General features: G+C 40.0%; 165 protein-coding genes, 1 rRNA gene, 3 pseudogenes and 1 riboswitch (1 of these 170 cut by a window edge). Of the genes and pseudogenes, 49 read left to right on the top strand and 120 right to left on the bottom strand.

Annotated elements, in window-relative coordinates:
• A 16S ribosomal RNA gene (locus tag QE450_RS23535) occupies positions 1–183 on the bottom strand; the annotation flags it as partial.
• A 675-nt stretch (positions 184–858) separates the two neighbouring features.
• On the opposite strand from QE450_RS23535, the gene QE450_RS23530 reads away from it, so the two are divergent.
• Positions 859–1,818, top strand: a complete 960-nt coding sequence (locus QE450_RS23530) for a DUF2268 domain-containing putative Zn-dependent protease (RefSeq protein ID WP_307302532.1) — start codon at positions 859–861, stop codon at positions 1,816–1,818.
• On the top strand, positions 1,763–2,548 hold the full coding sequence (locus tag QE450_RS23525) for a MerR family transcriptional regulator (protein ID WP_307302529.1): 786 nt from the start codon (positions 1,763–1,765) through the stop codon (positions 2,546–2,548). Before QE450_RS23530 ends, QE450_RS23525 begins: the two co-directional genes overlap by 56 nt.
• Positions 2,549–2,631: 83 nt before the next feature.
• On the opposite strand, the gene QE450_RS23520 is transcribed toward QE450_RS23525, so the two are convergent.
• A complete protein-coding gene (locus QE450_RS23520; RefSeq protein WP_307302527.1) occupies positions 2,632–4,023 on the bottom strand; it encodes an NCS2 family permease in 1,392 nt (463 codons plus the stop codon).
• Positions 4,024–4,195: 172 nt separating this feature from the next.
• Positions 4,196–4,294: riboswitch (purine riboswitch) on the bottom strand.
• A gap of 446 nt (positions 4,295–4,740) precedes the next feature.
• Here QE450_RS23520 and QE450_RS23515 point away from each other — a divergent pair.
• The 6 genes from QE450_RS23515 (at position 4,741) to QE450_RS23490 (ending at position 11,427) form a co-directional block, all read left to right on the top strand.
• Positions 4,741–5,541 (top strand): ABC transporter ATP-binding protein, encoded by an 801-nt coding sequence (locus QE450_RS23515; protein WP_307302525.1) that lies wholly within the window; start codon positions 4,741–4,743, stop codon positions 5,539–5,541.
• A 3-nt stretch (positions 5,542–5,544) separates the two neighbouring features.
• Complete coding sequence (locus QE450_RS23510; protein ID WP_307302523.1) at positions 5,545–6,357, top strand: ABC transporter permease; 813 nt, start codon at positions 5,545–5,547, stop codon at positions 6,355–6,357.
• Positions 6,357–7,256, top strand: a complete 900-nt coding sequence (locus QE450_RS23505; RefSeq protein ID WP_273614826.1) for an ABC transporter permease — start codon at positions 6,357–6,359, stop codon at positions 7,254–7,256. The genes QE450_RS23510 and QE450_RS23505 overlap by 1 nt, the downstream gene beginning before the upstream one ends.
• Positions 7,257–7,371: 115 nt before the next feature.
• Positions 7,372–8,448 carry an ABC transporter substrate-binding protein gene (locus QE450_RS23500; RefSeq protein WP_307302520.1) on the top strand — a complete coding sequence of 359 codons (1,077 nt, stop codon included), beginning with the start codon at positions 7,372–7,374 and terminating at the stop codon, positions 8,446–8,448.
• Positions 8,449–8,534: 86 nt separating this feature from the next.
• Entirely contained in the window at positions 8,535–9,998 is a 1,464-nt protein-coding gene (locus QE450_RS23495; protein WP_307302518.1) for a CoA-acylating methylmalonate-semialdehyde dehydrogenase, read from the top strand.
• Between the two features lie 70 nt (positions 9,999–10,068).
• Positions 10,069–11,427: an aspartate aminotransferase family protein gene (locus tag QE450_RS23490; RefSeq protein ID WP_307302517.1), complete on the top strand. Its 1,359-nt coding sequence runs from the start codon at positions 10,069–10,071 to the stop codon at positions 11,425–11,427.
• Here the strand turns inward: QE450_RS23490 and QE450_RS23485 are convergent.
• Entirely contained in the window at positions 11,402–13,090 is a 1,689-nt protein-coding gene (locus QE450_RS23485) for a PucR family transcriptional regulator (protein WP_307302515.1), read from the bottom strand. The genes QE450_RS23490 and QE450_RS23485 overlap by 26 nt on opposite strands.
• A 367-nt stretch (positions 13,091–13,457) precedes the next feature.
• On the opposite strand from QE450_RS23485, the gene QE450_RS23480 reads away from it, so the two are divergent.
• Genes QE450_RS23480 through QE450_RS23465 form a run of 4 tightly spaced genes read left to right on the top strand, consistent with a single transcriptional unit; the run spans position 13,458 to position 17,852 of the window.
• Positions 13,458–14,849 (top strand): NAD(P)-dependent oxidoreductase, encoded by a 1,392-nt coding sequence (locus QE450_RS23480; protein WP_307302513.1) that lies wholly within the window; start codon positions 13,458–13,460, stop codon positions 14,847–14,849.
• Positions 14,850–14,902: 53 nt separating this feature from the next.
• Positions 14,903–16,195, top strand: coding sequence for an NAD-dependent dihydropyrimidine dehydrogenase subunit PreA (gene preA, locus QE450_RS23475; protein ID WP_273614821.1), 1,293 nt, complete (start codon positions 14,903–14,905; stop codon positions 16,193–16,195).
• Positions 16,192–17,625: a dihydropyrimidinase gene (hydA, locus tag QE450_RS23470; protein ID WP_274171008.1), complete on the top strand. Its 1,434-nt coding sequence runs from the start codon at positions 16,192–16,194 to the stop codon at positions 17,623–17,625. Before preA ends, hydA begins: the two co-directional genes overlap by 4 nt.
• Entirely contained in the window at positions 17,625–17,852 is a 228-nt protein-coding gene (locus QE450_RS23465) for a hypothetical protein (protein WP_274171009.1), read from the top strand. Before hydA ends, QE450_RS23465 begins: the two co-directional genes overlap by 1 nt.
• A 176-nt stretch (positions 17,853–18,028) precedes the next feature.
• Here QE450_RS23465 and QE450_RS23460 read toward each other — a convergent pair whose 3' ends face one another.
• From QE450_RS23460 to guaA, 10 genes and pseudogenes are all read right to left on the bottom strand, one after another.
• The gene (locus QE450_RS23460; protein ID WP_307302510.1) at positions 18,029–18,814 is read right to left on the bottom strand and encodes a lytic polysaccharide monooxygenase; all 786 of its coding nucleotides are present in this window, start codon (positions 18,812–18,814) and stop codon (positions 18,029–18,031) included.
• A 63-nt stretch (positions 18,815–18,877) separates the two neighbouring features.
• Positions 18,878–19,081 (bottom strand): carbohydrate-binding protein, encoded by a 204-nt coding sequence (locus QE450_RS23455; protein WP_307302807.1) that lies wholly within the window; start codon positions 19,079–19,081, stop codon positions 18,878–18,880.
• A gap of 6 nt (positions 19,082–19,087) precedes the next feature.
• Positions 19,088–20,092 (bottom strand): annotated as a pseudogene (locus tag QE450_RS23450) (chitinase); the annotation flags it as partial.
• A 357-nt stretch (positions 20,093–20,449) separates the two neighbouring features.
• Positions 20,450–21,289, bottom strand: a complete 840-nt coding sequence (locus QE450_RS23445; protein ID WP_273614817.1) for a helix-turn-helix domain-containing protein — start codon at positions 21,287–21,289, stop codon at positions 20,450–20,452.
• Between the two features lie 194 nt (positions 21,290–21,483).
• Positions 21,484–21,852, bottom strand: coding sequence for a hypothetical protein (locus QE450_RS23440; protein ID WP_273614816.1), 369 nt, complete (start codon positions 21,850–21,852; stop codon positions 21,484–21,486).
• A gap of 340 nt (positions 21,853–22,192) precedes the next feature.
• Entirely contained in the window at positions 22,193–23,347 is a 1,155-nt protein-coding gene (locus QE450_RS23435; protein ID WP_307302507.1) for a DNA glycosylase AlkZ-like family protein, read from the bottom strand.
• A 28-nt stretch (positions 23,348–23,375) separates the two neighbouring features.
• The gene (locus QE450_RS23430; protein WP_307302505.1) at positions 23,376–24,011 is read right to left on the bottom strand and encodes a lysozyme inhibitor LprI family protein; all 636 of its coding nucleotides are present in this window, start codon (positions 24,009–24,011) and stop codon (positions 23,376–23,378) included.
• 92 nt (positions 24,012–24,103) lie between these two features.
• Positions 24,104–24,511, bottom strand: a complete 408-nt coding sequence (locus tag QE450_RS23425; RefSeq protein ID WP_307302503.1) for a DUF5071 domain-containing protein — start codon at positions 24,509–24,511, stop codon at positions 24,104–24,106.
• A 197-nt stretch (positions 24,512–24,708) separates the two neighbouring features.
• The gene (locus QE450_RS23420) at positions 24,709–25,095 is read right to left on the bottom strand and encodes a DUF6794 domain-containing protein (RefSeq protein ID WP_307302501.1); all 387 of its coding nucleotides are present in this window, start codon (positions 25,093–25,095) and stop codon (positions 24,709–24,711) included.
• Between the two features lie 161 nt (positions 25,096–25,256).
• Positions 25,257–26,795, bottom strand: coding sequence for a glutamine-hydrolyzing GMP synthase (gene guaA, locus QE450_RS23415; protein ID WP_204826635.1), 1,539 nt, complete (start codon positions 26,793–26,795; stop codon positions 25,257–25,259).
• A gap of 269 nt (positions 26,796–27,064) precedes the next feature.
• On the opposite strand from guaA, the gene QE450_RS23410 reads away from it, so the two are divergent.
• A complete protein-coding gene (locus tag QE450_RS23410; RefSeq protein ID WP_307302498.1) occupies positions 27,065–27,718 on the top strand; it encodes a DedA family protein in 654 nt (217 codons plus the stop codon).
• A 206-nt stretch (positions 27,719–27,924) separates the two neighbouring features.
• Here QE450_RS23410 and QE450_RS23405 read toward each other — a convergent pair whose 3' ends face one another.
• The 7 genes from QE450_RS23405 to QE450_RS23375 all read right to left on the bottom strand — a co-directional run bounded on the left by QE450_RS23405 (position 27,925) and on the right by QE450_RS23375 (position 33,687).
• Positions 27,925–29,100 (bottom strand): M20 metallopeptidase family protein, encoded by a 1,176-nt coding sequence (locus QE450_RS23405; protein ID WP_307302495.1) that lies wholly within the window; start codon positions 29,098–29,100, stop codon positions 27,925–27,927.
• Positions 29,101–29,242: 142 nt separating this feature from the next.
• The gene (locus QE450_RS23400; RefSeq protein WP_307302494.1) at positions 29,243–29,878 is read right to left on the bottom strand and encodes a DUF421 domain-containing protein; all 636 of its coding nucleotides are present in this window, start codon (positions 29,876–29,878) and stop codon (positions 29,243–29,245) included.
• Positions 29,879–29,900: 22 nt separating this feature from the next.
• Entirely contained in the window at positions 29,901–30,347 is a 447-nt protein-coding gene (locus tag QE450_RS23395) for a DUF3290 domain-containing protein (protein ID WP_273614806.1), read from the bottom strand.
• Between the two features lie 172 nt (positions 30,348–30,519).
• Positions 30,520–30,978, bottom strand: coding sequence for a thioredoxin-dependent thiol peroxidase (gene bcp / locus QE450_RS23390; protein WP_273614805.1), 459 nt, complete (start codon positions 30,976–30,978; stop codon positions 30,520–30,522).
• A 103-nt stretch (positions 30,979–31,081) separates the two neighbouring features.
• The gene (locus QE450_RS23385; protein WP_274171026.1) at positions 31,082–31,870 is read right to left on the bottom strand and encodes an ABC transporter permease; all 789 of its coding nucleotides are present in this window, start codon (positions 31,868–31,870) and stop codon (positions 31,082–31,084) included.
• A 4-nt stretch (positions 31,871–31,874) separates the two neighbouring features.
• Positions 31,875–32,669 carry an ABC transporter permease gene (locus tag QE450_RS23380; RefSeq protein WP_204826626.1) on the bottom strand — a complete coding sequence of 265 codons (795 nt, stop codon included), beginning with the start codon at positions 32,667–32,669 and terminating at the stop codon, positions 31,875–31,877.
• A complete protein-coding gene (locus tag QE450_RS23375; protein WP_069329394.1) occupies positions 32,662–33,687 on the bottom strand; it encodes an ABC transporter ATP-binding protein in 1,026 nt (341 codons plus the stop codon). Before QE450_RS23375 ends, QE450_RS23380 begins: the two co-directional genes overlap by 8 nt.
• Before the next feature lie 223 nt (positions 33,688–33,910).
• Between QE450_RS23375 and QE450_RS23370 the strand changes: the two genes are divergently transcribed.
• The 3 genes from QE450_RS23370 (at position 33,911) to QE450_RS23360 (ending at position 37,291) form a co-directional block, all read left to right on the top strand.
• The gene (locus tag QE450_RS23370; RefSeq protein WP_307302489.1) at positions 33,911–35,035 is read left to right on the top strand and encodes an LCP family protein; all 1,125 of its coding nucleotides are present in this window, start codon (positions 33,911–33,913) and stop codon (positions 35,033–35,035) included.
• Between the two features lie 160 nt (positions 35,036–35,195).
• Complete coding sequence (locus QE450_RS23365; RefSeq protein WP_274171029.1) at positions 35,196–36,515, top strand: glutamate-1-semialdehyde 2,1-aminomutase; 1,320 nt, start codon at positions 35,196–35,198, stop codon at positions 36,513–36,515.
• 284 nt (positions 36,516–36,799) lie between these two features.
• Complete coding sequence (locus tag QE450_RS23360; protein WP_307302486.1) at positions 36,800–37,291, top strand: type III toxin-antitoxin system ToxN/AbiQ family toxin; 492 nt, start codon at positions 36,800–36,802, stop codon at positions 37,289–37,291.
• Between the two features lie 122 nt (positions 37,292–37,413).
• On the opposite strand, the gene QE450_RS23355 is transcribed toward QE450_RS23360, so the two are convergent.
• Positions 37,414–38,814, bottom strand: coding sequence for an aminotransferase-like domain-containing protein (locus tag QE450_RS23355; protein ID WP_307302484.1), 1,401 nt, complete (start codon positions 38,812–38,814; stop codon positions 37,414–37,416).
• A 230-nt stretch (positions 38,815–39,044) separates the two neighbouring features.
• Here QE450_RS23355 and QE450_RS23350 point away from each other — a divergent pair, with 230 nt between their 5' ends.
• Positions 39,045–40,001 carry a DMT family transporter gene (locus tag QE450_RS23350; protein WP_307302481.1) on the top strand — a complete coding sequence of 319 codons (957 nt, stop codon included), beginning with the start codon at positions 39,045–39,047 and terminating at the stop codon, positions 39,999–40,001.
• A 330-nt stretch (positions 40,002–40,331) separates the two neighbouring features.
• Here the strand turns inward: QE450_RS23350 and QE450_RS23345 are convergent, their stop codons facing one another.
• Positions 40,332–41,639: a VWA domain-containing protein gene (locus tag QE450_RS23345; protein ID WP_307302478.1), complete on the bottom strand. Its 1,308-nt coding sequence runs from the start codon at positions 41,637–41,639 to the stop codon at positions 40,332–40,334.
• 158 nt (positions 41,640–41,797) lie between these two features.
• Here QE450_RS23345 and QE450_RS23340 point away from each other — a divergent pair, with 158 nt between their 5' ends.
• Positions 41,798–42,883, top strand: coding sequence for a hypothetical protein (locus tag QE450_RS23340; RefSeq protein ID WP_307302476.1), 1,086 nt, complete (start codon positions 41,798–41,800; stop codon positions 42,881–42,883).
• Positions 42,884–43,036: 153 nt separating this feature from the next.
• On the opposite strand, the gene QE450_RS23335 is transcribed toward QE450_RS23340, so the two are convergent.
• The 15 genes from QE450_RS23335 to QE450_RS23265 form a co-directional block, all read right to left on the bottom strand.
• A complete protein-coding gene (locus QE450_RS23335) occupies positions 43,037–44,071 on the bottom strand; it encodes a glycoside hydrolase family 88/105 protein (protein ID WP_273593132.1) in 1,035 nt (344 codons plus the stop codon).
• 91 nt (positions 44,072–44,162) lie between these two features.
• Positions 44,163–45,443, bottom strand: coding sequence for a rhamnogalacturonan acetylesterase (locus tag QE450_RS23330; protein WP_307302473.1), 1,281 nt, complete (start codon positions 45,441–45,443; stop codon positions 44,163–44,165).
• A 135-nt stretch (positions 45,444–45,578) separates the two neighbouring features.
• Entirely contained in the window at positions 45,579–46,445 is an 867-nt protein-coding gene (locus QE450_RS23325; RefSeq protein ID WP_307302805.1) for a carbohydrate ABC transporter permease, read from the bottom strand.
• Positions 46,446–46,486: 41 nt separating this feature from the next.
• On the bottom strand, positions 46,487–47,392 hold the full coding sequence (locus tag QE450_RS23320; RefSeq protein ID WP_204826615.1) for a carbohydrate ABC transporter permease: 906 nt from the start codon (positions 47,390–47,392) through the stop codon (positions 46,487–46,489).
• Positions 47,393–47,507: 115 nt separating this feature from the next.
• A complete protein-coding gene (locus QE450_RS23315; protein ID WP_273614794.1) occupies positions 47,508–48,800 on the bottom strand; it encodes an ABC transporter substrate-binding protein in 1,293 nt (430 codons plus the stop codon).
• A gap of 645 nt (positions 48,801–49,445) precedes the next feature.
• Complete coding sequence (locus QE450_RS23310) at positions 49,446–51,005, bottom strand: response regulator transcription factor (protein WP_301263053.1); 1,560 nt, start codon at positions 51,003–51,005, stop codon at positions 49,446–49,448.
• A complete protein-coding gene (locus QE450_RS23305) occupies positions 50,998–52,761 on the bottom strand; it encodes a sensor histidine kinase (RefSeq protein WP_273614792.1) in 1,764 nt (587 codons plus the stop codon). The genes QE450_RS23310 and QE450_RS23305 overlap by 8 nt, the downstream gene beginning before the upstream one ends.
• 276 nt (positions 52,762–53,037) lie before the next feature.
• Entirely contained in the window at positions 53,038–54,309 is a 1,272-nt protein-coding gene (locus QE450_RS23300) for an SGNH/GDSL hydrolase family protein (protein ID WP_307302467.1), read from the bottom strand.
• Positions 54,310–54,436: 127 nt separating this feature from the next.
• Complete coding sequence (locus QE450_RS23295; protein WP_301263056.1) at positions 54,437–54,706, bottom strand: hypothetical protein; 270 nt, start codon at positions 54,704–54,706, stop codon at positions 54,437–54,439.
• A gap of 143 nt (positions 54,707–54,849) precedes the next feature.
• Positions 54,850–55,722, bottom strand: coding sequence for an inositol monophosphatase family protein (locus QE450_RS23290; protein WP_273614789.1), 873 nt, complete (start codon positions 55,720–55,722; stop codon positions 54,850–54,852).
• Between the two features lie 47 nt (positions 55,723–55,769).
• The gene (gene uvsE / locus QE450_RS23285; protein ID WP_307302463.1) at positions 55,770–56,771 is read right to left on the bottom strand and encodes a UV DNA damage repair endonuclease UvsE; all 1,002 of its coding nucleotides are present in this window, start codon (positions 56,769–56,771) and stop codon (positions 55,770–55,772) included.
• Positions 56,772–56,859: 88 nt separating this feature from the next.
• Entirely contained in the window at positions 56,860–57,183 is a 324-nt protein-coding gene (locus tag QE450_RS23280) for a hypothetical protein (RefSeq protein ID WP_274171040.1), read from the bottom strand.
• A gap of 544 nt (positions 57,184–57,727) precedes the next feature.
• On the bottom strand, positions 57,728–58,819 hold the full coding sequence (locus QE450_RS23275; protein ID WP_307302461.1) for a D-alanine--D-alanine ligase: 1,092 nt from the start codon (positions 58,817–58,819) through the stop codon (positions 57,728–57,730).
• Positions 58,820–59,057: 238 nt separating this feature from the next.
• Positions 59,058–59,366, bottom strand: coding sequence for a chorismate mutase (locus QE450_RS23270; RefSeq protein ID WP_307302459.1), 309 nt, complete (start codon positions 59,364–59,366; stop codon positions 59,058–59,060).
• 162 nt (positions 59,367–59,528) lie between these two features.
• Positions 59,529–60,503 (bottom strand): glycoside hydrolase family 5 protein, encoded by a 975-nt coding sequence (locus tag QE450_RS23265; protein WP_274171042.1) that lies wholly within the window; start codon positions 60,501–60,503, stop codon positions 59,529–59,531.
• 681 nt (positions 60,504–61,184) lie between these two features.
• Between QE450_RS23265 and acnA the strand changes: the two genes are divergently transcribed.
• Positions 61,185–63,914, top strand: coding sequence for an aconitate hydratase AcnA (gene acnA / locus QE450_RS23260; RefSeq protein ID WP_301263061.1), 2,730 nt, complete (start codon positions 61,185–61,187; stop codon positions 63,912–63,914).
• Between the two features lie 264 nt (positions 63,915–64,178).
• On the opposite strand, the gene QE450_RS23255 is transcribed toward acnA, so the two are convergent.
• Entirely contained in the window at positions 64,179–64,922 is a 744-nt protein-coding gene (locus QE450_RS23255; RefSeq protein WP_307302454.1) for an IclR family transcriptional regulator, read from the bottom strand.
• Between the two features lie 267 nt (positions 64,923–65,189).
• On the opposite strand from QE450_RS23255, the gene QE450_RS23250 reads away from it, so the two are divergent.
• Complete coding sequence (locus QE450_RS23250) at positions 65,190–66,347, top strand: alpha/beta hydrolase (RefSeq protein ID WP_307302452.1); 1,158 nt, start codon at positions 65,190–65,192, stop codon at positions 66,345–66,347.
• A gap of 91 nt (positions 66,348–66,438) precedes the next feature.
• On the opposite strand, the gene QE450_RS23245 is transcribed toward QE450_RS23250, so the two are convergent.
• The 13 genes and pseudogenes from QE450_RS23245 to QE450_RS23185 form a co-directional block, all read right to left on the bottom strand.
• On the bottom strand, positions 66,439–67,305 hold the full coding sequence (locus QE450_RS23245; protein WP_307302450.1) for an SDR family oxidoreductase: 867 nt from the start codon (positions 67,303–67,305) through the stop codon (positions 66,439–66,441).
• Between the two features lie 100 nt (positions 67,306–67,405).
• Entirely contained in the window at positions 67,406–68,755 is a 1,350-nt protein-coding gene (locus QE450_RS23240) for a F390 synthetase-related protein (protein ID WP_307302448.1), read from the bottom strand.
• Positions 68,752–69,645, bottom strand: coding sequence for an MBL fold metallo-hydrolase (locus QE450_RS23235; RefSeq protein ID WP_307302446.1), 894 nt, complete (start codon positions 69,643–69,645; stop codon positions 68,752–68,754). The genes QE450_RS23240 and QE450_RS23235 overlap by 4 nt, the downstream gene beginning before the upstream one ends.
• On the bottom strand, positions 69,642–70,634 hold the full coding sequence (locus QE450_RS23230) for an NAD-dependent epimerase/dehydratase family protein (RefSeq protein ID WP_307302444.1): 993 nt from the start codon (positions 70,632–70,634) through the stop codon (positions 69,642–69,644). Before QE450_RS23230 ends, QE450_RS23235 begins: the two co-directional genes overlap by 4 nt.
• The gene (locus QE450_RS23225) at positions 70,631–71,935 is read right to left on the bottom strand and encodes an ATP-grasp domain-containing protein (protein WP_307302442.1); all 1,305 of its coding nucleotides are present in this window, start codon (positions 71,933–71,935) and stop codon (positions 70,631–70,633) included. The genes QE450_RS23230 and QE450_RS23225 overlap by 4 nt, the downstream gene beginning before the upstream one ends.
• Entirely contained in the window at positions 71,925–72,923 is a 999-nt protein-coding gene (locus QE450_RS23220) for a beta-ketoacyl-ACP synthase III (protein WP_273614775.1), read from the bottom strand. The genes QE450_RS23225 and QE450_RS23220 overlap by 11 nt, the downstream gene beginning before the upstream one ends.
• A gap of 56 nt (positions 72,924–72,979) precedes the next feature.
• On the bottom strand, positions 72,980–73,831 hold the full coding sequence (locus tag QE450_RS23215; protein WP_373462029.1) for a lipoate--protein ligase family protein: 852 nt from the start codon (positions 73,829–73,831) through the stop codon (positions 72,980–72,982).
• Between the two features lie 125 nt (positions 73,832–73,956).
• Positions 73,957–74,550: a GTP cyclohydrolase I FolE gene (gene folE / locus QE450_RS23210; protein ID WP_273614774.1), complete on the bottom strand. Its 594-nt coding sequence runs from the start codon at positions 74,548–74,550 to the stop codon at positions 73,957–73,959.
• Positions 74,551–74,609: 59 nt separating this feature from the next.
• Positions 74,610–74,888 (bottom strand): YneF family protein, encoded by a 279-nt coding sequence (locus QE450_RS23205; protein ID WP_204826593.1) that lies wholly within the window; start codon positions 74,886–74,888, stop codon positions 74,610–74,612.
• Between the two features lie 140 nt (positions 74,889–75,028).
• Positions 75,029–76,063 carry an HD-GYP domain-containing protein gene (locus tag QE450_RS23200; RefSeq protein WP_301263068.1) on the bottom strand — a complete coding sequence of 345 codons (1,035 nt, stop codon included), beginning with the start codon at positions 76,061–76,063 and terminating at the stop codon, positions 75,029–75,031.
• A 43-nt stretch (positions 76,064–76,106) separates the two neighbouring features.
• Positions 76,107–77,809: pseudogene (gene queG / locus QE450_RS23195) on the bottom strand (tRNA epoxyqueuosine(34) reductase QueG).
• A 25-nt stretch (positions 77,810–77,834) separates the two neighbouring features.
• The gene (gene lepB, locus QE450_RS23190) at positions 77,835–78,353 is read right to left on the bottom strand and encodes a signal peptidase I (protein ID WP_307302434.1); all 519 of its coding nucleotides are present in this window, start codon (positions 78,351–78,353) and stop codon (positions 77,835–77,837) included.
• A 153-nt stretch (positions 78,354–78,506) separates the two neighbouring features.
• Positions 78,507–78,935, bottom strand: coding sequence for a GNAT family N-acetyltransferase (locus tag QE450_RS23185; protein WP_273614771.1), 429 nt, complete (start codon positions 78,933–78,935; stop codon positions 78,507–78,509).
• Positions 78,936–79,613: 678 nt separating this feature from the next.
• On the opposite strand from QE450_RS23185, the gene QE450_RS23180 reads away from it, so the two are divergent.
• Positions 79,614–80,222, top strand: a complete 609-nt coding sequence (locus QE450_RS23180) for a superoxide dismutase (protein ID WP_069329434.1) — start codon at positions 79,614–79,616, stop codon at positions 80,220–80,222.
• Positions 80,223–80,299: 77 nt separating this feature from the next.
• Here the strand turns inward: QE450_RS23180 and QE450_RS23175 are convergent, their stop codons facing one another.
• The 4 genes from QE450_RS23175 to acpS form a co-directional block, all read right to left on the bottom strand.
• Positions 80,300–81,175: a DMT family transporter gene (locus QE450_RS23175; protein ID WP_307302430.1), complete on the bottom strand. Its 876-nt coding sequence runs from the start codon at positions 81,173–81,175 to the stop codon at positions 80,300–80,302.
• Positions 81,176–81,425: 250 nt separating this feature from the next.
• A complete protein-coding gene (locus QE450_RS23170) occupies positions 81,426–81,845 on the bottom strand; it encodes an SMI1/KNR4 family protein (protein WP_307302428.1) in 420 nt (139 codons plus the stop codon).
• A gap of 19 nt (positions 81,846–81,864) precedes the next feature.
• On the bottom strand, positions 81,865–83,256 hold the full coding sequence (gene mutY, locus QE450_RS23165) for an A/G-specific adenine glycosylase (RefSeq protein ID WP_307302426.1): 1,392 nt from the start codon (positions 83,254–83,256) through the stop codon (positions 81,865–81,867).
• 81 nt (positions 83,257–83,337) lie between these two features.
• Entirely contained in the window at positions 83,338–83,745 is a 408-nt protein-coding gene (acpS, locus tag QE450_RS23160) for a holo-ACP synthase (protein WP_273614766.1), read from the bottom strand.
• Positions 83,746–83,923: 178 nt separating this feature from the next.
• Here acpS and QE450_RS23155 point away from each other — a divergent pair, with 178 nt between their 5' ends.
• Positions 83,924–84,754 (top strand): alpha/beta hydrolase family protein, encoded by an 831-nt coding sequence (locus QE450_RS23155; protein WP_273614765.1) that lies wholly within the window; start codon positions 83,924–83,926, stop codon positions 84,752–84,754.
• A gap of 147 nt (positions 84,755–84,901) precedes the next feature.
• Here QE450_RS23155 and nadE read toward each other — a convergent pair whose 3' ends face one another.
• From nadE to QE450_RS23140, 3 genes are all read right to left on the bottom strand, one after another.
• The gene (gene nadE / locus QE450_RS23150; RefSeq protein ID WP_137224941.1) at positions 84,902–85,711 is read right to left on the bottom strand and encodes an ammonia-dependent NAD(+) synthetase; all 810 of its coding nucleotides are present in this window, start codon (positions 85,709–85,711) and stop codon (positions 84,902–84,904) included.
• A gap of 151 nt (positions 85,712–85,862) precedes the next feature.
• Positions 85,863–86,297, bottom strand: a complete 435-nt coding sequence (locus tag QE450_RS23145; RefSeq protein ID WP_069329441.1) for a BrxA/BrxB family bacilliredoxin — start codon at positions 86,295–86,297, stop codon at positions 85,863–85,865.
• Positions 86,298–86,419: 122 nt separating this feature from the next.
• The gene (locus tag QE450_RS23140; RefSeq protein WP_307302419.1) at positions 86,420–88,093 is read right to left on the bottom strand and encodes a two-component system sensor histidine kinase NtrB; all 1,674 of its coding nucleotides are present in this window, start codon (positions 88,091–88,093) and stop codon (positions 86,420–86,422) included.
• 305 nt (positions 88,094–88,398) lie between these two features.
• Between QE450_RS23140 and QE450_RS23135 the strand changes: the two genes are divergently transcribed.
• Positions 88,399–89,667, top strand: coding sequence for a BaiN/RdsA family NAD(P)/FAD-dependent oxidoreductase (locus QE450_RS23135; RefSeq protein WP_273616222.1), 1,269 nt, complete (start codon positions 88,399–88,401; stop codon positions 89,665–89,667).
• 85 nt (positions 89,668–89,752) lie between these two features.
• Here QE450_RS23135 and QE450_RS23130 read toward each other — a convergent pair whose 3' ends face one another.
• The gene (locus QE450_RS23130) at positions 89,753–90,628 is read right to left on the bottom strand and encodes a glycerophosphodiester phosphodiesterase family protein (protein WP_307302417.1); all 876 of its coding nucleotides are present in this window, start codon (positions 90,626–90,628) and stop codon (positions 89,753–89,755) included.
• A gap of 694 nt (positions 90,629–91,322) precedes the next feature.
• Here QE450_RS23130 and QE450_RS23125 point away from each other — a divergent pair.
• A complete protein-coding gene (locus QE450_RS23125) occupies positions 91,323–91,790 on the top strand; it encodes a MarR family winged helix-turn-helix transcriptional regulator (protein WP_273614762.1) in 468 nt (155 codons plus the stop codon).
• A gap of 391 nt (positions 91,791–92,181) precedes the next feature.
• On the opposite strand, the gene QE450_RS23120 is transcribed toward QE450_RS23125, so the two are convergent.
• The 11 genes from QE450_RS23120 to QE450_RS23070 all read right to left on the bottom strand — a co-directional run bounded on the left by QE450_RS23120 (position 92,182) and on the right by QE450_RS23070 (position 100,873).
• Positions 92,182–93,141 (bottom strand): NAD(P)H-dependent flavin oxidoreductase, encoded by a 960-nt coding sequence (locus tag QE450_RS23120; protein ID WP_274171056.1) that lies wholly within the window; start codon positions 93,139–93,141, stop codon positions 92,182–92,184.
• 25 nt (positions 93,142–93,166) lie between these two features.
• Positions 93,167–93,970 (bottom strand): energy-coupling factor transporter transmembrane component T family protein, encoded by an 804-nt coding sequence (locus tag QE450_RS23115; protein WP_273614760.1) that lies wholly within the window; start codon positions 93,968–93,970, stop codon positions 93,167–93,169.
• Positions 93,963–94,820, bottom strand: coding sequence for an ATP-binding cassette domain-containing protein (locus QE450_RS23110; protein ID WP_307302413.1), 858 nt, complete (start codon positions 94,818–94,820; stop codon positions 93,963–93,965). Before QE450_RS23110 ends, QE450_RS23115 begins: the two co-directional genes overlap by 8 nt.
• A complete protein-coding gene (locus QE450_RS23105; protein ID WP_307302411.1) occupies positions 94,796–95,605 on the bottom strand; it encodes an energy-coupling factor transporter ATPase in 810 nt (269 codons plus the stop codon). Before QE450_RS23105 ends, QE450_RS23110 begins: the two co-directional genes overlap by 25 nt.
• Positions 95,606–95,609: 4 nt before the next feature.
• Positions 95,610–96,428: an SDR family NAD(P)-dependent oxidoreductase gene (locus tag QE450_RS23100; RefSeq protein WP_307302409.1), complete on the bottom strand. Its 819-nt coding sequence runs from the start codon at positions 96,426–96,428 to the stop codon at positions 95,610–95,612.
• Positions 96,428–96,769, bottom strand: coding sequence for a MaoC family dehydratase (locus tag QE450_RS23095; RefSeq protein WP_307302407.1), 342 nt, complete (start codon positions 96,767–96,769; stop codon positions 96,428–96,430). Before QE450_RS23095 ends, QE450_RS23100 begins: the two co-directional genes overlap by 1 nt.
• A complete protein-coding gene (locus QE450_RS23090) occupies positions 96,747–97,148 on the bottom strand; it encodes a hotdog family protein (RefSeq protein ID WP_307302405.1) in 402 nt (133 codons plus the stop codon). Before QE450_RS23090 ends, QE450_RS23095 begins: the two co-directional genes overlap by 23 nt.
• Complete coding sequence (locus tag QE450_RS23085; RefSeq protein ID WP_307302404.1) at positions 97,145–98,296, bottom strand: thiolase family protein; 1,152 nt, start codon at positions 98,294–98,296, stop codon at positions 97,145–97,147. The genes QE450_RS23090 and QE450_RS23085 overlap by 4 nt, the downstream gene beginning before the upstream one ends.
• Entirely contained in the window at positions 98,293–99,777 is a 1,485-nt protein-coding gene (locus QE450_RS23080) for an AMP-binding protein (protein WP_307302401.1), read from the bottom strand. Before QE450_RS23080 ends, QE450_RS23085 begins: the two co-directional genes overlap by 4 nt.
• Before the next feature lie 55 nt (positions 99,778–99,832).
• Positions 99,833–100,384: a biotin transporter BioY gene (locus tag QE450_RS23075; protein WP_307302399.1), complete on the bottom strand. Its 552-nt coding sequence runs from the start codon at positions 100,382–100,384 to the stop codon at positions 99,833–99,835.
• A 159-nt stretch (positions 100,385–100,543) separates the two neighbouring features.
• Entirely contained in the window at positions 100,544–100,873 is a 330-nt protein-coding gene (locus QE450_RS23070) for a hypothetical protein (protein WP_273614753.1), read from the bottom strand.
• 207 nt (positions 100,874–101,080) lie between these two features.
• On the opposite strand from QE450_RS23070, the pseudogene QE450_RS23065 reads away from it, so the two are divergent.
• The 3 genes and pseudogenes from QE450_RS23065 (at position 101,081) to QE450_RS23055 (ending at position 103,061) form a co-directional block, all read left to right on the top strand.
• Positions 101,081–101,561, top strand: a pseudogene (locus tag QE450_RS23065) (GAF domain-containing protein).
• Between the two features lie 121 nt (positions 101,562–101,682).
• Positions 101,683–102,294, top strand: coding sequence for a hypothetical protein (locus QE450_RS23060; protein WP_273614751.1), 612 nt, complete (start codon positions 101,683–101,685; stop codon positions 102,292–102,294).
• A 164-nt stretch (positions 102,295–102,458) separates the two neighbouring features.
• Positions 102,459–103,061 carry a nitroreductase family protein gene (locus QE450_RS23055; protein ID WP_273614750.1) on the top strand — a complete coding sequence of 201 codons (603 nt, stop codon included), beginning with the start codon at positions 102,459–102,461 and terminating at the stop codon, positions 103,059–103,061.
• A 216-nt stretch (positions 103,062–103,277) separates the two neighbouring features.
• Here QE450_RS23055 and QE450_RS23050 read toward each other — a convergent pair whose 3' ends face one another.
• The gene (locus tag QE450_RS23050) at positions 103,278–103,958 is read right to left on the bottom strand and encodes a hypothetical protein (RefSeq protein WP_273614749.1); all 681 of its coding nucleotides are present in this window, start codon (positions 103,956–103,958) and stop codon (positions 103,278–103,280) included.
• 448 nt (positions 103,959–104,406) lie between these two features.
• Between QE450_RS23050 and QE450_RS23045 the strand changes: the two genes are divergently transcribed.
• The 4 genes from QE450_RS23045 (at position 104,407) to QE450_RS23030 (ending at position 112,067) form a co-directional block, all read left to right on the top strand.
• Positions 104,407–105,276, top strand: a complete 870-nt coding sequence (locus QE450_RS23045; protein WP_373462061.1) for an ABC transporter permease — start codon at positions 104,407–104,409, stop codon at positions 105,274–105,276.
• A 13-nt stretch (positions 105,277–105,289) separates the two neighbouring features.
• Complete coding sequence (locus tag QE450_RS23040) at positions 105,290–106,231, top strand: carbohydrate ABC transporter permease (protein WP_273614747.1); 942 nt, start codon at positions 105,290–105,292, stop codon at positions 106,229–106,231.
• Between the two features lie 61 nt (positions 106,232–106,292).
• On the top strand, positions 106,293–107,843 hold the full coding sequence (locus QE450_RS23035; RefSeq protein ID WP_273614746.1) for a DUF3502 domain-containing protein: 1,551 nt from the start codon (positions 106,293–106,295) through the stop codon (positions 107,841–107,843).
• A 474-nt stretch (positions 107,844–108,317) separates the two neighbouring features.
• Entirely contained in the window at positions 108,318–112,067 is a 3,750-nt protein-coding gene (locus QE450_RS23030; protein WP_307302394.1) for a collagen binding domain-containing protein, read from the top strand.
• A 103-nt stretch (positions 112,068–112,170) separates the two neighbouring features.
• Here QE450_RS23030 and QE450_RS23025 read toward each other — a convergent pair whose 3' ends face one another.
• Together QE450_RS23025 and QE450_RS23020 are read right to left on the bottom strand one after the other, a co-directional pair.
• Positions 112,171–112,983: a helix-turn-helix domain-containing protein gene (locus QE450_RS23025; RefSeq protein ID WP_307302392.1), complete on the bottom strand. Its 813-nt coding sequence runs from the start codon at positions 112,981–112,983 to the stop codon at positions 112,171–112,173.
• A 185-nt stretch (positions 112,984–113,168) separates the two neighbouring features.
• The gene (locus QE450_RS23020) at positions 113,169–114,539 is read right to left on the bottom strand and encodes a dihydrolipoyl dehydrogenase family protein (protein ID WP_307302389.1); all 1,371 of its coding nucleotides are present in this window, start codon (positions 114,537–114,539) and stop codon (positions 113,169–113,171) included.
• Between the two features lie 238 nt (positions 114,540–114,777).
• Here QE450_RS23020 and QE450_RS23015 point away from each other — a divergent pair, with 238 nt between their 5' ends.
• Together QE450_RS23015 and QE450_RS23010 are read left to right on the top strand one after the other, a co-directional pair.
• Positions 114,778–115,434 carry a hypothetical protein gene (locus QE450_RS23015; RefSeq protein WP_274171066.1) on the top strand — a complete coding sequence of 219 codons (657 nt, stop codon included), beginning with the start codon at positions 114,778–114,780 and terminating at the stop codon, positions 115,432–115,434.
• Between the two features lie 62 nt (positions 115,435–115,496).
• Positions 115,497–116,093 (top strand): hypothetical protein, encoded by a 597-nt coding sequence (locus QE450_RS23010; RefSeq protein ID WP_307302387.1) that lies wholly within the window; start codon positions 115,497–115,499, stop codon positions 116,091–116,093.
• Between the two features lie 73 nt (positions 116,094–116,166).
• Here QE450_RS23010 and QE450_RS23005 read toward each other — a convergent pair whose 3' ends face one another.
• Positions 116,167–116,523 carry a DUF1292 domain-containing protein gene (locus QE450_RS23005; protein ID WP_301263088.1) on the bottom strand — a complete coding sequence of 119 codons (357 nt, stop codon included), beginning with the start codon at positions 116,521–116,523 and terminating at the stop codon, positions 116,167–116,169.
• Between the two features lie 89 nt (positions 116,524–116,612).
• A complete protein-coding gene (locus QE450_RS23000; RefSeq protein ID WP_274171069.1) occupies positions 116,613–117,812 on the bottom strand; it encodes an ROK family transcriptional regulator in 1,200 nt (399 codons plus the stop codon).
• Positions 117,813–118,132: 320 nt separating this feature from the next.
• Between QE450_RS23000 and QE450_RS22995 the strand changes: the two genes are divergently transcribed.
• The 3 genes from QE450_RS22995 to QE450_RS22985 all read left to right on the top strand — a co-directional run bounded on the left by QE450_RS22995 (position 118,133) and on the right by QE450_RS22985 (position 120,002).
• Positions 118,133–118,774, top strand: a complete 642-nt coding sequence (locus QE450_RS22995) for a chromate transporter (RefSeq protein WP_273614738.1) — start codon at positions 118,133–118,135, stop codon at positions 118,772–118,774.
• A 12-nt stretch (positions 118,775–118,786) separates the two neighbouring features.
• Positions 118,787–119,323 (top strand): chromate transporter, encoded by a 537-nt coding sequence (locus QE450_RS22990; protein WP_307302383.1) that lies wholly within the window; start codon positions 118,787–118,789, stop codon positions 119,321–119,323.
• An 88-nt stretch (positions 119,324–119,411) separates the two neighbouring features.
• Entirely contained in the window at positions 119,412–120,002 is a 591-nt protein-coding gene (locus QE450_RS22985; RefSeq protein ID WP_307302381.1) for a hypothetical protein, read from the top strand.
• 110 nt (positions 120,003–120,112) lie between these two features.
• Here the strand turns inward: QE450_RS22985 and QE450_RS22980 are convergent, their stop codons facing one another.
• A complete protein-coding gene (locus tag QE450_RS22980) occupies positions 120,113–121,009 on the bottom strand; it encodes an NAD-dependent epimerase/dehydratase family protein (RefSeq protein ID WP_273614735.1) in 897 nt (298 codons plus the stop codon).
• Between the two features lie 292 nt (positions 121,010–121,301).
• On the opposite strand from QE450_RS22980, the gene QE450_RS22975 reads away from it, so the two are divergent.
• Complete coding sequence (locus QE450_RS22975; protein WP_273614734.1) at positions 121,302–121,853, top strand: hypothetical protein; 552 nt, start codon at positions 121,302–121,304, stop codon at positions 121,851–121,853.
• A 28-nt stretch (positions 121,854–121,881) separates the two neighbouring features.
• Here the strand turns inward: QE450_RS22975 and paiA are convergent, their stop codons facing one another.
• The 7 genes from paiA to QE450_RS22940 form a co-directional block, all read right to left on the bottom strand.
• On the bottom strand, positions 121,882–122,406 hold the full coding sequence (paiA, locus tag QE450_RS22970) for a spermidine/spermine N(1)-acetyltransferase (protein WP_307302378.1): 525 nt from the start codon (positions 122,404–122,406) through the stop codon (positions 121,882–121,884).
• Between the two features lie 18 nt (positions 122,407–122,424).
• Entirely contained in the window at positions 122,425–122,886 is a 462-nt protein-coding gene (locus QE450_RS22965) for a MarR family winged helix-turn-helix transcriptional regulator (RefSeq protein WP_273614732.1), read from the bottom strand.
• Between the two features lie 186 nt (positions 122,887–123,072).
• Complete coding sequence (locus QE450_RS22960; RefSeq protein ID WP_307302376.1) at positions 123,073–124,443, bottom strand: TraB/GumN family protein; 1,371 nt, start codon at positions 124,441–124,443, stop codon at positions 123,073–123,075.
• 204 nt (positions 124,444–124,647) lie between these two features.
• Positions 124,648–125,133 (bottom strand): hypothetical protein, encoded by a 486-nt coding sequence (locus tag QE450_RS22955; RefSeq protein WP_307302374.1) that lies wholly within the window; start codon positions 125,131–125,133, stop codon positions 124,648–124,650.
• A gap of 123 nt (positions 125,134–125,256) precedes the next feature.
• Entirely contained in the window at positions 125,257–125,931 is a 675-nt protein-coding gene (locus QE450_RS22950) for a response regulator transcription factor (protein ID WP_307302371.1), read from the bottom strand.
• 12 nt (positions 125,932–125,943) lie between these two features.
• Positions 125,944–127,107: a sensor histidine kinase gene (locus QE450_RS22945; protein ID WP_307302368.1), complete on the bottom strand. Its 1,164-nt coding sequence runs from the start codon at positions 127,105–127,107 to the stop codon at positions 125,944–125,946.
• A gap of 190 nt (positions 127,108–127,297) precedes the next feature.
• Positions 127,298–127,741, bottom strand: coding sequence for an SMI1/KNR4 family protein (locus QE450_RS22940; RefSeq protein WP_307302366.1), 444 nt, complete (start codon positions 127,739–127,741; stop codon positions 127,298–127,300).
• A gap of 288 nt (positions 127,742–128,029) precedes the next feature.
• Between QE450_RS22940 and QE450_RS22935 the strand changes: the two genes are divergently transcribed.
• Positions 128,030–128,908 carry a GNAT family N-acetyltransferase gene (locus QE450_RS22935; protein WP_307302364.1) on the top strand — a complete coding sequence of 293 codons (879 nt, stop codon included), beginning with the start codon at positions 128,030–128,032 and terminating at the stop codon, positions 128,906–128,908.
• 135 nt (positions 128,909–129,043) lie between these two features.
• Here the strand turns inward: QE450_RS22935 and QE450_RS22930 are convergent, their stop codons facing one another.
• Positions 129,044–129,475 carry a MerR family transcriptional regulator gene (locus QE450_RS22930; protein ID WP_273614725.1) on the bottom strand — a complete coding sequence of 144 codons (432 nt, stop codon included), beginning with the start codon at positions 129,473–129,475 and terminating at the stop codon, positions 129,044–129,046.
• Between the two features lie 176 nt (positions 129,476–129,651).
• On the opposite strand from QE450_RS22930, the gene QE450_RS22925 reads away from it, so the two are divergent.
• A complete protein-coding gene (locus QE450_RS22925) occupies positions 129,652–130,503 on the top strand; it encodes an aldo/keto reductase (protein WP_307302362.1) in 852 nt (283 codons plus the stop codon).
• 203 nt (positions 130,504–130,706) lie between these two features.
• Here the strand turns inward: QE450_RS22925 and QE450_RS22920 are convergent, their stop codons facing one another.
• Positions 130,707–131,747 (bottom strand): ketopantoate reductase family protein, encoded by a 1,041-nt coding sequence (locus tag QE450_RS22920; protein ID WP_301263105.1) that lies wholly within the window; start codon positions 131,745–131,747, stop codon positions 130,707–130,709.
• 13 nt (positions 131,748–131,760) lie between these two features.
• A complete protein-coding gene (locus tag QE450_RS22915; RefSeq protein WP_307302359.1) occupies positions 131,761–132,510 on the bottom strand; it encodes an acetoacetate decarboxylase in 750 nt (249 codons plus the stop codon).
• Between the two features lie 160 nt (positions 132,511–132,670).
• Between QE450_RS22915 and QE450_RS22910 the strand changes: the two genes are divergently transcribed.
• From QE450_RS22910 to QE450_RS22900, 3 genes are all read left to right on the top strand, one after another.
• Complete coding sequence (locus QE450_RS22910; RefSeq protein WP_307302358.1) at positions 132,671–133,558, top strand: LysR family transcriptional regulator; 888 nt, start codon at positions 132,671–132,673, stop codon at positions 133,556–133,558.
• Positions 133,559–133,695: 137 nt separating this feature from the next.
• Complete coding sequence (locus QE450_RS22905; protein WP_273614720.1) at positions 133,696–134,070, top strand: MerR family transcriptional regulator; 375 nt, start codon at positions 133,696–133,698, stop codon at positions 134,068–134,070.
• A gap of 66 nt (positions 134,071–134,136) precedes the next feature.
• A complete protein-coding gene (locus QE450_RS22900; RefSeq protein WP_307302356.1) occupies positions 134,137–134,979 on the top strand; it encodes an oxidoreductase in 843 nt (280 codons plus the stop codon).
• A gap of 85 nt (positions 134,980–135,064) precedes the next feature.
• Here QE450_RS22900 and QE450_RS22895 read toward each other — a convergent pair whose 3' ends face one another.
• From QE450_RS22895 to QE450_RS22865, 7 genes are all read right to left on the bottom strand, one after another.
• Positions 135,065–136,096 carry a peptidoglycan DD-metalloendopeptidase family protein gene (locus tag QE450_RS22895; RefSeq protein ID WP_307302354.1) on the bottom strand — a complete coding sequence of 344 codons (1,032 nt, stop codon included), beginning with the start codon at positions 136,094–136,096 and terminating at the stop codon, positions 135,065–135,067.
• Positions 136,097–136,116: 20 nt separating this feature from the next.
• Positions 136,117–137,457 carry an ABC transporter permease gene (locus QE450_RS22890; protein WP_301263110.1) on the bottom strand — a complete coding sequence of 447 codons (1,341 nt, stop codon included), beginning with the start codon at positions 137,455–137,457 and terminating at the stop codon, positions 136,117–136,119.
• On the bottom strand, positions 137,450–138,355 hold the full coding sequence (locus QE450_RS22885; RefSeq protein ID WP_307302352.1) for an ABC transporter ATP-binding protein: 906 nt from the start codon (positions 138,353–138,355) through the stop codon (positions 137,450–137,452). The genes QE450_RS22890 and QE450_RS22885 overlap by 8 nt, the downstream gene beginning before the upstream one ends.
• Before the next feature lie 113 nt (positions 138,356–138,468).
• Positions 138,469–139,401: an ATP-binding cassette domain-containing protein gene (locus QE450_RS22880; protein WP_307302350.1), complete on the bottom strand. Its 933-nt coding sequence runs from the start codon at positions 139,399–139,401 to the stop codon at positions 138,469–138,471.
• Between the two features lie 49 nt (positions 139,402–139,450).
• Positions 139,451–139,840, bottom strand: coding sequence for a GntR family transcriptional regulator (locus tag QE450_RS22875; RefSeq protein ID WP_274171090.1), 390 nt, complete (start codon positions 139,838–139,840; stop codon positions 139,451–139,453).
• A 42-nt stretch (positions 139,841–139,882) separates the two neighbouring features.
• Positions 139,883–140,614 carry a hypothetical protein gene (locus QE450_RS22870; protein WP_307302348.1) on the bottom strand — a complete coding sequence of 244 codons (732 nt, stop codon included), beginning with the start codon at positions 140,612–140,614 and terminating at the stop codon, positions 139,883–139,885.
• A 342-nt stretch (positions 140,615–140,956) separates the two neighbouring features.
• A complete protein-coding gene (locus QE450_RS22865) occupies positions 140,957–141,145 on the bottom strand; it encodes a hypothetical protein (protein WP_069329489.1) in 189 nt (62 codons plus the stop codon).
• A 633-nt stretch (positions 141,146–141,778) separates the two neighbouring features.
• Between QE450_RS22865 and QE450_RS22860 the strand changes: the two genes are divergently transcribed.
• On the top strand, positions 141,779–142,993 hold the full coding sequence (locus QE450_RS22860; RefSeq protein ID WP_307302344.1) for an MGDG synthase family glycosyltransferase: 1,215 nt from the start codon (positions 141,779–141,781) through the stop codon (positions 142,991–142,993).
• Between the two features lie 97 nt (positions 142,994–143,090).
• Here the strand turns inward: QE450_RS22860 and QE450_RS22855 are convergent, their stop codons facing one another.
• On the bottom strand, positions 143,091–143,669 hold the full coding sequence (locus QE450_RS22855) for a xanthine phosphoribosyltransferase (protein ID WP_273614706.1): 579 nt from the start codon (positions 143,667–143,669) through the stop codon (positions 143,091–143,093).
• Between the two features lie 644 nt (positions 143,670–144,313).
• On the opposite strand from QE450_RS22855, the gene QE450_RS22850 reads away from it, so the two are divergent.
• Positions 144,314–144,661 (top strand): helix-turn-helix domain-containing protein, encoded by a 348-nt coding sequence (locus QE450_RS22850; RefSeq protein ID WP_204826536.1) that lies wholly within the window; start codon positions 144,314–144,316, stop codon positions 144,659–144,661.
• 195 nt (positions 144,662–144,856) lie between these two features.
• Here the strand turns inward: QE450_RS22850 and QE450_RS22845 are convergent, their stop codons facing one another.
• From QE450_RS22845 to QE450_RS22760, 18 genes are all read right to left on the bottom strand, one after another.
• Positions 144,857–146,185 (bottom strand): UDP-glucose dehydrogenase family protein, encoded by a 1,329-nt coding sequence (locus QE450_RS22845; RefSeq protein WP_274171093.1) that lies wholly within the window; start codon positions 146,183–146,185, stop codon positions 144,857–144,859.
• Positions 146,186–146,506: 321 nt separating this feature from the next.
• Positions 146,507–147,688, bottom strand: a complete 1,182-nt coding sequence (locus tag QE450_RS22840; protein ID WP_307302341.1) for a glycosyltransferase family protein — start codon at positions 147,686–147,688, stop codon at positions 146,507–146,509.
• Positions 147,652–149,019 (bottom strand): sugar phosphate nucleotidyltransferase, encoded by a 1,368-nt coding sequence (locus QE450_RS22835; protein ID WP_273614703.1) that lies wholly within the window; start codon positions 149,017–149,019, stop codon positions 147,652–147,654. The genes QE450_RS22840 and QE450_RS22835 overlap by 37 nt, the downstream gene beginning before the upstream one ends.
• A gap of 59 nt (positions 149,020–149,078) precedes the next feature.
• A complete protein-coding gene (locus QE450_RS22830) occupies positions 149,079–150,365 on the bottom strand; it encodes a glycosyltransferase family 4 protein (protein ID WP_273614702.1) in 1,287 nt (428 codons plus the stop codon).
• Between the two features lie 35 nt (positions 150,366–150,400).
• Entirely contained in the window at positions 150,401–151,006 is a 606-nt protein-coding gene (locus QE450_RS22825; RefSeq protein WP_307302338.1) for a putative colanic acid biosynthesis acetyltransferase, read from the bottom strand.
• A 19-nt stretch (positions 151,007–151,025) separates the two neighbouring features.
• Positions 151,026–152,279: a glycosyltransferase gene (locus tag QE450_RS22820; RefSeq protein WP_273614700.1), complete on the bottom strand. Its 1,254-nt coding sequence runs from the start codon at positions 152,277–152,279 to the stop codon at positions 151,026–151,028.
• Entirely contained in the window at positions 152,209–153,462 is a 1,254-nt protein-coding gene (locus QE450_RS22815) for a hypothetical protein (protein ID WP_301263117.1), read from the bottom strand. The genes QE450_RS22820 and QE450_RS22815 overlap by 71 nt, the downstream gene beginning before the upstream one ends.
• Position 153,463: 1 nt before the next feature.
• A complete protein-coding gene (locus tag QE450_RS22810; protein WP_301263118.1) occupies positions 153,464–154,006 on the bottom strand; it encodes a DapH/DapD/GlmU-related protein in 543 nt (180 codons plus the stop codon).
• A 65-nt stretch (positions 154,007–154,071) separates the two neighbouring features.
• Positions 154,072–155,232 carry a glycosyltransferase family 4 protein gene (locus QE450_RS22805; RefSeq protein WP_274171097.1) on the bottom strand — a complete coding sequence of 387 codons (1,161 nt, stop codon included), beginning with the start codon at positions 155,230–155,232 and terminating at the stop codon, positions 154,072–154,074.
• A 304-nt stretch (positions 155,233–155,536) separates the two neighbouring features.
• Positions 155,537–156,904, bottom strand: a complete 1,368-nt coding sequence (locus QE450_RS22800) for a flippase (RefSeq protein WP_273614696.1) — start codon at positions 156,902–156,904, stop codon at positions 155,537–155,539.
• A 92-nt stretch (positions 156,905–156,996) separates the two neighbouring features.
• Entirely contained in the window at positions 156,997–157,980 is a 984-nt protein-coding gene (gene gmd, locus QE450_RS22795) for a GDP-mannose 4,6-dehydratase (protein WP_273614695.1), read from the bottom strand.
• Between the two features lie 63 nt (positions 157,981–158,043).
• Entirely contained in the window at positions 158,044–158,982 is a 939-nt protein-coding gene (locus QE450_RS22790) for a GDP-L-fucose synthase family protein (protein WP_204826524.1), read from the bottom strand.
• Between the two features lie 37 nt (positions 158,983–159,019).
• On the bottom strand, positions 159,020–159,715 hold the full coding sequence (locus tag QE450_RS22785; protein WP_273614694.1) for a sugar transferase: 696 nt from the start codon (positions 159,713–159,715) through the stop codon (positions 159,020–159,022).
• Entirely contained in the window at positions 159,715–160,623 is a 909-nt protein-coding gene (gene galU / locus QE450_RS22780) for a UTP--glucose-1-phosphate uridylyltransferase GalU (RefSeq protein WP_069329505.1), read from the bottom strand. The genes QE450_RS22785 and galU overlap by 1 nt, the downstream gene beginning before the upstream one ends.
• A gap of 376 nt (positions 160,624–160,999) precedes the next feature.
• A complete protein-coding gene (locus QE450_RS22775; RefSeq protein WP_273614693.1) occupies positions 161,000–161,674 on the bottom strand; it encodes a CpsD/CapB family tyrosine-protein kinase in 675 nt (224 codons plus the stop codon).
• Positions 161,658–162,407: a YveK family protein gene (locus tag QE450_RS22770; RefSeq protein ID WP_273614692.1), complete on the bottom strand. Its 750-nt coding sequence runs from the start codon at positions 162,405–162,407 to the stop codon at positions 161,658–161,660. Before QE450_RS22770 ends, QE450_RS22775 begins: the two co-directional genes overlap by 17 nt.
• A gap of 345 nt (positions 162,408–162,752) precedes the next feature.
• Complete coding sequence (locus tag QE450_RS22765; protein ID WP_273614691.1) at positions 162,753–163,049, bottom strand: hypothetical protein; 297 nt, start codon at positions 163,047–163,049, stop codon at positions 162,753–162,755.
• A 329-nt stretch (positions 163,050–163,378) separates the two neighbouring features.
• Positions 163,379–163,624 carry a hypothetical protein gene (locus tag QE450_RS22760; protein WP_307302330.1) on the bottom strand — a complete coding sequence of 82 codons (246 nt, stop codon included), beginning with the start codon at positions 163,622–163,624 and terminating at the stop codon, positions 163,379–163,381.
• 461 nt (positions 163,625–164,085) lie between these two features.
• On the opposite strand from QE450_RS22760, the gene mscL reads away from it, so the two are divergent.
• On the top strand, positions 164,086–164,562 hold the full coding sequence (mscL, locus tag QE450_RS22755; protein ID WP_273614689.1) for a large conductance mechanosensitive channel protein MscL: 477 nt from the start codon (positions 164,086–164,088) through the stop codon (positions 164,560–164,562).
• 111 nt (positions 164,563–164,673) lie between these two features.
• Here mscL and QE450_RS22750 read toward each other — a convergent pair whose 3' ends face one another.
• Positions 164,674–164,979, bottom strand: a complete 306-nt coding sequence (locus QE450_RS22750; RefSeq protein WP_273614688.1) for a hypothetical protein — start codon at positions 164,977–164,979, stop codon at positions 164,674–164,676.
• Positions 164,980–165,149: 170 nt separating this feature from the next.
• Here QE450_RS22750 and QE450_RS22745 point away from each other — a divergent pair, with 170 nt between their 5' ends.
• Positions 165,150–165,779, top strand: coding sequence for an NUDIX hydrolase (locus QE450_RS22745; RefSeq protein ID WP_273614687.1), 630 nt, complete (start codon positions 165,150–165,152; stop codon positions 165,777–165,779).
• Here QE450_RS22745 and QE450_RS22740 read toward each other — a convergent pair.
• Together QE450_RS22740 and QE450_RS22735 are read right to left on the bottom strand one after the other, a co-directional pair.
• Positions 165,776–166,570 carry a TrmB family transcriptional regulator gene (locus QE450_RS22740; protein ID WP_307302326.1) on the bottom strand — a complete coding sequence of 265 codons (795 nt, stop codon included), beginning with the start codon at positions 166,568–166,570 and terminating at the stop codon, positions 165,776–165,778. The genes QE450_RS22745 and QE450_RS22740 overlap by 4 nt on opposite strands.
• 95 nt (positions 166,571–166,665) lie before the next feature.
• The gene (locus QE450_RS22735) at positions 166,666–167,427 is read right to left on the bottom strand and encodes a zinc ribbon domain-containing protein (RefSeq protein WP_307302324.1); all 762 of its coding nucleotides are present in this window, start codon (positions 167,425–167,427) and stop codon (positions 166,666–166,668) included.
• A gap of 319 nt (positions 167,428–167,746) precedes the next feature.
• Between QE450_RS22735 and QE450_RS22730 the strand changes: the two genes are divergently transcribed.
• From QE450_RS22730 to QE450_RS22720, 3 genes are all read left to right on the top strand, one after another.
• Positions 167,747–169,027 (top strand): ATP-dependent helicase, encoded by a 1,281-nt coding sequence (locus QE450_RS22730; RefSeq protein WP_307302322.1) that lies wholly within the window; start codon positions 167,747–167,749, stop codon positions 169,025–169,027.
• A complete protein-coding gene (locus tag QE450_RS22725) occupies positions 168,978–169,829 on the top strand; it encodes a 3'-5' exonuclease (protein WP_307302321.1) in 852 nt (283 codons plus the stop codon). The genes QE450_RS22730 and QE450_RS22725 overlap by 50 nt, the downstream gene beginning before the upstream one ends.
• A 74-nt stretch (positions 169,830–169,903) precedes the next feature.
• On the top strand, positions 169,904–170,647 hold the full coding sequence (locus tag QE450_RS22720) for a GTP pyrophosphokinase (protein WP_307302319.1): 744 nt from the start codon (positions 169,904–169,906) through the stop codon (positions 170,645–170,647).
• A 103-nt stretch (positions 170,648–170,750) separates the two neighbouring features.
• Here the strand turns inward: QE450_RS22720 and QE450_RS22715 are convergent, their stop codons facing one another.
• From QE450_RS22715 to QE450_RS22695, 5 genes are all read right to left on the bottom strand, one after another.
• Positions 170,751–171,464 (bottom strand): hypothetical protein, encoded by a 714-nt coding sequence (locus QE450_RS22715; protein WP_307302317.1) that lies wholly within the window; start codon positions 171,462–171,464, stop codon positions 170,751–170,753.
• Between the two features lie 12 nt (positions 171,465–171,476).
• On the bottom strand, positions 171,477–172,373 hold the full coding sequence (locus QE450_RS22710) for a M15 family metallopeptidase (protein WP_273614681.1): 897 nt from the start codon (positions 172,371–172,373) through the stop codon (positions 171,477–171,479).
• Positions 172,374–172,385: 12 nt separating this feature from the next.
• A complete protein-coding gene (locus QE450_RS22705) occupies positions 172,386–173,261 on the bottom strand; it encodes a hypothetical protein (protein WP_307302314.1) in 876 nt (291 codons plus the stop codon).
• A complete protein-coding gene (locus tag QE450_RS22700) occupies positions 173,258–176,404 on the bottom strand; it encodes a DEAD/DEAH box helicase (protein WP_274171106.1) in 3,147 nt (1,048 codons plus the stop codon). Before QE450_RS22700 ends, QE450_RS22705 begins: the two co-directional genes overlap by 4 nt.
• A 434-nt stretch (positions 176,405–176,838) precedes the next feature.
• Positions 176,839–177,107, bottom strand: partial view of a proline dehydrogenase family protein gene (locus QE450_RS22695; RefSeq protein ID WP_307302311.1) — the 3' portion only. It continues 721 nt past the right edge of the window; 269 of the gene's 990 nt are visible here — the last part of the coding sequence; the start codon falls outside the window, past its right edge; it ends in the stop codon at positions 176,839–176,841.

Raw genomic sequence — 177,107 nt, 5'->3', positions numbered from 1 at the left:
ATATTCGGTATTAGCTACCGTTTCCGGTAGTTGTCCCAAGCTTGAGGGCAGGTTGCCTACGTGTTACTCACCCGTCCGCCGCTAAGAATGAAAGAAGCAAGCTTCCTTCATTCTCCGCTCGACTTGCATGTATTAGGCACGCCGCCAGCGTTCGTCCTGAGCCAGGATCAAACTCTCCATAAAGTGTTTGACTTGCTCAATTTGAAACTGGCGAGAACCGAAGTTCTCTATTTTGTAAAGGTCGGCTAAGACCTTTATTTACTCACTCGTTGTTCAGTTTTCAAAGATCAAACATTTCGTTTTTCGTTGTCAGTGTTTCTCGGTGACAACTTTTATATCATATCATGTTTTCAACCACTTGGCAAGCACTTTTTTTGAAGTGTTTTTTCAAGTTGTTTTCGTATGAAGTTTTGCTTGTGTTGTCGTTCGTTCGTGACAACTTTTATAATATATCATGGTTGAATTTATTTAGCAAGCATTATTTTGAATTTAATTTGCATTTGATATTTGAGCAGAATGATTACCGTTGTAATGCTTTAATTGTGTATTAATGCTTATAGCTTATTCATTGTATTAATATAGCTATTTGATATTATACTTCACTTCTAAGAATTATCTTCTCCATTCTCCATTCTCCATTCTCCATTCTCCATTCTCCATTCTCCATTCTCCATTCTCCATTCTCCATTCTCCATTCTCCATTCTCCATTCTCCATTCTCCATTCTCCATTCTCCAAAGATGATGCGCCTTTTATGAATAGATATAAAATCTTATTATTTGCGTATTCTTTGCTTGACCATTACGTAAGGGAATACTTGATAATGTAATCATTCTTGCTTGATTAAGGAGTGATAGTGATGAAAATAAAGACACTGCGTTCAGATCAGATTTATCAGAATCTTATTCATGTAGCACCTGAACATAAAGTTGAGCAGTATCGTCAACAGATGTTACTCCCATTTATGAACAAATGGAACACTCAGCAGATCCCTTATAGAGCAGATGACTCTGGTGCATTTGATGTTATTGCTTTTAATAATGTTATGAATATTGCTCCTCAACAGATTACATCTGATCTTGATCCTATATTAGAAGCTATTTCTTCTGAACTATTTTGGCATGATTGTAATACTGCTGTAGAACATAGCTTGAGCTTATTTGAGCAAAATGGCATCCTATTACATGTTAATGAGTATGTGTATACGATTTTGTTAGGTAATTCGAACAGTTCTGTGTTAGCAATCAATGAAGGTATCTGTGGAGATGGCGGGATTCCCGGTTCTATTCTGGTGACATTGATTCCAAATGAATACACACTTCCTCGTATCGCTTCTGTATTAGCGCATGAATGCAATCATAATGTAAGGTATCAATTTATTGAATGGAATTATCAGCATGTGACGTTAGGAGAGTTAATTGTTAGCGAAGGGTTGGCTGAGAATTTTTCTACAACTCTATATGGGGAGCATTTACTAGGCCCCTGGGTATCTAAAACAGATATGGATACTTTGAACAATCATATTAAGCCTCTACTCACTCAACAACTTCATCTAACTGGATTTGATCAAATAAGTCCTTATTTGTATGGTGATGAGATAGCTGCTATGCAATATAGTGAACCTGTAGGTATGCCTTATGCGGGTGGATATGCTTGCGGTTATTATTTAATTCAGTATTATATGAAGAAAACAGGACAAAGTATAATAGAAGCAACTATTACACCAGCAGAGCTTATTCTTGCTGAAACAAAGGAATTTTGGCATGAAACTACAATTATTGACTATTCAAAACATTTTACACATTACAGGCATTACTAAAAAAACATTGCATCATTATCATAAGATTGGTTTGTTGCCGCCAAGTCATATTGCTGATAATGGATACCGGTTCTATGATCGTCAGGCGCTTGCAACGTTACAAACGATTTTGCTATTTAAAGAAATGGGATTCTCCCTTACAGAGATTGCTACAATTCTACCTTTATCTAAAGCGAAACAGACTGATATTCTGATCCATCAACGGCAGTTGCTTGAATCGAAAAAACAAAAGTTGACCACAGTTATTGAACAGTTGGATCATTATATAGAAGGAACAGACATTTCCAAGCTGACTCTGTTCGATGACTCTACTATTCCTTCTATAGAAGAACAATATGAGTTAGAAGCCAAATTAGTCTATGGCGATACAGAAATCTATCAAGAATTTCAAGAGAATATAGAGAAGTTATCTGACTCTGATAAAAAACAGGCATATAATCAGTTTTCTTCAAATATGGAGTGTGTTTTCCGAAATATTGCTTTACATCAAGATCGTTCTCCCTTGGATGATAAAATTCAGTACTATATTGATCAATGGAGTCAGTATCTTGCGCAATTTATAGGGGATGATATACGTATTTTGTTATGTATAGCAGAGACTTATAGAATTGATGAGCGGTTTGTGCGTTACTTTGATGCATTTGATGAAAAAGGTTATCTGATGTTTTTGTATGAAGCTATTGTTTATTTTGTGGAAAAGAAATCAAACACCCCTATAGCAGATTCATGATCTGTTACAGGGGTGTTTGATTTTTGTTGCTTTAATCTTTTATTAAATAAGGCACTAGAAATGATTAGGTACTTACTATTTGATTATTCTGAACCTAAAAATGCATAGCGACAGATCACCAAAATAGCTAATACCCACATCAACCAGTGTACTTTTACTTTGCGCGGAGAAGCGATATTGCTAAAGAATCCTAAAACGACAAACGCAATAATACCTGCTGAAATCCCGTTCGCAATACCATTTGTAAATGGCATAAAGATAATTGTTAAAAACGCAGGGAATGCTTGCATAAAGTCGTCCCATTCGATCTTGCTTACCTGACTCATCATCAGTACACCAACAATAACTAGTGCTGGAGCTGTTGCCGCAGAAGGAACAACCAATGCTAAAGGAGCAATAAACAATGCACATAAGAATAATACGCCTGTTGTGATTGCTGTCAAACCTGTACGTCCACCTTCAGCTACACCTGCTGTACTTTCTACATAAGAAGTAATCGTACTTGTACCTAGAACAGCACCAGCACTTACCCCTACTGCATCTACCAACATTGCTTTGCTAATTTTCTTTTCGCCTTCTTCTTTGTTTTTGAACAATCCTGCACGTTCGGCTGTACCAACAAGTGTACCAAATGTATCGAATAGTTCTACAAACGTAAAGATAAAGATAATTTCGAATAATCCGATGCCAATTGCGCCTTTGATATCTAATTGCCCTACAGCTAGATTATCAAAAGAAGGAATCCAATGTGCAGTCGACAAGCTACTTAGATCGGTAACACCCATTGGAATACCAATTAAAGTGACAACGATAATACCGATTAATAATCCACCTTTAACTCGCAATACCATTAATATTCCGATTACGAATAACCCGATAATAGCCAGTAGTGTATCCGGGCTATGCATGAAATCTCCTAATGCTAATTGGAAATCAGAACCTTTGACTGTCACAGGCGCTGCTAATTGCGCAACATCTGTAACACCTTTAACTGTAGCTGATACTGAAACTACATTTCCTAACTTCAGACCAATAATAGTGACAAACAATCCGATACCTACAGTGATCGCAAATTTGATCGATTGTGGTACAGCGACCAGTAGCAACTGACGAACTTTGGTAATGGTTAAAATAATAAAGATAATCCCCGAAAGAAACACAGCACCTAAAGCAGCTTGCCATGTAATCATTCCGTTGGAGCTAAGTACAACTGTCATAAAGTAAGCATTCAAACCCATACCTGGTGCAAGTGCTACAGGAATATTTGCAAATAAGCCCATTAAAATAGTTACTAATCCAGCACCTACAGCTGTAGCAAAAAATACGCCTTCTGCTGGTATGCCTGCTCCACCCGGTCCCAAGAACAAGTTATTGACGAACAGAATGTATGCCATTGTGATGAAGGTTGTTAACCCTGCCACCATCTCTGTTTTTACACTCGTGCCGTGTTCCTTCAACTTAAAGAAACGTTCCATTATTGCTATCTTCCTCCTCTTGGAAATGAATAGAGAAAACGACAAGAGACCCCGATGGACGAGCTGTTCATCGGGGTCTCTAAAAATCAGAATAAAAGCGCATGATGTTACCTTTAAAACTATCTATTCTATACCTATATCGATATTAGACTAGATGCCAAAGAAAACCCACACTGCCATTTCTTCATTCCGTAGAGAGATCATTCCGGTGATCCGTAGAGACTCCTGAGCCTATTCTCAGGATTATACGAAGTGCTTTTAAATTGTCGCAAAACTCTGTTCGCTGTCTTTGATACGTGTTGTTATTTTCATATCAAACAGCTTTACTTGTTACATTCTAGGACAGGATTATATTGTTGTCAATCAAAAAGCGAATGTTAATAATACACCTATACATAATCGTTCGTTAATATATCAATTTTATGCACAATATTGATACCGCTTTCCTTTTTTATTGTCAAAAAATGATAGATTTCTTCTGATTTTAGCGTTTACAGTGATGATCTGGACAAAGTGACTTAATTTTGTGATAGCAATCTTACTTTTTGTCTAGTGCTACAAATTCATATTATGTTTAATATGTTAGTTAATCGAACATAAAGTTATATTATCTAACATATTATATTGATTTCATCCGAGATATTGATTATGATGTGACTTATTTAGTTAGATTAAGCATCATCATATGTTTTATGAATCTGTAAAGGGGGAAACCAGATGTCTTTGACTGCTTCGACTGTTACGCATCAAACACACATACCTGAGATTCAGCTAAACAATATTGAAATGCGTTACTCTACAGATACCGCAGATGTACTGGCTCTTGATCAAGTTAGTCTGGATATTGCCAAAGGAGAATTTGTTTCTCTATTAGGGCCTTCGGGTTGTGGCAAAACTACACTACTACGGCTTATGGCTGATCTGATCCAACCTACCAACGGCACTATTCATGTAGCAGGTAAAACCGCTAAAGAAGCACGATTATCGCAAAAGTATGGCATCGTTTTTCAAAGTCCTGTGTTATACGACTGGCGCAAAGTAAAACAGAATGTCGCTTTGCCACTGGAATTAACAGGCGTTAGTAAAAGTGAACGTGAACGCAAAGCCTTCGAATTATTGGAATTGGTAGGATTAGAAAAATTTGCAGATCAATATCCCTGGCAACTCAGTGGTGGGATGCAGCAACGAGTAGCGATTGCTAGAGCTCTTGCTATGGAGCCTGAGATTCTACTGATGGATGAACCGTTCTCCGCATTGGATGAATTTTCAAGAGAACGATTAAATGAAGAATTATTATCAGTATGGAATAAAATTCAGAATACGATTGTATTTGTCACTCACAGTATTCCAGAATCGATTTTTTTGTCAGACCGGGTATTTGTATTATCTCCGCATCCCGGACGGTTATCTGCTGTGGTGGAGATTCCTTTACCAAGACCACGTACACAGGAAATGCGTAATAGTCCGGAATTTTTTGAATTGATCGCGCAGATTCGCGATAGCTTTGAAGGGGTGTGACGTATGAAAGGAAATAGCCTTTTTTTACGCAATCGCCTTTTGCCTGCTGTTGTGTGGATCGCTGTTGTTCTGGTGATCTGGGAGCTTGCATCATGGGCCATTTTAAATATAGGTCATCTTCCTTTGGCTCAATCGAAGCTTCCTTATCTTCATAAAGTACTGGCAACCAGTATTCAATACAGTGGCACATTAATACAAGAAGGAAGTGCTACCTTCGGAAATGCCGGGATTGGATTTCTACTCGGTGCATTAGCAGGGGTGATACTCGCTATATTAATGAGTGTCTCTAGCTGGATCGAAAAATTAACTTTTCCTTATGCGATAGCTTCACAAATGATTCCGGTTCTTGGTCTGGCTCCTATTATTTATGGCATTGTACGGGATGAATATATCTCACGCATTATTATCTCGGGGTATATTACTTTTTTTCCAGTAGCGCTAAATATGTTACGCGGATTGCGTAGTGTAGAACCTTCAGCGCTGGAATTAATGTATTCCTATGCGGCAAAGCCCTGGAGTATTTATTGGAAGCTACGCTTACCCGCTGCTATCCCTGGGCTATTTAGCGGATTAAAAATCGCGGCTCCTCTAGCTGTAACCGGTGCTATTCTCGTCGAACTGATGGGAGCGCAACATGGGATAGGCGTGATCATGCTTCGTAATCTCTATTATGGTCCTTCTCATGTGTATATGTTCTGGTCGACTGTCTTTGTCGGGGCATTGCTTGGCATACTCAGCTATTGGTTGATTAGCTTGATCGAACGTATCGTATCACCGTGGCAGCCGGAATTTCGCTCGAAAGGAGGCCGCTCTTAATGGAAAAACCATCATTACAAAACAAAAAATTAACAGCTACATATCTATCTGATACTTCTTCTACAACACTGGATTCTTTTCAATCACAACCCGCAGATCAACCTTTGCATACACGAAATAGTTCCAAAAAATCATTTTTAGGTGGTGGAAAAGTATGGCTTCCTCTTTGTTTAGGTATTTTATTCGTGCTGTTATGGCAAATCGAGGTTTTTCACAAGATATTTGATCTTAAAAAATATCAACTTCCTCTTCCGTCTGCGATTGCATCCTCTATACAAGAAAATTGGAGTCTATTGCTATCCTACACAGGATATACATTGGCTGAGGCTGTTTTGGGGATGATCATAGGTTCTTTATTTGGATTTGTGATTGCTCTTATCGCTACGGCTTCTCCACGTTGGGGTGCAGGAAGTCTAACACTCGTAGCCGCTCTCAATGCTGTGCCTATTGTAGCGCTCGCCCCTATTATGAATTTGTGGTTTGGTGACGGTATCGGTTCTCGAATTGCTATCGTCACTGCAACAACGATGGCTGCCATGGCTCTTAATGCTTACAAAGGAATGTCATCTGTGAATCCGTTAGCGCTTGATCTGATGTATTCTTATGCAGCCAATAAAGCAAAAGTGTTTCGTTATTTGCGTATCCAAAACAGCTTACCTTATGTATTCACTGCTCTCAAAATCAATGCTACTGCCAGTATGATTGGAGCGATTGTCGGTGAATTTTTCTTCTCTTCGCAAGGACTCGGTTATCTCCTCTCTAACTCGATCAAAATTGCTAAAATGCCTTTGGGCTGGTCATGTATCGTACTTGCTGCTATTGCAGGCATTATATTTTATATGATCGTAGAACGATTAGAAAAAGTATGTATTCGCTGGCATCCTTCTCAGCGTACCTGATAGTGAACTGGAATATTCATATTGATCTAATAAGCATATATGTGTATAGCATCCATTGGTTTGACTTTGATAACCATCTATTCAGGATAGATTAACGATTCAGGGGGAATGAAAGATGAAAATAAAACCACAAAAAATTCAAGCAAGTCTTGTGATTATGCTGGTGATTGTGATCACTATACTGGCTGGATGCGGTGGAATGAAAAGTACTTCAACAGATGCTGGTGCAACAGCAAGTACAGGGGAAACGACTTCCACTGAACCTGTAACAGTGAAATTACAGTTAAAATGGGTGCCACAAGCACAATTTGCTGGCTATTTTGTTGCAAAAGACAAAGGCTACTATGAGCAAGAAGGGCTGAATGTTGAGATTCTTCCAGGTGGACCGGATATTGTTCCTGAACAACAAGTTGCCGGAGGCTCCGCAGATATCGGAGTAGATTGGGTAGGCAGTCTGCTGACCAGTCAGGAACAAGAAATGCCACTTATCCAAATTGCTCAGATTTTCCAAAAGAGCGGTCTGGTGCTTGTATCTAAAAAATCTGCTGGCATTAACACTCCTGCTGATCTAAAAGGTAAAAAAGTAGGCAACTGGATGGGTGGAAATGAATTTGAATTATTAGCTTTGTTCGATAAATATGGACTTGATCCGAATAAAGATGTCAGCTTTACGAAACAAGGATTTACAATGGATCAATTTCTAGGCGGTGAACTAGATGCCGCTTCTGCTATGACTTATAACGAGTACCAAATCTTGTTAGAGTCCGGTCTCAAAGATAGTGATCTCAATGTGATTGATATGAACAATGAAGGTGTGGCGATGTTGGAAGATAACCTTTTTGCCAATAAAGAGTGGTTAGATGCTAACAAAGAAACAGCCGCCAAATTTGTTCGTGCTTCGCTAAAAGGCTGGAAAGATGCTATCGCCGATCCTGAAGCCGCTGTCGATAGTGTGATGAAGCAAGCAGAATCAGGCAGTACTACTAAAGAACATCAACTTAAAATGATGCAAGAAGTCGCCAAATTAATCCAACCGCAGGGAATGGATGAAGCCAAAATGGGTTACACTGACGAAAAAATGTTCCAGCAGACAGCTGATATTGCTTTGAAATTTGGAGTGATTAAAGAAGCCGCTAATGTGCAAGAAGCATATACAAATGAAATTGTAGATATGGCTAGCAAAACACAGTAGTATTCTGCTCCTCTATCACCTATAGCACTATTGCTCTTATTTATTGCTACTATCTTATGTTCTCGATTTGAAAGGAGTTCTTAGAGATGTCTGTAATCAACAAGACGATACAGAAAGTACCTAATTATATTGGTGGACAGTGGGTAGAATCTACCACTACCCAGTGGGATGAAGTGTACAATCCTGCGACAGGTGAACTTATCGCTTATGTTCCGTTATCCAGTAGTGAAGAAGTAGATCATGCTGTTCACGTGGCTCAATCAGCGTATCAAAGTTGGAAAAAAATCGCTGTGCCTAAGCGAGCCCGTTACTTTTTCGATTATCAGCAGTTGCTTGTGAAGCATTGGGATGAACTGGCGGCATTGATCACACTTGAAAATGGAAAAAGTCTGGAAGAAGCATATGGCGAAGTACAACGCGGCATTGAATGTGTAGAATTTGCCGCTGGTGTCCCTACTCTGATGATGGGTAGTCAGTTGCCTGATATTGCGACAGGGATTGAGTCTGGTATGTATCGTTATCCTATTGGTGTTATTGGCGGGATTGCTCCTTTTAACTTTCCAATGATGGTTCCTTGCTGGATGTTCCCTTTGGCTATTGCTTGTGGTAACACTTTCGTACTTAAGCCTTCTGAACGAACGCCATTATTGGTTAATCGTTTAGCAGAATTATTTGCTGAAGCTGGATTCCCATCAGGTGTCCTTAATATTGTGCATGGTGCTCATGATGTGGTGAATACATTGCTAGCTCATGAAGAGGTCAAAGCGATTTCTTTTGTCGGCTCACAGCCTGTTGCTGAATATGTATACAAAACAGGAACATCGCATGGCAAACGAGTGCAAGCTTTAGCAGGAGCTAAAAATCATTCGATCGTATTACCGGATGCTGATCTGGATCATGCAGTCAAAAATATTATTGCAGCGGCTTTCGGCTCGGCAGGTGAACGTTGTATGGCTTGTGCTGTAGTCGTTGTACATGAACAAATTGCCGATGAATTGGTGGAGCGATTACGTATTGCTGCTAACGAAATCACGATAGGCAACGGTGCAGATGAAGGTGTATTTCTAGGGCCTGTGATTCGTCCTGCTCATAAAGAACGTACGATTGCTTATATCGAATCTGGAGAACAGCAACAAGCTACATTAGTACGTGATGGACGACAAGATCAGGCTGTGAATGAGCAAGGTTATTTTATCGGCCCTACTATTTTCGACCATGTGACGACGGATATGAAAATCTGGCAAGATGAGATTTTTGCACCTGTATTATCTATTGTACGAGCTAAAGATGTAAGTGAAGCGATAAAGATCACCAATACTTCTCCATTCGCTAACGGTGCTTGTATTTATACAGACAGCGCCAAAGCAATTCGTGAATTTCGTGAAGAGATTGATGCTGGTATGTTAGGTGTAAATCTGGGAGTTCCTGCTCCGATGGCTTTTTTTCCTTTTTCCGGCTATAAAAAGTCATTCTATGGTGATCTGCATGCTAATGGACGAGATGGAGTTGAATTTTATACTCGCAAAAAAATGGTAACTGCTCGCTATTAAATCGATCTTTCCAAACTCACTATACACAGCTAGATATTCAATTATGAAATAACCGGGAGGAGAAATCATCATGCTCGAATTAGGAACAGACTACGAATCAGCTATTAAAAAGGATCAACAATATCTGTGGCATAATATTACTCCTTATAATGAAGCCGCTCCACCGATGATTGCGGCTACAGGTAGTGGATCATGGGTGACCGATACCAATGGTCAACGTTATATGGATGGCATGTCTGGGCTATGGTGTGTGAATGTTGGATACGGACGCAAAGAATTAGCAGAAGCCGCTTATGAACAATTGCTCCAGCTTCCTTATTTCCCATTAACACAAAGTCATATGCCTGCGATTGCTTTAGCGGAAAAGTTAAATAGCTGGCTTGGTGATGATTATGTGATCTTCTTTTCAAATAGTGGTTCTGAAGCGAATGAAGCCGCCTTCAAAATTGCCCGTCAATATCAACAACAGATTGGTCAACATTATCGGCACAAATTTATATCACGTTATCGCGGGTATCATGGCAGTTCTATGGGGGCACTTGCGGCTACAGGACAAGCTCAGCGCAAGTATAAATATGAACCGTTGAGCGGTGGATTTCTTCATGTGGCTCCACCGGATAGTTATCGCCGTCCAGCAGGGCAAACGATCGAAGAATTCAATCTACAGTGTGCCCAAGCGATCGAAGATATGATCATCTGGGAAGGTGTCGAGACGATTGCAGCTGTTATTATGGAACCTGTGATTACAGGTGGCGGTATTATTATCCCTCATCAAGTATATATGGATCGTGTACAAGAAATCTGTCGCACTCATGGTGTATTGCTGATTATTGATGAAGTAATCTGTGGATTTGGACGTTCTGGTCAAAAGTTCGGTCATCATAATTTTGGAGTAAAACCTGATATTGTGACGATGGCTAAAGGATTAACGAGTGGTTATCTTCCTCTCTCTGCTACTGCTGTACGCAAAGATATCTATGAAGCATTCAAAGATAAAACCGATGATTATGGACATTTCCGCCATGTGAATACATTTGGTGGTAATCCAGCAGCATGCGCCTTAGCACTACGTAATCTAGAAGTGATCGAACAAGAAAATCTAATTGAACGTGCTCGTCTGTTAGGGCAACGTCTCAACACAGCCCTGATGGAGATTGTCGATCATCCTCTAATTGGTGATATTCGTAGCTTCGGTCTGGTAACAGGTGTAGAACTGGTCGAAGATAAAACCAGCAAAAAACCAGCTTCCCTGGATATCGTGAAATCCATTATTGCCGGTTGTAAAGGTAAAGGGCTGATTATCGGCAAAAATGGCGATACGGTCGCTGGCTACAATAATGTACTTACATTTGCACCTCCACTATCTTCAACCGACGAAGACTTGGAGTTCTTGATTACTACGTTCAAACATGTGATGAGTGAGCATTAGGTAACGACATTTTTTCAGGATACAGAAATTGATACGCACGCAAAGCCACTTGAATCGATATGCGATTTTCGGGTGACATATAATCTTCGCCTAACAATTCTGTAATTTTGTCCAACCGATAGTATAACGATTGACGAACAATAAATAATTTCTGGGCAGCAATCTGTTTGGAACCGTCATGATCAAGATACACTCGTAGTGTAAGCAGTAACTCACTACCTTTGGTCTGATCGTGATCGATTAAAGGCCCTAGATAATTGCGAATAAATGTCTGTAGTGTTTTGCCATCGTTAAGACTAAGCAGTAATTGAAAAACACCTAATTCTTCATAAAATAGCAACGTACTCTCAGAGCAATTATAAAGGGACAATGCCTGCACTGCTTCCTGATAACTGGCTGAAGCATTTTTCAAATGATGCCCTGCTTTACTAACACCGATAATTAATTTCAAATGCTTGAGCTTATCATCGGAATGAATCTGTTGGAGCGATTGTAATGCCTGTTGAAGTCTTGGCTTCGCAGGCATTTTGGCTTGTCTATCCAGCGCTATAACTGTCAGTCGATTATTTTTGAGCGTGATTAACGGATGGAACAGATACTTTTCAAAAATAGAACGCAATACCAGCGAAAGATGGAATGTGATCGATTCCCACTCATTTTCTGAACTGTTCCATTTTACGTCTTGAGGATTTTCGATCTCGATCAGACAAACACGATAAGGCAATTCGTTCATCATATTAAAATCAGGCCCGATCAGACTTTTGAGTCGATTCTCGTCTTCGATACGTCCATAGATCAATTCCTCGACCCATAAATTTTCCGAAAATAATTTGCGTTCTTCCATATAACGGGTACGCAACAATTCTTGAGCGATTGAAAGAGAAGCTGAATCTAGCAATAAACACTCATATTCTTGCGGTTTGTGCGGACAGATCAACATAATATATGCCCATGTCTGATCCAAAGCACCTACAGGTTTTAATACAATACTTTGCTGTTCATATTCGCGAAAATAGGGCGCAGTATCATGCTGTACACCATCCATACTTTCATTAAACTCTGCGAAAAACTGCAATAACGGGCGTTGTTTATCAGGAGACAATGCTGGAAAAAAAGAAGGTTTGCCTTGCAACTGTAAATAAACTACTTGATGATGGGTGCTTTGATGAAGTAGTTGTAACACTTTATGAGTACCTTGCGAAGTTAATGTTAGTCGATTGAATTCACGCGAAATACGTTCTAACTTTTGAAGCATCCGGTGATGATGATTAATAATTAAGGAATGGAGATCCAATGTAATATCTACAAAACGTACCGTTTCTTTAAAAATGATCAATGGAAAATCGTACCGATCGGCAAGCTCAATCATTTCAGCGGGAATCGTCTGAAAAAAGTCGCCTAATTCAATACAAAGACATGCTGCTTTTTTCTGAATTAAATTGTCCATAAATTCAAGCGCTGTTGTCAGTTGACTATGGAATTGTATCCCTGTTGTCAAAATCATTTCTTCGCCATGAATTAAACTTTCAAAATTGGAACTTTCCAGAATATGCACCCAGCGAACAGAATTGGAGATTCCTCGACTTCCACCGATCACTTCTGCTTGAGCAAATAAAGGCCTTGTCATCGCATCTTCGATTGTAAACATACGGTTACTATCCATATTTCCCCCACCTTTCTGTAAGCAACAAATTAGTTGTACTCTAAATAAAGTAGCGTTCAACCGGACCTGTCTCTGCGCTACTTCTAGCTTTGTTGCTCTATTCCAATCATTTCAAAACAGTCGTCAAAAATTAACTTTCGAAATTAGACACTCTGTCTAGTGTAAAAAAAAGACACATTGACTATAGTTTTAATATATAAATGTCAGAATACATAACTTATATAGATATAAATTATACTATATTTATGATTTTGATGGTATTTATAAATATTTTCAACAAAAAAATCTAAAATATATCGAAAATCTATTAAAATGTGTTACATTATTTAACATTATAAACACAAACAATTCTAAGGAGGTTTAACCGATGGAACATTCTTCTACATTTACTTCATTTTCACCAGATATGTTTATGCGCAACTTTGCTGAAGCAGAGCCTGGTCTAACCCATAAGGGAGCTATAGAAGAATCGAATCGCTGTCTATACTGTTATGATGCCCCCTGTATAACAGCTTGTCCTACCGGAATCAATATCCCTTCTTTTATTAAACGAATCGCTACCGACAATCTAAAAGGTGCTGCTTATACAATTATGGATGCTAATCCTGTGGGAGCCAGTTGTGCACGTGTCTGTCCAACGGAAGAACTATGTGAAGGCGCCTGTGTACTCAATGAAAGTTCAAAACCAATAGATATCGGTAGATTACAACGGTATGCCACTGATTGGGCTATCGAAAAAGATGCACAATTATTCGAAGCAGGTATATCAAATGAAAAGAAAGTGGCTGTCATTGGTGGAGGCCCTGCTGGATTAGCTGCTGCTCGTGAATTAGCACGCGAAGGATTCCAGGTGGTGATCTACGAATCCAAACCACTTGCAGGCGGACTGGATACACATGGTATTGTGTCATTCCGTTTACCTCAGTCCATCTCTCTGTGGGAAGTACAACAAGTTCAACAATTAAGCGTCGATATTCGCACCAATATGAAAGTAGGGGTCGATATCACTTCTGAACAACTGCTAGCTGAATATGATGCTGTCGTATTAGCTGCTGGAATGGGATATGTCCCTCCTATTCGTATAGAAGGTGAACAGCTAGAAGGCGTCTATGATGCGATTCAACTGGTTGAACAGACCAAAACAGGTCAACCTAATATCAATCTGCTCGGCAAAAAAGTAGCTGTAATCGGCGCAGGAAATACTGCAATTGATGGAGCTACCTGTTCTGTACGCTTGGGTGCTGCCAATGTCAAAATGGTCTACCGTCGTACACGTGAAGAAATGACTGCTTATGATTTTGAATATGAATTTGCCAAACAAGAAGGCGTAGAATTCAACTGGTTAACTTTACCGAAACGAATTATCGGTGATGCTACAGGTAAAGTCACCCATCTAGAATGTGTGCAAATGAAATTAACAGGTGAAATCGGTAAAGATGGACGATTAGTACCAATGCCTGTCGAAGGTTCTGAATTTTTAATGCCTGTAGATGCTGTTGTAACAGCGATTGGACAAGAACGTCGTACAGATCTTATCGAACATTTTGGATTGGAACATTCATGGGGAGTTGTCAAAATAGATACTTCTACTCATCGTACTTCTAATCCTAAAGTATATGCGGCTGGCGATATTATATTCGGAGCAGGTCAAGGTGAAGCAATGGTGGTATCAGCAGCACAACAAGGCAAATTAGCCGCTTATGCCATTAGCAAACATTTGCTTCCACAACAAGATCATTCCCTGAGTTCGATCGTATAAGGTGTTCTCTTTTATGGTATAGATGAAATGATATTTATAGGAGGTTGTTAATTATGGCAGATTTGAGTATTGATCTTGCAGGTATACGTTCCCCTAACCCGTTCTGGCTCGCTTCTGCGCCACCTACCAATACAGGGTATCAAGTACAACGTGCTTTTGAAGCAGGTTGGGGCGGAGCTGTCTGGAAAACACTGGGTGATCCGATTATTAATACATCTGCCCGATTTGCAGCCGTTAATTTCAATGGACAACGAGTGGCTGGATTTAACAATATTGAATTGATCTCTGATCGTCCGTTGGATGTGAATCTCAAAGAAATCTATGAAACGAAAAAGCGATTTCCCAATCATGCAGTCATTGCTTCACTTATGGTGGAGCCAACACAATACAAATGGCATGAAATTGTAAAGCGAGTCGAAGATGTAGGTGTGGACGGACTAGAACTTAACTTTGGTTGTCCTCATGGTATGGCTGAACGTGGAATGGGAGCCGCTTCCGGTCAGCAACCTGATCTTGTGCAAGCACAGACCACATGGGCTAAAGAAGTAGCAACTACACCTGTGATTGTAAAATTAACACCAAATATCACAGACATTACTGTAGTTGCCCGTCATGCTGTTAAAGGTGGAGCAGATGCGATTAGTCTTATCAATACGATTAATAGTCTAGCCGGTGTTGATATCCATAGCTGGAATACGATTCCTCATGTAGGAGGCAAAGGTGCACATGGCGGATATTGCGGGCCAGCAGTAAAGCCGATTGCGCTTAATATGTTAGCTGAATGTGCGCGTGATATCAATGTAGGCGTACCGATATCCGGTATAGGTGGTATCTCCACATGGCAAGATGTGGTTGAATTTATGTTAATGGGTGCTACAGGGATTCAAGTCTGTACTGCAGCGATGCATCATGGATTCCGTATTGTTGAAGAAATGATCGATGGTCTGAATAATTATTTAGATGATAAAGGTCTAACATCAGTTCATGAGCTGATTGGTCAAAGTGTATCCCGTTACTCCAACTGGGGTGATCTGGATCTTAATTATCAGGTGGTTGCTCGTATTAATGAAGACAATTGTATTAACTGCAACAAGTGTCATATTGCTTGTGAAGACACTTCTCATCAATGTATAGATATGTTAACGAATGCCGAAGGTAAAAGTATTTTGCAAGTGCGTGAAGAAGATTGCGTAGGTTGTAATCTATGTTCGATTGTATGCCCTGTTGATGGAGCAATAGATATGATCGAAATCGAAAATGGCATGGCACCGATGAGCTGGAACGATCGTCAAAAAATGATCGGTTCACTGAATAATTCCTATACTGGAGCAGAGGTGATTGGATGAAAAAGATTATTCGAAATGGAACGATTGTCACAGCATCAGATACGTATGTCGCTGATTTATTAATCGAAAATGGGATTATTGCCAGTATAGGACTTCATGTAGAAGCTGAAGGTGCAGAAATTATCGATGCAAGTGGTTGTTATGTTTTTCCAGGAGGGATAGATCCTCATACTCATCTGGATATGCCTTTCGGTGGTACAGTAACTGCTGATGATTTTGAGACCGGCACCAAAGCAGCCGCATTCGGTGGAACGACGACAGTAATCGATTTTTGCTTAACGACCAAAGGCAATACATTGCAAAGTGCTGTAGATACATGGCATAACAAATCACGAGACAAAGCAGTGATTGATTATAGCTTCCATCTTATGGTGTCCGAGATTAACGATATCGTACTGGATGAATTACCTCAGATTATCGAAAATGAAGGTATCACTTCTTTTAAAGTATTTATGGCATACAAAAATACATTTCAAGCTGATGACGGTACACTATTCAGAACGTTACAGACTGCTAAACGTGAAGGCGCACTGGTTATGGTACATGCTGAAAATGGCGATGTAATCGAATATCTGGTTGAACAAGCACTCGCCGCTGGACAGACTGATCCGATCTATCATGCACTGACGCGTCCTCCTGAATTGGAAGGTGAAGCGACTGGACGTGCTGCTTATCTTACCGGTCTTACCGATTCACAATTATACGTGGTCCATGTAACTTGTGCTGAAGCTGTCTACAAAATCGAAGAAGCGCGCCGTAAAGGTCTACGTGTATATGGAGAAACCTGTCCGCAATATTTACTGTTGGATCAGAGCGATCTGGAGAAACCCGATTTTGAAGGTGCTAAATATGTATGGTCTCCTCCTCTTCGTGAGAAATGGAATCAAGATGTACTCTGGGATGCGCTCTGGAATGGCAGTCTGCAAACGATCGGTTCTGATCAGTGTTCTTTTAATTTTAAAGGGCAAAAAGATCTGGGACTGCATGACTTCTCCAAAATTCCGAATGGCGGTCCGATGATCGAAGATCGATTCAGCGTATTGTACTCTGAAGGGGTGGCTAAGGGGCGTATCTCACTTAACAAATTTGTTGATATTATCGCTACTGCTAGCTCACGTCTATTTGGACTTTTTCCGCAAAAAGGTACACTTGCAATCGGTAGCGATGCGGATATCGTTATTTTTGATCCTACAGTGAAACGAACGATCTCTGCACAAACACATCATATGAATGTGGATTATAATGCTTTTGAAGGTATAGAAATTACAGGTGAGCCGGTATCTGTACTGAGCAGAGGCGAATTTGTTATTCGAGATAAACAATTTGTCGGTACACCGGGAGCAGGTCAATATTTGCACCGTAATCGGTTTGAAGTACCTACAGTAGAGTTATCTTCTACAGCAGAAAAAGTAAGTGGAGGAATACGATAATGTCTGCGTTCGCTGATTTTGAAAAAGAAAAGCTGGCAATCGATCAATTTCTAGATAGCGGATATGTAGTAGTTGCGATTCAGGAAAATCTGGAAGGCGCACTGGTGAAATTTAGTAAAGATCGCTCTAGTACTAAGCATGATGATCTTCATCTTATTACTGCTGATGCTCGTAAATATCTAACCACTCGCTTACTGATGAATGGACAACTCGCTCGTTCGGTATAACCTCTCCTCTCTTACGCATTTAGATACACTCCAACTCAAAAAAAGCCTATCTACATCGAACCAGTACCTCTTACTGGATTCGATATAGATGGGCTTTGAGCTGTATTGTTATTTCATATCCAATAGAACTATTTCAAAAAACAGATTGAACTGGACATGATATAGCAAACATGAATTTACTGCAATCGCGCTAGCAATTCCCACACATCCGATGTACCAGGAGCTTCTCCACTTGTCCACCATTTGGCACGATACGTTTTGCCGTTATAGCTGACCGTATCTCCACCTACATAAATCCCAGAAGCAGTCCAAGCGTTAGCAGAAGGTTGGTCTGGATTAGTAGGGGGAGTCGGTGGAGTACCTCCTGTACCCTGACCTGTAACATTCACATCGATCACTTGATAAAAAGCATTGGCAGTATCACTAATATCCCATACGCCCAAAATCACATGATAACCACTACGATCTGATGGAATATTAATCGTCTGACTCACATTCGCAGACGGCTTGGCTCCATTATCATTAATGACTGCAATTTCTTGTAATGCACTACGCTTTAGTGGCTCATTTGGATTCCAGCCTTGTTTGGTCATATAATATTTCCAACTGGCTGTCGCATGTTGAGCTGTTAATTTCCATTGCACTTTAAGTGCACCTGTTTTGATATCCGTTTTGTGCCAGCGGGTAGATGTCTGTTCATCTAATGGTGCAAAACCTGCAACCCCTCCACTAGCGATATGTCCATCTGCTGGCCCTGCCGCAGGGTATCCTTTGAGTGCTTCGATACTTTGCGGTTCATACTGTGCACTGCCTACATTGGTATTCAGTCCCAGTGCATTCGATCCTTTGTAAGCACGACTAGCAGGCTGTTCAATATAACCATGTGCCCATATCGTACTGCTCATCAACAACGCACATGTACTGATAGCAACAGTCGCTGTCACCGCTTTTCTCCAATTCATCTATATACCTCCCCAATAATATCACTCACTATGCGGTATAGATTTATGTGATCGAAAAAGAGATTATAGCTGTTGCCATACATCTGCTTGTCCTGGTGTCTCGCCGGTAGTCCACCATTTGGCACGATACGTTTTGCCATTGTAACTGACTGTATCTCCACCAACATATACCGCAGACGCTGTCCATGCTTTGGCTGTTGGTTGAGTAGGATTGGTTGGTGTAGTCGGTGTGGTGGGAGTCGTTGGCGCAGTACCGTTATAGATCAAGTTATAATATGCATTGGAGAATGCTTTATTATACGGTGTTCCTGCGCTATTGCTACCCAGATCCCAGTTCACTGACCATGTCATTAGACCTTTGAGCGATTGACCTTGTGATTGTAATTTGGAAAATACGTTATAGACTACTGTTGGATCTTTGACAGTTCCATTGCCCCCTGCATCTGGATTCGCTGGTAATCCTAGCACTAATTTATCGGCTGGAATCTGTAGTAATCCTCTTGTGCCATGAATAAAGGAATCTGCCATATAGTAAAGGAAATTGTATTTGTCTGCATCTGAATTTTGCGCTAACCATTTGCTCACTTCATCTACCCAAATACCGTCACCTGCTTGATTATATAGTTGAGGCGCTATAAAGTCATAATAACCTGCTAGACTGGTTAAGTATGGTTCGTACGCTCCACCTGGCTTGAGGTATGGAAATTCTGGAGCCATACTGATCAAAAAGTTCTGTCCTTGAGCTTTGTAATGATTTTTGACAATTTTGAGAGCGGCAGGAATAACGGTGGTATTGCTTCCTGCTTTGATCGAATTTTGCTCCAGATCGATATCTAATCCATCAAAACCATACACATCGACCAGACGAATAATTTCATTGGCAAATGCTTGCTCTTGTCCTGCACTCAGTTGCACATGAGCATCTGCTCCACCTAACGAAAGAATAACGGCTGTTCCTCTCGCATTTAATGTAGCCACTTGCTGACGAAATTCAGCATCGGTTCCTCGATCTGGCTTGAACGTAGGAATCCCGTTGCCAGTCATAAAAGCAACTGTAACGACATTATAAGCTGTTGGAGATTCACTTAAAGCAATTGTGCGTGAAGACCCTCCCGCGTATCCATCTTTGGCAGAAGACGTCCAATTTTGCCAGTAGCCCACCATAATTTTTTTACCACTAATACTTGGCATCGTTGAAGCACTATCTGCAGCTTGAGTCGTTGGCATAGATGTTGCTAGCAGTGAACAACTCATTACTCCAGCTAGTACCCATTTCATTAATTTGCCTTTTTGAATGATATTCATTATATGCACTCCTTCAAATAGTGGAATAAGATCATGCGTTATACGACGGTTGATTTTCACGACATCTCCATAGACGATGCAATCACGAACAGACGATCTTCCTCCTTTTCCAATAAATTCCTTATTTCAGGTATAACTGAATTATAATGCTTATATTGTGAAAAACTTATGTATATCCGCATAATATAAGGCGAATTATACATCGCCTTATTCCTTTTCCCATGTGTTACTAAATTAGATAGAACGATCCAAACAAAAAAAACCTTCTCCCTAAGGAAAAGGTGGACGGTGTATTGTGACAGCGACTATGAGGGGTCATCGAATGAAGAATTAATACGTGCAAAATAAATCTTGTAGCAACTGGAACTTGGTGTAACACTGCTCTGCTTTGAATTGTTGTCCAATCTGCTCATAACTATAGCCACATTCATAATACAGTTGATCAAGGTAATAACCGATTTTATGATTTTCACAATAGCGAATACCTTGTGTAGCATATTCAATAGCCATCCGGTAATCTTGCGTATCCGAGTAAGCTTTCGACAAATAATAAAAGATAGGCGTAAACTGATCACTGCCTTCACGATAGACATGAAGTGCACGCAAGCATTTGTGTAACCAACCTATACATGCTCTATAATCTCCATCGAATCCATAGGCAATGGCTAACGCCTGAATCACTTCGATCTCATACAACGCTGGAATTCGCTCGCAATGATATGTTAATTTCAAAGCTAACTGAATCATAGGAAATCCACGATCTACAGCTCCCAGATGCACATAGGCATTTCCTTTCTGATACAGTACAAATTGCTGATCCATCAACGAATAACGACATATCGCTTCTACTTGATGATCTTCAATATATTGCAATAACTCCTGATACATATGCTTTTTTTGCAAATATCTAATATTTTTACGAATACTCTGAATCTCATTGATCTGCTGTTCAGTCATATCGAAAAAAATACGGATATCCAGACTAAACTTATGTGCAATCTGAAATAAAATCTCAGCCGATACCGATTCGACTCCTTTTTCAATACGACTGATCTGCGATTGATTGCAAATCCCTAAAGCCAATTGTTGCTGTGTTAATCCACGTTGCTGTCGAATCTCTCGAATCCGTTGCCCGATCCAGCGGTAATCCAGTACAGTCTGGCTAACCAATGTGCACTACCTCCTGAATACTTCTGTTATACGTCTATCATAAAGATAGAATTGCTCTAGTATCAGGTGTAGAAATACGCATATCGAGAGAATTTCTTAGCATCTATCAAAAAAGAAGATTATTTGTACTATCTCGGATAAACTGTTATTGATTCTGTTGAATAGAAACATACTTACCTAGTATTCTACAGACTTTACGGATAATCTAGTGTCCCTTTGACGACGATATGTTTGCCTTTGCGATCTTCGAATACTTTCACATGCACTTTGGTACCTTCTTGAAATTTGGGAAGATTCATCGTGTAGACTGTTGTTTTGACAGTGGCTTGAAAAGGAAGTGCTGTTGGACGCTCAATCTTCACCACCAATAGAATCTCCGGTTGTCCACTGCTATATTGACCTGTCGGGGTAATCGAGATAATCGTTGCTCGTGCCGAATAACCTTCCAGTATCGTCTGTTCGGTGATACTTTTCTTATTCAAGACTCGTGGTAACACAATCGCAATCACTGCAAAAAAAATCAGTAATCCGATACAACTTAATATCAGCGTTAATGGTTCCAATCCTCTGATCTCCTTTGGCTAACGATAGCTGGTATTATCCATTTCTAAGCCTGGTAATATCCAGATATCAGTCGTAGTGTTATATACATATGGCTTAGATTACAATGTATTATGGTCGTAGCAGTAACATTTAGCCGAGCTAAGTGTTGTTTTTTGTCTTTATGAGCTATTTATACGCTATTTATATTTTATCATGTTCGATGTATAAGCCCTATAGATGTATATATGTTCATATCCGATTAGAGCACATAGGATCTCAGATGCCAAAAAGCCACCTGATTTGAGTTTCAGGTAGCTCAAGTGATTGTTATCTTTTTTCATATCCACATCTATAGGAAGGTTATAAATAAGTGATTTCTTGCGCAGGAATAATCTGCTCTGCTTCTACAAATACACATAAATTCTGCAATATAGATTCAATCTGGCGCTTGTGCTCTACGGCTTGAGTAGAATCGAGTAACGTTAACTTTTGTACCTGTAACTCCCGACGCTGGCGATCATTTTTGAGATCAATCACACCCACAATCTGTTCTCCAATCAAAATGGGCATTGCAAAGTAACCATATTGTCGTTGTTCTTTGGGCATATAACTTTCCAGCTTATAATTCACATCAAATAACTTCAACAACCGTGACCGATCTCGAATCATGTTATCAAAAGGAGATAACAGTGTCGCTGCGCTACCTTCTAACTTTTCCAAAGTAGATAGTAACGAAATATCCTGTGTACGAATAAAATGCTCTTCGGCAAACTGTTCCACCTGTATCTGCTGAATATTCCCTTGTTCCAATTGTTGCTGGATATACTCGCTGACTGCTGTTTTATGGAGGTTAAAGCAAGCTTTTAATTCTTTGAGCGTCGCGATCCCCAAATTCTCAAACGTCAAATCAAGCAAATATGTATTCAGCGTCGGTTCATGTTCCAGTGTCCGATGCTCTTCAATACTCTGATCTGTTATTGTATATAACTTATTGAAATGATGATCTCGACTGACCTTGATCAAGCCTGCACGCCATAATTGGTCTAATGCTCGTCTTGCCGGTGTCATACTCCATGTCGCTCCACTTGATGGCTGATCGTGTTCAATATCCCGCGAACGTAGTGGCTGATTAAGCTGTACTTGCTCATAAATATTTAATATAAAATCTAACTTCGGTTGGTTCATGATCTTCAAATGATGATGTGCAAAATAATGATGCAAATGCTCATAAGAAGAAACTGGCAACAAACACAAAGCAAACAAATACACTTCAAAAATCGACTGCTGCTCATACAATTCTAACAACCATTCCCGCTGATACCGATGATCTCTCGACCAGAAAAACAAATCCTGACTACGAGATAATACATTCATCGTATCAAGCTGGACATAACCGAGTCGATTGAGTGTATGTAATACTCCATTAGCATCCTGATAGTGATTCAAATGAGGTTGTAATAGTCCTTGTTGATGCAATTGCAGACGCTTCATCTGTGCTCTGGTCGTTGTCAGCATAGAATCCTCCTGTTATGGACTGGATATGTTATTGATACACAAATTTCAGTTGATCATTACGTTCATAAGCATATTCCATCAATTGAATAGTTCGTTCACGTGTTCTCGACAATTGGGCACTAACTGCACTTACTTGTCCTTGAGAACCAAAATACGAATCTTTCAAAAACGTATCTTCGACGAATTCTGCTTCTTGTTGATCATACGTTTCCCAACCTTTTTGAGATTGTTGTAACAAAGCGTACTGGGATGCAGATAACTTGGACTTCAATTGTTGCATCGTATTATTCATTTCGATATCCCATAATTTCAAATACTTTCCTTCAAGCGCAACCCAACCGGCGGTCGAGAACTGGCTAGAGTTCTGAAATTCATTATACTCTTTATTGTATGCCCGATCTAACGGATTGTTATGGATCAGATGATTAAATGTATCTTCCGGGTCCATCTGGTAATCGCCATAGTATGGAGTATCCTCTGTAGATTCTTCCGGTTGCTCTGTAGAAGTCTGGTTTGCTTTGGTTGTCTTTTGATTAACTCCAGCCGATGCTGTAACACTTGGTTTGGATGTGGCAGTAGCCTCTGGTGTCGTTGCCTGATGATTCGATTGACCGCAAGCTGTTAATACCGTACATGTTAAAAGTAAACTAATCGTCCATTTCATAAATATTCTCCTCGTATACGTTAGTTGTATCTGATTGTAGATTACATATTAAATTGATATGTAGAATCAAATCGCTATTTTGGTATTTAAAATCATGGATTTTCTGGATCATGATCTAATGTATCTAAAATCTCTTGTGCTGTAATATGACTTTCCGTTGCATACTCCCATTGTGTCGGTGAATCAGCTATCCGACGAATTTCTGGTTCTAGTTTCCGAATCAAAGCTACAGGTAAAAAACCAACAATATATTGCAGACACCATTCGATCCATTCGGTATCATCTGTATGCAATACGTCTCGCACATGAGGAACGATTTCATCAGGAACTGTAAGCAGTATTTTGGACATCGGTATAGCAACAGGCCAGTTAATATCTTGCAACCAGACAAGTAGTTCTGGAAGAATAGGAATTAATGCTTGAGGGTCTAATTGCTGTAATCGCTGGATTGCACCAAAATCAAATTTGGATTCTGGTATTAAGTGATTGGATTCGGTCATGTTCAAGCCCTCCTTTACATATAAATTTCAAAAATGTAGCTACCTCTGTGATGCTTAGCCAAATCATGTGGTTCATCTTATCATGTTCAAAAAAGGAAAAGTAAAAATAATATGAATAATGGATAACATTCTGTAAATTTTGTCTCGATAATTGAACTACATATCAATACTTTGGGTTGTTCAATCTATGTTTAAAACTAACCTCTATGCTCTGTATTTAATCTTCTCCATATTAATTTGAGAATATGACTTGATATCCCATCATTATCTAATAAACCTGTTAGAAGAAAGTAATATAAAGGTTCACTTTCTGAAGTTAGTAAGTCTGGATCTTCTCCAGCTTCAGTAATTAGTACTCTTTTGTAATGTTCTACTAAGTTTGGAACTTTCTCTGGATCGGATAATTCATATGCATTGCGGATAAACATTCCAAATGACCAATGAAATTCAAATAGATTCTTTTCTTCAATATCAAGAAAATGTTGTCTCATTCCATCATCAAGATGATATTGCATAATATGATCTACTATACCTTCAAAAGAATCAATGATTTGCTTTGGAGGTAACGAATTACTTTTATCCATGAAGTTCAATCCTTTCGTTAAGGTCACTTAGACAGGCATTTGTTAACAAATCATGTAACTGCTTAATTTGTAGCATGGATAATCACTCCTTTTTTTGTATACATTATAACTAAAAAAAGCCTCAAAACCTTAGAGATCTAAGATTTTGAGGCTTGGTTATGCTATTCCCACTCAATCGTAGCTGGTGGTTTGGATGTAATATCATACACAATACGGTTTACATTATCGACTTCATTGACAATACGTACCGAAATCTTCTCTAACACATCCCACGGGATACGTGCCCAGTCAGCAGTCATACCATCGATCGATGTTACAGCGCGAATACCTACAGTATACGAGTACGTACGAGCATCGCCCATAACGCCTACGCTCTTCATGTTAGGAAGTGCAGTGAAGTACTGCCAAATTTCGCTTTCAAGACCTGCTTTTGCGATCTCTTCACGCAAAATGTAATCCGAATCGCGAACGATTTGCAATTTATCTTCTGTTACTTCGCCCAAGACACGAATCGCTAGACCTGGACCTGGGAAAGGTTGACGCCATACGATTGCAGCTGGCAATCCGCATTGTTCGCCGACTTTACGTACTTCGTCTTTGAATAGTGCTTTGAGTGGCTCTACCAATTCAAAGTGCATATCTTCTGGCAATCCACCTACGTTATGGTGAGATTTGATCGTTTGTGCTGTCGCTGTACCACTTTCTACAATATCGGTATAAAGTGTACCTTGTGCTAGATACGCGAAGTCACCTAATTTACGAGACTCTTCATCGAAGCAGTAGATAAATTCATTACCGATAATTTTACGTTTTTGCTCAGGATCGTCAACGCCTGCTAATTTGGACAAGAAACGTTCTTGGGCATCGATTTTGACAACTTTCATATCGAACTTACCAACAAACGTCTCCATAACGCTTTCCGCTTCGCCTTTACGTAAAAGACCATGGTCGATAAACATACATGTTAATTGAGGACCGATCGCTTTGTGCAAAAGAATCGCCACTACCGAAGAATCGACACCGCCACTTAGTGCGCACAATACATTTTTGTCGCCGACTTGTGTACGAATCTCTTCGATTGTATCTTCGATAAACGTCTCCATGCTCCATTCGCCCGCACATTTACAAATTTCATATAAGAAATTACGGATCATTTCGTTACCGAACACAGAATGACGTACTTCTGGATGGAACTGTACAGCATACAATTGACGCTCTGCATTACTCATCGCAGCAATTGGAGCCGATTCTGTACTTGCATCCAATACGAATCCTTCTGGCAAGCCGACTACATGGTCACCATGACTCATCCATACGGTGTGACTGGATTCCATGCCTTTATTCAATGCGCAATGTGCCATAAAGTCTACATCAGACTTCCCGTACTCACGCTTCGCAGAACGTTCTACTTTACCGGACAATTGTTGAGCCATTAACTGCATACCGTAGCAAATACCGAAGATTGGCACATTCAGATCATAGATCGCTGGATCGACATGCGGTGCATTTTCTGCATACACACTAGAAGGTCCACCGGAAAAGATGATCCCTTTCGGTGACAATTCACGAATCTTTTCGACCGGGGTATTAAAAGGCATTAATTCACTGTACACGCCTAGATCACGGATACGTCTTGCGATCAACTGGTTGTACTGTCCCCCAAAATCGAGAACTACAATAATTTCACTTGGACTATTCATTCACGAACCTCCCACATTTCAATGAGTCTAATTATACCTATGTGCAAAAGCCACCGTCAAGGCTTCGAACCTTACTACAGCAATTAAAAGTGTACTTTCTTCCACTCTGTATCAAGATTACGTTTACATTTCAGAAATAACGAGATTTCTTTTAAAATAGACCTATTAATAGACTTTGTAGTTTCCGATAGATTATGATGTAATAGATTGTTTTATTTTAGGAAAAATAGTCAAATACAGAGAAATTATAGCACTACGGAGGAAAGCTCATGCAAGTTATACATTATATAGAATCTCTTTTTACACATCATAGTTATCTGGTGCTTTTTCTAGGACTATTGCTTGAATTTATCGCTCTTCCTTTCCCTGGTGAAACTACGATGGGATATGCTGGCTATTTGTCTTATATGGGTCGCCTGAATATAGTGCTATTATTTCTTTGTGCGTTTGCCGGTACAACGATCGGGATGACGATCACTTATTTTATCGGTCGAAAAGCAGGGCTTCCTTTTTTGCGGAAATATGGAAAATGGTTATTGTTGCGAGAGTCGAAGTTGGATAAAGCACAACTGTGGTTTGGTAAATATGGATATACACTTGTATTCTTTGGATATTTTATACCGGGAGTACGTCACTTCACCGGTTACTTCTCAGGTGTTATGAACTTTAAGTTCTGGCGCTTTGCTGCTTACTCGTATAGCGGTGCATTGATCTGGGTTAGTATCTTTCTAGCATTGGGTCGCATTTTCGGACCACAATGGACGATGGTCTTTCACTGGATTCATCACTATTCATTTGAAGCGATTGCGATTATTGTGGTGCTAATCTTGTTCTTTATTCTTGTGAAGTTCCGCAGACGATTAGGAATTGCACTGGTGAATCGATTTGGTAAAAAAAAGCCTGATGATTCCGCAGGTGAATAAACTAAAAGTATAAAAAAGCAGCGAAGAACCGGGCAATAGATGCCACGATCTTCGCTGCTTTTTATTATTTTATATTGAATGTGACACTATTAGACAATACGCTCATACTGCTATTAGTACTTTGTTCTTTTTTGGATGATATTTTTTATTAAGTTCTACATACAAAGTTCTGTTGTATCTTCTCTCATGATATCATCCAGAATAACCTACAGTAATTTCTCTGCTGCAATGCCTAAAAAGACTTTACCCGCATTCACAAGTGCACGTTCATCGATATCGAATCGTGGATGGTGATGTGGGAATGCAGTATCTTCGGTTTCATTTTTCGATCCGACAAAGAAGAAATTACCCGGACGCTCTTGCAAATAATACGCAAAATCTTCCGCTCCCATCGCTGGTGGTAACATCAGAAATGCTTCTTCACCCATCGTATCCACGACAACTTGTTGAACATGCTCTGTCTGCTCCGGTGTATTCACGACGGTTGGATAACCATGAATATAATTAATCGTATATGTCGCATGACTGGCTAATGTAATGCCATGTACCAGATCTCGAATATCCTGCTCAATCTTAGTACGAATCTCTGGATCAAATGCACGTACTGTTCCTTCGATCTTCGCTTTATCGGCAATAACGTTAAAGGCTTGTCCTGCTTGGAACACACCGATAGTCACTACAGCCGACTGCATCGGGCTGATATGACGGGATACGATGGTCTGCAAAGCTCCAACTAACTGGCTACCGATCACGATAGAATCCACTGACAAATCAGGCTGTGCACCATGTCCGCCTTTCCCTTGAATCGTAATTGAAAAGGAATCTGCCGATGCCATTGCAGGCCCTGAAGCTGTCCCGATTTTACCTAATGGAAGAGCACTTGCCAGATGTGCACCGTACACTTCATCGACTCCGTCCAATGCTCCATCTTCGACCATCGCTTTGGCTCCACCTGGAAGAAGTTCTTCAGCATGTTGGAAAATAAACCGAACCTTTCCTTTCAAATGTGCTTGCTGATCGCTAAGTACACTGGCTACACCCAGTAGTGCCGCTGTATGCCCATCATGTCCGCAAGCATGCATCACGCCATCATTTTGCGAACGATAGTCTACTGTATTTTCTTCATGAATGGGCAGTGCATCAAAGTCTGCTCGAAATGCTATCGTTGGGCCTGCTTGTGCCCCTTGTAGATCAGCGATCAATCCGCCTTCGCCTACACCTGTACGTACTTCATACCCGAATCCTTTCAACGTATCTGCAATATATTGAGAAGTTTTCACTTCTTGAAAAGATAATTCAGGGAACTTGTGCATATGTCTACGCCAAGATACCATTTGATCAAATTGTGCTTCGATTGCTTGTATCCATTGTTGTTTTGTCATAAGTGTGTGCCTCCTTGAATAGTGTGAATCAACCTCTAAATATTCCATTATTTAGAAAAAACCAATGACTCCAAACTAACATAGCTCACTCTTTATGTCAAATTTATCATATAAAAATAGAATATTTAAACAGCAAATCGATTTACTTTTTGTACGCATGCAGGCGCAGTTCACCTGAGATATATTCACCTAGATAAACTTCAGATATATGATGATGGGTTTCTTGTTTGACTCGCTCTTCTAGCCATTTGATATCTTTATGAATCAGATCAAGTACATCTTGATTGACCTGTCCATCTACAATAATCGGGTAACGAATATTTTCATCACCATATTGAATAACGGTTAATTGTCCGTTTTGCTCTAAAATGGCTCGTTTTACATTTTTAATCTCGTATATCCCTATCGCTCGTAACTTGAACATCAATTCATTTGCCGATATGCCGCAACGCAGACATTCGCCAACATTGACTTCCCCGTTGACAACTAAGTTGATCGGCTTGCCATCGACAATACGCTTAATATATGGATTGTGTTGTTTGAGGAATTTGATCATAAAGACCAGTAACGTCCAGATCATCAGCACGAGGAAAAATTGTAAAGGCTTGACTGCTTCATTATAGATCACACCGCCTATAATGCCCCCGAGTACATAGTTCTGCACTTGATCAATCGCCGATGTGGGCGCTAGATTGCCTTTGCCCATTAGATTAATCTGTAACACCAGACAAAGAATACCGAGCGCTAATTTGATAATAACAGGATAATAAGCTTCCATAGATTGTTTCCTTTCTCTCTACTTATTGGTTGATGATGTGAACGTCTGGATTCACCAGATAGACCGTTTCTAATGTATAAGCACTCATATCATCGTTAAAATGAGCGGTATAGTAAGCTGTTGGTGTTTTGATAATAACTTCGTCTACAAGAGTAGTTGAATTCACACTGATCGTTGTTTCATCCAACTTCTGGTCTTTGGCTAATTGATGGACAAATTGCACCATCTGCGAGTATTTGGAGTAGGTGCTCTGATCTTGCGTATAATCCGAATACTGTACACCGATCATAAACACTATAATAAGTAGCAAAATAATACTTAGATCGCGATATTTGGTCTCAATACGTTTGCGCATATATAAGGAAAATAACACCAGCAATAAGATCAGTGCGACAAAAATAAAGATGTATTTGAGATAGACATTAAATGTCGATTGATTTTCCAAATAAGCAATAGTGTAGAAATTCATAAGTCGTTATCCTCTCCTTTGATATCAATTGCTATCCACAAGATGACTACAGGTAAGCGCTATTTTTATCCATTAAAAAAGCAACGTCTTTGGAAGGACGTTGCTTTGGTAGAACTATCATAGAGCCGTATTGATTTGTAGCAACTTTACTTGCTTCCATAACAATGTCTTTTTACAGTGCAGCAAATACTTCTTCGGTATGCCCTTTAACTTTCACTTTGTTCCAAGCTTTGATCAAGATACCTTCTTCGTCGATCAGAAATGTAGACCTTACAATACCTTCGTATTCTTTACCATACATTTTCTTCAATTGCCATACGCCAAATGCTTCTGCAACTGCATGATCAGGATCAGATAATAACGGGAAAGACAGTTCATACTTTTGTGCAAATTTATCATGAGATTTGACCGGATCAGGACTGATTCCCAACACAACTGCACCTTTTTGCTCATACGCTGCTGAACTATCGCGGAAATCGCAAGCTTCCTGGGTACAACCCGGTGTGCTGTCTTTGGGATAAAAGTATAACACGACCTTTTTTCCACGATAATCGCTTAACGATATTTCTTGACCTCCAGATGCTTCTAATGTAAATTCAGGCACCGGTTGCCCTATTTGTAATTCACTCACGGTAATTCCTCCTTCAGCTCTCTTATTCTTTTTATCTTCGATGTAAAATATAAAGAACTCACTTTCAAAATACAATCATGTTCCTTCTTAAATTATACTCAACTTATGATCCTGCTCCGCGATAACGCTTGATTCCACCATTCCAGAATAACAATCCTAGTGCGAAAAAGACAATCCCCATCACAGGTGTGATCCACGCCATACGAATCATTTCGGGTCGATCTAAAAACAGTGCCGCAGGATAGATACCTACAAATGCGAATGGCAATATCCATGTTAGTAAAATTTGAATAATACGGTTGTAGATCGTAATCGGATAACGTCCGTATGTCTGGATATTGTACATTAATGGAATAATTCCTGTCGGTGAATCCGAATAAAAAGAGATCGACGTTAGAATCGTATAGATTCCGGTATAGATCAGTGTTGAACCGAGCACCATCACAATCAGTGCAGGAATATGCCACCATAATAGCTCGATTCCTAACTGACCTCCACTCCAGATCATAATAATCACACCAATCAACGAACCGATTAATGACGGTGGATCAAGATTTTCTAGAAAAATCTGAAATAGATTATGAGCAGGACGGGTCAAAATGCGATCCATTTCTCCTTTGACAATATAACGATCCCCAAAGTTCCATAGATTCACAAAGCAACTATACAATCCATACGGAATCATAAAGTATCCATATACAAATACCACTTCCGCTTCGGTAAATCCACCCAATGTATCTGTATGTGCAAATACGACAAAAATAAAGATTAAGTTGGTCGCTTGAAATAACAAATCCGAGATCACTTCTACCCAGAAGTCGGCACGATACGTTAGACGTGTCTTTGCATAATTCAGAAAGTATTCCCATACCAATCCAAGATAATATTTCATCTGCTTAGCCCCCTTGTACGAACAGCCGCACACGAGCAGCGCGCCATATAAAATAAATTGGAATTAATAATAGAACAAACCAAACCACCTGAATCCCTAACACTTCCAAAATGCCTGTTCCTTTGACACGACCTGTAAATACCGAACCCGGCAAATACGTAATCGCTTGAAAAGGTAGAAAATTCATAATCGATACCAACCAACCCGGGAAAAAGCTAATCGGAATCAACAACCCTGAAAATAGATCAACGACAATTCGCTTCATCCGCATCATACCTTCGTTATTTTCAACAAAAAAGGCAAGCATTCCGATAATAATATTAATCTGCGAATTGATCAGAAAGCTAAAAAATAACATGATCAGAAAACCGATCCAAGAGGTGATACTTGTCGGCAATTGAACCGGAAATAAAAGTAATGCAATCAACATCCCTGGAATCATAAATAGTAAGAAACGGAACAATCCTTCACCGAATCCTTGCATCATTTTGACCATCAAATAGTTGTACGGGCGGATAAACTGAATCGCTATCGTACCGTCTCGAATCTCGGTCGCTATCTCCCGATCCAGATTGTTAAAATAAAACGACCGTGCCATCCACGAAACAGCTACATACGTGGTCATCTGTGCGGCTGTAAAGCCTGCAATCTGCTCTTTGCCCCCGTAGATCGCTTGCCATGTAAAATAATACACACCGATATTAAGCGTATATACCAGAATACCAGAGTAATAATTCACTCGATATGCCAGCATCGTCAAAAAACGAATACGAATAAAATCCCAATACAGACTAGACATGAATCTTAACCTCCGGCTTTTCGGCTGAACCGGAACTATAAATCTGACGTACAATTTCATCGGTACTGGTCTCGGAAATCTGAATATCTAGAATTTCGACCTGACTGAGCACTGCGGTTAGCACATCGGATACAGCTGTATCTGCGGTTACTAATGCTGTAGCTACAAGTTCACCTTCTTGTGTCCACTGTACAGGTAGACTGGCTGTCCATGCTTGGAGCTGAGATGCAGTCACTGCTTTGCCGAACTGGAAGCGTACTTCTTTGCCTTTGCCCCAGCGAGTCTTCAGATCATCTAAGCCGCCATCATAGATGACGTTACCAGCATCCAGCATAATCACGCGTGAACAGAGTGCTTCAATATCTTGCAGATCATGTGTTGTCAGTAGAATCGTTGTCCCTTGTGTACGATTAAGGTCTTTTAGAAATTCACGAATTTCGGATTTGACGACGATATCCAGACCGATCGTAGGTTCATCCAAAAAAATAATCGATGGATTGTGTAACAATGCTGCAACTAATTCACAACGCATCCGCTGACCCAGACTCAGCTTACGTACAGGACGGCTTAATAAGTCTTGTAATTGCAGACGCTCCACCAGCTCATCGAGGCGTTTTTTGTAATCTGCTTCAGATACCTGATATACTTTACGAAGCAATTGAAAAGATTCTATTACTCCTATATCCCACCACAACTGACTTCTTTGTCCGAACACAACACCGATTCCCTGCACGAACTTTTCCCGTTCTTGATAAGGCACATACCCGTTAACCTTAATCTGTCCGGATGTAGGGACAAGAATACCAGTAAGCATTTTGATGGTGGTCGATTTGCCAGCACCATTTTCCCCGATATACCCACAGATTTCTCCTTGTGGAATAGAAAAGGTAATATCGTTCACCGCAGCAACTTCATTATATTGCCTTGCGAATAAGTCTTTCAGTGCTCCGGTTAATCCTCCGCGGCTCTTCTGAATCTGAAAGGTTTTGCGTAAATCTTGTACTTCGATCGCCTGCATGAGTATCTCCTTTATGCTTGATTGATGTTCATGTTAGAAATGCGCTATAATTCGCGTTATTTATAACAATCTTGTCAATTCGCTGTAATTGATTGTTGCCTAAAAAAAAATTATAATGTACGGGTGTCATGAAGAGCAATCAAAAGTGATAAACAATTTTTCAAATTGGCATTAAGATTCTGAAAACATAGTATAGACCTCACCCTCGAAAGGAAGAAAGATCATGAATGTAAAGACAAAGCGAACGCTGCTTTGGACCGTAGCGATCATTGTAGTTGCGGTTATAGGCTATGCGATTTATTACTTCACAGCAGTATATAATCAAATTGATGCATTACAAAAAACAGGCGATGCGTCACCTTTTAAAAATGTGCAACCTACCAATGTCGCCGCTACTCAGCCTCCTGTATGGGAAGGAACCGAACCTGTCAATATTCTTTTAATGGGTGTCGATTCGCGTAGTGCAGACGATGGTGAAATTCCACGCTCAGACACCATGCTTGTCGCTTCACTTGATCCTGTCAAAAAAACAATTCATTTATTCTCGATCCTGCGTGATACGTATATTCCGATCTCTGGTTATGGCGAAAATCGGATCAATAGTGCGATTACACATGGACCGAATACAGCGATGAAAACAGTTAGTGACTTGCTTGGTATTCCGATTCAATATTATGTCTATACCGACTTCCAGGGCTTTATCAAACTGGTAGACGCTGTTGGCGGTATTGATTTTAATGTTGAAAAAGATATGCATTATACCAGTGCAGCAGATAAACACGAATATGATATCGATCTCAAAGCAGGTATGCAACATTTAGATGGCAAAACGGCTCTGCAATATGTACGTTTTCGTCATGATGCAATGTCTGACTTTTCCCGTACTGAAAGACAACGTGCCTTTTTAACTGCGGTTGGTGAGAAAATGAAATCCACCACTTCAATTATGAATCTGCCGACGATCTTACAACAAGTCAATCCGTATATTGATACGAACTTGAGCACTGACGATCTATGGAAACTCGCTTCGGTCGCTTACGATAGTAAAATGAATGGTAGTGACCAACTGCCTCCAGACGATCTACTAGCCGAGAAAAAAGTAGGCGGCGCTGATGTGATCGGTATCAAGAGTAGCGAAGAATTACAAAAATATGTACAAGATGCTTTAAATAAATCAGCAGTGGAACCAACACCTGTATCCACAGGTACTAACAAAAGCGGTACAAGTTCAGACAGTTCTTCGAGCAGCTCCAATTCAAGCTCAAGTACAGAAAGTTCCAGTCCAACCAATACAGGCGGTTCTTCTTCACGCTCAACATCGAACAGCTCAAGCTCTTCGGTGCAGTAAGCCTGTTAAGATAATCACTCAACATTCTGTAGCAACAATGGTAAAATAGAAACAGCGCAGTTCAATCATCGTCACATCTGTAGTTATAGCGCCCGTCTAAAGGGCGCTTTTTTCTTGTCTGGACGGTGGTTGCTGTTATTTTGAATAAGGAGCGATTGTATTGAATCCACGAACACGTTCTTCCCAATTATATGAACAAGCACTAGAACATATTGTAGGCGGTGTGAACAGCCCGTCTCGCTCATTTAAAGCTGTCGGTGGCGGCGCACCTGTATTTATGGCTAACGCGAAAGGCGCTCATTTTACAGATGTCGATGGCAATAAGTATATCGATTATCTAGCGGCATATGGCCCGATCATCACCGGACATGCCCATCCACATATTACTGAAGCGATTACAAGAGCCGCGCAAAATGGAATCCTGTACGGTACACCGACAGAACTTGAGATCCAATTAGCAATGATGCTCAAAGACAGTATTCCTTCTTTGGATAAAGTTCGCTTTGTAAACTCGGGTACTGAAGCAGTGATGTCGACGATTCGTGTCGCGCGTGCGTATACCAAGCGCAACAAAATTATCAAATTCGCTGGCTGTTATCATGGACATTCGGATCTGGTGCTTGTCGCAGCAGGTTCTGGCCCTTCAACACTGGGGATTCCAGATAGTGCAGGGATTCCAACCAGTATCGCGCAAGAAGTTATCACTGTACCATTCAACAATCTAGAAGCGCTACGTGAAGCATTAGAACACTGGAGCGATCAGATTGCAGCCGTAATGGTAGAGCCGATTGTCGGTAATTTTGGTATGGTTATGCCTGCTCCGGGATTTTTGGAAGGGTTATGTAAGTTAGCTCATGATTATGGCGCTTTAGTCATTTACGATGAAGTCATTACAGCTTTCCGTTTCCATTACGGTTCCAGTCAGACATATGCTGGATTAGACAATCACGATCAGATCATGCCTGACTTAACAGCACTTGGTAAAATTATTGGTGGTGGACTGCCGATTGGTGCTTATGGTGGTCGCAAACATATTATGGAACAAGTCGCTCCACTAGGGCCTGCTTATCAAGCAGGTACGATGGCAGGAAATCCTGCGTCTGTCGCTTCAGGGATTGCTTGTCTGGAAGTGTTGCAAGGCGAAGGCGTCTATGAAGAAATGGAACGTCTAGCCATTCGCTTAACGGATGGATTACGTGAGTCTGCGGATCGTCATGGTGTAGCGATGACTATTAATCGTATTCGTGGTGCATTCTCTACGCATTTCTGCGATCATCCGGTAACTGATTACGATCAAGCGCAAGATACCGATGGTGAGAAATTCGCATCTTTCTTCCGTCATATGCTAGATCGTGGTGTATGTCTGGCTCCTTCGAAATATGAAGCATGGTTTTTAACAACCGCTCACGTGGATGCTGATATTGATCAGACATTGCAAGCCGCTGATGAAGCGTTGAAGTTGGTTGCAGCAGGGAAGTAATAATTAAACTGCTCATTCCCCAAAAATAAATCTATAAAATGTAAACAGCTTTATATCTTTGGATTGAATCTTCAAAAAAATTCTGTTAAAATATGATTAATTAAAACATAATAATTCACCTGTATAAGTGTGTTTATTATGAGGTGTTCCACTACCAATGCAAATGTGGGCTTTAAAGTTGGTGTTCCACTACCAATATAAATGTGGGCTTTAAAGTTGGTGGACGCTACCATAAGTGCGAGGAAATAGAAGCCTAATAGCTTCTATTTTTTTTGGAGAAAATATTGAATGAATTGAAATTTTACAAGGTATCTGATGACTATATCAATTTTTTACGCAAATATGATACTGGCGTACAAATGAATGCTTCCAGCAATAAAATACGTCCATATGTAGGAATATTATTGCGAATCAACGAACATGATTATTATGCACCATTGTCATCTTATAAACCAAAATTCCAGAAAAAGAATGCTACTTTTGCGAAAATATATAATAATGCTGAACAAGACCCTGTTTCTGTTATAAAATTCAATTGCATGATTCCTATACTATCTAGTGAATTTACATACATAGATTTTTCTTTGGAAGAGAAACAATATTCTGCCTTATTGCAAGCAGAATACGAATACATCAAATCTAATCAAGATGATCTTTTAAAACAAGCGAAAAATCTATACATCAAAGTAAATAAAGGTAATCGCTTTTTAGCTAGCAGATCATGTAATTTCAAATTATTAGAAAGTATATATAAAGATTTCGAAAAAATACATTAATTATTATTTTGAAATCTTTATATAAATCAAGCGACTTGTGAGTATATCACAGGTCGCTTTTCTTTTGCCTGAATCATCATACCGTATGCCGTAGAACAGTGATTTTTAGTAGATGAAGACTATTACTCATATAACTTAGGTGTAATCGATAACTTACGAATTTCTTTGGCGATAATATTCAGTGTGTGATCAATCTGCTCTTCAGGTACATTGGATACATTCATCCGCAATAGATTAATCGTGTACGGACTGTCTGGCAAAAAGTGCTGGCTACCATCGCCTACGATAATGTTCTGCTGTGCTAAACGCCGGATCAATACAGAAGTTGGAAAATTATCGGGTAATCGTAAAAAGGTATGCACTGCCTGATTACGAGGAGCATGAGCAAAAATAGGATCAGCTGATAAAACATCTAATGTGCGATGCAACTGCTTGATTCGGCGATCATAGCCTTCAAGCAGATAGCGACGATAACGGGTAAACATTCCGTTTTTGATATACATATGTAATGCGGCTTGCGATAGCACAGAACTATCGATATCCAGTAAACGTTTATATTGAGCAAAGGTATCGATTAATGCTGCTGGCAACACTGCTACACCGATTCGTAGACCAGGGAAAAGAATTTTGGAATAGCTTTTGAGATAAATAATATGCTCTGACGTGTCATACGCATACATCGGGTCATTCGAGACAGAGTGTTCTAGATCAGACAAATAATCATCTTCTACGATATACACATCGTACTTTGCCGCTAATGCGACTAATCGCTTTTTATCTGCTGTCGATAGCGATGTTCCTAATGGATTATGAAATCGTGGAATCACATAAAAGAACTTGATCTCTCCACTCTGAAAAAGAGTCTCGATTCGCTCCCAATCCAGTCCATTCACTGTTCGCTCTACTCCTTCCACAGGTACATGAAGTGCTCCCAGTAATTCGATCAACAAATGGTAACTCGGTTGCTCGATCATAATCGTCTGCCGACCATTTGGAAAAGGCATCATCGTCAAAATCGACAATGCTCGCTGTATCCCTGATGTGACAAATAACTGAGATTCGCGCGCAAATACTTGTACTTCTTCTAACTGCTGTCTTACTTCACACAATAATGGAGGTAACCCTTGAGGCATCCCATATGAAAATAATTGATCCCGGTAGACATGAGTTGCTTGATTCAGACAACTTTGAAAATCGTCATAAGGAAACAATTCAGGTGCTGGCGCTGCTGATGACAAATCAATCTGTTCACGCACTGGATAACGCTGTTGATTGTATCCTTGTTGAGCTACATAATATCCGCTTCGATCCATCGCATAAATCCAGCGTTCTTGCATCAATTGTTCATACGCTCCGATTACTGTAGACGGGCTACACTGATTAGTTTGAGCCATAGATCGAATCGAAGGTAATTTCTGACCCGATACTAACGTACCTGCTTGAATCTGCTGTGCGATATGTACAACTAATTGTTGTTGTTTATTCATAGGTTTACTTTTTGATGTGTTTTTAAATTTATTCATGAGTTGGCTCCTCCCTTACCCTGTAGTGCCTTCGTCTACTATACGTACTCTGCTGAATACTTATGGTATAGACCACATTATAGTCTCTTCTCCATTGGATCTTCTAAAAGTTGTATACAATCTGTATCGGTACAGTTTGATTTTATCGTGATTGTGAGCTGTTTGTCCGCCACGTATATTGAATAAGCAACCTATTCATATTGCAAATGATCACCTGGAGGTACACATAAATGACTACCCAATCTAATCGTATACCCGCTTACCTAGCTGCTCTAGCTTATGCACTGATTATCGGATTTTCGTTTTTATTTATGAAAATGACGATCAATACAGCACATCCACTGGATGTACTGGCTCATCGATTTTTGTTATCTACTCTCGTGTTGGGAATTCCTATTCTACTAGGCTGGATCAAAGTCACCTGCACCTGGCGAGATATCTGGCGCATTTTACCACTAGCGATGTTATCACCTATTTTGTTTTTTGCTTTTCAAGCGTTTGGATTGTTGTATGCTTCTTCTTCTGAAGCTGGCATTATACAGGCGACTGCTCCTATTTTCACATTGATTCTGGCGACTTATTTTCTCAAAGAACAATCGTCATGGATACAAAAAGGATCGCTGTTACTGTCTGTGATAGGCGTTGTGTTTATTTTTGTGATGAAAGGCGGTACCAACTTTTCGCTCAGTAATCTGGGTGGAATCTTGTTATTGATCGGGTCTGCGCTTTGTTTTGCAGGGTATGGCGTACTCGCTCGCCCGCTTACCAAGCAGTATAATCCACTTCAATTAACATGGGTAACGATGATAACGGCTTGTGTGTTATTTAATATCGTAGCACTTGGTCGGCATCTGATACTCGGGACGGTAATTGAATATGTTCAGCCATTTACAGAGCCACATTATGGATTCGCTTTGCTTTACTTAGGGATATTGTCTTCGCTGGGAACGACTTTGTTATCCAGTTATGCGCTCTCTCATCTGGAAGCGACCAAAATGAGTGTATTTAGCAACTTTGCAACCATTACGTCGATGATTGCAGGTAGTGTATTTTTGCATGAGCAGTTAATGTATTACCATATCATTGGCACCGCTTTGATTATTCTTGGGGTATTGGGAACCAATTGGGGCAAACGCTCAGGCGATCGATCCAAGCAGATGATAACATCAAAAGTTAAAGTGAGGTAAAGTCCTCTTTTCAAAAGAGAAGATTCTCTAATCGTTGTTGTTGCAAGATGTCTATTCTAATGCGATAGAAAACTGATATGTGAAAACTAAAAAATAAATTTTACGCATTACTTCTATTTCATAGCAATGTATAGCCTTTCTTTATTCAAATAAATGATTCTTATCTATTTCAGTTCCTTCTTCTAATTCAAAAAAAGAGCCAAAAGATAGTAAAAGTCATCTCTACATTATACAAGATGCTTTACTGCCTTCTGGCTCTTTTACTCTTCACTCTTCACTCTTCACTCTTCACTCTTCACTCTTCACTCTTCACTCTTCACTCTTGTGCAATTATGCCAAAATTCCTTTACGTCTTGCTTCTACAATCCAGCTTGGGAATTCGTTCAATAGGCGATCATATAGCTCTTCATCGCTCACTTTAGAAATATCGTCTAATTCGAAAAAGCTGGCATTATCTATAAAACGTCCTTTAAGCTCATCCAACTGACGCAAAATACCATAATTCGCATTGCCCAGTCCAACAAATTGCCAGAACAGATTTTGATGAGAACTTTCGGTAATTAACTTGGTAATCTTGCTTTTACTGCTGACTCCACCATCGCTGAAAAAGATAATATACGTCGGAATACGTACATTCGGTTCTTCGACTGTATATCTGCGAATCAAATCTTCCATCACAGGCGGTTCATTATTTGTTCCACCTTTACTTCCTAACTTATAGGTGCGCGCGACATAATCTTTATAATCTTCAGCACGTACACTTGGCGCACGTAGAAATTCTTTGGCAAAAAACCATACATCCAATTCGCCATTATCATCAAATGCCGCCGCAATCGCCAATATACGTTCAAAAGCTTCTTGCACGACCCCTTTTTTGTACAAAGAATACATCGAACCCGATGCATCGAACACTACCGCTACTCTGGCTTGAATCGGGGGGATTTGTTTCTTTTCAAGTGATAAGGTGACTTTGCGTTTGAGCAGATCGATTTTGCCTATCGATGTATTTACTGGTGGAGTGACTGGTTCAGGTGTGGATACAGGCTCAGCAACAATCGGCACAGGTGTTGGATCAGCCGGACTTGCTTGCGAAGGCGCTGTTTCTTCTTCAGGGCTATCGTCAATATCTACGCCAAATGATTCTGCTAAAGGCTTCAAACCGCCAAAAAATCCACGTCCAATCGCTCGCACTTTGAACCCTTGCTGATAGCGATACACTTCTATAAAAATAAGCGCAGTCTCTGCTGTCGCTTCTGTAATTGTATATGTAATCTCTTGTTCACCAAGCGTAAGCACCGCTTTGCAACTCTGTACTTCTGCAAACGTGCCTGCTCCTTCTAACGTAGCTGTAAATACACATTTGGCAATAGGAGCCGCTTGTAATTTAGTCATATTTAACGCAAATTGTGTACTCCGCTCTGTTGCTTGTTCCAAATGCACTGATTGATGCGGATCGACATTTTGATTGTAAAAAATAAAATAATCATCTGAAGGTACTTTGCCTGCTTCATTCACCATAAAGCAACTGATATCCAGCGGCGACGGTGAAGCATCACATTGAATCATTACTTTTAACGAATCACCTTGCGCCAGATTGGTATTTTGTCCTTGATTCAGTACGATATGTTCACTAGCCATAAGAGCAACCCCTTTTTCAATCATTATTTTTATATTATTACCATAAAGCCTATTATTTACCTCGTCAAATCTAAATAGTACACATACTGCAAATATACGGTATAATATATATAGGTATGCTACATAAAATAAAGGATGTGCAGAAAGGATTACCTGTGATGAAAAAATGGATTCTAACGTTAACACTATTGCTATTATTACCTGTACAAGCATTTGCTGCTAATCCTACAGATGATCATTTGTCTTTTCCCGACGATTTTCGGATCGATACACAGATTGTGAATCTACCTCATGATCAAGCAGTTCTGGTAGATATAGCGAATAACCGCATAGAAATCGTGAATTTGAACACATCGATGCCTCTTTGGAACAATACGTATGATCGTATTTTCAGCTATAACGTATTGACCAGTTCTAACAAATTAGTATTAATTGTACAACATAAACAATCTCTACAAAAAATCACATTATCAACAGCTCAAGCAACATCAGGCAAAATTTTATCAACGGTTACGTTACCGGCACACTTGTATCAAGTCGTTTCGGGCAATGGTTCGCAGTTAGCATGGTCTGCTCCTACGTCCACTAGCAAAGAACAAATTGTTGTTCAGTCGAGCAAGCAGTTATCTGTCTATCAAGCACCTTGGAAACAAGCATCTCTGACTACAACGCCAACGATTCAGCAGACGTTTAACTATGAAAATGCTAATCCAACTCAAGTAAAAACATTCTCTCATTACGTAGTCGCTCAATATAATGGCGGTAGCTTGATGCAAACGCAAAATGTATTTTACATTTGGGATACTGCTCATCCTAACGTAAAAGCCAAAACGATTACAGTACCGTGGAATCTAAATGCTGATTTTCAATTACAATCGAATGAATTGATTGTCTATACGACCAATATTAAAGGAAATCCGTTAGGCGCTAATACAGACAAACCTTTCCCAATCTATGCTCGTTACAATCTAGCTACAGGTCAACCTGTCTATGAAATGATTCGTACGTTAGCTGATCGTGATGAAAAATGGACAACCGATTATAATAACAATCAAGTCTTTCTAATCGATAATAGTGAGCAAAAAAATTATCTGTATGATCGTAATGGTAAAGAAATCTGGCAAATGCCCCAAACATCTGAGAATACGGTATCCAAATTTATTAAATACGAGAATGGTCTACTCTATATGATCGTTGAGAATCTAGATCATCAGTTCTCGATTGTGAAGCAACCTTTGCTGTAGAATATAATAAGATTTAATGTAAATCAAAACACGCTGCTCTTTGAATAAGAACAGCGTGTTTTTTTATATCTTATTTGCTGAATTAAAATGTCCAGGAATAATACTATGCTATATTTTTTCAAAATAACGATCGATATGATCGCTTCATGATAATCAACCAAATACGTCTTCTTTGGTACGTACCAATTGAGCTAGAAAAGCTAAGCCCAGTCCTTGTCCCCATCCTTGAATACGTTTGGCAGGTACTTTGCGGTAGCCATCAATATCGTTCATGACGGCTGTACCTGCGGAAACGCCTGTTATAGTGCCATCTTCTTTGATCTTCGACAAAATGCCATCAATCGCTTTTTGCGTATATTTATTGTACAGTCTGCCTTGCAACAATAACGCTGTCGCGATACCCGCAGAACCGGATGTTTCCAGATAAGATGTCTCATCGGTAAGTACGGTATGCCATAATCCTTCTGGTGATTGCAGACGTACGAGAGCGCTTAATTGATCTCGCAAAGAACCATCAATAATCATATACGATGGATGTTGCACTGGAATAAACTTCAATGCTTTTGCCATGGTCAGTGCCGCCCATGAGTTGCCACGCGCCCAATACATGCCTGACATATGATGCTGATTCACATGATCCCAACCATGATAATACAGATTGGTATCGTTATCTTGTAAGAACTCTTCATGTCCATGATACTGCTTCAAGCCATCCTCGATATATTTCTCATTGCCTAACAAATGACCGATCCGTAGCAAATAATACCCTGCCATAAACATCGTATCTACCCATGCTTGCTGTGGAAATACATCGGTAAGTGAATTGACCGTATGCTGGAAAATGCCATCTGCAAAACGCTCTGCTTTGCTATCTAGAAATTCAGCCATTTCTTTTGCAATATCTAAATATTTTTCTTCGCCTGTTGCTTCATATAAAGTAAGCAGACAATGACCGATCGATACCCCGTTGACCGATAACTGTGGTAATCCTTCTTCAATCTGCTCATCGATCCAAATTTTAAGTTTGTCTAGATATTCCTTTTTTCCTGTTGCTTCATAGGCTTCGCAGATTCCGTAAAAAGCAACTCCACCCGGCCAATCCCAGCGAAAATCCATATTAAATGTACGTTCAACCACACGATCAATCACATCACGGATATGCTGTTCATCAAATTGTAAAGCAGGCATAACTAATCATCCTTTCTGTATCACATATTAGATTGTCAGTAGATTCGAAATGTAATAATGACCACTCTATACAAAAGTAACGATATTAGCATTAGCGCAAATACATTACTAACGGTTGAATCGCCAACGCACGAATACTTTCAGCCACAAGCCCTGCCACTTGCATAGCACCTTGTTCTTGAAAATGAGTATTGTCTTCCATCCCATCGGGAAAATGTAGATACTCCCCCGGATAAAGCCAGACAAATAACGATTTACTTTGTTCTTCACCCAGTGACTCTAACAATACTTTGGTCTGCTGAGCGAGATCGATTAGTGGAACCTGTTGCTCTGTCGCTAATTCTTTTATTGCTACAATGTAGTCGCCATGAGTATCTGTAAGAACGCCATCTGCTCCAAAGTAACGCCGACTAACCGGAGTTATCAAAATTGGAGTTGCCCCTTTGGTACGAGCGACTTCGATATATTGCAATAAGTATTCTTTAAATGTAGTAAATGGCTGTGTACCGCGTGCCGGATCATTTTTTTCATCATTATGACCGAATTGAATACATAGAAAATCCCCTGCTTTGATCTGGTCTGCAATTATAGCCAGTCTACCTTCATCAATAAAACTTTTGGAACTGCGACCGGATACTGCATGATTATCGACACAGACATCGTGCTTGAATTTTGCAGGTAACATCTGCCCCCAACCCGCATAAGGAGCTCCGCCTTGCTTCTGATCAGTCACTGTTGAATCGCCAGCGATAAATAGTTTGAGTGCTTGCGGTACAGCTGTAATCTCTACCGCATTTAGACGTGGCGCTTTGCCGCTGATATGCAGTTGCAGTTGATGTTCAATCACCGGAACGGTAAATAGTTTATTTACAAATTGACCGGGCAATGTATCTACAGGCGGTAACATCAGCTTGCCAGCGCCACATTTAATGATCGTATGAGTAGCGGCTTGTTCATCTCCAACCGTAATCTGGATCTGATATGTACCGTTAGGCAGATCGGTTATAAATGAAGTGCCCAGTGGAATACAGAAGCTACTTAGCAAATGATTAGACGTCTCTGCGAATTGATCTCCACTTAGCATATCGCTTCGATCTCGTCCATATACTCTCTCAGGATGTGCAAATCCATAACTTGATCCAGTCTGCATATTTTCATATCGATCATCAGGAGACACAGATATATAACCGGGAGTAACTTCTCCCGGTCCAAAATCATATCGCAATGGTGATAATAACGGTTCATGTGCCGAGAGATCCGGTGCAGATGCATGAAGTGTAGATGAAGGATCACCTAATGCTGCCTTGGCATCGCCACCTTCGGTGATCCGCCATTGTTCTGTAGCCATCTCAGTAGCTGATTTGTGATTCATTGGCTTCACCATCCTTACATAGATCGCTTTCATGATTATCTATATGGTACATAACATCTATTTCGATAACTTCAATAATGAGCAACATAAAGTATTCAGCATAAAATATCTACCTAGCTATTGTTGATCCGTATCTTATCCTTTGATCCCGCTAGAACTGATCCCTTCGACAATATGTCTTTGGAAAGCAAAGAAGATCGCTACCACAGGCAATAGACTTACGATAGACATCGCGAACATCGCTCCCCAGTTAGAAGAAGATTCGCTATCCAAAAACATTTTCAATCCCATCGAGACCGTATATTTATCCGGTGAATTCAAGTAGAGTACCGGACCTAGTAGATCTTCCCAGCGCCAGTAAAAAGAGAAAATCGCTGCTGTCGCCAGAGAAGACTTGATCAATGGCAAAATAATCTGTATAAACAAACGGAATTTGCCACACCCATCAATCGTCGCCGCTTCATCCAGATCTTTCGGAATCGTACGGATAAACTGTACCATCAAGAAAATAAAGAATGGTGCACCGAAAAATTGCGGTACCACAATAGGAGCAATACTGTTTAACCATCCTAATTTAGTGAAAATAATATATTGCGGAACCAATACCACATCATGAGGTAGCATTAAGGTCACCATCATAATCGCAAACCAGAAGTTCCGACCTTTAAAATTCAAACGAGCAAATCCGAAAGCAATCACTGCCGAAGAAATAACTACTCCGACTGTCGATATCGCTACAATTACTAATGAATTCCACATATAATGTCCGAAAGAATAACCACCGACACCTTTCCAACCGGTAATATAGTTATCCCACATCCATTGAGCAGGCAATAATGTATTCGCTGTCGCAAAAATGGTACGGCTTTCTTTAAATGAACTAAGCAACATCCATGCAATAGGATACATCATCAAGATCGCCAGTAACCCGACAAAGATATGATAGACAGGCCATTTGATTTTGCGCCAGAACCACCCTTTTTGTGCGCGCGTACTGCTCATTACATTGTATTCAGGGATAGACGCTTTACGTTCAGCCATAATTAACGTCCTCCTTCTGATTCATAGAACACCCACATTTTAGATGTTTTGAATAATACAAATGTTAGAATACCGATAAAGATCAACATTACCCAAGCCATCGCGGCGGCATAACCCATATTGTTGAACATAAATGCCTGACGGAATAAGTAAAGCGAGTACAACATTGTTCCATCCAGAGGTCCACCTTCTCCTTTGGAGATAACATAGGCAGGTACAAATGTCATAAATGCACTAATCGTCTGCATAATCAGGTTAAATAAAATAACCGGACTGAGTAGCGGTAATGTAATATTCATAAATTTGCGTACAGGTGAAGCACCATCAACACTGGCGGCTTCATACATTTCAGGTGAAATATTTTTCAAGCCAGCAAGGAAAATCAACATCGATGAACCGAATTGCCATACCGATAACGTAATCAGCATACCCAGTGCAGCGGTAGCATTACCAAACCAATTGACAGGTGCTGCGCCGAAAGCCATTAAGAAATGGTTGACGATCCCTTGCTCACTAAAAATATTACGCCACATAATAGATACAGCTACACTACCACCAATAATGGATGGTAAATAATAAATTGTTCGATATGTACCCACCATCCGTGATGCTGTATTGAGCACCATCGCTACAAATAAAGCAAAAGCTAATCGTAAAGGAACACCTACAAAAACATAATAAATGGTCACTCTGACCGAGTTCCAATATTTCGGATCATTGGTAAACATTTTTTCAAAATTACCAAGTCCTATCCAGCGTGGCGAAGTAAACAAGTTATAGCTGGTAAACGAAAGATACAACGATATAAACATCGGGATCAAAGTAAAAGCCAGAAATCCAATAATAAAAGGGCTAATAAAAGCATAGCCTGTCAAATTGGTTTTTAAAGACTCATTACGTATAGCCATAAGCGTTCGCACCTCCTCAGATCGTTGAGATTTTGAAAGAAAATCGTGAACCGATTGGATATACATTCTCCAGCGATCGGTTCACGTTCTCTACATCTATCAGCTAACGAGTTCGTTACGGTTGATTGTTAGACAAGATCGCATTCGCATCTGCCCGGAACTTCGGTGCAACTTCAGCAGCAGTGGCTTGTCCAAAGTTAATTTGCTCTACATAATCGGTTAATGCTGCAATAATCTCAGCCGACCCTACAGGTGGTGGTGGGCTCATTGGGGAACTGATTGGCTCCATTTTAGCGACAAAATCAAATACTTGTTTCTCGGTTTCACTTAATTCTGGTGCTACAGCTTCTTTAACAGCCGCAGAAATTGGTACACCACGTTCGCCTTTGATCAATTTATTAGCATCTTGATTGTTGATCCAGAAGTCGATAAATTTAGCTGCTTCGTCTTTGGACTGCGAGCTTTTCGCTACAGCCCAGTACATACTTGGTTGCATATAAATTCCTTTTTCCATATCAGGGCCTACCATCGGAGCAAGCTCCATCGGACGATTGACGACACGTTGTAATGCTACGAATTGGTTCGACCATTGCCAGATCCCGATTCCTGTACCTTTTACAATATCGGATTCTTCTAGAATGCCTTTGGTCTGGTTCAATTTTTCCTGAGAAGGTACTGCGCCTTCTTTGATCAGTTCAGCTAACATGCCGAAAAATTCTGTAAATAGCGCATCATCTTCATATCCAAGTGCTGTTCCTTCAGCATTGTAAAGCGATTGACCTTTGGTACGTAAAAAGTAGTTAAAGAAAATATCTGCTGCCATCGAGCTATCAAAGTAGATTCCTTTGTCTTTCGCTTTAAGTGCGATTTCTTTGTATTGATCCCAAGTCCAGTTGTCTGGAATTTCGCTGATGCCTGCTTTTTTCAAAATCGCTGGATCGTATTGGAACCCTAATACGTTAACCCCTGTTGGCATACCGTATTGTACGCCACCTATTACACCTGTTTTAAGTACGTTTTCAGTCACATCATCGACTTTAATTTTGCTTCCTAAGTATGGGGTCAGGTCTTCCAATTGTCCGTTTTTAGCGTATTGGCTAATATAAGATACGTCCATTTGCATAATATCCGGTAATTGATTAGCAGCTGCTTGTGGAGCTAGCTTTTTCCAATAATCATCAAAAGAAGCATATTCGATATCAATATTTACACCGGGGTTTTGCTCTTTGTACATATCAATAATTTTCTGAGTATATTCATGTCGGGTATCTGATCCCCACCAAGCGATCCGAAGCGTTTTGCCGTCTGTACCTCCACTAGCATTACTACCTCCGCCACCTGAATTACCACAAGCTGTGATGAAAAGTAGGATTGTAACCATCAATACCAGTGCTGTCTTTTTTCTCATTATATTCTCCCCTTTCGTTAATCAAGCTGATGATTGCTGTTCATATTGCTCAAAATCAATAAGTAGAGTGTGATGATGCTCCTTTTTTGTTAACGCTTACATTTAAGTTGTACCTTCATTTTCGCAGATGGAAGATCACAATTGAATACACAAATCCGATGTGATCGTGTAAAAAACAGAGTAGTCTGAATTTCTGCTAAGACGGATATTTGTATGAACTTGGTTTGTTTTACGGTATCAAGGGGCTGTCGCTACGATCATCATCGTATTCTTGTCGTCGCTTGTTGTCATGAACTCCCTTGAATAACCGCTAAGCGGTAGGGATTTCATGACAAAGGCGATCGCTTCGCTCTTTCAGAATATGATGATGCTCTTCGCTTGTACGTTGAGGTACGCTAGATTTGATTTCAGTCAAAATAAAAAGCGACAATCAAAAGTCGCTTATTCTTTGTTCTTTGTTCTTTGTTGTTTGTTGTTTGTTGTTTGTTGTTTGTTGTTTGTTGAAGTGTACTATTATTCGTATCCATTCATTTACATCACAGCATAATAGTTAGACAAGTAAACTCCAAAAGATAAAACTTCATTACAAGTTATAGCTACAATAAGTTATATCTACAAAAAGTTTATTTTGTATTTGCTTTTGCTCTACTCTTCACTTTTCCGGTACTCGGTTGGGGTCATGCCTGTCCATTTTTTGAACACTTGGCTAAAGTATTGCGAGTTACCACCGAACCCGAACAGTTCAGCGAGTTCGAATACTTTGACATCACCGCTACGACGGATATGATCGGTGGAGCGTTCGATTCGATAACGATTGACATAATGGGAGAAATTATCTCCAGTCACTTTTTTGAAAATCTTACCGAGGTAGTCCGGGTTCATATACAGCATTTGATTAGCGACTCCGTTTAGCGATAATTCAGCACTGGTGTAATTTTGCTCGATGATCTGAATCATTTTATTGACGACAGAAGATTGGCGATTTACATTGCTCTTATAGTAACTCATCGTTAAGTAAGCAGCGGCTTCCTGTACAAACTCATGTAATCCAGTTAATGTATCTAGCATTGCCAGTTCTGCCATTCGACCTGTAAATAAAGAACGTTCTTCTGGCAAGCACAGACGGATCATCACTGCATATAATTGAAGCACATACGAGCGAGTCACTCCGATATCATGTCGCCATTCCGCTAATGTTACAAATAAACGATCAATTTCTGCGGTCACTTCTTCCATTTGTCCGGATTTAATTAACAATGTGAATGCTTCTTCATCCATTTCAAACGAAGTATTATCTTTCTGATCAGCTAATGCTAGATCCGACTTGGTAATAATACTGCCTTCCCCTACATAAAAGCGGTGATTCATACATTGCTGTGTATCCCGATACATTCGCCGTAACGAGATCATATAATCCGGTTCGCTTAAAGCAATCGTCACATCTAATTTGTAAAAGCCTGCAAACACTTGTTGTACATGTTCCAGATCACCAATCAGCTTGGTAATCGATTCAGGATCATCCAGTAAAAGCAGTAACTCATCTTGCATATGAATTGTTGTTCCCATCAATACACCATCTAGTAGATCATCAGCGATATTTTTGAGTGCAAATAAATGTTCATATTCATGCGATTCTTCAACACGCATCAAAGCCATTCGTACCGGGCGATCACGCAGATTCAGATGAAATAATTGCTCATAATAAGCAAGGTCACGCACCCCGTACATTTTATTAGCGATAAATTCTTTCAGAAATTGTTCTTTCACCTGTGGCAACATGCGGGTAAATTGCTCTTTCATACTGTTTACAAATTCATCACGCTCATGCTCAACCTCACGTTCGGATAACAATTCACTGATCGCTTCTTGAATCTGGCGTTCGTTACAAGGCTTCACCAAATAATGCTTCACCCCGTACTGCATCGCTCTACGAGCATAATCAAAATCTTTATAACCGGACAACATAATAAAGCGTACCTCTGGAAATGCAGCATGGGTTTTGGCGACCAGTCCAATTCCATCGAGTCCGGGCATAGAGATATCACTAATCACGATATCAGGGCAATTTTCTTGAATACGCTCATATGCTTCCAGTCCATTACGTGCGGTGCCGATCAATTCGGTTCCACTTTCATGCCAGTTCACGACCTGTGATATCCCTTCCAAGATCATCCGTTCATCATCGACTAACAATACTTTATACATCTTGCGCTTCCCCTCTCTCATAAGGAATACGAATATGAAAAGCAGTAATCACACCGGGCAAACTTTCGATCTCCATTCCATAATCCGAGCCAAATGTCAGCCGTATCCGTTCGGTTATATTGCTGAGTCCAATCCCTTCGCCACGCGTCTGTACTTGTCCACTATGTAGACGTTCTAGAAATTCAGCCGTCATTCCCGGTCCATCGTCTTCTACACTGATATAGAGCAGATCTTCTTCATGTCTCACTACAATACGAATATGGCACACGTTAACACTCGGCTCCAGCGCATAATGAATCGCATTTTCGATCAGCGGTTGTAGCGTTAATTTGGGAATTAGTGCATCTTTAAGATCGTCAGGAATATCGACTTCAAAATGCAAACGTTCTTCAAAGCGCATCTGCTGAATCGTGACATAGCTATAGACAATATCAAGTTCGCGTCCTAACGGAATCAATTTTTCGCTCATATTGACAGAGCTTCGTAATAAAAAGCCTAACGCTTCGACCATTTCAGAGATTTTGGATTGTTTGTTGACTTTCGCCATCCAGTTAATCGATTCTAGGGTGTTATAGAGAAAATGAGGATTAATCTGTGCTTGTAGCGCTTTGAGTTCAGTTTCGCGAATAATAAGTTGTTTGGCATAATTTTCATCAATCAATTCACTGATTCGCAGTAACATTCGGTTAAATGTGCGGTGCAGTAACCCTACTTCAGTCTGTGATCCTTCAAGCACAGGCCCGAGTGTTAATTCTTCCAGACGATCCAGATTGCCAGTCTCTACGGTTCTCATTTTCTGCAATAAGCGTTCCATCGGTCTTGTAATACTGCGCGATAATCGTGTGCCAAATGCCAGCCCTAGTAAAAAGATCGCAATAAATATAATCGTCACCAGACGCTTCATCCATGTTATTCGTTCAAACATCGGATCAAATGGCGTCATATGCAAGTATGTCCATCCGGTATATGGCGATTGAATACGAGCAGAGAAATAACCACCTTCCGGCAAATTCACTACACCATAAGGCTGATTGCGACTCAATTCTTGATTGATCTCAGTTTCGCTAAATGACACCTTTTCAGGATAAACAATCTGTTGATGATCTGCGATCACAAGTGTACTTCCAGCAGACTGATGCACCTGTTTATCGACAATCCGGTCTATCCGAATCCGAATAATCACTGTACCTAGATTTTTCAGCGTGAAGGTTGATCCGGTAAAAGCCTTGAATTGACGAACTGCTAACAAAGAAGACTTGCCCCCGACATACCACGAATTGGCTCCATCATTCTGATCTGCTAATGTGGTTAGATCGGTTCGCAATTCAGCCGGTATCCCTTCTCGATTGCCTGCTGACATTACCTCACCTTCTTTGTCGATCACCATCATCGAATAGACAAAAGGCTCCGAACCTGCAAAAGCGATCAACCGATTGGTTAGCTTTTTGCGTAATACATTTTTTTGATACACTGAATTGGTCTGTTCCAGCTCTGTTAAGTAGCGTTGCAATTGTTCGTCGGTAACTACTTTAAATGATAAATGTTCCATATCTTTCAGTTGATTTTCAATACCGACAGAAGACATATTCAGTAATTCAGATGTCTTTTCGTACATTTGACTATCATACGTTTCATACAGATTGCTTAATACCAATGCGTAAAAAGCAAAACTTCCTAACAACAATGCAGAGATCAGTAGCAACATTTTACGATGAATACCTAAATTATTGTAAGCGCTTTTAATTCTGGTAAACATAAGAATGGTTTCCACCTTTGCTACCCCGACGTATTTACATTTTTAATGATAACGTTTACATTTTTATTAATTAAATTCCAATTACTGTATGTTTATTATAGCGTGAATGCTCCAAAATTTCAGTATATGTTTATAAATAGGTTCACAAATCTATTGATAGTATTAGCAAAAAAAGACATCCTTTGAGATAGAATGTCTTTTTTTATTGCTATATTTTCTATTGTCACTTGGTCATTATCATCGTTAATCATTACTTATATTATCAATTCACTTCAATTATGATCTGATAAAAACAGCTTTCCAGCGGGCTACATATTGTACATCATAATCAAATGCTTGAGTGAGTACAGTTAAAGGTACATAGACTTTGCTTATTCCTTTAGTTGTTTGGACAAAAGCAGCATAATCGACAGACTGCGTAGCCCCATTTACTTTTATTTTTTTACTATTTACAGGAATACTGATTTTGTTTTTGCCACTTTGGATCGTAGCTGTTTGTGAAGTATTAGACCAATTTACTGTGGCACCTAGAGCTGTTGTTACATCTCGCAACGTTACATACGTTTTGCCATTTCGAATAATAGGCTTATATGTTGTTGCTAACGGTTGCCCATTCGTTACAATGGCAGGTGTTGCAGAAGAGCTAGATTGTCCTTTGACAAATGGACTCAGATAACCTTTGCTTCCCCAGATCGTCTGTATAAATGTACGTGATATCGCATCATATCCAGTCTGATTCGGATGGATATCTCCCTCAGCGATATGAGTCATCGCTAATTCTTTGCCCGGGAAGTCTTTGGAGATATGAGCTACACGTACATCATATCCTTTGGCTACATACGATTTCGCTGTTTGATCTACAATCTGGCTAAATTGATTTGCGACTGTATTAAGCCCTGCATATAATTTGGTACCTACTTGAACAGGCATAGGTTGATATTGATCTGCAACCACGATAGTTGCTTTGGGATTGAGTGATGTGACTTGCTTCATAATATTGTCGATATTGATTTTGTACTTTGTCCCTACTTGATCCAGATTAAGACTGGAAATGTCTTGGGGCAATTCATTTAAAGAACCCAGCGCATTCAAAAAATCATTGCCACCAATCGTGATCGTAATTAGATCTGCTTGCGCAATATCTTTTTTCGCTTGAACTGTATCTAACGTATAGACAGCTCCTGGCAAATTGCTTTGGATATCTTTAGTCGTGATCGCTGTTCCTGCGGTGACTGCACTTAGATAATTATCCAGCCCTGTACTTGTAAGTCCAAGTATACTGTGATTATCTGATTGTACGGTTGCGCGGAACAATCCTTGCTCTGCTACTCGTGGTGCAAAGCCATCGTAATGAGAAGCTTTTACACCTGGTTCATATCCTGCTGTAAGCGAATCTCCTAAAAAGACCATATGTGAAAAAGCTCGCTTGGGATCTGGAGTCTGACTTGTGGTTGCTGCATGTGCAGCTGAACTTCCTATACCTGCACTACTGACCAGAACAAGCATAATCGTGAGGAAATACAGTATGCCTTTAGAATTGCTTTTCATTCACTGCTTCACCCTTTCTCTGTATGTGTATCTCTATCTAATTTGTTGGCGTATGCACACCAAAAAAGCTGTTATCTATTTTCCCTGGAGGGTGATAGATAACAGCTCTGTACCCTGTATCCTATAATCAACGAGACTCTGTATCATCTGTTGACTCTGGGCGCTTGATTTTGTTCATATACTCATCATAACGTCCATCAATTTCTTTTGCCATTTTGCGATACTGCTTGGTTTCTTCAGCGATTGGATCAAGTGTCGTCTGAATCCGAATCTCATACTTCGAAGGGATCATCCGTCGCTCTCTTACTTCACGATCTTCTTCTTGCATCAGACCTTCTGTCAGACGCTCGGTCAATTCGCGTTCCAATTCTTCTGCTGATTTCTCAAATGAACTCATCGTGACTCACTCCTTTAACGATAATAATAGATTCGCCATAAGGACTTTATGCGTTATAGTATAACTTCTTTCTCTATCTTATGATTACCCAAAAAAGTAGAGATACTAATCGTAAGCTGAGCAATTGGTCGATGATCTATAGATTACTTTTGCGCAGGAATATGTTGTAAGCCTGCCTCATGTAATTCAGTCATTAATTCTTGATGAATATGACCGTTAGTTGCTAATACGTTACGTACAGCTAGATGATAATCTTCACCAGAAATATCGCCAATACGTCCACCGGATTCGGTTACTAACAGTGAACCTGCCGCCAGATCCCAAGCATTCAATCCAATTTCCCAATAAGCACTAAGCCGTCCTGCTGCTACATAAGCTAAATGTAGAGCTGCTGAACCTCCATTACGAATACTGCGTACTTTCGGTACAATCGCATTCAATCCACTCATATTCAGACGTAACGATTCACCACGATCTGCCGGGAATCCAGTAGCCACTAAGCTTTCACCCAGTGTAGCTTCTTGCGAGACTTTCATTAGATTACCGTGCACGTAAGCGCCTTTGCCTTTTTCGGCTACAAATAATTCATCATGAGAAGGATCATAGATCACACCAATAATCACTTCGCCTTTGTGTGCTAACGCAATCGAAACACAATAGTATGGGAAACCATGCACAAAGTTAGTCGTGCCATCGATTGGATCAACGATCCATACATATTCTGAATCTTTGACCGCATTGATCGCTTGAGCAGAAGCCGCCGCGCCTGCGCCTACACTTTCTTCGCCCAAAAATTCATCGTCCGGGCAATACGTTAAGATCAATTTGCGAATCATTTGTTCTGCGCCTTTATCGACTTCTGTTACCAAATCTTGTGAAGATACTTTGGTGTTCAACTGTTTATAATCGCCTAGTTTGCTTTTGATCCATTCTCCCGTTTTGGAAGCTGCATTAATAGCTACCGCTACTTTGCTTTTTCCGCTCACTACATAAGGTACTTTTTGTTGTTCTTCCATCATTTCATTCCCCCTGATTTCTGGAATTGACATCTACCTACATTATATCATGAGAACACTTCGATACTTCCACCGTCTATGATCCGTACTCCATCGTTTTCATACATTGTCAAGTCACGCATCAATTGAAATAATGCATGGTCTTTGTGCTTCGCTTCCAGCATCACATCCAGATGAGAAGAAGTACGTGCAGCTACTCTTAGAAAATCAAGTAAAGGGCCAGCTTCTACACCGTCAGCATGACTTCGGCGATCAGTTTCACTTTTTGGACTAGAGGCATGGATTTTGGGTGGTAAATGTACACCTTCAGGTACATCGGTGCGTGCTAATGGTGATTCCCATGTCTTGGCGACTTCTTCCCACCAGTCTGAAGCGGGTTCTCCATGACAATTCACCATATGATGATGGATATCTAGTACCATCGGTAATCCAGTCTGTTGAGCGACTGCAAGCGTCTCACCGGTAGTATACGTTTTGTCATCATTTTCAAGCGTAATCCGGCACTGAATCTCTGCACTCAAGCGACCAAAATGTTCTACAAAACGTGCAGCAGACGTAGGCTTATCCCCATACGCACCGCCGATATGAATATTATTCTTGGAACGAGCATCCAGCCCCATCGCTTTGAGCATATTTACATGATATTGCAGATCACGAATCGACGAGATCAGCACTTCCGGTCTTGGTGTACTGAGCACTGTATAATGATCCGGATGAAACGACACTCGTAGATCATGTTTACGCACATACTCGCCGATCTCTGCAAATGGTTCTGCTAACGCTTCAAACGGATTCCAATCGTGCAAATCAGTATGAGTCGCCAGCGGAATCAATTTGGATGAAAATCGGTACATCTGGATACCTTCTGCTACATTATGGCGTAATAAACGCAGTGTATTGTGTAAGTTGGTTGTTGCGATTTGTTCTAACAGACGCAATCCTGCGGCGCGATCTGGCAGTTTGCTAAATCTAGCCATAGTCATTGTTTTGGAAGGTGAAGAATCTGCGATTTCAAGTGACATCGCCACATAGCCGAATCGTACAATCATATATTTCAAGTGCCTCCTCTAGAGTAATATTCACTGGTGTATACAGAAGAAAAGCATTTGATGATGATAGGATTCTGTATGTGTATGATTAAACCGATTCTTGCTCTCCGAAAAACATTTCATGTGCAAGATCGGTCTGCACTCGTGCTTCTTCGTCTGTTAATTTGCGAACTAATTCCAATTCTACTGCGGTTACTTCCCGACCTTGAAAATTGATTTCAGCGATAGATGCTGTAATTTTCACGATTGCGATTGCTACATTTTTCGGTGTATAAGCGATAACTTTTTGTCCGGTTGGATAGACGCGAAATCCACTTTTGAGCATTTTGCCTTTGCCGTATTCTAAAAGTTCGAGCAGTTCTTGTTCGTTTTTGAATTTGCATACAGAGTTAAATTCGGTTTGAAATCCCATGGTCATTGCTCCTTTCGAGTAGGCGGTGGTTGAGGTGAGGTACGGACGCTTCGGGGATAGATGTTCTTCCCATTGCTGTTAAGATCGGATATCTGAATTAGACTGCAAGCAGTCGATATCCGAGTCTTAAATGCGATTTTCAGAACATTCTATCCCCTCCGCTAGAGGTACCTACACTTTTTCCACGCGGGTTTGTACATTAACACCTTGAACACCTTTAGCACATTGATGATTGAAATGCTTTAATGTTTTGTTGTTTAGTATTTATGGTGTAGAGATAGTAAGGCTGGTGGAGATTTTTAAGACTTTAGAGAACTTAGGGACAAATTCATGATTCACTGGAGTAAATTAATGAATTTTTTGTAGGGTGTTTTATGATTAATAATATAACGACAATATAAAAATGATTGAAATATATATCATTAGAGATAGGGCTTGGAGAATAATGTGATGAAATAGGAAAAAGAATGCTCATTTATCTACATTATTCTATGTGTGGATCGCACTATCCATCTGGTCTAATGGTAATTTTTCTATATCTGGACTATTCTCTTCCGTATTTCAGTTCATGGCGTTGGTTATAGCGATCTATACCTAAAGTGATCAATTGATCCAACAGGTCTGGATAGGCTGTACCGGTTTCGCGCCATAGTAATGGGTACATGCTATATGCGGTAAAGCCTGGCATTGTGTTCACTTCGTTAATAAAGATTTCGCCATCGCTACGACGTACAAAGAAGTCGGCACGACATAAGCCGTTTCCGTCTATTGCACGGAATGCGCGAATAGCCAGTTCACGTAAGTTTTCAGCAAGTTCGCTATCGATTTCAGCAGGGATCACCATTTGAGATGTGCCGTCGATGTATTTTGCTTCATAGTCATAGTAATCGCTATTAGATACGACTTCACCAGGAACTGAAGCTTGTGGTAACTCGTTGCCAAGAACACCGACTTCGATTTCGCGTGCGTCTACAGCTTCTTCTACAACAACTTTCAAGTCATAGCGTAGTGCATAAGCAATCGCTGTTTCTAATTCATCACGATCTTTGGCTTTGGAAATACCTACACTTGAGCCCAAGTTAGCGGGTTTGACGAAACAAGGATACCCTAAATTCGTTTCGATCGTTGTCAAAATATCGTATTGTTGTGTTTCCCATTCTTTTGAAATAAAAGTCTCATATTTGCATTGTGGCAAATGAGCTTGAGCGAATAGCTTTTTCATAATCGCTTTATCCATACCTGTAGAAGAAGCAAGTACACCTGCACCAACATAAGGCATATCCATCATTTCAAAAAGTCCTTGAATCGTGCCATCTTCACCATATGTACCATGAAGAAGCGGGAACAATACGTCAATTTCACTGGTTTGTCCGCTTAATTTTTTCCAAAGAATACTCATCGCTTGTGAAGTGGCTTCTTCCCCACCACGGATCTGTAGATCGCTTAATTGAGCAGGTGCTGCATGGTACGCGTCTCCCATATTCCAGCGTCCCTGAGGATCGATATAGATCGGTACTACGTTATATTTGTTATAATCGATTGCATTTAATACAGAAAATCCAGTCTGTAAAGAAACTTCGTGTTCTCCAGATTTACCACCGTAAATCAAACCTACTGTTAATTTTGTTGCTGTCATGTCAGAACCCCCGTTAGTCATTGTACATATGAAAACATATTGATACATGCTATTGTAAATGATCGTTATTGTATAACCTGTATTCAGTATAAAGCTTGTACAAAAACACTGCAAAAAAACTTTGTCTGCTTATCTAATTTTGTAGTAAAAGACTGATTTCACTTTCTATTTTGGACTAGAAAAAGGTAGTCGATAACAACTACCTTAAGTATAGTTATTTTCTTTGTGATGATCTTCTTTATTGAGATGACAGTGGTGTTGACTGAATCCGCTGATGCTCTTGTAGCTCATCTTCAATAAAACTAGCAATCATCGCTCGATATACATTTTCCGCAATAGTAGGATTTAGTTGGTGCTCTGTTGCCAGTTGGCGGACTTTGGTAATTATGGCCTCTACTCTAACTGGTGCTTTCACTGCATCTGTATCTTTTTTAAAAGAAGCAGCTTGGTTGACGTATTGACTACGCTCACTGATTAACTGGATGATCTGTTCATCTAATTGATCGATACTTTCTCTAACCTCAGCTAAATTCTGACACTCTCTCATCTCTGCTCAGCTCCTCTATTATGCACTTGATTGATTACTGTCTTCTATTATAAAGGTACTGCTCCTATTCCCCAATGTCTAAATAACAAAAAAACAGCTCAAACGCTCAGCTGTTTTTTGTATTTTATGACAGACTCCATTAATGATTGATGACTGAATCTATTATTGGTAAATACCTGCTTTTTTCGAAGTCGCTTTGATTCCATTAGGATCATTCACAATAATATTTCCAGCAGTTGTTAAGCTACCTGCAGGGCCATTATTGAGATCAAGGTAAGACAGATCAGAGCTATTACCATACCATGACCATGCTAACCAGCCGACTCCTTTTTGCTGACCGTATTTCATAATAGCATACTCATCTACATCTTCCCCTTGATGGAATCCACCAAATTCGCCGATGATCAGAGCAAGACCTTTATTGAGTACATTCTCCATGTTGGCTTTTACAGTAGCATCGTCTTTCCCTGCATATTGATACATGTGAATCGAGAATACGGTATTCTTTTTAGAATCGGCTGCTAAAACAGCTTGTCCGTAATCTACAATCGATTGTGGATATTGTCCCCAACCGGCAGCATCTACGATTAGTGTGTGATTAAGTCCTGCATTTCTCAATTTAGGAATAGCTTGTTTGTAGCCATTCGCCCAACCTTCACTGTTCCATGAACCGTACCATTCATTAGCAATGTTGATGATTACTCGATCTTCTTTGCCAATTAAAGCATCTTTGATACTGATCCAATAGTTCACAGCATTATTTAATTTGGCTACATCGTCGCTTCCTGTTGCATCATGCACTTCAAGAACAGCGATCATTTTATATTGATTGACCAGCGCCAGAATATTTTTCACAGAGTTGATATCGTCTTTGGTATATTGAGTTCCATCGGATAATACAATACGTACGGTGTTTGCACCTGTTTTGGCGATAGCTGGAATAGCGGCATTCAAATCGTTTTTGAACCACGTATGAGAATGGTTAACCCCTCTCATGACAAAAGGCTTTCCTGTCGAATCATATAATTTGGTACCGCTTACATAAAATCCAGTAGCAGCAGACGATTTGGATACCCCGACTGTCACGAATACCATTATCATTGCTAGTACCATCATCAGGCTTTTTCTCAACACCATATTATTATTCCTCCTTTGTCATTTGAAAATCAGCTAACTGTTCGACATGTCCCTTGTAAATTATCATCAAACGTATTCAATTACAATATTTGTTTTAAATGTAAAAATAAAATTATTCATATAATACGTTCTTAATCTGATACCACCCTACTATCACCTAATAAAAAGGAAGTGAATTTTATCATTTCACTCTTTATCAAAAGGAAATATTTAGTGTTAATATAACTATATAGAACAAAAAAGAGTACATAAAGTAACTCATTATGTTTATACGATTTGAATCAAATTTCTACTATTAAGGAAGGATACAATTCAGAAAATTATTGCTTTACTTAAAAAGATATTATCGAACCACAATCAACTCCTTTTTAAGATTGTAATTGAATCAAATTTCTTCCAAAAAAATCTTTACTACCTATCATGTAAACGGTATACTTAATACAAGAGTTACTTTTTGAAATTGTGTTTCACTGTATGAAACTATAAAACTTTTTACCTTTCTTCATTTTGAATAATTCGATTTTAGTTGCTTAATAGTATAGAATAGTAATGAATTGAACCGTTTTCATTTCTAATTTTATCCAGCAAGCGTGTCAAGATCATTTACCAAAATGTAGAGGATTTTTCCCTGTAACGCAAAATCCAAAAAGTAAGCCGTATTTTATTTGAGGAGGGGCATCTATGTCACCAAAAGATTCATTTTCTGTTGGCCGAGAACTGAAAGTGAGAGACCAGTCTTACCGTTATTACAGCCTTAATGCTTTAGCTGAAAAAGGTTATGAGCACATTTCCAAACTTCCTTTCTCGATTCGTGTGCTTCTTGAAGCTGCTGTTCGTCAATACGATGGACGTGCAATCACTGAAGAACATGTGAATCAACTTGCGAACTGGAGTGAAGGTCGCGAAGAGAAAGAAATTCCTTTTATCCCTGCACGTATCGTGCTTCAGGATTTTACCGGTGTACCTGTAGTTGTTGATTTAGCTGCTATGCGTGATTTTGTTAAAAAATCCGGTGGCGATCCAAAACAAATCAATCCGCTTGTACCGGTTGACCTTGTTATTGACCACTCCGTTATGGTAGACGCATTCGGTACGCCTGATGCACTTGAATATAATATGAATATTGAATTTGAACGTAACGAAGAGCGTTACCGTTTCTTGCGCTGGGCACAAACAGCATTTGATAATTTCCGTGCTGTTCCACCAGCTACAGGTATTGTTCACCAGGTTAACTTGGAGTATCTTGCTTCTGTAGCAGCTACTCGCACAGTAGATGGCGAACTACAAGTATTCCCTGATTCCTTAGTAGGTACAGATTCACATACTACAATGATCAACGGTCTTGGTGTTGTTGGTTGGGGTGTTGGTGGTATTGAAGCTGAAGCAGGTATGCTTGGACAACCGCTATACTTCGTTATGCCAGAAGTGGTTGGTTTCAAATTAACAGGTAGCTTGAGTGAAGGCGCAACAGCAACAGACTTAGCGCTTACTGTTACTCAAATGCTTCGTAAAAAAGGCGTAGTTGGTAAATTCGTAGAATTCTACGGTCCAGGTCTAAGCAATATCAGTCTAGCTGACCGTGCAACTGTAGCTAATATGGCTCCTGAGTACGGTGCAACTATCGGTTTCTTCCCTGTCGATGATGAGACGTTGTTCTATCTTCGCAACACAGGACGTGCTGATGAGCAAGTTGAATTGGTAGAAGCTTACTACAAAGCACAAAACATGTTCCGTACTGCAGAAACACCTGATCCAGTATTCTCTGATACGATTGAATTGGATCTAGCTTCTGTTGTACCGAGTCTTGCTGGACCAAAACGTCCACAGGATCGCATCGAACTGACTAATATGCAATCCAGCTATCAAAATGCAATACGTACTCCTGTAGATGCAGGTGGTTACGGATTGTCTGATGAGAAAATTGCTGAGAAAATCACAGTCAGTCATCCAAACGGTAAAACAACTCAAATGGGTGCAGGTGCAGTCGTTATCGCTGCAATTACCAGTTGTACAAATACATCTAACCCTAGCGTTATGCTTGGTGCTGGATTACTTGCACAAAAAGCGGTGGCTCGTGGCTTGAAAGTACCTAGCTATGTGAAAACAAGCTTAACACCTGGTTCATTGATCGTTACCGAATATTTACACAAAGCTGGCGTTGATAAAGATCTTGAAGCGCTTGGTTTCTACCTAGCGGGCTATGGTTGTGCAACATGTATCGGTAACTCCGGTCCATTGCCAGACGAAGTAGGACAAGCTATTGCAGATAATGATCTAACCGTTGCTTCTGTATTGTCAGGTAACCGTAACTTTGAAGGACGTATTCATGCTCAAGTGAAAATGAACTATCTGGCTTCTCCTCCACTTGTTGTCGCTTACGCTCTTGCAGGAACAGTTGATATCGATCTACAAAATGATCCAATCGGTTATGATCCTACAGGTGAAGCTGTATACTTGAAAGATATCTGGCCTACAGCGAAAGAAATTCGTGATGCTATCGGCTTATCCATTTCTCCAGAAATGTTCCGTAGCCGTTATGAGCATGTATTTACAGCGAACAAACGTTGGAATGAAATTCCTGTTCCAGAAGGTGAATTGTATGAGTGGGATGACAAATCAACTTATATCCAAAATCCACCATTCTTTGAAAAACTGGCTGATGGTATCAAAGATATCGAAGATATTCGCAGTGCACGCGTTCTTGCATTGCTTGGCGATTCGGTAACAACCGATCATATCTCACCAGCAGGTAACATTTCTCCTTCTTCACCAGCAGGCGAATACTTGAAAGAAAACGGTGTTGAGCGTAAAGACTTCAACTCTTATGGTTCCCGTCGTGGTAATCACCAAGTGATGATGCGCGGTACGTTTGCTAATATCCGTATTCGTAATCAGGTCGCTCCAGGTACAGAAGGTGGCGTAACCACATACCTTCCTACTAATGAAGTGATGTCGATCTATGATGCATCGATGCGTTATCAAGAAGAAGGTCAAAACTTGATCGTTATCGCAGGTAAAGAATACGGTACAGGTAGTTCTCGTGACTGGGCAGCAAAAGGTACATTCTTGCTAGGTGTCAAAGCTGTTATCGCTGAAAGCTTTGAACGTATTCACCGTAGTAACTTGGTAGGTATGGGCGTATTGCCACTACAATTCCAAGAAGGTTACGGTTGGAGCAGTATGGGACTTAAAGGTACCGAGACATTTGATATCGTAGGATTGAGCAACGATGTCAAACCTGGTCAACAAGTTACTGTCAAAGGTACTCGTGAAGATGGTACAACATTTGAATTCCAAGTAACCGCTCGTCTGGATAGTGCTGTAGACGTAGATTACTACCATAACAGTGGTATCTTGCAAACTGTACTTCGTCAAATGATGCAAAACACTAACAAAGGTGAAACGGTATAATTGATTAACCATTTCGCTTAGATCATAAAGTCATACAAAAAGAGGCTTCCCTAATGTGGGAGCCTCTTTTTTGTGTTATAAAAAAATAGTGAACACCTTAGCAATAGGGCATTCACTGTTGGTTTAGTTAGATCATATCTTGTTCACGCTATATACTTTTAATATGAATAATCGAACGTTATATATCATTTGACCCAGTGTTAGATTTGTTATTTCTACGTTCTTACTGCTCTATTTATATCTATTTACTGCTCTATCTATCCATTATCTCAATTTAAAGCCCATCTCTTGCGCCGCTTGAATCAATACAGGCGCATACTCATGTAACTTGTCCATCGACAGACGGCTAACAGGGCCTGATAACGATAATGAAGCTCTCAATGCTCCTGTTCGATCAAAAATCGGTACAGCGACTGCTGCTGCTCCGGGTTCACGTTCTTCATAACTGGTCGAATATCCGTTACGTTGTACCTCTGCGATCTGTTCACGATAATGTGTCACATCGACAGTGTTCGGCCAATCCGGACTATTCAACAACTCTTCTTGCTGTTCGCTACTGGAAAAAGCAACAAGGACTTTACTCGATGCGCCAACTGTCAAAGGCAATCTTGCTCCTACAGGCGCAACACGTCGCACAGCCTGATTACTTTGCACCGCTTGAATTCGTAAGCGCTCGTCGCCATCTCGCAAGTATAGACTGATCGTTTCTCCCAATTGCTCGCGTAATTCTTCCATATCTGCAAGCAATAATAATCCAGGATCATCGTTTTGAGAAAGGTGGGTCGATAACTCCCAGATTTTGATACCCAGACGGTATTTATCTGTACTGCTATTGCGAATCACAAATCCTTTTTCTTCTAAAGTCGCTAACAACCGATGTACTGTACTTTTGTGTAATCCAATCTCGGTTGCAATCTCGGTGAGTCCAAGATCGCTCGTTCGGGTAAAACACAGTAATATGTCTAACGCACGTTCTACTGCTCGTACAGTTAACTTGCGATCTTCCATTGTTGTCGCCTCCGCATTTGAATCTATTCATACGCACACTGTCTAATTTTGTAAGTTTCATTGGATGAAACTTGGTTACATAAATTATATCGAAGCTAGCTCTAATCGTAAAGAGAAATACGTCGATAATAATGAAGAAGACATTGAGCTGACATTGACTTTGCTGTCATAGACTTTTACCATAAGTAGATAATGTCGAATCAAATCGGTTCATGGAACAATGGATGCTAGAACGAACAATACATTTTCACTTCTAGGAGGAGCAAGATGTCCACTACTTTGCAAGAAAATGCAAAGCCCCATTCATCTGAGCTAGAAGAGACACCTCCTGTAGTTTCACCAAGACAGATTCGAATAAAGCATGTTGTGGTAGCTTTCCTGTTATCCATAGTGTTTTTTTTCCTGTTTTGCTTTGTGGCACTGCATGCCTATATTGCTTGGGTGCTGTCTAATCCGACAGTAGCAAGTGTCTATTCTAATCCGATGCAGGCAAAAGGAATGGCGTACGAAGATATTACATTTCCAGCAGCAGATGATAGCCGGATGATGCAGGGCTGGTATATTCCAGCAGAACAAAAGTCGTCCAAAACGATTATTTTCAGTCATGGATATGGTGCGAATCGAGAAGAAACATGGATTCCTATGTACGATCTCGCTCACTACGCACACAAACTTAATTTTAATGTAGTCATGTTCGATTATGGATTTGCCGCCAAAACAAATAAAGAAGTTGCCACCGGTGGTAAAAAAGAATCTCAACAATTACTTGGAGCGATTCAACTTGCCAAGCAAAAAGGATCTCAAGAAATTGTAGTCTGGGGCTTTTCAATGGGAGCAGGTACAGCCTTACAAGCTGGACTCAAAACCAAAGATGTGACTGCAATGATTTTAGATAGTACATTCTTGTTAGAACCGGATACACTTTATTACAATATTCAGCAGCAGTTGGATCTTCCACGACATCCATCACTAGAAATTCTGGAGTTTCTACTGCCGATCGTTAATGGTACTAGCTTGAATCAGATTCCATATCAACAGGTGAAAAAGGAAGATTATCCATTCCCGATTTTCTTTATTCATGGAACCAATGACGATAAAGCACCTTACCAGATTGCAGAACAACTTGCCGCAAATCAGACCAATCCGAATTCAGGAAGCTGGGTAATTCAAGGTGCTCACCATGAGCTTGAATTCCGCGAACATCCGCGAGAATATTTGCGGAAAGTTTCAGATTTCCTGAGTAGTCTCAATCTGGCTGAAGAAGATGATGTCAATAATGAGCCATTGTTAAATGATGGAGCAACAGATAGCACTTCTTCGACTTCCAATTCATCCACTGCTACTGGAAAGACTGCAACTTCTTCTTCCAGTAGCAAAAGTACATCTGGTACAACATCTACTTCTAACGAGACTACAAGTAAATAATGTATCGGTATATCACAAACAGCACAATTCACCTGTAGCTAAGGGATGAATTGTGCTGTTTTTTATTATTGGTGCGGAGTATGGTTTTACTTTATGATTTCAAAGCCCGTCCTATCACCCATTCAAGCACACGCCAGGGTACCCATTTGCGTGCCCAGATCATGATGTGAGAACCTTCTCCAATAGCATACCTCAACTTAGGAGAGCGTTTCTCTACAATACGACCGACTAGATCAGCGACTTCTTGTGGATCAGGAGCCGATGATGCGGATTTACGAGAGTAGCGTAATACAGCTTCTAAGCGAGATTGATAAGGCGAGTTAGGAACCGTATAGATATCTGCCAGCCCTTTTTCCCAAATAGAGGTGCGATAAGAACCGGGCTCGACCAGAACCACTTTCACATTAAAATCAGCCATCTCATGGCGCAAACTTTCACTGAATCCTTCGATTGCAAATTTGGAAGTCGCATAAGGAGCATATCCAGGAAAAGCAGACAGTCCGCTAACACTGCTCATATTAATAATATAGCCATCCTTTTGCTCACGCATGACAGGCAGAACAGCGCGGGTAACAGCAATCAGTCCAAATACATTCGTTTCCAGTTGCGCTCGCCAGGTCTCTATCGGGACATGCTCGATAAATCCGCCAACAGCATAACCTGCATTATTGACCAGAATATCGATCGTTCCGTATTGCGCCTGAATGTTCTCTATCGCTGTAGATATCGACACTGTATCAGTCACATCTAATTGCAAATAATGAATCCGGTCAGCAATTCCTTTTTGTTCTGCAATACGTGCCAGCTCTACGTTGCGTGTCAGATCACGCATAGTCGCAATAACGGTTATTCCTTTTTCCGCTAAGGATACCGCAATTAACAATCCAAATCCGCTAGATGTACCTGTCACCAAAGCGATACGTTTGCGTTCTGATGACGCTTTTACTTGGTTGGACATGATACCCTCCTTTATCTACTCATGCCTGAATACATATGACTTTATTTTAGAATGATCTTTTTTCGATATAGAAAAGGTTGTAGCGCTACTGATCTGCTACTCACAACTTCCACTTTCGCTCCACTCGCCGTAACTTTACGATCCCGGGCGTGAACTCATATGCTGTAAATGTAATCACTGGCGTGACGGCTTGTAAAGTATCACAAATATGCTGAATACGATCGATTATTTGTGCTTCGACAGCTTGATCGTGTGCTACATAATCTTTGTTTCCAGTAAGACGATAACTTATTTCCAGCTGATGGCTGTCATACTGGATCACACGGTAATGTTCTATTGCTGGCGATGCGCCTATAATTGCTCTCGTAATAAGATCAGGAAACAGTGGTACTAATTCTTCGGTTGTCTGATGAGCAACGTAGATAATATCATCGTAACGCCCTTCTATTCGTTCGATTCGGAGCATTGGCGATCCACAAGGACAAGGCTCTACAGATTCAGTCAAAATATCATTTAAGCGATACCGAATAATCGGTTGCGATCTACGCGAGAAATCAGTCACAATCGGTACAAAGCGTCGGCTCTGCTCATCTAATACTTCCTTTTGAATATGTACAATATCTTCATTCAGATGCAGATGGCCATACGCACAAGTCGCCGCTAGAAATCCTTCGGTACATTGATAGACCTGATGTACAGTCTGTGCGAATACAGACTCTATATATTCACGATCTAATGGATCAAGTACTTCTGCTACTGAAATTATTTTTTGCGGTTGGATCGTTAATAGACCGGCTGTCTTCTGCTCGGCTAACAAACGCAACATAGAAGCAGGTGCAATTAACAGACTTGGACGATAACTTTCCAGTTGCTGAATATGTTCTGATAGAGGCACCAATAGATCGAAATAGCGAAATTGCAGTTTGCCTTTTTGTACCGATTCATACAGATTGCTGTTCGCTCTTAAAAAGAAAGCGATCTTTTGTTGTTGCCGAATACCACCGGGTAACAACTTGGCAAGCACGGTTCCTGTCCATTGCGCTTGTTCTTGTGGACTGACTAGAAATAGCCCCCGATTACCCGATGTACCCGAGGACAGACCGATCGTCACCCCTTGTATAGTAGGCTCAAAATCTCGCGTCTGCTCAGCTTGATCGGCAATCTGCATCGCTTCCTCTTTTGTAATTCCAAGTGTATTCAATTGATCGAAATGTTCCATCATTATCGACTTATCAATCAGCGGAAAGTCTCGCCATTGATGATCAGGTACTCCCTGCCACCATTGACGATAAAAAGGGGATTGGTTACGGATACGGCGAATATGCTGAATGATTTTCTTTTCTTGCCAGTTCATCAACTTGGGTCTACTTGTCCACCCGGCTAAGCGACGAGTGCGCCAATAATGATACAGTATCCGAAGCGTGTAGAGCAGTTCGCTCAGTCTTTTCATAACCATTGTCCTCCCCAATGCTGTAATACTTGATTACAGTGGCTAGGTACTATTCGAATAGATGGATATTCATTATGAAGCTGACGTAATTTGTTCAGATTGAGCATATACTGCTGACGATCAGACATAATAATACCTGCTAACCTATGCGGTGGACGATTTTCGGTAAATGCTCTACTTGACCATACGGTATCTGCACAGAGCAAGTAATCTGCTGTGCCTGTCGATAACAGAATCCCGATCATTCCTTCTGCATGACCTGACAATTCAATCGCAATCAGACTTCCATCTCCCAGTAGATCATAACCTTGTTGCCAGGGGAAATTTGTCAAAGAAGGAGCTGTAGCTAAAGATGAATCGTTATGTAGGAGCGACGTTACAGGTAATACTTCTGATCGATGTAACATATGCGAGCGCTGAGCTAGATCATCCGGTAATAACCCAGCTAGAAAGCCTGCTTTGACAGCACGTATATCACTCAAGTCTTTGACTGCTTGATACGATTCAGAAAGGTAGATAAATGTCGCTTGCGGAAAGTCTTTCGCTCCAGCAATATGATCTCCATGAAAATGCGACAAGATCACATATGCAATCTGATCACTACATATCCCTTGTAGTTCTAACTGAGTGACTACTGAATCTGCTTGTTGGTATACGACAGGCGTAATGTAACGATATAACGATTGCGGTAATGTAGCTGTCTCTTCAAAAAAGCGCTCACTATATCCTGTATCGAACAAAATATACCCATGCTCTGGATGCTGAATACAAGCAAACCCTGCCGGAAATGATACAGATCGTAACGAACCGCCACGCAACGTCAACCATTCAGGATGTGTACAATATCCTGCCGCCCCTATCCATAATCGAACTGCTGTCGAAGTGATCACTGTTCACACCACCAATCTGCAAATCGTTCTAACCCTTCATCTACACTGATACGTGGTACATAACCCAGTTGTTGCTGTGCTAACGAAATATCCAACGTATGCGGTACAGCTATAGAACCGACACTATAGCGAGTTAACGGAGGCTCACCCAATGCAGGGATAAGTCGGTACACCATTTCCATCGTTCCAGCTACCGCATGAGCAACAGGATAAGGCACGCGACGAGTATGTAAAGGAATATCCAACCGTTGAAATAAACGGGTCAACAATTCGATAAAAGGAATCGGCTCACCGTTAGATATATTATAAGCTTGACCCAGTGCATTTTCAGGAGCTTGTACACCTAATAACATCGCATCCGCTACATTATCGACATATGTAAGATCAATCGGAGCACGTCCACCTTGCAATAAAGGTACACCGGATTGACGATTAGCTTCTAACAGACGTGGAAATAATGTCTGATCCATCGGTCCAAAAATAGCACGTGGACGAATCATCATCGACGGTAATCCTTGCTTCTGATACGCCTGTTGCACAATCTGTTCCGCTAATAATTTGGTACTTGCATAGTGATTTACTGCTTTTCGAGGGAGAGGATCAGACTCTCTAATCTCGTAATGAGCTTTGCCATCAAAATAGACACTTGGTGTAGAGACATGAATCAATCGCTCGACATCATGCTCAATACAACCATCTACAATATGTTGAGTCGCTTCTACATTACTTCGATAAAAAGAAGAATACGTGCCCCAGGGCGAAGATAGTGCTGCACAATGAAATACTACATTTTGCCCTTTACAAGCTTGTCTCGTCTGTTCTGCATCGCCTAGATCATAATAGTTCATCTGTACGCCTAAATGCTCTAAAGCTTGACCACGACTGCGATCTCGTCCTGTTCCTGTCACATCCCAGCCTAACTCTACTAATCGTCTTGCCATATGCCCGCCTAGAAATCCTGTAGCGCCGGTAATTAATGCTTTAGTCATAGGTTCTCCTTTCCGTTCCATTCGATATCATACGTTAAAGCTTCTGTAAGCGATATCCGCTGTGCACGACTGGTAAGATATGCTTGCATAACGAGCCGAAATTGTTCCCCAAATGGCTTACGATCCTCTTTTTGATACACGACATCAGTCGCTTGTTGCAGACTTTTCCACCAATAGCGCCAGTCTTGTGTACTGCGATTGTATTTGAATCCTGCTACCCACATCGGTAAGGTGAGAACTCTAGCTGTTCCAACATTGGGCATAATCACTTGTCCACGTTGTACACAGGAATCGGGATCGATGACTGCTTGTACCAATTGATCTTGTCGCTGAAATAGATGAATACCGCTGGTTGCTCGTGGATTACATTCGATTGGATATAATATACCTGTAGAATCTTCTTCTATAAAATCAAAGCTAATCTGACCGCTAAATGCTGAATTAGATGTCTGCTGATGATCGACGTGTAGATGTTGCACAAATTGACAGACCCATGTATACGCTTGATCATGCTCTATCGCTTCGAAGTATACACTTGCTCCTGTACGTGATGTTCTATAGTCGCTTGTATAGGTTGCATGAGCGATAACGACTCCTTGATGAACAATGCTATACGTACAAATCGATTTGCCTTTAATATACTGCTGAGCAATCCAGCGAGGCGAACTAACCTTTGTGTTTGTTGCTTTTATTTGTGTTGTGGTAGACAAGGTTGGTGTAGTAGATTGTTTATTTGGAGCAGAAATGCGTCTAGCTTCCCAAGGCATAATAACGTTAGATGCAAATCTCGAATAAACCGGCTTGCGTACAAACGTATTGCCTGCTTGATCAGGTACAGCATAATCATAAGAATCTATAGATGGATCTTCTACTGAAAAAGTTATAGGCACAGCGAGATTACTAGACATCACCTGCTCGATAAATGTCCCTTTGTGATGCAGATGATGAAGTGTATCTATATTCGGTGCTAGTACACGACAATAAGGCTGTAACCTTTCTAATCTTTCCGCAATATAGAAAATCTCCTCACACGTAGGTATAAGAAGATCGATCTGATACTGTATAATCAACTGCTTCAATGCAGTGAGATAAGCTTGCGGTTGTTGACGTGGTGGTGGCACTTGAAAGCTGGCTAGAACAGCCTCAGATACACGACAAAGATGATAACGACTACTTTCAGCTACATAGACCTGATGACCGTTACGATGTAAAATACGTGCCCATTCAAGCGCTACAGGAGCACGTCCACCTGTTATCAGTATCCGTTGTGGTGCTTGAGCTGACTCAGTATCAGTAATCAAGAACCATTCCTCCCAGTGATAGACCAGCGGCTGTTCCCATCAGTAATATACGATCTCCTCGCTGAATCCTGCCCTGCACAATCGCTTCATGAATGCCCATTGGAATCGAAGCAGCTATCGTATTACCATGATTGGGGGTAATATCGAGAAATTGCTGTTCATGGATGCCTAACTTTTTGCGTATTAGACGCATTGCCATAGCACTCCCCTGATGAGGAATCACCAATTTGAAATCTTCCATTTTGGTCTGGGATTGCTCTAAAATTTGATCGATAAAATCAGGCAATAAGCGCGATGCCATGCGGAATATTTTCTGTCCATCCATAAAAAATAAAAAAGGATCTGCTAACTCCTTTTGCATATGAGCAGGTAATCGAGTTCCTCCGCCTTGAATTTCAGAATAACGTGCACCTTTGCTATACGTTTGAAGCGATGTATGTATAATCCCGGCAGACTCTTCTGACGTAGATGCACCAATAATGACTGCTGCTGCACCATCTCCGAATAACGCTGCACTTTCTTTTTCATTCCAATTAAGCCCTGCTGAAGCAATCTCTGTAGATACTAACAAAACATAACGATACCGTCCGGCGGCAACCAGATAAGACATGGTGTCTAACCCTACTACAAAGCTAAGACATGTCGCATCAATATCAAAAGCAGGCACACCTGAATCTTCTTGTCCCATCGCTTGCTGGATAAATACCGCTGTACTTGGTAACGGTTGTTCTTTCGTTCCGCTTGTACAGACTAGACAATCGATATCTGCAAAAGTAAGACCAGCAGCATCCAGAGCATCTTGCGCTGCCTGTGCGCCCATCGTTGAAGCTGTCTCGCCTTCACTTACATAATGTCGCACACCCACACCTGTAGCTTTATGAGTCCATCCTGCTTGTACACCTAACTTCTGATCCAATTCCTCATCGGTCACTGTACGCTTGGGTAGATATTTTCCAGTGCCTACTATTTTCACTTTACGAAGTTGCATTATAAACCTCTTTTCTAGTCCAACCTGTTGCTTGTTTGCGATTGTACTATCTTTGATTAGTTATCGTATCTCTCTATCAAGTAAGCTTCCATCTGCTGAATCTCTTCTTTGGTAAATAGCTCTTGCTCATCTATCGTCTGAATCGACTGACCTTGACTTAATATATATTGTAATTGCTTTGTATACGATGCCACATCCGGTACTTGTGCTAATTCAGCCAGACTTCCCATCGTACCTTGCTGTACTACAGGATATCCTTTATCTTGCTCTCCAACTGCCTGATCGTAAAAGCTTCGAATACCCGCAGATAATTCGTCTCCATTGCCTTCGACAATAATAAAGGCAGTAATAATATACGCTTTGGCTTGTCTACGCTGAGCAATTCCGCAGAATTTGCGTCTAGCAATACTGACATCATAATCTCCCGGGCAAAAAGCACCTTCAATCTCACCTACATACGACTGATCGTTCCATGGATCAACTGCTCTGCTGATCCAATCCGCCATAAAGCGAAAATCACGATGAATACTAATATCACGCTTCGGATTAGGCAAAATAATTGATAAATTCACAATCCCTGGATGTAGTGGCACAGCCGCTCCACCGGAAGGACGTACACAGACGGATGTCCCTTTTTGACGGAATTGCTCCATCGCTTGTGTCGCATAGGTCAATCGCCGATCCCGTAGACCGATTGCCATTCCATCGGTATGTCTCCAGATATGAACTACTGGAGCATGCCCTTGTCCCACTTGACGACACATCAATTCTTCCCATGCTAACGGTGCTAATATTGACTCTCCTTGCTCTACCAATGGTCGCTCTACCCATACCGCATGTTCTAAACCTATCGGGCGATCTACTAATGTAGGGATAGCAAGCCGATGATGATTTTCTGCTGACACCATAATTCCTCCGCTTCATTTCGTCGATCCTGATGATTATATTATAACAGTTTATGTATGCTCTCCACATAAAAAAATGGCAGGAACGATGCCATTTGGCATAATCCCCACCATTTTTGAATGATCATTTAGTCTTTAATCAACGATAAAAACTCGGCACGTAATGGAGCGTCTGTACGGAATCCACCACGAACTGCGGAAGTGATTGTTTTGCTGCCCGGCTTTTTGACACCTCGTGCACACATGCATAGATGTTCGCCTTCAACCACAACCATAACGCCTGTAGGGTCAAGTACTTCAACCAATATATCAGCGATTTGCGAAGTAATACGTTCTTGTACTTGGAGACGACGACTTACTGCTTCGACCAGACGAGCGAATTTGCTCAAGCCAGCGATCTTGCCACTTGGCACATAACCAATATGAACTTTGCCGAAAAAAGGAGCCATATGATGTTCGCATTGGCTGTAGTACACAATGTCTTTTACGATAACCATTTCTTCATGATTTTCGTTAAAAGTCACACCAAGCGCTTCTCTAGGATCTACGCTATAACCGGCAAAAATTTCTTCATACATACGAGTGACACGTGCAGGTGTATCCAGCAACCCTTCACGCTCTGTATCTTCTCCGATCAATTTCAAAATCTGACGGATATGGTCTTCAATCTGTGCGCGGTTCTCACCGACTTCAAGATTGGTATAATCTTTGATACCAGCCATAGTGACCTCCTTTTCCCATTACAAGGTCTTTATGGACCTAATCCCTGTGATACGACTTACTATCTTCTACGTTTACCTGTATTGCCGCGACCCATAGGAGGCATTTTAGCTTTAGGCGCTTTGCCACCTTGTGTATTGTTTTTCATCATTTGTTGTGCTTGTTGCATCTGCTTACCATTCAGGTTGTAACCCATTTGCTTCGCCATTTTTTGCAAAGCTGCTGGATCGTTTTGCATTTTTTCCATCTGTTTGCGCAAATAATATGCACCAATAAAAAAGCCGCCAATCAGACCGACAATTAAAGTCACGATTGGAATGACCCAGTTTAACCACGTCATAACTGCCACCCCTGTAGATGAATTATAGTGTAAAGTTCCTTCTCAAAGGGTACACTACTCCCTTTACCATAAAAGGCAGGAACAGCATTTATCATAACATTTCCGTTATCGGCTTAGCAAACATTTTCAATCGTTATTTGCTACATCATTACAGCTTCAATAAATGTTGTTGTAGCATTGGCTAGATCAATTTCTTTCACATCCAGATCGCCGCCACTACCACTAACAATGCGTACAACCGGACGACCCGGTAATCCGCGATGCTGTCTTACAATCACACCGGTTTCTTTATTGGATAAGCGGACACCTGTACCATTAGGATATACCGAGATAATACGTGTAAATTCGACTAGCACATCATGATCCAACATCCGATCAGATTGAGCCATCATTTCTTCACATGCTTGATGTGGTAGCAATCCCTGCCCGCCGTTTTCTTTGGATGTGATCAGATTATCGTATATATTTGCTGTCGCTACGATTCGAGCATACATATGAATCTCTTCTTCATTCAGTCCGCGTGGCTTGCCTGTACCATCGATTCGTTCATGATGTTGAAGTGCAATATGAGCGATCATCAGATTGAATTCCCGTTTGGTTTTGATCCATTCGAATCCGCGCCAGGTATGGTGGTTTTTAGAATCGATATTCAGATCATCTTCAGCTAGATTGGAAAATTTGCCTACATCATGCAATAGCGCTCCTGTTGCCAAATCTTTCAATTGATGCTGATTCAATCCCATATTCATCCCGATCATTGCTGATAATAGACAGACATTCATCGCATGAACATACTGCACATTATCACGTGTTTTGATGTCGGTTAATTGAATCTGGACTTCACGCATCCCGGTAATATCTTCAAGCAATTGTTCTATACTAAATCTAACTTTGTTAGGGCTCCATTCTTTGCCAGAACGAACAGCATCGAACGTATCACTCATTTCACGAATCATCATCTGTTTGGTTGCTTCACTGAGTACTTCTTCCATTTCTACATCTGCAAAGTTCTCGTCTTGAATATACAACATAGTGACTCCGATACGATTGAGCGTATTGATCATATAGACGGTCAGTTGTACGCCAGCAGACAACAGAATCGCTCCATTGCCTGAATAGATCGCTTTCCCTAAATATTGCCCTGTCTCTACTTTATCGATGTTTACGTACCTCATGGGAAGTCTCCTTTACCGATATTAGGATATGAGCTCTATTTCATTAGAATAGTACAGGTTCAATATGATATCCTTCCAGACTGAGCAACCATTCTTTAAGTGGCAGACCACTACCATAGCCGACCATTTGTCCGTTCATTCCAATCACACGATGACATGGAATAATCAGCGGGATCGGATTGCGATTGTTAGCTCCGCCTACTGCTCGCACTGCTGTAGGATGACCGATCTGCTCTGCTATCCATTTATAAGAAACAGCCTTTCCATAAGGGATATTTAATAATCCTTCCCATACCGAACGTTGAAACGCTGTACCTTGTAAATCAAACGACAGATCAAACACCTGTCGCTTTTCAGCGAAATATTCGTTCAATTGCTCAACTGCTGTCTGTAAATGAAAAGGCGAATGAATATACTGATGTTCTCCATACCAACGATTTGCCCAGACTTTCATCTTATCTTTATTATCGGCATAAGATTTAAAATCTAAACGACAGATCCCTTTTAGTGATGTGGTGATCGTAATTACACCTGTAGGCGCTTGAATTTCATCGTAGTATAAAGACAACACTAGACCATCTCTCCTTCCAATATTTCTTTAGCAGTAAGCAAGCGTTCTGTCACTTCCGGGTCTACTTCTTTGGTTAGCGCATGAGTAACAGCTTGTAACGCATCTTCGCCACCAATTCGGCTGAGTGCCCATGCGATAGTCCCTCTGAGCTCCGGTCTAGGATCACGATGCAGTAATTCTGTTAATTTGGGAACAGATGATTTGTCACGGAAATTACCAAGTGCAATTACAACATTCCGTTGAATCGGCTTTTTGCCACGCCATGCGGCTGAGGTATCACCAAATTGTTCTTTGAATTCACGATTGCTTAGATCAAGCATCGGTAATAATAACGGTTTGGCTTTTTCTGGATCAGGGCGAAGTTCTTCTTGATGGTTCCAGTTCTTGCCTTTATTTTTGGGACAAACGATCTGACAAGTATCACACCCATACAATCGATTGCCAATTTTGCGCATATGTTCATCAGACAACATCCCTTTGGTCTGTGTTAAAAAAGAAACGCAGATTTGTGAGTTCAATTGTCCGGGCCCCACCAGTGCTCCTGTTGGACAAGCATCGATACATTTAGTGCATGTACCACAATCTTCGGTTACCGGGGTATCCGGTGGAAAAGGAATATCGGTAATCATATCACCGAGGAATATCCATGAGCCCAATGTAGGCGAGATCACTGCACAATTTTTACCGTAAAAGCCGATCCCTGCACGCTGAGCGACTGCTCGATCTGATAGCACACCGGTGTCCACCATACTTTCGATGCGAGCTTCCGGTACTTTTTCACGAATAAAATCTTCTAACCGCTGCATCCGATCACGAAGCACATAATGGTAATCTTTTCCCCAAGCCGAACGTGCCATAATACCTCGATATTTTCCGGGTTCTGACTTTGGTGGATTTTCCATTTTGGAATGGTATGTGACAGAGATCGCTATAATCGACTTCGCTCCATCTAATGCTAAGCCGGGGTTAATGCGTTTCTCGATATCCGGTTCTTCAAATCCAGATTCATGCCCTTTACGACGATGCTCTTCCAGAACTCCTTTTAGATACAAAAAAGGATCTGCTGTCGTAAAGCCTACATCATCTATGCCCAGCGATGGCGCAGCCTGCTTGATTTCAAGCTTGAGCTGTTCCCATCTAGTTGTTGATTGTTGTAATACTTCTTGCTGCGTCATACACTGTCACCTCCTCTAGTACTCTCTATAACAATGCCGTTTTGGATAACGGCCATATTACAAAATCTGCCCGCCCGACAATTTGCTTCAATGATATCGTACCAAAAATACGACTGTCTTTGCTCATTCCTTGATGACGATTATCGCCCATGACATAATATTGCCCTTCCGGCACAATAATAGGTGCCAGATCTACATCGCCTATGACTGTATCAATATAAGGCTCCTCTTGCTTGATCTGATTGATATAGACTTCATGATTACGTATCTCAATACGATCTCCACCGATCGCTATTACTCGTTTCACTAATAATTTCGATGTAGGCTGTGCACTGAGTACCGGATCATGCAAAATAATAACATCTCCGCGTGCTGGTGGATGAAATTTATAAATAAATTTATTGATAAACAACCGTTCTTGCTGAACAAGTGTAGGTTGCATCGATTGTCCTTTGACTGTTGAAATATTGAATACCCACATATTTAACATTCCGAGTATGATTAATGCCCAGACCATGGTCTTGAGCCATTCCCGCCAATACATAATACACCTCATTTAAAATCTTATCTTGTTCTATGTTTATTATACCTTACATTTTCCCTAAATATAGAAAAGCACATCTTTATTCCCATCCGTGTTTCGGAGGGCAAGATGTGCTCATATGTGGATATTACATAAAATTCTTCTCTCTAAGCTTTACGCATGAACAGCAACGATACTGAGTTTGTCAAAAGTCTTCAGGACTTTATTTTCTCCATATCCCATTGCTTCGTAAAGTGGTAATACAGCATTGTTGTGCTCATCGCCAGCGACCATAATTCCACTGACATTGCGTTGCTCAAAACGTTGTTCCATAGCTTTGACAAGTGCTGTACCTACACCTCTGCGTCTAACATCAGGATGTACAGCGATGCGGTAATAACAACCAAAATTCCGATCGATTGTACCGATTAACAGACCTACAATTTCTTCGCCTTGTTCCGCTACTACGATTAGCTCGGAATCCCATGATAATTGTGTGGCGAATGGTCCCATCGTGTTCTCGTAACATTCTTCAGATAAAGCTACCTTCAAAAGTTCTGTAACGAGACTCAAATCACTTAATTTAAAGGAACGAACATTCATACTCCAAACTCCCTTTTCATCAGCTTGATTAAGTACACCCTTATAAAAAAACAAAAAGAAGCACACTCGCTTATAGAAGCGATGCGTCCAACAGTAAAGGATTGTATAAAATCCTAATAATGCAAATAGACCAAAAGACAACAAAAAACTGCAAAAATGTGCAGAATATAACCTCACCGATAATTAAACCACATTTTTCGCCAGATTACACCATTTTTCTTTTGAAAGCGCTTAATTACTCTGTATTTCACCTATCGATTCCAACTTAAACATAATTTGGTAATCAAAGAATGTACAAACATATTTATAGATAAACGCTTATAAATATTCATACAAATTATTATCTCTCAAATTCAAGTTATATGCAGCACAAGATCTAGTATACCACTACCTAAGCAACCTAACTATACTTTTTGTCATATTTCGTGTATTTTCGACTCTTTTATAGATCATGATTGTAGGTTAGCAAAATAAAATAAATCGCTCTCAACCCGCGCCACATCAACTTTCTAAACATAAAAGTTGATTTAATCAAAAATATACGGTTTAATAAAGAGTGTAATATGTTTATTTACATAGGGAACGGTTTTTAGCAGTGATCAGTAAGTTGAATTATTTTTTCTTATTCTATCTGCTATCTTTCGTTTCTGAATTCTAAATTCTGGGAGGTATTTTACAATGGCATTCGAATTACCAGCATTACCGTACCCTAACAACGCTCTGGAACCACACATCGACGAACAAACGATGATGATTCACCATGACCGTCATCACAACACATATGTAACTAGTCTGAATACCGCTTTGGAAAGTGCTCCTGAATTGCAAAGCAAAAGCTTGGAAGAATTGATCAGCAACCTGGACAGCGTACCTGAAGGTATTCGTACAGCAGTTCGTAACCACGGTGGCGGACATTACAACCACAGTCTTTTCTGGGAAATTATCGGACCTGACGCTGGCGGCGCACCTACTGGTGATATCGCAGCAGCAATCGATAGCGAACTAGGTGGCTTTGAGAAATTCAAAGAAGACTTCGCTAAAGCAGCAACTACTCGTTTTGGTAGCGGTTGGGCTTGGCTAGTTGTTAAAGATGGCAAATTGGCAGTAACAAGTACTCCTAACCAAGATAGCCCGGTTATGGAAGGTGCTACTCCATTGCTTGGTATTGATGTATGGGAACATGCATACTACCTTAAATATCAAAACAAACGCCCTGACTACATTGCAGCTTTCTGGAATGTAATCAACTGGGATGCAGTTAACAAACGTTACGCTGCTGCAAAATAAGAATTTATCTTTTGACAATATAAGCATTTCAAAAAAAGACCTCTTGATTAGTATTAATCAATGAGGTCTTTTTTGATTTATATAATTTTCTTCTGCTTTTGAATACCGTTCATTAAAATAATACCTGCCAAAATCACCAGCAATCCTATAATCGTTCCTACTGTTATCTGTTCATTTAATAAAAATACGCCCCATAAAATACCGAATAATGGCACTAAGAACGTCACACTCACCGTTTTGGTCGGGCCTACACGTTCTACTAGATAAAAGTATAATAAATATCCTATCGAAGTTGATAATACCGCCAATCCCAATACCGCTAGTATCACGGTCAAAGAAATAGGCGCTGTCGGTACACTAACTGCGCTAAACGGAATCAAAATAAGCCCTGCACTCAATTGCTGTCCAATTGATAAAGCAAGCGGAGGTGTACTGGTAAAAGTACGCTTAGTATAGACTCCACCAATACCATAAAATAAAGCCGCCATTAACGAAGCTCCAATAGATAACCAGACTTCTACTGTAAATGGAACTGAACTCCAACCCATCAGAATACATACACCTGTAAGCCCGACTAGAATACCAATTACTTTGCGAACTGATAACAATTCACCGAGCCAAAATCGAGCAACAATTGCTGTAAATAAAGGTGTAGTTGCATTCAAGATCGCTGTTAATGACGCATTGAGATGAATTGCTGAATACGCGATCAAGACAAATGGAATCAATGCATTCAGTAACCCTAACAGCAGATATGATTTCCACTGGCTTTTGAAATGAGGAAGTTTGCGTACTATTAGTGCATAGATTAGCAATACGATCCCTGCAATCAATACCCGTAGATCAATAAGCCAGATCGGTCCTAATACAGGAGCCGCTACACGAATAAATAAAAAGGATGCTCCCCATAGTGCACCCAATAACAGTAAAGCACCTAACTCTTTGGGATTCATAATCTTGCGCCTCCATCTTCTCCAAAATATCACTTATCTCTCTGAGCACTATGTATTTCTTTTTCTACTTTTTACTCTTTGATAGAGAGATGTCTTTTTACTATAAAAGATCACTCATGATAAAACTTTCAATTTATTGCTATTCTATTCACAACAAAGATAGCGTACATATAGCCACTATATAGCCACTATATTGTACGCTATCTTTTGTTGTTATATGGATAGTCTACTCAATTCCTAATCATCAAGCTTAATAATAAGGCAGATCGTCTAGCAAATCGGTAAATGAATCTCGGCATGGAATAATCGATTCCTCTTCCTCTAGCCAGACAACAACTTCTCCATAGTGTTGAGGCACTATTCGTAACAAAAAGCTATTTCCTCCGGGATCCGAAGCAAATGGAATACAGACTTCCTGCAATATATCCCACGCATACTGCATATCGATCATCGATTGCTCAATCGTTAGTGAACCATGTGTAATCGGCATAAATCCATGAATCAACGGAGCATATTCTTCCCCATCTATAAATAACGTTTCTAAATAACCACCATTATGTTGTAGATAAAAGTCTTTGAATGACTCGGGTAACGGATATTCTATCTTTTGAGCAAAAGTCTGCCATTCTTGCTCGGTTAACGATTGTTCACTTTCCTCTAACGATATCATGGCTATACCGCTCCTTTTTTTACTTGGCAAAATGCTGTTGCAGAATTTTGAGGAATAGATTAGGAAAAGCGTAATTTTTCATATCTTCTGCGCTAATCCAGCGATAGTCATAAGCAAAAGCTTCTCCAACTAAAGTACTTGGAACCGCTTGATACACTTCAGGATGCTCAGCAACCGCATCTTGATGCTCTACAATCAATGTATCATCCAGCTGAAGTTGTTCTTTGATCTTCTGTAAGCTACCCGGTGTAGAACCTGATAATTTGAGTTCTAATGTCGCTTGTTCATATTCCAATGGATCGATATCTTTCAAAGCTCCTTGAGACGCTTCTAACGGCTGTGTCATAGAACTTGTATCATTCTCTATATCTTGTGAATATTGCCCTGTAGCCTGCACTCCAGCTTCATGACAGCGGAATACACGCATCGTCCAATGGATATGGCTGAATGTATGCTCTTCGGTAATCCATGGTTCTAACGGTTGAATATCTACGCCTTCATTATGAATACCATTAGTCAAACGCTTCATCGCTTCTGCATCTGGCAAATCTGCACCTGCGCCTGCTTTTTTGGAATCGTCAGCAAGAATATGAGGCAATTCCCACATCCGTGCAAGTAATCCGGTAGCCGGGCGTTGGCGAATCAATACCTGACCTGCACGTTCGCCTGTACCTTCGATCAGAGCAAGCAAACGATGTTCAGGACGTGGTGGTTTGGATTTGGTTTTGATCGGCAAAATAAGTTCCATACCATTCATTCGACCTTCGCAATGCTTCATAACCGGACAGGTTAGACAGCCAGGTGATTTGGGCGTACATACCATAGCACCCAGTTCCATTAATGCCTGATTGAAATCAGAAGCACGTCCACGTGGAATTAACTCTTTGGCTAACACTTCCATTTTGACTCTGGTTGGCCCTTTGGCAATATCATCTTCCAAGCAGAAATATCTCGATAATACACGCATTACATTTCCATCAACTGCTGGAACAGGCACACCGTAAGCAATACTAAGTACTGCACCTGCTGTATAAGGCCCTATTCCTTTGAGTGCAGATATTTCTTCTGGTGTATTCGGTACAATGCCTTCATGACGCTCTACTACTTGTTGCGCTGCTGCTTGTAGATTGCGTGCACGCGAGTAATAACCGAGTCCTTCCCAGCTTTTGAGCACTTCTTCTTCCGGTGCAGTTGCTAATGCTTCTACTGTCGAGAATTTTTCAACAAAGCGAGTAAAATAAGGAATAACCGTATCGACACGCGTCTGTTGTAACATAATTTCAGATATCCAGATATGGTAAGGGTTACGGCTTCGTCTCCATGGTAAATCACGCTTATGCTCGTCATACCATACTAACAATTCACGACTAAAATACGTTTTGGCTTCTTGCTGTAATGCTAGATTAGACATAATACTCTCCTTCAGTGATCGAATATCTTTTCGACCGGATATGATGTAGAATCGTGTTGTTCATCTGATGCAATATATTATTTAATGTATAAATTCTATTTTTTCAATCACCGCAAACGCAGAAGCAAGTTCTGTCTGATGAGAAATACTTACATGCATCTGGTAATATTCAGCTTGATATTGCAATCCTAATCGCTCCCATGCTTGAGCTGATAAGGTTACAGTAGGCTTGCCTGAAGCATCCGGTACAATCTCGATATCAATAAAACTCAATATTGCGCCAATTCCACAGCCGAATGCTTTAGAAATAGCTTCTTTAAGAGCAAACCGACCAGCTACAAATTCATATAATTTGGCTCCTTTGGTCTGAGCAATCTCACGTTCAGCCGGTGTGAGAATACGATCGATAAATCTTTGCCCGTGTGAGCCACTCATAATCGTAGTCACCCGTTTGATTTCAAGAACATCGTGTCCTATACCATAAATCAAAATACGTACCTCCTGCACATTCTAATTTCGCATACTTCTATTGTACCATTGCTCACACTTTGACTGCCAAGCACTACTGTAAGATATTTTGCGAATACCAATCATTTTTAATCTATAGAGGTCGCGCTTTGAGTATCAAGCACTTTGGGTAAGTAGTATTTAGAAGGAGGTAATGATGATGTCTAATTCATTTACAATCCCCGGAGCAGACGGGGCAGTCATTCGTTGTACTCGCTACCCTGCTAAACATGAAGTACGAGCAGTGATAATTATCGCTCATGGTTATAAAGGATTCAAAGATTGGGGTATGTTCCCTTATGTTGCTCAGCAATTAAGCAGTATCGGCGATGTGATTACATTTAACTTTTCACATAACGGTATTGGCGAACAGCCAGAAGAATTTACCGAGCTTGAATTATTTGCTCATAATACGTATGGTTTTGAACTGGAAGATTTATCGAACGTGACGAATTATATAAAAGAACAACCTGAATATCAAGAATTACCACTATTTGTGCTAGGGCATAGTCGTGGAGGTGGAACCAGCCTTATTCATGCACTGGATCATCCAGATCAGATTGCAGGTGTATTATCATGGAATGGGATTAGCGATCTACCTAGCCTGTTCACTACAGAACAGAAAAAAGAAATGGTGACGACCGGCAGAAGCTATATTACGAATGCACGCACAGGTCAGCAGATGCCTCTGGATCGTAGCATTATTGATGATATCGAGCAACATCGTGAACAATACGATCTACTTCATCGTATCACTGAAGCGGCTTTGCCGATTATGCTCGTGCAAGGCACAGAAGATCATCCGCATCTTCTTGAAGGATCACAAGCTTTATTGAATGCCAATCCTTCGATTAATTATGTTGCTATTGAAGGTGGCAACCATATGTTTAATACGGTTCATCCTTTTGTTGATTCTTCTCCTCAACTGGATCAAGCCATCGAAGCAAGCAGTACATTTATTCGTAGCGTGATCGGTAGTCGTTTGGATTAATCTATATGAAACATCTGTATTTTCTATAATAAATCAAAATATAAACAGCGCTCTTTCAACCTTTTGCTACGGTTAAAAGAACGCTGTTTTCGTGTGTATAAAAAAATTCGTAATTATGTTCGGGCTTGATAGTGTACCAATAGTGATTTAGATACCTGGAATCGGATCACGTTTGTGTGCAGTGCGTTTGTAATAACTTTCAAGACGCTCTGCTGCTACTGGGTCTATTGTTTTGCCTTCTAGATAGTCACTGTTATCGTTATACGTAATACCTAATTCGTCTTCATCTGTCTGATCTTCCCATAATCCAGCAGAAGGAGCTTTATCCAGAATCGATTGTGGAACAGCCATATGTGTAGCTAACTGACGAACTTGACGTTTGTTTAGTGTACTTAGCGGCGTAATATCTACAGCGCCATCACCATATTTAGTGAAAAAGCCTGTGATTGCTTCAGAAGCATGATCGGTTCCTACTACTAGCAAATTCAATTCATTTGCCAGTGCATATTGAGTGACCATACGTGTTCTTGCTTTGATATTTCCTTTAGCTTGCGGAGTGATTGGATCTTGGATATCGATACTAGGCAATACTTTATTCACTAGATCTGTAATCGCATCTACACCACTTTGTACATCAGTTTCAACAGTATGCTCAAGCTTGAATGCTTCAGCAACTGCATAACTATCAGCGATATCCGATTGTTGTCCATAAGGTTGATATACACCAAGTGTCATGTATTTTTTACCTGTAGACTCGCTCAGTTCATCAGTCGCTTGTTTGCACAGACCCGCCGCAACAGCACTGTCAATCCCACCACTAATCGCAATCAGTAGACCTTGTGTACCTGATTTTTGAATATAGGATTTGAGAAAATCAACACGCTTGCGAATCTCTGCATCCGGTTCAATCGTTGGTTGAACGCGTAAATCATCAATAATTTGCTGTTGTATACTCATCTTCATTTCCACTCCTTTATTTATTCTGTACTACATGTTTACCCATTCCATTCTATTCATATCAGCGAAAAAAAACAAACGTCCCACAATTTTCAGCTTTGCCGAAAAAAGCAGGACATTTGATGATGTTTATATAAACCATGCGGTTAGATTACAGGCAATATTTTTCAAATGCATCATTCAATGCATAAGCAATATCTTCTGCCGAGTTGTTTTCAATCTGGTGACGCTCGATAAAGTGGACTAATTCTCCATCTTTCATCAAAGCAATCGAAGGCGAAGACGGTGGGAACGGTGCGAAATATTCGCGTGCTTTGGCTGTTGCTTCTTTATCTTGTCCTGCAAATACCGTATACAAATGATCCGGTTTCAATTCATTTTGTAGGGCTTGAGCAACGCCTGGACGACATTGACCTGCTGCGCATCCGCATACTGAGTTCACGACAACCAGTGTTGTTCCTTTTTGATCAGGAAGATGTGCTTCTACTTCTTCTGGAGTACGAAGCTCCGTAATACCTAGTGTAGTAAGTTCATCCCGCATCGGTTGAACCATATCTCTCATATATTGATCAAAAGACATTGACATTGTTATTCACTCCTTACTTTTAATAAGCGTTAAGTTATATTATACAGTCATGTGTGATGAAAGCAAGAGACAGAATCGAATACTTGTTAAGACAATACTGTAAAGAAAGTTTTAAATAGGCTTTAATCGATCTGATCGTATGCAGAATCAAATGTAACGATAAAGGTTGTTTTGATTCCTTGTTGCGATTCCACCTGAATCCGTCCATGATGACGTTCGACAATACTCAAGCACAGCGATAATCCCAGACCAGTCCCTTTTGATTTGGTAGTATAAAAAGGCTCAAATAACTTTTCTAGCTTATCTGGAGAAATACCTGGCCCTGTGTCTTGAATACTCATTGTGACTTCATTGCCGTTACTGTGAGTCTCTATCGTTAACTCACCTTTATCCTCCATCGCTTCCATCCCATTACGTGCTAAATTCAGAATCAGTTGCTTGATTTCTTTTGAATTCAAATTCAATTCCGGAATATTAGCACCCTGTACGAATACAATACTTTGTCCGCGTAGATTCGCATCTGCCCATAATAACGGAAGCAACTCTTCTATAATAGAATGTAAATGAATCCGTTGCTTCTCTACTACACGATTTTGGGCTAATGATAAAAAATCGTTAATAATACTATTCGCTCGATCCAGTTCATCCATCACAATCACATAATAATGATCTAGAGAAGGTGGGCTCTTTTCTTGCATTAACTGTAAAAAGCCTCGCACGACCGCCATAGGATTGCGAATTTCATGTGTGATACTAGCCGCCATTTTGCCGACTAGACTTAATTGTTCTACATGGTTCAGTTCATTGCGTAATTGCTCGATCTCCGTTGTATCCTGACTCAATATCACCACACCGGATAACTCTTCTGAAGGCGTAAATAGTGGTACAATATTGACATAAAATGAACCATACCCTAGACGAAGTAATTTGTTAATCGTTTCTTGTCCGGATTGAGCTGCCTTGATTAGTATAATGATCTCGTACAGACCTGGTGTAATATCTTCTTTTTTTAAATCTGTAAGATGTAAACCAATCGCAGACTCTAATGTAAGATCAGGAATTGAACGTTTTATCAATTGCAGAGCACTTGCATTAATAGCTGTGATTCGTCCATCTTCATCTAAAGATGTAATAATTAAAGGAGCTACATTCATAATCTGACGTAACTTTTCAGCTTCAGTAATAAATTTATTCGATAAACGAAGCATTTGTCGGTTCAATTGCTTCTTCTCTATAATACGTTCAATCGCTTGCACGCAATAATCGCCTGCACCCAATGCTGCTACAACAATCATTACAACAATAATCCACAGTTGCGTGTTCATCGGTAATGTATTTTCACTCAATGTTGAAATTATCATAGATAATACAGCGCTTAACAAAATCAATATGGCGACAAATAAGCGTTTTACTTTTAAAGTAGCTGTACGAAAACGTAAAGAAAGAATACAGATAAATGGAAACAATAATAATCCGGTATCAATCAGTAATCCTGTCCAGCTCCAACGATGGTTAAACAAAAAGTACATAATAATACCCAGACCTAGCAATACCATCCCTCGAAGAGGCCCTATATACATCACTCCTACAATCAATGAAACAACGCCCATATGAAGAGCGTACGGAGATGCACTATATATTGAGAAAAACCAACAGATCATTATACTGATGGCGAAAGAAAACACGACAACAGGAGAATACCCACGCCATGCTAATCGCCCATTATGCAAGGAATCGTAACCACTGCGTTCAATTACTCCCAAAAAGAAAAAAACAGCAGATCCTACAGCCAACATTTGCAGCAGAATTTCCTTGACGACAATGATAATGACGTGTCCCTCCTCTACAACTGTCCTATTTCGATTAAAGTATATCAGATACCATATTACAATATATAGTACCTTACTCTAAGATTTTGAAATCCTATACTCAATACCCTTGATGTCTACTATTATAAACAATAGTGCTACGTTAATTATTTTTGAATACTATTTATGAATTGTGCCCCTTTCCTACACCCATTAGTGGTATATTGAAAAAGAACGATTCTTTTAGATTCAAAGGGTCGATTCCTATTTTTAATACAAAGGAAAGATATATGTTGATATACGATATTATAGTTATTGGTGGCGGTTCAGCCGGGTTGATGGCAAGCGTCGCAGCAAGTGAAGATGGTGCTCGGGTATTACTGGTTGATAAAGGAAATAAATTAGGACGCAAACTCGGTATTTCTGGTGGTGGACGTTGTAATGTCACTAACGCTAAAGAAATCGACGACTTGATCAAATACATTCCGGGTAACGGACGTTTTTTATACAGTGCTCTCGCTAATTTTAGCAACCGTGATATTATGAGTTTTTTTGAAAATATGGGTATTCAGCTTAAAGAAGAAGATAACGGCAGAATGTTTCCCGTATCTGACAAAGCCAAAACTGTTGTTGATGCTCTGGTCAACAAAGTTCGTTCGCAAGGAGTCGATATTCGCACCAATAGCCCTGTTGATGAAGTTCTCTATGATCAAGGGCAAGTGGTTGGCGTACGGCTTCGTTCTGGTGAAGTATTTAAAAGTAAAGCAGTTATTATTGCAGTCGGCGGTAAGTCTGTCCCTCAGACCGGTTCTGAAGGCGATGGTTATGCCTGGGCAGAACAAGCAGGTCATACAATTACTGACCTCTATCCTACTGAAGTTCCGATGACTTCACCAGAACCTTTTATTCAGAGCAAAGAATTACAAGGATTATCTTTACGTGATATCGGCTTAACCGTCTGGAATCCGAAGGGCAAAAAGCTGATCTATCATGATGGAGATATGATATTTACCCATTTCGGGATATCTGGCCCTACCGCTCTAAGATGTAGTCAATATGTGGTCAAAGCACTCAAAAAGTTCCCGGTAACTTCGATTATGGTGACACTGGATTTATTTCCTGCTAAATCGGTAGATGAAGTATATCAAGAAACATTGGCTTTAGCAGAGACCGATTCCAAAAAAGCGATCAAAAATGTGCTCAAAGGCTATCTACCCGAGCGGATGATTCCTATTATTTTGAGCAAATCAGGATTAGCTGACGATATTACGTTCTATAATATTCCGCGTCAATTATGGTTGGAGATGGCTAAATTAATCAAAGCATTTCCAATCGCTATGCATGGTACACTATCGATCAAAGAAGCTTTTGTAACAGGTGGCGGTGTCAATCTAAAAGAAGTTGATCCCAAAACGATGGAATCCAAACTGATGAATGGGCTATATTTTTGCGGTGAAGTGCTAGATATCCACGGCTATACCGGTGGATATAATATTACCGCTGCTTTTACAACAGGTTATAACGCAGGCAAAAGTGCAGCGCTTCAAGCTAGCTTTGTATAATCATTATATACTGCATTTGTAGATACACAAAAAGAAGCTTTTCCTATCATCAGGGAAAGCTTCTTTTCGATATTACGATAGCTATCTATTCATTCAGATAAGCATACAATCCTTCGGGATCATCCGTCTGAATCATATTAACACCGCGACCAATATGCCAACCCCATCCTTCGGATACATCTACTCTCGAAATAATATCGGAATGCCCGCCACAGATCGAATCCCACATCGTATTCGTCCAAATTCGGCAACCATTTTGCTTGATTCGTTCTAGTACTTCTATAGAGATACGCTCATACTCTTCATATTCAAAGCAAATCTCAAACGCTTGCGGATGTACCATAGCACAAATATAATCAATCTCATTAACCATCTCAGGGTTAGAATCATCAAGAATCTGCATATACAATGGTTGTTCTATTTTATTGTTTAGAAATGCGTGTACTTCTTCTGGACTGGCTGTGCTTTTGAATAATGCTTGCGATACAGTACCTGTACGTTGTAACACTTCATACACTTGTTCCCGATAATCCCAACATTTATCCAAATTAATCATCACTTTATTTTTGGTCAAAATTAAAATTTCTTCTAATGTAGGAATACTGTAATTGGTTAAAGGTTGATTGGCTCCACCTTGATACCGACGTAAGCGTAATTCGCGTAACTGTCGAAAAGTCATTTCACGAATAGTACCTGTTCCATTGGTCATTCGATCTACAGTCTCATCATGCATCAAAATTAAGACACCGTCTGATGTCTGTTGAACATCGATCTCTATCATATCTGCTCCAGCTACGATTGAATATTGAATCGCTGCTAATGAATTTTCAGGCGCTTGCTTCCAATTTCCTCGATGCACCGTCATCATCACACGACCATTATGATCCCAAAAACTAGACAAAATCTCTGTTAACGAAGATTCGAAAGGTTGTTTTCTCGGCGTAGCTGTATGATTTCCCATTTATTATCATTCCTCTATTGTTTTATTCGGTATGATGAATTATATCTGATCAAAATTGATGTCTGCGTTATAACTGATCTTTATACTGTAATCAATAAGAGTCAAAATCAGTAGATAATTGATCTCTTTTTGTGTAAATTCATTTTTTTGATTATAAACAGCTTATACACAAATTAGTACCAGATATTAAGGTTTTACACACAAGTTATCAACAGGTTGTGAACAGATTGAGGATAGATTTTAGTAAAATAATTCCGCACTATACATCGAAAAATATAATTATGCAGATAAAATAGGGGATAGATTGTGGAAAACTGCTTATTATCGCCTTTTTTCTATATATTCAATTGCTATTTTGTATAAATCGTCCGTAAATAACTCAAAACATTATTTATACACATAGTTATCAACAGTATTTATCCACTTATACACAGTTAACACACAGCAAACAATTCACTAAAAAATCACTTTTTATGTAAAAAGGTTGTTTCAAAAATCGTTATCCACAATTTATACCATCATTGTTCGTTTGATTGGAATTTAATATTTAAATTTAATATTTAAAAAGTCTACCATTGTGACAAATCGCATGTTTTTTCAAAAAAATTACACGTAAAATAGACTTATATCCAATCCATTAATTCATTTGATGAATATATTCCACATTAAAATGCCTAGAAAGGGTGAATTTATCATGATTAATATGTCCATGAATGATACTGAACAATCGATGCATCTTTACCGCGTTTTTGCTAAAGCTTTTAAAAGTTTGAGTGAACATGCTGTAGCAGGAAGCAAAATTGAAGGCTTCAACTCTACTGCTTTTGCTGTAATGGAAGTTCTTTATTTTAAAAGCGCCCAACCGATCCAACAAATTGGTGCTAAATTATTACTACAAAGTGGTAATGTTACTTATGTGATCGACAAGTTAGAACACAGCGGTTTGTTACGTCGTCATCCTTGCCCTACCGATCGTCGCGTGATCTATGCTGAATTGACTGATGTAGGACGCGCTGTAATGGATGATATTTATCCAAAATACGAAGAACGTTTGAACTATGCGCTAAGCGGTCTGAATTTCCAAGAGAAAGAACAAATGATTTTCTTACTTAAAAAATTAGGTATGGAAGCAGAACGTTTGTCTCCTGCTATGCGTAAATAAGTAGCTTGTACGTTAGCGTACGAATTGCAAAAAGGATCATTCCCTATTTTCTCCATCTTGTTTTAGGAGAGAATGCGAAATGATCCTTTTTTGGGTTTTGTTTTTGGAAATGGGGGAGGGTGAGGGTGGCGCTATGGGGAATTATCGTTCTTGTCGTCGCTGTTGTAAGCTGATCCCTTGAATAACCGCTTTGCGGTAGGGATTAGCTTACAAAGGCGAGCGCTTCGCTCTTTCAGAACGATAATTCCCCTCCGCTTCACATCGTGGGTGGTGGCATTTCAAGAAAAACATAGACCTTTGGGGCGGTGGGGAAAAAGAAAGAAGTCTCAAAAATCTTATAAGTATAGATGATAGGAATATAAAATCAAAAAAAGTTACCTATTAAGTTTGATTATGTTGACCACTTTTGGCGGATATCTTGGGCTTCTTGGGTCATTCGTTGGATGAGTTCAGAGACGGTTGGGATGTCTTTGATTAGGCCGATGACTTGTCCTGCCCAGGCGAATCCTTGTTCAGGTTGGTCGTCGTAGATCCAGCGTTTGTTGGCTTCTCCGCTGATATAGGATTTTAACGCTTCGTAGGTTGGTGTGACTTGTTCAACCTGTAGAATTTGATTGGTATAGTCAGTGCGTAATACTCTGGCTGGTGCTTTGATAGAGCGTTTGATAATAACTGTATCGGATGCGGCGCTATCGACCAGTGCTTTTTTGTATGAAGGCGAAGCATGGATACATTCGACTGTAGCGATAAAGCGTGTGCCCATTTCAATACCTTCTGCACCCAGCGCATGAGCTGCCATCCATCCACGTCCGTCTCCGATTCCTCCTGAAGCAACTACCGGAATCTTCACAGCATCCACCACTTGAGGCACTAGTACCATAGTGCCGACATCATCAATACCTAGATGTCCGCCTCCTTCTTGTCCTACGACAATGACAGCGTCAGCGCCCAGTTGTTCGGCTTTTTGAGCTTGTCTAGGTGAAGAGACTAGCACTAATGTTTTGATGTCTGTTGGTCGTAACATCTCAAGCACCGGTGCCGGGTTACCCCCTGTAATGGTCACTACCGGTACTTGTTCATCAATAGCGACCTGCACTCGATCTTCATAGCCGAATCCATATTGTCCTATCGCAAAATTTACACCAAACGGCTTATCTGTTAAGGTACGCAGACGACGAATATCTTCGCGTAACGCTTCGGCATCTGGCAGGCTCATCGCTGTGATCTGCCCGAGTCCTCCTGCATTACAGACCGCAGCAGCTAGATCAGAATAACCTAGATACGCCAGTCCTCCTTCGATAATCGGATATTCGATTTGCAATAACTCTGTGATTCTTGTTTTCCAGTTCATGATAACCATCCTTTACAGTATGCGTCTATCTATTCATTATATTTAATAATAACAGACTTACCGCAAATACGATGGCGATACCAATCACTATATAATCAATAGATTGCAAGTGAAGTTGTCGATACGATGTTCTTCCTTTGCCATTTCCATAAGCACGTGCATCGATTGCATCGCTTAGATGTTCAGCACGTTGAACAATAGTAAATAGAAGCGGAACTAGAATAGGAATATACGCTAGTATGCGTTGTGGGAATCGCAGTGTTGTTATATCGTATCCTCTTGCTTTTTGAGCTAGCAAAATACGTTCCAATTCTTCTAGAATAGTCGGGATAAATCGAATAGCAATCACAATCATAAGCGAAAATTGCTCAACAGGTACGTTTAGCTTAGACAGTGGCGACATTAATTTCTGCAGACCATATGCCAGCGTCAAAGGTTGGGTAGTCAGCGTCAATATAGCCGCAAGTAAGATCAGTAAGACTATTCGCCATACAAACCGTCCTCCATTCTGTAACCCTTCTGTCGTAATCTCAAGCCATCCCCATGACCAGATGATATGCCCTTGTGTGAATAACAGATGATATGCAAACGTAAATAATAAAATGATCCATAACGGCTTCAATCCACGCCAAAACACCACAACCGGAATACGAGTTAAATATACTAATCCGATAACAAATACACTAGCAATCAGATAGCTAATCCCTGTATGCAGACTGATAAAACTCAGCATCAGTATCAACAAACTGATTAATTTGATTCGTGGATCTAAGCGATGAAATACCGAATGCGTCTCTATATATTGACCGATTAGCACCTGATTAGTCATAACTCTGTTCCTTTCGATGCCAGATCGGTAAGATGCGGGCGAAAATATCTTCTTCCCGGCAACTATCTACCTCAATCTTCTGTCCATACCATTGTTCGATCAACTGGAGTAACTGAATCGATTCTGGCAATATCAGTCCATGTTGTTCTAATAGATGCGACTGCTCAATCAACAAAGTAACCGGATCATACTGACCTATCAATACACCTTGATGCATCAATATAATCTCATCTGAATATTGAGCCACATCGTCCAGATGATGCGATACCAGAATAAGTGTACGATTATTTTGCTGTTGCCATTGGTGCAAATACTGTAACAACGTTGCTCGACCTATCGGATCAAGACCTGCGGTAGGTTCATCGACAATCAGCACTTGCGGATCCATCATCAAAATCGAAGCAAGCGCTACACGTCTTTTTTGACCGCCACTTAATTGAAAAGGAGCTAGCTCTAGAACATCTTCAGACAGACCGACTTGAAGCAAAATCTCTGCGATCTTTTGCTGAATATGCAAAGTCGACCATCCTTGCTGTCTTGGTGCAAAAGCTAATTCTCTAGCTGCAGTAGTCTCAAATAATTGATGCTCAGGGTATTGAAACACATAACCAATCTCCGGTCGGACTTGTAATCGTCCTCTGGCATCTCTTGATACGGCTTGATGATCTATCAGATATTCTCCTTGAATAACAGGAATTAATCCTTTCAATACTTGCACCAGTGTGGACTTGCCTGCGCCTGTCTGTCCAATCACTGAAATCCATTTGCCCGCTTCAATTGTACAATGAATATCTCGTAGCGCATCGTGTTCCTGATAACGTACACTTACGTGCTGGAGTTGATAGACCATTGTCTACGAATCGCCTCTTTCCAATCTGTTGCCACAGGAGTTGTGAGTTGTAATTGACGGTGAACATGGACAGCAAATGGAAGCTGTAATTGATAATCATTTACAGGTATCTCTTCAAAAAAAGAAGCAGGTGCTCCATCAAATACCAATCGACCTTGATCAATCAGCAATACTCGCTGTGCTGTCAGTACTTCATCCATATGATGTGTAATATGAATAATCGTAATTCCTTGTTGATGGAGCTGATGCATAATCGCAAGTATCTGCTCTCTCCCCTGCGGATCAAGCATTGACGTTGCTTCATCGAAAATAATTATCTGCGGACGCATGGCTAATATCGCGGCTATGGCTACCCGTTGCTTTTGCCCTCCAGACAATTGATGAGGTTGTGCATCAACATAAGATTCCATCTGTACTGCTTGTAATGCTTCTTGTACACGAGGTTGCATCTCAGCGCGGGGTAACGCTATATTTTCTAAGCCGAATAACACTTCATCCATCACAGTTGTAGTGATAAATTGATCTTCTGGATTTTGAAAAATATAGCCGATCTGTTGCCTGATCTTTGCTAGTTCATCTGGCTTGGACGTATCCCATTCATTCCAATGTACAGTTCCCTGTTTTGGTACAACCAAGCCATCGATTAACTTGGCAATAGTCGACTTGCCACAGCCATTAGCCCCCACGATTGCTACAAATTCACCTTGCTGAATAGTCAAACTTATATCGTCGAGAACAGGTCGACCTTTTTTATAATAAAAATGAACATGATTCAATCTGAGCATAATTTCACTTCCTTTTTTCACGATGCCATGTAGCAAAAAATGATTCGATATGATCGGCTGAAAATGCAGGCATAGGTCGTTGCCATCTAGTGATATTCGAACCATTCACACCTATTATTTCTCCTGTTAATTTCATATCTGATTCAGCTAATAATGCTACAACAAACTGTGCTATATCATCTGCTGAACCTACTTTCCAGAAATCAGGAAAAGGCTTATTTAGCAGTTTACATTTGGCTTCAATACGTTCAATAACCGGCCTTGTCATGTCGGTTAATGCCGCTGGAGCAATTCCATTTACTCGAATACCATATCGCTCTAATTCTGCCGCAAGTGTCCAGACCATTCCAAGTATACCTGCTTTGGCAACACTATAATTAAGCTGTCCTTGCGAACCATTCATACCTGCGGTTGAAGTCATTAGTATCATATCTCCACCTCGTTCTTTCATATAAGGCAATATTCTAGTGATACTATAAAAAGCTCCATTGATATGAACATCCATAACAGCTTGCCACTCCTGATCGGTCATATTGATACTATACGCATCATGCAAGTTGCCTGCGCTATGTATAAATACATCGATATGCGAGTGATGTAAAATAATAGATTGGATCATATCTGTGACAGCCACCGGATCTGAAATGTCAGCCAGATAGCCACGAACATTGCCTCCACTTTGCTGAATATCATGAACCACATCATCGATTAGAGACAGGTTGGTTCCATTGATAATGACATCGTATCCTGCCTTCGCTAAATCAATCGCTATACTCCGTCCTATTCCTCTCGTCGACCCTGTAATCAGAGCAACCTTGTTCATCATGATATCTCTTTGACTACCAAATGTCCTGATAGCAATAGATCGTGATCAGTAGAAAGCACTTGCACTTCTACACGACTTTCATTCACGCTGAAATGAAAAATAACGTTACTATTTACCAAAATAGGCTTGCTGAATTTTATAGCATATGTGGTGATCCACTGGCTAGGATGTTCAGCAATATAAAGAGATTGAGCAAGCCCCATCATATACATGCCATGAGCAATCGGACGATCATATCCACATTGTATAGCTACTTCTACATCAAGATGAATATCTGCACGATCTTTCGCAATCATCGCATAATGTTGAATCGCTTTAGCTGTAATCTGCTTTTGCATTTGTATCACCTACTTGGATCAGTGTTGTATTTGATGTAAAAATCAATTGTTTTTCTTCATAACCAATCAATTGATAATTAAAAAGTGTTAATTTATGTTTGTTGCCCACTTTGTGCTGTATATCGATTAAAGTAAGCTCACAATCTAATTTCATTCCTGCTGTGATCGGTGTCTCATAAGCAAAATGTTGATATCCATGCAATACAGGTTGATCTACATTCAGCCCGTCTATAGGTTCAAAGGATTGCCAGAATAGAATAGGCATGGTTACAGGAGCGATTAATTGATGATTGATATACTGCAATGGAGATTCAATACTCTGGGTATAGGCTATAATCCAATCTGTCGTAATATGCACAGATTGCAAACTTATGCTCATCCAATCCCCTCCACTATTGTTGCTAATCCTATACCTCCGCCAATACCCAGTGTAGCCATTCCTTTGCGATAAGGTTGATCAATCATTTCAGCGCATAGCCGTGTGATTAAGATCGCTCCCGAAGCCCCGTAAGGATGACCAAGTGCAAGCGCCCCGCCGCCCAAATTGACTTTGGTATCTGGAATATTCAATTCTTGTAAAGATGCTAATACTTGTGCGGAAAAGGCTTCATTAAACTCCACAACATCTATATCTGCTATAGTTAACTGCTGACGTTCACATACTTTTTGTACGGCTGGAATAGGTCCTATCCCTAATTCATTCGGATGTACACCTGCGGCTTGAGCATCTACAAATTTCACAATAGGTTGCAATTGGAGTTGTTCACACTTTTGACGAGACATCATCAATACTATGGCAGCTCCATCATTCAACGGACAAGTATTACCTGCGGTGACTGTTCCATTGTCTACAAAAATAGCGGGTAATCGACGTAATTGTTCTATGCTGGTATCAGTTCGCGGACATTCATCTGTAGTTATCCATTGTTCATTGACATACAAAGGAACAATCTCCTGTGCGAATCGATTCGTGAGCTGAGCGTGGATTGCTTTACGATGACTTTGAAGAGCATATTGATCTTGCGCTTCTCTAGAAATGTTGTACTTTGTCGCTACATATTCGGCTGCAACCCCCATATCAGGATCGCCATAGATCGTCGGGGTAAAAGGAGCACGCGTATACAACTGCGGAGTACCCATCAGTGTAGCAGGTTTTGCTATTTTCCACGGAGCTCGACTCGTACTTTCTACTCCACCTGCTAAGTAGATATCTCCAGACCCGCTCTGAATAAGACGAGCTGCTATATTAATTGCTTCAAGCCCTGATCCACATTGACGATCGATCGTCACACCTGGAATACCAACAGGTAGACCAGCTTCTAATGCAGATAATCTGGCTATATTTCCACCGGCTCCGACTACATTTCCTATAATTACATCATCGATCTGATTCGGATCGAGCTCAGTAGCTTCTACAATATATCTAATCAATGGAGCGACTAATTGCTGAGGCTCAAGCGTACTAAGATGACCACCTATCTTACCGATTGGTGTGCGTTTAGCCATCACAATCATAGCTTCGTTCATAGACTCACACTTTCTATATGTTGTTTCATGATTTCACGTGCTATTTTGCCACTACTTGTGTATATGAATTTCTCTACTGTGATAATCTCTCTAGGTGCTTTGTAATAAGCTAAGTAAGAACGACAATACTCTTTGATTATTTCTATAGATAAAGGTGAATCTATATTCCACTGAACAATCGCTATAATCTGTTCTCCCCAATAAGGATGTGCTTTTCCCGTGACCATGACTTCTGCAATCTCAGGCATCTGTTGCAATACAGCTTCTACTTCTTCTGGAAATACATTCATACCACCGGATATGATGCGGTTACGTACACGTCCTGTCATATACAGATAACCTTCGTAATCCAGATATCCATAGTCTCCTAATACAAGCCACTCTTCACGAAATACATGCTCTGTTTCTTCTGGTAAACGGTAATATCCTTTAAACAGCATCTCGCTTTTGATATACAATTGCCCCACCGTTCCAACGGCTACTTCGCGAAATTGCTCATCTCGAACAGATATCTGTACTTCTGGAAACGCTCGTCCGACTGAATAAGGAGGATCATGTTGAATATTAGAATAACTAATATAACTGGCTTCAGAAGATCCATAAAATTCGTATAATGGAGTGCTACCAAACAACAATCTACATTGATGCTTGGATGCTGTACTCCACTTGGCTCCTGAACATAGTAGCGCTTGAATAGCTAGTGGCTCTATAGGCTGTACTTGCAATATTGCTTCAATCATTGTAGGAACGACAAACAAAATTAAATCAGGAATCTGCTGACATTGTTGGATTACGTGCACAGGGTCAAATGAATTAGAGAGATAAAATGTACCCCCATAATAGAGACACTGTACCAAGCCAAATAGCGATAAAGAATGAACTAAAGGCCCTGGAGCAGACACATGTTCAATAGAATCTAATTGGAATGCTTCTTTGGTCGCCTCAAAGCTTTTTATCCACGAATGATGAGTACGCATATATCCTTTGGGTACACCTGTCGTTCCTGAAGTAAATGCAATAAATAATAATTCGTTTTGCGAATACATGGTGTTCTGCTGATCCAGCGCACTCAACCAATCCAGATAAGAGCCTGTCTGATCATCTGAGAACGTAATGACTTCTATATTTAGATTAAGGTCTAGTACGTATTTCGTTAAATGATGCTCTACAAAAATAATCGATGGCTGAATTTGTTGTAAAATCATTTTGATTTCGTACTTACTCCACTTCGGATCAAGCGGAACAGGAGTACAGCCTGCATAAATGGCTCCTAAAAATACCTCTGCAAACTCAATTCGGTTTGAAGACAAAATCGCAATTTTCTCCTGATGTAAGCTATAATTCGTCAATCCATAAGCAATACGCTGTATCGTATGAAGTAAAGAGGAGTACGTATGATGACGATATTGATGGTTGTCTATTATAGCCATTTTATCTTTATGATTCATCGCATAAGCAATCAAAGGTTCCAGAATATTCATATGCAATCACACCTATTCTCAAACTATTTGTATATGATTATCTAGCAAAATATGATTAACGATTCGCCCTTGCTTCTATAGGACTAATGGCTTTTAACTGCCATACAATGATAGCGGCAATTACAGCTTTGATACAATCTCCTGGTAAAAACACGGCACCTCCAACAAGCCCTGCCCATACAGAAGTATTAGTAATAAGCGCCATAATAGGTGCACCAATAAGATTAATTAACAACACGCCAAAAACGATATGAATGATAATCATTTTCCATACTTTGAGACGAGTCCATACTTTCTCTGTTACATATCCGATACAAAAAGCTGCAATCGGCCAGCTTAATAAATACCCGCCTGTGGGCCCTACTAATACAGATAATCCTGCTCGTCCTCCCGGTAATACAGGCAATCCAATCGCAACCAGGATAAGAAATAACACCAGACTAATACCGCCTATCTTTTTACCTAAAAATGCTCCAGCTATCATCACTCCAAGAGTCTGTACAGTAATCGGCACCGGAATAAATCCTAAAGGAATCGGTGGAACCAATGCTAATACGCTAATAAGTGCAGCAAATAAAGCCGCATATACCATTTCTTTTGTTGTCATTGTCTTACCTCCATTAATTGTTAACCACTTTATATAATTTAGGTTAACAATAAAAAGAAGTCAATTTCTTTTTTCTCCACATACTAAAAAGAGCGCTGGTATTCGCTTATATAGCGAAGATCAGCGCTCTTCTCAATATCATCATTTTATCGAATTGTATTACATGACTACAGAAGGTTCTTTATACGATTTGCGGCTACTGCTTTGCTTGGAAGAACCCGGAACGACTTCTCCGCATAATAATGATAACCGTTTACGAATCGCTTTTAACTCTTGAATCCCTGTACCTGTAATTATATATTCATCGCTACTGGAGGTCAGCATATTTTCCTGCACCAGATATTCTAGTTCTTGCTTGATCTCACGTTCGCCTACACGATAACCCCGATCTTCCAGAAACGGTTGCATATCATTGACTGTTAATTTTTCTTCATTGGAATGGTGAAGTAGATGAATACGAATAAACAAATTCTGTACTTCAGCGTGCATAAATTCCTCTCCTTCCGGTTAATAGATTCACGCTGTAATTACCCGTCGCCCTAGAAGCGGAAACAATTTCTGGGTTATTTATTTATCATTTACCTAATTGTTGTCATTAGGCACAATTTCGACTTTACTATTTGCAAATAAATACACCAGTTGTATACTGTTCTATAGGCTTTATGGTTGTAATCTATCGGAAAAAAGGTGAAACTTATGTTTGAAAATATAGCGTATAGCGGTACACGTGAAGAACAATATCAGACCGCTTTGAGTCAATTGCAAAGTCTTATTGCGGATGAGCCAGATCGTGTAGCAAATTTGGCAAATGCATCTGCATTGTTAAAACAATGCTTGAACGATACCAACTGGGCAGGATTCTACCTGTATGATGGTAAAGAATTAGTATTGGGGCCTTTTCAAGGATTACCTGCTTGTATTCGCATCCCTTTAGGTAAAGGTGTATGTGGTACATCTGCTTCTGAACGTCGCACATTACGTATTGCAGATGTGCACGAATTTCCCGGACATATCGCTTGCGATGCCGCTTCAAATAGCGAAATCGTTGTTCCTTTAGTAAAAAGGCGATACTTTGATTGGTGTACTTGATATCGATAGCCCGCTTAAAGAACGCTTTGATGCACAAGACCAAGCATTTTTAGAACAATTTGCTGAAATACTGGTCAAAGCGCTATAATTCTATAGCATTTATGTTCGATGTTGTAAAAGATTAAAAAGTAGCTACTTTGATCTGATCAAGTAGCTACTTTTTTATGCGTTGTATCCATAATATATATGAAAGGACGAATATTCATCTGATGAAATTTCTAATAGCTCTTCTTGTGATTGTAGCAGGTGTAAGTGCAGGGTTGTATGCACAGCATCTTAATAAACAATCATCTGTATCTTATTCATACAGTGATAATGACTCAACGTTCGGTTACACTGAACCCCAAAAAGTATCTCACGAAGAAGAAGCACCTTTTTATCTCAAAAATAAAAATTTCACTTCTCTCTATACATACAAAAAGTTAAAAAACACCGATTTATTAATCGGTACTTCTCATATGCTGTCTACTTCTTTACCAGATGGCACAGGTACTGCTCAATTTCGAGGAGCTTTAATTACTTTGTTTGGTGCACCTATTTTGCAATCACAAAATGCTGAACAAGCCTACGATTATATTATTCAAGCTCAAGATGACAATGGACATCAATGGATACTTACCGCATATGAAGGGCCAAGTGGTCCTGCTATTGGTGGCGATTCAACAGATCGTACAATTTATCCTGTCGCTAAAGACTTATTGCAAAAAATCGAATCTACACAACCTTCTTCTTTTGAAGAAAAAGTATATTATGAAGACTTTGGTAATACGATTGTGTATGGTTGTACACAAAACAAATGTTATTACAGCGAACACTCATAGAATAAATAATTGTATCCACATGTGTATAACTTTTTTCGAAAAGTTATCCCTATTTATCTTAATATTAAGATTATTTTCTTTTTCCTCTTGATTTATAACAAATATGTAGTATCATTATAAAAGTAAGTAACAAACATTTAGATATTCCAAGGAGGAACCACATTATGGCTTTAGACTTTTTCCAAGCACTTGAAAACAGACGTTCTATCTATGTAATCAGCAAAGAATCTCCAATCGCAGATAACCGAATTCAAGAAATCGTTGAAGAAGCAGTAAAATATACGCCATCTTCTTTTAACTCACAAAGCGCACGCGTGGTTGTATTGCTAGGCGAGCAACATGATAAATTATGGGATATCACAACAGAAACATTGCGTGGTATTGTAAATAACGAAGAAGCATTCCAAGGAACTGCTGACAAAATGAGCATGTTCAAAAACGGATATGGTACAGTATTATTCTTCGAAGATACAGATATTATCACTAATCTTCAAAATCAATTTGAAGCATATAAAGACAACTTCCCACTTTGGGGACATCATGCTAACGGTATGTTGCAATTGGTGATCTGGACAGCTCTTGAAGCAGAAGGTCTAGGCGCTACACTACAACATTACAATCCAGTAATTGATGAAGAAGTCAAATCTACTTGGAATATTCCAGCACAATGGCAATTAGTTGCACAAATGCCTTTCGGTAAACCTGCGGCTCCTGCTGGCGAAAAAACATTCCAACCGGTTGAAGAACGCGTTAAAGTATACAAATAAGATTGGCACTAACCACATAAGTTAGGCGTAGATCTAACAGACTAATGCTATGTACTGGCTGTTAGATCATCACGATCCATATGTATAACAAAAGCACCTCTTATCCGAAAACATTCCCAGTGACTTAGGGAAGGTTTTTAACGATAAGAGGTGCTTTTTAATTAGCGTTTATCTTCTACATAGATACAATCAAGAGCAGTCAAATGAATAGATCAATTAACCTGAACTTGTATCTTGATATTGCAAGCTAACACGCTTAACATTACCGTCGGCATCCAGTTCCAACTGAACGGTTTTGCCTGTCATATCAGCCGCGCCAGCTTCTACATTTTCTTGGAAATCAGCCGCTTTGTTATAGGATACTTCTTTTTCACCTTTTTTGATCATAACGGTCTTCGTATCTTCACTTACATACGTTCCGATTGGATCTTTAGTAGTGTTGTCTGCATCGTTAGCTGCTGTAGCTAATTCTGCACTAACAGCGGATTGACTTTGATTATCAATTTTCACACTGATATCTTTGCCATCCATATTGTCTGGTAACGAATCGCCTTTTTCAAATGAACTTTTCTTTGGAATTACAACTTCATTACCGCTTACTTTGATCGTCAAATTATCTTCATTTTGACTGACAAATGTACCTACTACGTTAAAGTCAGCGTTCATATCTGATTTGTTTGGATCAGACGAATACTGTCTTAGATCCGCTAGATCAGATTGTTCGCTTGCATTTTTTTGGTCAGTAGTGCTGCTATCGGTCTGACCTGTATTTGGACCTTTATTTTCGGTCTGGTCTTGTGCAGCAGGTGTTGCATCCGGGTTGGAACATCCGGTTACTGCTCCTGCAATCAATAGACTGCCTAGTACAGTAAGTGTCGTATACTTAAATGATGTCATTGGAATGATGCCCCTCTCTTTGAGAACAATAGAATAACGATTCTGTATGCATCTTGCATTAGATGCTTTCGTTATCCTTTACCCCAAATACACAGGGTTCCAAACTATCAATCATTTACAATATTAAGCCTGCTATCATATCATGTCGAAATTGATCATACAACCTCTTTTTGTAACCCTTTTCATTTTTTCGATTTACCCTTTTCTAAAATCCAAATCGTAGCATAATGGTGATGGTTAATAGCATTATTGTGCAATAGAAAACGCAAAGAACCCCTTACAATAAAAAGAACAACAACACACTTAGCAAAATGTAAGCGCTACAAAAAAAGAAACCGTTTAAAGCACAAAGGAGGAATATCACTTGGATACAGCCAAATCGATCCCTGCTGTACGTGTCAAAAATTCCAAACGTAAGCAATTCCGCAATAGCCGTGTGCTCCTGCTGATGTGCTTGCCAGCTATTGTATTCTTTTGTATTTTTGCTTACTTGCCGATGCCTGGATTATATCTGGCTTTTGTCAAATATAATTACACCGATGGAATATTCAGCAGTCCATTTGTCGGATGGGACAACTTTAAGTTTCTGATTATTACCGGAGACTTATGGCGACTTACTTTTAACACAGTGGCATACAATATAGCGTTTATTGTACTTGGTAATATTGCCCAGATCACCGTAGCTATTTTACTTAATGAAATTCGCAAAAAATGGTTCAAAAAGATATCGCAAACGCTGATGTTTTTGCCTTATTTTATCTCGGCGGTTCTGATCGGGTTGCTAGCTTACAATATTTTGAGCTATGACTATGGACTATTAAATGGGATTTTGCGGTCTCTTCATCTTGATCCTGTCAAAGCATACTCTGAACCTCATCTATGGCCGTTTATTATTGTGATCACCTACTTATGGCAGACGACTGGATATGGCTCTATCGTTTATTTTGCCGCTATTATGGGGCTTGATAGTGAGATTGTAGAAGCTTCAGAGATCGACGGAGCAAATGCATTTCAACGGATTATCTATATTGTACTTCCATGGCTCAAACCTACCTTTATTATTCTTTTGCTGTTCTCACTAGGCGGTATTTTGAAAGGAAACTTCGGACTATTCTTCAACCTGGTTGGTGCGAACAATACTGCACTGTATGCAAGTACAGATATTATCGAAACGTATGTTTTCCGTTCGTTAATGACTAACTTCAACTTCTCTATGGGTAGTGCAGTCAGTCTGTATCAATCGGTATTTGGATTTGTGGTGGTAATAACTGCGAACTGGATTGTCAAAAAAGTATCGCCTGAAAATTCACTATTCTAGGAGGTGAACATCTATGGATATTCGTAATGAACGTGATCTAATCGGCGGTAATACGCCAAGACCTGCACGTATTCGTACTGACTACACCGAGATTATTATGAGTTGGTTTGGTTATATTTTTATCGGCTTATTTGCCATCTCGTGTCTACTTCCATTTTTACTCATTTTGGGAACCTCATTTACCAGTGAAGAAGCGGTGAAGAAGTTCGGCTTTAATATATGGCCTCATGAATTTAGTACATTTGCTTACCAGATCGTTTTTGAAAATCCCAAGCTGATTATCGGTTCTTATCTGGTCACAATGGGGATCACGATTGTTGGTACTGTAGTTGGTTTGTTTATCGTAGCAATGACCGGTTATGCGCTACAGCGACCGGATTTCACATATCGTAATAAGATTTCATTTTTTATCTATTTTACGACGTTATTCTCTGGTGGATTGGTTCCATTTTATCTGCTAATCACCCAATACTTAGACCTCAAAGACAGCTATCTTGCTGTACTCTTACCTGGATTATTAACACCATTTCTAATCATTATGATGAAAAGTTTTGTGCGTTCGATTCCTCATGCGATTACAGAGTCTGCCAAGATTGATGGCGCTGGCGACTTTACGATCTTTTTACGTCTGATCTTGCCGATGACTACTCCGGCACTAGCGACGATCGGACTGTTTATTGCACTGGGTTACTGGAATGAATGGTACAACGCGATGTTATTCCTTTCGCCGGATATGGATTATCGTCCGCTGCAATTATTCTTGTATAACGTAGTGACCAGTGCCGACTTTATTCGTAACTCTGCGGCTTCTTCTAACGTAGCGATGAGCGATGTTCCACTGGAAACAATGAAAATGGCAACTGCTGTTGTAGCGACGGGTCCTGTGATTTTGTTTTACCCATTTGTGCAACGTTATTTTATCAAAGGGATTACTGTTGGTGCAGTCAAAGGCTGAGCGTATTCTACCCTTGATATCGCACAAGCAAGATACGCTTTTATTCTAAGGAGGTTAGCAGATGTCCAGATTTCGTAAATTAACGATTTCAGTATTGATTGCTGTTATGGTCATTAGTCTCGCAGCGTGTGGTGGTAAAAAAGAAAGCAGTAGTGCAGGCGGTGATACCTCTCAATTTGTAACGATCAGCTTCGTCGTACTTGGCGATAAGCCGAAAAACGGGCAATTTGAAAAAGTCATGGAAAAAGTCAATGCGATTATGAAAGAAAAGATCAATGCAGAACTGCAATGGAAATGGGTCGAATGGGCAGATTGGCAGACCAAATATAATCTGTTACTTGCATCCGGTGAACCTGTCGATCTTGTCACGATCGGAACTGACTGGTTAGATACATGGTCGAATGCACAACGGGGTGCTTTTTTACCATTAGATGATCTTCTTCCTAAATATGCTCCTCAGACATGGAAAGAGATTCCTCAAGAAGACTGGGCACAAAGTAAATATAATGGCAAAATCGTTCTGATTCCTGAAAACGATTACACGCAATGGATCAATCATGGATTCTTCTATCGTGGGGACTGGGCGAAACAAGCAGGAATTACAGAACCGATCAAAGATTGGAATACGATTGGCAAATACCTGCAATGGATCAAAGACAACAAACCAGATGTGATTCCTTATGATGTACAAGCAAGTACAAGTAACTTTGGTGGCTGGGTACAATCGTATACGCCGCATTTAGAGTTACCGATTTCTACAGGATATATGCCTATTTTCAATACCGAATCGTATGATGATCGCTATAAAGTCGTTAGCCCTGTATTTGAAGATACGTTCCTCGACTTTGCTAAAATGATGAAAGATTGGGCTGATAAAGGGTACTGGCGTGAAGATGTACTGAATAACAAAAATGATGCACGTAACGCACTGCGTGCAGGACAGAACGGGATGGACAGTCATCATACACAGACATTCTCTGGACTTCGCGTGCAAATGGATAAAGATCAACCGGGTTCTGAATTGATGATGTATCCTTTCTCCCGTACAAGTAATAACTTACTGGAAATGCCAATCACGCATGGTGGTGTATCTCTAGGTGCACATAGCAAAAATCCTGAACGTGCATTGATGGCTTACGATCTGATTCGCAATAACAAAGAAATTTACCAGTTGATTAACTACGGTATGGAAGGCGTTCAATACGATATCAAAGACGGCAAACGTGTTCTTCCTGCCAACTACAACGAGACGAATGATTCGTTCTACTCTGACTTCTGGGCAGGACGTATGGACAAATTCGAGATTCCTAGTGATACCACATGGGACAAAATCGATACAATGTACAAAGAATACGACAAAATTAAAAAACCGTATCCATACGGACAATTCGTATTCGACAAAACAGCGATTGAGTCTGAATTAACAGCGATCTCTCAAGTTACAGGTGAAATGGGCCCTGCAATTTCTTACGGTAAAGCTGGCGACCCTACGCAAGCTGTACAAGAGTACCGCGATAAGCTCAAATTGGCGGGCTACGATAAAGTGATGGCTGAACTACAACGTCAATTAGATGCTTACAAAGCCCAGATGGATAGTACAGCTAATAAATAAAAATAAAACTAATTTGAAAACCAATATAAAAAAGCAGAAAACTCTAAATGATGTGTGTTAGAGTTTCCTGCTTTTTTTTCATTTTCGACAAGGTGTTACAAAACTTTATTCCTGGTTTATAAACTATCAGTGACTTATTATAGTACTAGCGACTTATTTTAAGAATAGATATCATTTATTCATGCGTTATTGTCGGCTTGTATGATATAAATAATGAGTCAGTTTTAATTTCTAGTATTTGGCTTTGCTTCAATTCATTGCTTTGCGTTGATGACTTGTCCGAAAGTTCCTGCCCAATTGCTAAAAGTTGTTGAGAAATTGTTCAGAAACAGCGTGTATACTGTCAAAGCAGGTATTTACAAAAATGAAAGGAGCAACTCACACAAATAGCTTAATTTTAAAACTTACAGTAAGTCAACTATTGTGTCGTCAGACTCGCACGTTATTCATCATTAGATTGCAAGGGGATATTAGATGAAAAAAGCAAAACAAATAAGTGCATTTGTACTGTCACTGATACTTATGGTACACCTTCTTGTCGGTGCCACCAGTACAATCTATGCTGCCGATACGTCATCGTCATCAAGTACGGAATCTACAGATTCCTCACAAGTCGCTAATTCGGGTTCAACAGATACTACAAGTACCAATGATCAATCTACTGTACAGTCGGATACATATGCCCCGACGGATGGAAGTGGATCTGGTAATAGTGGATCGACAGGAGATCCAAGTACAACTCCACCCACTGACCCTACAACCCCTACTACACCGGAGCCTGCTCCAGTAGCTAACTCACAGAGTATCTTAACAAATGTCACTATTGTTGATGCTAACAATAACGTGATTGATATGGTCAAAAACCCTGATTATCAGATCGAAGCAGGCGCACCTGTAAGTCTGATCTATCAATGGGCTTTACCGGATGACGGATCGTACAAAGCAGGTTCTACGTATGAATTTGATATTCCTGCTGCTTTCAAATTGTACAACGATATCAATAATGTACCGTTAAGTTTTGATGGTGATTCTGTAGGTAGCTTCAATGTAACCAGTAAAGGTCATGTTACTATGACATTTAACAAATTCGTTGAAGAACATTCTCAAATTGGCGGTATGCTTCAGATCAACACAGAATTTAGCAAAGAGATTCTAAAAGGTAGTACAGAAATAGAGATTCCGTTCCCGATCAATGGTTCTGATAAAGTGATCGTTATAGTGATCAAACCTGAAAAAGGTGCGGCAATCAGCAAAAAAGGCGATGTTCAAAAAAATCAACAAGTCAACTGGACAGTTGATGTGAACACGAACCTCAAGCATATTCAAAATGGTGTATTAACTGACCCGATTCCTACAGGTCTTACACTTGATCCTAATTCTATTCATGTCTATAACTTAGATGTCAATGTAGACGGTAGTACAAAAGTCGGTCAAGAAATCACGTCTGGTTATCAATTAACAACCAACCCAGCGGATTTCAAAATCACATTTGCTCAAGATATTCGTTCTGCTTATCGTGTGACATACTCTACAGCAGTAGACAAAGGAACACAGACTAGCTACACGAATACAGCTACTTTGACAAGCAGTGTTGAATCAGTAAAAGCTAGCGCAACAGTTAGTGTAAAACGCGGTGAATTTTTGTCTAAAAATGTAGTTGGTTATGACGATAAGACTCGTACGATCTCATGGTCTATCAATTACAATATGAATGAACAGCCGATTACAAAAGCTAAAGCATTGCTTAAAGATCGCTTTAATGGCACACAACAGTTCCTTCAGAATACATTTAAAGTCGTTAATGTAACTACAGGTACTACAATGGTCGAAGGTACAGACTATACGTTAACTCCTGTAACGAACGACAAAGGAACAAATGGTTTTGATCTTCAATTTAATTCTGATATTACTTCTGGTTACACGATCACTTATCAGACACAAGCTACTGGACGTGTCTATACGGATGAGAAAGTAATTAACAAAGTAACTTCAGATGGAACAGGCGTACAAGCAGGTCAAAACTTGCAAAGTACGATTTTTGTTAAAACATTATCAGATGCAAATTATATTAGTAAAATTGCAACATGGAAATTAGTCGTCAATCGTGATGGATATACAATGTCTGATGTAGCGATCAACGATTATTTCACAAACGGTGGCTTAGAATTTTTACCATCTACACTGGTTGTTCGTACAGCAGATGGTGCTAAACTTCCAAAATCTGCTTATACCGTAACCACAAGCAATGCCAAGTCTGGTTTTGATATCAAATTTGCTCAAGACGTTAAGGAACAGTTAACGATCCAATATGGAACAACGTTCAATAACGATTGGAAAATAGATAAAACAAAACCTGAGTTCTACAATGGTGCTAAATTAACTTGGACAGAAAACGGTACACCTCGTTCTCAAACAACAGAAGCACGTTTCTGGCCAGATAATATGACTGTCAACAATGGCTCTAAAGAAGGCGTTTATAACGCAACAACCAAAGAGATCACTTGGACAATCAAAGCAAACTACAACAAAAAAGAACTACCTAATGCTGTAATTACAGATACACTTGAATCCGGTCAGACGTATGTACCTGGATCGCTAGAAGTGAATAATCTGAATTTGTTAGGCTGGTGGAATGGAACTTCTAAAGGATCGACTGTAGATTCTTCAGCATATACATTCACTGCTCCTACAGCACAGAATACGAATCAACTAAAAATTGCTTTTAATGACACAATCAACACACCTTACTGGATTACATTCAAAACAACGCTTGAGAATCAAGTGATTGATTCCAATATTCATAATGAAGCTGTACTTCGTAGCGGTAATGATTATTATCCGTGGGCAGCTGTTGTAGAGATTCCTAAAGGTGGCGAATATGTCTCCAAAACAGGTACACAGGATGGAGACAAAATCAATTGGACGGTTTATATTAACCGCGGTCAATCTTATGTAGAAAATGCCAAGATTGTAGATACTCCTACACCGAATCAAGTGTTATCCAGCAGCTCTTTCCACTTGTTTGCAGCGAATGTAGCTAGCAATGGTGGATTATCTAAAGGAACTGAAATGGTAAAAGGAACCGACTACAAATTAGCATTCTTTGCAGGCGAAGCACCTCGTTTTGAATTAACGTTCATCAAACCGATCCGTTCTGCTTTTATTCTTGAATACTCAAGTATGATTACAGCAGCGGATAGAGAAGCAGTCAGCAACAGCGTAGCCTTTTCCGGTAACGGTATTACAAAAGGAACGGTTGCGACAGAACAAGAAATTGAAGTACGTACTTCTTCCGGTTCAGGTACAGGTTCAGGCGTAGTCGGCAAATTAGCAGTACAAAAAGTCGATAAAGACGATAAGAGCTTACCGCTAGAAGATGCTACGTTCAAATTACAAGATGTAGCTCAAAGCAAGCCAGCAATCGAGTTAACAACAGATGCACAAGGACAAGTAATGTACACGAACCTGCTCTATGGTAAATATACATTACAAGAAATCAAAGCACCTGCTGGATATGTACTTGATCCTACAGTACATGATGTAACTATTGATTCTAGTACTTTGAAAAAAGGCAATATGTTGTCACTGACGATCACGAATGAGAAACAACCGGTCGTGATTCCACCAGTAACACAGCCACCAGTGGTAACGCCACCGGGCGGCGGAGGTGGCGGAACACCGGAGACGCCTCCTACTACACCGACAATGCCTACAACACCAGATGGTACAACGCCAACGAATCCTGGGCAACCATCTAATAATGACGATGATGATGTGCCAGGTGGACGTGTAGAGCCTACACCGGATGACCCATTTGCTAATGTTCCAGTAAATGATGATCCGATTCCACAAGGTTCTGGAGAACCTACACCAGATACACCGACACAACCATCACAACCAGGAAATGAACCATCGACTCCGGTAAGCAACAATCCAACGCCGGATTCACCATCAGACCCTGAGGTTCCGATCAATGATGATCCGATCCCTCAAGGGAATGTACCGGTAACGCCGGACAAAGATATTCCGGTAAATGATGATCCAATTCCTAAAGGAACTGTACCATCTAATCCGTCTACTCCAACAAATACACCTGATGTGGATCGTTTGCCACAAACAGGCGAGTCTAGCAATATGCCTTTCTGGTTAGCTGGATCAGCATTGTTATTGTTTGGATTGATTATGAGACGTGTTCACCATAACAAACAAGCTCGTTCTAAATAAAAACGAATAGCCTTTGTTAGATAGATACACCAAAGCCCCTGTGCTAGAGCAGATCGATAATTACTATCGTCTCTGTTCTAAGCCACAGGGGCTTTTTTGTTGATTACGAAGTCAATATAATCGGTTGAAGTGTATGTCCCTGACGAAATGTCGAAGGATTGACACCAAAGTGCTCGGCAAATTTACGAGAAAAATAAGTCTGTGAATTGAAGCCTACTTCATAAGCGATTTCGTTAATATACTGCGGGGTAAAGCGCAACAGATATTCAGCTTGTTCTAGCCTCATACGAGTCACTGTATCGACGATCGTCTCTCCTGTCTCTGCTTTGTATAAATGTAGCAATCGTGATGGAGAAAGGCAGACACGCTGTGCCAGGTGATCTATACGCAAGTCTTCTTTGTAGTGTTCCTGCAAGTATTGGATAATCTCTGTAATTCTCGAATCTGTACGATCTTCCTGAGGCTCATAATAGACTGTAATAGAAAGTAGAATTTCGCTAAGGGTGTGAAAAGAAAGTTCTTTATCGTATCTGCTTATAGGCTCTGTGCAATATTCCAGTAGACGTTCAAAAGCATGTTGAACACGTGAAGCTAAAATAGAATGATCCATGTGGATATGTAGGCTAGGACAGAAATCTTGAATACTTTTGAGTAAAATAGACCATTGTGGATGAGCGGTAAAAGAGCAACAAATGCCTTCTAGTCGATGATCGGAAGGTTGACATACACTTTTTTGCATACCAGGCGGAATAATATCAATACTGCCTGCACGACATTCGAGACGGTGATCTTGATCATGGATCATTCCCTGACCGGACAATGTATAAAGAATAACCCATTTCTGTTGTACCTGTGGACGGTAGCAAGGCGATGGTCCAGCTAATAAATAACGATCAGCCGTTAATTCTGCATACATAGTGATACCCCTTTCCTTTGAATAATGAAGGAATACGTACCTGTTTTTTCATAAAATGTAAGCGCTTTATTTCGATGATATCTGAATTACTGTAGTCTGACAAGAGGGAAATTACGCATTCGGATATAAAAAAAGCGCAATCCTCTATATTAGGATTGCACTCTTTTGCGAAGATATAGCTGCATTTACTCTTCCAAAAAATACGAAAGATCCGACATCGCAGTTGGATAACCGTAGATTGTTTTTTTCCACTCATCAATATTAAGATCAAATTGGATCGCTGTCGCAAAATGGTTAATCAAATCATCTGCTTCCCCGCTTAAAATATGAGCACCCAGCACTTTTCTAGCTTTCGTATCTATAATCACTTTGATACGGGTATGCTTTTCGTTTGTTCGTTTGTAGGTGTACCATGATGAGGTGTCCATATCGTTAATTTTGATATGATCTCCTAACTTTTGCGCTTCTTCAGCCGTCATACCGACCGATGCCAATTTGGGAATAGTAAATACAATACTTGGCATCACTTTGTAATCCGGTATTTGTACATTATGTTGAAGCAAATTCGTACGTACAGCTTGAGATTCCATACTTGCTATTGGTGTTAACGGTAATCCTTTGGTCGCAGCGACATCTCCGGCGGCATAGACACGTGGATTACTGGTACTTTGCAAATATTCGTTGACTGTAATCCCTTGTTTCTCTGAAGCAATATTGGCTTGATCTAGCTGAAGCTGATCGATATTCGCTACACGACCCGCACCATGCACCACCAATCCACATTCTATCTCTATAGATTGCTTTTGTTGATCCGAGTTCTGTGTCGCTGTTACTTTATACTGTTGATCTGCTAGTTGTGTGATGGATTCAATCTCGGTATTTAGATGGAATTGAATGCCTAATTCACGTGAACGCTCGACCAATTCATCGACCAGATCAGGATCGAATTTGCCCAACGGCTGATCTCCATGATGGACAATATGTACTTCTGCCCCTGCTCTCACAGCGATATGCGCAAATTCCATGGATATATAACCTCCACCTACAAATACAATAGTAGATGGCAATTGTTCTAAATTAAGAAAATCATCGCTATTGGCTAAATATTGCTCGCCTTCGATCGATAATGGAGCAGGCTTTGCACCTGTAGCAATCAGAATATGTTTACCTGTAAGTTGATCGTCTCCGACTTGAACTGTATCCTCACTCACAAATGAAGCGAATCCATGAAAAGTATCTACTCCTGCTTCTTGTAATTTTTTCTCATGTGCTGGTGGAATATCTTCTACAAATGTTTCTTTAAATGCCATCAGATCTGCCCAGTTAATCGTAGGCTGGTGTTGTATGCCTTTCCCTTGCATCCGTTCATTCCAATCAATAATCTCGGCCGCACCCACCAATACTTTCTTCGGATCACATCCACGAAGTGCACACGTGCCACCGTAAGCTCTAGAATCGATAATTGCTACCTTCCAGTCCTTCTTGCTACAAGCGGTGGCTACACCCGCTCCTGCGCTACCTGTGCCGATGACAATAAGATCATATTGTTTGTTCATTTGTATTTCCTCCTTCATTCTATTGGTATATCCATATTCTTATAGTCGATTAATGGAGTAGGTTCTCTTTACTACTTAAACCTTAATAGAAGATAGCAATCTACCATACGTTGTTAACGTTAATTATTATTTTTAAAATTTGACTAATTTGGTATTGGTTTTTTTTAATTTACGTGGTAAATTTTCAACATAATCATTTTATATACTGCCAAACGCTAGAAAAAGGGGATTATTACAGATGAAGAGAAAACTCATGCTTACACTGGTGTTAACCGCTGTTTTGACAGGTTCCAATGTGATGTTTGCAAACGCTACCTTTGCGGCTACAGATGATGTTTTACCGGATGGCACGTATACGATGGATCTGGAAACGATGGCTTCTTCTTTTTCCGCTTCTTCATTAGAAGATCCTCCTGTAGCGGTAGATCAAGATACTTATGACGAGAGCGAAAGTGTAGAGAATCTTGACCCTGCTTTGGTGGAGGAAGCGACTCAATTTCTAGAGTATAGTGATCAGATGGCGCCATTACTGGAGTATGAGAAAAAAGCGTGGACAGCCTATTACAAAAATGATTATGTTAACAATACCAATCGCAAACAAGAATATGCACTGGTTACAAATACGATTATTCCAAACTATAAAAAATTCTTAACAGGTATCAAACAAATCAAACCGACTCATCCTGAGTTAGCTAAAATGCATGCTAAGTATATCAAAGGTGCTACCCTTGAAATGGAAGGCTTCCTTTTGTTTCAAAAATATGTATCCAAAACCAAATTAAATGATGATATACTGGACAAGTCCAATGCTAAATTAGATGTAGGCGGCGATTTGTTACTTCAATTTGATAAAGAAATGGAAGCATATATTTCCAAATTTCTACCTGCACAATAAACCTTAGCATGTGACTATTCTAAAAATCGTACGCTATACACACTAAGGGGCTATTATTACTCATGAACAAAAAGATTCTTGCTACCGCATTACTTGCTTTTCTACTGATTGGTACTTCTTTGATCCCTACAGCTTCTGTTTTTGCAGCAGAAGATACCGCTACTTCAACAGACAGTGAATGGATCACCGAGGACGATAATACCAATGTAGATGAAGATACGTATACAGATGAAGACGTTGATCCTGCCCTGTTAGAAGAATACGAGCAAGCTATGTCTTATATCGATCAGTTAACTCCTCTTCAAAACTATGAAGATACGGCTATCGATCAGCTTCACCAATTGGGTGTATTAAATGCCAGCACACGTAAGCACGTTTACATTAAACTCAACAAAACGATTATTCCGAACTACACCAAGTTCGTCAAAGGCATGAAAAAAATCAAGCCTGAAAATGAAGAGTTGATTGCTATTCACAACAAAACGATTCAAGCAATCTCTTTACAACTACAAGGAATGACGCTGATTCAAAAATCAGTATCTACCAACAAAATCAATCTCAAAACGCTTAACACAGGAATTGATAAATTAACAAAAGGTAGTACGATGATTGATGATGTATATGATTATTTTGATACGTATGTTACTAAATTCCAATAATTACATTGCAAAAAAGACCTTCCTGATCACTTGAGGAAGGTCTTTCTGTATCCATATTACAAATCATATACCTTTATTCTACATTTGATGATGCAGGAGGATTGTCTTTATTCAACTGAATAATCACTTCATACACTTGTCCCATACGTTGCCATTCTTCATCATCAGTAATATGATTTAAGAAAAATTCATCTTCTTCCTCATCATACTCCACTCGTAAAATCGTACCATCTAACGGCGAAGGTTCTTTATGTAACAAAAGAGCATACGGAATCTGATCATACGTAAATGTTTTGACAATCATCATATCATGTTCATTACCTTGTTCATCCAAAATGAGAAACCCTTTTTGAAATGCTTCGTCTTCTAGCAATCCAAGATCATCGCGGAATTGCCCTAGTTCGATCGGAAAGTTGTTGTGGTTACTCATCATTATTCTCTCCTCAAATATACAGATATTGTAATGTCACACCGCCATGTTAGCATCAACCAGACTCAGCGTCAATCCAACAGATTAGATTACAATTCCATTTGTTGCAAAATCATCACAGCAGCTCCTACCGCCACCGCTCTTTCTTGCAATACTCCTTTAGAAAAGATCGGCTGGTAACTGTTATCATACCCTACTTTTTTGCGAGCAACTGCTATCGCCTGTTCATAATAAGAAGGATCGGCATTGATCAATGCCCCACCGAGGATTACTTTCTCTGGCAATAAAATATTAATCAGATTAGCAAGCCCGATCCCCATATAACTAGCAGACCTCGCAAACAATTCTTGTAAAAACACATTACCTTGATTCAGACCTGTAATTAAGGTATCAAAATGAATCTGCTCCGGTGTTAACTCTTGTGCCGCTTCCCAGATATCCATACCTAACTTCACCCGTTGTCTAACTTGCTGTTCCAGCGCTTGTACCGAAGCAAAAGCTTCCAGTGCGCCATAATTTCCTTGATCGTGTAATTTTTCTCCATCAGTCTGAATAATCATCTGTCCAATCGAGCCTTCACGATCAACAGCACCCCGTACTAATTGTCCGCCAGACATCATCGCGGAACGAATCCCTGCGCCCACATTTACAAATAACATATGTTGCATATTCTCATCTCGCACTGCCCAATGTTCGCCTATAAGTGCTGTATTGGCTCCATTTTCAAGCACTGCTGTTAATCCGGTACGCTCGTTAATCATCTGGCAGATCGCTACATCTTTCCAACCTGTCGCTGGAAAATAAACAGGATTCAAGATCATTCCTTTTGCTCGATCTAGAGGCCCTACCGCTCCTATCCCTATACCAATCATCTGACTTAACGTTAACTGATAATCATTGAGCATCCAATCGATTCGTTCTTCTACATAATCCACCAGACGCTCAGGAGTCATCTGTTCATCCATAAACCAGCGATACGACACAATCGTATTCATTTGCAGATCATATAATCCCAATACCGAATAGACTCGTGAAATCTCTAATCCTATAATATAGCGGTGCGTAGGATTGATACGATACAATGTAGGTCGTCGTCCGCCTGTAGATTGCCCCTGACCGGATTCACTGATCCATCCTTCTCGTGTCAGTTCATCTAGAATACGATTCAGACTACTACTCGTAATATCCATTTCTTGCAGCAACTCTGTTTTGGAAATATGATCTTGTGTAGCTATCCGGTCATAGACTTGCCGTTTGACCACTTTCATCGGAAATTGAAATGTATTCATACGTTCTTCCTTTCTCTAGCATATAGCAGTATACATGCGACAACATTGGATCATAAAGAAGTCGTAAAGCACGCCGTTTATACCGCTCTGACTCCGCTTCAAGGTTAAAATCTGCCTTCATTGTAACGTGTAACGACTACCTTGACCACTTTTTATCAGTGAGAAAAAAAGAAGATGAACACACTTATTTTATAGCTTATTTTTCATTTATAAGCAAACGTTTTAAGGATGATCAGAAACATTTACAAGATCAGCTTCCAAAGTTTATTCCAAAATGATTAAAAGATGATATACTGGTAACTAAGAGTGGAGTGAACGTGATGAAAACTTATTGGACTGAAACCCTTCAATTAAAAATACATTTACTATGGAATTTGTTTTGGATCTTTTTCAAAATTGGCCCTGCTACATTTGGCGGAGGCTATGCGATGATCCCAATATTAGAACGAGAAGTTGTACAGAAACGAAAATGGATAGATGGTCAGGAAATGAGCGATTTATTATCGATTGCAGGTTCTGCACCCGGCGGTGTAGGAGTGAATGCGTCGACTTTTCTCGGATATCGGATGGGTAAGATTCCCGGTGCTATCGCTGCTGTACTCGGGATTACATTGCCTACCTTTTTTATCGTATTTGCACTCAGTGCTTTTTATTCTGTGTTTCAGGATCAACCGAAAGTGCAAGCTGCTTTTCAAGGAATACATGGCGCTGTAATCGGATTGATTGCTGTTGCCGCTTATCGGATGGGGAAAAATGCATTATTTGATCGCTCTACGATTGTAGTAGCTACAGGAGCATTGATTACTCTTTTGATTACAGGCTTGAATCCGATCTTTATGATTTTATTTGGACTAGGTATCGGTATCTTAATTATTCAAGCCAAAAAGAAATTAGGATTAACTGCCCGTACCGAAAAAGCGACTCATGATCATATCCCACCTACGATTGAATATTATATCTAAGGGGGAGATATCATGGTATTATGGCAATTATTTTTAAGCTTTTTGAAAATCGGCTTTAGCTCATTTGGCGGAGGTTATGCAGTTATTCCGATGATCCAGTATGAATGTAGTCGATATGGATGGCTAACCGACGAGCAATTTCAAAGCACTGTTTCACTCGCAGGCATGTCTCCGGGGCCGATTGCTACCAACAGTGCCACCTTAATCGGTTATGAGACTGCTGGGTTAACAGGTGCTATTGTCGCTACAAGCGGTATTGTGCTTCCTTCGCTGATTGTAGTGATTATATTAGCAGCATTCTTTTACCGAATTCATTCGAATATATGGGTACAATCGTCTTTCTACGGATTACGCCCCATTATTACCGGATTGATTGCTTATGCAGCGATCCATTTTGGTCTGTCTAACCATGCAGATGTGATTATGAGCTGGACTACAATCGCTACATTATTGATCGGTATTGCAGCATTCTGGGCGATTGTCCGATACAAGCTTCATCCATTAATGGTGATAGTCGGTTCAGCCGTTATAGGGATTGTGTTATTTTAGTGTTACCTCTTTGTGCTTTATTTCTGGTATGATACCTTTATAAATGGATTTTTATAGAAAAAAAGGTACAAAGGAGACTTTATTGTCTATGAAAAAGCAATCGTTGTTGGTGATCATGATGGTAGTGTTATTTACGTGTATTCCTGTGTTTCAATCGCCAGCTACGATACATGCAGCAACCAATACAACTATAACGAATGGTAGCCCTTCTGCACCTGAACCTGGTTATGTAGAAGATGATACGTATAATGAAGTTGCACCTGAATTACAGCAGGCTTTTGACGATTATGTAGATTACTATAATCAATATAAAGAATGGGTTCCTTACGAGACCAAAGCTGCCACTATCCTAAATAAGTACAAAAAAGTACTCGCATCTACGCGCAAGCAAGCTTATAGCGAAATGACAACTATTGCGATCCCGAGTTACAAAAAATTTCTAAGTGGAATCAAACAAATCAAGCCTAACAATACAGACCTTTCCACTATGCACGCCCAATTTATTAAAGGAACGACTCTTCAATTAGAAGGAATGATCCTTTTTCAAAAATACGTTTCCAAACTAAATCCAGACCCCACTATTATCAAAAAAGCGAATGTAAAATTCACTCAAGGTCAGCTATTGATTAGTGAATTTAATGAAAAAATCGCTTTGTACAATGCTCAATTTTCACAATAAATCGCTTCGTTCAGCAAAATATCATTTAGCATTTTAGATAATGAACGATAGCAAAAAAGGGTGTAGCTACGATCAGCCGCACCCTTTTTATTATATTTTGTATAGTAATCCTATTCGGTATCTACATAAGATCTCCAATAATGTTGTTGTTCAAATCCGAGCAGTCTTTTTACTTTGGTATTGCTCACTAAAGTCTCATATTCATCCAGTTCTTTTTTCAAAGGCACATTCGGATAATAAGCAGCTAGCAACTCTTTGGTTGGTTTGTCAGAAGAAACATCATTCGCGGCAATATTCATTACCTGAAATCCCAATCCATCGGTTTCAACAGCTAACCTACATGCTAGCGCTAGATCACGAGTATCAATATAGCTCCAAGTAATCCGTTTACGCTGAATAGGATCTGCGAAATAAGCAGGGAAATCAGCATATTTGGAAGGATCTATTACATTGGCTATCCGAAAACAGTAGATATCTATACCTGTGCGGGTCTGAAAAGCTTTGGCTGTGACTTCATTCACTACTTTGGATGTAGCATAGCTATCCATTGGATTAATATTGTAATCTTCATCGAGCGGGAAATAATCAGGATCACGATGCTCGTCTGCAAAACAAGTTCCGTACGTCGTTTCGCTGGAAGCTAAAATGACTTTAGGGATATTGTATTTGGTTGCGGCATCCAATATATTGTACGTACTCATCACATTGATACGATACACTTCATTGTCTGGATACGTGTGAATTTGAGGAATTGCTGCTAGATGCACGATTGCATCGATCGGTTGCGGTGCTATCGATTCATGGTAACTTTTATCAATCGTAGGACTGGCTAGCGCATTGAATACTTGCCCTGCATCTGTAAGGTCTGTAATCAGTGTCCGTACATGCGGATGATCCAAAGGAACTTTGTCTAAATTGAGTACTTCGTATCCTTGCTCAAATAATTCTTGTACTACCCATTTACCAGCGAGTCCACTACCACCTGTGACAATTACTCTTTTGACCATGTGTACACTTCCTTTTCCTTAACAAGATAGCCAAGCACGATATCGAACGCTTTAACTTGTTACAATGTTTAGCAGTGCGCTAAAGGTTCATTCTTTATATGTTAACCGTTTCCAATGTATACCAAGCAATTAAATTTGCTTATATTCACTATATACACTAGAATATGCTTGCTAACTTTCTAAAAGAAAGAGTGCAAAGTGACGATACAAATAGTAACAGGAACTGACAAAATCAACCTATGTTATAATGATTCTTCTCAAATATATTAGCGAAAGGGGATTATATAGTAACGTGAAAGCTCGATTGTTATGGATAGTAACGCTCACCTTTTTGATCGTACAAAGTATGGTATTGGTTGCACCACTTCCATCTACTCATGCAGCCACTTCTTCTGAATATGGTTATGATGATAGCCAAGTTCCTGCCAAATACAAGCAGGCGTATCATGACTACGTGGATTATGACGATCAATTGGAACCTCTGCAAGAATATGAACAAATTGCTCTAACTATTTTTAAAGAAAATAAAAAATTCAAAGCTTCAGATCATCGTTCTTCTTATGTAGAGATTACAGGGATTGCTCTTCCGAACTATAAAAAGTTTGTTAAAGGGGTACAAAAAGTCTATACACCCAACAAAGACTTGGCTCGTATGCACAAAATATATGTAAAAGGTGCTAACTATCAACTACAAGGTATGCTTCTTTTCCAAAAATATTTATCCACCAAGAAATTAGATCCTAGCATATCCAAAAAAGCAAATACTCAATTAGCGATTGCCAACAAATTACTTACACAGTTCCATAAAGAAATGAATGCGTACACTGCGAAATTTTCATATTGATTGAATCCTGATCTAGTCCAAAGACCACTTAATCCATAAGTGGTCTTTTGGTCATAATCAAATCGGTTTGCTGTTCATCCCCCATATAGAACGAATGTTGACCGGTTAGCTCGAAACCTAGCTTTTGATAAAATAAAATGGCATTGTTGTTCTTTTCCCATACTCCTAGCCACATCTGCTGTTTGTTCAGCTCCTTCGCAATCTGAAGGGCTTGCTGAAAAAGATGCTTCCCTACTCCATGCTTTTGAAATGATTGCTTGATATAAATGCGTTCGATCTCCAGACTGTCCTCGCTCATCTTTTCAGACTGTGCTTGATCGGTATTGATCTTGAGATAACCAGCAAGTTCATTATTCACATAAGCAAAAAAGAACTGTGAATACGGATTGTTTAATTCTGTTTCTAGCTGTAGACGATTAAATGCTTTCTCCAAATAATGATCTATATGTTCAGGTGAATTCTGTTCTCGAAATGTTTCATTAAAGGTGTCATAGCTAATTTCCTGTAATTGTTGTACATCTTCTAACGTACACTGTCTTATCATAATATCCATATCGTTTGTGTACTCCTTTCACGATGATTCATAATTTCGTTTATTGCCTTTTTTAACAAAAGTCCAATCTTTTTCTACATTTTTTCTTACCTTTTGTAGAAGCTCGAACAGTAGGTCATTCTCTTGCTCTGATAATCCTTCCAATGCCATCAGATTAGAATAATCATTTTCTTTTTTGATCACAGGATAAATCTGTTCTCCTTTCACTGTAGGAAAAAGCTTTTTGATTTTTTTGTTATGCGGATCTTCTTTTTTTTGCACAAATCCATTCTCTTCTAAATTTTTGATTGCACGCGCAGCAGTGGTACGATCGACTTTGATCATTTCCGCTAATTTTTCTTGAATAATCCCAGGATTTTCATAGATACGCACCAGATATAAATATTGACCTTTGGTGAGTGCATACTCTTTAAATTCAATATTGCTAATACTATCTAGCGCTCTAGCAATCATTCCGATTTCTCGAAGAATCTCTTTCATAATGAGCTCCTTTTATTTTTGTTGTAAATGCAACAATTATTATTTTTTAAATATATCTTATTTATGTTGTATTTGCAACAAAAAACCACTCCATTCACTACAGAATGAGGTGGTTTTTTGGAGCACGTTTATGTTTTGGATATTGTTGAATCTAAGATCATACTTATGTTTACGCTAACTATACTGCTATTTTCTGGTGACGGTATATCCTTTTTTCTCAAGCAAGTGAATAATACCATCGTTACCTAGATAATGAGCTGCACCGACAACGATAAAGTATTTCTGGTTGCCACCGCTTTTTAGATAGCCATCAATTTTTTGCGCCATTCCAATATTGCGATCAACCAGCATTGCTTTATTATATTCTTCATTACCAGCTGTACTGTTTGTTAATTCTAGCAATTTTTTCTCATCGCCTGTTTTCCACATTTCTGCGGCTTCATCTGTATTTTCATTCAGATCGGCTTGATTAGGATTGTCCAGATCATACAGTGTCGAATATAACATTTGTTCTTGTAATTCATCAGAGAAGTTATTGAGCATCATAAGCTGGGAATCTTGTGATTCTAATTCCATCACTGTGATTTTGCGTTCTACAGCTTTTTGGATAAAGTGTAGATCAATGCCATCTGCTGATTTGTATTCTGGATCGCTTGGAGCAAAAGAACTTACAATCATTTCTGCAACCCATGGTTTGAAATGATCTAACGCATCGCGTTTCCAATCATTCGCTAAAAGTGCTTTACCTAATTTGGCATACGTATACGTAGATAGATGATCTTGCAATCTGCTTCCATCTTTGTACTCACCGATTTCCAAAACACGTTGTTGCATCGCTTCATCCGATATCTGTGTAATGTCTACTTCTACGCCAAGATAATTAGCTTCTGCGAAAGCTTGCTCATATTCTTTGCGTAGCGGATAAAAACTTTCATTGGCAATATGTATCGAACCGACCAAGTACACGGTATTTCCGTTATTTTGTACTTCCCACATAAATCCACGACCACCTGTATCGGCAGTTTCTGTAGATGGTGCAGGTGTTGGTGTTATCGTACTGCTAGGGTCTGGAGTCACTACTGGTGGTGCTGTATTCTCTGTAGGAGCAACCGTTGTATCTACTGGAGGGGTATTTTCTTCTACAGGAAGAGTAGGTGTAGCAGGAGGTGAAGTCAACTGAATCGTACGTGTTTTGGCATTCCAAATCACAGTATATCCAGTTAATTCAGCAAATGTACGAATAGGCACATATGCAGTACCGTTAATTTTAGCCAATTTACTTTTAACGGTTACACTTTTACCATTGGCTACAACGGTAATGCTGTCTTTGGATACGTTGGACAATTGAATCTTCATCGCTTGCAATGTTGAACGAAGTGGAACCATTGTCACTTTCTGCTGAACTGTTGGTGCTATTCCTTTACTGTACTGAACCTTCTGATCGTTCACTTTCACGATTAATGGCTGTGAAGCTGTCGCTGCCATCGCAGGTGAAGCTGTCGCAAGTAATCCTGCTACCAAAACAAGCGAAAGCATTTTTTTGTGCCAATTTTTCATTATATAACTCCCTCTGAATGTGTAATGTTCATCCAAAGCCAAACGTGTCCTTTTAAATATTGCATAATCCTCTTTCAAGTACAATACATTATTTCTTTATATTTATACTTTATTACAAATAAAGGGATACCCATAGCAAAAGCACCCATACAAGATGGGGTAATCATCTTATACGAGTGCTTCTTTATATACATATAAGTTCATCTATCCGTTGACTTTGGAAGGTGCAAATACATGCTTAATCTCAGGGAATTTGGCATACAATATTAGACTACGTGTAGCGAAAATAACAGCAATGCCGACCCACAATATCCACTGAATACGATGATACCCTGTTGCGAACTCTCCGAAAGCAAATCCTAATGCGATTCGGGTCAATATAAAGCTTGCCCATGTAATCAGTGTAATCGTAGTGCCTTGAACATACACAATATGATTCTGAATATATACTTTGCTGTGCCATGCCTGAATCGTTCCAGCGATCAAAGCAGCTATGACCACTAAGATACACTCGATCCATTGCGTTACAGGCACCTGTTGCCGGGGAAATGTCTGATACACCTCATACAAAGCAATCAATGGCAACACAATAAAAAATAATTTTTTGACCGGTTTGGGACGCAATTGACGTAAAACAATCCAGACGATCATACCAATCACAAGTAATGTTGTAACTATATTAGAATACATATATTGACCTCCTTAGAATGTGGTTATACCTTTATTCTAAAGATTCAACAGTATGTATACGTCTACTTGCAGATTGATCTTTGAACATCCATTGATCTATCTAGCGATATACATCAACATCAATTACTTGACCAATCCTTGGCGTATCGCTAGCACAACAGCTTGTGTCCGATCTTCCACATCCAACTTTTGAAAAATGCGATGAGCATGCGTTTTGACAGTGCCATGTGAAATGTGTAGCGCCAGTGCAATCTCTGAATTACGCTTGCCATACGCCATTTGTTGTAACACAATTAACTCCTGATCGGTTAACGGTTCGATCAGTTCATACTTGGCGGGAGTTGATGGCGGTGCTGGTTCTGCCTTTTTAAGTGCTTCAGCGAGTGCTTTGCTTGCTAGCGGTGTTTTGTACAATGCTTCTCCTTTATACACTGCGCGAATCCCTGCCAGTAATTCTTGAGTATCTGCGTCTTTGAGTAGAAATCCGGTAGCCCCTGCACGAATGCCTTCTTTAATATAATCTTGTACATCAAAGGTCGTCAGCAATACAATCTTCATATCAGGCAATACACGTAAAATCTGTTCTGTTGCTTCTAGCCCAGAGCACTCAGGCATCTGAATATCCATCAATACCATATCAGGCTGTTGCTCTATTGTAACTTCTAACGCCTGATGTCCATTACTGGCTTCACCAACACATTCCATATCCGATTGAGCATTAATAATATACTGTAATCCTTGACGTACAATCGGCTGATCATCGACAAGCACGATTCGAATATTAGACGGAACACTCATGATTATTTCTCCTTATGATTGGGTTGGATTTCCGATAGGGATCACAGCTTGAATAGACAAACCATGAGGTAACACAGGCTCAAACTGACAGGTTCCGCCCTGTTGCTCACAGCGTTCTTTCATATTTTTTAATCCATAGCCTATCTTCAATGAATCTGTATCGGTATAGACACCATTATCTGAAATACGCAAATACACCTTATGGTCTTTCTCCTGAATATGTACAGAAGCGGTATCTGCTTGTGCATGACGAAGCACATTGGTTAACGATTCTTGGAGCACCCTGTACAAGACAATACTGGTCTGAATCGACCATTCTGTAATCGGAGAATCTTCTACAAATGTAAGCTTGAGTGCCGAGCGTTGCCCTGTCTGCGTGATCAATCCTTTCAAAGCGACCAATCCTAAGCCCATCTCATCATTCGACCATTCTTTGACGGCTATACGTACTTCTGTCAGTGCCTGACGAGCAATCGAGATCAGTTGCTTGATACGCTCTGGCATATGCTCCGGTTCTGTCGATTGCATAATCTCCAAAGCTTGTAATTGAATAATCAGCGATGTCAGTTGATGCCCTAATCCATCATGTATTTCTCGTGCCAGACGGGTTCGCTCTTCCAATGCTGCATAACGTACCGAATGTGCGCTTGCTTCTTGCAGTTCTAGATGAGCTTCTTGTAACTCTCGATGAGCTTGATCCAATTGATCGAGATGTAATTTTGTTAAAGCATGTGCATTTTGACGTATCTGAGAACTACGTACGACTAGAAAAATACCAATAATCGCTAGCAAACTACCAAAAGAAAAAGCATATACTAATGCAATCACAGTAATCGTTACCAGACTAACGATGATAGTCACATACCGATAATCTCGATTAATAAATATACTCAAAAACAACAATGGCCATAATAGGCTTGAATTCACAGACCCGTATTGATAATGAAGATATAACGCTGTGCTGATAATGATGATCGAAAGAATAATATAGATCGTTCGACTACGCCATATTTTCGGAACCCAAATAATCATTATATACAGAAATAAGATCAATAATGTGCCATACTGATTCACTGCTCCATAACTTACATATTCGTTATAACTGGTAATCATCAGTGCGATCGTTCCAAATATACGGATCAGATATCTATACGTTTTTTCCTGTTCAATACCCATATGTCTCCCCCACTGCTCTGTACGATTTTATTTATTGTAGAACAATAGGCAAAGATATACATCTACTTGACGGTCGATATTGAGGAAAAGCTGTATATCTGTAGATAGATGCTAATCAACTCAACAATCTACTATCTTTTCAATCATTCTGTTATACCCATGTTATAACATGAGATGATTTTTATATTTGTTATTCTTGTTCTGCTTCTTCTTGTGTTAATAGATATTCAAAAAAGTCACCAAATGTATCCCACGTATCCGGTGCTATCTGAAAAGAGCGATCATGTAGTTGATGTACATCTATACTATCGCACCAGATCACTGCTGGAGTCTGTGCTGTATCCAGTACGATCATACTTCCCGCAGGCTCTGCTAGAAATAGCAAAGAATGAGGAAACTGAATATCTTTTCGCAATCGAAGTGTTTCTTCTATTATATTGGGTGTATAGTGATCATAACTAAATATAGAAATACCTCCAATCAACCCTCCATTAAAAAATAAAGCAATCTTTTTAAAATCGTCAGGTAATTGCAACTGTAGTTGCTGTTCCATCTTAGCTACTAGCTGTGGTGTAATTACATCATCTGGAAATAGTAGATCATACCGTTTTTTGATCGACTGTATAGTGTTCATCTCTGTATCGCTCCTTGCTATGTAAATCTACAATTATTGTATTCTATGTATTCATCCAAATGATACAAATTTCACTCTTTCACCTAGCTAATTGGAGCCAAACCGATGAAATAGCACTCTTTTCTATTTTGTTGTTGATTCTCGCTATCATTTAAGCAATACTAAACTCATTATCATTCTAGGGGGCGTTGCTATTGGTAACTATAATGATCTGGACAGAAACGAGAAGGATAACGTCTATTCGTCCATAAACTACGTATTTCCGACTCTTAGAGGATAAACAAAGTTATGCCAACGTATACGATTAGTAAAATGACTGATTTTTCAAATCAGCAAATCGATCAAATTCGATTATTAGAACAAATATGTGCACTTTCTGACGCATCAGACTTACGAGTTGGGGTAGAAAGTTTGAAAGCAATACATGGAGATGAGGCTTTTCTATGCTATAACGAAGATCAGCTTATCGGTTTTCTAAGCTGGTATACTTCAGACAGGATTGAAGCTAATATCAATGCTATGGTTCATCCAGAGTTCCGTCGTAATGGTATTTTTAGAAATCTATTGAATCATGCAGTTGCAGATATGCATCTTGTAAATATACAACATTGTCTTTTTAGAGTCCCTTCTAACTCACAATCAGGTATCGATTGTATAGGGCATATCGACGCTGATTTTAGTCATTCTCAATTCTCGATGACTTTTAATTCTATACAAGATAGGATGCCCTGCTACAATCATCTTACTATAAGAGTTGCCAACAAAAAGGATACTGCCTTTCTTATCTACTGTTTTGCGCAAGCTTTTGAAGATTCAGAGTCCTGGACTAAGGAGTATCTGGAGAGCACAAGCCAAGAGCCTAGCCGATTAACTTATCTGGTTCTACACCAATCCAATCCTGTAGGAATGATTCGAGTCAATACCATTCAAGCTCATACCGCGGTTATACATGATTTTTGTGTACTTCCTACAGAGCAAGGTAAAGGCTATGGTCGAGATATTCTTGCTCAACTGATTACTTTATTACAAGATCAACAATACACTCAAATTCGCTTAAGTGTAGTCACAGCAAATCGACATGCATTACGTCTTTACACGTCTGTCGGATTTGAAATTTCCGCTGAATTTCATTATCATTCACTGCCACTTCTTTCAATAAATCATTAAAAATAAGCATATCTATATCAAAAAGCTCTTTAGTCTATAAAGTACTAAAGAGCTTTTTGATGATCTATTTTAAAGTAATAAGATAGTCCAACGACTTTGAGTATGAGACAAATCTTTCCTTGTTATCACTAAAACTTAGGAATGTGTGGGCGTTGCAGATATCGCTTTATCTTTTCCCCATGTACGAGGATTAGTCGTATCAGCAATACCCTCCGTAAGAATAGCCTGATATTGAATCGTTTTTTGTTCCAAATGGGCTACTCGCTTTTGTGCTTCTTGTAGTTGGATCAAAGCCACTTCTTTGTATTCCATCATCATTTCATTGCGCTGAGGAATAGTGGCATCTCCTTCTAAGCAAAGGTCAACGTATAATTTGATCGTTTCAATCGGCATTCCTGTCTGCTTGAGACATCTTGCTCCATACAACCAGTTAATCGATTCTTCATCAAATAACCGAATATTATTTTTGTTACGTTGGACACTAGGCACTAATCCTTTATCCGTGTAAAAGCGTACAGCATGTTCGGTAAGTCCTGTCATCAGAGCAGCTTCTTTTACAGTAAGCATCGCCATATCCACCTTTCCAAATCCATGATAGAGAATCGCTTGACTTCGTGTAGCACGAAGGGAATAAGCTCATTATACTGCAAACACATCACAAGCAGAATCTATATTCACGCGCTATGTATATAGAAGTGATCATTTGCTATTTCAAATACAAAACCAGTACAGGAGGAATAATCATGCAAACTGTCACATTGAATAATGGTGTTACTATGCCCATCTTAGGCTTTGGTGTCTATCAGATTCCAGATGCAGAAGAATGTGAAAATGCTGTCTATGAAGCGTTACAGATTGGATATCGTTTGATTGATACAGCAGCTGGCTATATGAACGAAGAAGCGGTAGGACGTGCTATCAAGCGTAGTGGTGTGCCTCGCGAAGACATATTTATTACGACCAAGCTGTGGATTCAAGATGCTGGCTACGAGAGTGCCAAAGCCGCTTTTTCCAAGTCTTTACACAAACTTCAAGTTGACTATCTAGATCTATATCTAATTCATCAGCCATTTGGTGATTATTATGGAGCTTGGCGAGCGATGGAAGAACTCTATAAAGAAGGGAAAATCAAAGCGATCGGTGTTAGTAACTTTTTGCCTGATCGCTTAATGGATCTGATCGTGCATAATGATATCGTACCTGCGATCAACCAAGTCGAAACCCATCCTTTTCATCAACAGATCGATAACGCTACTTTTATGCAAGAACAAGGTGTACAGATCCAATCGTGGGGGCCTTTTGCAGAGGGACGTAACCAGATGTTTAGTAACGAATTGCTAACTTCTATTGCTGACAAACATAACAAATCAGTCGCCCAAGTTATATTACGCTGGCTTGTTCAACGCGATGTTGTCGTAATTCCCAAGTCAGTACGTCGAGAACGTCTTGCTGAGAACTTTGATATTTTCGACTTTGAGCTAAGTGTAGAAGATATGGAGCAGATTGCTACTCTGGATACAGAAGCAAGCCTTTTCTTATCCTATCTTGATCCCGAAACCGCTAAGATGCTCGGTAACTTGAGAGTGGAATTGTAATGTAAATAAAATATAGCTATACTTTTACAACAATATAGACTTTTACTACTTTTACCTAGAAAAGAACACCAGCATAGCAGTCTGGTGTTCTTTTTTTCGCTTTAGTTATTCTATTTTTTAGTAGGATGTATGACATTTATAGTATCAAAATTCCTATTATAACTAACGACTAACCTAATGATCTGGCATCCTTTATTCAGATATTATACTTTCTGCTTAATACTCAATAACTGTTCAAAAGCTTTTATATTTGTATCAAATGTAGGCACCGTTTGAGATTCTTCGGCAGATTTGACTTGTGCTATAACCAAATCGTTAAAAGGTGTTGGGATGCCAGTACCTTCTGCCATTGTTGGAACAACGCCATTAATATAGTCGATTTCTGTTTTACGTTTTTTCTCCAGATCCTGAAGCATACTTGCTCTTAGCAATCTGGATGGTTCCATCACTACTCTAAAGGTTTGGATACGTTCAGGGATATCATTTTCGCTGTTTAACTCCAAAGATTCTATATCAAATCCACCCATTTTAGCAAAAGCGACTCCATTGGCGTGTCCAACTTTTATCGTCTCATCGGCGATATGAACGGCACTAACGATGCCAACTTCATGATCAAGAATAGATCCATATTCTCCGTTTAATGCTGCTGACAAACCACTGAATGCATTGTTAATCAGTAATTTGGACCACTTTGTTCCAACTAAGTTATCGGAAATATGTGTTCCGCCTACAAGATCTAACACGGATTTGATCTGCTGGATTCTTTCTGTCGTTTCACCGTTTAATTCTCCAATTTGAAAAGCGTACTCTTTAAACTGATTATACTCGGTTGTAAGTTGAGATACGCCGGGTTCGATAAAGGTAGCTCCAAATTCAACAGAACCTGCTATAACACGTTTTTCCCCAACAATAGAAGCCACGTTGTTTTCAGGTATACCATTTTGCAAAGAACAGACAACACTATCTTCTTTTAAAAAAGGTAGCAACTCTTGCAGAACAGCGTCGTTATATAATTGTTTGGTTAACAGTAAGACTAAATCATACTTTCCTGACTTGTTTTCAGGGGTGATAGCTTTCACTTTAGCCTGAAATTCTGTCGTTCCAATGACTTTAGCACCTACTTGATTGAGAGTATCTACATGTTCTTGATATGAATCAATTAACTCAACATCTATTCCTCCAGCAGCAAGATATGCTCCAACGATAGTTCCTAATGAACCTGCTCCTAAAACTGCAATTCTCATTTCAAAATCTCCCTTATTTTTCTTCTAGGTAATTATATACAGGTTGTGCAGCATTCAACGTTAAATCCGTCAGAATATGAGATGCTGAAACAACTTCTAATACAGGCAAGTCTGCAAGTGGAGCTAGTGCATGTTCAAATAATTGCAGTCTAGCCGGCCCACTCCAAGCCCCTTTCACGTCTATATTCGTTATCTGTGTTCGTACCAAATCGCAAATCTTCAAATTTCCATTGTAATCTGTAGCAATCTTAACCATAAAAGTAGGTCGACAAATTTCATTTTTAGCAATTTCTTTATCCATCTCAACATGCTTATATCCCATCGTGGCAGTTGCTACACGAAGTGAACCGTAATCCAACGTACCTACTAACGTATCTGAATCGACATAAAGCTTCGGTGCACCTAACTTCTTAGGATACGCAGTCAGTTCCCGACCACTTGCAATCGCTGGAAAGTTGTCGACGTACATCGAATGCGTATAATCTCCATCTTCACCATTAAATCGGACAGGAATCACTTGTCCAGCTTCAGTATAAGCGCCTAATCCCGATACGTCTGGCATCCACATCACTTCGAATTTGACCAGAGGATCGCCGATTATTTCAAGAGGTTCTGGCACTGCTGCTCGTAAAGCTTTTGCATCTGTGCGGTAAATAATATTCAGATATTCACGGTTAACAAATTTATAAGGTGGCATAGGGTAAGCGGGTGCGGTTAATGGTGTGTTAAGATTATTGGCAATATTATTCATATCTATTCTCATAATGCACCTTCCTTTTTACTCATATTTTTTATATTTGTTTGCTTATCTTTAGTCTTTGATCATCTATCTTCTACAATCATCTTACATCTATATTTACATATAATCTAATATATAATAATGTATATATACATTTATTCTAATAAATAAGCGAGGTGTATCTATGGAATTACTTCAGCTCAAATACTTTCAGACTGTTGCTTATACAGAACACATTTCTAAAGCAGCCCAACAATTGAATATCGCACAGCCTTCTTTAAGCCTTACGATCAAAAGACTTGAAGACGAATTAGGAACCAATCTATTTGATCGGAAAGGCAGAAATATTCAATTAAGTTCATCAGGCAAAATTCTTCTAAAGCATGTAAACCGGATTTTTACAGAGATCGAAAATGCACAAATAGAAATTCTATCTCAGGAACATCACATTGCTAACACTATCAAAATATCTATTTCCAATCCAAGATTCCTGACCGGTCTAATCAGTGAACATATTAACCACTTTCCTACATCAAAAATTCTTCAGTCGATTGGAGTGAAAAGCGAAATATTAACCAGTTTAAAAAAAGGAGAGATAGATTTAGGAATAACCGGACATCCGATTCAAGATGAGGAGCTACAAAGTTGTTTACTGGTCGATGAAGATATTGTTCTCGTGCTACCTTCCAACCACCGATTGACAGGCAAACATGAAATTTCGTTAAGTCATGTCGCCGATGAACCGTTTATCACTTTAGCTAATAATGTGGAATATAGTGATTTCACGACTTCTCTTTGTGAGCAAGCTGGCTTTATCCCCAATATCGCGTTTGAGGTCGATTCCCATTTGCTGGTCGAAATTATCAAGCTTGATCAAGGTGTCGCTTTACTTCCTATTTCCGTGTGTAGAACACTGGGGTTAAATTATGTACAAGTGACAGATGATTCTACGACCTATCCGGTAAGCTTATCCTGGGTAAAACATAAAACGTTATCCTCTTCAGCAAGAGATTTTCGCGACTTTATTATGTCGTACTATGAAGATAATTATAAAATGTTTAAAGTTTATTAAAGATTTGTATATTTATTTCTAATCATACGAATCACTACTGATGCTTCAATACTTTCATTTTGCGACAATGATTGATAATACACTTTGTGAAAATTATAATGGGACTTAAAGTTAACTTTAAGTCTGGAGGAAGATCAATGTATACTATTGGAGAAGTTCAAGCATTATTTGGTATCAACGCCTCTACTATTCGCTATTATGAAAAAGAAGGAATTTTGCTTGCTATAGCACGTAATGATATAGGACGACGCATATATTCTAAAGAACAAATTGAGTGGTTAAAGCTTGTTATTGCGATGAAAGAAACTGGTATGAGTCTAAAAGATATAAAAAGCTATATTGATTTAATTGTGGTTGGAGATGATACGCTACTTGAAAGACGCGAATTTTTAGTAGACCACAAACAAAAAGTAGAAGAACATCTCAAGCAAATTCATCAAAACTTAGAAAAAATCATTCAAAAAATAACGTATTATGATCTTAAAGTACTTAATAAAGATTACTTTCAATAACGATTTGACATAAAGCTTCCTTTAAGATGTATTCTCAATCTATACCACTTAAAGGAGTGAAGGAAATTGATATCTAGTCAAAAAGTTATTTTTATTACAGGAAGTTCAAGTGGTTTTGGACGTTCTATTACGGAAAAAGCATTAGCTGAAGGCTATAATGTTATCGCAACAGCTAGAAATACAGATACACTAAAAAGCTTAGCAGAACAATATACATCTAACATTCTTGTTCTTGAACTGGACGTAACGAACCCGGAACAAATTAAACATGCTGTTGATACTGCTGTAGACCATTTTGGAAAAATTGATGTGTTAATTAATAATGCAGGTATCGGCTATTTTGCTTCTGTGGAAGAAAGTATTGAAGAACAAACACGTAAAATGTTCGAAATTAACTTCTGGGGACTTATGAATGCTACAAATGCGGTACTCCCTTTTATGCGGAACCAACAATCAGGTCATATCATTAATTTATCTTCAATCGGTGGGCTCACTTCGTTCCCAACTCTTGGTTACTATCATGCCACAAAGTATGCTGTTGAAGGGATCTCAGAAAGCCTTGCTCAAGAAGTCAGCCCATTTCATATTCATATTACACTTATCGAGCCCAGTTCTTTCCGAACAGACTGGGGTGGTCGTTCCTCGGTCAAAACCAAACCAACTATTGCGGCTTATCAAGAAACCTTGAGTCCGATGTTGGATCATATGGAACAAGCAAGCGGTCAAGAACCCGGTGATCCTGAAAAAGCAGCGCTAGCTATTTTAAAAGTAATTGAGTCGGATAATCCTCCACTTCGCCTTCTCTTAGGAAAAGCAGCTTATCAAGCAGCCACTCATAAATTCACCAATTTACTTCAAACGATTGAAGATTGGAAAGACACAACGATAAACGCAGATTTTGCAGAATAAATAATTATTAATGGTAAAGTATCAATGTAGGATAGAAAACAAAAAGGGATAGTCATCATGACTATCCTTTTTTGGCATATTTGATTTATTTGGCTGTAATCGTCTCACCCTGTACAGGTTTACTTCCATCTTGCCACTTGATCTGAATCGCTTTGGACTTGAACAGATCAGCCCCATCAGACACCTGATAATGTAAATGTGCTTCGCTGGAATTGCCAGAGTTCCCAACCAATCCTAGCTTATCGCCAGTTTTGACCCTATCCCCAACTTTCACCAATGCCGATCCTTTTTTCATATGACCGATTACGCTGTATTCACCGTTGCTATGCGCAATAACTATCTCGTTACCCGCAGGCACTTTCGGGTTCATTTTACCTACAGGCTCGTTATCTGGAATATTACTTAATACCGATACCACTTTACCATCCGCAGGTGCATATAGCGGTTGTCCAAAAGCATAATAGCTTTCATTTTTGAGTGGATCGCCTTTGTAAGAGTATCCATCTTTGCGCTGGATAAAGTCATACGCGTAACGCTGACTTTCGTACTCATAATGGTAATTGATCAACGCATTATTACCACCCCAGAACACAAACCAGTCGCCTTTAAATGGAAACGCATATTCATTTTTGGTGGTAACTTTATCGGTTGCAGGTGTAGGCGTTAAAGCTTTGGCTTGTAGCCCTAGAATCGTTCCCTGCTGGTCTATTGTTAGGTTAAGCCCTATATTTCCTGAATCACTAACCCATGAACGCACATCTGCATCATTGATCTCCATATCAGCGGCTTTATTAAATGCTTTGACAGATTGAAGAGAGGCTTCAGCTGAACTGACAAAATCTTTTTCAGAGATTTGCTTTTTAAAATTATCGCTAAATTGAGCATATACTTCTTTATATTGGCCTTCTAACAAGGCAGTTGGAACTTCTTCTGCTGTAAGCTTAGCTGTTGGCGTAGTCGGTTGCTCTGTAGCTGTAGTTGGAGTCGTTGTATCCACTGTTGTGGCTGGTTGAGCTGTATTTGTACCACTACAAGCTGTAATCGCCACTGTGAGTGCTCCAAGCGCTAATGCCCATTTACTGTAATGCATCCATGTTACGTTATTGTTTTTTTTCATATTATTGCACCTCTTACTTACTAAATTTTATAAGATTTCATTGCTTTACGTAATTCTTTCAAGCTTGGACGTTTTCCATACATCAATACACCGGTGCGATAGATTTTGGCAGATAACCAGCCGAAGAACAGGATAGATACCAGTAAAATACCAATAGATATCGCGATTTCCCAGATTGGCATTGAGCCAAGCCCAATTCGTACAATAGATGTTGTCGGCGAGAAAAACGGAATATACGAAGAGATACGCATTAATAACGAATCTGAATTGGAGATACTAAATATTCCAATATAAAATGCAGCCAATGTTAACATCGTAATCGGTGATATCGCTTGTCCCAAATCTTCTGTACGACTTACGATCGATCCAATCGCTGCGAACAAGGTCGCATACAAGAAGTAACCTAACACATAATACAACAATCCAAATCCAACAATATTCAAAGATAAATTACTGACATGCAGATCGAACTTAGCCAGTACTTCTTGATAATATGGTAGAGATAAGTTAACTGCGATCACGATACCGTATGAAGCAATCTGTGTGAGTCCGACTAAGAAAACACCGATAATCTTACCGAACATTTGCGTCAGTGGAGATAGACTGGAAATTAATATTTCCATTACCCGCGAACTTTTCTCTGCTGTAATCTCGGATGCAATCATATTGCCTGTAATCGTCAGCGAGAAGAAGAACAGGACCATAAGTAAATAGACCAGAATATAATTCTCGGTGTTAGACTTGATTGGATTTTCTTTTTTGGAATCGGCATTGCCATTAAGATCATCTGGAGAAGTATGATTTACTGTGACCGGTGTACCGATCTGTTCTAACTGTGTATTGGTTAACTTCCCTGCGGCAATATATTGTACTTTGGCTGTTTGTGTAGCCGTCTGTAATAGACTTTGAATAACAACATCATTTTTTTCACTCACATACGTCACGGCAGGGAACGCAGGATCGCCTTGAGATGGCTTTTGTAATAATAAATATCCGCCAATCTTGCCATCTTCTACTTGCTTCCGCAAAGTGGCTTCGGATTCAAATTGATCTTGCCATTGTAGCTTTGTATCCTGCAAGTCGCTACTTGCATTCATCATTGGATTGTCTGTAGAAGACTTAGCTTGTTGTTGCTTTTGCGCAGCTTGCTGAATCTGAGTAGCAATCTCATTGTAATTACTGCTTGCGATAGCAATCTTCAGATTATCTTCTCCGTTGTTACCTGAAAATAACTGAATAAAATACGGAATATTCAGTCCAATCAGCAATAACACAGCAAGTGATAATGTTGTCCAACGAAATGATTTGTTTTTGACTTTATTACGATAGGTAAAGCTAATTACATGCCCTAGCTTATTCATTATTGCCCACCACCTTAATAAAGATTTCGTTTAATGTTGGTTCTTTGATCTCGAACTGTTCTACACTTCCCTGTTGCATCGCTAATTGTAAAATCTGTTGTGTCGCTTCTTCTTCATTGATATGAATCAGATAACGACCATTTTCATCTTGTGGTTCTACATTGGTAACGCCTGCGATATCTTGTAGACCGACAAGTGGATTTGCTGTACGCAAAACAACTTTTTCGCGCGGATACGTATGTTTAATTTCTCTTAAATTGCCTTGTAGTACCGGCTTGGAGCGACGTAGTATCGTCATATTACGGCATAGTTCTTCTACATGTTCCATCCGGTGAGTTGAAAATAAGATCGCTGTTCCTTCATCTCGTAATTCTTGAATGACTTCTTTGAGCATTTCCACATTCACCGGATCAAGTCCACTAAATGCTTCATCTAAAATAAGAATACTGGGATGATGAATAACCGCAGCGATAAAGCCCATTTTCTGCTGATTCCCTTTGGAAAGTTCTTCGATCCGTTTATCCAAATATTCCATCGCATCAAATCGTTCCAACCACTTTTTAAGACTTTGCACTGCATCTTTGTGAGTCATACCACGTAATTGTCCGAGATAGACTAGCTGATCACTAATTTTAATTTTAGGATACAATCCACGTTCTTCAGGTAGATAGCCCATCTTGTGTTGTAACTCTGTTCGATATGGCCTACCATTATACAAAATTTCACCTTCGTCTGGATAAATCAGTCCGAGTACCATGCGCATTGTTGTCGTTTTACCTGCTCCATTTGCTCCTAGTAAGCCGTAAATCTCTCCTGCTTCTACTTCTAAGGACAAGTTGTCTACTGCTGTTGTCCCTGCATAATGTTTGATAATTTGATTCAATACCAATGGTTTCATCGCTTGATCGCTCCTTTAAAATATTTTGCTAACGCAAAATCATTTTTTCTTTGGACTTGGGTCGCGCTTTTGGTTCCAAGCGCTTATCGTAAGATATTTTGCTAAAGCAAAAATCACTTTTTTATTTTACTTTGGTCGCGCTTTTGGTTCCAAGCGCTTCGCCAATAGTATAACAAGTCTTCCCATTCTAGCCCTCTGGTCTGGGTAGGGATTCCGTTTTCAGCGGCGGCGGCTTCTAGTTGTAGAGCATCTGTGGTGATGATACGTACAGATAGATCGGATTGTACTTCCCATGCGATAATACCATCGCAGTCGCGCAAGTTATGGATTACGTCGGTATCGCCTGCGCCAGCATTAATCCATATTTCTTTCCATTGTTGATACAGTGTATCTTTTTCTTCTATTCCGTAGATGATGCCGTCATTCATCAGCATGACATAATCGGCAAGTCGTTCTACTTCTTCCATCCGGTGAGTTGTAATGAGGATACTAAGATCACTGGTATCCATAAGTTGGTGCAATGTACGGATCATATCTTTCCAGGCAAACGGGTCTAGCCCGGAAGAAGGTTCATCCATCAGTAGCAAGTCCGGTGTAGTCGCAATAGCTGCGGCAAATTCAAACTTTTGTCGTTGCCCTTTGGAGACTTTGCTTAGATGGATATTGGATGGTACTTGAAATTCAATCAACAACTGCTCAAACTTTTTTTGATTCCATTTAGGATACCAATGAGAACGGAAGCGAGCGGCTTCTAACGCTGTCATTCGATTTTCTTCAATCGATGAATGCTCTGATACATAAGCGATTCGTTGCCGAATATGAATAGGTAACTCATCTTTCTCGGATTGACCGAACCATGTCATCCATCCTTGATCTGGATAAATCGTCTGCATCATCAGATTTAATAAGGTACTTTTTCCTGCTCCATTTTCACCGACAAGAACAGTGATATATCCTTGAGGTAATTCAAAATTAATCGGGCCAATCGTATGTTGACCTCGTGTTTTGTAGACTTCGTGTAATGAGATGACTGATTGTTCCTGCATAGCTGTTTCCTCCTTAGCTATATAATAGGCTTATCATTCAATAGTGTTGTTATGTTGTAAAATGCTGTTGTAATAACTCTGCAAATAATTGTTGCAATTGCTGTTGATCCCAGCCTAGAGCAGCACTTTTCTGAATAGCTTCATTCATAATTTTACGTACATTCTCTTCACTCATCTGGGTAAGTTGCCCTTGTTCGACTTTCATCACAAATGTTCCTGTTCCTTGACGTGTACGTAACCATCCTTCGTTCTCCAAGTCTTGATAGACGCGTCGAATCGTAATCACACTACATTTCAGATCGGCGGCAAATTCACGAATAGAGGGTAATAATGTACCTTCTTGTAATGTTCCTCCAATAATGAGAGAACGTAATTGATTCTCCACCTGCCGATATAATGGCTCAGCACTATCTTCATTGATCTGCACAGGTATCTTCATACCTCTACCCCTCCTAACCGTTGCACTCTCAAATACATTATCTTAGACCAAATCTCTATGCCGTAATGTACGCCGAATGCCATAAATAGATAACGTCATACACACTATACCGACCCCAATAGCACTCCACATCAGCGGTGACGCTAATCTATATTTCATCGCTACTAATAAAAAGGTATTCGTGATATTCCAATCTAACCAGACACTCCCGATCGACAAGAGAATCAGTACAAAAATAGTGACAAACGTAAATTTAATATACTTTTTACCGGAAAGACTAAATTCAAAATATAAATAAAAACTCATTAATGCTATACAAAAGCCAGCCCAAGTGAGCGCAAAAGCAATATAAGAAACAAATGAAATATCTACTTCAAAACGAATTCTCATGATATACAAAATAGAGAAAAACAATGTCCAATTATATAAAAAGATAAGCGCCATCTGCTGAACTCTTCCCCATATAATCGCTGTTGAAGAAACAGGTAAAATGCGAAGATAGACTAAATTTTTGGTGTAAGTATCTTCTTTTTGCAAATTAAACGCTCGTCTAGAAAAATCAGTTCCTAACAACGGTGCACATATCAGCATAATAAAATCAGTTGTACTGGATTGTAAAAAGTGATTTTTTCCAGTCAGTGTACCTGTATAAAAAAGTAAACCTAATACTCCGCCCATATAAAGTACAAATATCGTAGACCAGACAAACATCATCCGATTGTTCGTAAAATCTTTACGAGCTAATATCCAGCCAGACTTGAAATTCTCGCTCATCAATATACCCTCCATTCAGTGTATATACTGTATATATCTATATACACAGTATACATTGTATATATACACTGTCAATAGATTTGAAGATATTCCTTTTTTTATTTTGGAGAGATGATGATTTATGTTATTAAAAAATCATCGATTTACGTTGTTATACGATTTTAAATATAAATTCCATCTCACAAAAGCACAAAAAAAGTCCTCTGGCGGTCAGTCGCCAAAGGACGGTATGTCTTGCTTTCATTAAATTACGAAAATAATCATCACATTCATTGTTCAGTTGTTACATAAAATTATAATCATTACATTTTCAATAATCGTCGCATGTGCTTACATACGTAATCAAGAGACGGACGAATCTAGCTTAACAAGTTCATCCTCGACAAGAAGCGTGAGTTCTTCTTCGTATCCCCCGGTTATGTGATACTTGCGAACATATTCCTTAACAAATTTCTTTGGATCCTTAGGCCGAAAAATGCGTGTCATTTCCCGTAGACTTTCCTTGACTTCGTTGTGTCCTTTAGTTGCCATGGAATTCCCTCCCAAAACGTGCCTTGTTTTTGAGAACGCCGAAAAGATCCTTTGGTGTGTTTGTAGTTAGATATGAAGTTGTATCTCATCTGTGATCTTTTAGCACTTTCTGCGGGCATCTGACATATTACATACCCTTTAAGAGAAATGCTGAATCAATCCGGCTGAATGCTCTTATCTTCTTAGTACAAGGCTGATGTACCCGCATATGGTATATCCCTGCGCATGTGAGCGCCTCTCTAGTGTGTTGGTCGCTGTTAGCAACGTGTTCAACGCCAACCCTTATCTAAGCACCTTATTATTTTATAATATCATACTTTTTAAGATTATAGCACTTTTGTTTGTTAAAAAAAGGTACGAAATAGGTTAATTTTTTGGCGAATCTTTGTTGGATATATTGCGTATATGATATGTAATTCCGTTGCTTGGTCACTGTAGTCAAAAAGGTTGTCTCTAAAAGGATTGTACAGGGTAAACAATAAGAGAACGTTGCTTTTTCTTTTCTATTTGCTATAGTCATCCAGCCCATATTGGATTATCTATAACCGCTCGTGCTATGCTCAAGTTCAGGCAACCTATAGAAGCAGCTTTTTATGGAAATAGAATACATTTGGCTTAGAAAGGAATTTTCGTATGCCGCACAATTCGTCTTCGATTCTAATCGTATATGCAAGCTATGGTCATGGACATTATCAAGCTGCCAAATCGTTGCAAGCTAGTCTGTTAGAACGTGGTGTTCCACATGTAACATTACTTGATGTGATGGCTGAATCTCATCCATGGATCAACAAAATAACCCAGTTTATTTATATGCAAAGCTTCACTACGATTCCTCATTTATATGGATGGGTGTATTATAATACCCGCAAAATGAAAGCCACTTCGTTATTTGGCAAAGCACTTCATTCATTGGGAATACGAAGCTTGCAAGCTGTGTTGGAGCAGGAACAACCTGATCTGGTGATTCATACGTTTCCACAATTGGTGTTGCCTACTATGAAAAAGCGCTGGCAACTAACGATGCCACTTGTCAATATACTAACCGATTATGATCTACATGGACGCTGGCTTCATCCTCATATCGATCATTACTATGTACCTTCTACCGATATGAAGCAAGATATGTTAGCTCAGGGTGTACCACCAGAGCGGATTAGCGTTTCAGGTATTCCTTTACGTGCTGACTTCGATCGGAATCTATTCACAGCCCACCATCCAGTAACAGACGTACCTGATCGCAAGCAACTTCGTATTCAGGCTGGATTGATACCCGAACACAAAACAGTTCTATTGCTTGCCGGTGCTTATGGGGTACTCAAAAATGTTCGTGAAGTGTGTGACCAACTTGCTGAACGTACAGATACACAAGTGATAGTAATTTGCGGTAAAAATGAATCTTTGTTACAAGAGTTAGCTAGTCACTATAGCGAACATCCTGCATTTACGATTATAGGTTTTACAGATCGGATGAGTGAATGGATGATGATGAGTGATTGTGTAATTACCAAGCCTGGCGGGGTGACGGTGGCTGAATGTATTCATTGTGAATTACCTCTTTTTCTACTCAAGCCTGTACCGGGACAAGAATTAGCCAATGCACTGTATTTACAATCGTATCAAGCTGCTGAAGTATGCGAATCTTCTTCTGCGCTAGCTGAACGGCTTATGACAGCACTGGATCAACCAGAAATTCTACAACATATGCAGACACAGCTCCGCACTCTTCAGACTCCTCAAGCAGCAAGCTATATTGCAGATGATCTGATTGAACGCTATCTGTCTCAAGCACACGCCGCTCAGTTACGATCTGTATCGCTCAAGCCTAATTTACAAACCACTATAAATTAGACTTCAATGGAGCGATCCAGCGCACTGCAGAGCTAACACATAATACAAACTATCTATTTCTATTCCATAGAGCAATACCATCATGACTGTGAATCTATCAAGGTGTATCTACAAATTGAACCTGTCCGTTATCTAATGAGCGGATTCGCACGAGCGATTCTAACCGATATCCTTCATCGATCAACAATTGCGCTCCTGGTTGGAATGACTTTTCGATCACGATGCCGATTCCTACTACTTCTGCTCCTGCTTGTTTGACTATACGAGCAAGTCCAGAAGCGGCTTCTCCGTTCGCTAGAAAGTCATCAATAATAAGTACCCGGTCACCTGGCTTGATAAATTTTTTGGAGACGGTGATATCATTGCTCTGCTTTTTGGTATACGAATATACGGTTTCTACAAAGATATCTTCAGTAAGAGTCAGTGACTTTTGTTTACGTGCAAATATCAATGGCACACCAAACTCTAATGCTGTCATAATGCCGGGAGCGATTCCTGAAGACTCAATAGTCAGAATAGTCGTTACACCGGTATCTGCGAATAATTGCGTAAATGCTTTACCGATTTCTTTCATTAATAGCGGATCCATCTGATGATTCAGAAAGGAATCTACTTTCAGAACCTGCCCTTCCAAAACGATACCTTCATTAATTACTTTTTGACGAAGCAATTCCATTATTGTATTCCTCCTTGAGTAAATATAACGAATAGGATCAAGCTAAAGTATCTAAACTATATCATGTCTGCTTCGCTTCTACCTGCAAGATGTTCTTCAATATTAATTAATTTATTTTTAATAATTTATGTTATTTGTCCAAATACCATAGTAAAAAATAATAAAGTAATGGTATAGTAGGACTATATAACTATTATTCATTTATATGTAAAGTAAGTTCATAATATTTTTCTAAATTCCGATATATAAAGTGATCCATACTACCTTATTTTTACGTACATTTTTTATATACAATTTTTGGTTATTGAGTAAATAAATAACTAAGTAGTCAAGTTATATGTTGTATACTTAGATTTTACATAAAACAGCATATGCAATTTTACCTAATCAGTATATATACTAAGATATATATCCCATAGACTCCACTCTTTATAATTTATCTACTAAATTAGTATATAGCCGTATAACAACGCATATCGTCGAAATAGGGAGTATGATTGATACTACAAGCTAGTTAGGAATTGTATTTATATAGGCAATAATAACTTCACATGATATAATATGTATTATTGTCTGCGGCTTTTTTCCTAACTGTAACAGCATCCAAGTCGCACACATTTTAGGTTATTTAGGGGGTTTTTGTATTGTTCGCCAAACGCCTCAAACTACTTCGCAAAAGGCGAAATATGTCGATGAAGGAAGTTGCAGATCATGTAGGAGTAGCCAAAAGCACGTATGCAGGCTACGAGTCCGGATACAGACAACCCACTTTGGAAACGATCCAATCTATCGCTAAAAAATTGAGTACTACTTCTGATTATTTACTCGGTTTGACCGAAGAATTTGATCCTGCTCAACAAAATACGAATGCACGCGAATTTTTAAATTATACTCAACTTCATTGGGACGGTGTTCCTTTAGAAGAAGAAGATCTTCAATTGATTCGTCAATTGTTAGAGCGTGTTGTCAGAGATCGTTCCCATACACAGTGAAATTTCCATTCTATTTCTCTTGATTAGCGCCGATCGAGCGTACTGATAATCAACTACGATATACACCTGAAGCTCTTTTATTTGCTAGTGATGATCGATAGATGTTCTGATCCTCATATCTGAATACAACAGCAAAAAAACCGACACTGAAGTTGATCTTCAGCGTCGGTTTTTGCTATAGGTTAGAATCTTTGATTATGATTGAGTTGCGATAAAGCTATCACGAAGCAATGCTGGACGACCCATAGAATGGTAATCGAAGCCTGTTTCTTTGACACGTTTAGCGCTATATACATTACGTCCATCAACAAGTACCGATTGGTTCATAACAGCTTCGACTTCTTTAAGATCGATATTGACGAACTCGCCCCACTCGGTTAACAAGCAGACTGCATCGCAACCACGAGCCGCTTCTAGCGCACTCTCTGCAAAAGTAATAGACTCATGATCATATTCACGACGGAAGTTTTCTGCTGCTACTGGATCAAATACTTGTGGTTTGGCACCGAATTCTACTAATTTCGGTACGATCTCCAAGGATGGTGCTTCACGGATATCATCTGTATCTGGTTTGAACGCTAGACCCCAGACAGCGATTTTTTTACCTTGCAGTGTACCTAATGCTTCTAACAACTTATCAACGATTCCCCAGCGTTGTGCTTGGTTGACTTCAACTACAGATTTGAGTAATTTAAAGTCATACTCTACATTACCTGCGATTTGGATCAAAGCATGAGTATCTTTCGGGAAGCAAGAACCACCATAACCGATACCCGCATTCAAGAATGAAGGTCCGATACGACGATCTAATCCCATCCCTTTAGCTACTTCATCAACATCTGCGCCTACTTTGTCACAGATATTAGCAATTTCGTTGATAAATGAAATCTTTGTTGCAAGGAATGCATTCGATGCGTATTTGATCATTTCTGCACTACGGATATCTGTTACAACTAGATTTTCTGTTAATGGACGGTGCAATTCAAGTAACAAGTCTGCTGCTTGTTGTGTCTGTACACCCAATACCAGACGATCTGGATTAAATGCATCTTTAACCGCAGAACCTTCACGTAAAAATTCTGGAATCGAAGCTGTATCAAAAGGTTGATCTGTCAAAGAAGCAATAATGCTGTTTACGCGCTCATTGGTTCCAACAGGGACTGTACTTTTCACAGCGACAACAGTGTACCCTTTCATAGAAAGAGCAATCTCACGAGCTGCTGCTTCGATATATTGTAGATCGGCTTCACCGGAAGGAAGTGGTGGAGTACCTACTGCAATAATCACGAGATCCGATTCGGATACCGGTCCACTCAAGTCCGTTGTAAATGTTAGTCGTCCTGCTTCTACATTCTTCATCATCATTTCTTGAAGACCTGGTTCGTAGATCGGGATGCCACCGCTTTGCAATGTTTCGATCTTAGAAGCAATTTTGTCCACACAACGCACGTTGTTTCCTATTTCTGAAAAGCAGACACCTGATACCAAACCTACATAACCTGTACCTATTACAGTAATATTCATCATTACCACTCCTGTTCCTTATTTGTAATTTTATATTTCAAAACAGATTGAGTATGTTATTCCAAAACCTCTATTCATCTATCCCGTAGTTCAACCGATATAGTATTTATAAGAAATTGATTCATTTGTCAGATTGACAGATTCAATCTAGTACGGATTCAATCTATGATTGGACAAATATTTTTCAATCTCATTCTATATTTGGAGGCTGACCATTATGAGATATCAAACTAATCCAACATTTGCAAAAGGATGCCTATGGGGCACTGCAATTTCACTATTATTATGGGGTGCTATCGTCTGGATCGTTATGCACTAAGTTCAGACTACTTTTACATGATGTAAAAGATTCTGAATATAATCAGCAATCTCTATCAGAGTTGAGCTGGATATATGATGATCAGTGCTTGACACTTTGCTTGGTGGCGAATGCTCAAGCTCATCTATCCGATCCTCAGCCGCAAATGTAAGTTGCTGAATCTCTTCCCATGACATCAAGTACAAAGGATGATCGACAGGAACAGCTGCAATCGTATGACGATCTTCATAAAAGTGACTGCGATTAAGCAAAATGAGTGGCTTTGCTAACTCGATCGCTTCACAGACGGTGCCCCATCCTGGCTTGGTTATCACCAGATTGGCGGCAGCTACATAATTCTGTGATTCGGTATATTGATCAGGAATCTGCACGACATTAGGATGGTCAATATCCATATTGGAAGATATGATAAATACGCAATCTTCACTATCCCACAGTTCCATCGTTGACCAATGATCTACCTGTATACTACGACCTAAGCCAAAAAAGATAATTTTTCGTTTTCCGGTCGGATCTAATGCTGTGCGAATACGTTCGACTTCCTGAAGATCAGGCTGTCTGCAAAAGAATCCAGTATCTATCCGGCATTTGCGTCCCCATTGTGGTTCAGCACAACCGGCTAGACTGATAAAATGATCCATCTGCGCGTATGCTTCGCGTAATTGATTCAGATCTGACTTGTCCAACATGTCTTGATAAGCGGTGTACCATGTAAAGTTGGAAATACCTAACGACTCTACACCTGCACGCTGTGCTGCAACAAATGGAATCGGTGAAATATCACTAATGACCAGTTGTGCTTGCACATTTTCTAAAAATTGCTGTTCTTGGGTAACTCTTTCTTCAAACAACGACATATCGAGGTTATATTGTTGTCTAAGGCCTTGTATATCTGCTGCAATCGAATCATTGTGTAACACATAACCCGTATCCGAGAATATGCTTCTGAATTCGATATGGTGATCTTGAGAGATCGCTGACATCATTTGTGATTGCAACGAATCTATTAAAAACGGTAATGCTTTGCCACAATTCACGATTAAGCGGATAGGTGCATCTTGATGTCGCTCTAATATCGTGCGGATAATCGCGATACTTCGAGTCGCATGTCCATATCCATAATCTGAAATGTAATAACAAATGGTGATCAAATCTTCATGCAGTTTTGTTCGATCTCTTCCCATGAATGGAATAGCTCCACAATTTGATCGTTCTGCGCATTGAAGCCCGTTTGGACAACGATCACTTCTAGATCCTTCACTGCACGGATACTATGAAGTGCTTTGACTGGAATATGCAGTACGTTCCCTGCTCTTACCCGCATCATGTTACCGTTTAGCACAAATTCACCTTCGCCTTTAACGACTGTCCATACTTCTTCACGATCGGTATGTGACTGGTAGCTTAAGTTCTTACCTTCTTGCAGACCGATACGCTTCGTTAATACACAGCGTCCGTCTTCATACTTCTGATCATCCAGTACAACAACCCAGCCCCATTGACGTTCTTCATACATAGGACCTTGATCGAAATTCACTAATTCTTTAAGACGTGGACTGGAGGCTTTATCTGATACCAGAATACCGTCCGGGCTTACAGCAACAACAACATCTTTCATACCCAAAATCGTAACAGGTACGTTCGTTTCGTTCACCAGATGCGTATTTTCACAATCTTCACTGATAATACCGCGTCCGATTTGTACGCTGCTCATTTCCTCGGTCAATGTATTCCATGTACCTAAGTCTTTCCAGTAGCCGGTATATGGAAGAGCAATAATGTTATTCGCTTGCTCGACAACTTCGTAGTCAAAACTGATTTTTGGTAAACGATCATATTGTTTAAGGAATTGCTCGTATTGAATAGGTAATCCTTTTTCTTCAAGTAAGCTAATCAGATAGCCTAGTTTGAAAGCAAATACACCACAGTTCCACAGTGCATTTTCAGCAATTAATTGTTCTGCATATTCTTCGGTCGGTTTTTCCTGGAAACGGCTTACTTTGCGTAGACCGGTTTCTGTTGTTTCACCTGACGGAATAATATATCCGTATTTAGAAGAAGGATAGGTTGGTTCTACACCGATTAGTGCGATATCGGCATCGGATTCTTGTAGTGCCATTTCCATACTTTTTACAGTGTCAAAAAACATATTGTCTACATAAGGATCGACTGGCAAAATCGTAATGACTTCATCCAGGCTGACACCTTCCATAGAATATAGATAGGTTGCTGCAAGTGCTATAGCAGGAAACGTATCTCTTCGTTCTGGCTCAATAATAAGGGGTACATCAGCACCGACTTGACTCCGCATAATCTCGACTTGAGATTGACCAGTTGCGATAAGGCTAGACTCGCTTAATCCACAAGCATCCAATTGATTCCATACACGCTGAACCATCGATACCAGTTCACCTTTTTCATTTTCCAGTACTCTCAAAAATTGTTTTGATCTTGCATCGTTAGACAGAGGCCACAAACGCTTACCTGAACCTCCAGATAAAAGGATAAGTTTCACTCCAATCCCTCCCATTTCTTTTTTAGTATGTTACGGATGGTTGGTCGTTCCGACTATATTTATCTTGATTCAGAAACCATAGTTGTTGACGGGGACTGTGTCGCCATGGATAACAATAGCTGACGATATTTTTCCAGCGATACATCGCGGCGTAAATATTTTTCCAGATAATCCCGTCCATTCTGACCGATCGCTTGAATTTCTTCAGCATCCATCTCGTACAGACGACGAAGTTGAATCGCAATATCCTCATAATTTTGAGGTTCTGCTACCAGTCCACAAGCTCCTTCGACAATAAGGCGATGTGCTTCACTACCTGATTCAAGAACACCAAGCACTGCTTTACCAGCCGCCATCACGCCGTAGATTTTACTTGGAACGGAGACCCCTTTGATGCCTTTCTGATTCACGACCAGATGAACATCAGCAGCATTAAGCGAATATTTCAAATCCTCTTTCGGTTGGAAAGGGAGAAAACACACTTGACCGGATTGTTCGAGTCCATGTTGTGCTGCATATTCCTGCATCTTTTTCTTCACCGCACCTTCTCCGATAAAAGCAAAGACCAGATTTTTGCAATCTTTTAGACCCGGTATAATCGTCATTAGATTTTCCAGATCATAATACAGACCCAGATTCCCGGAATACATCACCACGAATTTGTCTTGCCAGCCATGATCGGCAATAAACTTAGCAACTCGTGGATGATTTTTGTCCAACGGAACGATTTCTTCTTCATTCGTCCAGTTGTTAATGACGGTATTTTCGATATGCTTGCGTCCACCAAAGCGATTAACCAATGTCTCTTGCATATCTTTACCAACAGTAATAATATGATCTGCCATCGAGCAATTGATATTATCGATCGCACGAGCGACATTGAAGATCCATTGACGCTTGGTGTATCCAACAGCTTCTGCTTGCTCAGGGTTGAAATCTTGAATATTGTAGATATGTTTGGAACGTTTGAATAATTTGCCTATCGTACCGATCAGTCCACCTAATACCGGTGGTGTAGAGATCGTGTAGATAAAGTCTGTATTTTTTTGCTTCAATAACAAGTAAGTCGCATAGAAGAAGTATGTGGAAATATACTTGATCCGGCTGAACTTACTTTGCTTATCGACCTCAGGAAGACGAATACGAATCACTTTAATATTTTCAAGGTGATCGGTAATATAGCGCCCTTTCGGTGCGGCTTCGCCTCCATACCCTGGAGGACATTCAGCAATAACTGTAATATCAAAGTCATGTTGTAAGTACAGACATAACTCGGTTAATAATTGTCCCGTTGATGCATAGTCGGGATAAAAGTAGTTAATGACAAAAACTATTTTTGGTTTCACACTCATCCCTCTTTTGTCTATAGGACTCATTTGATTTACTTGATACGGTGTACTTGAGCAATCGAAGCCACTGGATTTTCTTTGGTCACTTCTTCAGGAAAACGATACTTGTGAAAAGCAGCCGGAAAACCGATATGCACTTCATTTGCTGGAATATCTTTAAAAATCGTACTGCGTGCTCCTGCAACACCTAATTCGTGAATCGTTACGCCTGGATAGACAAATACGTCGCTTGCTACCCATGCGCCATCTTTTATCGTAATCGGCTTTGTAATCAATCCAAACGTTGGATCGTTCAGCTTATGACTTCCTGTACACAGATAGGAATTCTGGGAAATGACACAATGACTACCGATCACAATCTCATCTAGACTGTAAAATTCAACATTGTCTCCGATCCATGAATACTCACCGATCGTAACTTTCCATGGATACGTAAATTTAGCCGATGGACGAACATGAACACCGAGTCCAAGCTTCGCTCCAAAGCTGTTGAGAAGAAATCTTCTCCAGTTGTACATATTATGCAGGGAGAAGCGGAATAATGTTCCTTGTACAAACCACCAGAGTAGACAATATAGCCCTGATCTTCCGCGCGAATACTCCGCTTGCGAATATTGATCCAGTCTAATATTTACCATCTTCATCCCTCCTTCCCGCTTATTTCATTGAAGTGGATTCTGAATAAACCACTTTTTCTTGCGTACCTCCGTTAATTGCACGATTGAGCACTTTGTCTAACTTGTCAGCAACCACTTTATGCGAACAATCACTGATTAACCATTGCATCGCACGAGCTGGATATAGACTGTATTGTGCTGGATGACGCAAAATTTCGTTAATCGCTGCAGCTAATTCTTGTGCATTATCATTGCCATAGGTTACAAACATATTCTGATTAATCAGATTGATATCGGATACGCCAGAAGTTAGAACCAATTTGCCATATTTGATATATTCGACCACTTTAGAAGGGAACGAACATTCACTGAATAGAATCTTTTCACGTTGTGTATTTACAAATAAATCCGCTTGCTCCATCAATGCCGCATAATCGTTATCATCCAGAAAACCATGGAATGTGATATTGATGCGTGCATTAGACTGGCTTGCGATAAACTGTTTTACTTTTTCTTCTAACGGACCATAGCCTGTAATATCTAATTGAATCATGCGCTCGGTGTTCACGTGGGGGAGCGCTTCAAGCAGAATTTCAATACCACGGTCGTAATCGAGTCGTCCAGAGTACACCATACGGAATGGCCGATCAGCAGTACCTAGATTCACTTCCTGCACAGGCTTGAGCTTCGCAGGATGAACTGTACCTCCACGAACCACTGTATAGTTGTCGGTGCGAATTCTTTTCTTGAGTACAGAAGTAACAAGTACAGCACCATCTAACAATTTGTTGGCAAATTTCTCTACCATTACGGTTAGCTTTTTGTAGTACTTATTCGTTTCTGTTACAGCGTAGATCCCATCTTCATACTCAACGATAAGCGGCACACGATACAGCATTTTGAACAACATCGCTGGTAACGCTGTTTCGAGACGATAGTTGTAGAAAATCACAGCACGTGATTCTCCTTTATGCGCCCGATTCCAACGAACCAGTTGAAAAAAGGTCGTAAACAGTGTCAAAAACAGACTGATAAATTTCGCATCCACCGTTGCCGGATAAATGACTTCACTTCGATGTCCAATCGAATAACGATCTGCGCTAAAAAAACGAAATGTATTCTTTTTGAGTAGCAATGGTGAGATCACCGTAATCTGGTTATCTCCTTCCTCCAACGCATGCAAGATACAGTCAATTTTTTTATTGCCTGCCGTATGTTTTGAGCTATATCCCCTTTTCTGGTGCAATTGCTCGTCCACGTAAGGGGCTACGTAAGCGATTGACTTCGTTTCCATGGAGTTGTTCACCACTCTTTAATTTTTGTTCTGAAGCTTTTACATCGAAAAACATTAACATAACGAACAATGGCTGAAAGATCATATTTTCAGTAGAAAAGACTATGATCAGTGCAATAAAGATCAGTATGCTTTGAAACACACTACCGATTGCTCGCTGTAATCTTGAATAATAGTAGATCAACATAATCAGTAGTAACGGTAAGCCAAATTGATAACCAAAGGTCAGTAATGAATTTGAAGAATCACCTATTCCATACCGTTCCATCAGTACGCTATTGTTCTGGAAGCCCCAACCGACGAGCGGTTTCTCGATCATTAGCTCCAGATTCGATGTCGTATCCAGTGATCGGCGATCAAATGATTGATTGCCATCCTGAAACTTATCTGCAATAACACCACTTTGACTTTCAAAATAAATCAGCGGAATTAACAGCAACAACGGAATAATAAGTTGCGTCATTTGCTTGCGTTTACCGCTACGGATAAGATAAGCGAAGTAGATCAATCCGCAGATCATATATCCGGAAGTGGACATCGTTGTGAGTAATGTACCGGTAACGAGAATCAATTTCCATTTGGGCAGCTTCCGGTTGGTGAACAGCATCAGGAAAATGCCCAAATTCAGAAAGACTTGAAAAGCACCAGGTTCCCAGAAGATCCCCTGATTTCGTGACATATTCCAATTCCCATATACATAAAATGGTGTGATTCGATAAACACCATTCCATACATCGACTGTGGGGAATGTCGATCTTACAAACTCAGGGCTAACTACACCCAGAGCATAGAACGGTAAGCTTAGCAAAGCTAACGCGACGATAATCCACTGATAGCTTTTACCAGCTTGCTGGATATCCAGACGATTGATAATCATAAAAATCGCTAGAATTTTGAGGATCAATCCACCATAACCGCCCACATTATCGCGATACAGTAACATGTTGAATAAGATAAAAGCTAAGATCACCATTAAAGTCAAAAAGTGCTTGGGTTCAATCCGCTTCGGAAAGTAAAACACTACCGCTGTTGCGAACAGAATCATAATAAAGAGGGAATAATATAATTTGCCGAATAATACAGAACCCGACGTAATGACAATAAGTACCATCGTAATAAAGATGATGAGCTTATTTTTGACGGTAATATCTATTTTTGGCGACAAACTCTGTGCATTCAGCATATTATTCCACTCCTTCCAAGTGCTTAATGACTTTAGCCGGTACTCCAGCAGCGATGCAATTGGGTGGAATCGAGCTTGCGACAATACTGCCCGCTCCAATCACACTATTGCGACCGATTGTTACTCCTTTGAGTACAGTCGCATTTGCACCAACCCATACATTATCTTCAATGACTGTATCGGCTTTGCCCACATCCAGTGGATTTTTGTTGAATCGACGATTTTCCGGCTTGATCGGATGAAAATCGGTATCACTGATCTGTACATTGACACCTAGCATCACTTGATTACCAATACGGACGCGAGACACTGCACAGATACTTGCTCCGCTAATCCCTACATCATCGCCAATTTCAATCACAGCACCTTCTGCAAGGGTACGAATCACTGTACGATGATTGAGTCCGATCGGGTTGCTATAATCGGATGAGCACAAAATAGCGTTATGTCCGATCTGAATCGAGCTTCCCTTTTCTCGATCCACAATCGGCATGCCTACAGCAATCAAGTTGTTGCCAAATGTGATCTGCTGTTCTTTTAGCATTCTCCGGGTGAAGACGGTAGAACACTTTTTAGCTACTTTGCGTTTGAAGCGTATAAAGCTTGTGATCATACGGTTTCTCTAACGAAGAATCGGTTATAGAAATCAAATGTCCGCTTGGTGTTTTTACGCGCATCGAAGTTCTCTTCTGCAAAAGCTAATGCATTTTGAGAAAGCTTCTCGTATAATGCTTTGTCTGTACCGATTTTAACCATATAATCTTCCATCGCTTGATGATTACCATCCTCGAACAGGAATCCTGTTTTGTTATGAAGAATCAGTTCATTCGGGCCACCAATATTGGTAGCAATCGCTGGCTTCTTCATTGAGGCTGCTTCAATAATACTGCGTGAAAAGTGAGGTTCTACAAACGGGCACATCATGACATTACTTGCGGCAATTAACTGCGGTACATCGTCACGGAAAGCCAGTGTAATGATCTGATCATTTCCTTTAGCTTCTGCCATAACTTTGTCTTCGTATGCATTATTTTTATTAAAGTAAAATCCACCAACGATCAACTTGAAGTTCGGATGACCTTTGCTGATTTTGTTAAATGACTTCACCAGATCCAATACTCCATTCCCTGTTACCACACGACCAATGTACAAAAAGACGATATCGTCATCGTCTATACCGAGTTCCCTGCGAACAGGAGTCCCGTTTACATCTGGATTGTAGGTTCCAAAGTCCACGAAGTTGTATACGACTTCTAATTCTTTACCATTGCTATCGACCGTCTCGGAATCGAACTGATCGATCGAGATATACCCATCCACGTATTTGTGATTCATTCGTTTTAAAATATTTCCTGCGAATGAGTTGAGTAGCGGTTCGCGTACATGGCAGACTACTTTAGTATCAGGAGATACTTTTTTGACTGCTTTAGCGACTTGGAACAGACATGTGCTGTTCAAGTGAACGATATCCGGTTTGTATTTACGGATATATTTTTTAGCTTGAAAATACGTAGGTAGTGCTCCAATAAGATTACGAATAAACAGTTTCGGTCTCATTCCTGATACTGTTGATCCGTGGAAAGGAAACATGCCTTTAGCGACTTCTACCGGTAATCCACCGGATTCCAGCAGTTTTACAGCCGGGCCGTTGCGAATTGTCAGTACATGACCATCAAATTTTGTCTTATCCAGATGACTAATGAGATAAGTCAGACTTTTCGGTGCTCCGCCCATGAATCCTGAATGATGGACATATAGTACTTTTTTCATCAGCTCTTACCTCCTTATGTCTGTGATTAAAATGCTTTGAAATGATCAGCTTGTAGTGATTACGAGTGACACCGCTACGGTAATTCAATTGTTCTACCGATCGCTGTTAAGATCGGATATTTTGAAATACTGCTTGTCGCAGTTTATATCCGAATCTTAAAGGCGAACGCTTTGCTTCTAACGAACAATTCAATTTCCTTCGCTCTGACGCTCGTTGCTCACTACGCTGCCATTTCAAAAATGATTTGTAAGCAAGATATAATATCGGCCTGCATGGTATAGACAGACCTTGTTAATGTAGAAATTAATTGTTGGTTCTGACTTCACGTTTTTTGCCAGGTCTAAGTTTGTTGAAGATGGCAGTGAATGGAGAGATTAGTGTTTTGGACATCATGATGCCGGATACGCGGGTTTCTTTGAATAAGAAAGTAAAGGCGTAACTGGATACGATAAATGCCACGACTGTTCCCATCGCTGCGCCGACTCCACCGAATAATGGGATCAGAATCAAGTTGATTCCGACTTTGGCAACAGCACCCATTACCTGACTGATCAGTTCGAAGCGATACAATCCTTCGCTAATGATCCATTTATTCAACGCTGCTCTCATAAAGACGAACAAACATGCCCAGACGTGAATAACTAGAATACTGATAGCGCCTGTGTATTCTTGACCATACAAGATAGAAATTACCGGTTTGGCCATAAATGTCACGACGATACAGATAGCAAGTGCGAACCAGAAAAGCATGTTATACAGCTTTTGCAGTTCGGCTTTGTAAATATCAGGGCCGAGTTGCTTATTTTTGATCATACTCGGAAAGTACGATGCCGCGACTACGGTTGGTATGACGTACCATACTTCGGAAAGTCTGGCGGCAACCGCGTATACTCCAACGGCTGTCTCATTGATCATATAATTCAGCATAACCTGATCAATTTTGAGATAGATAATCGTGGATATTCCGGCTACGATCAAAGGCCAGGAACTATTCATCAACCGTTTACCAAGCGGCCAGTTAAATGACCATTTGGTGAACTGAATTTTGTTTCCCTGTGTGAATAGTAGGAAAAGAAATCCAAGAATCAGCTCCAGTGCATAAGAAACAGCGAACCAGATCAATGGTGCATGCATAACCACAAGCAATACTTTCATAATGGTTGTTAAAGCAAACGCAGCACCTTTGGCATAGACAGCATATTTGGCTTCCACGACTGAATCAAACCACTGGGAAATAACATCCAGCGGTTGAAACAGAAGGTTAGCGGCAATAATGACCATACTCCACTGCACGACTGGATCTTGTCCCGGCAGTGTAAAAGCAGCGACAACAGTTATTGCAAAAGCAATCAATCCACTGAACAGTCGTAATAAGGAGACTGTTCCGAGAATTTCGGTTTTGTTATCAGGATCTTGCACCAGTTCTTTGACGATAATATTAGCAAGTCCTAACGGAACAACTGCACCAATAATCGTTACAAAAGCAATCGCGAAATTATATTGCCCAAATTGCTCGGGACCCAGATAACGCGCTATCCAGATACTGGTGATCATGTTGATCGCAAGTCGTCCGAACTTGTCCATGATCTGCCAGTTGGTATTGAAAAAGATTTTGCGTTTCTCTGGCGTCATCGAAAATTTCTTTCGCATTTTGGCGATCGGGTTAGCCATGTGGTTATCATCTCACTTCATCATTTTGCAAAAGTCCGTGGCAGTAAGTTACCCCTTAACTGATCTTTTCCTAATGGTGTAGAAGGAATCGATTAATATACAGGTACTTCTACTGGTCTTCCAGCATGACGTTTAAGATCGGCATCCACCATATTAGCTACCAATTGTTTGAAACCAACTTCCAATTCCCAGCCCAATTCTTGTTTTGCTTTTGTGCAATCACCAAGCAACAAGTCTACTTCTGCTGGGCGAACAAACTTCTCATCAATTACTACATAGTCTCTCCAGTTCAGACCCACATGATCAAAAGCAACTTGTACTAGCTCTTCAACCGTATGCATTTCACCTGTAGAGATAACGAAATCGTCCGGTGTATCTTGTTGAAGCATCAACCACATTGCTTTCACATAGTCACCTGCAAATCCCCAGTCACGTTGAGAATCAAGATTACCTAGACGAAGCTCTGTTGCCAGACCCAATTTGATCTGTGCTACACCATCAGTGACTTTACGAGTTACGAATTCAAGACCACGACGTGGTGATTCGTGATTGAACAAGATACCGGAGCAAGCGAACATATTGAAGCTTTCACGATAGTTGACTGTGATCCAGTGTCCATATAATTTAGCTACGCCGTAAGGGCTACGCGGATAGAAAGGTGTTGTCTCTACTTGTGGAATAGCTTGTACTTTACCGAACATTTCACTACTGGATGCTTGGTAGAAACGAGCATCTGGCTTAGCGATGCGTACCGCTTCTAGCATGTTTGTTACAGCTAGTGCTGTTAATTGACCTGTTGCGATCGGTTGTGGCCAAGAAGCTGCTACGAATGATTGTGCTGCCAGGTTGTATACTTCATCAGGGTTAGAGATGCGTACCGCTTCGATCAATGAAGCCAAATCTGTCAAATCACCAGAGATCCATTCGATTTTATCTTGGATATGAGCGACATTCTCGTAGTTCGGTGTACTTGTTCTACGACGAAGTCCAAATACTTGATATCCTTTTTCTAAAAGCAGTTCCGCCAAGTACGATCCATCTTGTCCTGTTACTCCAGTAATTAGTGCTCTTTTCATAGTTAATTCCCTCCACAGTATGTTTTTATTTTTTTGATATTTATTTGTTTATAGAAAAACTACTTATTGATTAACAGCAACGCTATTACGGAAATCAGCATAGACTGCGCGGATACCTTCTTCCAAAGGAATACTTGCTTTCCAGCCTAGTGCATTAATTTTAGTTGTATCGACTAATTTACGTGGCGTACCATCAGGTACACTTGAGTTAAATACAAGGTCGCCTTCATAACCAACAATGTTTTTGATCATCAATGCCAGGTCTTTGATTGCGATATCTTCACCAACACCGACATTCACGATTTGGTTATCTTCGTAGTTGTCCATTAAGAACAAGCACGCATCTGCAAGATCATCCGCATGTAAGAATTCACGTTTTGGTGTTCCTGTGCCCCAGATTTCAACAGTTGGGCTGTTGTTTTCTTTTGCTTCATGAATTTTGCGTACCAATGCTGGCAATACATGAGATGATTTAAGATCAAAGTTATCATTTGGGCCATACATATTCGTAGGCATTGCTGAGATAAATCGTGAACCGTATTGACGGTTGTAAGATTCACACATTTTGATACCTGCGATTTTAGCGATAGCATAAGGTTCATTTGTTGGTTCTAATTCGCCAGTAAGAAGATATTCTTCTTTTAGCGGTTGTGGAGCGAACTTCGGATAGATACAAGTTGATCCTAAGAACAACAGTTTCTTCACTCCATTAAAGTGAGCTGCATCGATGACATTCGTCTGAATCAATAAATTGTCACGAATAAAATCAGCAGGGAAATCGTTGTTAGCCGCAATACCGCCTACTTTTGCCGCGGCTAGGAATACATAATCAATCTTTTCTTGTTCGAAAAAGCGATACACATCGTCTAATTTACGCAAGTCCAATTCAGAACTACTGCGATAGATTAAGTTATTGTATCCTTCTTTTTCTAGAGCTCTCAGGATTGCAGATCCAACCAACCCTTTATGACCAGCCACATAGATTTTGGCATCTTTATTCATTAATGTGTCACCTCGTCCTTATCTTATGATGTTGTTCTCAAAACGCGTCTTTAGAACCGAAAAGGACTCTAACTGTTTTGAAAAGGATATATATGTCGAACATGATTCCTCTTTTCTCAATATATTTCAGGTCTAGATCAACCATTTCTTCAAAGCTTAATTCGTTACGTCCACTTACCTGCCATAATCCGGTACATCCCGGTATAACACTTAGACGCAATTTGTCACGTTTGGTATATTCTTCGACTTCTCTTGGCAATGGAGGACGTGGTCCAACCAGACTCATATCACCGCGCAGGACATTCCACAATTGTGGAAGTTCATCGATACTCGTTTTGCGAATAAAGCGACCGATACGAGTAATACGTGGATCGTCTTTCATTTTGAACATCGCACCCTGGATTTCATTCTTTTCTAAAAGTTCTTTGAGCCGTTCTTCAGCATCAGAGACCATAGATCTGAATTTGTACATCCTAAATGGCTGTTCATCTTTACCGATCCGTGTCTGATAGAAAAATACTTTCCCTTTAGAGTCCTCAAGTTTGATCAAAATGCCAAGTACAATGAAGAGCGGTGACAACACAATCAGACCGAGCAATGAGCAAAAGATATCCAACATGCGTTTCATCAGTACATAAAAACGTAATCTAGCTGACGTTTTCCCTACATGTCTTGCATAAAATTCGCTATAGTTCGCCCAGGCTTCCGCTTCACTCCCTTGTCTTGGAGTCATTAGCTATCACCTCTTACCACGAGCAACTCTTCTTGCAGTAACTCTCTTTCCAATGTTTCTTTAAGAGAACGCAATAAAGGTGCTTTCAGGTCTTCGTTTCGTAAAGCAAATTCAATCGTTGTTTGAATAAAGCCTAATTTTTCACCTACATCATAACGTGTACCCTGGAAGTCATAAGCGAATACTTGTTGCAATTCATTCAATCGTTGGATCGCATCTGTCAGTTGAATTTCTCCACCTGCACCTACTTCTTGCTCCCCGAGGAACTCAAAGATTTCCGGTGTAAGTACATAACGTCCCATGATTGCTAGATTAGATGGTGCTTGACCTGCTGGCGGTTTTTCTACAAATTGGCGAACTTGATGTAACCGACCAAATTGTTCCGACGGATCAATAATTCCATATCGATGTGTCTGATCTTCAGCAACCGTTTGTACACCGATGACTGATTTCTCAGTGAGCTCATATTGTTCGATTAATTGACGTGTACAAGGTGTGTCCGATTGGACAATATCATCACCCAATAACACTGCAAATGGTTCGTCTCCAATAAAATTACGTGCACACCAGACAGCATGCCCTAATCCTTTTGGCTCTTTCTGCCGAATATAATGTATATCGACTTTAGAAGACTTCTGAACTTCGTCCAGCAAATCCAATTTGCCTTTTTCTAAAAGAGTCGCTTCCAATTCAAAAGCATTGTCGAAATGATCTTCAATTGCGCGTTTACCTTTACCGGTTACGATAATAATGTCTTCAATACCCGAAGCGATGGCTTCTTCAACGATATATTGGATCGTTGGTTTGTCTACGATCGGCAGCATTTCTTTCGGCATAGCTTTGGTTGCTGGCAAAAAGCGTGTGCCTAGCCCCGCCGCGGGAATGATAGCTTTACGAACCTTCTTCATAAAATCACGCCCTATCCTGTTTTTTTGTGTGGTTTACAATCATGCTGGCCAAGTTGCAGGTATGTAAGCATTCCGACCTTAACCTTTTCATAGAAGGTAAGATCGATGCTTATGAGCCTTCTGTTACGATGAGAATTCTGAAGACAGGAGTTATATTCTCTCCAATGGTTTTTTACTATAACGCATATCTTCAGCCTATTCACATTCCGGCTCTGTAACATTATACGAATCCGGGCATTCAACCCGTCCTCACCATCATACCCTTGACGATAAACGTCTAAGGCTACTTCTGTAGCCCACAGCATGACCGAGTATCTCCAGTGATATGGGTGCAGGAGACATTACCCCAAGCTTGACCTATATAGTTGAAAGTTAGTTATTGCTCTTCATGATACGCTGTTGTTAATGTTTTGCGGCTCGCTTGATTCAGTACAGCTCCTAATACATGAGCACCTACAAATTCAAGACTAGCTGTTGCTTTGACAATATCTTTACGACTGGCTCCACCTGCTTTGATCACCATGACAACACCCTCACATAGCGGCGTCGCTACCTGTGCATCGGTAAATGGTAACAAAGGCGGTGTATCCAAAATGACAAGATCGTATTCTGACTTCACTTCGTCCATCAAAGCTTCCATTCGCTTCGATCCTAGAATCTCAGAAGGATTCGGCGGTACAGCACCGGAAGTCATAACACTTAGATTCAAGGTGCGAGTCGATTGAATCGCTTTGGATAGATCATCTTTATCAAACAACACATTCGATAACCCTACATTGTTTGAAATGTTGAAAATGCGGTGCATTGCCGGGTTGCGTAAGTCTCCATCAATAATAAGAACACTACGTCCTGTCTCTGCATAAGCAATTGCTAGATTAGCGACAGTAGTACTTTTACCTTCGCCCAATGTTGCAGAAGTGACGATAATGCTTTTCACTTTGGCATCCAATCGGGAAAAATCAATATTAGTACGCAGACCTTTATAAGATTCTGCGATCAATGACTTTGGATTTTCTTTGGTAATTAACGGCCATTTAAGTGTGGTTGGCACGTTCTCCACCTCCTGTAAACGGCTTAGCTGGCACTCTTTCTTTTGCCGTCATGTCTTCTTCTTTCATTTTGGCGATCACTCCAAGCACAGGCATTCCGAGAACATCGCGGATATCTTCCTCGCTTTTGATCGAATCGTCCATATACTCCAGTAAAAAGGCAATCGCAATACCTACAACCACTGACAATACCAATGCGATTAATACAAATAACATCGGGCTTGTTGTAATCGGCGGTGTAGAAACACTAGGGTCTGCTTTATCCAAAATAATAATGTTATCAAAATTCATCAGTGTTGGAATTTCACGTTGGAATACCGCTGCAATTGCATTTACTTTTTTAGCAGCATTCTCATAAGAGGTATCCACTACTGAGACTGACATGACTTGTGTTTCATTCACTGCATTTACGCTAACTTGATTGATCAACTGTGAAGCATTGGCATTCAAATCTGGATACTCTTTTACCACTTTGTTCATAATGGCAGGCGTTTTAATAATTTCTTTGTACGTTTTGATTAACTGAATATTAGAGTTGATCGCTCCGATATTAGCTGTCGTACTGTCATCACCTGCTGTTGGGCTGCTGTTTACAACCAATTTGGCTGTAGCACTGTATTGCGGGCTATTTGTCATATAAGCGTACACGCCTGTTCCGACCGTAATCACCACAATAATCAAAAGTACCAACCACAATCGCTTTTTAATAATATTAAAATATTGTTTAATCTCCACAATCCTACCTCCAATTACGTATAAGTTGAGTTGATCTCAAGACTACGAACCTGTTGGATCACTCTTTACTTGTAGATTGAATGACTTTTCGCACTCCTCCTATTTTGAAAATATCCCCTTATGATTACTTTCAAAAAACGAACCAACCAAGTTGTAGCACAATCAGTTACAGTTTGTCATTTATTTATTACAAATTTGTAACATAGTTTGAATAAGAAATAACGGCGTTCACATAATGCCTACGATTACGAGAGATTGCCGTCTATTGTGACTGGGTTGGAATCGTTAGAGTATCACAACTCTGTCCATAAATCTAATTGTGTGTTCTGCATAGTAGGAAACATCTTAGGTGCCGAGGTTGGCAAATGTCGTAACTTCTTCATCAGCCACATGATCCGGGTACACCTGATAGGGATTTAACGGAGTTTGAAAAAAGGTTTGTGTATGAAGTGGTTGTTTAGCTGCCCATTGAGTAGAAATCGCTGTCCATTCACTTTGACTTGTCTCCAACACTTCTTCGTTAACGGATGCCCTTGATTCTATATGATTCTTTTCTTGAAGCGGACCGTCAATCAATCGAATTAGCATAAATACTTCTTGAGGCGTACCCTCCATATCAATACCTTTAAAACTGATTTTCATTACGTGCCCACCTCTCCTAAAATTGTTTGTATGATTTCATTAGTTTAATAGTTAAGCTTCTAAAATATTACATTTGTGTAATATGATTTCCAATCCAAAAGTTATTCGTTTTGAATAACTCCTGCGCTCATTATAATGCGTTCTGAAAATTTTGTAAACCTCTTTCAATTGCAAATTTTCTTACATTTTACTTTTTTAGGCAATTTAGATGTCCTGTTTTGTAATAAATCCTTCCAGTGTACCACCATTATTCATATGTTTTACAAGATCGTCCGCACTGGATTTCAAACCAGATTGTTTGAAAAGCAAGTCCACTAACACAGCAACATTCACTCCGTGATGGGTATTTGTTTGTAAAGGACGATACATTTTATCTTCATAAATGCCATACTGATGGGGGATATTTCTTCAGGTAATGGGGAAGTCGCCATCTCTAACCATTCATTTACATCAAAATCTTTATTTCCTTCTTTTTCCTGCTTGAGCGATGGATCTACGGAAAGTTTATGAAAGAAAGTTTTAACACCATTCCGTTTTTGCATCCACTGTTCATTAAGCACGTTCTGGTTTCTCACAATTAATTCCCTCCTGTTAATCCTGTCTCTTTTTATTCGTTTCGAATAATTATAAAATAGGTTACCTGAAAATCATGTCGAAATCTAGTATAAAAATAAAACTTTATTTATTTAAATTTCGACTTTCTATCTCTTTTGAACTGAGCAAAAAGAAACACTAAATGTCGGATGACTATACCTAAGTCTCACTTTATTTGTTTTCACTAACCAAATTGAGTCTTATTATCTAGTCCTCTATTAAATAATGAATAATTCATTTAACAATTCAAATTTTAGGTTTATCGCCTATTATCTGCTTTACATTAATTAATTTAGGATGTTAATTGTGTAGTCATGACATTATTCCATTTATTACTCATTATTGCTTATGTTAAAATTATATTGTTTAAAAGGCATAATGGAGCATTACCCCAAAGTAATGTAGTTTATTCAAATATGATAAAAGAGAGGAGTTAAGAACTATGGGCTTAGTGAAAGAATTTAAAGAGTTTGCGGTACGTGGAAATGTGATTGATTTAGCCGTAGGGGTTATTATTGGAGCCGCTTTTGGTAAGATTGTAACGTCTCTCGTTAATGATATCATCATGCCTCCAATCGGGAAATTGCTCGGAGGTACTAATTTTTCCAATTTATTCTGGGACTTGGATAGAACATTCAGCGGTTCTACGGTAGTGTACCCTTCTCTTGCAGACGCTGAAAAAGCAGGAGCGTCTGTGATCGCATACGGACAATTCATCAATACGGTGATCGATTTCTTAATCGTTGCGCTATGTGTGTTTCTTCTGATCAAAGGTATTAATATGATGAAACGTAAAGAACATGAAAAACCTGCACCAGAGAAAACAACACGTGAATGTCCTTACTGTATGACTGAAATTTCGATCAAAGCAAGCCGTTGTCCTCAATGTACATCTGAGCTACATAAGGCACCTGCGTGAATACGCACAAAAAACCTCTTTCCGCATCTATGGAAAGAGGTTTTTTTAAAGAATCAGAAGATATTGCAACCTTGTAATCATTTTTCTGCTCCCTCTGTATCACTATTCGTTTTAAATAGGACGATTAGAGGTAGGCAGCAAGTTGGACAGTATTCCTTTTAAATCCCGATCTTCTGTAAACTTTTTATTGCCTGTATCTAATTCTTTGATACGAATATACTGAAAAGAAGCAGGCGATTGGGTAGGCACAAATCGTAAAGAGTCTCCTCGATCTACAGTCACTTCATATTTCATATCTTTAAACATACCTTCAAGCTGTTCGTTTGTTGGCACTTTGTCATCATCTACGAATACAAGACCTCGTAACGACTTCACTTCATGGTCATGAACAACATCAAATTTTACAATACATTCCATTGTTTCTCATCCTCTCCGAATAATAATATTTCTTCTCTGTAAGAACTCTACTATTATAATAGTAGAAAGTCGTTTTTTTTACGTTGCCAAAACAACTTATAATTCAATAATAGAACAAATATGACTTGTTTGAATATGAAATATTTAACTTTGAAGGGAAGTGTCACGAAATGGTAACAACTGAATGGCTCGATATTTATGATGAACAAGATCAACATCTAGGCATCTGTGAACGCTCTGAAGTTCATCGGCTAGGTCACTGGCATCATACGTTTCATTGCTGGTTAATACGAGATACCTCAGAAGGGCGCCAACTGGTCTTTCAACAACGTCATCCTGACAAAGATACATTTCCAGATATGTATGATATTACAGCAGCAGGTCATTTATCTGCTGGAGAGACTTTTATCGAAGCCGCTCGTGAAATACAAGAAGAATTAGGGGTTCCGCTACATTATGAGCAATTAACTCATCTGCTCGATGTACGTGATGAGACGATTGGCAGTACGCGGCATGGAGCATTTATAGATCGTGAAGTTAGCAGTGTATTCGGTGCATTCAGTCCGTACGAACTTCAACAGTATCAATTACAAGTGGATGAAGTGTCTGGTATTTTTGAAGCTCCTTTACAAGCTATGATTGAATTATATCAAGGTACACGCGATAAAGTAATGGCTTCTGGGGTCTATACGACAGATTCTACACCAATGATTCACAAGCTCACAGTTCAGCGTGAACAATTTGTTCCTCATGAAGGCAATTATTGTATCGATGTTTTCCAGAAGCTACTCACTCTTTAATCTGTTTCTTTCTGTACAAAGCTAGGCATATATTTACTCAAAATCTGTTCATATCCTTCTCCATAGCGCCGAATTAACTCAGCACCCAGGTCATTTTCAAGTTCAAATAGAATAATTTCCTGGGCAAAATGCTGAAGTAACAATTCCACCATCAGTGGATGTTCGGTAACAATGGCTTGCGCAGGCAATTCATCGCCTCTCATCCCTACAATACACCAACGCCGATCGACCACTAACCAGAACTTGCGTCCGCCTTGTTGACTTGCTGTTAACGGTAGCATGCCTGAAAATTTGCCATCTTCTTCGCCTTCAAAAGACCATAAGACTCGTACACCACGTTGCTCTGCTCGCTCTAATCCTTGCCTTGACCATTTGGCTTCTTCCCGCCATATTCCAGCTACAATCTCTTCGCTTGCTTTATCCAACTCACGATTTAATGTCTCAATGACTTTACGTTCTCCTTCTACAATAAAAAAAGACGGTTGTTCATGAGTTTCACTAGGCATATGTTGTTCTAAATACGATAAAGATTCACCCACCTGACCTGAGATCATGTGGGTAAATTCTTTGATAGGCATCATGGTGTAACGAGCAGGCTCCCCCGGAGTCAACTGAAGCACACCCCGGGATACCAGACGTTGCAATGTAGCATATACATTAGATCTGGATACACCCAGTCGCTTAGCGACTTCATAACCGGATTGCGTACCTTGCTGAGTCAGACTTACCATCACTTTGGCTTCCAATTCTGTAAACCCGAGATGGCGTAAATGATTAAGCAATTGTTCCATCAGGTTCGTCATCCTTCCCGAGTGGTCTTCAAACGATCGATGTTGATGTATTGAAGATAAGCATATTCATTATCATTCAAGCAATAATCAGTAGATTATAACTGCTCTGCTCCACAGTTAGGGCACCATTTGGAACCTTTTTGCAAAGCACTTCCACATACCTGACAACTGAACATATCTGTGCCGAGTTCAGGCTCCGTATCTTCTTCTACCATAGTGGGTGTAGGTGTGACTGGCGTAGCAGTTGCCGCAGCAGGAATGACTGGCTTATGCGCGGGTTCTGCTGGCAACTCTTCTTTTTCTAATTTTACTTTAGATTCCGGTTGCCCTGGAAAATCTTCTTCATCTACATTGTCATCTACGCCTAGATTTTCTTTCCATGAGCGTACAAGACGATCCAATTCTTCCTGACGTTCATGCTCTTCACGTAGACGCTCTGCACGACGCGATTCTTCTTCGTCTACAGGAATATCTTGCAACTCTTCGTCTTCTTCATCCAGTTCTTGTTCATACTGAGTTGGATAAACGATAGGTGAATTGCGTTCATCATCAGGATCATCACCGAATCCTTGTTCACGTTTGACGGTGACTGGCAACTTTTCCATTTTGCGTCCACAATTTGGGCAGAAATTAGCTTCCAATGAGACAACGGTTCCACATTCGCAGACGCGTTCATTTTTGAGAACAGCAATTTTAGCGTGTACTTCATCAATCTCTTCCATTAACAGATCACATGCTTTGCATAAATCAGTCATCTCTTCTTCAGCAATGGACATGTCTCCGGCACGGTACCCTTCGTAAAATACTTGACCCATCCGCAAATAATGAACCTCGATTTCGCGTTCAATATCTGTCACATGACCGTTTAACCGGTTAAATCTCTACTGCATTCTGTGCACGCTCGGTCGCTTTACCTGCGCCACTTTTGAGCCGTTGCAACAAATTCATGACTGTTCTCCTCCTCTAATTCACACCATTTATATATAGATCATACATAAATAGTCGTTACCGTTTCATTGAATTTTTCATATGAATATACTCAGGGTACTACTTCAACTGCTATCTATCCATTATAATAGAAGGATATGTATAGCAGTACCCGGATACGGGTTGCTTCTATCATACCAAATTTCTGCTGTACTTGAAAAAGATAAGCCGGAAAGGAAGATTTATCTGTTGAAAGACACCCTATGGCAAGATTACCCACGACCTCAAGGTATTCAACCGCATACAACTGTTCCGGCTGCCGAAAGCGCACCTCGTGATACCAGTATAACTCTTATTTCGGATGAAGAGGGAGATGCTTCGTTTTTCCGTGCTCTGGAAAGTCAGGGTATTCTACTTAATGCTCCGCAAATTGAAGCGGTAAGGCATGGCACAGGTCCACTTTTGGCATTGGCTGGAGCAGGCTGTGGCAAGACTACTGTATTGACTGCTCGTGCAGGATACTTATTATCTGTACGTAACATAGATCCACGTCAGATTTTGTTAGTGACTTTTACAACCAAAGCCGCTGCTGAAATGAAATCAAGAATAGCCGCATTGCCCGGCATTTCTGCCGCCAAAGCGCGTGCTGTCGAAGCTCGCACCTTTCATTCTTTCGGTCTGTTAATGCTGAGACGATATGACAATCTTACAGAAGAAATCTTTGGAGATGCGCGTGCTCAACATGCCGTTTTGCAACGATTACGACGAGAGATCGGTTCGACCAGTACCACTCCACCGGAGACATTGTTAGCCACGCTATCTGCGATGAAGCTAGACGGCGGATCAGCAGAGGATCTACCTAAAGATACGCCTGAAGAGCGAGATCGTTGCGCTTTACTTTGTCGTTATGAAGAATGGAAGCAAGAATATCGCCGTATAGACTTTGATGATATCTTACTGCGTACCGATAAATTGCTAGATGATCCGCATACGTTAGCGATATTACAGGAACGTTTTCAATATATTATGGTGGATGAGTTTCAAGATAGCAATCGACTGCAATATGGCATGGTTCGCAAAATCGCAGATGCTCATCGCAATTTGATGGTCGTAGGTGATGATGATCAGACGATTTATTCTTTTAACGGAGCCAAGCAAGAATATATTTTGAACTTTCCGCAAGAATATCCAGGAACTAAGATTATTGCACTGGATATTAATTATCGTAGCCATCCACAGATTCTAGGTCTGGGTACACATATTGTGACTCATAATACCGCACGCCATCATAAAATATTAAAAGCAGGTGTAGCCGCAGGTCAAGCACCACGTTATTTGCGTCCAGCTCATGCGGATGCCGAAGCTGATCAAGTGGTACAACGATTGTTAGAACAACAAAAGCAAGGTATTCCGCTCGGCGATATCGCTCTACTTCACCGGACAATCAGTGGGGACGCGGGCGATTGCAGAGCGATTGTTGATGGAAGATATTCCATTTATTCAATACGGGGAAGCTCCTGTATTTTATGATCATGCACTGATTCGCCCGATTATGGATCATTTGCGCTTAGCGATTAAGCCGCGTCGTATGGATGCATTACCTGGTGTCATTGGCCCATTATACATTTCAAGAGATGCCGGTATGGATCATATTATGATGAAAGAACAACAGCAATCGAAGAAATATCCACTGATTCATCTTTATCATTGGGATCGGCTCAAATCGTTTCAACGTCAACAGGTGAAAGATCGAATCGTTTTTCTCAAAAAGATCAAAGAAATGAAGCCACTGTATGCGATTCAAGAAATTCGTCGTGTATTTTATGATAAATTCGCCAGTGCAGACTTTAGTGGCCCGGCAACCCGTCACAAAGATACAATACGCGAGACACTGGATGAATTGGAAAGTGCTGCTGGCAAATTTGCTACTGTAGAAGAAATGGTCAAATTCGCAGATGAATTGTCGATGAAACGAGAAAAAATGACCGAACTACTCAAGCAAGAATCACCTCAAGGTGTTCATCTGATGACGATTCATCGTGCTAAAGGATTGGAATTTCCTTGTGTGTATCTACTTGGAGCTTCAGAAGGCATTTTACCGCATGAAGCGGCTTTGCAAGACTTTGCCCCTGAAGATGTACGGGCTGCGCAAAATATGAAAGGCCCTGACAAAGAAGGGATCTTGATGAAAGCAGCTCTGGAAGAAGAACGCCGTATTGCTTATGTTGCAGTAACACGAGCCAAGCAAGAACTATATGTCTCTTCTCCAGCTATGCATCATGGCAAAACAGTGGCTCCGTCACGCTTTTTAATCGAAGCTTTTAAATCATAAAGTTGACTATTGCTAATGTCACAAATTTTGTTTACCTTTTCAACCCATGTACAATAGAAGCAGAGGTGACTGGTATGAGTGAAATAGACAAGATTATTTCGTTAAATCTAAACAATCTGGATTTATCCAAACTTAAAGAAATTAGTGAACATGCAGATACACTCAAGCAATTTGAAGAGTGGAAAAAGCTACCGATTCTATATGAACTGGCTTTGGAAGAATTACAGAACAAAATCAAATTGATTCAAGCTGAATGGGAATTAACCGATGGATTCAGCCCGATCGAACATATCAAAACCCGTCTTAAAGATCCTAAAAGTATGATCGAAAAGCTAGTTCGTAAAGGACTCGATACAACGGTTGATAATATTTTTGAACATATTCATGATATTGCAGGAATGCGTATTGTGTGTGCTTTTGTACAAGATATCTACCGGATGTTCAATCATCTAAAGCAACGGGAAGATATTAAGATTATTGAAATCAAAGATTATATCGCTAATCCCAAGTCTAATGGATACCAAAGTCTACATGTGATTGTAGCAGTTCCACTGGTATTGATGGAAGGAAAACGCTGGGTCAAAGTGGAGATTCAAATGCGTACACTGGCGATGGACTTCTGGGCGAGTCTGGAACATATTATTTTCTATAAGTATGACAAACAGGTACCTGCACATATCGTACATGAACTGACCGAAGCCGCCAAAGCCGCAGATGAATTGGATCTCAAAATGCTGAATCTGCGTAAAGAAGTGTTATCGTTAGACGATTCAGTGACTCCACCACCGCCTTATGTACGCAAAGAATCGACCAATTGATCTGATCTTCTAGATACTGTTTTCTTTATTTACAATATCTCTATAACGCAAAAAGCATGCGATCCCCATCCTATGATGAGAAACGCATGCTTTTTGATTTATCTTAGGAGGCGACAGCTTCGAATGTAATCTCACTGACTTTCATTGTTCCTTCATCCCACCGATAATGTAAAATAGCAGTGCCTACTGCTTCACCATCGGCTAATTGAGCCGCCACTTCTGCTGTTAATGTCTGATCTTCACCTACATGATAATCAATAATATTACCGAATTGTGGTAACTCATTCCGATCGGTAGGGTCTAAAGGTATTTCTACCGCGGGTTGATCTGTTACATTGGCGTTGACCAGAGATTTGCCAGACTTATGCACCACAGAAAAAGAAACATGAGCTTTGGTATATGCCAGGGCATCTTCCACTGCTACTTCTGTCTGCTGTTTTGGTTCAATCACATGGGCTTCGGATATGTATACCCCTGTTCCATAGCCTTTTGTCGTGATTACAATAATCTCTGCTTGCCCATCTCCATTCAAATCTTGTTCATGAATCATCGGTTCATAACCCGGGTTGCTTACTGTCTCCCAGTCATAGTGTTGCGCTTGCTCGCCTTGACCTTCATCAATCGCTATATTGTGATAGAGCCCATCTTTTTCCTCACTCGCATAGAGACTGATCTTGCCTTCTTGAACCAATGGCGCAACTGACGCTTCAACAGATGGAGTCGACTTCTGAATCGATGCGCCTGGGTTAAACGCACATCCGGTCGCTTCCAACAGTAAAATAGTAGCAAATACCGTCATTTTCCGCCGATGGTTCATAGCTTCCCTCCTTTATTTCTGAATCTGATCTTCGTCAAAATATTCTTCAAGCGTTAGATTTTTAGCTGTTACATCTTCCGCTAATTCTTTGCCAATATAACGAATATGCCACGGTTCCCATGTATAGCCGGTAATCGCATCTGCACCTTTTTTGTAGCGAATCACGAATCCGTACTCTGCTGCATGTTTGGCTAACCATTTGCCTTCTGCGGTTGCTCCGAAAGACTGCTCCAGACCATAACCGATACCCGGGCCTGATACGTCAATCGCTAGACCAGTCTGGTGCTCACTTGTTCCTGGCTTCGCACTCACACGATCGGTGTAAGCTTGACCTTTGGTCGCTACATTATTATTGTAGATCGTCACCTGACGCTTATATGAACGGTAACCAGACACAGCTCTTAGATCAAGCCCTGCTTTTTTGGAAGCGGCGAATAGTTTTTCTAATGCGCCTGCGGCTTCTTTACGCATATGACTTTTTTCTAATACACCATCATAAGAGAAAGCTACTTTGGGTACTACCAAATCCGGCGGAATATACCCATCTGGTAATGACCGCTTTTTGTTCACAATCACAGTCATCGACTCAGGGTTGGTAATCACCATTTTTCCGTTCATCTTTTTAATAGTCGATTGAAGCGAACTGTCTTCACGCTGTTGTAGTAATGTATCACCTGTGCTATTGGTCGTGCTTGCTGTTGTTGCATTTGCACTGGATGTGCCTGTTGTCTGTGCTGATGAAGATGGTGTCTGGGTAGTTGCATTAGATGTATTGCTTGCCGATGTTGGAGCTGTCGTAGCTGATTGCTCTGCACTTGCTCCACAACCTGCCAATAGTACTCCTGATAACAGCACACTGGCTGGAATAATCATATTCCACTGCACACGTAGTGGCTTTTTGGTATTCATTCTAAAACTCCTTTATTTTGCAAAATGACTCCGCATCATACGTTCTGCCACTTGTTTACGAACTTCTTGATAACCTGTACTTGCTCCTTGAACGCCTGGTAATAATGCTTCGATATCTGGTAATTGTAACTCTTTATTTTCGACAAATGGAATTAATTTTTTGGCAGTAGCACCTTCTAGTTGTTTGTTCCATTGTTTGTTGGATTTATTCAAATATGCTTCTACTTCTGCCAGACCTTCTCCGGGTTGATGCAATGTTCCAGCGGTAGCCGCTTCTGCCAGTAAACTGCCTAGATTAGGTTCATCGGAAAAAGATTGTCCTGCCATTGTCCCGTCTTCTATAGCAAATTCACTTTGGGCTTGAGCCGATACTTGCTGTCCCCAGATATGGAAAATATCTTTGGATAATGCTTGTGGACTCCACCCTGCCAATTCCCATGCAAGCAATGGGTTAGCCGATAATCGTTCACTAGAGTAATCAATTAGAGCTTGCACTTGAAAGTTTTGTTGTTCTGATGAACTTTCCACTTGATGCACAGGTAGATCGATAGTAGAAGGCGATTGGTCTTTGACATAAGGCGTATACAGCAGTAAATCTTCTCCAGCTCCAGACCATTCATGTACATCTTGAAGCACATGTTTGGGCATAAGCTCAATCTCTTTGGCTGTTGTTGAAGAAGGAGACTCCATATTCAGCAATAGATACATACTCCATGCTGAAGCACTTAACGATTGAAGCATTTTTTGTTTTTCTTCTTCAGCAGGAAGATCGATATGCAATATCACTTTCGACTCTGCTGTAGGTTTGGCTGTAGCTGGATACACATCAGCCTGAATCTGCCCTGTATCAACTTGCCAGTTGCTTACTGCCCATTCTGTAGTACTCATTCGTCAGCTCCCCATTCCGCAGATTGAAGAGATACCAGTTGCTTCAATTCTTCGTCTGACATTTCGGTTAGCCATTGTTCGCCTGTACCGATCACTTGCTCTGCCAGTGTTTTTTTACTTTCTATCAATTCATCAATACGCTCTTCTAGTGTACCCTGACAGATTAACTTATGCACCTGTACATTACGACGCTGTCCGATACGGAATACACGGTCTGTCGCTTGATTCTCTACAGCAGGATTCCACCAACGATCATAGTGAATAACATGATTCGCTCGTGTTAGATTTAGCCCGACTCCACCTGCTTTGAGAGATAGTACAAATAACGGTGGCCCTTGATCATTTTGAAAAGCATCGATCATTTCGTCACGCAATACTTTGCTGACTCCACCATGTAAAAAGAACGGTTCTTGTCCGTAATGCTTACTCAAGCGTGCAGTTAGTAATTCACCCATTTCAACATACTGGGTAAAGACCAGCGCAGATTCTCCGCTATCTCGAATCATATCGAGTAATTCGATCAATCGTGCCATTTTACCGGAACGCTCTTGCTTGGACGTATCTGGCTTACCATTGCTAGCTACCAGATGAGGATGATCGCAAATCTGCTTCAATTTGGTCAATGAAGACAGCACGATTCCTTTACGTGTAATGCCGCCACTGCTCCCCATCCGTCCTAACATTTCAGATACAACACTTTGATACAGACCTGCTTGTTCAACTGTCATATAACAGTACGATTTCAATTCAATCTTATCCGGTAGATCACGGCGAATATCAGGATCACTTTTGAGACGACGCAACATAAATGGAGCAACTAATTTGCGCAATGTCTGTAAGCGGCTCTCCATCTCGACTCCAGAAGCATTATACGTCTGACGGAAAGAAGAAGAGGTACCCAGATAACCCGGATTCAAGAATTGGAAAATCGACCATAACTCACTTAAACGATTTTCTACAGGTGTCCCTGTCATCGCTATTCGGTGAGGTGCATTGAGTTTCATTACACTTTGTGCTTGTTTAGTACGGTAATTTTTAATATATTGTGCTTCGTCTAATACGATCGAAGCCCAGTGGACTTCACGTAAATCTTCACCATCTCGTCCTGCTAGATGATACGTAGTTAGTACGATATCATGTGATCTAGCTTCCTGAAGAAACTCTTCGCCACGTGGACGACGACTGCCATGATGAATATACAGATTCATTTCAGGAGCAAATCGTTCTAATTCACGTTGCCAGTTCCCGAGTAGAGAAGTCGGGCATACGATTAAACGTGGCCCTGCGGCAGGTTGATCGAGCATACAAGTAATCACCTGTACTGTTTTACCAAGTCCCATATCATCCGCCAGACAAGCACCGAATCCTAGATCACGCATAGCGGCAAGCCACTGGAATCCTCGTTCTTGATAAGGACGAAGTGTACCATGTAGACCTTCAGGCACTTCACGCACTGGAATATCACGCCAGGCATTGCCTTCCATCAGACCATTAAGTAATGATCCGGTCTCGATCTCAAAAATATGCAGACCATTCCATGAATTTTCATCTTCATCCGCATAGATATGCATCAATTCATTAAATGAAATTTCGCCTTCTTCATGACGACGGATAAAGCGTAACACCTGACGAATCTCGGTCAGATCGACTTCGATCCATCCACCATCGAAAGGAATCAAAGGCACACCGTTTTTAGCAATTTCTGCGAGTTCGGCGGCTGTTAATGTTTTGCCATCTAGCACAGCTTCCGGTTCAAAAGCCACCATCTGATTCATGCCCAGACGGGATGTTTCTTCAGGGCCACGACTGCTGTCTTGCGGTGTTTTGAGTTTTAATTTGACTCCGCTACGGCGCTTACCTTCTCTTGTCCAACGTGAAGGAATCTGTACAGCTACGCCGGATTTGCGCAAGCGAGGCACATCTTCTTTGAGAAATGTATATACATCCGCCGCTTCCATATATCCACCTTCAGGGCTGGACACTTCTAAAAATGAAGCGACAATCGGTGAGCGTTCTGCGGCTTGACCGAGCTGAATCAAAATATGCTGTTGCACATTCTCATACGTACGACCACGCACGACTAGCTCTGCATCTCCATGTTTCCACAATACACCGACAGGTATCAAAATAGCTGCGTCAGATTCATCATCTGCCCAGAAAGACATACGCCATTCTTGAGTATTTGAATACATCGCTTGTTCCGCAGGAGTAGCATCTGCTGAGACTGGTGGTTCTAATCGCACAACCAGACGCAATTCTCCTTTGCGCTCTTCTACATTTTCCACTTCTGGAACAGGTACTGCTGCTCCATTATGTTCACGAATCTGTTGAGCCAGTTCAGCCATATCATCGGCGGTTCCTTGCACTGCTAGATCGCCTGTAGCATCGAACATCGAATTCCACCATAGATGAGCTTGAGGTGAAGTGCCCCGGCGGTATGCCGCCATATAAGCTCTAAATTTCCCGTAACCTGCATCCCGGAACATACGCCGAATCTCAGCATCCATCACTGCTACTAAAAATGAGTGCAAAACATCTGCGCGCGCTTGTGCAGGACGATCCGGTTCTGAAGCAGGAAATAATGACAATGCCGATAATCCTATCATCGGAATAGCATCTGCTAATTTGACAAACATTTCACGGTCTTCCCCTTGTAAAAGAGGTTTCCATGTTCCATGTAATGTAGCTTGAGCACTACGGCGACCTGTTCCTGCAATCACTGTACTATCCGGCAAAATTTTACCTTCACGCAACAGCTTTTGAGCAAATTGAACAGCTTTGTGCCAGTAACGCATCTCTCCGCCTGGTGTAATGCCTTGACGTGCTAATAATGCTTCATCCCAATTGAGGAGCAAATCATACGCTTGCTCAGGGGACAAAGCTAATCCTTCGACCATTCGGCCTGGCAGACGTTTACTTCTACCTGCACGACGTGTAGGTGCTTCTTTTGCATTGGTATTTCCCGAAGGACCAAACTTCAATTCAGCCAGACGTAATCCAGACTGTGCAAAAGGTTTGCGACCAATAGGCATTTCCAGACGACGCATGACTTTCATCCAAGCATCGACCTTAGGTTCAGACATTTCACCGGAAAAACAAAAAAATACGTCTCCGATCCATATTCCATATAACGGTTGATCCATCTTTGTCTCCCGTCCATCTCAGTTACGTTTTCATAATAAGTGCTTATCTATACCAGCACGACTAAGTTTAATGAGAAAAATGATTTGAGCACCAAAATTCTGACAAACAGCAATAATCTTTGTCAGAGTAGGTATCTTATCTATTATAAGGGTGGATGTCCGAAAATTCCAGATTTCCAACTAAAAAGACTGAGATTCATTTTAAAAATCTTAAAATTGCAATCTAGAACATCAAATTATCCACTATACAATCAAGTTCATTCCAAAAAGTCTTTAAAATAGCAAATCTTCTGAAGCTAAAATAAATGAGTGTTCAGTGAATTGCTGAATCAAAATGAAGACAAACCAAAAACACACGAATTACGCTCCCTAGCGTATCCGTGTGTTTCTCTTTTAGACCTGAACATATTATTTTTGGGTACATTTTATCGTTGTTATGTTACATAGTATTGCAGAACAGGCGCTTCCTGCTCACCACCTACTATATCGACAAGTGCTTGAAACAAATTAGGCGGATACTCTGCAATCCGGTGACATAGATATAGATACCACTCCTGCCCATAGGTCAAATAAATACGTACAGGATAACCTTGCTCGCGTAACTTCACGCACAGTTCTGGACGAATCCCATACAATAGCTCTAGCTCAACCGAAGCCGCTTCTTTGGAGTCATATTGCAATAATCGAGTGATTAGCGCTTCAT

It is taken from the genome of Paenibacillus sp. SORGH_AS_0306 (genome assembly GCF_030819345.1).
In the GTDB taxonomy this organism is placed as follows: domain Bacteria; phylum Bacillota; class Bacilli; order Paenibacillales; family Paenibacillaceae; genus Saccharibacillus; species Saccharibacillus kyungheensis.
This window is presented reverse-complemented; position numbering and strand designations above follow the sequence as displayed.

Excerpts from the sequence above, each read along its gene's own strand:
- QE450_RS23025 (WP_307302392.1), bottom strand. The coding sequence starts at position 112,983 with ATGTATGCAGAATTAACGGCTGATCGTTATTTATTAGCTGGACCATCG.
- QE450_RS22940 (WP_307302366.1), bottom strand. The coding sequence starts at position 127,741 with ATGAACACTATACAGTCGATCAAAAAACGGTATGATCTACTATTTCCA.
- QE450_RS22935 (WP_307302364.1), top strand. The coding sequence starts at position 128,030 with ATGCCAACGTATACGATTAGTAAAATGACTGATTTTTCAAATCAGCAA.
- QE450_RS23500 (WP_307302520.1), top strand. The coding sequence starts at position 7,372 with ATGAAAATAAAACCACAAAAAATTCAAGCAAGTCTTGTGATTATGCTG.
- QE450_RS22930 (WP_273614725.1), bottom strand. The coding sequence starts at position 129,475 with ATGCTTACTGTAAAAGAAGCTGCTCTGATGACAGGACTTACCGAACAT.
- QE450_RS22745 (WP_273614687.1), top strand. The coding sequence starts at position 165,150 with ATGGTAACAACTGAATGGCTCGATATTTATGATGAACAAGATCAACAT.
- QE450_RS22895 (WP_307302354.1), bottom strand. The coding sequence starts at position 136,096 with ATGAAAAAAAACAATAACGTAACATGGATGCATTACAGTAAATGGGCA.
- QE450_RS22815 (WP_301263117.1), bottom strand. The coding sequence starts at position 153,462 with ATGCTGAATGCACAGAGTTTGTCGCCAAAAATAGATATTACCGTCAAA.
- QE450_RS22750 (WP_273614688.1), bottom strand. The coding sequence starts at position 164,979 with ATGGAATGTATTGTAAAATTTGATGTTGTTCATGACCATGAAGTGAAG.
- QE450_RS22840 (WP_307302341.1), bottom strand. The coding sequence starts at position 147,688 with ATGGGAAGAGATCGAACAAAACTGCATGAAGATTTGATCACCATTTGT.
- QE450_RS23340 (WP_307302476.1), top strand. The coding sequence starts at position 41,798 with ATGAAAAAATGGATTCTAACGTTAACACTATTGCTATTATTACCTGTA.
- QE450_RS23310 (WP_301263053.1), bottom strand. The coding sequence starts at position 51,005 with ATGTATAAAGTATTGTTAGTCGATGATGAACGGATGATCTTGGAAGGG.
- QE450_RS23345 (WP_307302478.1), bottom strand. The coding sequence starts at position 41,639 with ATGGCTAGTGAACATATCGTACTGAATCAAGGACAAAATACCAATCTG.
- QE450_RS23385 (WP_274171026.1), bottom strand. The coding sequence starts at position 31,870 with ATGAAATATTATCTTGGATTGGTATGGGAATACTTTCTGAATTATGCA.
- QE450_RS23130 (WP_307302417.1), bottom strand. The coding sequence starts at position 90,628 with ATGGGAAATCATACAGCTACGCCGAGAAAACAACCTTTCGAATCTTCG.
- QE450_RS23185 (WP_273614771.1), bottom strand. The coding sequence starts at position 78,935 with ATGAATGTTCGTTCCTTTAAATTAAGTGATTTGAGTCTCGTTACAGAA.
- QE450_RS22800 (WP_273614696.1), bottom strand. The coding sequence starts at position 156,904 with ATGGCTAACCCGATCGCCAAAATGCGAAAGAAATTTTCGATGACGCCA.
- QE450_RS23020 (WP_307302389.1), bottom strand. The coding sequence starts at position 114,539 with ATGAACAAACAATATGATCTTATTGTCATCGGCACAGGTAGCGCAGGA.
- QE450_RS22995 (WP_273614738.1), top strand. The coding sequence starts at position 118,133 with ATGAAAACTTATTGGACTGAAACCCTTCAATTAAAAATACATTTACTA.
- lepB (WP_307302434.1), bottom strand. The coding sequence starts at position 78,353 with ATGTATTGGCGGGAATGGCTCAAGACCATGGTCTGGGCATTAATCATA.
- QE450_RS23095 (WP_307302407.1), bottom strand. The coding sequence starts at position 96,769 with ATGCAAAAGCAGATTACAGCTAAAGCGATTCAACATTATGCGATGATT.
- QE450_RS23055 (WP_273614750.1), top strand. The coding sequence starts at position 102,459 with ATGGCTTTAGACTTTTTCCAAGCACTTGAAAACAGACGTTCTATCTAT.
- QE450_RS23120 (WP_274171056.1), bottom strand. The coding sequence starts at position 93,141 with ATGAACTGGAAAACAAGAATCACAGAGTTATTGCAAATCGAATATCCG.
- QE450_RS22990 (WP_307302383.1), top strand. The coding sequence starts at position 118,787 with ATGGTATTATGGCAATTATTTTTAAGCTTTTTGAAAATCGGCTTTAGC.
- mscL (WP_273614689.1), top strand. The coding sequence starts at position 164,086 with ATGGGCTTAGTGAAAGAATTTAAAGAGTTTGCGGTACGTGGAAATGTG.
- QE450_RS23040 (WP_273614747.1), top strand. The coding sequence starts at position 105,290 with ATGGATATTCGTAATGAACGTGATCTAATCGGCGGTAATACGCCAAGA.
- QE450_RS22715 (WP_307302317.1), bottom strand. The coding sequence starts at position 171,464 with ATGAACCATCGGCGGAAAATGACGGTATTTGCTACTATTTTACTGTTG.
- QE450_RS23155 (WP_273614765.1), top strand. The coding sequence starts at position 83,924 with ATGTCTAATTCATTTACAATCCCCGGAGCAGACGGGGCAGTCATTCGT.
- QE450_RS23115 (WP_273614760.1), bottom strand. The coding sequence starts at position 93,970 with ATGACTAATCAGGTGCTAATCGGTCAATATATAGAGACGCATTCGGTA.
- QE450_RS23180 (WP_069329434.1), top strand. The coding sequence starts at position 79,614 with ATGGCATTCGAATTACCAGCATTACCGTACCCTAACAACGCTCTGGAA.
- QE450_RS22960 (WP_307302376.1), bottom strand. The coding sequence starts at position 124,443 with ATGAAAAATTGGCACAAAAAAATGCTTTCGCTTGTTTTGGTAGCAGGA.
- QE450_RS22710 (WP_273614681.1), bottom strand. The coding sequence starts at position 172,373 with ATGAATACCAAAAAGCCACTACGTGTGCAGTGGAATATGATTATTCCA.
- QE450_RS23170 (WP_307302428.1), bottom strand. The coding sequence starts at position 81,845 with ATGATATCGTTAGAGGAAAGTGAACAATCGTTAACCGAGCAAGAATGG.
- QE450_RS22910 (WP_307302358.1), top strand. The coding sequence starts at position 132,671 with ATGGAATTACTTCAGCTCAAATACTTTCAGACTGTTGCTTATACAGAA.
- nadE (WP_137224941.1), bottom strand. The coding sequence starts at position 85,711 with ATGAGTATACAACAGCAAATTATTGATGATTTACGCGTTCAACCAACG.
- QE450_RS23280 (WP_274171040.1), bottom strand. The coding sequence starts at position 57,183 with ATGGGATTTCAAACCGAATTTAACTCTGTATGCAAATTCAAAAACGAA.
- QE450_RS23370 (WP_307302489.1), top strand. The coding sequence starts at position 33,911 with ATGAATGTAAAGACAAAGCGAACGCTGCTTTGGACCGTAGCGATCATT.
- QE450_RS22765 (WP_273614691.1), bottom strand. The coding sequence starts at position 163,049 with ATGAAAATCAGTTTTAAAGGTATTGATATGGAGGGTACGCCTCAAGAA.
- QE450_RS22920 (WP_301263105.1), bottom strand. The coding sequence starts at position 131,747 with ATGAGAATTGCAGTTTTAGGAGCAGGTTCATTAGGAACTATCGTTGGA.
- QE450_RS23110 (WP_307302413.1), bottom strand. The coding sequence starts at position 94,820 with ATGGTCTATCAACTCCAGCACGTAAGTGTACGTTATCAGGAACACGAT.
- QE450_RS22925 (WP_307302362.1), top strand. The coding sequence starts at position 129,652 with ATGCAAACTGTCACATTGAATAATGGTGTTACTATGCCCATCTTAGGC.
- QE450_RS22965 (WP_273614732.1), bottom strand. The coding sequence starts at position 122,886 with ATGAAAGAGATTCTTCGAGAAATCGGAATGATTGCTAGAGCGCTAGAT.
- preA (WP_273614821.1), top strand. The coding sequence starts at position 14,903 with ATGGCAGATTTGAGTATTGATCTTGCAGGTATACGTTCCCCTAACCCG.
- QE450_RS23005 (WP_301263088.1), bottom strand. The coding sequence starts at position 116,523 with ATGAGTAACCACAACAACTTTCCGATCGAACTAGGGCAATTCCGCGAT.
- QE450_RS23375 (WP_069329394.1), bottom strand. The coding sequence starts at position 33,687 with ATGCAGGCGATCGAAGTACAAGATTTACGCAAAACCTTTCAGATTCAG.
- QE450_RS23305 (WP_273614792.1), bottom strand. The coding sequence starts at position 52,761 with ATGTTTACCAGAATTAAAAGCGCTTACAATAATTTAGGTATTCATCGT.
- QE450_RS23175 (WP_307302430.1), bottom strand. The coding sequence starts at position 81,175 with ATGAATCCCAAAGAGTTAGGTGCTTTACTGTTATTGGGTGCACTATGG.
- QE450_RS22805 (WP_274171097.1), bottom strand. The coding sequence starts at position 155,232 with ATGAAAAAAGTACTATATGTCCATCATTCAGGATTCATGGGCGGAGCA.
- QE450_RS22785 (WP_273614694.1), bottom strand. The coding sequence starts at position 159,715 with ATGACTCCAAGACAAGGGAGTGAAGCGGAAGCCTGGGCGAACTATAGC.
- QE450_RS23140 (WP_307302419.1), bottom strand. The coding sequence starts at position 88,093 with ATGTTGGCTGTAGGATCTGCTGTTTTTTTCTTTTTGGGAGTAATTGAA.
- QE450_RS23090 (WP_307302405.1), bottom strand. The coding sequence starts at position 97,148 with ATGAGCATAAGTTTGCAATCTGTGCATATTACGACAGATTGGATTATA.
- mutY (WP_307302426.1), bottom strand. The coding sequence starts at position 83,256 with ATGTCTAATCTAGCATTACAGCAAGAAGCCAAAACGTATTTTAGTCGT.
- QE450_RS22825 (WP_307302338.1), bottom strand. The coding sequence starts at position 151,006 with ATGGTAAATATTAGACTGGATCAATATTCGCAAGCGGAGTATTCGCGC.
- QE450_RS23060 (WP_273614751.1), top strand. The coding sequence starts at position 101,683 with ATGAAATTTCTAATAGCTCTTCTTGTGATTGTAGCAGGTGTAAGTGCA.
- QE450_RS22890 (WP_301263110.1), bottom strand. The coding sequence starts at position 137,457 with ATGAATAAGCTAGGGCATGTAATTAGCTTTACCTATCGTAATAAAGTC.
- QE450_RS23525 (WP_307302529.1), top strand. The coding sequence starts at position 1,763 with ATGAAACTACAATTATTGACTATTCAAAACATTTTACACATTACAGGC.
- QE450_RS23355 (WP_307302484.1), bottom strand. The coding sequence starts at position 38,814 with ATGAATAAATTTAAAAACACATCAAAAAGTAAACCTATGAATAAACAA.
- QE450_RS23380 (WP_204826626.1), bottom strand. The coding sequence starts at position 32,669 with ATGTCTAGTCTGTATTGGGATTTTATTCGTATTCGTTTTTTGACGATG.
- QE450_RS23465 (WP_274171009.1), top strand. The coding sequence starts at position 17,625 with ATGTCTGCGTTCGCTGATTTTGAAAAAGAAAAGCTGGCAATCGATCAA.
- QE450_RS23275 (WP_307302461.1), bottom strand. The coding sequence starts at position 58,819 with ATGACAGCAACAAAATTAACAGTAGGTTTGATTTACGGTGGTAAATCT.
- QE450_RS23200 (WP_301263068.1), bottom strand. The coding sequence starts at position 76,063 with ATGAGGTACGTAAACATCGATAAAGTAGAGACAGGGCAATATTTAGGG.
- QE450_RS22705 (WP_307302314.1), bottom strand. The coding sequence starts at position 173,261 with ATGAGTACTACAGAATGGGCAGTAAGCAACTGGCAAGTTGATACAGGG.
- QE450_RS23335 (WP_273593132.1), bottom strand. The coding sequence starts at position 44,071 with ATGCCTGCTTTACAATTTGATGAACAGCATATCCGTGATGTGATTGAT.
- QE450_RS23320 (WP_204826615.1), bottom strand. The coding sequence starts at position 47,392 with ATGGCTATACGTAATGAGTCTTTAAAAACCAATTTGACAGGCTATGCT.
- QE450_RS23100 (WP_307302409.1), bottom strand. The coding sequence starts at position 96,428 with ATGAACAAGGTTGCTCTGATTACAGGGTCGACGAGAGGAATAGGACGG.
- QE450_RS23325 (WP_307302805.1), bottom strand. The coding sequence starts at position 46,445 with ATGAGCAGTACGCGCGCACAAAAAGGGTGGTTCTGGCGCAAAATCAAA.
- QE450_RS23425 (WP_307302503.1), bottom strand. The coding sequence starts at position 24,511 with ATGACCGAATCCAATCACTTAATACCAGAATCCAAATTTGATTTTGGT.
- QE450_RS22855 (WP_273614706.1), bottom strand. The coding sequence starts at position 143,669 with ATGGAATTGCTTCGTCAAAAAGTAATTAATGAAGGTATCGTTTTGGAA.
- QE450_RS22820 (WP_273614700.1), bottom strand. The coding sequence starts at position 152,279 with ATGGAAACGAAGTCAATCGCTTACGTAGCCCCTTACGTGGACGAGCAA.
- QE450_RS23315 (WP_273614794.1), bottom strand. The coding sequence starts at position 48,800 with ATGAGAAAAAAGACAGCACTGGTATTGATGGTTACAATCCTACTTTTC.
- QE450_RS22945 (WP_307302368.1), bottom strand. The coding sequence starts at position 127,107 with ATGGGTATTGAACAGGAAAAAACGTATAGATATCTGATCCGTATATTT.
- QE450_RS23490 (WP_307302517.1), top strand. The coding sequence starts at position 10,069 with ATGCTCGAATTAGGAACAGACTACGAATCAGCTATTAAAAAGGATCAA.
- QE450_RS23495 (WP_307302518.1), top strand. The coding sequence starts at position 8,535 with ATGTCTGTAATCAACAAGACGATACAGAAAGTACCTAATTATATTGGT.
- QE450_RS22875 (WP_274171090.1), bottom strand. The coding sequence starts at position 139,840 with ATGAAGATACCTGTGCAGATCAATGAAGATAGTGCTGAGCCATTATAT.
- QE450_RS22810 (WP_301263118.1), bottom strand. The coding sequence starts at position 154,006 with ATGCTAAAAGAACAGCAGATCACATTTGGCAACAACTTGATTGCTGTA.
- QE450_RS23270 (WP_307302459.1), bottom strand. The coding sequence starts at position 59,366 with ATGAGAGAGTGTCAGAATTTAGCTGAGGTTAGAGAAAGTATCGATCAA.
- uvsE (WP_307302463.1), bottom strand. The coding sequence starts at position 56,771 with ATGATTGTACGATTCGGCTATGTGGCGATGTCACTTGAAATCGCAGAT.
- QE450_RS23265 (WP_274171042.1), bottom strand. The coding sequence starts at position 60,503 with ATGGTGTTGAGAAAAAGCCTGATGATGGTACTAGCAATGATAATGGTA.
- galU (WP_069329505.1), bottom strand. The coding sequence starts at position 160,623 with ATGAAGAAGGTTCGTAAAGCTATCATTCCCGCGGCGGGGCTAGGCACA.
- QE450_RS23485 (WP_307302515.1), bottom strand. The coding sequence starts at position 13,090 with ATGGATAGTAACCGTATGTTTACAATCGAAGATGCGATGACAAGGCCT.
- QE450_RS22915 (WP_307302359.1), bottom strand. The coding sequence starts at position 132,510 with ATGAGAATAGATATGAATAATATTGCCAATAATCTTAACACACCATTA.
- folE (WP_273614774.1), bottom strand. The coding sequence starts at position 74,550 with ATGGCTGGTATCAAAGATTATACCAATCTTGAAGTCGGTGAGAACCGC.
- QE450_RS23405 (WP_307302495.1), bottom strand. The coding sequence starts at position 29,100 with ATGACAAAACAACAATGGATACAAGCAATCGAAGCACAATTTGATCAA.
- QE450_RS23000 (WP_274171069.1), bottom strand. The coding sequence starts at position 117,812 with ATGAATACATTTCAATTTCCGATGAAAGTGGTCAAACGGCAAGTCTAT.
- QE450_RS23045 (WP_373462061.1), top strand. The coding sequence starts at position 104,407 with ATGTGCTTGCCAGCTATTGTATTCTTTTGTATTTTTGCTTACTTGCCG.
- QE450_RS23080 (WP_307302401.1), bottom strand. The coding sequence starts at position 99,777 with ATGAATATTCTGGAACCTTTGATTGCTTATGCGATGAATCATAAAGAT.
- hydA (WP_274171008.1), top strand. The coding sequence starts at position 16,192 with ATGAAAAAGATTATTCGAAATGGAACGATTGTCACAGCATCAGATACG.
- QE450_RS23435 (WP_307302507.1), bottom strand. The coding sequence starts at position 23,347 with ATGCTGACAACGACCAGAGCACAGATGAAGCGTCTGCAATTGCATCAA.
- paiA (WP_307302378.1), bottom strand. The coding sequence starts at position 122,406 with ATGGATATTATGATAAGACAGTGTACGTTAGAAGATGTACAACAATTA.
- QE450_RS22720 (WP_307302319.1), top strand. The coding sequence starts at position 169,904 with ATGAGTGAAATAGACAAGATTATTTCGTTAAATCTAAACAATCTGGAT.
- QE450_RS23050 (WP_273614749.1), bottom strand. The coding sequence starts at position 103,958 with ATGACATCATTTAAGTATACGACACTTACTGTACTAGGCAGTCTATTG.
- QE450_RS23030 (WP_307302394.1), top strand. The coding sequence starts at position 108,318 with ATGAAAAAAGCAAAACAAATAAGTGCATTTGTACTGTCACTGATACTT.
- QE450_RS22950 (WP_307302371.1), bottom strand. The coding sequence starts at position 125,931 with ATGAGTGTTCCGTCTAATATTCGAATCGTGCTTGTCGATGATCAGCCG.
- QE450_RS23070 (WP_273614753.1), bottom strand. The coding sequence starts at position 100,873 with ATGCACGCTGAAGTACAGAATTTGTTTATTCGTATTCATCTACTTCAC.
- QE450_RS23015 (WP_274171066.1), top strand. The coding sequence starts at position 114,778 with ATGAAGAGAAAACTCATGCTTACACTGGTGTTAACCGCTGTTTTGACA.
- QE450_RS23480 (WP_307302513.1), top strand. The coding sequence starts at position 13,458 with ATGGAACATTCTTCTACATTTACTTCATTTTCACCAGATATGTTTATG.
- QE450_RS22865 (WP_069329489.1), bottom strand. The coding sequence starts at position 141,145 with ATGGCAACTAAAGGACACAACGAAGTCAAGGAAAGTCTACGGGAAATG.
- QE450_RS23295 (WP_301263056.1), bottom strand. The coding sequence starts at position 54,706 with ATGAGTTCATTTGAGAAATCAGCAGAAGAATTGGAACGCGAATTGACC.
- QE450_RS22845 (WP_274171093.1), bottom strand. The coding sequence starts at position 146,185 with ATGAATATTACTGTAATAGGTACAGGTTATGTAGGTTTGGTATCAGGT.
- QE450_RS23205 (WP_204826593.1), bottom strand. The coding sequence starts at position 74,888 with ATGACGTGGTTAAACTGGGTCATTCCAATCGTGACTTTAATTGTCGGT.
- QE450_RS23505 (WP_273614826.1), top strand. The coding sequence starts at position 6,357 with ATGGAAAAACCATCATTACAAAACAAAAAATTAACAGCTACATATCTA.
- QE450_RS22725 (WP_307302321.1), top strand. The coding sequence starts at position 168,978 with ATGGAAGATATTCCATTTATTCAATACGGGGAAGCTCCTGTATTTTAT.
- QE450_RS23395 (WP_273614806.1), bottom strand. The coding sequence starts at position 30,347 with ATGAATTTCTACACTATTGCTTATTTGGAAAATCAATCGACATTTAAT.
- QE450_RS23420 (WP_307302501.1), bottom strand. The coding sequence starts at position 25,095 with ATGGATAAAAGTAATTCGTTACCTCCAAAGCAAATCATTGATTCTTTT.
- QE450_RS23085 (WP_307302404.1), bottom strand. The coding sequence starts at position 98,296 with ATGAACGAAGCTATGATTGTGATGGCTAAACGCACACCAATCGGTAAG.
- QE450_RS23530 (WP_307302532.1), top strand. The coding sequence starts at position 859 with ATGAAAATAAAGACACTGCGTTCAGATCAGATTTATCAGAATCTTATT.
- QE450_RS22860 (WP_307302344.1), top strand. The coding sequence starts at position 141,779 with ATGCCGCACAATTCGTCTTCGATTCTAATCGTATATGCAAGCTATGGT.
- QE450_RS22980 (WP_273614735.1), bottom strand. The coding sequence starts at position 121,009 with ATGGTCAAAAGAGTAATTGTCACAGGTGGTAGTGGACTCGCTGGTAAA.
- QE450_RS23430 (WP_307302505.1), bottom strand. The coding sequence starts at position 24,011 with ATGAAATGGACGATTAGTTTACTTTTAACATGTACGGTATTAACAGCT.
- guaA (WP_204826635.1), bottom strand. The coding sequence starts at position 26,795 with ATGAATAGTCCAAGTGAAATTATTGTAGTTCTCGATTTTGGGGGACAG.
- QE450_RS22740 (WP_307302326.1), bottom strand. The coding sequence starts at position 166,570 with ATGGAACAATTGCTTAATCATTTACGCCATCTCGGGTTTACAGAATTG.
- QE450_RS23075 (WP_307302399.1), bottom strand. The coding sequence starts at position 100,384 with ATGACAACAAAAGAAATGGTATATGCGGCTTTATTTGCTGCACTTATT.
- QE450_RS22870 (WP_307302348.1), bottom strand. The coding sequence starts at position 140,614 with ATGAGCGAGAATTTCAAGTCTGGCTGGATATTAGCTCGTAAAGATTTT.
- QE450_RS23240 (WP_307302448.1), bottom strand. The coding sequence starts at position 68,755 with ATGAAAAGACTGAGCGAACTGCTCTACACGCTTCGGATACTGTATCAT.
- QE450_RS23510 (WP_307302523.1), top strand. The coding sequence starts at position 5,545 with ATGAAAGGAAATAGCCTTTTTTTACGCAATCGCCTTTTGCCTGCTGTT.
- QE450_RS23410 (WP_307302498.1), top strand. The coding sequence starts at position 27,065 with ATGCAAGTTATACATTATATAGAATCTCTTTTTACACATCATAGTTAT.
- QE450_RS23220 (WP_273614775.1), bottom strand. The coding sequence starts at position 72,923 with ATGCAACTTCGTAAAGTGAAAATAGTAGGCACTGGAAAATATCTACCC.
- QE450_RS23350 (WP_307302481.1), top strand. The coding sequence starts at position 39,045 with ATGACTACCCAATCTAATCGTATACCCGCTTACCTAGCTGCTCTAGCT.
- QE450_RS22905 (WP_273614720.1), top strand. The coding sequence starts at position 133,696 with ATGTATACTATTGGAGAAGTTCAAGCATTATTTGGTATCAACGCCTCT.
- QE450_RS23520 (WP_307302527.1), bottom strand. The coding sequence starts at position 4,023 with ATGGAACGTTTCTTTAAGTTGAAGGAACACGGCACGAGTGTAAAAACA.
- QE450_RS23400 (WP_307302494.1), bottom strand. The coding sequence starts at position 29,878 with ATGGAAGCTTATTATCCTGTTATTATCAAATTAGCGCTCGGTATTCTT.
- QE450_RS22700 (WP_274171106.1), bottom strand. The coding sequence starts at position 176,404 with ATGGATCAACCGTTATATGGAATATGGATCGGAGACGTATTTTTTTGT.
- QE450_RS23460 (WP_307302510.1), bottom strand. The coding sequence starts at position 18,814 with ATGAATTGGAGAAAAGCGGTGACAGCGACTGTTGCTATCAGTACATGT.
- QE450_RS23035 (WP_273614746.1), top strand. The coding sequence starts at position 106,293 with ATGTCCAGATTTCGTAAATTAACGATTTCAGTATTGATTGCTGTTATG.
- QE450_RS23250 (WP_307302452.1), top strand. The coding sequence starts at position 65,190 with ATGTCCACTACTTTGCAAGAAAATGCAAAGCCCCATTCATCTGAGCTA.
- QE450_RS23230 (WP_307302444.1), bottom strand. The coding sequence starts at position 70,634 with ATGACTAAAGCATTAATTACCGGCGCTACAGGATTTCTAGGCGGGCAT.
- QE450_RS23215 (WP_373462029.1), bottom strand. The coding sequence starts at position 73,831 with ATGGTGTCAGCAGAAAATCATCATCGGCTTGCTATCCCTACATTAGTA.
- QE450_RS22955 (WP_307302374.1), bottom strand. The coding sequence starts at position 125,133 with ATGTATTCTAATATAGTTACAACATTACTTGTGATTGGTATGATCGTC.
- QE450_RS23145 (WP_069329441.1), bottom strand. The coding sequence starts at position 86,297 with ATGTCAATGTCTTTTGATCAATATATGAGAGATATGGTTCAACCGATG.
- QE450_RS23330 (WP_307302473.1), bottom strand. The coding sequence starts at position 45,443 with ATGAATCACAAATCAGCTACTGAGATGGCTACAGAACAATGGCGGATC.
- QE450_RS22880 (WP_307302350.1), bottom strand. The coding sequence starts at position 139,401 with ATGCAGGAACAATCAGTCATCTCATTACACGAAGTCTACAAAACACGA.
- QE450_RS23010 (WP_307302387.1), top strand. The coding sequence starts at position 115,497 with ATGAACAAAAAGATTCTTGCTACCGCATTACTTGCTTTTCTACTGATT.
- QE450_RS23255 (WP_307302454.1), bottom strand. The coding sequence starts at position 64,922 with ATGGAAGATCGCAAGTTAACTGTACGAGCAGTAGAACGTGCGTTAGAC.
- QE450_RS23245 (WP_307302450.1), bottom strand. The coding sequence starts at position 67,305 with ATGTCCAACCAAGTAAAAGCGTCATCAGAACGCAAACGTATCGCTTTG.
- QE450_RS23290 (WP_273614789.1), bottom strand. The coding sequence starts at position 55,722 with ATGGAAGAACAACAAAAAGTACCTTATGTAGTGAGCGGAAAAAGCAAA.
- QE450_RS23125 (WP_273614762.1), top strand. The coding sequence starts at position 91,323 with ATGATTAATATGTCCATGAATGATACTGAACAATCGATGCATCTTTAC.
- QE450_RS22985 (WP_307302381.1), top strand. The coding sequence starts at position 119,412 with ATGAAAAAGCAATCGTTGTTGGTGATCATGATGGTAGTGTTATTTACG.
- QE450_RS23105 (WP_307302411.1), bottom strand. The coding sequence starts at position 95,605 with ATGCTCAGATTGAATCATGTTCATTTTTATTATAAAAAAGGTCGACCT.
- QE450_RS22790 (WP_204826524.1), bottom strand. The coding sequence starts at position 158,982 with ATGAATAAAGATGCCAAAATCTATGTGGCTGGTCATAAAGGGTTGGTT.
- gmd (WP_273614695.1), bottom strand. The coding sequence starts at position 157,980 with ATGAAAAGAGCACTAATTACTGGAGTAACAGGACAAGATGGATCGTAC.
- QE450_RS22885 (WP_307302352.1), bottom strand. The coding sequence starts at position 138,355 with ATGAAACCATTGGTATTGAATCAAATTATCAAACATTATGCAGGGACA.
- QE450_RS23300 (WP_307302467.1), bottom strand. The coding sequence starts at position 54,309 with ATGAAAAGCAATTCTAAAGGCATACTGTATTTCCTCACGATTATGCTT.
- acnA (WP_301263061.1), top strand. The coding sequence starts at position 61,185 with ATGTCACCAAAAGATTCATTTTCTGTTGGCCGAGAACTGAAAGTGAGA.
- QE450_RS23515 (WP_307302525.1), top strand. The coding sequence starts at position 4,741 with ATGTCTTTGACTGCTTCGACTGTTACGCATCAAACACACATACCTGAG.